The 230,686-nt window shown below is 69.5% G+C and carries 192 protein-coding genes and 1 riboswitch (2 of these 193 only partly in view); of the genes, 75 read left to right on the top strand and 117 right to left on the bottom strand.

What is annotated here, in order from left to right; all coding sequences use genetic code 11:
* Positions 1-815, bottom strand: partial view of a GntR family transcriptional regulator gene (locus tag AC3WQM_RS01425; RefSeq protein ID WP_492676643.1) — the 5' portion only. 136 nt of this gene lie to the left of the window's left edge; 815 of the gene's 951 nt are visible here — the first part of the coding sequence; the start codon lies at positions 813-815; the stop codon falls past the left edge of the window.
* Between the two features lie 165 nt (positions 816-980).
* Between AC3WQM_RS01425 and aptA the strand changes: the two genes are divergently transcribed.
* The 10 genes from aptA to AC3WQM_RS01375 all read left to right on the top strand — a co-directional run bounded on the left by aptA (position 981) and on the right by AC3WQM_RS01375 (position 13,619).
* Positions 981-2,339 (top strand): omega-aminotransferase AptA, encoded by a 1,359-nt coding sequence (gene aptA / locus AC3WQM_RS01420; RefSeq protein WP_492676641.1) that lies wholly within the window; start codon positions 981-983, stop codon positions 2,337-2,339.
* 56 nt (positions 2,340-2,395) lie between these two features.
* A complete protein-coding gene (locus AC3WQM_RS01415; RefSeq protein ID WP_062473189.1) occupies positions 2,396-3,493 on the top strand; it encodes a C45 family autoproteolytic acyltransferase/hydrolase in 1,098 nt (365 codons plus the stop codon).
* A 38-nt stretch (positions 3,494-3,531) separates the two neighbouring features.
* On the top strand, positions 3,532-5,130 hold the full coding sequence (locus AC3WQM_RS01410) for an ABC transporter substrate-binding protein (protein ID WP_492676639.1): 1,599 nt from the start codon (positions 3,532-3,534) through the stop codon (positions 5,128-5,130).
* Positions 5,131-5,145: 15 nt separating this feature from the next.
* On the top strand, positions 5,146-6,090 hold the full coding sequence (locus AC3WQM_RS01405; protein ID WP_492676638.1) for an ABC transporter permease: 945 nt from the start codon (positions 5,146-5,148) through the stop codon (positions 6,088-6,090).
* A gap of 5 nt (positions 6,091-6,095) precedes the next feature.
* Entirely contained in the window at positions 6,096-6,902 is an 807-nt protein-coding gene (locus tag AC3WQM_RS01400) for an ABC transporter permease (RefSeq protein ID WP_492677176.1), read from the top strand.
* Positions 6,899-8,560 carry an ABC transporter ATP-binding protein gene (locus AC3WQM_RS01395; protein ID WP_492676637.1) on the top strand — a complete coding sequence of 554 codons (1,662 nt, stop codon included), beginning with the start codon at positions 6,899-6,901 and terminating at the stop codon, positions 8,558-8,560. Before AC3WQM_RS01400 ends, AC3WQM_RS01395 begins: the two co-directional genes overlap by 4 nt.
* Positions 8,557-9,546, top strand: coding sequence for an alpha/beta hydrolase fold domain-containing protein (locus tag AC3WQM_RS01390; RefSeq protein WP_492676636.1), 990 nt, complete (start codon positions 8,557-8,559; stop codon positions 9,544-9,546). Before AC3WQM_RS01395 ends, AC3WQM_RS01390 begins: the two co-directional genes overlap by 4 nt.
* Positions 9,547-9,556: 10 nt before the next feature.
* Positions 9,557-10,195 (top strand): FMN-binding negative transcriptional regulator, encoded by a 639-nt coding sequence (locus tag AC3WQM_RS01385; protein WP_492676635.1) that lies wholly within the window; start codon positions 9,557-9,559, stop codon positions 10,193-10,195.
* Between the two features lie 23 nt (positions 10,196-10,218).
* A complete protein-coding gene (locus tag AC3WQM_RS01380) occupies positions 10,219-11,943 on the top strand; it encodes a hypothetical protein (RefSeq protein ID WP_492676634.1) in 1,725 nt (574 codons plus the stop codon).
* A gap of 440 nt (positions 11,944-12,383) precedes the next feature.
* A complete protein-coding gene (locus AC3WQM_RS01375; RefSeq protein WP_492676633.1) occupies positions 12,384-13,619 on the top strand; it encodes an NHL repeat-containing protein in 1,236 nt (411 codons plus the stop codon).
* A 101-nt stretch (positions 13,620-13,720) separates the two neighbouring features.
* On the opposite strand, the gene ilvB is transcribed toward AC3WQM_RS01375, so the two are convergent.
* Positions 13,721-15,508 carry a biosynthetic-type acetolactate synthase large subunit gene (gene ilvB / locus AC3WQM_RS01370; RefSeq protein ID WP_492676631.1) on the bottom strand — a complete coding sequence of 596 codons (1,788 nt, stop codon included), beginning with the start codon at positions 15,506-15,508 and terminating at the stop codon, positions 13,721-13,723.
* Positions 15,509-15,573: 65 nt separating this feature from the next.
* On the opposite strand from ilvB, the gene AC3WQM_RS01365 reads away from it, so the two are divergent.
* From AC3WQM_RS01365 to AC3WQM_RS01280, 18 genes are all read left to right on the top strand, one after another.
* On the top strand, positions 15,574-16,068 hold the full coding sequence (locus AC3WQM_RS01365; RefSeq protein ID WP_492676630.1) for an Lrp/AsnC family transcriptional regulator: 495 nt from the start codon (positions 15,574-15,576) through the stop codon (positions 16,066-16,068).
* A 77-nt stretch (positions 16,069-16,145) separates the two neighbouring features.
* Positions 16,146-16,673, top strand: a complete 528-nt coding sequence (locus AC3WQM_RS01360; protein WP_492676629.1) for a P-loop nucleotide/nucleoside kinase family protein — start codon at positions 16,146-16,148, stop codon at positions 16,671-16,673.
* 4 nt (positions 16,674-16,677) lie between these two features.
* Positions 16,678-17,001, top strand: coding sequence for a hypothetical protein (locus AC3WQM_RS01355; protein ID WP_492676628.1), 324 nt, complete (start codon positions 16,678-16,680; stop codon positions 16,999-17,001).
* 94 nt (positions 17,002-17,095) lie between these two features.
* Positions 17,096-17,623, top strand: coding sequence for a GNAT family N-acetyltransferase (locus AC3WQM_RS01350; RefSeq protein ID WP_492676627.1), 528 nt, complete (start codon positions 17,096-17,098; stop codon positions 17,621-17,623).
* A gap of 66 nt (positions 17,624-17,689) precedes the next feature.
* Positions 17,690-17,938, top strand: coding sequence for a DUF1272 domain-containing protein (locus tag AC3WQM_RS01345; protein WP_492676626.1), 249 nt, complete (start codon positions 17,690-17,692; stop codon positions 17,936-17,938).
* 95 nt (positions 17,939-18,033) lie between these two features.
* Positions 18,034-18,555, top strand: coding sequence for a hypothetical protein (locus tag AC3WQM_RS01340; protein WP_492676625.1), 522 nt, complete (start codon positions 18,034-18,036; stop codon positions 18,553-18,555).
* Positions 18,556-18,575: 20 nt separating this feature from the next.
* Positions 18,576-19,115, top strand: a complete 540-nt coding sequence (locus AC3WQM_RS01335) for a DUF6886 family protein (protein WP_492676624.1) — start codon at positions 18,576-18,578, stop codon at positions 19,113-19,115.
* A gap of 134 nt (positions 19,116-19,249) precedes the next feature.
* Positions 19,250-19,909 (top strand): response regulator, encoded by a 660-nt coding sequence (locus tag AC3WQM_RS01330; RefSeq protein WP_492676623.1) that lies wholly within the window; start codon positions 19,250-19,252, stop codon positions 19,907-19,909.
* Positions 19,906-21,330: a sensor histidine kinase gene (locus AC3WQM_RS01325; protein WP_492676622.1), complete on the top strand. Its 1,425-nt coding sequence runs from the start codon at positions 19,906-19,908 to the stop codon at positions 21,328-21,330. Before AC3WQM_RS01330 ends, AC3WQM_RS01325 begins: the two co-directional genes overlap by 4 nt.
* Before the next feature lie 39 nt (positions 21,331-21,369).
* Positions 21,370-23,067, top strand: a complete 1,698-nt coding sequence (locus AC3WQM_RS01320) for a serine hydrolase domain-containing protein (RefSeq protein WP_492676621.1) — start codon at positions 21,370-21,372, stop codon at positions 23,065-23,067.
* Positions 23,068-23,129: 62 nt separating this feature from the next.
* The gene (locus tag AC3WQM_RS01315; RefSeq protein ID WP_070061082.1) at positions 23,130-23,546 is read left to right on the top strand and encodes a VOC family protein; all 417 of its coding nucleotides are present in this window, start codon (positions 23,130-23,132) and stop codon (positions 23,544-23,546) included.
* Positions 23,547-23,601: 55 nt separating this feature from the next.
* Entirely contained in the window at positions 23,602-23,811 is a 210-nt protein-coding gene (locus tag AC3WQM_RS01310; protein ID WP_369629195.1) for a DUF4287 domain-containing protein, read from the top strand.
* Positions 23,812-23,832: 21 nt separating this feature from the next.
* Positions 23,833-24,393 carry a hypothetical protein gene (locus tag AC3WQM_RS01305; RefSeq protein ID WP_492676620.1) on the top strand — a complete coding sequence of 187 codons (561 nt, stop codon included), beginning with the start codon at positions 23,833-23,835 and terminating at the stop codon, positions 24,391-24,393.
* Positions 24,394-24,429: 36 nt separating this feature from the next.
* The gene (locus AC3WQM_RS01300; protein ID WP_492676618.1) at positions 24,430-24,801 is read left to right on the top strand and encodes a VOC family protein; all 372 of its coding nucleotides are present in this window, start codon (positions 24,430-24,432) and stop codon (positions 24,799-24,801) included.
* A 73-nt stretch (positions 24,802-24,874) separates the two neighbouring features.
* A complete protein-coding gene (locus tag AC3WQM_RS01295) occupies positions 24,875-25,399 on the top strand; it encodes a sigma-70 family RNA polymerase sigma factor (RefSeq protein ID WP_095745763.1) in 525 nt (174 codons plus the stop codon).
* A complete protein-coding gene (locus AC3WQM_RS01290) occupies positions 25,396-26,391 on the top strand; it encodes a FecR domain-containing protein (protein ID WP_492676617.1) in 996 nt (331 codons plus the stop codon). Before AC3WQM_RS01295 ends, AC3WQM_RS01290 begins: the two co-directional genes overlap by 4 nt.
* Before the next feature lie 129 nt (positions 26,392-26,520).
* The gene (locus AC3WQM_RS01285) at positions 26,521-29,028 is read left to right on the top strand and encodes a TonB-dependent siderophore receptor (protein WP_492676616.1); all 2,508 of its coding nucleotides are present in this window, start codon (positions 26,521-26,523) and stop codon (positions 29,026-29,028) included.
* A gap of 146 nt (positions 29,029-29,174) precedes the next feature.
* Positions 29,175-29,357 (top strand): hypothetical protein, encoded by a 183-nt coding sequence (locus tag AC3WQM_RS01280; protein WP_492676615.1) that lies wholly within the window; start codon positions 29,175-29,177, stop codon positions 29,355-29,357.
* Between the two features lie 36 nt (positions 29,358-29,393).
* Here the strand turns inward: AC3WQM_RS01280 and AC3WQM_RS01275 are convergent, their stop codons facing one another.
* The 3 genes from AC3WQM_RS01275 to AC3WQM_RS01265 all read right to left on the bottom strand — a co-directional run bounded on the left by AC3WQM_RS01275 (position 29,394) and on the right by AC3WQM_RS01265 (position 31,962).
* Positions 29,394-29,825, bottom strand: a complete 432-nt coding sequence (locus tag AC3WQM_RS01275; RefSeq protein ID WP_492676614.1) for a VOC family protein — start codon at positions 29,823-29,825, stop codon at positions 29,394-29,396.
* 80 nt (positions 29,826-29,905) lie between these two features.
* Entirely contained in the window at positions 29,906-31,414 is a 1,509-nt protein-coding gene (locus AC3WQM_RS01270; protein WP_492676613.1) for an ankyrin repeat domain-containing protein, read from the bottom strand.
* Between the two features lie 38 nt (positions 31,415-31,452).
* Entirely contained in the window at positions 31,453-31,962 is a 510-nt protein-coding gene (locus AC3WQM_RS01265; protein ID WP_492676612.1) for a hypothetical protein, read from the bottom strand.
* Positions 31,963-32,085: 123 nt separating this feature from the next.
* Here AC3WQM_RS01265 and AC3WQM_RS01260 point away from each other — a divergent pair, with 123 nt between their 5' ends.
* Positions 32,086-32,787, top strand: coding sequence for a phytanoyl-CoA dioxygenase family protein (locus AC3WQM_RS01260; RefSeq protein WP_492676611.1), 702 nt, complete (start codon positions 32,086-32,088; stop codon positions 32,785-32,787).
* Between the two features lie 153 nt (positions 32,788-32,940).
* Positions 32,941-33,327, top strand: a complete 387-nt coding sequence (locus AC3WQM_RS01255; RefSeq protein ID WP_492676610.1) for a VOC family protein — start codon at positions 32,941-32,943, stop codon at positions 33,325-33,327.
* Positions 33,328-33,358: 31 nt separating this feature from the next.
* On the opposite strand, the gene AC3WQM_RS01250 is transcribed toward AC3WQM_RS01255, so the two are convergent.
* Together AC3WQM_RS01250 and AC3WQM_RS01245 are read right to left on the bottom strand one after the other, a co-directional pair.
* Positions 33,359-33,670: a hypothetical protein gene (locus AC3WQM_RS01250; protein WP_492676609.1), complete on the bottom strand. Its 312-nt coding sequence runs from the start codon at positions 33,668-33,670 to the stop codon at positions 33,359-33,361.
* A gap of 132 nt (positions 33,671-33,802) precedes the next feature.
* The gene (locus AC3WQM_RS01245; RefSeq protein WP_492676608.1) at positions 33,803-34,696 is read right to left on the bottom strand and encodes a LysR family transcriptional regulator; all 894 of its coding nucleotides are present in this window, start codon (positions 34,694-34,696) and stop codon (positions 33,803-33,805) included.
* A gap of 88 nt (positions 34,697-34,784) precedes the next feature.
* Here AC3WQM_RS01245 and AC3WQM_RS01240 point away from each other — a divergent pair, with 88 nt between their 5' ends.
* On the top strand, positions 34,785-35,603 hold the full coding sequence (locus AC3WQM_RS01240) for an NAD(P)H-dependent oxidoreductase (RefSeq protein WP_492676607.1): 819 nt from the start codon (positions 34,785-34,787) through the stop codon (positions 35,601-35,603).
* A gap of 95 nt (positions 35,604-35,698) precedes the next feature.
* Positions 35,699-36,088 carry a DUF427 domain-containing protein gene (locus AC3WQM_RS01235; RefSeq protein ID WP_062481469.1) on the top strand — a complete coding sequence of 130 codons (390 nt, stop codon included), beginning with the start codon at positions 35,699-35,701 and terminating at the stop codon, positions 36,086-36,088.
* A gap of 126 nt (positions 36,089-36,214) precedes the next feature.
* Here the strand turns inward: AC3WQM_RS01235 and AC3WQM_RS01230 are convergent, their stop codons facing one another.
* The 5 genes from AC3WQM_RS01230 to AC3WQM_RS01210 form a co-directional block, all read right to left on the bottom strand.
* Positions 36,215-36,595: a helicase SNF2 gene (locus AC3WQM_RS01230; protein ID WP_095947133.1), complete on the bottom strand. Its 381-nt coding sequence runs from the start codon at positions 36,593-36,595 to the stop codon at positions 36,215-36,217.
* A 246-nt stretch (positions 36,596-36,841) separates the two neighbouring features.
* Entirely contained in the window at positions 36,842-37,651 is an 810-nt protein-coding gene (locus AC3WQM_RS01225; protein ID WP_492676606.1) for an APH(3'') family aminoglycoside O-phosphotransferase, read from the bottom strand.
* A gap of 3 nt (positions 37,652-37,654) precedes the next feature.
* On the bottom strand, positions 37,655-37,990 hold the full coding sequence (locus AC3WQM_RS01220) for an SMR family transporter (RefSeq protein ID WP_095947131.1): 336 nt from the start codon (positions 37,988-37,990) through the stop codon (positions 37,655-37,657).
* A 114-nt stretch (positions 37,991-38,104) separates the two neighbouring features.
* Complete coding sequence (locus AC3WQM_RS01215) at positions 38,105-38,638, bottom strand: cupin domain-containing protein (RefSeq protein ID WP_492676604.1); 534 nt, start codon at positions 38,636-38,638, stop codon at positions 38,105-38,107.
* Complete coding sequence (locus AC3WQM_RS01210) at positions 38,635-39,378, bottom strand: NAD-dependent epimerase/dehydratase family protein (protein ID WP_492676603.1); 744 nt, start codon at positions 39,376-39,378, stop codon at positions 38,635-38,637. The genes AC3WQM_RS01215 and AC3WQM_RS01210 overlap by 4 nt, the downstream gene beginning before the upstream one ends.
* A 96-nt stretch (positions 39,379-39,474) precedes the next feature.
* Here AC3WQM_RS01210 and pdxR point away from each other — a divergent pair, with 96 nt between their 5' ends.
* Positions 39,475-40,896: a MocR-like pyridoxine biosynthesis transcription factor PdxR gene (gene pdxR, locus AC3WQM_RS01205; protein ID WP_492676602.1), complete on the top strand. Its 1,422-nt coding sequence runs from the start codon at positions 39,475-39,477 to the stop codon at positions 40,894-40,896.
* A gap of 3 nt (positions 40,897-40,899) precedes the next feature.
* Here pdxR and AC3WQM_RS01200 read toward each other — a convergent pair whose 3' ends face one another.
* Complete coding sequence (locus AC3WQM_RS01200; protein ID WP_492676601.1) at positions 40,900-41,712, bottom strand: ankyrin repeat domain-containing protein; 813 nt, start codon at positions 41,710-41,712, stop codon at positions 40,900-40,902.
* A 348-nt stretch (positions 41,713-42,060) separates the two neighbouring features.
* Between AC3WQM_RS01200 and AC3WQM_RS01195 the strand changes: the two genes are divergently transcribed.
* From AC3WQM_RS01195 to AC3WQM_RS01175, 5 genes are read left to right on the top strand one after another with little or no spacing between them, the layout of a single operon-like run.
* Positions 42,061-43,161 carry a GNAT family N-acetyltransferase gene (locus tag AC3WQM_RS01195; protein WP_492676600.1) on the top strand — a complete coding sequence of 367 codons (1,101 nt, stop codon included), beginning with the start codon at positions 42,061-42,063 and terminating at the stop codon, positions 43,159-43,161.
* Entirely contained in the window at positions 43,158-44,009 is an 852-nt protein-coding gene (locus AC3WQM_RS01190) for a PA4780 family RIO1-like protein kinase (RefSeq protein ID WP_159276337.1), read from the top strand. Before AC3WQM_RS01195 ends, AC3WQM_RS01190 begins: the two co-directional genes overlap by 4 nt.
* Before the next feature lie 22 nt (positions 44,010-44,031).
* Positions 44,032-44,961, top strand: a complete 930-nt coding sequence (locus AC3WQM_RS01185; protein ID WP_492676599.1) for an ABC transporter substrate-binding protein — start codon at positions 44,032-44,034, stop codon at positions 44,959-44,961.
* A 13-nt stretch (positions 44,962-44,974) separates the two neighbouring features.
* Complete coding sequence (locus AC3WQM_RS01180) at positions 44,975-45,835, top strand: GNAT family N-acetyltransferase (protein ID WP_492676598.1); 861 nt, start codon at positions 44,975-44,977, stop codon at positions 45,833-45,835.
* On the top strand, positions 45,832-46,386 hold the full coding sequence (locus tag AC3WQM_RS01175) for an SET domain-containing protein (protein WP_489058496.1): 555 nt from the start codon (positions 45,832-45,834) through the stop codon (positions 46,384-46,386). The genes AC3WQM_RS01180 and AC3WQM_RS01175 overlap by 4 nt, the downstream gene beginning before the upstream one ends.
* A gap of 6 nt (positions 46,387-46,392) precedes the next feature.
* On the opposite strand, the gene AC3WQM_RS01170 is transcribed toward AC3WQM_RS01175, so the two are convergent.
* The 10 genes from AC3WQM_RS01170 to AC3WQM_RS01125 all read right to left on the bottom strand — a co-directional run bounded on the left by AC3WQM_RS01170 (position 46,393) and on the right by AC3WQM_RS01125 (position 59,209).
* Positions 46,393-46,689, bottom strand: coding sequence for a DUF1090 family protein (locus tag AC3WQM_RS01170; protein WP_492676597.1), 297 nt, complete (start codon positions 46,687-46,689; stop codon positions 46,393-46,395).
* Positions 46,690-46,779: 90 nt separating this feature from the next.
* Entirely contained in the window at positions 46,780-47,187 is a 408-nt protein-coding gene (locus AC3WQM_RS01165) for a RidA family protein (protein ID WP_492676596.1), read from the bottom strand.
* Between the two features lie 133 nt (positions 47,188-47,320).
* Complete coding sequence (locus AC3WQM_RS01160; RefSeq protein ID WP_492676595.1) at positions 47,321-47,875, bottom strand: vWA domain-containing protein; 555 nt, start codon at positions 47,873-47,875, stop codon at positions 47,321-47,323.
* 83 nt (positions 47,876-47,958) lie between these two features.
* Positions 47,959-49,017, bottom strand: coding sequence for a magnesium chelatase ATPase subunit I (locus AC3WQM_RS01155; RefSeq protein ID WP_492676594.1), 1,059 nt, complete (start codon positions 49,015-49,017; stop codon positions 47,959-47,961).
* Positions 49,014-52,826, bottom strand: a complete 3,813-nt coding sequence (cobN, locus tag AC3WQM_RS01150; protein WP_492676593.1) for a cobaltochelatase subunit CobN — start codon at positions 52,824-52,826, stop codon at positions 49,014-49,016. The genes AC3WQM_RS01155 and cobN overlap by 4 nt, the downstream gene beginning before the upstream one ends.
* Before the next feature lie 4 nt (positions 52,827-52,830).
* Positions 52,831-53,895: a cobalamin biosynthesis protein CobW gene (gene cobW, locus AC3WQM_RS01145; protein WP_492676592.1), complete on the bottom strand. Its 1,065-nt coding sequence runs from the start codon at positions 53,893-53,895 to the stop codon at positions 52,831-52,833.
* Positions 53,896-54,009: 114 nt separating this feature from the next.
* Positions 54,010-54,687: an energy-coupling factor ABC transporter permease gene (locus AC3WQM_RS01140; protein ID WP_492676591.1), complete on the bottom strand. Its 678-nt coding sequence runs from the start codon at positions 54,685-54,687 to the stop codon at positions 54,010-54,012.
* Positions 54,688-54,760: 73 nt separating this feature from the next.
* Positions 54,761-56,299, bottom strand: a complete 1,539-nt coding sequence (locus tag AC3WQM_RS01135) for a PepSY domain-containing protein (protein ID WP_492676590.1) — start codon at positions 56,297-56,299, stop codon at positions 54,761-54,763.
* Between the two features lie 10 nt (positions 56,300-56,309).
* Positions 56,310-58,493: a TonB-dependent receptor gene (locus tag AC3WQM_RS01130; protein ID WP_492676588.1), complete on the bottom strand. Its 2,184-nt coding sequence runs from the start codon at positions 58,491-58,493 to the stop codon at positions 56,310-56,312.
* 130 nt (positions 58,494-58,623) lie between these two features.
* A riboswitch (cobalamin riboswitch) is annotated at positions 58,624-58,906 on the bottom strand.
* 81 nt (positions 58,907-58,987) lie between these two features.
* Complete coding sequence (locus AC3WQM_RS01125) at positions 58,988-59,209, bottom strand: hypothetical protein (RefSeq protein WP_489058505.1); 222 nt, start codon at positions 59,207-59,209, stop codon at positions 58,988-58,990.
* Between the two features lie 149 nt (positions 59,210-59,358).
* Here AC3WQM_RS01125 and AC3WQM_RS01120 point away from each other — a divergent pair, with 149 nt between their 5' ends.
* Positions 59,359-59,766 carry a hypothetical protein gene (locus tag AC3WQM_RS01120; protein WP_489058506.1) on the top strand — a complete coding sequence of 136 codons (408 nt, stop codon included), beginning with the start codon at positions 59,359-59,361 and terminating at the stop codon, positions 59,764-59,766.
* Here the strand turns inward: AC3WQM_RS01120 and AC3WQM_RS01115 are convergent.
* Together AC3WQM_RS01115 and AC3WQM_RS01110 are read right to left on the bottom strand one after the other, a co-directional pair.
* Positions 59,736-60,605, bottom strand: a complete 870-nt coding sequence (locus tag AC3WQM_RS01115; protein WP_492676587.1) for an EI24 domain-containing protein — start codon at positions 60,603-60,605, stop codon at positions 59,736-59,738. The genes AC3WQM_RS01120 and AC3WQM_RS01115 overlap by 31 nt on opposite strands.
* Before the next feature lie 103 nt (positions 60,606-60,708).
* Positions 60,709-62,412 (bottom strand): cation:proton antiporter domain-containing protein, encoded by a 1,704-nt coding sequence (locus AC3WQM_RS01110; protein WP_492676586.1) that lies wholly within the window; start codon positions 62,410-62,412, stop codon positions 60,709-60,711.
* Positions 62,413-62,595: 183 nt separating this feature from the next.
* Between AC3WQM_RS01110 and katG the strand changes: the two genes are divergently transcribed.
* Complete coding sequence (gene katG / locus AC3WQM_RS01105) at positions 62,596-64,854, top strand: catalase/peroxidase HPI (protein ID WP_492676585.1); 2,259 nt, start codon at positions 62,596-62,598, stop codon at positions 64,852-64,854.
* 127 nt (positions 64,855-64,981) lie between these two features.
* Positions 64,982-65,590, top strand: coding sequence for a tetratricopeptide repeat protein (locus tag AC3WQM_RS01100; RefSeq protein WP_492676584.1), 609 nt, complete (start codon positions 64,982-64,984; stop codon positions 65,588-65,590).
* A gap of 73 nt (positions 65,591-65,663) precedes the next feature.
* On the opposite strand, the gene AC3WQM_RS01095 is transcribed toward AC3WQM_RS01100, so the two are convergent.
* Both AC3WQM_RS01095 and phbB read right to left on the bottom strand, forming a co-directional pair.
* On the bottom strand, positions 65,664-67,007 hold the full coding sequence (locus tag AC3WQM_RS01095) for a dicarboxylate/amino acid:cation symporter (RefSeq protein ID WP_492676583.1): 1,344 nt from the start codon (positions 67,005-67,007) through the stop codon (positions 65,664-65,666).
* A gap of 157 nt (positions 67,008-67,164) precedes the next feature.
* Entirely contained in the window at positions 67,165-67,902 is a 738-nt protein-coding gene (gene phbB / locus AC3WQM_RS01090) for an acetoacetyl-CoA reductase (RefSeq protein ID WP_489058512.1), read from the bottom strand.
* A gap of 217 nt (positions 67,903-68,119) precedes the next feature.
* Between phbB and AC3WQM_RS01085 the strand changes: the two genes are divergently transcribed.
* From AC3WQM_RS01085 to AC3WQM_RS01075, 3 genes are all read left to right on the top strand, one after another.
* Positions 68,120-68,767 carry a DJ-1/PfpI family protein gene (locus tag AC3WQM_RS01085; protein ID WP_492676582.1) on the top strand — a complete coding sequence of 216 codons (648 nt, stop codon included), beginning with the start codon at positions 68,120-68,122 and terminating at the stop codon, positions 68,765-68,767.
* A gap of 72 nt (positions 68,768-68,839) precedes the next feature.
* Positions 68,840-69,364, top strand: a complete 525-nt coding sequence (locus AC3WQM_RS01080; RefSeq protein WP_492676581.1) for a CinA family protein — start codon at positions 68,840-68,842, stop codon at positions 69,362-69,364.
* The gene (locus tag AC3WQM_RS01075) at positions 69,361-69,783 is read left to right on the top strand and encodes a GNAT family N-acetyltransferase (protein WP_492676579.1); all 423 of its coding nucleotides are present in this window, start codon (positions 69,361-69,363) and stop codon (positions 69,781-69,783) included. Before AC3WQM_RS01080 ends, AC3WQM_RS01075 begins: the two co-directional genes overlap by 4 nt.
* Positions 69,784-69,832: 49 nt before the next feature.
* Here AC3WQM_RS01075 and AC3WQM_RS01070 read toward each other — a convergent pair whose 3' ends face one another.
* From AC3WQM_RS01070 to AC3WQM_RS01050, 5 genes are read right to left on the bottom strand one after another with little or no spacing between them, the layout of a single operon-like run.
* Positions 69,833-70,837: a tripartite tricarboxylate transporter substrate binding protein BugD gene (locus AC3WQM_RS01070; protein WP_139703091.1), complete on the bottom strand. Its 1,005-nt coding sequence runs from the start codon at positions 70,835-70,837 to the stop codon at positions 69,833-69,835.
* Between the two features lie 30 nt (positions 70,838-70,867).
* The gene (locus tag AC3WQM_RS01065; RefSeq protein ID WP_492676578.1) at positions 70,868-71,758 is read right to left on the bottom strand and encodes an HpcH/HpaI aldolase/citrate lyase family protein; all 891 of its coding nucleotides are present in this window, start codon (positions 71,756-71,758) and stop codon (positions 70,868-70,870) included.
* A complete protein-coding gene (locus tag AC3WQM_RS01060; RefSeq protein WP_492676577.1) occupies positions 71,755-72,936 on the bottom strand; it encodes a CaiB/BaiF CoA transferase family protein in 1,182 nt (393 codons plus the stop codon). Before AC3WQM_RS01060 ends, AC3WQM_RS01065 begins: the two co-directional genes overlap by 4 nt.
* A 24-nt stretch (positions 72,937-72,960) precedes the next feature.
* Positions 72,961-73,851 (bottom strand): HTD2 family dehydratase, encoded by an 891-nt coding sequence (locus AC3WQM_RS01055; RefSeq protein ID WP_492676576.1) that lies wholly within the window; start codon positions 73,849-73,851, stop codon positions 72,961-72,963.
* 35 nt (positions 73,852-73,886) lie between these two features.
* The gene (locus tag AC3WQM_RS01050) at positions 73,887-74,897 is read right to left on the bottom strand and encodes a Bug family tripartite tricarboxylate transporter substrate binding protein (RefSeq protein WP_487849376.1); all 1,011 of its coding nucleotides are present in this window, start codon (positions 74,895-74,897) and stop codon (positions 73,887-73,889) included.
* A gap of 92 nt (positions 74,898-74,989) precedes the next feature.
* On the opposite strand from AC3WQM_RS01050, the gene AC3WQM_RS01045 reads away from it, so the two are divergent.
* The 3 genes from AC3WQM_RS01045 (at position 74,990) to AC3WQM_RS01035 (ending at position 77,147) form a co-directional block, all read left to right on the top strand.
* Positions 74,990-75,901 carry a LysR family transcriptional regulator gene (locus AC3WQM_RS01045; protein WP_492676574.1) on the top strand — a complete coding sequence of 304 codons (912 nt, stop codon included), beginning with the start codon at positions 74,990-74,992 and terminating at the stop codon, positions 75,899-75,901.
* A 595-nt stretch (positions 75,902-76,496) separates the two neighbouring features.
* Entirely contained in the window at positions 76,497-76,925 is a 429-nt protein-coding gene (locus AC3WQM_RS01040; protein ID WP_492676573.1) for a hypothetical protein, read from the top strand.
* Between the two features lie 36 nt (positions 76,926-76,961).
* Positions 76,962-77,147, top strand: a complete 186-nt coding sequence (locus AC3WQM_RS01035; protein ID WP_492676572.1) for a hypothetical protein — start codon at positions 76,962-76,964, stop codon at positions 77,145-77,147.
* Between the two features lie 107 nt (positions 77,148-77,254).
* Here AC3WQM_RS01035 and AC3WQM_RS01030 read toward each other — a convergent pair whose 3' ends face one another.
* Positions 77,255-78,433, bottom strand: coding sequence for an acetyl-CoA C-acetyltransferase (locus AC3WQM_RS01030; RefSeq protein WP_095745805.1), 1,179 nt, complete (start codon positions 78,431-78,433; stop codon positions 77,255-77,257).
* 61 nt (positions 78,434-78,494) lie between these two features.
* The gene (phaC, locus tag AC3WQM_RS01025) at positions 78,495-80,267 is read right to left on the bottom strand and encodes a class I poly(R)-hydroxyalkanoic acid synthase (protein WP_492676570.1); all 1,773 of its coding nucleotides are present in this window, start codon (positions 80,265-80,267) and stop codon (positions 78,495-78,497) included.
* A gap of 126 nt (positions 80,268-80,393) precedes the next feature.
* On the opposite strand from phaC, the gene AC3WQM_RS01020 reads away from it, so the two are divergent.
* Positions 80,394-80,702, top strand: coding sequence for a hypothetical protein (locus AC3WQM_RS01020; protein WP_082818261.1), 309 nt, complete (start codon positions 80,394-80,396; stop codon positions 80,700-80,702).
* Here AC3WQM_RS01020 and pgeF read toward each other — a convergent pair.
* The 3 genes from pgeF to AC3WQM_RS01005 are packed head-to-tail and all read right to left on the bottom strand — an operon-like array spanning position 80,634 to position 82,994.
* Positions 80,634-81,392, bottom strand: coding sequence for a peptidoglycan editing factor PgeF (pgeF, locus tag AC3WQM_RS01015; RefSeq protein WP_492676568.1), 759 nt, complete (start codon positions 81,390-81,392; stop codon positions 80,634-80,636). The two genes, AC3WQM_RS01020 and pgeF, sit on opposite strands and share 69 nt — an antisense overlap.
* A gap of 14 nt (positions 81,393-81,406) precedes the next feature.
* Entirely contained in the window at positions 81,407-82,045 is a 639-nt protein-coding gene (maiA, locus tag AC3WQM_RS01010; protein ID WP_492676567.1) for a maleylacetoacetate isomerase, read from the bottom strand.
* Between the two features lie 34 nt (positions 82,046-82,079).
* Complete coding sequence (locus tag AC3WQM_RS01005; protein WP_492676566.1) at positions 82,080-82,994, bottom strand: tetratricopeptide repeat protein; 915 nt, start codon at positions 82,992-82,994, stop codon at positions 82,080-82,082.
* Between the two features lie 163 nt (positions 82,995-83,157).
* On the opposite strand from AC3WQM_RS01005, the gene AC3WQM_RS01000 reads away from it, so the two are divergent.
* The 4 genes from AC3WQM_RS01000 to AC3WQM_RS00985 all read left to right on the top strand — a co-directional run bounded on the left by AC3WQM_RS01000 (position 83,158) and on the right by AC3WQM_RS00985 (position 85,550).
* Complete coding sequence (locus AC3WQM_RS01000) at positions 83,158-83,859, top strand: fumarylacetoacetate hydrolase family protein (RefSeq protein WP_489058527.1); 702 nt, start codon at positions 83,158-83,160, stop codon at positions 83,857-83,859.
* Positions 83,860-83,878: 19 nt separating this feature from the next.
* Positions 83,879-84,430 carry an NUDIX hydrolase gene (locus AC3WQM_RS00995; protein ID WP_492676565.1) on the top strand — a complete coding sequence of 184 codons (552 nt, stop codon included), beginning with the start codon at positions 83,879-83,881 and terminating at the stop codon, positions 84,428-84,430.
* An 11-nt stretch (positions 84,431-84,441) separates the two neighbouring features.
* Positions 84,442-84,930: a CreA family protein gene (locus AC3WQM_RS00990; protein ID WP_492676564.1), complete on the top strand. Its 489-nt coding sequence runs from the start codon at positions 84,442-84,444 to the stop codon at positions 84,928-84,930.
* Positions 84,931-85,043: 113 nt separating this feature from the next.
* Positions 85,044-85,550 (top strand): murein hydrolase activator EnvC family protein, encoded by a 507-nt coding sequence (locus AC3WQM_RS00985; RefSeq protein ID WP_492676563.1) that lies wholly within the window; start codon positions 85,044-85,046, stop codon positions 85,548-85,550.
* Positions 85,551-85,562: 12 nt separating this feature from the next.
* On the opposite strand, the gene AC3WQM_RS00980 is transcribed toward AC3WQM_RS00985, so the two are convergent.
* The 14 genes from AC3WQM_RS00980 to AC3WQM_RS00915 form a co-directional block, all read right to left on the bottom strand.
* Positions 85,563-87,188 (bottom strand): phospholipase D family protein, encoded by a 1,626-nt coding sequence (locus AC3WQM_RS00980; RefSeq protein WP_492676562.1) that lies wholly within the window; start codon positions 87,186-87,188, stop codon positions 85,563-85,565.
* Between the two features lie 146 nt (positions 87,189-87,334).
* Positions 87,335-87,565 (bottom strand): hypothetical protein, encoded by a 231-nt coding sequence (locus AC3WQM_RS00975; RefSeq protein WP_139703102.1) that lies wholly within the window; start codon positions 87,563-87,565, stop codon positions 87,335-87,337.
* A 60-nt stretch (positions 87,566-87,625) separates the two neighbouring features.
* Entirely contained in the window at positions 87,626-88,183 is a 558-nt protein-coding gene (locus AC3WQM_RS00970) for an RNA polymerase sigma factor (protein WP_492676561.1), read from the bottom strand.
* Between the two features lie 13 nt (positions 88,184-88,196).
* On the bottom strand, positions 88,197-100,808 hold the full coding sequence (locus tag AC3WQM_RS00965) for a filamentous hemagglutinin family protein (protein WP_492676560.1): 12,612 nt from the start codon (positions 100,806-100,808) through the stop codon (positions 88,197-88,199).
* A 139-nt stretch (positions 100,809-100,947) separates the two neighbouring features.
* Positions 100,948-101,913, bottom strand: a complete 966-nt coding sequence (locus tag AC3WQM_RS00960; protein WP_492676559.1) for a FecR family protein — start codon at positions 101,911-101,913, stop codon at positions 100,948-100,950.
* Positions 101,914-101,986: 73 nt separating this feature from the next.
* A complete protein-coding gene (locus tag AC3WQM_RS00955; protein WP_492676557.1) occupies positions 101,987-102,532 on the bottom strand; it encodes an RNA polymerase sigma factor in 546 nt (181 codons plus the stop codon).
* Between the two features lie 10 nt (positions 102,533-102,542).
* Entirely contained in the window at positions 102,543-103,292 is a 750-nt protein-coding gene (locus tag AC3WQM_RS00950; protein WP_492676556.1) for an energy transducer TonB, read from the bottom strand.
* An 80-nt stretch (positions 103,293-103,372) separates the two neighbouring features.
* Complete coding sequence (locus AC3WQM_RS00945; protein ID WP_492676555.1) at positions 103,373-104,746, bottom strand: trypsin-like peptidase domain-containing protein; 1,374 nt, start codon at positions 104,744-104,746, stop codon at positions 103,373-103,375.
* Positions 104,730-105,200 (bottom strand): YbaB/EbfC family DNA-binding protein, encoded by a 471-nt coding sequence (locus AC3WQM_RS00940; RefSeq protein ID WP_492676554.1) that lies wholly within the window; start codon positions 105,198-105,200, stop codon positions 104,730-104,732. The genes AC3WQM_RS00945 and AC3WQM_RS00940 overlap by 17 nt, the downstream gene beginning before the upstream one ends.
* Before the next feature lie 33 nt (positions 105,201-105,233).
* On the bottom strand, positions 105,234-105,977 hold the full coding sequence (locus AC3WQM_RS00935) for a S1 family peptidase (protein ID WP_492676553.1): 744 nt from the start codon (positions 105,975-105,977) through the stop codon (positions 105,234-105,236).
* Positions 105,978-106,080: 103 nt separating this feature from the next.
* Positions 106,081-118,590: a filamentous hemagglutinin family protein gene (locus tag AC3WQM_RS00930; RefSeq protein WP_492676552.1), complete on the bottom strand. Its 12,510-nt coding sequence runs from the start codon at positions 118,588-118,590 to the stop codon at positions 106,081-106,083.
* A gap of 140 nt (positions 118,591-118,730) precedes the next feature.
* On the bottom strand, positions 118,731-119,747 hold the full coding sequence (locus AC3WQM_RS00925; RefSeq protein WP_492676551.1) for a FecR family protein: 1,017 nt from the start codon (positions 119,745-119,747) through the stop codon (positions 118,731-118,733).
* Positions 119,747-120,301 (bottom strand): RNA polymerase sigma factor, encoded by a 555-nt coding sequence (locus tag AC3WQM_RS00920; protein WP_070061142.1) that lies wholly within the window; start codon positions 120,299-120,301, stop codon positions 119,747-119,749. The genes AC3WQM_RS00925 and AC3WQM_RS00920 overlap by 1 nt, the downstream gene beginning before the upstream one ends.
* Before the next feature lie 7 nt (positions 120,302-120,308).
* Positions 120,309-120,977, bottom strand: a complete 669-nt coding sequence (locus tag AC3WQM_RS00915; protein WP_492676550.1) for an STN domain-containing protein — start codon at positions 120,975-120,977, stop codon at positions 120,309-120,311.
* Between the two features lie 192 nt (positions 120,978-121,169).
* On the opposite strand from AC3WQM_RS00915, the gene alkB reads away from it, so the two are divergent.
* The 6 genes from alkB (at position 121,170) to AC3WQM_RS00885 (ending at position 126,691) form a co-directional block, all read left to right on the top strand.
* Positions 121,170-121,826 (top strand): DNA oxidative demethylase AlkB, encoded by a 657-nt coding sequence (gene alkB / locus AC3WQM_RS00910; RefSeq protein ID WP_492676549.1) that lies wholly within the window; start codon positions 121,170-121,172, stop codon positions 121,824-121,826.
* 7 nt (positions 121,827-121,833) lie between these two features.
* On the top strand, positions 121,834-123,657 hold the full coding sequence (locus AC3WQM_RS00905) for an ATP-binding cassette domain-containing protein (protein WP_492676548.1): 1,824 nt from the start codon (positions 121,834-121,836) through the stop codon (positions 123,655-123,657).
* A gap of 165 nt (positions 123,658-123,822) precedes the next feature.
* The gene (locus AC3WQM_RS00900; RefSeq protein WP_492676547.1) at positions 123,823-125,505 is read left to right on the top strand and encodes an alpha/beta hydrolase; all 1,683 of its coding nucleotides are present in this window, start codon (positions 123,823-123,825) and stop codon (positions 125,503-125,505) included.
* Between the two features lie 28 nt (positions 125,506-125,533).
* The gene (locus AC3WQM_RS00895) at positions 125,534-125,869 is read left to right on the top strand and encodes a YnfA family protein (RefSeq protein ID WP_492676546.1); all 336 of its coding nucleotides are present in this window, start codon (positions 125,534-125,536) and stop codon (positions 125,867-125,869) included.
* A 6-nt stretch (positions 125,870-125,875) separates the two neighbouring features.
* The gene (locus tag AC3WQM_RS00890) at positions 125,876-126,253 is read left to right on the top strand and encodes a YkvA family protein (RefSeq protein ID WP_492676545.1); all 378 of its coding nucleotides are present in this window, start codon (positions 125,876-125,878) and stop codon (positions 126,251-126,253) included.
* Between the two features lie 42 nt (positions 126,254-126,295).
* Positions 126,296-126,691: a VOC family protein gene (locus AC3WQM_RS00885; protein ID WP_492676544.1), complete on the top strand. Its 396-nt coding sequence runs from the start codon at positions 126,296-126,298 to the stop codon at positions 126,689-126,691.
* 4 nt (positions 126,692-126,695) lie between these two features.
* Here AC3WQM_RS00885 and AC3WQM_RS00880 read toward each other — a convergent pair whose 3' ends face one another.
* From AC3WQM_RS00880 to AC3WQM_RS00845, 8 genes are all read right to left on the bottom strand, one after another.
* Positions 126,696-127,352: a DUF2894 domain-containing protein gene (locus AC3WQM_RS00880; RefSeq protein ID WP_492676543.1), complete on the bottom strand. Its 657-nt coding sequence runs from the start codon at positions 127,350-127,352 to the stop codon at positions 126,696-126,698.
* A complete protein-coding gene (locus AC3WQM_RS00875; RefSeq protein WP_070061151.1) occupies positions 127,345-128,007 on the bottom strand; it encodes an OmpA family protein in 663 nt (220 codons plus the stop codon). Before AC3WQM_RS00875 ends, AC3WQM_RS00880 begins: the two co-directional genes overlap by 8 nt.
* A gap of 1 nt (position 128,008) precedes the next feature.
* Complete coding sequence (locus tag AC3WQM_RS00870; protein ID WP_492676542.1) at positions 128,009-130,828, bottom strand: DUF802 domain-containing protein; 2,820 nt, start codon at positions 130,826-130,828, stop codon at positions 128,009-128,011.
* A gap of 24 nt (positions 130,829-130,852) precedes the next feature.
* Positions 130,853-131,557: a DUF3348 domain-containing protein gene (locus tag AC3WQM_RS00865; RefSeq protein ID WP_492677175.1), complete on the bottom strand. Its 705-nt coding sequence runs from the start codon at positions 131,555-131,557 to the stop codon at positions 130,853-130,855.
* Positions 131,558-131,712: 155 nt separating this feature from the next.
* Entirely contained in the window at positions 131,713-132,570 is an 858-nt protein-coding gene (locus AC3WQM_RS00860; protein ID WP_492676541.1) for an EamA family transporter, read from the bottom strand.
* Positions 132,567-133,184, bottom strand: a complete 618-nt coding sequence (locus AC3WQM_RS00855; protein ID WP_492676540.1) for a nitroreductase family protein — start codon at positions 133,182-133,184, stop codon at positions 132,567-132,569. Before AC3WQM_RS00855 ends, AC3WQM_RS00860 begins: the two co-directional genes overlap by 4 nt.
* A gap of 38 nt (positions 133,185-133,222) precedes the next feature.
* Positions 133,223-133,711: an SgcJ/EcaC family oxidoreductase gene (locus tag AC3WQM_RS00850; protein ID WP_489058561.1), complete on the bottom strand. Its 489-nt coding sequence runs from the start codon at positions 133,709-133,711 to the stop codon at positions 133,223-133,225.
* Positions 133,708-134,289: a DUF6506 family protein gene (locus tag AC3WQM_RS00845; RefSeq protein WP_492676539.1), complete on the bottom strand. Its 582-nt coding sequence runs from the start codon at positions 134,287-134,289 to the stop codon at positions 133,708-133,710. Before AC3WQM_RS00845 ends, AC3WQM_RS00850 begins: the two co-directional genes overlap by 4 nt.
* 98 nt (positions 134,290-134,387) lie before the next feature.
* Between AC3WQM_RS00845 and AC3WQM_RS00840 the strand changes: the two genes are divergently transcribed.
* The 6 genes from AC3WQM_RS00840 to AC3WQM_RS00815 all read left to right on the top strand — a co-directional run bounded on the left by AC3WQM_RS00840 (position 134,388) and on the right by AC3WQM_RS00815 (position 140,066).
* Positions 134,388-135,320 carry a LysR family transcriptional regulator gene (locus AC3WQM_RS00840; protein WP_492676538.1) on the top strand — a complete coding sequence of 311 codons (933 nt, stop codon included), beginning with the start codon at positions 134,388-134,390 and terminating at the stop codon, positions 135,318-135,320.
* 448 nt (positions 135,321-135,768) lie between these two features.
* On the top strand, positions 135,769-135,966 hold the full coding sequence (locus AC3WQM_RS00835) for a hypothetical protein (protein WP_492676536.1): 198 nt from the start codon (positions 135,769-135,771) through the stop codon (positions 135,964-135,966).
* The gene (locus AC3WQM_RS00830) at positions 135,963-136,145 is read left to right on the top strand and encodes a hypothetical protein (RefSeq protein ID WP_095745833.1); all 183 of its coding nucleotides are present in this window, start codon (positions 135,963-135,965) and stop codon (positions 136,143-136,145) included. Before AC3WQM_RS00835 ends, AC3WQM_RS00830 begins: the two co-directional genes overlap by 4 nt.
* A gap of 8 nt (positions 136,146-136,153) precedes the next feature.
* Positions 136,154-137,305, top strand: coding sequence for a calcium:cation antiporter (locus AC3WQM_RS00825; RefSeq protein ID WP_492676535.1), 1,152 nt, complete (start codon positions 136,154-136,156; stop codon positions 137,303-137,305).
* Between the two features lie 347 nt (positions 137,306-137,652).
* On the top strand, positions 137,653-139,338 hold the full coding sequence (locus AC3WQM_RS00820) for a sensor histidine kinase (protein WP_492676534.1): 1,686 nt from the start codon (positions 137,653-137,655) through the stop codon (positions 139,336-139,338).
* 32 nt (positions 139,339-139,370) lie between these two features.
* Positions 139,371-140,066, top strand: a complete 696-nt coding sequence (locus AC3WQM_RS00815) for a response regulator (RefSeq protein WP_492676533.1) — start codon at positions 139,371-139,373, stop codon at positions 140,064-140,066.
* Between the two features lie 42 nt (positions 140,067-140,108).
* On the opposite strand, the gene AC3WQM_RS00810 is transcribed toward AC3WQM_RS00815, so the two are convergent.
* From AC3WQM_RS00810 to AC3WQM_RS00720, 19 genes are all read right to left on the bottom strand, one after another.
* Positions 140,109-141,026, bottom strand: coding sequence for a type II secretion system F family protein (locus AC3WQM_RS00810; RefSeq protein WP_492676532.1), 918 nt, complete (start codon positions 141,024-141,026; stop codon positions 140,109-140,111).
* 12 nt (positions 141,027-141,038) lie between these two features.
* On the bottom strand, positions 141,039-142,028 hold the full coding sequence (locus AC3WQM_RS00805) for a type II secretion system F family protein (protein ID WP_492676531.1): 990 nt from the start codon (positions 142,026-142,028) through the stop codon (positions 141,039-141,041).
* 9 nt (positions 142,029-142,037) lie between these two features.
* Complete coding sequence (locus AC3WQM_RS00800; RefSeq protein ID WP_492676530.1) at positions 142,038-143,408, bottom strand: TadA family conjugal transfer-associated ATPase; 1,371 nt, start codon at positions 143,406-143,408, stop codon at positions 142,038-142,040.
* Positions 143,409-143,451: 43 nt separating this feature from the next.
* Positions 143,452-144,603: a CpaE/TadZ family protein gene (locus AC3WQM_RS00795; RefSeq protein ID WP_492676528.1), complete on the bottom strand. Its 1,152-nt coding sequence runs from the start codon at positions 144,601-144,603 to the stop codon at positions 143,452-143,454.
* Between the two features lie 19 nt (positions 144,604-144,622).
* On the bottom strand, positions 144,623-145,051 hold the full coding sequence (locus tag AC3WQM_RS00790; RefSeq protein ID WP_492676526.1) for a TadE/TadG family type IV pilus assembly protein: 429 nt from the start codon (positions 145,049-145,051) through the stop codon (positions 144,623-144,625).
* A complete protein-coding gene (locus tag AC3WQM_RS00785; RefSeq protein WP_489058572.1) occupies positions 145,048-145,506 on the bottom strand; it encodes a TadE/TadG family type IV pilus assembly protein in 459 nt (152 codons plus the stop codon). The genes AC3WQM_RS00790 and AC3WQM_RS00785 overlap by 4 nt, the downstream gene beginning before the upstream one ends.
* Before the next feature lie 5 nt (positions 145,507-145,511).
* Positions 145,512-146,783, bottom strand: coding sequence for a pilus assembly protein TadG-related protein (locus AC3WQM_RS00780; RefSeq protein ID WP_492676525.1), 1,272 nt, complete (start codon positions 146,781-146,783; stop codon positions 145,512-145,514).
* Positions 146,784-146,828: 45 nt separating this feature from the next.
* Positions 146,829-147,005 (bottom strand): Flp family type IVb pilin, encoded by a 177-nt coding sequence (locus tag AC3WQM_RS00775; RefSeq protein ID WP_070061164.1) that lies wholly within the window; start codon positions 147,003-147,005, stop codon positions 146,829-146,831.
* Positions 147,006-147,094: 89 nt separating this feature from the next.
* The gene (locus AC3WQM_RS00770; RefSeq protein ID WP_489058574.1) at positions 147,095-147,280 is read right to left on the bottom strand and encodes a Flp family type IVb pilin; all 186 of its coding nucleotides are present in this window, start codon (positions 147,278-147,280) and stop codon (positions 147,095-147,097) included.
* A gap of 90 nt (positions 147,281-147,370) precedes the next feature.
* The gene (locus AC3WQM_RS00765) at positions 147,371-147,586 is read right to left on the bottom strand and encodes a Flp family type IVb pilin (RefSeq protein WP_070061166.1); all 216 of its coding nucleotides are present in this window, start codon (positions 147,584-147,586) and stop codon (positions 147,371-147,373) included.
* Positions 147,587-147,724: 138 nt separating this feature from the next.
* Entirely contained in the window at positions 147,725-148,018 is a 294-nt protein-coding gene (locus AC3WQM_RS00760; RefSeq protein ID WP_489058575.1) for a hypothetical protein, read from the bottom strand.
* A gap of 12 nt (positions 148,019-148,030) precedes the next feature.
* On the bottom strand, positions 148,031-149,485 hold the full coding sequence (locus AC3WQM_RS00755) for a type II and III secretion system protein family protein (protein ID WP_492677174.1): 1,455 nt from the start codon (positions 149,483-149,485) through the stop codon (positions 148,031-148,033).
* 131 nt (positions 149,486-149,616) lie between these two features.
* Positions 149,617-150,453 (bottom strand): Flp pilus assembly protein CpaB, encoded by an 837-nt coding sequence (gene cpaB / locus AC3WQM_RS00750; protein ID WP_489058576.1) that lies wholly within the window; start codon positions 150,451-150,453, stop codon positions 149,617-149,619.
* A gap of 33 nt (positions 150,454-150,486) precedes the next feature.
* Complete coding sequence (locus AC3WQM_RS00745; protein WP_492676524.1) at positions 150,487-151,071, bottom strand: A24 family peptidase; 585 nt, start codon at positions 151,069-151,071, stop codon at positions 150,487-150,489.
* A 16-nt stretch (positions 151,072-151,087) separates the two neighbouring features.
* On the bottom strand, positions 151,088-151,234 hold the full coding sequence (locus AC3WQM_RS00740; protein ID WP_180288527.1) for a hypothetical protein: 147 nt from the start codon (positions 151,232-151,234) through the stop codon (positions 151,088-151,090).
* A gap of 222 nt (positions 151,235-151,456) precedes the next feature.
* Entirely contained in the window at positions 151,457-152,674 is a 1,218-nt protein-coding gene (locus AC3WQM_RS00735) for a CaiB/BaiF CoA transferase family protein (RefSeq protein ID WP_492676523.1), read from the bottom strand.
* Entirely contained in the window at positions 152,674-153,642 is a 969-nt protein-coding gene (locus tag AC3WQM_RS00730; RefSeq protein ID WP_492676522.1) for a Bug family tripartite tricarboxylate transporter substrate binding protein, read from the bottom strand. Before AC3WQM_RS00730 ends, AC3WQM_RS00735 begins: the two co-directional genes overlap by 1 nt.
* Positions 153,643-153,676: 34 nt before the next feature.
* Positions 153,677-154,816, bottom strand: a complete 1,140-nt coding sequence (locus AC3WQM_RS00725; protein WP_492676521.1) for an acyl-CoA dehydrogenase family protein — start codon at positions 154,814-154,816, stop codon at positions 153,677-153,679.
* Complete coding sequence (locus tag AC3WQM_RS00720) at positions 154,813-155,970, bottom strand: acyl-CoA dehydrogenase family protein (RefSeq protein ID WP_492676520.1); 1,158 nt, start codon at positions 155,968-155,970, stop codon at positions 154,813-154,815. Before AC3WQM_RS00720 ends, AC3WQM_RS00725 begins: the two co-directional genes overlap by 4 nt.
* A 76-nt stretch (positions 155,971-156,046) precedes the next feature.
* Between AC3WQM_RS00720 and AC3WQM_RS00715 the strand changes: the two genes are divergently transcribed.
* Entirely contained in the window at positions 156,047-156,877 is an 831-nt protein-coding gene (locus AC3WQM_RS00715) for an IclR family transcriptional regulator (RefSeq protein WP_492676519.1), read from the top strand.
* Between the two features lie 27 nt (positions 156,878-156,904).
* On the opposite strand, the gene AC3WQM_RS00710 is transcribed toward AC3WQM_RS00715, so the two are convergent.
* Complete coding sequence (locus tag AC3WQM_RS00710) at positions 156,905-159,277, bottom strand: DNA polymerase II (RefSeq protein WP_492676518.1); 2,373 nt, start codon at positions 159,275-159,277, stop codon at positions 156,905-156,907.
* Positions 159,278-159,391: 114 nt separating this feature from the next.
* Positions 159,392-159,709, bottom strand: coding sequence for a DUF7693 family protein (locus AC3WQM_RS00705; protein WP_492676517.1), 318 nt, complete (start codon positions 159,707-159,709; stop codon positions 159,392-159,394).
* 136 nt (positions 159,710-159,845) lie between these two features.
* On the opposite strand from AC3WQM_RS00705, the gene kdsA reads away from it, so the two are divergent.
* Positions 159,846-160,697 carry a 3-deoxy-8-phosphooctulonate synthase gene (gene kdsA, locus AC3WQM_RS00700; RefSeq protein WP_489058586.1) on the top strand — a complete coding sequence of 284 codons (852 nt, stop codon included), beginning with the start codon at positions 159,846-159,848 and terminating at the stop codon, positions 160,695-160,697.
* An 18-nt stretch (positions 160,698-160,715) separates the two neighbouring features.
* Here kdsA and AC3WQM_RS00695 read toward each other — a convergent pair whose 3' ends face one another.
* Positions 160,716-161,609, bottom strand: a complete 894-nt coding sequence (locus AC3WQM_RS00695) for a DMT family transporter (RefSeq protein WP_489058587.1) — start codon at positions 161,607-161,609, stop codon at positions 160,716-160,718.
* Between the two features lie 164 nt (positions 161,610-161,773).
* Here AC3WQM_RS00695 and AC3WQM_RS00690 point away from each other — a divergent pair, with 164 nt between their 5' ends.
* Together AC3WQM_RS00690 and AC3WQM_RS00685 are read left to right on the top strand one after the other, a co-directional pair.
* Complete coding sequence (locus AC3WQM_RS00690) at positions 161,774-162,118, top strand: nuclear transport factor 2 family protein (RefSeq protein ID WP_492676515.1); 345 nt, start codon at positions 161,774-161,776, stop codon at positions 162,116-162,118.
* A 22-nt stretch (positions 162,119-162,140) separates the two neighbouring features.
* Complete coding sequence (locus AC3WQM_RS00685; protein WP_492676514.1) at positions 162,141-162,410, top strand: hypothetical protein; 270 nt, start codon at positions 162,141-162,143, stop codon at positions 162,408-162,410.
* Here AC3WQM_RS00685 and AC3WQM_RS00680 read toward each other — a convergent pair.
* The 8 genes from AC3WQM_RS00680 to AC3WQM_RS00645 all read right to left on the bottom strand — a co-directional run bounded on the left by AC3WQM_RS00680 (position 162,407) and on the right by AC3WQM_RS00645 (position 171,579).
* Complete coding sequence (locus AC3WQM_RS00680) at positions 162,407-163,696, bottom strand: hypothetical protein (protein ID WP_492676513.1); 1,290 nt, start codon at positions 163,694-163,696, stop codon at positions 162,407-162,409. The genes AC3WQM_RS00685 and AC3WQM_RS00680 overlap by 4 nt on opposite strands.
* Before the next feature lie 257 nt (positions 163,697-163,953).
* Complete coding sequence (locus tag AC3WQM_RS00675; protein WP_492676511.1) at positions 163,954-165,825, bottom strand: ATP-binding response regulator; 1,872 nt, start codon at positions 165,823-165,825, stop codon at positions 163,954-163,956.
* Between the two features lie 58 nt (positions 165,826-165,883).
* Positions 165,884-166,561, bottom strand: coding sequence for a response regulator transcription factor (locus AC3WQM_RS00670; RefSeq protein ID WP_492676510.1), 678 nt, complete (start codon positions 166,559-166,561; stop codon positions 165,884-165,886).
* Between the two features lie 65 nt (positions 166,562-166,626).
* Positions 166,627-167,613: a tripartite tricarboxylate transporter substrate binding protein gene (locus tag AC3WQM_RS00665; protein ID WP_492676509.1), complete on the bottom strand. Its 987-nt coding sequence runs from the start codon at positions 167,611-167,613 to the stop codon at positions 166,627-166,629.
* Entirely contained in the window at positions 167,610-168,068 is a 459-nt protein-coding gene (locus AC3WQM_RS00660; protein ID WP_492676508.1) for a GAF domain-containing protein, read from the bottom strand. Before AC3WQM_RS00660 ends, AC3WQM_RS00665 begins: the two co-directional genes overlap by 4 nt.
* Positions 168,065-169,039, bottom strand: a complete 975-nt coding sequence (locus AC3WQM_RS00655; protein ID WP_492676507.1) for a Bug family tripartite tricarboxylate transporter substrate binding protein — start codon at positions 169,037-169,039, stop codon at positions 168,065-168,067. Before AC3WQM_RS00655 ends, AC3WQM_RS00660 begins: the two co-directional genes overlap by 4 nt.
* Before the next feature lie 41 nt (positions 169,040-169,080).
* Positions 169,081-170,271, bottom strand: a complete 1,191-nt coding sequence (locus AC3WQM_RS00650) for a M24 family metallopeptidase (RefSeq protein WP_492676506.1) — start codon at positions 170,269-170,271, stop codon at positions 169,081-169,083.
* 63 nt (positions 170,272-170,334) lie between these two features.
* Positions 170,335-171,579, bottom strand: coding sequence for a metal-dependent hydrolase family protein (locus AC3WQM_RS00645; protein WP_492676505.1), 1,245 nt, complete (start codon positions 171,577-171,579; stop codon positions 170,335-170,337).
* A gap of 146 nt (positions 171,580-171,725) precedes the next feature.
* Here AC3WQM_RS00645 and AC3WQM_RS00640 point away from each other — a divergent pair, with 146 nt between their 5' ends.
* The gene (locus tag AC3WQM_RS00640; protein WP_492676504.1) at positions 171,726-172,673 is read left to right on the top strand and encodes a LysR family transcriptional regulator; all 948 of its coding nucleotides are present in this window, start codon (positions 171,726-171,728) and stop codon (positions 172,671-172,673) included.
* Here AC3WQM_RS00640 and AC3WQM_RS00635 read toward each other — a convergent pair.
* On the bottom strand, positions 172,651-173,007 hold the full coding sequence (locus tag AC3WQM_RS00635; RefSeq protein WP_492676503.1) for a hypothetical protein: 357 nt from the start codon (positions 173,005-173,007) through the stop codon (positions 172,651-172,653). The two genes, AC3WQM_RS00640 and AC3WQM_RS00635, sit on opposite strands and share 23 nt — an antisense overlap.
* An 86-nt stretch (positions 173,008-173,093) precedes the next feature.
* Positions 173,094-176,702 carry an indolepyruvate ferredoxin oxidoreductase family protein gene (locus AC3WQM_RS00630; protein WP_492676502.1) on the bottom strand — a complete coding sequence of 1,203 codons (3,609 nt, stop codon included), beginning with the start codon at positions 176,700-176,702 and terminating at the stop codon, positions 173,094-173,096.
* A gap of 92 nt (positions 176,703-176,794) precedes the next feature.
* Here AC3WQM_RS00630 and AC3WQM_RS00625 point away from each other — a divergent pair, with 92 nt between their 5' ends.
* Positions 176,795-177,319 (top strand): Lrp/AsnC family transcriptional regulator, encoded by a 525-nt coding sequence (locus AC3WQM_RS00625; RefSeq protein WP_492676501.1) that lies wholly within the window; start codon positions 176,795-176,797, stop codon positions 177,317-177,319.
* Between the two features lie 6 nt (positions 177,320-177,325).
* On the opposite strand, the gene AC3WQM_RS00620 is transcribed toward AC3WQM_RS00625, so the two are convergent.
* Together AC3WQM_RS00620 and AC3WQM_RS00615 are read right to left on the bottom strand one after the other, a co-directional pair.
* Positions 177,326-177,733 (bottom strand): GNAT family N-acetyltransferase, encoded by a 408-nt coding sequence (locus AC3WQM_RS00620; protein ID WP_159271371.1) that lies wholly within the window; start codon positions 177,731-177,733, stop codon positions 177,326-177,328.
* Between the two features lie 29 nt (positions 177,734-177,762).
* A complete protein-coding gene (locus AC3WQM_RS00615; protein WP_095745864.1) occupies positions 177,763-179,172 on the bottom strand; it encodes a DUF2130 domain-containing protein in 1,410 nt (469 codons plus the stop codon).
* 580 nt (positions 179,173-179,752) lie between these two features.
* On the opposite strand from AC3WQM_RS00615, the gene AC3WQM_RS00610 reads away from it, so the two are divergent.
* Entirely contained in the window at positions 179,753-180,394 is a 642-nt protein-coding gene (locus AC3WQM_RS00610) for a hypothetical protein (protein ID WP_492676500.1), read from the top strand.
* A 96-nt stretch (positions 180,395-180,490) separates the two neighbouring features.
* On the opposite strand, the gene AC3WQM_RS00605 is transcribed toward AC3WQM_RS00610, so the two are convergent.
* Complete coding sequence (locus tag AC3WQM_RS00605; RefSeq protein WP_492676499.1) at positions 180,491-181,063, bottom strand: hypothetical protein; 573 nt, start codon at positions 181,061-181,063, stop codon at positions 180,491-180,493.
* Positions 181,064-181,065: 2 nt separating this feature from the next.
* On the bottom strand, positions 181,066-181,707 hold the full coding sequence (locus AC3WQM_RS00600; protein ID WP_492676498.1) for a hypothetical protein: 642 nt from the start codon (positions 181,705-181,707) through the stop codon (positions 181,066-181,068).
* Between the two features lie 153 nt (positions 181,708-181,860).
* Between AC3WQM_RS00600 and AC3WQM_RS00595 the strand changes: the two genes are divergently transcribed.
* Positions 181,861-182,544, top strand: a complete 684-nt coding sequence (locus tag AC3WQM_RS00595; RefSeq protein ID WP_492676497.1) for a class I SAM-dependent methyltransferase — start codon at positions 181,861-181,863, stop codon at positions 182,542-182,544.
* A 12-nt stretch (positions 182,545-182,556) separates the two neighbouring features.
* On the opposite strand, the gene AC3WQM_RS00590 is transcribed toward AC3WQM_RS00595, so the two are convergent.
* The 14 genes from AC3WQM_RS00590 to AC3WQM_RS00525 form a co-directional block, all read right to left on the bottom strand.
* Positions 182,557-183,015: a DUF4124 domain-containing protein gene (locus tag AC3WQM_RS00590; RefSeq protein ID WP_492676496.1), complete on the bottom strand. Its 459-nt coding sequence runs from the start codon at positions 183,013-183,015 to the stop codon at positions 182,557-182,559.
* Positions 183,016-183,098: 83 nt separating this feature from the next.
* The gene (locus AC3WQM_RS00585) at positions 183,099-183,383 is read right to left on the bottom strand and encodes a hypothetical protein (protein WP_070061194.1); all 285 of its coding nucleotides are present in this window, start codon (positions 183,381-183,383) and stop codon (positions 183,099-183,101) included.
* A gap of 11 nt (positions 183,384-183,394) precedes the next feature.
* Positions 183,395-183,946, bottom strand: a complete 552-nt coding sequence (locus AC3WQM_RS00580) for a YbjN domain-containing protein (RefSeq protein ID WP_492676495.1) — start codon at positions 183,944-183,946, stop codon at positions 183,395-183,397.
* 37 nt (positions 183,947-183,983) lie between these two features.
* Complete coding sequence (locus AC3WQM_RS00575) at positions 183,984-184,931, bottom strand: peptidylprolyl isomerase (RefSeq protein ID WP_492676494.1); 948 nt, start codon at positions 184,929-184,931, stop codon at positions 183,984-183,986.
* On the bottom strand, positions 184,928-185,644 hold the full coding sequence (locus AC3WQM_RS00570) for a hypothetical protein (protein ID WP_492676493.1): 717 nt from the start codon (positions 185,642-185,644) through the stop codon (positions 184,928-184,930). Before AC3WQM_RS00570 ends, AC3WQM_RS00575 begins: the two co-directional genes overlap by 4 nt.
* A 13-nt stretch (positions 185,645-185,657) precedes the next feature.
* Entirely contained in the window at positions 185,658-187,514 is a 1,857-nt protein-coding gene (locus tag AC3WQM_RS00565; RefSeq protein WP_492676492.1) for a putative porin, read from the bottom strand.
* A complete protein-coding gene (locus AC3WQM_RS00560) occupies positions 187,511-188,254 on the bottom strand; it encodes an energy transducer TonB (protein WP_492676491.1) in 744 nt (247 codons plus the stop codon). The genes AC3WQM_RS00565 and AC3WQM_RS00560 overlap by 4 nt, the downstream gene beginning before the upstream one ends.
* Before the next feature lie 10 nt (positions 188,255-188,264).
* Entirely contained in the window at positions 188,265-188,678 is a 414-nt protein-coding gene (locus tag AC3WQM_RS00555) for an ExbD/TolR family protein (protein ID WP_062474100.1), read from the bottom strand.
* 12 nt (positions 188,679-188,690) lie between these two features.
* Positions 188,691-190,496, bottom strand: coding sequence for a DUF2341 domain-containing protein (locus tag AC3WQM_RS00550; RefSeq protein ID WP_492676490.1), 1,806 nt, complete (start codon positions 190,494-190,496; stop codon positions 188,691-188,693).
* An 80-nt stretch (positions 190,497-190,576) separates the two neighbouring features.
* Positions 190,577-192,229, bottom strand: coding sequence for a ShlB/FhaC/HecB family hemolysin secretion/activation protein (locus AC3WQM_RS00545; RefSeq protein WP_492676489.1), 1,653 nt, complete (start codon positions 192,227-192,229; stop codon positions 190,577-190,579).
* 258 nt (positions 192,230-192,487) lie between these two features.
* Positions 192,488-206,134 carry a filamentous hemagglutinin family protein gene (locus tag AC3WQM_RS00540; protein WP_492676488.1) on the bottom strand — a complete coding sequence of 4,549 codons (13,647 nt, stop codon included), beginning with the start codon at positions 206,132-206,134 and terminating at the stop codon, positions 192,488-192,490.
* A gap of 153 nt (positions 206,135-206,287) precedes the next feature.
* On the bottom strand, positions 206,288-207,286 hold the full coding sequence (locus AC3WQM_RS00535) for a FecR family protein (protein WP_492676487.1): 999 nt from the start codon (positions 207,284-207,286) through the stop codon (positions 206,288-206,290).
* Positions 207,273-207,833 (bottom strand): RNA polymerase sigma factor, encoded by a 561-nt coding sequence (locus AC3WQM_RS00530; RefSeq protein WP_492676486.1) that lies wholly within the window; start codon positions 207,831-207,833, stop codon positions 207,273-207,275. The genes AC3WQM_RS00535 and AC3WQM_RS00530 overlap by 14 nt, the downstream gene beginning before the upstream one ends.
* Before the next feature lie 5 nt (positions 207,834-207,838).
* Positions 207,839-208,561, bottom strand: coding sequence for a secretin and TonB N-terminal domain-containing protein (locus AC3WQM_RS00525; RefSeq protein WP_492676485.1), 723 nt, complete (start codon positions 208,559-208,561; stop codon positions 207,839-207,841).
* Between the two features lie 234 nt (positions 208,562-208,795).
* On the opposite strand from AC3WQM_RS00525, the gene AC3WQM_RS00520 reads away from it, so the two are divergent.
* On the top strand, positions 208,796-209,167 hold the full coding sequence (locus tag AC3WQM_RS00520) for a hypothetical protein (RefSeq protein ID WP_492676484.1): 372 nt from the start codon (positions 208,796-208,798) through the stop codon (positions 209,165-209,167).
* Between the two features lie 229 nt (positions 209,168-209,396).
* On the opposite strand, the gene AC3WQM_RS00515 is transcribed toward AC3WQM_RS00520, so the two are convergent.
* On the bottom strand, positions 209,397-209,651 hold the full coding sequence (locus AC3WQM_RS00515; protein ID WP_492676483.1) for a hypothetical protein: 255 nt from the start codon (positions 209,649-209,651) through the stop codon (positions 209,397-209,399).
* A 242-nt stretch (positions 209,652-209,893) separates the two neighbouring features.
* On the opposite strand from AC3WQM_RS00515, the gene AC3WQM_RS00510 reads away from it, so the two are divergent.
* Positions 209,894-210,214 carry a hypothetical protein gene (locus AC3WQM_RS00510; protein WP_492676482.1) on the top strand — a complete coding sequence of 107 codons (321 nt, stop codon included), beginning with the start codon at positions 209,894-209,896 and terminating at the stop codon, positions 210,212-210,214.
* A 9-nt stretch (positions 210,215-210,223) separates the two neighbouring features.
* Here AC3WQM_RS00510 and AC3WQM_RS00505 read toward each other — a convergent pair whose 3' ends face one another.
* The 7 genes from AC3WQM_RS00505 to AC3WQM_RS00475 all read right to left on the bottom strand — a co-directional run bounded on the left by AC3WQM_RS00505 (position 210,224) and on the right by AC3WQM_RS00475 (position 230,516).
* Entirely contained in the window at positions 210,224-210,721 is a 498-nt protein-coding gene (locus AC3WQM_RS00505; protein WP_492676481.1) for an arsenate reductase/protein-tyrosine-phosphatase family protein, read from the bottom strand.
* Positions 210,722-211,065: 344 nt separating this feature from the next.
* Positions 211,066-213,195 carry a site-2 protease family protein gene (locus AC3WQM_RS00500; protein WP_492676480.1) on the bottom strand — a complete coding sequence of 710 codons (2,130 nt, stop codon included), beginning with the start codon at positions 213,193-213,195 and terminating at the stop codon, positions 211,066-211,068.
* A complete protein-coding gene (locus tag AC3WQM_RS00495; protein WP_492676479.1) occupies positions 213,189-214,541 on the bottom strand; it encodes an efflux RND transporter periplasmic adaptor subunit in 1,353 nt (450 codons plus the stop codon). Before AC3WQM_RS00495 ends, AC3WQM_RS00500 begins: the two co-directional genes overlap by 7 nt.
* 28 nt (positions 214,542-214,569) lie before the next feature.
* Entirely contained in the window at positions 214,570-215,373 is an 804-nt protein-coding gene (locus AC3WQM_RS00490; RefSeq protein ID WP_492676478.1) for an efflux RND transporter periplasmic adaptor subunit, read from the bottom strand.
* Positions 215,374-215,390: 17 nt separating this feature from the next.
* Positions 215,391-217,286: a TolC family protein gene (locus tag AC3WQM_RS00485; RefSeq protein ID WP_492676477.1), complete on the bottom strand. Its 1,896-nt coding sequence runs from the start codon at positions 217,284-217,286 to the stop codon at positions 215,391-215,393.
* A 62-nt stretch (positions 217,287-217,348) separates the two neighbouring features.
* Positions 217,349-229,558 (bottom strand): cadherin-like domain-containing protein, encoded by a 12,210-nt coding sequence (locus AC3WQM_RS00480; RefSeq protein ID WP_492676476.1) that lies wholly within the window; start codon positions 229,556-229,558, stop codon positions 217,349-217,351.
* A gap of 544 nt (positions 229,559-230,102) precedes the next feature.
* Complete coding sequence (locus tag AC3WQM_RS00475) at positions 230,103-230,516, bottom strand: hypothetical protein (protein WP_492676475.1); 414 nt, start codon at positions 230,514-230,516, stop codon at positions 230,103-230,105.
* Between the two features lie 62 nt (positions 230,517-230,578).
* Between AC3WQM_RS00475 and AC3WQM_RS00470 the strand changes: the two genes are divergently transcribed.
* A protein-coding gene (locus AC3WQM_RS00470) for a hypothetical protein (protein ID WP_492676474.1) crosses the window boundary here: on the top strand, positions 230,579-230,686 show its start. The gene runs 291 nt beyond the window's last position; 108 of the gene's 399 nt are visible here — the first part of the coding sequence; its start codon is at positions 230,579-230,581; its stop codon lies off the right edge, out of view.

Below are 230,686 nucleotides of genomic sequence, written 5' to 3'. Positions count from 1 at the left end.
TCGCGGCACGACTTGCGCAGCAGGTCGATGTTCACGAGCGGGTAGTCCGACAAGTCGGAGATGCGGCGCAGCCGGTTCTGCTGCTTCACCGCATCGAGGATGAAGCGGTTGCCCGAGGCGCTGGCCAGCAGCTCGTGGAACTGCGCGTTGGCCTCGAAGAACTCCATCCACGAATGGCGCGAGGCGTGCGTCAGCAAGGTCTGCTGCTGTTCGCGGCAAGCGAGCAGCCGCTCGTGCTCGACCTTGAAGCCCGGCTCACGCAGCGCCGCGCATTCCACCACCAGGCGAAAGCGGTAGCTCTCGCGCTCGCTCTCGACCGAGTCGAGGGTTTCGGTGAACTCCCAGCGCTGGTAGTGGCGACCGCGCAGCACGCCGTCCTGCAGCAGCGTGGTCATCACGTTGCGCAGCAGCGGGCGCGGCACGCCGTAGGTCTGGGCCAGTTCGAGTTCATTGACGCGCGTCGGCAGCTTGCCCGCGAGGCGGTCGCGCAGCACGCGGTAATAGAGCGTCTTCTCCTCGTCCTCCGGCATCTCGCGGCGTGCGCGGTCGAGCGCCTCGCGGTCGGCCACCAGCGTGTAGCCGCGGTTGGGCACGTGCGCCAGCAGCGCACGCTCGTGCAGCAGGCGCAGCGCGGCGCGCACCGGCGTGCGCGAAATGCCGAGCCGGCCGGCCAGGTCGGTCTCGGTCATGTGGCGGCCGTTCTCGTAGCCGCCGGCCAAGGCCTGGTCGAGGATGTAGCGGCTCACGCGCTGGGTGAGCGGCGGGATCGACTTGTCCATCTGCGTCTGCATCTGCATCTGCTGCTGCGGGGCCATCCATGGGTCTCCGGAAACACGGGCTGGGTGCCGATCATCGCGGGTTCTTTGTATTTTTGGCCCTGAAAAACCATGTACATCTCACGCCAAAAATACAATTTGGATTTCAAGATCGGCCCCACGCCGACCCGGACGACGGGTCGTTTCCCCAAGGAGAAAAACACCGTGGCTTCCGCCGATACCCTGACAACGCCGCCCGGTTCGCTCGACGCGTTCTGGATGCCCTTCACGCCCAACCGCAAGTTCAAGCAGGCGCCGCGCCTCATCGTCGGCAGCGAGGGCCTGCACTACGACCTGGCCGACGGCCGCCGCGTGCTCGACGCCATCGCCGGCCTGTGGTGCGTGAACGCCGGGCACCGCAACCCGCGGGTCAGCGCGGCGATGAAGGCGCAGATCGACGTGCTCGACTACGCCTCCAACTTCCAGATCGGCCACCCCGCCGCCTTCACGCTGGCGCAGCGCCTCACGCAGATGGCGCCGGCCGGCATGGACCACGTGTTCTTCACCAACTCGGGCTCCGAGTCGGTCGACACCGCGCTGAAGATCGCCGTGGCCTACCACCGGGCGCGCGGCGACGCAGGCCGCTACCGGCTCATCGGGCGCGAGCGCTCGTACCACGGCGTGGGCTTCGGCGGCATCTCGGTGGGCGGCATCGGGCGCCAGCGCAGCACCTTCGGGCCGCTGCTCAACGGCGTGGACCACCTGCCGCACACGCTCGACCTGGCGCGCAACGCCTTCTCGCGCGGCGAGCCGCCGCACGGCATCGACAAGGCCGATGCGCTCGAAGCGCTGGTTTCATTGCACGACGCCTCGACCATCGCCGCCGTGATCGTCGAGCCCGTGGCCGGCTCCACCGGCGTGCTGCCGCCGCCGCGCGGCTACCTGAAGCGCCTGCGCGAGATCTGCGACAGGCACGGCATCCTGCTGATCTTCGACGAGGTCATCACCGGTTTCGGGCGCGTGGGCAGCAACTTCGCGTCCGACCTGTTCGGCGTGACGCCCGACCTCATCACCACCGCCAAGGGCCTGACCAACGGCGCCGTGCCGATGGGCGCCGTGCTCATGCGCGGCGCGGTGCACGACGCCTTCATGCACGGCAGCGTGAGCGCGGTCGAGCTCTCGCACGGCTACACCTACTCGGGCCATCCGCTGGCCTGCGCCGCCGCCATGGCCACGCTCGACGCCTACACCGAAGACGGCCTGATCGCCCGCGCCGCCGAGCTGTCGCCCTACTTCGAAGACGGCCTGCACAGCCTGCGCGGCCTGCCGGGCGTGATCGACGTGCGCAACGTCGGCCTGCTGGCCGGCATCGAGCTGCAAGGCTGGGCCTCGGGGCCCGGCACGCATGCGCAGGCGGTGGCGCAACATTGCCTGGACGAAAGCGGCGTGCTGGTGCGCTCGGTGGGCGACACCATCGCGCTGTCGCCGCCGTTCACGCTGGAGCGCCGGCACATCGACCAGATCATCGACAGCCTGCGCGCCGCCATCGCGCAGACCGCACAAGCCACTGACACGGAAGCCTGAGCACCTCAGGCCGCACGCACAGACACACAAGACAAGCCCCGGAGACAAGACACACCATGGACATCGAATCGTTCCCCCTGTACGACATCGAAGGCGACGCGCAGCAGCGCGGGCGCCAGTACGGCCGCGCCGCCGGCGACCGCATCGACCTGAGCCTGCGCACCTACCGCGCCGCCTTCGAGCGCGTGGGCCTGAGCTGGGAGCGCACGCGCGCGCTGGCACGCCGCTTCATGCCGATGGTCGAGGCCTTCGACGCCGGCATGCTGCGCGAGATCGAGGGCGTGGGCGAAGGCGCGGGCGTGCCGGCCGAGGACATCGTGGCGCTCAACGCGCGCAGCGAAATGCTCTACGCCTTCCAGCAGCTCGAAGCCACCGAGCCGCCCGACGGCTGCACCGGCGTGGTCGTCATGCCCTCGGCCGCGCGCGACGGCAAGCTCATCCATGCGCAGAACTGGGACTGGCGCGTCGAAAGCCTCGAACTCGGCGTGGTGCTGCGCATCCAGCCCGATGAAGGCCCGGCCATGCTCACCTTCGCCGAGGCCGGCACGCTGGCGCGCGCGGGGCTCAACAGCGCGGGCATCGCCGTCACCGGCAACTTCATCAAGGCCGACAACGACGGCAAGCAGCAAGGCGTGCCGCTGGCGTTGATCCGCCGCGGCATCCTGCAGTCGACGCTGTACGCCAACGCGCTGGGCGTGGTGTGCCGCAGCGCGCGCTCGATCTCCAACAACATGATCATCACGCACGCCGAGGGCGAGGCCGTGAGCCTGGAGACCTGTCCCGAGCAGGTGTTCTGGCAGCAGCCCGAAGGCGGCATCCTGGTGCACGCCAACCACTTCAAGACCCCGGCGGCGCTGGCGCGCGTCGTCGACCGCAGCCTGGAGACCACGCCCGATTCGCTCTACCGCGACCGCCGCGTGACCGAGGCGCTGCACAACAGGCGTGCGGCGGGCCTGCTCACCGAGCAGGACGTACTCGACGCGCTGCAAGACCGCTTCGGCGCGCCGCGCGCCGTGTGCCGCAGCCCGAGCGCGGGCCCCGGCGGGGCCTCGTCGGCCACTGTGGCGACCATCGTCATGGACCCGGCGGCACGAAAGATGCGCATCGCGCCGGCGCCCTTCAAGGCGCACCGCTTCACCGAGTATTCCCTCTGATCCGCCCGCCCCGCCCAGCTTTCGCCAGGAGTGTTGCCATGAACCTGCCCACGCCCCCGTCCCTCCCTCCCGCTGCGCGCACCGCCGCCGCGCTGGTCCTCGGCCTCGGCCTGGCCGCCAGCGCGGCCTTCGCCCAGGCCCCGGCCGGCCAGACGATGCGGATCCAGATCAACTCCGACATCCGCTCCACCGACCCCGGCGGCAACCGCGACGACAACACCGACAACGTGCTCATCCACGTCGTCGAAGGCCTGGTCGCGCTGCGCGAAGACACCTCGGTCGGCCCGATGCTCGCGAGCAAGGTCGACACCTCAGCCGACGGCCTGACCTACACCTTCACCCTGCGCGACGGCGTGAAGTTCCAGAACGGCGCGGTGCTCACCGCCGACGACGTCGTGTGGAGCTGGCAGCGCTACCTCAAGCCCACCAGCGGCTGGCGCTGCCTGCCCGAGTTCGACGGCAAGGGCATGACCAAGGTGCTCGCGGTGGAAGCGCCAACGCCCAAGACGGTGGTGTTCAAGATCGAGCGCCCGAGTGCGCTGTTTCTCACCATGATGGCGCGCCCCGACTGCGGCGGCGCCGCCATCCTGCACCGCAGCTCGCTCGGCGCCGACGGCCAGTGGAAGGAGCCCGTGGGCACCGGCCCCTACAGGATCAAGGAGTGGAAGCGCGGCCAGTACATCGAGCTCACGCGCTTCGACGGCTACAGCTCGCGCCCCGAAGCGCGCGACGGCCTCACGGGCGGCAAGAAGGCCGAGATCGAGAACCTGCGCTTCGTCGTCATTCCCGACTCGGCCGCGGCCAAGGCTGCGCTGTACAGCGGCGGCATCGACGCCTTCATCAGCCCCAGCCCGGCCGACGTGGTCGAGATGCGCGGGCGCAGCGACGTGCGCGTCGACACCACGCCGGTCATGACCATGGTGGCGCTGCTGCTGCAGACCACCGACCCGCTGCTGAAAGACGTGCGCATCCGCCGCGCGCTGGCACTGGCGCTGGACACGCCCGAGATCGCCAAGTCGGTCACCGAGGGCCTGTCGGCCGTCAACAACTCGGTCGTGCCTTCGTCCAGCCCGTTCTACAGCGCCGTGCAGGCCGGCGGCTACAAGCGCGACATCGCCGGTGCCAAGAAGCTGCTGGCCGAGGCCGGCTACCGCGGCCAGCCGATCAAGCTCGTCGCCAACAAGCGCTACGAGGCGCTGTACTCGGCCGCCGTGCTGGTGCAGGCCATGGCCTCCGAGGCCGGCATCAACATCGAACTGGAAGTGCTCGACTGGGCCACGCAGCTCGACCGCTATACCAAGGGTCAGTACCAGAGCATGGCCTTCATCTACTCGGCGCGCATCGACCCCTCGCTCAACTACGAGATGGTGTCCGGCGACAAGGCCACGCAGCCGCGCAAGGTGTGGGACAACGCCGCCGCGCAGACCCGGCTCACCGAGAGCATGGTCTCGCGCGACAAGGCGCGCCGCCAGGTGCTGTTCGACGAGCTGCACAAGCAGATGCTGCAGGACGTGCCGATGGTCGTGCTCTTCAACGCCAGCGACGCCACCGCCATGCGCAAGAGCGTGACCGGCTTCAAGGGCTGGGCGCCGGCCAAGCCCCGGTTCTGGAACGTCCGGCTCGACGCGCGCGGCTGACGGGGCGCCGCCGCCATGCTTGCCTACCTCTTGCGCCGGATCGCCATGACGGTCCCGACGCTGCTGCTGGTGTCGATTGCCGTCTTCACGCTCATGCGGCTGATTCCGGGCGACCCGGTGCAGCTCATGCTCGGCGAAGGCGCCGACCCCGCGCAGCTCGAACTCGCCCGCCAGCAGATGGGGCTGGACCAGCCCCTGGTCACCCAGTACGTCGTGTGGCTGCGCCACGCGCTCACCGGCGACCTGGGCGTGTCGACCACCAACGGCCTGGCGGTGCTGCCGCTGATCTGGGAGCGCTTTCACGTGAGCGCCGTGATCGTGCTCACCGCCGTGGCGCTGGCCTCGCTGATCGCCGTGCCCGCCGGCCTCGTCGCCGCCTGGCGCAAGGACCGGCCGACCGACCTCGCCATCATCGGCGCGGCCACGCTGATGCTGTCGGTGCCGAGCTTCTGGCTCGGCCTGCTGCTGTTGATGTTCTTCGGCCAGTACCTGCACTGGCTGCCGGTGGTGGGCTACGTGCCCATTTCGGAAGACTTCTCGCAGGGCCTGATGTACGTCATCTTGCCGATCGTCACGCTGGTGCTGGTCGAGACCGGCGTGCTCACGCGCATGTCGCGCGCCAGCACCATCGAGGTGCTGCGTCTCGAGTACGTGACGCACGCGCGCGCCAAGGGCGTGCCCGAGTCGCAGGTGCTGCGCCGCCACGTGCTGCCCAACGCCTTCAACCCCACGCTCACCATGATCGGCCTCATCCTGGGCCACCTGCTGAGCGGCATCGCGGTGCTCGAAACGGTGTTCACCCTGCCCGGCCTGGGTCGCCTGATGATCGATTCGATCTTCGCGCGCGACTACCCGGTGCTGCAGGGCTGCCTGCTGTTCACGGCCTGCATCTACGTGGTCATCAACCTGATCGTGGACATGTGCTATCCCCTCTTCGATCCCCGGGTGTCGGTGCAGTGAAAAAGATCAAGACCCATACCCTCGTGGGCGGCGTGCTCATCGGCGTGCTGCTGGTGCTGGCCGTGGTGGCCGCGCTGTGGACACCCTATAACCCGCTGGGCATCGACCTGCGCGGCAAGCTGCAGCCGCCGTCGATGGCGCACTGGCTGGGCACCGACGAGTTCGGGCGCGACGTGGCCAGCCGCGCCATGCGCGCGGCCTCCACCAGCTGCCTCATCGCGCTGCTCACGGTGGCGCTGGCCACCGCCGTCGGCCTCGTGGTCGGCGTGCTCGCCGGCTTCGTGCGCGGCTGGACCGACCGCGTGCTCATGGCCTTCAACGACACGCTGCTGGCCTTTCCGGGCCTGCTGCTGGCGCTGGGCGTGATGGTGATCGTGGGCGCCAACCAGTGGGGCATCGTGCTCGCGCTGAGCATGGCCTACGCGCCCTCGGTGGTGCGCGTGGTGCGCGGCACCGTGCTGTCGCTGCGCGAGCGCGAGTACGTCGAGGCCTCGCGCATGATCGGCAACGGCGAGATCTACACCATGTGGCGCCACATCCTGCCCAACTGCGTGGCGCCCGTCGCCGTGCTGGCCACCAGCATGTTCGGCTGGGTGCTGCTGTCGGAGAGCGCCCTGAGCTTCCTCGGCCTGGGCGTGCCGCCGCCCGCGCCCACCTGGGGCAATATGCTCTCCAGCGCACGCCCCTACATGGCCTCGGCCGTGTGGCTGTGCCTGGTGCCGGGCCTGTGCATCGCGCTCACGCTGCTGGGCATCAACCTCCTGGGCGAATCGCTGCGCGACCGGCTCGACCCGCGCACGGAGAAGTCATGACCCATCCCACCTCTTCCGCAGCGCCCGTGCTTTCCGTGCGGCACCTGAAGATCGACCTGCACGGCGGCGCCCAGACGCTGGTACACGACCTCTCGTTCGACGTGCGCCCCGGCGAGTTCCTTGCCGTGGTGGGCGAATCGGGCAGCGGCAAGACCATGGCCGCGCGCGCCATCCTGCAGCTGCTGCCGCCCGGCATCGCGCAAAGCGGCGGGCAGATCGTGTTCGACGGCGAAGATCTGAGCACGCGCGACGTGAAGGCCATGCGCCCCATCCGCGGGCCCGGCATCGGCATGGTGTTCCAGGAGCCGATGGTCTCGCTCAACCCGGTGCACCGCATCGGCGAGCAGATGGCCGAGGGCCTGCGCATGCACACGAAGCTGTCGGCCACCGAGATTCGCGCGCGCTGCCTCGACATGCTGCGCCGCGTGCAGATCGCCGACCCCGAGCGCTGCCTGCACGCCTACCCGCACGAGTTCTCGGGCGGCATGCGCCAGCGCATCATGCTGGCCAGCGTGATGCTGCTCCAGCCGCGCCTGCTGATCGCCGACGAGCCGACCACCGCGCTCGACACGCTGAGCCAGCGCGAAGTGCTCGACCTCATGGTCGGCCTCGCAAAGGACCAGGGCACGGCCGTGCTGCTCATCACGCACAACCTCGGGCTGGTCGGGCGCTATGCGCAGCGCGCCATCGTGCTGGAGAAAGGCAAGCTCGTGGAGACGGGCGACGTGCCCGCCATCCTCGTCGACCCGAAGCAGCCCTACACCCGCAAGCTGGTCGACGCCCTGCCGCGCCGCCAGGCCGCGAAGCCGGTGCCTTCTGCCCCACAGCAACCACTGGTGCAGGTGCGCGGCCTGTGCGTGAGCTACCCCGGCGCGCGCGCCGGCTTCTTCAAGCGCCATGCACCGGTGCAGGTCATCGACCAGCTCGACCTGGACATCCACCCCGGCGAGATGGTCGCGCTGGTGGGCGGCAGCGGCTCGGGCAAGACCACGCTGGGCCGCGCCATCCTGCGGCTCGCGCCGTCGCACGCGGGGCAGATCCTGTTTCGCGGCAACGACGTGCGCCGCGCCGACCGCGCCGCGCTGCACCGCTTCCGGCTCGCCTGCCAGCTCGTTTTCCAGGACCCGTTCTCGTCGCTCGACCCGCGCATGCGCGTGCAGGAGATCGTGGCCGAGCCGCTGCGCCATCTGCCCGCGCTCGACGCCGCCGCGCGCCTGAAACGCGTGCGCGAGACGCTCGACGAAGTCGGCCTGGACGGCCTGGGTGCGCGCTACCCGCACGAGCTCTCGGGCGGCCAGCGCCAGCGCGTGGCAATTGCGCGCGCGCTGGTGCGCCGGCCCGCCTTCGTGGTGGCCGACGAGCCCGTGTCCGCGCTCGACATGACCATCCAGGCGCAGGTGCTGCGCCTGTTCCAGAGCCTGCAGGCGCACCACGGCTTTGCGTGCCTGTTCATCAGCCACGACCTCGCGGCCGTCGAGCAGATCGCCGACCGCGTCGTCGTGATGGAGCGCGGCCGCATCGTCGAGCAAGGCCCGCGCGACGCCGTGTTCGACCAGCCGAGCCATGCCTACACGCAGGCGCTGCTCGCAGCCACGCCTCGGCCGCTTGCGTCGCTGGCCGACCCCGTCCTTCGCTCTCCCGAGAAAGTGTTCGCGTGACCGCCGCTCCCTTGCCCGCCACCTGGCTGAACCCCACCGCCCCGCCCCCGCTCGATCCGCAGATCGTCGAGTTCATGCGCCTCATGGCGGCCGAGGGCAGCCGCTATCCGAAGCGCCACACCATCCCGATCGCCGAAGGCCGCGCCAACGCCGAGAAGGTGCGCGCCCCGTGGACCGAAGGCGGCCCGGCGATGGCGCGCACGGTCGAACAGCAGGTGCCCACGCGCCACGGCAACGTGCGCATCCGCGTGCACTACCCGCAGCACCGCAGGCTGCAGGGCGCACTGGTCTACATCCACGGCGGCGGCTTCGTGCTGTTCAGCCTTGACACCCACGACCGCGTGATGCGCGAGTACGCGGGCCGCGCGGGCATCGCCGTCATCGGCATCGACTACACGCGGGCGCCTGAAGCGCAGTTTCCACAGCCGCACGACGAGTGCGTCGACGTGATGCGCTGGCTCGCGACGAATGCGGGCGCGCTCGACATCGATCCTGCGCAGCTCTTCATCGGCGGCGACTCGGCGGGCGCCAACCTGTCGGTGGGCGCCTGCCTCGTGCTGCGCGACGCGGGCGAGGCGCTGCCGCTGGGCATGCTGCTGAACTACGGCGCCTACAGCACCGAGCTGTACCGCGAGTCGGTGGTGCGCTACGGCGCGGGCGAGTACGGCCTGTCGCTGCACATGATGGTGTGGTTCTACGGCCTGTACCTGCGCCGGCCCGAAGACTTTCGCGACCCGCGCCTGGCCAGCCTCACGGCCCGGCTCGAGGGCCTGCCGCCCGCGTGCCTGGCGATCACCGAGTGCGACCCGCTGCACGACGACAGCGTGCTCATGGCCGCGCGCCTGCGCGAGGCCGGCGTGGCCGTGACCGACGTGCTCTACCCCGGTACGATCCACGGCTTTCTGGAAGCGGTGTCGATCGCCGACGTGGCGGGCCGCGCCTTCGACGATGCCGCCCGCTGGATGCACGCGCTGGCCGCGCGCTGAAGCCCTCGCCATGTACACGCCCACACCGTACGTCGAAGACGACCTCGCGACGCTGCACGCCGGCATCCGCGCGTGGAGCTTCGGCACGCTCATCACCGTCGGCCCATCAGGCGCCAGCGCCACGCACCTGCCCTTTCTGCTCGACGCACAGGACGACGGCCCCGGCCTGCTCACCACGCACCTGTCGAAGAAGAACCCGCAGTTCGACGAACTGCGTGCGGGCGCCGAAGTGCTCGCCATCTTCCAGGGGCCGCATGCCTTCGTCACGCCCAGTTGGTACGTGAAGCAGAGCACCTTCCCGACCTGGAACTACACCGCGATCCACGCGCGCGGCACGCCCCGCGTGATCGAGGACCGCACGGCCATCCATGCCGTGCTGCGCCGCACCGTCGCGCTCTACGACACGCCATTGGGCGGCAACTGGGACTTCGACGCCATGCCCTTCGACTTCGTGGCGCCGCGCCTGGACATGATCGCGGCGGTCGAGATTCCGGTGCGCGTGCTCGAAGGCAAGTTCAAGCTCAACCAGGACCGCTCGGAAGACGACCGCAAGGGCGTGATCGCCGCGCTGGAACGGCTGGGCGAACCGCAAGGCGTGGCCGTGGCCGAGCTCATGCGGCAGCAGATGGCGTTGACGGTGGCGGGCTGAATCGCGGCGGCACAATCGTCCGCGTGTCACGCCTCCTACGCCTTCTTTCCTCCGGCCTCGCGCTGGCCCTCTCGCTCGGTGCCCAAGCGGCCGACCCGGTACTGCTCGTCACCTCGCCCGTCGCGCTGCAGGCCGCCGAGAAAGCCGGCGCCGGTTTCGGCCGCTGGTTCGACGTGCCCTCTGCCGCCAGCGGCATCGCCACCAACCAGGCACTCGCACGCTCGCCCGCCTGGCAATCGATCGCCGACCCGCTGAAGACCAGCCTCGCCGCCCTGCAGCGCCGCGACCCGCAGGCTGGCGTCGGCATTGCGCGCTACCCGCACCGGATCTTCGACGCGCGCTGGCTCGCCAGCCCCGACGCCTTCTTCGAACTGGTCGGCGTGGCCAACCGCATGGACCGCCGCCCCTTCCAGCCCGGCGCCTGCGGCGAGACGCGGCTCGTGTACCGGCTGGCCTACCGCTCGGCCGCGATGCAGTCGCGCCTGCCGATGACCGTCGCCGTCGAGCTGCGCGGCGATGCGCCCGATGCCGACGGCAGCTGCGCCAGCGCGGCGCGGCGTTGGCAGCCACCACAGGCGTCGATGAAGGACGAAGCCCTCGGCCGCTGGCTCGTGTCGGCCGACGGCCCGCTCGCGCCGCCGCGGCTTGCGCAGGTCCGCATCGCGCAGGTGACGACCAACCTGCAGAGCGTGCGCTGGCCCTCGGCCGTGCGGCCCGACCTCGGCGGCCATGCCGAGTACCTGCTGCGCGCCTTCCGCTGGAACGCGGGCACGCAGCGCTTCGACGCGGGCCCGTTGGAGAACACGCCCGACATGGCGAAGCTCAAGGCCGACGCCCCGCTGCGCAAGGCGCTGCTGCAATGGCTGCAGCAACCCGACACGCTGCGCGCGCTCGACAGCGCCACCGTGCGCATCCCCGATCGCTTCCTGGCGACCGAGTCGGTCTCGGTCGCGCCGCGCGGCCTCGAGCGCCTGGCGAACCGTCCCTTTGAGCAACTGTTCGCGCCCGGCGACTGGCAACCCGTGCCCGGCAGCCGCACGCTGCAGTCACCGCAGGCCGTGCTGCGCCGTCTCGACGACCTGAGCTGCGCGGGCTGTCACCAGAGCCGCGCGGTTGCGGGCTTTCATCTGCTGGGCGTGGACCGGCGCGGCGCCTCGCGCACCTTCACGACCGGCAACGCGCTCGCGCTGCCGCACTCACCGCATCTGCAGGATGAGCTGGCGCGGCGCGAGCGCTATGTGAAGGCCGCGCTGACGACGCCCGTGCCCGACCCGTTCCGCCCGCTGGCCTCGCCGGACGATGCGAACGCCTTGCCCGACAAAGCCACCGTCGGCGCCAGCTGCGAGCCCACGCGCATCACCGCCTCGGCCGACCCGTGGCGCGACCGCGCGCAGAAGTTGCCGCGCACCGCTGCCACGACCTGCGAAGGCGAAGACTCCGTGTGCGAGAAGACCTCGGTCGGATTCCCCGGCGGCATGTGCTCGGGCCGCTGCGATCCGAAAGACCCGAACGGCACCTGCGGCGGCATCGCCATCCTCAGCGATTTCAACCAGTGCCTGGCAGCCAAGCAACCCTTCGGGGATTGCCTGAGCAAGCACACGCGGCCCGGCAACCTGCGCAGCTGCTCGGCGCAACAGCCTTGCCGCGAGGACTACATCTGCGCGCAGGCCGAAGGCCAGCCCGAAGGACGCGGGGCGTGCATTCCGCCCTACTTCCTGTTCCAGATGCGGGTGGACGGGCATTCGTGAAGGGGGCTCCCGTAGGGCTCCCGAATGAATGACTCCCTCTCCCGCTTGCGGGAGAGGGTTGGGATGAAGGTGAGCAGCGATGAAGGCCGCGCGACGTTGTCAGGTCCCCCCGGCTGGCGGACCAGGGAGCCATTGCTGGCGCCAGATGAGAGGGCCGACCGCGAAAAATACCAAGTTCTGGGGATATCGACAGACACTCTTTTTAACAATGATTGACATTTGGAAACCCCCTGCACGCCCGTCGACAGGGGGCTTCTTTTTGTTGAGTCCTACAACCATAAAGAGGGGTCAAGATGCTTTTCAGTCAAGCAAGTTCGGTCGCGCGAATCGGCGCCGTGGCCGGTGCGGTCATGTTGGTGGCATCGTGCGGCGGGGGTGGAGGTGGCGGTACTTTTCTGCCGATGGTCGCACCGCCCCCTCCGGCGACAGTGCCGCCCGTCGTGAAGCATTCCATCGGCGGCACGGTCACCGGCCTTGAAGGCCGCCTGGTGCTGCAAAACAATGCCGGCGACGACCTCCAGCTGTCGGCCGATGGCAAGTTCACCTTTGCAACGACCCTGGTCGAGGGCTCGGACTACAAGGTCAGCATCCGTACGCAACCCCTGTGGCAGTTCTGTACCGTCACCAAGGACACCGGCAAGGCCTCGGCCGACGTGAGCGACGTGACGGTGGCCTGCTCGGCCGCGGCCGCCAAGGTCGAGACGCTCGCCGGCACCGGCTCCCCGGGCGCCGCCAACGGCAAGGGTACGGCCGCATCGTTCTTGCTGCCTTACGGCATCGCCCTCACCAAGGATGGTGGTCTGCTCATCGGCGACTGGGGAAACAACCTCGTGCGCAAGATTTCGCCCGAGGCCGACGTCACCACGTTTGCCGGCAACGGAAACTTCGCGACGGTGGACGGCAACGGCACCGCCGCTTCGTTCGAGGACCTCACCGGCCTCACCGTGGATGCGACCGACACCGCCTTCGTCGCGGACGCCGGCGGCCATCGAATCCGCAAGATCACGCCGACGGCCGATGTGACTACGGTGGCGGGCAATGGCACGAACACCACGACCGATGGCAACGGAACCGCCGCCACCTTCAACACGCCCGTGTCGGTGGCCGTGGATGCTGCCGGCAATCTGTACGTTCTGGAGTACGACGGCGGCGTCGTTCGCAAGATCACCCCCACCGGCGATGTCACCACGCTGGCCGGCAGCAGCCCGCGGGGCTTTGCCGACGGCACGGGAACCGCCGCGAAATTCGGGCGCGGCTACAACATTGCCATCGACGCGCCAGGCAACCTCTACGTGGCGGACTCCGAGAACCATCGAATTCGCAAGATCACCCCCGCCGGGGTGGTCACGACCCTTGCAGGGACGGGAACGCCCGGCGCCACCGATGGACCCGGGAACTCCGCGACTTTCTCCGATCCCCGCGGCGTCGCTGTCGATGCGCACGGCAATGTCTACGTGGCCGATTTCGGGAGCAGCCTGTTGCGCAGGATCACACCGGCAGGGGTGGTCTCCACGCTCGCCGGCCAAAAGGGTGTTACGGGTGGGCAAGACGGCATCGGCGCGGCTGCCACGTTCGCGCAGCCGCTCGGGCTCACGATCAACGCGGCGGGCACGCTGTATGTCGCCGACACCTTCGGCAATGTGATCCGCAAGGTCACGCCGGTTCGAGCGCCCTGAAGCGTGCTGCGGCGACGTGCGCCGAGCGCGTCGCCGCATCAGCCGCCGTCTGCGGCGGTGAGCGGCGATGGAGGCCGCGCGATGTTGTCAGGCCCCTGCCCTCACTCCCCCTCGTACCACCGGTCCTTCGCCAGCATCACCCGGTGATGCCCGCACCCCGACGGCATCATCGGGAAGCAGTTCTCCTGCGCCGCCACCTGCACGTCGAGAAAGAACGGCCCTTCGCTCTCCAGGCATTCGGCCAGCGCGGCTTCCAGCTCCGCCGGATCGGACACCCGACGCGCGCCCCACCCAAAAGCCTTCGCCAACGCCACGAAGTCGGGCAGCGCCTCGTTCCAGCTGTGGCTCAGGCGGTTGCCGTGGTTCAGCTCCTGCCACTGGCGCACCATGCCCATGTAGCCGTTGTTGCTCAGCACCAGCTTCACCGCAGTGCCGTGCTGCATGGCAGTCGACAGCTCCTGGATGTTCATCAGCACCGACGCGTCGCCGCTCACGCACACCGTGAGCGCGTCGGGGTGACCGATCTGCGCGCCGATGGCCGCGGGCAGCCCGTAGCCCATCGTGCCGGCGCCGCCCGATGTGAGCCAGTGGCGCGGGCTGTCGAAGCGCAGGTACTGCGCGGCCCACATCTGGTGCTGGCCCACATCGGTCGAGACGATCGCACCGCGGCCCGCGATGGCCCGCTGCAGCGACGACATGAGCTGCTGCGGCAGGATCTCTTCGGTCGACGGCGTGAAGGCCAGGCAGTCTTCGGCGCGCCAGCGCTCGATGCGCGCCCACCACGGCGCCAGCCGCTCGGGCGCAAACGCTTCGGGCAGCAGCCCCAGCAGCGCTTCGACGATCGCGCCGCAATCGCCCACCATCGGCACGTCGACATGCACCACCTTGTTGATGCTGCCGGGGTCGATGTCGATGTGGATCTTGCGGGCGTGCGGACAGAACTCGTCGAGCTTGCCCGTCACGCGGTCGTCGAAACGCGCGCCCACGCACACCACCAGGTCGGCCTCGTGCATCGCGAGGTTGGCTTCGAGCATGCCGTGCATGCCCAGCATGCCGACGAACTTCGGGTCGGACGCGGGGAACGCGCCCAGCCCCATCAGCGTGAGCGTGCACGGCGCATGCAGCCGGTGCACCAGCTGCGTGAACGCCTCGCAGGCCGCCGGCCCCGAGTTGATGAGCCCGCCGCCGCCGTAGAGCACCGGCCGGCGCGCGGTCGAGATCAGGTCAGCGGCGCGCTGCAGCATCGCCCGCGGCGGCAGCGGCGCGCGACCCGTGCGCAGCGCACGCAACGGGGCCGGCGCGGCGCCGTGCGTGAGGCGCATCAGCTGGATGTCCTTCGGCACATCGAGCAGCACCGGGCCGGGGCGGCCGGTGGTGGCGATGTCGAGCGCGCGGCGCACCAGCGCGGGCACGTCGTCGGCCGCGCGCACCTGACGGTTCCACTTGGTCACCGGGCGCGACATGCCCAGTGCGTCGCTCTCCTGGAACGCCTGCGTGCCGATCACCGCCGTCGACACCTGCCCGCTGATGCACAGCACCGGCACCGAATCGCTCATGGCGTCGAGCAGCCCCGTGATCGTGTTCCCTACGCCCGGCCCCGAGGTGACCAGCACCACGCCCACGCGGCCCGTGCTGCGCGCATAGCCCTCGGCCGCATGCACCGCCGCCTGTTCGTGGCGCACCAGCACATGACGCAGCCGGGGTTCGCCGTGCAGCGCGTCGTACAGCGGCAGCGCCGCGCCGCCGGGGTAGCCGAAGATCGTGTCGACGCCGCACGCGACCAGCGTGTCGAGCAGCGCTTCGGCGCCGTTGCGCACGCGGGGTGGGGTCTCGGGCATGGCCGGCGAGAGGGAGGGCGAGGATGTGGGGGGAAGGTCGAGCAGTCGCATGCCGTCAATTCTTCCGCTCTTGAGGCAGAATTTGCTTCTTTCTTTTGGCTGTTTAAGCTCGAAACATGAAAACCAATCGCCAAACATCGATAGACAACGAAGGATCTTTCGACAAGACCGATCTGGCGATCCTGCGGGTGCTGCTGCTCGACTCGCGCAAGACCCTGCAGGAGATCGGCAACGAGGTCGGCCTGTCGCCCACCAGCTGCTGGACGCGCATCAAGAAACTCGAGGCCTCGGGCGTCATCAAGCGCTACACCGTCGACATCGACCCGGCCAAGCTGGGGTACCACGACTCGGTGATCGTGCAGGTCACCCTCGAGAGCCACACCGACGAAACCCTGTACGACTTCGGCCGCACCCTCGCCACCATTCCCGAGATCCAGGAGGCCTACCTGGTGTCGGGCGACTACGACTACTACATCCGCATCGCCGTGCGCGACACGCGCGACTACGAGCGGCTGCTGCGCGAGAAGCTCTACAAGATCCCCGGCATTCGCCACAGCAAGTCGCACTTCGTGCTGCGGGTGCTGAAGGAGGCGACGGTGCCGCTGATCTGACGGGTCGACGGGCCCGCATGACCGAACGGTGGGTACGATCGCCGACGAACGGCCCTTCGCAGACGCCATCCCCTTCCATGAGATCGACTTCGGAACATCGAACCCTGATCGTCCTGAGCGGACTGCCAGGCACAGGCAAGACCACCATCGCGCGCGAACTCGTTACGCGTGCCCCGTCGGTGTACCTGCGCATCGACGCCATCGAGCACGCACTGAAAACCGCAAGCGGGCGCACTGACGACGTGGGCCCGGCGGGCTACGTCGTGGCCTACGCGCTGGCTCGGTCCAACCTTGCGCTCGGCATGTCCGTGGTTGCTGATTGCGTCAATCCGCTGTCGGTCACGCGTGAGGCGTGGCGGGCCGTGGCGACCGAGACGTCATCGCATCTGGTGGAGGTTGAGGTCGTGTGCTCAGACGTCGTTGAACATCGCAGACGCGTGGAGAGTCGGGAAGCCGACATTGCGGGCTTTGCGTTGCCGAGCTGGGAGGCTGTGCTGGGGCACGACTACGAGGCTTGGGATACGAGTCGCCTGGTCATCGACTCGGCGCTGGTGAGTACTAGCGAGGCGACGGACCTGATCTGGCGGCGCGTGCGTGAACGGTAAATCGATGCGCTCCCGTTTCATCGACGCCTTCCTGGGCGCCATCGTGCTCGGGCCCTGGGCGGCGATGTTTGCCTATCTGGGCCTTGCACCGTTGGCCGCCTACTGGCTCGACGGCACCAAGCATCGCACGGGCTCCAGCCGCGGCGCTTCCTATTGGTGGAGCTTCCCGGACGCCGTGGCCGCGCAGTATCCGATGCTCACCTGGCTGCTGGAACTCAAGAGCCATGTCGTTGTGTGGAGCTGCCTGGCGGGCATGGTGCTCGGGCCGGTGGTTGCGTGGATCATGAGCAGCCGCTTGAACCGCATGCGTCGCGGCATCCGGCAATGAATTGGAACCAGCGAGCCTCCGTGGACACCGCCGACTCGGATTGGCGTTGCGTTCGATGCCATCACGAGTCTGCCCCTCGGCTCTCCAATAGAAGGTGATTTTTTTGATCTCAGTGAAACCCGCGAAATCAGATGAGTGGACGACCTACCGGGACATGCGCCTGCGGGCGCTGCTCGACTCCCAGGACGCCTTCGGAAGCACGCATGAAGCAGAGGCCACGAGAACCGATGCGATGTGGTCCGCTCGAATTGCTGCGGCTGCTTCGTCCGGGAAGGATCGTGTCCTTTTCGCATTCAATCGCCACGACGCCTGCGGTCTGATCTGGTGCAAGTTGTCCAGTGATGAGCCGGCTGTCGCCCATCTTTTCCAGATGTGGGTTGATCCCGCATCACGAGGGATGGGAGCCGGCCGAGCTTTGCTCAAAGAGGCGATTTCTTGGGCCGAGAGCGTTGGAGTGAAGCGCGTTTTCTTGGGCGTCACTGCCGGAGATACGCCCGCGATGCGCCTGTACGCAGCTCACGGCTTCCGCCCCGACGGCGCGCTGGAGCCACTGCGGGAACACTCGAATCTGATGGTGCAGCCGATGAGCCTTGCACTCGGCCCTGTTGGATCGACGGACTGACTTCCACCATTGACCACCTTGCCCTCGTTTAAGCTCAACCGACAAGACTCTCTCTGAGGTTTCGCCATGCTCCAAATGCGCCCCGGGTGTGAATGCTGCAACCGAGACTTGCCGCCGGATTCAGCCGATGCCCGCATCTGTTCTTTTGAGTGCACGTTCTGCAGTGAGTGCGCGAGCCAACGCCTCGCAGGCACATGCCCGAACTGTGGCGGGGAGTTGCTTCCGCGCCCGTCGCGACCGGCAGCCAAGCTTGAGAAGTTTCCGGGTTCGACGACGCGGGTGTTCAAGCCGGAAGGTTGCACGGCGGCACCGTGACGTGCGCATCGCCATTCCTGTCACGTCAATGGCCCGCCGGGACCAAAAGCAAGAACAAACTGCCCCGCAAAAAAACAATGACAACCACGCGATTCATGACGACCTTGCTGGCTCTCGGCCTTTCAGGGTGTGCTGGCACATACGCAATCAAAAGCGGCGAGCCGACGGCGCTTGTCCGCTTCACCACCAACGCACCCGACAGCACCGTGTTTCGCGAGGTGCCTCAGCCACTTTGCGACCCGTCACAGGGGAACAACATGGCCGCGTTCACCATGTTCAACGACAAGCACCGCGCAGATGTCCAAATGCTTGCATCTGTTCGGCGCCCCAATGAGGCCTCCTACCAGCGCGCAATCGGCGCTGGCAAGCCGCTGTACATCCTGGCTTCCACTTTCCAGGCTGCAGGCCCGGGTGCTCCGGGTTACTCCTGCTCCGTGGGACTCAGATGGCAGCCTGTACCGGGCCATCAGTACGAACTTGGCTATGAATTCGATCAAGGTGGATGCCGTGTCCGCGTTGCAGAACTCGTCCAGACGGAGACTGGTGTCGATCGACGCGCCGACAACTCTGTACGGTTCATCCGCGCGAGATATACCAAGGACTTCTGCGGTCAGTAGCTATTGAAGGATGCCGCTGCATGCGCCTCTTTCACTTCAGCGAAGACGGTCAGATCGACCGATTCACCCCACGCTCCGTACGCCAGCCTGCACCTCGCAGGCCAGGTCAGGAATGGCTCAATGGCCCCCTCGTGTGGGCCATTGATGCCGGCCATCAGCGCCTGTACCTCTTCCCGCGAGAGTGTCCACGCATCGTTGTCTGGGCACACCCGGAATCGAGCCTCGATGACCGAGTGACATGGATGGGTGACCTTTCGCCCAACGTGCAAGCCGTTGCTTTCATGGAGCGCTCCTGGGCGGATCGACATCGATCTGGCTCGATCTTCCGCTACGAGCTTCCTGCCCACTCGTTCGAGTGCATTGAAGATGCAGGCATGTTCGTCAGCCGAAGCGTGGTGCATCCGCTGAGCTGCGAAAGAATCGCCGATCTGCCCCGAGCCTTGGAAGACAGCCAAACTGAATTGCGGGTCGTCGATTCGTTGCTGCCCTTGCGTGGCATCTGGAACAGCACGCTGCATGCCAGTGGCATTCGTCTGCGCAATGCCTCTGACTGGCCCTGACGCCAGCGCAGCGATGGCCCTCGGCAAGGGAGACGAAGAACGACGCCTCTACCGACGCAGGCCCAAGCTTAAGACCAGCCAAAGACGCCCCGCCATCCCCCTGCCGGCGCACCCCGCTTCGCCACAATAGGCCCATGCACCTGCTGCTCATCGAAGACGACCTGGACCTCGGCCGCGCCTTGCAGTCCGCACTGAAGGTCGAGGGGCTCTCCAGCGAGTGGCGGCGGCGGGCGGCCGATGCACCGGCTGTGCTCGACAACGAGGCCTTCGATGGCGTGCTGTTGGACCTGGGCCTGCCCGACGGCAGCGGCTTCGACCTGCTGGCACGCTGGCGCGAACAGGGCTGCATCGCGCCGATCATCGTGATCACCGCGCGCGGTGCGGTGGAAGACCGCTTGCGCGGGCTCAACGGCGGCGCCGACGACTTCGTCATCAAGCCCTTCGTGACCTCGGAGCTCATCGCGCGCATCCATGCCGTGCTGCGCCGCGCTGCACGGCAGGCCAGCGAGCGCTGGGTCATCGGCGAGCTTGCCATCGAGCCGCGCGGGCACCACGTGCAGCGGGCCGGCCAGCCGGTGATGTTGTCGCCGCGCGAGTTCCAGATCCTGGTCGAGCTGGCGCGCGAGCCGGGCGTGGTGATGGCGAAGCACCTGCTGGCGCAACGCATGACGCCACTGGGTGAAGCGCTCGACTCCAGCGCGCTCGAAGTCCACATCTCCAACCTGCGCCGCAAGATCGGTGCCGACTGCATCCGCACCGTGCGCGGGGTGGGCTACCTGCTGGTGACGCCATGACAAAGGCCCTCCCCTTGCCGTCGATGCTGCACGCGCTGCGCACGCGCATGACCGAGCCGACGCTGCAGCGTCGGGGCGCGGCCTCGGTGTTCGTTGCCTTCTTCGTCGTCTGGGTGGTGTTGCTGGGCTACCTCTACGTGCAGGCCCAGCGCATCGAGACCAACGCACCCGGCCTCGATCGGTTCAGCAACGACTTCAGCGACGCGCTGGCACCGATCACCGACACCGCCCAGGCGCAGGCCGTGATGGCCGCCACCAGCCAGTGGCTCAATGCGCGACGCCAGGCTGAAGGCCGCTTGCCCGGTGTGCGGCTGTTCGAGTTGCTGGACAGCCAGGACCGGCGCGTGTGGGCATCGCCTGCACTGCGCGACACGGTGTTGCCCGGCGCGCTTCGCACCCTGGTGCCGGTGGAGGTTGGCGGCCTAGCCCACAACGTGTACGAAGCACGCTCCAACCGCTGGACGCTGCGCGTCGTCGAGCCGGTGCGCACCGATGCCGCCTTTCTTTCCTACAACAGCCGCTCCTTGCTGCCCTACCTCGTGCTGGCGCTGCCGATCATCCTCGGCGCGGTGTGGTTCGCGGTGCGCAACGGCCTCACGCCGCTGCAGCAACTGACCCGAAGCATCGCCCAGCGCGCGCCGGACGATCTCTCGCCGCTGGCGGTGCGCGTGCAGCACCGCGAACTCAAGCCGCTGGCCGAAGCGCTCGATCATCTGCTGGCGCGCCTGAAGCAGAAGGTCGACCGCGAGCGCTTCTTCGTGCAAGACGCGGCGCACGAGATTCGCACGCCGATGGCCGTGATCACCACGCAAGCCCACGTGCTGGCGCGCACCGCCGACGCGCAGGTGCGCGAAGACGGGCTGCAGCACCTGAACCATGCCGTTGCGCGCGCCTCGCACCTGGCGCAGCAACTCCTGCTGCTGGCCTCGCTGGACGAAGGCCGGCGCTCTGCGCCCCAACGCGCCGACGTGGCGCAGGCCGTGCGCCAATGGCTCGCACCGATGGCCGACCTGGCCATGGCGCGCGGCATCGAGCTGGAGCTGGAGTCGCCGGATGCGCTGATGGCCTCGGTCGACCAGCCCTCGCTGGGCTCCATCGTCGACAACCTCGTGGACAACGCCATCCGCTACGGTCGGCCCCATGGGCGCGTCGTCGTGCATCTGCTGGACGAAGGCGAACGGCTCACGCTGCTGGTGCGCGACGACGGCCCGGGCATTGCCCTGGCCGACCGGGCGCATGTGTTCGATCGTTTCTGGCGCGGCAGCGGACACGGCGACGTGGCGGGGTCGGGCCTGGGCCTGTCCATCGTGCAGCAGGCCGCGCACAGCATGGGCGGCAATGCGAGACTCGCGACAGGCCTCGATGACTGCGGCGTCGGGTTTCTGGTGAGCGTGCCGAACACGGATTTCCGGGCCGGCTGAACACAACACTGCCATGCAGGAATGGCGAAGGACTCGCGCATGAAGAAGAAGGCTTCTCGCACCCTGGGGCTCACGCTGCGTCGCGGCGCACTGCTGCTTTCGGGCCTGCTGGCCTTCGGCACCGCATGGGCACAGCCCCCCAGCTTCGCGACCGACCCCGCCGAGTTGGCGCGCCTGGCACTGCGCGATGAACGCGGCTCGGTCTCGGTCGGTGTGCTGCACGCGGGCCAGGCACGCTTTGCCTTTCTGCAGAACGACGGCGGGGTCATTCCACCCAATGGCGATGCGGCAGATGCAGTCGATGTAAATGCCCAGCCTCTGTACGAAATCGGCTCGATCAGCAAAGTCTTCACCGGCCTGCTGCTGGCGCAGAGCGTGGAGCGCGGCGATCTGGCGCTGGACGACAACCTGGGCGCGCTGCTCGAGGGCAAGGCCGGACTCCCGCCGGCAGTCGCCGCCATCACGCTGCGCCAGCTCATCACGCACAGCGCCTGCCTGCCATGGGACCCACCGGACTTCGAGGGCTACGCTTCGGGCGATCCCTTTTCGAGGTACAGCCGCCGCCGCTTGCTGGCTGCCTTGTCCAACCAGCCCATGACCGCCGCGCCGCCCTGTGCGGCGGCGTACAGCAACTTCGGCCTGGGCGTTGTGGGCTTGGTGCTCAGCGAGCGCTACGGCAAGCCATGGCAGCAGCTGGTACGCGAGAACATCACGGGCCCGCTCGGCATGCAGGACACGGTGCAAGACCTTGGCGACAAGGCGGCGCGCATGGCGCCGGCCTTCAACCACAAGGTCGCCGCCCCGCTGTGGGATTTCGATGCTCTGGCCTCCGCAGGTGCGTTGCGCTCCACCCCGTCGGACCTGCTGATCTTCAGCCGCGCCTTGATGGCCGGCCGCAACGGCCCGCTCGGCCCCGCCGTCGAACGCCTGCTCACGCCGCTGGGCCGCTACCGCGAAAGCGAGATCGGCTACGCCGTGATGATGCGCGGGCCGCCAGGCAAGCGCACCTACTTCCATTCCGGCATCACCGGGGGCTTCCGCGCGCTGTGGATGATGGCGCCCGATACGCAGGAGGCCGTGGTGGTGCTCGCCAGCAGCGCGCATGCGCAGCCGGGGCGGGTCTTCACCGGCCTCGCGGCCAGCCGGTATCCGGTGGCCCTGTCGCCTGTCACGCTCGATGCTGCATCGCTGGGCACTTATGCGGGCGTGTACCAGGTCGACCGAAACATGGCCTTCACCTTCGTGCCGCAAAACGGCAACCTGTACCGCCGCGCCAGCGCAGGCGGTTACCGGCCGCTGCGGCCAGCAGGCAACGACACCTTCATCGACACCGAAGTGGGCGCGGTCTACGTCTTCGCCCGCGAGAACGGCGCGCTGGCCCGCGTGGACATCACGCAGGGCGGCGGTCGCCTGCGGGCCACGCGCACCGACAAGGCCGCGCCGACCGTGGCGGTCGTGGCGCCTGATCTCGAGGCGGACTACGCAGGCCATTACCACCTCGACCGGACCTTGCGGCGCAACCTCGATTTCGACGTGAAGGTCGAGGGCGGCCAGCTCGGCGTGCGTTCGGGCAACTGGGAACGCAGGCCTGTCTTCCCGATGGCGGATCGGCCCGATCGCTTCGCCTACGAGAACGCACGCAGCCAACTGCAGTTCGAGCGCGATGCCGACGGCAAGGTGGTCGCGCTCGTGCTGTACGAAGGCGGCGAGTTCCGCATGCGGCGCTCGGCGGACTGAGCCCGGGTCTCGCGCGCGGCAGCTCAGCGATTTACCATCGCTGATTTTTGCGATCGCACCCCATGCATCAATCACTCGGCCTGGTGTCCCTCGTGGTGCCCGACTACGACAAGGCGCTCGAATTCTTCGTCGGCACGCTGGGCTTCGAACTCGTCGAAGACACGCCCGTGCCTGCGCAAGGAAAGCGCTGGGTCGTCGTCAAGCCGCAGGGCGGACAAGGGGCCTGCCTTCTCCTGGCGCAAGCATCGGCACCAGAGCAGCAGCGCGCCATCGGCGACCAGGCTGGCGGCCGCGTGTTCCTGTTCCTGTACACGGACGACTTCTGGCGCGACTACGAAAAGTACAAGGCCGCAGGCGTCGAGTTCGTTCGCCCGCCGGAGGAACAACCGCACGGGGTCGTGGCGGTGTTCAAGGACCTGTGCGGGAACATGTGGGACCTGATCCAGCCCAATGCCAGCAACAGGAGCTGGCAGCTGTAAGAATGGCCTCGCTCCCTTTCACGAACCTCACTCTTCACCCGCGAAAGAACCGCCCATGACCGAGACCGCCAAGGTAAAAGGACCCGCCTCGTACTTCCCCTCCATCGAGAAGACCTACGGCCAGCCGATCGCGCATTGGATGGACCTTCTTCAGGCTGCGGGTCCCCTCAAGCACATGGAGCTCGTGAGCCAGCTCAAGACGCAGCATCAGATGGGTCATGGGCATGCGAATGCGTTGGTTGCGGCGTTTCTTGCGAAGAAGTAGCACCGGCCCTACCGCTCCTCGATGACTCCCCTGAAGCAGCAGCTCGAACAGCACTTGGAGGACCGTGATCTCGTCTCGATCTATCGGACGGGCATCGACGATTCGCAAATTCAAGGCTTCGTGCTGGCGGTCTCGTCAGAACTGGTCCTGATTCAGTACGTCTACGACTTCCGGTTGGACGGCTTGATGGCGCTTCGAACTGAAGACATCACACAGGTGGAGTTGACGGCCACTCACTGCCTTCAGAAGCAGCTGATCTTCGAAGAAGGCTTGGGGCAGCAGATTCCCTTTGGCTTCGAGTTTGACGTGCGCAGTTGGCGCGCGTTGATTGCGCAGCTGACCTTGCGTCACGCGCTGATGATCGTGGAATGCGAGGCCGGCGAAATCAACGAGTTCTTGATCGGGCGAGTTGTTCAGACCGAAGGCGATTCGCTGCAGATCGAGCATTTCACGGGGGCCGGCAACTGGGCAGGTATCCCTTCCGTGGTGAGCTACGGAGACATCACTTGCTGCCAGGTCGGCAACAACTACGCGAATGTCTATCAGCGCTACTTCGAGCGCCTTGCGGGCGCTCTTCACTGAAGGGCCCCGCCCAGCCCCCCTCAGCCAGGAGACACCATGCAGCTTCACACCGCCCGCATCTTCGTCCAGGACCTCGCCCTCGCCTCCCGCTTCTATGAAGAGATCCTCGGCCTGCCCCTGAAGGCCGACGGACGCGAACAGGGCTTTTGCGTATTCGACGCAGGGCCAATCAGCCTTGTCGTCGAGTGTGTCGAAGCAGATGCCCCGCCAGAAGACCAAGCACTGGTCGGCCGCTTCACAGGCCTGTCTTTCGACGTGGAAGACATCCAGTCGAAGTACACAGAACTCTCGTCACTCGGCGTCGCCTTCAGCGGCCTCCCCGAGCCGCAGTCATGGGGCGGCATCCTCGCCACATTGCGCGACCCCGCCGGCAACGAGCTTCAACTGGTGCAGCAGCCCCGAACGTAGCCATTGGTGCACATTCGCCATACAATGAGAATAATTCTTATTTGGATGGCCTGGCCACCGTACTACGTCCGCCATGGCCGCCGATCCCGCTCTGCACCCGCACATCCACACCCTCTATAGCGAGCACCACGGGTGGCTGCAGGGCTGGCTGCGCAGGAAGCTCGGCAATGCCTTCGATGCGGCGGACCTCGCACAAGACACCTTCCTGCGCATCCTCACCGCGCCAGACCACACGCCCGAGAAGCAGTGCGACTGGCAATTGCGGGAGCCGCGCGCCTACCTGACGGTGGTTGCCAAGCGGCTGCTGGCCAACCTGTACCGCCGGCGTTCGCTGGAGCAGGCCTACCTCGAGGCGTTGAGCGCCTTGCCCGAACCGCTGGCGCCCTCGCCCGAGCAGCAGGCGATCATTCTCGAGACCCTGCAGGAGATCGACGCGATGCTCGACGGCCTGGCGCCGCCGGTGCGCCAGGCCTTCCTGATGGCACAGCTCGAAGGGCTGGGCTATGCGGAGATCGCTGCGAAGCTGGGCGTGAGCGAGCGCACCGTCAAGCGCTACATGGCCGAGGCCATGGCGCGCTGCATCCTGCTGGCCGCGTGACGGTGCAACGCACGATGGCGGTCGTGGTCGACAAGGCCGTCGCCCTGCAGGCGGCGCAATGGTTCGTCCTGCTGCAGTCGGGCGAGGCCACGGCGGCCGATCGCACGCAATGGACGCGCTGGCGGGCGGCCGACCCCGCACACGAAGCAGCCTGGCAGCGCGCCGAGCAAGTCAGCGGCAAGTTCGGCAGGCTGCCTGGCGCGCTGTCGATGCCGGTGCTGGGCCGAGCGGTGCGAAGCGACCGCCGCACAGCCGCCAAGGCACTCGCCGTGCTGCTGACTGCGGCGCCCGCCGGCTGGCTGGCGTGGCGTGCGTCGCCGGCGCGCGAATGGCTGGCCGACCACCGCACCGCCACCGGCGAACGCCGCGAACTGCGACTGGCCGACGGCACGCGCCTGCAGCTCAACACCGCGACGGCCATCGACGTGGCCTACGGCGCGACGCAGCGCCTGGTGCGGCTGCATGCGGGCGAAATACTCATCGAGACGGCGCCCGATGCCGTGCCCTCTTCCGATCCCGCCTACCGCCCCTTCATCGTCGAGACCGCGCAGGGGCGCCTGCGTGCGCTGGGCACGCGCTTCGTGGTCCGGCAGCACGAAGGCGATCGCAGCCATCTGACGGTGCTCGACGGCGCGGTCGAGGTTCGCCCCGACCACGCGCGCAGCGTGGCAGCGGTGGTGCGTGCCGGCGAGCAGGCCATGTTTTCTTCGACGGCCATCGGCGAGATCACCGCAGCAGCCGCCGATGCCGACGACTGGTCGCTCGGTGTCCTGCGCGCCAGGAACATGCGGCTGCACGACTTTCTCGCCGAGCTGGGCCGCTACCGGCCCGGCGTGCTGCGCTGCGATCCGGCGGTGGCCGACCTGCGCGTGTCGGGTGTGTTCCAGCTGCGCGACACGGGTCCGGTGCTCGACAGCCTGCCGCAGGCCTTGTCGGTGGACGTGCTCTTTCGCACGCGCTACTGGGTCACGGTGGTGGCGCCAGGCGGTTGAGGCGCCAGGTGCCGGCGGCGGTTTCGGCCGTTGCGGTTTTTTTTGTCGCGGCCTGTCCCCTTTTCTTTCCTCGCGTGTGAAGCCTTGAGGAACAGCAACTTCACACCCTTGCAGGAGAGAGAGAAATCCATGGCCCGTCGCCGACCGTCCCCCCTTGATTCCGACGCCGTCTCGTTGCGTGCGCTGTCGCTCGCCGTGCATGGCGCGTTGTTCGCCATGGCGTGCGCCGCCGCCGGGACGGTCGCCGCGCAGACGCAGAGCGCGCCCAGCACACCAGCCATGCAGACCGAAGCACGCAAGGCCTACAACATCGCGCCCGGCCCGCTCGACGAGGCCCTGTCGAGCTTCGCCGCCTCCGCCGGCGTGAGCATCACGATTCCGCCTGCCCTCGCGCAGGGCAAGCGCTCGCCCGGCCTGCAGGGCCAGCACGCCGTGGGCGAAGGCTTCGCGCGGCTGCTGGCCGGCTCGGGCCTCGAGGCGGCGGGTGGCGCGGGCGGCTCGTATGCGCTGCGCCGCTCGAGCATCGGCGGCCCTGCAGACACCGGCGCCGACGGCAGCACCACGCTCGCACCGGTCACCGTCACGGCCGAGGCCGAGCGCAGCGCCACCACCGAAGGCACGCGCTCGTACACGGCGCGCGCGCTGACGCTCGGCAAGGGCGAGCAGGCGCTCAAGGACATTCCCCAATCGGTGAGCGTGATCACGCGCCAGCGCATGGACGACCAGGGCCTCGTCGACCTGCGCGACGCGGTCAACAACGTCACGGGCGTGGTGGGCGTCAAGGGCGTCGGGCCGGGCATGATCCTCACGTCGCGCGGCTTCCAGATCGACGCCTGGCAATACGACGGCGTGCCCGTGCCGCGCAACATGTACTCGCTGGGCAACTGGGCCACCGAAGACACCGTGTTCTTCGACCGCGTGGAAGTGCTGCGCGGCGCCTCGGGCCTGCTGCAGGGCACCGGCAGCCCCGGCGGCGCGATCAACCTCGTGCGCAAGCGCGGCCAGCCCGAGAAGACGCTCACGCTCACCGGCAAGGCGGGCTCGTGGGACCACTACGGCGCGCAGCTCGACGCCGGCGGGCCGCTCAATGCCGAAGGCACGCTGCGCGGCCGCGTGGTGGTCGACGAAGACCGCAGCCACTCGTTCACCGACTACGTGTGGCGCAAGACGCGCTCGCTCTACGGCGCCATCGACTACGACATTTCTCCCGACACCACCGTCGGCTTCGGCGTGAGCCACTCGCACGCCAAGGGGCGCCCGATGCTGCGCGGTTTTCCGCGCTACCCGGACGGCGTCGACATCGGCCTGCCGCGCTCCGTGTTCACGGGCGCCTTGTGGAACCACAGCGACGTCGAGCAGACCACGGTGTATGTCGACGCCGAGCACCGCTTCAACGACCAGTGGAAGCTGAAGTTCTCCGCGCTCGGCATGAACGAGAAGAACAGCTCGCAGCACCAGCGCATGCACGGCGACGTGGCGGCCGACGGCAGCGGCCTGGACTTCGCCGACTGGGACACCCGCTTCGATTCGCGCAAGCTCGGCTTCGACGTCTACCTGCGCGGGCGCTTCGACGCGCTGTCGATGCAGCACGACCTGACCATCGGCGCCAACTACTCGAAGTTCGAGTCGACCGACCGGTATGCGCGCCGGTTCAGCGGCGGCGGCAACATCTTCGCCATCGACCACAACCGCCCGGCGCAGAACTACGACACCATCATGGCGGCGGGCGGCGGGAAGAGCCACACGCACTACGACGTGCGGCAAAAGGGCATCTACGGCAGCTGGCGGGCCCAACTGGCCGAGCCGCTCACGGCCATCGTCGGCGCGCGCCTGAGCTGGTACGACTACCTCTATTCGAGCCAGTCCGCGGGCTTCACGAGCACCGTCAGCACGTCGGGCGAAGTGACGCCGTACATCGGCCTCGTGTTCGCGCTCAACAAGCAATGGTCGGCCTACGCGAGCTACACCGACGTGTTCGAGCCGCAGACCGAGCGCACCGTCTCGGGCGACGGGCTCAAGCCCATCATCGGCAGCAACTACGAGGTGGGCCTCAAGGGCGAGCTGATGGACGGCCGCCTGAACACCTCGCTGGCCGTGTTCCGCTACGACCACACCAACCGCGCCGTGACCGACCGCGACGGCGGCTTTGCCTGCGACGGCTGGTACTGCTCCAAGTCGTCGGGCAAGGTGCGCAGCCAGGGCTTCGAGGCCGAGGTCAGCGGCGAGGTCGCGCCGCGGCTGCAGCTCACGGCGGGCTACACCTACAACACCACCAAGTTCCTCGAAGACCCGGACAACAAGGGCCAGGTCTTCAGCCAGTGGACGCCCAAGCACATGCTGCGCGTGTGGACGAATTACCAGCTGCCCGGTGACTGGAGCCGGCTCAGCGTGGGCGGCGGCTTCAGCATCCAGAGCCACACGCTGGGCTACGACCGCACGTACAAGGTGCCCGGCTTCGCCGTGTGGAGCGCGCGCCTGGCCTACCAGCTGACGCCGGAGGTGACGCTGGCCGTCAACATCAACAACGTCTTCGACAAGCGCTACTACATCCCGGCCTACAACGAGACCAACGGCAACAACAACTACGGCGATCCGCGCAATGTGCTGTTCACGGTGAGGTACACGCCGAAACTGTGAGTTGTGGGGAAGGGGCACGCGGTGGGTGTCGCCCCTTCTTTTTTCCCGCGTTGCCGAAGCACGGAAAATCTCCTCGTCATGAACTACAGCCCGAAGCGACTGCATGGGTGCAGGGCGAACGCTGGACCAGTCGCGCAATGAGTGAAATGCAGAACTTCGTATGGGGATGCATCGGCCTCCTGGTCCTGCTGGGCGGCACGGTTTTCTGGCTCCGACGCGACCTGAAGCGCCTGCGCAACCTCAAGCGAAAGCAGCGGCTCGGCGCCCTGCTCACGCAGGCAGAAAAGGACGAGCTGGCGTCGCTGCAGGGAAAGTACCCCTGGGCCTGACGACCGCCCTCGCCTTCACGACGTACCTCGAACGGATCAGAACCTGATCCGCACCGAAGCCGCACTGCGATCGGCCTCGCCGTGAAACACAGCCTCGATGTTGTTGCCGTCCGGGTCCAGCACGAACGCCGCGTAGTAGCCCGGGTGGTAGGCGCGTTCACCCGGCGGGCCGTTGTCCCGGCCCCCGTGCGCCAATGCGGCCTTGTAGAAGGCGTCCACCATGGTCCGGTCTTGCGCCTGGAATGCGATGTGGTGGCGCCCGGTGAGTTCGCCCTGCACTTCGTTGCTGTCGCGCGTAGACACGAACAGTTCGTCGGCCGAGAAGTTGCGCGCGTCGGAGCCGCCCATCGGGATCTTCAGCGCTTCGAAAACGGCGCTGTAGAAAGCCTTGCTGGCCGCCAGATCGCGAACGACCAGTCCGATGTGGTCGATCAGGCGGCCGCGGTGCAGTTCTTTTTGTGTACTCATGAAGCGCTCCTGTCGGTGGAGGTCGGAGTGGCGGAATCTACCAAAGCCAACCTCGGATATCGAGCGGCAGGGTTTGCATCTCAGGACCGACTCAGCTTCAGCAATTTCTTCCATGCGGCCAGCGACGCGCCATGCGGTGGCGGGTGCGCCTGCAGCCATGTCTGCGCCGATGCGTGCGGCGGGTAGTGGCTTCGCAGCGCCGGATCGGCGCCTGCCGCCACCAGCAGCCGCGCGATCTCGAGGTGGTTGCGCTCCAAGGCCCGCATCAAGGCGTTGTCCGTCCAGAACCCCGCCGGCGGCAAGGCGCTTTCAGTGCCCGGCGCGGGTGCGAACGGCAACCGGCCGACAGGCAGCGTGGCCTGCGGCAACGTCAGTGCACCTGCCTGCGGCGCGAGCGAAGCGTCGTTGCAAGGAGGCGGCAGCACATGGACCAGGCGAGGCAGCCCCGACGAGGTGTGCGGCTGCGGCACCAGCTCGCTGCGCAGCGGCGCGGGGGTCTGGTGGTTCACGTCGACGCCCAGGGCCAGCAAGGCCCGCACGGCCTCCACGTTGCCGGCATCGACCGCCGACGCCAACGGTGTCATGCGTCCGCACGCGACCGCCTCGAAGGCGCGGTAGGCGGCCAACGCTTCTTGCGGCTTCTGCTGCAGGATCAGCAGGTAGACCCGCGCCTCGGCCGGAGCCCCCGCGTCGAGGAACGGCCACTGCGGCGGGTCCATGGCCTGGTGCAGCAGGCGGGCGGCCTGCAGATGCCCCTGCGTCGCCGCTGCGCGCACGGCGCGCTCGGTCGCAGGCAGGCCCTGCGCCAGCAGCATGCGAACGATCCTCGCATTGCCGCCCCTGGCCGCCGCATCGAGCGCGTTGTGCCCATCGGCATCGGTGCCCCGCACCGCATCCGGCGTCATGGCCGCCAAAAGCTGCCGGACGCTTTCCAGGCTGCCCTTCTCCGCTGCCATCGCCAGCGCCGACACACCCTGCGCATCGCGCACATCAGGACGGGCGCCGGCGGCGAGCAACAGCCGCACGCGCGTCGGGTCGTGCGCATGCTCGATCAGCGGCGGGTTCGAGCTCGCGGCGTTGGGGTCCGCGCCCGCAGTCAGCAGCGCCTGAATGACCCAGGTCGTGCGCGCGAAGAACAACGGAAGGCCGCTGTTGCGATCGGGCGTGTCGGGGTTCGCGCCCGCCTTCAGCAGCAGCGCCAGGGTCTGGCGGAAGTCGATGGCGTGCGTGTCGCTGATGCCACCGGAGCTCGCGAACTTGGCTGCGCGCAGCAGGGCCGTCTCGCCGTCGTTGGCGTTGCGGTAGTTCACATCGGCATGGCGACGCAGGAGGAACTTCACCATCTGCGCGTTGCCTTGCTGCGCGGCCTTCATCAGCGGCGAGTCGCCCACGTTGAAGCCGTAGCCCTGCACATCGTTGGCACCAAAGCCCTGCGCCAGAAATGCCTCGACCTCGCGCAGGCGACCGCGCTCCACGGCATCGAAGAACGCGATCTGCGCTTGTGCGGAGGTCGTGTCCCGTGCAGGTTCGGCCTTGGCCTCAGCCGGGTGTGCCGCCATGTGGAACGCGAGACCTGCTGCGAGGGCCATGCACCAATGAAGAAAGGGGCGTCGTGCGAACACGGCGATCAGGCCCCGGCGGCCTGCTGATCGATGCTCGCCACCAGGCCTTGCAACCACAGGCGGTGATCGCTGAAGGTGTTCAGTCGCTCTTCGGCCTCTTCCCGCGCAGCCAGGTGCTGGTCCAGGTACCGGAATCCGACGCGCCGCGCGGCCTCTTGCAGAGCATCCTCGGGCACATCGTTTTCATACAGCGCGTCGAACCGGGTCGCCCAGAAGCCTTGCTCGGTCAACGCGATCCGCTCGAACGCGCGAGGGTCTTCCACGCTGAACTCGACGAACTCCAGGCCACCCGGATGCGCGCGCACACCAGTGACCCGGCTGCCGCGATCCCACAGCGGAACCCATGGCGGCCCGTCGGGTGCGCGGGCACCGTGGTACGCAAGGAACGGCGGCCCCAGGCAGACCGTGCGGAACACTTCATGGAGGCACTCGCCCATCGCCAGCTGCACCAAGGGCGTGGACGCCCCGAGCCGCTGCAGTGTCGTCACCCGCAAAGTCTCTGCCACCACCGTCATCCTGCATCCTCCTTGATGTGCTTTCGGCCGATGTTAGCCATGCCCGCCCTGCCCGACCGCTCTTGTATTCTTGCCTCCACGCCGCACCGCATTCATTGACCGACTGCGCGGCCACTTCAAGCCATGACTCCCTCTCACACCGACTTCTTCACCGACAAGGGCTATGTGCGGTTGGAAGGCTTCCATCCGCAGAAGCAGATCGCGGGCCTGCGGCAGAAACTGCTCGATGAGATCAAGCGCCTGAAAGCCTTGTCCGGTGGAAAGAGCCTGCCCGGCGCGCTGCAAAAACTCCCCGTCTTCCAGCAGATCGGCAAGCTGTCCGCGCTCGTCAAGGTGCCCGGCATGCATGAAGCGCTGGTGACGCCGGCGCTGATCGACTGCGTCACCCGCCTCGGTGGGCGCGCCCCGACCGCCATCCAGGACACGCAGCTGCTGCTGTCCCCACCCCTTCAAGGCGCCTCGACCCTCACGGGCTTGAACTGGCATGTCGACGTCTCGACCCGACCGCAAGATCCGCTGCCGGGAATCCAGGCCTTCTTCCTGATCGACGATGTGGCACCCGGCGGCGGCGCGACACTGGCATTGGCCGGGTCGCATCGCGTCGGCACGCCGGGGCGGGTTGCGGCCTCCGAGCTGCGGCAGCTTCTGAAGACGACCGGCGACCCGGCGCAAAGCCTTCACCCGCTGGGCATCGGCCTCGTCGAGATGTCAGGACGCGCAGGCGACGTCTTCCTGATGGACCTGCGCCTCTTGCACACGCCCTCCGTCAACGCGACGAAGAACGTGCGGATGATGGCGACGACGCGCTGCTTCCTGAACACCTGAGACGAGCGCGCGAAGGGGCCCCGCGTCACCGAACAGGGTACCCACCGCACTGGCATCGCACCCGCCGCAGGCGTAAGCTGACCACCGCCCGGCCAGCCAAGGCCATGCCGCCTGGCGGCACCCGCTGCGCCGCACTGTGCGAAAGGACCCACCATGCTGTCCGACTCGTCTGTCACGACCATGCTTCCGGTGAAGGACATGGACCGCGCGCGTGCTTTCTACGAAGGCTGCCTGGGCTTGAAGGCCGGTGGCTCGCGGCCCGACGGCAAGTTCGTCTACACGGTGGGCGGCAGCACGCTGGCGCTGTTCCCCAAACCCGAGGGCACGAAGGCCGACCACACGGCGATCAGCTTCCAGGTGCCGGACATCGCCGCCAGCATCGACAAGCTCAAGCGCGCCGGCGTGGTGTTCGAGGACTACGACTTTCCCGACCTGAAGACGGTCGACCATGTCTGCGTGCTCGGCTCGGAAAAGGCGGCTTGGTTCAAGGACACGGAAGGCAATTTCCTGTGCATCCACGAGGACCTTGCGCCCGTGTAGCTGGGGCGCCGTGAAAGGCGCATGCGGTGACCTAGTCCCACGCAGGAAGCTGCTGCAGGGCATCGGTGGGGCGATCCAGGATGTCGACGCCTGCGAAAGCGGTGCCGCCCGGCAAGAGCCGGGCGTCGCAAATGACTTCCCAGCCGTGGCTTTCGGTGCGTCGGGCCAGGCACACCTCCTCGCCGGCCGCAAGGAGCTTGACGCATTCGCCGACGCTGACGCGCTGTGCCGTGCCGAGAGAAAACTCCGTCGAACCGAACTCTTTCTCCACGACCGGGTGAATGGCGACGAGGTCCACCTTTGCGTCCTTGAAGTGAACCGCGGTAATTGCGTGCTGGGCCATCTTCGACCTCCATTCGTGCAGAGAGAGCCCCGACAGGCCCACGCTTCGACTGTACGCCCGCGGCGGCAAGCGCTGCGCCGTCATGGCGAAAGCCGATGCCGGCGAAGGGGGCGGCCCGCTCGCCAGCCGGCGCTACAAGCTGCGGGCGATCTGCTCGCGCAGCCACCGATGCCCCGGGTCGCGATGCCGCCGCTCGTGCCACAGCATCGCCATCTCGTAGCCCGGCACCTCCAGCGGCGCCTCCACCACGCGCAGCCCCGGCGCGCCGCGCGCCAGGCGCTCGGGCAGCATCGCGACCATGTCGGTGCTGGCGAGCACGGTCATCATGAAAAGAAAGTGCGGCACCGACAGCGCCACGCGCCGCGTGAGGCCCTGCGCCGCCAGCGCCTCGTCGGTGGGGCCGGCAAAGCCGCCGCCGCTGAGCGACACCACCACATGCTCCAGCGCGCAGAACTGCGCGAGCGTGGGCCGGCGCTTCAGGCGCGGGTGCCCTGCCCGCCCGGCCAGCACGTAGCGCTCATGGAACAGCACGCGCCGGTGCAGGCCCGGCGGCGCGCCCACGCTGGTGTGGAAGAACAGGTCGATCTCCGCCTGCTCGAGCTGGCGCGCCATGCGCGTCGGCACGGCCTCGACCACCGCCAGCCGGGTGTTCGGCGCGGCCGCGCGCAGGCCGGCCAGCGCGGGCAACAGGATGGCCGACTCGGCGTAGTCGGCTGCTGCGACGCGCCAGGTGGTGGTCGCCTGGGCGGGGTCGAAGGGCTGGCTGGGCGCCACCGCGCGGCCCAGCGATGCGAGGGCTTCGCGCAGCGGCTCGCGCAGTTCGTCGGCACGCGCGGTGGGCCGCATGCCGCGCTGCGCGGGCACGAGCAGCGGGTCATCGAAGAGCTCGCGCAGCTTGGCCAGCTGCACGCTCACCGAGGGCTGCGAAAGGTTCAGGCGCTCGGCCGCACGGGTCACGTTGCGCTCGGCCAGCAGGGTGTCGAGCGTGACCAGCAGGTTGAGGTCGATGCGGCTGAAATTGTTCATGGCGATACCTGGCATTCAAACTATTCATTTCCAATATAGCTTGGCAGTCCCTAACCTGAGGGCATCTTCACTCGAACCTTTTGACACCGTGAACATCCTGCTGGTCCTTGCCCATCCCGAAGCCGCCTCGCTGAACGGCTCGCTCCATCGCTTCATGGTCGAACGCCTCACGAGCGCGGGCCACACCGTGCGCGTGTCCGACCTGTACGCGATGCGCTGGAAGCCCGCGCTCGACGCCGACGACTTTCCCGCGCGCGACACCGCCGCACCCTTCGACCCCGTGCGCGATTCGCTGCATGCCTTCGAAGGCGGCACGCAGACCGCCGATATCGCCGCCGAGCAGGAGAAGCTGCTGTGGGCCGACGCGGTGATCCTGCAGTTCCCGCTGTGGTGGTACTCGATGCCCGCCATCCTCAAGGGCTGGATCGAGCGCATCTACGCCTACGGCTTTGCCTACGGCGTGGGCGAACATTCCGATACACACTGGGGCGACCGCTTCGGCGAAGGCACGCTGGCCGGCAAGCGCGCGATGCTGGTGGTGACGACCGGCGGCTGGGCCTCGCACTACGCCCCGCGCGGCATCAACGGGCCGATGGACGAGCTGCTGTTTCCCATCCACCACGGCATCCTCTACTACCCGGGCTTCGACGTGCTGCCGCCCTTCGTGGTGCATCGCACGGGCAAGGTCGACGCCGCAGCCTATGCGCGCATCACCGGCGAGCTGGGCGAGCGGCTCGACACGCTGTGGACCACCGACCCGATTGCGTTCCGCCCGCAGAACGGCGGCGACTACGACATTCCGGCGCTCACGCTGCGCGAACACATCGCGCCGGGCCGCGCGGGCTTCGGTGTGCACCGCAAAAACAGCGAATCTGAAACTTTGGTTTTCGAACCCGGCCGCCTTTAACCACGCCGGGAGCAGGTGGATTCGCAAGAGACTTCAAATCGTCGCGACATCGCAGCAAGATGCGCATCCGCCGATTCGTCCGAAGGAGCTTGTCCATGTTCGCCACGCCAGAACGCACCGTCAAGATTCCGGGCCCCGACCATGCGATCACCATCACGCCGAATCCGTTGCGCGTGGTGGTGTCGGTGGGAGGCCATGTCATTGCCAGCTCGCGCGAGGCGCTGACCTTGCGAGAGTCGCATTTCGGCACGGTGCATTACCTTCCGCGCAAGGACGTGCGCATGTCGCTGCTGGAGCGCACCACGCATGCGACCTACTGCCCGTACAAGGGCGAGTGCGCCTACTACAGCATTCCAGCCGGCGGCGAGCGCTCGGTGAATGCCGTGTGGACCTACGAGTCACCCTACGAGTCGGTCGCGCCGATCAAGGACTACGTGGCCTTCTACCCGGACCGCGTGGGCACGATCGAAGAGCGCTGCTTCTGACGACCGCCCCACCCCGTTCGTGAAAAAACCGGCCCTTGCTTTCGCAAGGCCGGTTTTTCTTTCCCTGGCCCGCCGACACCCGTCCCGTGGGGCCGAGTGGGCGTGCCAGCCTGTCAGGCCGATCGATTACAGCGGCAGTGCCTCACCGCGTGCGGCGGCACGGGCTTCGGCGCGCACGCTGGCGCGGTCCAGGCCGCTGGCCAGCACCGGGGCCACGCGGGAGGTCACGGCTTCGCTGTAGGGGTTCTCGCTGCGAGCGGCCACCACGGCCTGGGCGCGGACGGCGTCGCGGCTCACGGTCGACACGAACACCTGGGCGGGGCCTGCCTCGGCGCCGGTGGCATAGGGGTCGGCGCTGTGCGCGGCCACGACGGCTTGTGCGGCGACGTCGGCGCGGCTGGCGGCCGAGGTCAGGCGATGCACGCCTTCGTAGGTTTCAGCGTGGGCGGCACCGGCGACGGCCATCAGGGCAACAGCAACGGCGGAGAGGATCTTCGAGGCGTTCATGGCGGTTTCCTTCTTCAATTCAGTTCAGTAGTACAAGTGTTTGCTTGGATGGTTTGAACCGGTCTGGGGTGGGTCACCGTCCCTCTTCTTGAAGGGCGGCCAACTCGCTCGGGGCCTGTTCATCCGGACCGGCTTTGGGGGCCGGTCCGTGAGATGAATTGTGCGGTGGGATCTAGGTAAAAACCCGCGGCAAAAAGAACCACGGCGTTCCCGAAAAGGAAACAATGCGGCGCGCCGGCGCCGCCATCACCCCCAGGTCAGCGGGTCGAGCCGAAGATAGAAGTCGAGCCGGCCGTCGTCGGGCGCGTCGATGCCCAACTGCGTGAAGAGCGAAGCATGCGCGGCGCGCGCGTCGGCCGCATCGCGCCAGCTCTCGCGCGCATTGCCCAGCAGCAGCGACAGGTCGACATACCGGTCCGCCGTGCCGAGCCGCCCCACGTCGATGAGGCCCGTGCATTGCAGCGTCTGCGGGTCAACGAGGAAGTTCGGCAGGCACGCATCGCCGTGGCACACGACGCGGTCTTGCGCCTCCTGCGCGAGCCGGTGCGGCAGGTCGATTTGCAACCGGGCCAGCAGCAATGGCGGCGGCACGTCCTGCTGGTCGGGGTCGAGGAACTCCGGGTTCACCGCGCCGCGCGCGACGACATCGGCGGCGCGGTCGTACATCGCCGACAGCGGGCGCGCAAACGGGCACTCGCCCGCCGGAATCTCGTGCAGTGCGCGCAGGCGCCGCGCCATCGACGGCCAGGCGCGCAGCAAGTCAGCCGCCGGCAGGTCGCTGGCCGGCACGCCCGGCACCGCGGCCGTGACCAGGCAGGCGCCCTCGGGCGTCGCGTGCCAGTCGAGCACGCGCGCGGAGCCGATGTTGTACGGCGCGAGCCATTCGGTGCGGCGGCGCTCCTCGTCGAGCTGCGCGGCGCCCGCACCGAGCGACACCTTCGCGAAAGCCGCGCCGTCGCTGCGGCGGAACACCGCATCGCCCGACTCGCCCTCGCTGGCCGGGGTCCACGTCGTGCCGGCGGGCAAGCGGGGCAGCAGCTGTTCGATCGTGCCCATGCCTCAGTGGCCCACCGACTTCGAGAACACGTTGACCACCACCACGCCCGCGATGATCAGCCCGAGCCCGACGATGGCCGGCGCATCGAGCGTCTGGCCGAACCAGAGCCAGCTCACCACCGAGATCAGCACGATGCCCACGCCCGACCAGATCGCATAGGCGATGCCGGTGGGCAGCACGCGCAGCGCGAGCGAGAGAAAGTAGAACGACACGGCGTAGCCCACCACCGTGGCCACGCTGGGCCAGAGCCTGGTGAAGCTGTCCGAGGCCTTGAGGAAGCTGGTCGCGAGCACTTCGACGACGATCGCGACAGCGAGGTATGCATAGGTCAGGGTCATCGCCGGACTCTAATCGCGCGCAGTCCGTGCGGCCTCGGTGGCCTTGCGTGATCCGGGGCCGAAGGCGCGTGCGTTTGACGCTCCCTCGAAGCTGTGCGCACAGCACCGGAAGCTTCAGGGCGGCAGCAGCAACGGTCCGCAGTGGGTATCGGTGACGAACACCGCCATGAGCTTCGCGGGCTTCACCGGGTCGGGGTTCTCCGCGAACATGTGCAGCGTGTTCGGCGGCTCGAAGAAGGTCTCGCCGCTCTTGAAAGTTCCCACGGGGCCGCCGCCCAGCTGCGAGCGGATGGTGCCTTCGACAATGATCGCGGTCACCGAGCCCGGGTGCCGGTGCGCGGGCGAATAGGCCAGCGGCGGAAAATCGACGAGCACCGTCGTCACCGACTTGCCAGGCACGTGCGGCAGCGCCTCGCACGACAGCACCTTGACCTGCGTCGCCGGCCGCGCCGTGGCCTCCGAGCCCGCAGGCACCGGCGCGGACGCGAACATCGGCCGCGCCACCGAGCTGCACACGTCGGCGAACCACTGCACGGCCTCCTGCTGGCCGGTGCGCGGCATCAGCGCCCAGCCGGCGGCGAGCGCCAGCGACAGCCCTGCAAGACCCGCTCCGATCGACGGCGTGCGATGCCAGCGTGCGGCCTTCATGACGCGACCTCCTGCGACAGCCGCAGCGCCGCGTGCCACCCCAACTCGCGCTTTGCCTTCTCGCTGCTGACCTCGGCGCTGTCCTCCGCGATGTTGAAGATGCCGCCGCGCGCGTGCCGCATCGCGAGCAATGCCGCCCAGGCCGCGGCTTCGACATGCACCGGGCTCGCGCCCTTCGGTGCCGCGTTCGAGGTGCCCGGCCCATGCAGCTGCCCATAGCGCAGCACCGTGCCCGTGAGGCCGACGGCCCCCAGCACGCTGCGCTCCAGCGCCGCCACGCCGTCGATGCTGATGCGGCGACCGCCTTCGGCCCCGAGGTCGAGCGGGTCGCCCTCGGTGTGCGGCGTCGGCCCGGGCGCATAGGCCCAGGCGATGCTCTGCGCAATCAGCTGCGTCGCACCGGCCGCCAGCGCCGCCGCGACGAGGTGCCGCGTGCCCTCGATGCGCACGCGCGCATTGCGCACCACCGCCTCGGCCATCAGCGCTGGGTCCAGGTCCCGGGGCAGATCGGTGAGCTGATGGATGACGACCGTGGGTGCGATGCGCACCAGCGCGTCGCGCAAGGCCTGCGCGTCAAACACATCGACGACGACCGGCGTGGCACCGCATGCCTCCAGCGCCGCCGCACGCTCGGCCCGGCGGGTGCCGCCATGCACCGTGTGGCCGGCCTCGAGCAGCAGCGGGATCAGCGCCGAGCCCACGGCCCCGGTCGCGCCCGCCACGAATACCTTCTCGCCCATTGCGTGTCCTTCTTTCCTGCTGGCTGTTCGAAGGCATGAGCTTAGGATCGGTATGCACCAGACGAAAGAACCAAGAATCGTCAAAATGACTGGTCCATGATCGAATCGCCAGACAACGCCCTCCCCGGCATCGACCGCTCGACCGCGACCCCGTTGCATCGCCAGGTCTACGAGCGCTTTCGCACGGCGATCGAGCACGGCGTGCTTCGCCCCGGCGACCGCGTGGCCTCGGCGCGCAGCCTGGCCAGCGAGCTGGGCGTGGCGCGCGGCACGGTGGAAGCGGCCTACAGCCAGCTGGCGGGCGAAGGTTATTTCTGCGCGCAGGGACAGGCGGGCACGGTGGTGTCGCCGTCACTGCCGGTGCAGCGGCCGGTGCGCGCCGGTTCGCGCCCCGCCGCGGATGCGCCCGCACTGGCCGGCCCCGCCGCCCCGCCACCGCTGCAGCTCGGCATCCCGGCACTCGATGCCTTTCCTCGCAAGCTCTGGGCGCGGCTGATGGCCCGCCGTGCGCGCGCCATGGACGCAGCCGACCTGTTCTACGGCGACCCCGCAGGCCATGCGCCGCTGCGCGAGGCCATCGCGGCCTACCTGCGGGTGTCGCGCGGCGTGGCCTGCCAGCCGGCGCAGGTCTTCGTCACCGGCGGCTACCGTGCGTCGCTGGCATTGGTGTGGCGCGCGCTGCTCACCAGGGACGACCGCGTATGGATCGAAGACCCGGGGTATGCGCCCACGCGCGACGTGCTGCACAGCGCCGGCCACCGCGTGGTGCCCGTGCCGGTGGACGGCGAAGGCCTGGTGGTCGCGCGGGGCGTGCGCCGCTCGCCGAAGGCGCGCATGGCGGTCGTCACACCGTCGCACCAGGCGCCGTTGGGCGTGTCGATGTCGCTGGCGCGCCGGCTGCAGCTGCTCGACTGGGCTTCGCGCGCCAAGGCCTGGATCGTCGAGGACGACTACGACGGTGAGTACCGCTACGCTGGCGCGCCGCTGCCCGCGCTCAAGAGCCTCGACGGGTACGACCGCGTGCTGTACGCGGGCAGCTTCTCGAAGGTGCTCTACCCGGGCCTCGCGCTGGGCTACCTGGTGGTGCCCGAATCGCTGCGCGAACGCTTCGAGGACACGGCGCGCATCGCGTCCAACGGCTGTCCGCAGATCACGCAGGCGACGGTGGCCGACTTCATGCGCGACGGCCACTTCTCGCGCCACCTGAAGAAGATGCGCCTGCTCTACGCGCGCCGCCGCGCCCTGCTGGTCGAGGCCTTGCACAAGGCCTTCGGCGACGGCCTGCGCATCGACCTGCAGGCCGGCGGCATGCACCTGATCGCGCGCTTCGAAGGGCACCGCGACAGCGACGTGGTGCTGGCGCGCCGCGCACAGGCGGCCGGCCTGAACTGCCAGCCGCTGTCGGCCCGGGGCACCACGGCCGTTGAAAGCCAGGGGCTGCTGATGGGCTTCACCAACGTCGCCTCGCCCACCCAGGCGCGCCAGCTCGCGACCCGGCTGCGCGCGGCGTTGGGCTGAGGCCTACGCGCGCAGATCGACTTCAGGCCGCATCGACGACGCGCCGTTCCAGCGCACCTCGAAGCCCGCGCCGCGGAACTGGCCGACCACCAGTTCGCCGACGCGCTGCATGTCGGCATCGCTGCCTTCGGGCGCGCCCCAGAACGCGAGCGAGAGCTGGCTGGTGCGCTTGGCACGGTTCTGGTCCTGCCGCGTGTAGAAGCAGAAGCCGTGCACGCCGGCCTTCTTGCCGCCGCGTTCGCGGAACGCTTCGGAGCAATCGGAGAAGCCGTCGGACTGCGTGTCGCCCGCATCCTGCAGCGCGACCAGGCCCGCCTGCGTCAGCGCGGCGAACACCTCGGCGATGCGTGCCTCGGCGGCGCGCCATTGCGCGGCGCTCATCTTCACCGGGTCGGGCTCGGGCGGCGGCGGTTCGGGCAGCGCGTGGCCGGTGATGCGCGAGAGCAACTCGGCAACCTCTTCCTCCATCGCGTTCTCCGTGATGTGGTTGCCGTGGCTGTCGCGCACGTCGGGGTTCGCGCCCGCGTCGATGAGCAGTTGCACCGGCTCCGTGGTCGGCGAAAACTCGGCCGTGAGGTACAGCGCGGTGCGGCCGTCGGTGCCGGTGTATTCGAGCGGGCTGCCGGCCTCGAGCAGCAGTTGCAGCACGGCGAGGATCGGCTCGAGCTCGGATTCGTTCGTGCCCATCGCGGCGCACTGCAGCGCGGTGAAGCCCTGCTTGTTCACGGCGGCCAGGTCGGCCCCGGCCGCGATGCAGGCGCGCACCGTGTCGACATCGGCTTCGCGCGCCGCGTCGAAGATCTTCTTCGGATTCATGGCATCTCCCTGTGGATCGGCCCATTCTGCCGCAGCCTTCTTGCATTGCCTGGCACTTCACAGACCGCGCGAACCTCGCTACATTCGACGCCTCGATCAACAAACCGGACTGGAGGTGCGCGATGGAAGACACTGCTATTCACTCTCCCTCCCACGTACGGTTCGTCGGGTCGCATCCGAACTGCTGCTGAAGCGCTCCCCGCGCACCCGGTGCCGCTGAAGGCGCCACCAGCCAGCCCGTTCGACCCTCGCGGTGTCCTGCCGCGACACGCCGTCCGATTCAGACAACGCCACGCCGGCACACGAGTGCCGTGCGCGGTCCGTTCCCTTTTCGAATCAAGGCTCACCATGCTTGAAACCCGTGCCGCCGATGCGCGGCAGTTCGTGACTTCTCTTTTCGATCCGCAGCGGGCGTCCGCTGAAGAATGGGCGCAGGCGCTGGCCTACTGGCGCCAGCGCCACGACGAAGACTTTCCGGGCGAGCCGCAGCCCGACGACGCGCACACCCAGCAGAACGTGCAACAGCACACGCCGCTGCATGTGGTGCACCGCGCCTTCGCGCGGGACGCGCAGGGCCGCATCGTCGGCAGCCTCAACATGGGCGTGCGCCGCGAAGGCTCGCCCGACTACGCGACCTTCGCGCCTTTCATCGACGTGTGGGGCGGCGTGCTGCGATCGCACCAACGACAGGGCGTGGCCAGCACCTTGCTGCACCGGCTTCTGGCGCTGATGGAGACGCGCGCCCCCACCACCGCGACCTTCAAGACCCACTTGCCGGAAGGCCGGGCGTTCCTCGCGGCCATCGGTGCGACCGAAAAGCACCGCAGCATCGAGAACCGCATGGCCTTCGCCGGCCTCGACTGGGCGGCGCTCGCACGCTGGCGCGCCGACGCCCTCGCGCCCACGCACGGGCTGCGCCTGGAGATCCACGCAGGCCGCGTGCCCTTCGATCGGCTGGCCACGCTGATGGCGCCGCTGTCCGCGCTGCTCAAAGACGCGCCCACCAGCGCGCTGGAACGCGCGCCCCTGCGCTTCGAGCTGGAAGGCTTCCACGCCTGGTACGCCGAAATCGACCGGCGCGGTGGCGAGCACTTTCTCGTGCTGCTGCGCGATGCCAACGACGAGGTGGCCGCCGTGTGCGATGCCAGCTGGAACCAGCTGTACCCCGACCGCATGTTCCAACGCCTCACCGGGGTCGCCCGCCATTGGCGTGGCAGGGGACTGGCCAAGGGCGTGAAGGCGATCATGCTGCAGCTGGTGCGCGAACGGCATCCCGAGGTGGTGATCGCCGTCACGCAGAACGCGGAAGTCAATGCGCCCATGCTCGCCATCAACCGCCAGCTGGGCTTTGCCCCGCACAGGCATGATGGCGCCTACCAGATCGGCACGGAAAGCCTGAGGGCCTTCCTCTCGACCCGCCCCCTGGCTGTGCCGGAGGCGCGCGCATGAAGACACCCCAAAGACTGCAATCCCTCGTCGACGAAGGGCTGATCGACAGCGTCGTGCGCCAGCTCATGAGCGGCAAGGAAGCCATGGTCTACGTCGTGCGCTGCGGCGAGGAAACACGCTGCGCCAAGATCTACAAGGAAGCCGACAAGCGCAGCTTTCGCCAGGCCGTCGACTACACCGAGAACCGCCGCGTGAAGAACACCCGCGAGGCGCGCGCCATGGCCAAGGGCACGCGCTTCGGGCGCAAGGTGACCGAGGCCATCTGGCAGAGCGCCGAGGTCGATGCGCTCTACCGCCTGGCCGCAGCCGGCGTGCGCGTGCCCACACCGCACAACTTCCTCGAAGGCGTGCTGCTGATGGACCTGGTGACCGACGCGAACGGCGACGCCGCGCCGCGCTTGAACGACGTGGCCTTCTCGCCTGAAGACGCGCTGCAGCACCACGCCAGCCTGTTGAAAGAAGTGATGCGCATGCTCTGCGCGGGCATCGTGCACGGCGACCTGTCGGAGTTCAACGTGCTGCTGGCCGAGGACGGCCCGGTGATCATCGACCTGCCGCAGGCCGTGGACGCGGCGGGCAACAACCACGCCAAGCGCATGCTGCTGCGCGACGTGGAGAACCTGCGCAACTTCTTCGGGCAGTACGCGCCCGCGCTGCTGCAGACGCACTACGGCGACGAGATCTGGCAGCTCTACGAGCGCGGCCTGCTGCGGCCCGAGACCGAGCTCACGGGCACCTTCGTGCGCGAGACCGGCCCGGTCGACCTCAGCAACGTGCTGCGCGAAGTGGACGACGCACGGGCGGAAGAAGCGGCGCGCCAGCTGCGGATGCAAGCGCCGCGACAATAGCGGGCTGACTCCGCCCGCCCCGATGACTTCCAACGCCCTGCCCCAGCGCCCGCCCTTTGCTTCCACCGCCGTGCGCCACATCGCCCGGGCCGCGGCCTTCGTGGCGCTGGGCATCGGCCCGGCCGCGCACGCGGGCGCCATCAGGCTGGAAGACGACCGTGGCCGCGTGCTCGAGCTGCAGGCGCCCGCCAGGCGCATCGTCTCGCTGATGCCCTCGCTCACCGAGACGGTCTGCGCGCTCGACGCCTGCGACCGGCTCGTGGGCATCGACCGCCACGCCAACTGGCCGGCGGCGGTGAAGGGCCTGCCGCAGGTGGGCGGCATGGACGACGCGAACATCGAGCGCATCGTTGCGCTCAAGCCCGACCTCGTGCTGCTGCGCCCGCGCAGCCGCGCCGCCGAGGCACTGGAGCGCCTGGGCATCAAGGTGCTGGCGCTCGACGCCAAGACCCATGCCGACATGCGCCGCGTGATGGAAACCGTGGCCCGCGCCACCGGCAAGCCGGGCGCGGGCGAGGCCTTCTGGCGCAGCCTCGATGCCCGGCTGAACGCGGCGCGCGCCCGCGTGCCGCTGAACTGGCAGGGGCGGCGCGTGTACTTCGAGGTGCATGGCGGCGTCGCGGCGGCGAGCGAAAGCTCCTTCATCGGCGAGACCCTCGCGCGCCTGGGCCTGGCCAACGCGGTGCCGGGCTCGCTCGGCCCCTTCCCCAAGATGAACCCCGAGTTCGTGGTGCGCGCCAACCCCGACGTGCTGATGGTCTCGGCCTTGGGCGAAATCTCGGCCATGGGAGGGCGGCCCGGCTGGTCGGCCATGTCGGCCATCCAGCGCGGGCGCGTCTGCAGCTTTGCCTCGGCGCGCTTCGACCTGATGATGCGGCCCGGCCCCCGGCTCGACGAGGCGGCCGATGCCATCGTGAATTGCCTTGCGTCGCTGGATGCGCCGCGCAACTGATCCGCAGCACGCCATGAACTTCGACATCGTTCCCGCCGCGAACTTCGGCACCGACGAACTCACCGCCCTCTGGAACCGTTCCTACGAGGACTACTTCGTGCCGATCGCGTTCGACCGCGCGATGTTCGAGCGCCATGTGCGGCGCGCCGAAGCCGACCTGGCGCTCTCGCGCGTGATCGTCGTCGACGGCGAGGCCTGCGGCCTCTCGCTCGTTGGCCGGCGCGGTTCGCGTGCGTATCTCGCGGGCTTCGGCATCGCGGGCGCACAACGGCGCCGGGGGCTGGCGAAGCAGCTCATCGAGGCACAGCTGCGCGACCTGTCGGCAGCCGGCATCGCGCAGGTGCAGCTCGAAGTCATCGAGCAGAACCCGGCGCGGCAGCTCTACCGGCAGGCGGGTTTTTTTGAAAGCCGCACGCTCGAGGTGCTCGAAGGCAGCTTCGAGCCTCGTGCCGATACAGCTTCGACAGCGCCCGATACCAACGTGCTCGCCGCCCTGCATGCAGCCTGCTCCGCTGTCTCGCGCCCCACCTGGCGCCGCGAGTGGCCGACCGTGCAAGGCACACTCGCCCACGACGGCGCCGTGGCCCTCGGCACGGCAACGGGCGGCTACGCCATCCTCCTGCCGCCGGCCTTGCCGCTGCACATGCTGCTCGATGCCGCCGCGCCCGACGAAGCCTCGGCCCATGCCTTGCTCGACGCGCTCGCACAGGCACGCCCCGGTGCGCGCTGGCGGCTGGTCGACGAGCCCGAGGGCAGCGCGCTGCACCGCGCCCTGACCGCACGCGGCGCCACCGTTGTCATACGCCAGATCGAGATGACCGCGACACTCCATCCCACCCCTTCTTCCGACTCCTCGCGCCCCGCCCGTTCATGAAGTCCCCCAAGCGAACCTCGTCCACCCCTTTCATTCGCGTGGGCCCCAGCGGCGTGCATGGCCTGGGTGCCTTCGCCACGCGCGACCTGCCGGCCGAAGCCTTCCTCGGCCTGTACGAAGGCCGCCGCTACACCAGGCAGGAAGTCGCCTCCAAGCTCTGGGACGACCAGCTCACCTACCTGTTCACGCTGACGACCGGCGAGACCATCGACGGCGCCAAGGGCGGCAACGCCACGCGCCACCTGAACCACTCCTGCGAGCCGAACTGCGAGGCGGTCGAGGAGTACGACGAGGCAGGCGAGATGGTGCTGCGGTTCCAGACGATGGAAGCAGTGGAGGCCGGCGACGAACTCTTCATCGACTATTCGCTCACGGCCGACGACGGCTCGCCGCCCTCGAAGTACCCCTGCCATTGCGGCTCTCCGAACTGCCGCGGGACGATGCTGGCGCCGGTGGAGGCCGTGGCGGAGAAAGACGGGTCAGCCACCCCTGCCGATGCGGCCCCAGCGGTTTCAGACCCGCGCAGGCCGGTCAGCGAGCTGCCCTGGTGAAGTAGCTCAGGGCGACTCGCTCTTCACGCTGCGCAGTTGCGCCTCCGCGCGTTCGAGTTCGGTGCGCAGCGTGCGGATCTCGTGTTCCAGCTTTTCGATGCGCGCTTCGCGGCTCATCGGCGCGAGCGCCTGGCAGCGCAGCTGCAGCGCGCTCAGGGTGTCGGCCAACTCGCGCCGGCGCAGCATCTGGCCGCGCGAACGGGCCAGGGCCATGTCGCGCTCCAGCACGGCTTCCTGCGCCTTGCACTCTTCGGCATTCAACGGCTGCGCGGACGCCTCGGTTTGTGCAAAGGCGGCGGGCATGGCCAGGGTCAACGCAAGGGCCAGGAGGCAGGGTTTCGGACGCATGCCGTACGGTACCCGAACTCCCTGGCGGAAACGGCCTTCAGCCCTTCAGGCTGCAGTCGTTCTGGCGATGCACTTGATCTCGATCAGCCAGTCGGGGCTGCCCAGGCGCGCCACCTGCACCAGCGTCTGCGAGATCTGCGGCTCGCCGCCGAACATCTCGGCGCGCAGGGCGAACAGTGTGTCGGCCTGGCCGAGAAAGCCGTCGATGTCGGTCACGAACAGGGTTTCGTCCACCACGTCGGCCATCGAGGCGCCGAAGGATGCGAGCACGCTGCGCACGTTGGCGTAGGCCTGCCGCACCTGGGCCGCGATGTCGCCGGCGCCGAGGGTGCGACCCTCGCCGTCCACGCTCACCTGGCCCGAGAGATAGATCGTGTCGCCGACCTGCACGCCGTCGGCAATGATGTTCCTGAACGCGCCTTCGCGCACCACGCGGCGGGGAGTGACGGACATGGGGTTTCCTGGGTTTCGTTGGGAGCGCCGCAGTATCGAAGGCGCCGCCTGCAGCGGTACGGCGCGCGGCGGATGCCCCTTCTCACCCCAAGTCGATCCGCGAACGCCGAGGCGCGCCCCGCGATCCTGTGATTCAGGCGCTCAGGTAGCGCGCGTCCCACTGCACGGCCAGCTGCCGCGCCCGGTGCAGCGGCGTGCGGGCGCGCTCGAAGTCCATCACGCAGGCAACGTCCGCCGCCACGGGGCGCGCAGGGCTTTCGCTGCTGCGGCCGTCCGTCAGCAGCCAAAGCCAGCGCTGGCGGGTCTCGTGCTTTGCCAGCAGCTGCTGCGCGCGCAGCACGCCGAGCGCCAACGGTGTGCCCCCACCGGCCGCGATGGGCGCAACCCAGTCGTCGTTCCAGGCGCCGGCGCGGCGCGGCGGCAGGCGCAGCTCGACCACGTCGCCGGCAAAGCACAGCAGCGCCACATGGTCGCGCCGCTGGTAGGCCTCCTGCATCAGCGCGAGCAGTTGGCCCTTGGCGCGCGCCAACTGGCCGTCGTGCCGCATCGACGCCGAGCAGTCGAGCAGGAAGCAATGCAACGCACCGCTGCGCGCCTCCTGCGGGCGATGGCGCAGGTGCGCGGCTTGCAGCCGGTCCGCGCCGCGGGCCACGAGCGTGCGCGGCCAGTCGAAGGCCGTGCCGGACACAGCGGCGCCGTGCCAGGCGTCCCGTTGCGTGCCCTGCCTCCGGTCACCCTGGCGTGCGCCAGCGGGTGCGGCGTCCCGGAGGCTCAGGCTTTTTTTGGGACGGCCTGCTGTGCAGAGATCAACGGGCGCAGCGGCTTCACGCGCTCGATGCCGACGGGCTCGGGCGGCATCGCGCCCCAGTCGCCATCGCCGGCATCGCGTGCAGGTGCGTCGCCCGGATTGCGGTGAGGTGCGGGCGACGGCATCGGAGGCGCCACCGCCGCTTCGGCCGCCGGATGGCGCCGGTGCAGCAGCACCGCCTCGGCCACGCGCTGCACGTGGTCGTCGGTGATCGACGCCGCGCCTTCCCACGCCGCGAGCGCGCGCGCCGAGCGCAGCATCACGAGGTCGGCGCGCAGGCCGTCCACGCCGGCCGCGATGCACAGCGCGCCGACGGCGTCGTGCACCGCATCGCCATACGGCAGAGCCGCCGCGTCCGCCACGAGCGCGCGCGCACGCACCAGCGCCGCCGCGAGTTCGGCCTCCTCCTTCGCATGTGCCGCACGGAAGCCTTGCGGGTCCGCATCGAAGGCCAGCCGCGCGCGCACGATGGCCTGGCGCTCGGCCGCGTCCTGCAGGTTGCGCAGCCGCACGCACAGGCCGAAGCGGTCGAGCAGCTGCGGGCGCAGCGTGCCCTCTTCCGGGTTCATGGTGCCCACGAGCACGAAGCGCGCGGCATGCCGGTGCGAAATGCCGTCGCGCTCCACCACGTTGACGCCGCTGGCCGCCGCGTCGAGCATCGAGTCGATGAGCGCGTCGGGCAGCAGGTTGATCTCGTCGACGTACAGCACGCCGCCATGCGCGCGCGCCAGCAGGCCCGGCGCAAACTTCAGTTCGTGGCCGGCCAGCGCCTGCCCGAGGTCGAGCGTGCCCACGAGGCTTTCGAGGCTCGCGCCCAGCGGCAGCGTGACGAAGGGCGCGCCGGGCAGCAGCTCGGCGAGCGCGCGCGCGGCCGTGGTCTTGGCGGTGCCGCGCGGGCCTTCGATGAGCACGCCGCCCAGCGCGGGATCGACCGCGGCCAGCAGCAGCGCCTGGCGCAGTTGCGGCTGGCCGGCGATCGCGGCAAAGGGGAACGGCACCGGCATCGGGGCGGCTGTGGTCATCGGGGGCTTCCTTCCATCTGCTGCTCGTGGTCGAGCAGCAGGTTTTCCAATTGGTTCTTGTAGTCGCCGGGCGACTGCCAGAGGCCGCGCTGCATGGCTTCAAGCAGGCGGTTGAGCATGTCCTGCAGCGCGCGCGGATTGTGCGCGTTCACGAACGCGCGGGTGGCCTCGTCGAGCACGTAGGCGTCGGCCACCATCGCGTACTGGTGGTCGCCCACCACGCGCGCGGTGGCATCGAAGCCGAAGAGGTAGTCGACCGTGGCGGCCATCTCGAACGCGCCCTTGTAGCCGTGGCGCTTCACGCCGTCGATCCACTTGGGGTTGACCACGCGCGCACGGATCACGCGGCTGATTTCTTCCTTCAGCGTGCGCACGCGCGGCGCCTGCGGGTTGCCGTGGTCGCCGTGGTACATCGCGGGCTGCTGCCCGCTCAGGTGGCGCACGGCGGCGGCCATGCCGCCCTGGAACTGGTAGTAGTCGTTGGAGTCGAGCAGGTCGTGCTCGCGGCTGTCCTGGTTCTGCAGCACGACGTTCATGGCGCGCAGCCGGCGCACCAGGGCATCGCCCGCCGGCACGCCGTCGCTGCCCTGGCCGTAGGCGTGGGCGCTGCCGCCGACGTAGGCCTTCGACAGGTCGTCGTCGGTCTGCCAGTCGCCGTGGTCGAACAGCGGCTGCAGGCCCGAGCCGTAGCTGCCGGGCGCGGAACCGAACACGCGCCAGCCGGCCTGCGTGCGCGCCTCGCCGGGCGCCACGCCCTGCGCTTCGAGCGCCGCGGCCTCGCGCAGGATGCGGGCGCGGATCGGGTTGCGCTCGGCGTCTTCGTCTTCCTGCGCGGCCACGGCCTGCACGGCGGCGTCGAACATCTGCACGGCATTGGGAAAGGCGTCGCGGAAGAAGCCCGAGATGCGCAGCGTGACATCGATGCGCGGACGCCCGAGGCCCACGGTGGGCAGCACCTCGAAATCGACCACGCGCTGGCTGCCCGGCGCCCACTTGGGCCGCACGCCGATGAGCGCGAAGGCCTGCGCCAGGTCGTCGCCGCCGGTGCGCATGCTGGCCGTGCCCCAGACCGACAGGCCCAGCGCCACGGGGTAGTCGCCGTGCTCCTGCAGGTGGCGTTCGACCAGCTGCGCGGCGGACTTGAGCCCGAGCATCCAGGCCGTGGGCGTGGGGATGGCGCGCGTGTCGACCGCGTAGAAGTTGCGCCCGGTCGGCAGCACGTCGGGCCGGCCGCGCGAAGGCGAGCCGCTCGGGCCCGGTGGCACGAAGCGGCCTTGCAGTGCGCGCGACAGCTGACGCAGTTCTTCCCCGCCACACGCATCGAGCGCGGGCGCGAGACGGTGCGCGATACGGCCCATCACGGCGGCGGTGTGCGGCAGTCCGGCCGGGCAGGCGTCCGCTTCGAGCAGTTGCTGCGCGAGCAGCTCCAGCCGCTCGCGCGTGTCGCCCTGGTGGCGCCAGGCCTCGTCGCTCACGGCCGCCAGGAGCGCGGGCCGTGCGCCGTGCCAGGGCTTTGCCGCGTCGATGTCGAGCGGGTCGAAGGCCTCGCCCGGCAACAGGTCGGCCGCGAGCGCGCCGAGCAGCCCGGCGTTCTCGCCCGCGCCGTCGCCGGCCGGGTAGCGCGCGAGCGCGAGCAGCGTGTCGCGCCGCAGCCGATCGCGCGGCGAATCGCCGAACACATGCAGGCCGTCGCGGATCTGGGTTTCTTTCAGTTCGCACAGGTACGCATCGACGCGCGCCAGCACGGCATCGTCTTCCGCGCCCGGCAGGCCCAGCTCTTCGACCAGGTGCTGCGCGCGCACGGTCGCGAGGATCTGCGCGCGCAGCACCTTGGCGCGGCGCGCATCGACCAGCAATGCGTCGTAGTACTCGTCGACCTGGCGCTCCAGGTCCTGCAATGGGCCGTGGTTCTCGGCGCGCGTGAGCGGCGGCATCAGGTGGTCGACGATCACGGCTTGCGTGCGGCGCTTGGCCTGCGCGCCCTCGCCGGGGTCGTTGACGATGAAGGGATACACGTTGGGCAGCGGCCCGAGGATGGCGTCGGGCCAGCAGGTGGCCGCGAGCGCGAGGCTCTTGCCCGGCAGCCATTCGAGGTTGCCGTGCTTGCCGACGTGGACGACCGCGTCGATGGCGAACACATCGCGCAGCCAGAAATAGAACGCGAGGTAGCTGTGCGGCGGCACCAGCTCGGCGTCGTGGTAGCTCGCGTAGTCGGCCAGGCCCAGCGGGCCCAGTGCGCGCGCGGGCTGGATGCCGACGAACACGCGGCCCAGCCGCAGCCCGGCGATCATGAAGCGGCCCTGGCGCAGCATCGGGTCGTTTTCGGGCGGGCCCCATTGCGCGTCGATGGCGGCGGCCATGCCTTCGGGCAGCGCCGCGAGGCGCGCGCGGTAGTCGGCGAGCGCGTAGCTCTGCCACGCGGGCCGCGCGGCCCATTGGGCGGGGTCGTTGGCGATGCCCTCCTGCAGCGTGCGCATCAGCGCGTCGCCGTCCGCGGGCAGCGTGTCGAGCGTGTAGCCCTCCGCCTGCATCGTGCGCAGGATGGCCATCACCGAGGCCGGCGTGTCCAGCCCCACGCCGCTGCCGATGCGGCCTTCGCTGCCGGGGTAGTTCGCGAGGATGAGCGCCACGCGCTTCTCGTCGGCGCGCAGGCGGCGCAGGCTGCACCAGCGGCGCGCGAGTTCGGCCACGAAGGCGATGCGGTCGGGCTCGGGCCGGTAGCCGACCACCTCGGTCTGCGTGAGTTCGCAGCGGTGCGACAGGCCCTTGAAGCTCACGGCGCGCGTGACGATGCGCCCGTCCATCTCGGGCAGGGCAATCTGCATCGCGATGTCGCGTGGGCGCAGGCCCTGGCTGTCGGCAAGCCAGTCCTCGCGGTTGCCGCCGCTCACGATCACCTGCAGCACGGGAGCATCGCCCGCGAGTGCCAGAGGCTCACCGCTTTCGTCCGAAGCGCCCTGCCCCAGCGCGGCGAAGGCGGTGGTGTTGAGCACCAGCTGCACGTCGTGCTCAGTGCACAGCGCGCGCAACGCAGATAGGCACAGCGGGTCCTTGAGCGAATCGAGCGCCACGGGCAGCGGGTTCAGTCCTTGCGCATGCAGCGCGGCGGCCAGCGCATCGAAGGCCTCGGTGTTGCCCGACAGCAGGTGCGAGCGGTAGAACACCAGCGCCACCACGGGTGCATCCGCGTGCCAGCCGGCGCGCAGGTCGTCGATGCCCGCGACCGTGTGCGTCGCGTCCATGCCGCCCGGCACATGCAGCGCCACCTGCGGCAGGCTGCGCGGCGGCAAGGGCGCCTCGCCGTGGCCCAGGCCATGGAAGGCCACCGCGCGCAGGAACTGCGCCGCGTTGCCCGCACCGCCCGAGCGCAGGTACTGCCACAGCTGCCGGCTCACGCCGCGCGCCGCGGTGCCGCGCGCGAGCAGGTCTTCGTCTTCGTGCAGGTCGCCCGAGAACATCGCGAGCTGCTGGCCTTGGCGCTTCGCAAGCTTTTCGAGCTGCTGCAGCCCATAGGCCCAGGCCGATTCGGCCCCCAGGTGATCGACCACCACCACGCGCGCATGCCGCAGCACCTCGTCGACGTACAGGTCGAGCGACGCGGGCTGGCGCAGGTGCATGAGGTTGGCCAGCCGCAGCGAGGGGTAGCCGGGGTCGGTGGCCGCCAGCGCCGTGCGCGCGGCGGCGAGCAGCGCGAGCGTGGTGTCGGCCGAACTGAGCACGACGATGTCGCCCGGCGTCTGGTCGAGCCGGGTGACGACGCTCGGATCGTCTTCGACGAAGCGTCCGGGCTGGGTGCTCAGCAGGTGCATGCGGTCAGGCGGGAACGGCCGCCACGCCTTCCAGTGCCTTGCGCAGCGCGCCTTCATCGAGGTCTTCGCCGATGAACACGAGCCGCGTGCGCTGCGCCTCGCCGTCGCGCCAGCGGCGGTCGAAGTGGTGGTCGAAGCGGCGGCCCACGCCCTGCACCAGCAGGCGCATCGGCTTGTTCGGCACGGCGACGAAGCCTTTCACGCGGTAGATGGTGTGCTGCTCGACCAGTGCGGTGAGCACGGCGATGAGACCGTCCCGGTCCACGGGCGGCAGCTCGATCACGAGCGAGTCGAACTCGTCGTGGTCGTGGTCTTCCTCGTGGTCGTGGTGGCTCTCGCGCAGGTGGATGGTGCTTTCGGCGGCGCGGCCCTGGCCCAGCAGCAGCGCGAGCGGCAGCTTGCCTTCGGTGGCGCCGACGATCTTCACCTCGGGCGGCAGCTCTTCGCGCACCAGCGCCTCGACCTGCGCGCGCGCGGCGGCGTCCATGAGGTCGGTCTTGTTGAGCACCACGAGGTCGGCGGCCGAGAGCTGGTCTTCGAACAGCTCGTGCAGCGGCGATTCATGGTCCAGGTTGGGGTCGGCGCGGCGCTGCACGTCGACCTGCGCGGGATTCGCCGCGAACTGGCCCGACGCGGCGGCGGGGCCGTCGACCACGGTGACCACCGAATCGACGGTGAAGATGTTCGCGATGTCGGGCCACTGGAAGGCCTGCACCAGCGGCTTGGGCAGCGCCAGGCCCGAGGTCTCGATGAGCACGGCGTCGATCTGGTCGCGGCGCTCGGCCAGCTGCAGCATCACGGGCAGGAACTCTTCCTGCACGGTGCAGCAGACGCAGCCGTTGGCCAGCTCGTAGAGCGCGCCTTCGCGCTCGTTGCCTTCGTCGTCGCAGCCGATGCCGCAGCCACGGAGGATGTCGCCGTCGATGCCGAGTTCGCCGAACTCGTTGACCACCACCGCGATGCGGCGGCCCTCGGCGTTGCCGAGGATGTGGCGCAGCAGCGTGGTCTTGCCGCTGCCGAGGAAGCCCGTGACGATGGTGACGGGGATCTTGGCGTTGCTTTGTGTCATGGAATGGATGCTTTCAGGCGCGCAAGGCGCGCGGGGAATCGGGCGCGCGGCGCGTGCGTGGCGCACGCGCCGGCGAACGGCACGCCCTCTTCAACGAGGGGCTGCCGGCGCGAATCAGACGGCGCTGTACAGGCGGCGCTCGACCAGGGCCGTGCCCTGCAGGCGGCGCCAGGCCTTGGCCGCGGCCAGCACGCCCAAGTCGACCAGCGGCTCGACCAGCACGACCGTCATGTAGGCCGCGCCGAAGCTGGCGATCTGGCTGAGGTTCTCCAGGCCCGTGCCGCGGCCGTAGAGTGCCCAGAAGCCGACCCACACCACGATGCCGCCCTGGTAGGCCACCGACAGCTTGAAGGCCTGCTGGTAGCGGATGTCCACGTAGGCCATGTTCGCGGGAATGATGCGGCGTGCCAGCGCAGCGGTCGCGAACAGCGGCACGAGCAAGGTCGTGACGTTCATGCCGTACTGCGGCAAATCAGGCGGTGCGAAGAACAGGCTCTGGATGAGCAAGCCGCCGGCCAGACCGATGGCCGCGGGCGCGAGCCCGAAGAGCAGCATCAGCGTGGTGCCCAAAATCAGGTGCACCTCGGACACGCCCACGGGATGGTGCGGGAACACCTCGAAGAAGCAGAACACGAGCATCACGGTGAAGACCGAGCGCAGCAACAGGCCCACGGGGCCGTCCTTCAGCAAGGTGTCGAAGGCGACTTTGCCTGTGTAGGCCAGCGCAGCCGCCCCTGTGGCATAGCTGAGGAAGATCTTGGATCCGTCGACGAGTCCGGGTTCGATGTGCATCGCGCACCTCCTGAAATGCACCGAAGTGCGAAAGTTGATTGTTGGGGGATGGACTGGCTTGCGCAAGTCCCCGTCATGAAACCCGGGAGCCTTGCAGCCCCCGCTGAACAGGCGAAGGCTGTGGCTTGCGCCGCAGCCGCCGCCAGCCGATCACCACGCCGCTCGCCGAAGCGACGGCGCCGATGATCGACAGGAACCACACCACCAGGTCCCAGGCGGGCCGGTACTGGATGAGCCAGGGAAAGTCGAGGCTGTGCGCGGCATTGAAGAGCCAGCGGCGCAGCCGCGCGTTGCGGTCGTTGCTGCCGGCCACCTGGCCGCTCGTTGGGTCGATGTAGAGCCAGCTGCGCGCGGCGTCGTCGAACTCGAGCCGCCACACGGGCAGCACGCGCGTGCGGTGGTGGCCGTACCAGTGGAAGTCTTCGTGTGTCTGCAAAGTGGCCTGCGTGATGGTGGCGCCGGGGCGCAGGCGTGCGGCGGCGCGCTCGATGTCGTCACGGGCGATGACGGTCGGCGCACCGGTGGCGGCATCGATCACACGCACGCGGGCCTGCGCATCGCGCAGTTGCAGCAGCGGCTTGCCATCGAACCCCATCAGCAGCGCCTCACGCGGTGCGCCGGCGCCCTCGCCTGCCGGCAGCACGGCCGGCGGCCAGGGGAACGGCGAGGCGCCGGTGCCCGTGTAGCGCGCCATCGCAGCCGCATCGGCGGGTGCGCGCTGGAACCAGCCGTTGGGGTTCATCGACAGCCAGCCGCTCACGATCCAGGTCAGCACGAAGAAGCCGCCGATGAGCCCGGCGATGTGGTGCCAGGCCATCCAGCCGGTGTACGGCGTGACCGCGCCGCTGCGAAAGCGTCGACGCAGCCGGATGCGCAGGATGCCGATGACGATGCCCGTCACGGCCGAGACGATGCAGGCGGCCGACAGCCACACGACCACGTCGTGCCACAGCGGCGGGTCGGCGCGCAGCGGCGTGAAGTAGATCCAGTGCGGCACGGCGCCCAGCCAGTTCCAGAAGCGCTCGGTGCGCGTGGTGTCGCGCACCACCTCGCCGGTGCGCGAGGACACATACAGCTCTGTGCCCGCCGCGTCGCCGACTTCGATGCGGTGCAGCGGGCGCAGCGGGTTCAGGCCCTGCGGCACGGTCCACTGGTCGCGCTCCAGCGTCTCGGCCCAGCGTGCGCCGGGCTGTGCGGAGAAGTCGCGAGCGATGGCCTCGGCCTGCGCCGCATCGACCGGGCCGAGCACATGGCCGTCGCGCGCGGACACGGCATGCCGCCCGCCGCGCGCATCGACGATGCGCCACACGGGCTGCGCGTCGGTGCCGGCCTGCATCTCCAGCGCCATGCGCCGGGGCGGCTGCGTGCGCACCGCTTGCGGCAAGGCATCGAGCGCGGCGGACGGCGCGACCACCGCCTGTTCGAGGCGCACCGGGGCGAGCCCCGCGAGCCGCTCTTCGTCCGTGAGGTTCGGGTACCCCACGTACATCATGACCACGCCCGAGACGAACCACATGACGAACAGCAGGCAGCCGCCGATGCCCAGCCATCGGTGCGTCCAGTACAGCGCCCGCCGCAGCGGGGGCCATGTACGTTGCCATGCGGTCCTCATGCGGTCGCGCTCAGAAGGTCACGAACGCCGACAGTTCGAACGAGCGCGGCCGGCCCAGCAGCCACTGGTTGCCGCCGTTCGAGAACGAGACCGGGTACTTGCGGTCGGCCAGATTGAAGGCGCGCAGCGCGAGCTTGAGCGACGGGTTCGCCTGCCAGCTCACGCCCGCGTCGGCCACGGTGTAGGAGCCGATGCGGCGCGTGTTGGCCGCATCGACCTGCCGCGCGCCGACGTGGCGCACGCCCAGCTCGGCCTCCCACTGCGGCAGGAAGCGCCAGTGCAGCCACAGGTTGGCCGCCACCTGGGGCACGCCCGCCGGCGTATTGCCCGCGCGCGAGACCAGCGACTTGCCGACCGCTTCATTGAAGTCGTCGTAACGCGCGCGCAACCGCGCGGCGTTGGCTTCGAGGCGCAACGTGGAGGTCAGCGCCAGGTCGAGCGTGGCCTCGATGCCTTCGGACGACTGCTTGCCGATCTGCTGCACGACGGTCGGGTCGTTCGCGTCGCGCGACAGCAGCTTGGTCTTCTCGATGCGGTAGGCCGCCACGCTCCAGGCGCCGCGGCCCTCGGCCAGCTGGCGCTTGTAGCCCACCTCGACCTGCTTGCCGACGCTGAGCTCGAACGGCACCTGCGTGGCCGAGGTGCTGATGAGCCCGGTGAGCGGATCGGCCGCGCGCGCCACCTGCGCATAGAACGACTGCGCGGCATCGGGTGCGTAGACCACGCCCAGGCGGCCGGTGGCGTACTCGAAGGTCTTGTCCAGGCGCGGAGCGCGGCTCTGCGGATCGGTGCGCACGATCTTCGCGTGGTCCCAGCGCAGGCTGCCGACCACCGACCAGTGTTCGTTGAAGGCCAGCTTGTCTTCGGCGAAGAAGGCGTAGGTGCTGGTCTTGGTCTTGTAGCGCGGCAGGTAGGGCGTGGGCGAAGCGTAATAGCCGGGGTTGAAGACGAAGGCATCGACCACCGAGCGCCCGCCGTAGGGCGTGTCGCTCGAATTCAGGAAGTCGATGCGGTTGGCGTCGAAGCCCACCAGCACCTGGTTCTTCAGGCCGAACAGCGCGTGCTTGAAGGTGGCGTCGGTGCGATTGCCGATCTGCTCCTGGTCGTGGCCGATCTCCAGGTAGTCGCCGCGCGTCACGCGGTTCGTGGTGGCGCTGTAGGTGTAGGTTTCGCTGTCGCGCCAGTGGCGCTTGCTGTCCAGGCGATAAAGCTGGTTGCGCACGGTGACGGCGTCGTTGGGCGTCCACTGCGCATCGAGGCGGGTCCAGCGGTCGCGGTACTTGACCTCGGCGTCGTCGAGGTTGTAGTTCTGTTCGCGGTTCAGGCTGCTCACGCGGCCGTTGATGAGCGGCACGCCGAAGTAGCGCTGCGGCGTCTGGCGGCCCTCGTCGTGCGAGAGCGTGAACTGCAGCCGCGGCGACACATCGAGCCGCACCGCGCCGCCCACCGCCAGGCTCTCGGCCTCGCCGCGCAACATGAAGCCGTCGGTCCTGCGGTGGCTGATGTCGAAGCGGTACGAGAGCATGTCGTTGATCGCCCCGCCGCTGCCGAAGGCGACCTGGCGCGTGGCGTCGGAGCCGACGCTCACCAGTGCTTCGTTCTGCACCGGGCCGCGCGTGGGCTTCTTGGGCACCACGTTGATCGCGCCGCCGATGGCGCCTTCGCCGAACATCACCGAGGCCGCGCCGCGCAGCACCTCGATGCGGTCGGTCGACCAGGTGTCGAACGGGAAGGTGACGGTGCCCGCGCCCACGTACAAGCGCGTGCCGTCGTACAGCTGCATCACCGAGCCATGGCCGTTGAAGCCGCGCGCCGATAGCGCCGAGCCGCCGTTGCCCGGCGCGGGCGAACCCGTGATGCCGGTGGCACGGCTCGCGGCCTCGACCACCGACACGTCGCCGCGCGCGCGGATGGTGTCGCCGGTCAGCACCTCGATGCTGGCCGGTGTTTCGAGCGGCGTGAGGCCCAGGCGACTGCCGGTCTGCGTGGGTTCGTCCAGGGCCAGCGGCGTGTGGCGGCTGGCTTCGACCTGCACGGGCGTGAGGCTGGGGCGGCCGGCCGTGTCGCCCGACTGGGCGAGCGCTGGCCCGCATGCGAGGCCGAGCCCCAACGAAATGCCTGAAAGACCCGAAAGGCGTGCCCGTTGCAGGGGCAGGCCCGGGCGATCGCGCAAGGGCAGCGATGCCTGATTCATCCGATTTCTCCTCCGGCCTGCGTCCCCGCAGGCTCCTGACCGATCGAGGACGCCGAGGGAGAAGAGAGAGGGGCGGTGCCGTTTCGCGCGAGGGAAAAGCGGCAGGCCCGGACACGCACTCCCGCAGCATCCGAAGGCGGTTGCGAAGGCCGGTATCCGGGCTCGCGGAGTGCGTCGGGGTGCAATGCATGCACCTCGACGCCGAAGCCCTCGCCTTCCCACGCCGAAGCGCAGTGGCTGCCCCAGCGAAAGATCGCCGGGGCCTGAGGGTGTCGATGTCCGCTGACCGTTGCGGGGGCAGCGCAGGAATGGAAGGGTCGTTCGAAAAAACGACGCCTCGCACCTGCTTCCCGTTTAACCCCGCCGCCAATCCTGTGACTGGTCGTGCAGGGCACCTTCGAACCGTGGGGTGTTGGACGACACCGGTGTGAACCAATGTTTCCAACCGCCGGGATTATAGGGAGCGCCCTGCGGCGGCGCCCTTGCGGGCCCCGTCAGGCGGGCTTGCCGTCGGGCCCGAACAGCCGCCGCAGCACCGCCACGCCGGCCACCAGCGCGTTCGAATAGGTGGCGTAGGGCGTGTGGGCGGCTTCGAGCGGCGCGTACTCATGGGTGATGTCGCCGGGCGAGCCGTCCACAGCCTCCATCAGCACCCAGTAGAACTCCCCTTCTTCCAGTTCGTGGACGGTGAGTGCGATGTCTCTGGGCGAAGGCATGACGGTCAGAAATGAAACAGGGAATGAACCCGCCTTTGAACGGGCTGGGGGCCGGCGCGGTTGTCAGTACTAGGGCTTCTCCTACAGTGCTTGGACGCCGCGCAGCCTAATGTTAGGGGTGGGGAGCTGCATCAGAACAAGGAGTCAGCATGAAACATTTCACGCTTGAACCCAACATGCGCGCCAGTTTCGGCGGCGCGTTCTACCCGACCGGCTTCTCCCTGGTGATGTTCCCGAGCATCGAAGACGCCAGCCGCATCGGCCACGGGCTGATCGAGAAAGGCATCGTGAGCGGCGACGAGGTCTACCTGATACCGGCCGAAACCGTCCTGGCGGAAATCGCGCCGACCGTGCATGCCTCGCACAGCCCCCTGCCTTCCGCCGGCACCGACGGCGCCACGGTGCGCGCCTTCATCGAGCTGGCCCAGGAAGGCCACACGGGCCTCTTGATCCGCACCAAGGACGGCGCCATCACGGAGCGCGTGATGGAACTGGTGCGTACCGTGCCCTACTCGATCGCCGAGCGCTACCGCACGCTGGTGATCGAGGACCTTTGAACGCCGGCTGAAGCGCCGGTGTCAGCCCGGCGCTCTGCCTCCATCCCTCGGTAGCCGAGGTGGCAGGCGCCTGCGCCCAGCAACGCCGGCAGCAGCAGATTCACCACCGGCACCAGCGCCAGCAGCAGGATCAGCACGCCGAACACCACCATCGCACCGCGCTGGCGGCGCACGACCCGCATGCGCTCCTCGCCGTTCGCGATGCCGGCCAGCGCGGGCCCCAGCAGGAAGCGCACGTTGAGGTAGGCGAGCAGCAGGAACAGCAACACGCCGTTGACCACCGGCACCAGCAGGCACAGCAGCATCCCCAGGCTCGCGCCCAGCCACGGCCCCAGCCACCCGCGCACGCCGGCCAGCCAGCCCGAGGGCCCGGGCCGCGGCTGCGCCAGCAGCGCCGGGTAGCGCGCCTGCACGCGCGCGCGCACCGGGCCCAGCAGCACCCAGCGCAACGCCAGGCGGATGGTGGCGACGATGACACCGACGTACATCACCACCAGCACCGCGGCCGTGAGCACCGCCGCGTAGACCAGCAGCATCGCCAGCGCAGGCGCGATGCCCGCCATGCCCGCGACGCTCCCTCCGGTGCCTCCCGTGCCGGGCAGCAGGCCGAGCACCGCCCCGCCCATCACGACGAAGACCGACACCACGCCGGCCGCCATTCCGATCGGCTGGAAGTGACGGTAGAACACCCAACTCCACACGGCGAAGACCAGCAGGCACAGGCCCGCGGAACGCAGCACGATGCCCGGACGCAGGCTGGAGCGAAAGGCCAGCGCGAGGCAGACCAGGGACTCGCGCACCGCGCCGAGCAACGAATGCCATCGGGCTTTCAGTGACATGGGATGAGAAAAAAGGAGATCGGTGAAAAGCGCGGATGCATGCCGTGGCCGGGGAGATGACTCCCGACCGGCGCGACCCGCGACGAGCGCAGGCAGCCGGCCCTCAGGCCGGCACCGCCATCGCGGCGGCGCGCTGCACCACATCGCGGGCCATGGCCTGGGCGAGTTCCTGTTCGCCCAGGAACACCTTCGCATCGGTTTCGGCGGCCAGCAGGCGGGCTTCCTGCTCGTTGTGGCTGCGCACCACGGTCTGGATGGTGGGGTTCAGCGTGCGCGCGGTTTCGATCATCTGGCGCACGTTCATGGCGTCGGGCGTGGCCACCACGAGCACGCGGGCGCGCGCCACGTGCGCCTGGATCAGCACCGCCGGGTCGGCCGCGTCGCCCCACACGGCCGGAATGCCGGCCTCGCGCAGCTTCTCCACCAGCTCGCGGTTCTGCTCGGCCACCACGTAGGGGATGTCGTTCGTCTCGAGCTCGGCGGCGATGCGCCGGCCCACCCGGCCGTAGCCGACCAGCACCACCTGGCGCGACAGGTACTTGGCCTCGGTGGTCATCGGCAGTTCGGCCAGCGGGTCGCTGCGCGCGTCCAGCTCGCGTGCGAACTTCGAATGCGCGTGCAGCCATTTCTGCAGCGGCGCGATCAGGCTGAACCACAGCGGGTTGGTGGCGATGGAGATCAGCGCGCCCGCCAGCACCAGGCTCTGCCCTTCCACCGGCAGCAGGCCGAGCGACACGCCCAGCCCGGCCAGGATGAACGAGAACTCGCCGATCTGCGCCAGGCTCGCGCTCACCGTGAGTGCGGTGGCCAGCGGGTAGCGGAACACCAGCACCAGCGCACAGGCCGCGAGCGACTTGCCCAGCACGATCACCAGCACCACGGCCAGCACCTGCAGCGGGCGCTCCAGCAGCACCGAGGGGTCGAACAGCATGCCGACCGACACGAAGAACAGCACGGCGAACGCATCGCGCAACGGCAGCGATTCCTGCGCCGCGCGGTGGCTGAACTGCGACTCGCGCATCACCATGCCGGCGAAGAAGGCGCCCAGCGCGAACGACACGCCGAACAGCGCCGCCGAGGCAAAGGCGATGCTCACGGCCGCCGCCACCACGCACAGCGTGAACAGCTCGCGCGAACCGGTGCGCGTGACCTGCCAGAGGATCCACGGGAACACGCGCCGCCCGACCACCAGCATCAGCAACACGAAACCGCCAACCTGCAGCAGTGTGAGGCCCAGCGTCTGCCAGACCGGCGCGCCGTTGGTCTCGGCATTGGCGCCGCCCAGCGCGCCCGCCAGCGGCGGCAACAGCACGAGCACCAGCACCATCGCGAGGTCTTCGACTACCAGCCAGCCGATGGCGATGCGGCCAGTAAAGGAATCGAGGATGCCCAGGCTCTCGAGCGCGCGCAGCAGCACCACCGTGCTCGCCACCGACAGCGCCAGCCCGAACACCAGCGCCGCGCCCCAACTCCAGCCCCACCACACGGCCAGGCCGCCGCCGAGCAGCGTGGCGACGACGATCTGCGCGATGGCGCCGGGCAGCGCGATCTTGCGCACCGCGAGCAGGTCGGCCAGCGAAAAATGCAGGCCCACGCCGAACATCAGCAACATCACGCCGATCTCGGCCAGCTGCGCGGCAATGCCGGCGTCGGCCACGAAGCCGGGCGTGAACGGGCCGATGATCACGCCCGCCAGGAGGTACCCCACCAGCGCTGGCAGCCGCAGCCGCGCCGCGAGAAAGCCGAACACCAGCGCCAACCCCAGGCCGGCGGCAATCGTATTGATGAGGGAGACGCTGTGGGGCATCGGTCCATTTTGCAGGAACGGCCCCCAACCTTTGAAGCCCGCAGGCTTCTACGGGCCTGCGTCTACACCCCTACGGAAGCGACGCGAACTATCGTAGGCATAAAGCACTTCTATTCGCATCGACACCTTTCTCATCCAGAATTTGAGCGGTCCCCCCGTCCCCCCAACAACAGGAGCCTCCCCATGAGCAACGAGAAAACCGAAGCGAAGTGCCCGTTCAGCCAGGCCACCGGCGCCGGCACCACGAACCGCGACTGGTGGCCCGAGCAGCTGCGCCTGGACCTGCTGCACCAGCACTCCTCCAAATCCGATCCCCTGGGCACCGGTTTCGACTACGCCAAGGCCTTCCAGAGCCTCGACCTCGCCGCGGTGAAGAAAGACCTCGCCGCACTGATGACCGACTCGCAGGACTGGTGGCCCGCCGACTTCGGCCACTACGGCCCGCTCTTCATCCGCATGGCCTGGCACAGCGCCGGCACCTACCGCATCGGCGACGGCCGCGGCGGCGCCGGCCGCGGGCAGCAGCGCTTCGCGCCGCTCAACAGCTGGCCCGACAACGTGAGCCTGGACAAGGCGCGCCGCCTGCTGTGGCCAATCAAGCAGAAGTACGGCCAGAAGATTTCCTGGGCCGACCTGTTGATCCTCACCGGCAACGTCGCGCTCGAAACCATGGGCTTCAAGACCTTCGGCTTCGCCGGTGGCCGCCCCGACGTGTGGGAACCCGACCAGGACGTGTACTGGGGCCGCGAGAAGACCTGGCTGGGCGGCGACGTGCGCTACGCGCAGGGCTCGCCCGGCGTCGAGAAGGACCGCGGCGTGCTCGTGAAGGACGACGACAGCAAGGTGGCGCACACCCGCAAGCTCGAGAACCCGCTGGGCGCAGTGCAGATGGGCCTGATCTACGTGAACCCCGAGGGCCCGGACGGCAACCCCGACCCGATCGCCGCGGCCCACGACATCCGCGACACCTTCGCCCGCATGGCCATGGACGACGAGGAAACCGTGGCGCTCATCGCCGGCGGCCACACCTTCGGCAAGACCCACGGCGCGGGGCCGGCCTCGAACGTCGGCAAGGAACCCGAAGCCGCCGGCCTCGAGGAACAGGGCTTCGGCTGGAAGAACAGCTTCGGCACCGGCAAGGGCGGCGACACCATCACCAGCGGCCTCGAAGTGACGTGGACCACCACGCCCACGAAGTGGAGCAACAACTTCTTCGAGAACCTGTTCGGCTACGAATGGGAGCTGACCAAGAGCCCCGCCGGCGCGCACCAGTGGGTGGCCAAGGGCGGCGCCGGTGCCGGCACCATTCCCGACGCGCACGACGCCTCCAAGCGCCACGCGCCGACCATGCTCACGACCGACCTGTCGCTGCGCCTGGACCCGGCCTACGAAAAAATTTCGCGCCGCTTCCTGGCGAACCCCGACCAGCTCGCCGACGCCTTCGCGCGCGCCTGGTTCAAGCTCACGCACCGCGACATGGGCCCGCGCGCCCGCTACCTCGGGCCCGAGGTGCCGGCCGAAGAGCTGATCTGGCAAGACCCGATCCCGGCCGTCGACCATCCGCTGGTCGACGCCAACGACGTCGCGGCGCTGACGAAGAAGGTGCTGGCCTCGGGCCTCACGCCCGCGCAGCTGGTGTCGACCGCGTGGGCCTCGGCCTCCACCTTCCGCGGCTCCGACATGCGCGGCGGTGCCAACGGCGCCCGCGTCCGGCTCGCCCCGCAGAAGGACTGGGCCGTCAACCAGCCCGCGCAGCTGGCCCAGGTGCTGAAGGTGCTCGAAGGCATCCAGAGCGAGTTCAACGCGGCGCAGACCGGCGGCAAGAAGATCTCGCTGGCCGACCTGATCGTGCTGGCCGGTGGTGCGGGCGTGGAACAGGCCGCGCGCAACGGCGGGCGTGAAGTGAAGGTGCCCTTCTCGCCGGGCCGCGCCGACACCTCGCAAGAGCAGACCGACGTGCCCTCGTTCGAGCCGCTGGAGCCCGCGGCCGACGGCTTCCGCAACTACCTGAAGGGCCGCTACAGCGTGCCCGGCGAAGCGCTGCTGATCGACAAGGCGCAGCTGCTCACGCTCACGGCGCCCGAGATGACCGTGCTGGTCGGCGGCCTGCGCGTACTCGACACCAACGTCGGCCAGACGCGCCACGGCGTCTTCACGAAGACGCCCGGCACGCTGAGCAACGACTACTTCGTCAACCTGCTCGACATGGGCACGGAGTGGAAGGCGGTGTCGGACACCAAGGAAGAGTACGAAGGCCGCGACCGCAAGACCGGCGCCCTCAAGTGGACCGGCACGCGCGTCGACCTGGTGTTCGGCTCCAACGCGCAGCTGCGCGCCGTCGCCGAGGTCTACGGCGCGTCCGACAGCCAGCAGAAGTTCATCGACGACTTCGTGGCCGCCTGGACCAAGGTGATGAACCTGGACCGTTTCGATCTCGCCTGAGGCGGGGCGCCTTCGGGCGCTTGCACCGTCCGCGCGCCGTCCGCGCCCCGGGGTTCCGTCCCCCGCGGGCGCGGACTCCCATGAACGAGGTATTCGGGTTTCAGGCCGGAGCACTAGATTCGGCCCCATGAAATTCGCGAAGGCATGGCTTGCCGCCGGCGTCGTCCTGGCGGCCTCGCAGTTCGGCGCGCTGTACGCGCAGGACGGCAACCCCGAATGGCGCGCGCTCCGCCAGCAACTCGTGCAACGCATCAACGCCAACTGCTACGACGTCGGCACGCTCGAGCTGGCGCAGCAGGTGCTGCGGACGGCGCAACGCACGGGCGGGGCCGAGTCCGCCGACACGGCCCTCAGCCTCGTGCTGCTGGCCCATGTCCACCAGCGGCAGGGGCAACTGACGCGGGCCGCGCAGTCGTACACGGCCGCGCTCGCCATCCAGGAAAAGACCGCCGGGCCGGACAGCCCGCGGGTGGCGTTCACGCTGAGCGCGCTGGCCGGCCTGCACTACCGCCGCGAGGCCTTCGACCAGGCCATTGCGCTGTACGAACGTGCCCTGGCGATCCACGAGAAGCAGCGGCGCCCCGACGCACCCGCCGTGCTGGTCAGCCGGCAGAACCTGGCCGCGGCCCATCGCGCCCAGGGCGCCCAGGGTGCCTATGCCAAGGCCGCCCCGCTGTACGAACGCGAGCTCGACGCCAGGGCGCAGCCGCTGCTCGCGGTGGCCCTGGTGCATTGACGCGCACTGAAGCGCACCGAAACGCGCCTCACCGCACCCAAACGCGCGGGCCGGCGCCCTGCTCCGGCTACGGCTACGGCGCCATCTTCGATTCGCGCGCGTTCACCAGTTCCTCGGGCTCCTGCGACTCGACCCAGCTCTCGTTGTTGAGCCCGGCCTGCAGCCGCTCCTCGTCGAGTTCATTCGTCCACTTGGCGACCACGATGGTGGCCACGCCGTTGCCGATCAGGTTGGTGAGCGCGCGGGCTTCCGACATGAAGCGGTCGATGCCCAGGATGAGCGCCAGCCCCGCCACCGGCACATGCCCCACCGCCGACAGCGTGGCCGCCAGCACGATGAAGCCGCTGCCCGTGACGCCCGCCGCGCCCTTCGACGTGAGCAGCAGCACGGCCAGCAGCGTGATCTCCTGCGTGAGCGTCATGGGCGTGTTGGTGGCCTGCGCAATGAACACCGCCGCCATCGTCAGGTAGATCGAGGTGCCGTCGAGGTTGAACGAGTAGCCCGTGGGAATCACCAGCCCCACGCAGGTCTTGTGGGCGCCCAGGTTCTCCATCTTCTCCATCATGCGCGGCAGCACCGATTCGCTGGAGGACGTGCCCAGCACGATCAGCAGCTCTTCCTTGATGTACTTGATGAACTTCCAGATGCTGAAGCCGTGGAAGCGCGCAATGAGCCCCAGCACCACGAAGATGAACAGCAGGCAGGTCAGGTAGAAGGTGCCCATGAGCTTGCCCAGCGACAGCAGGCTGCCCAGGCCGTACTTGCCGATGGTGAAGGCCATCGCACCGAAGGCGCCGATGGGCGCGAGCTTCATGATGTAGTTGACGATCACGAACAGCACGTGCGAGCCCTTCTCGATCACGTCGAACACCAGCGTGCCGCGCCCCCCGAAACGGTGCAGCGCAAAGCCGAACAGCACCGCGATCAGCAGCACCTGCAGGATCTCGCCCTTGGCGAAGGCATCGACGATCGTGCTGGGAATCACGTTGAGCAGGAAGTCGACCGTGCCGGTCATCTTGCCGGGGCCGGTGTAGGCCGCGATGGCCTTGGTGTCGAGCGTGGACGCATCGATGTTCATGCCCGCGCCGGGCTTGAGCACGTTCACCAGCACGAGGCCGACCACCAGCGCGATGCTGCTCACGACCTCGAAATAGAGGAGCGCCAGCCCGCCGGTCTTGCCGACCTTCTTCATGTCTTCCATGCCGGCGATGCCGACCACCACCGTGCAGAAGATGATCGGCGCGATGATCATCTTGATGAGCTTGATGAAGCCGTCGCCCAGCGGTTTCATCGACTCCCCGAGCGAGGGGTAGAAGTACCCCAGGAGCACGCCGATGATCACCGCGGTGATCACCTGCACGTAAAGGGAACGGTAGAGGGGGAGCTTCCTGGGTACTGTGCTTGTTGTATGTGCCATGACTGCCTCCTGAAAGGATGAGGGGAAACGAAAAGAAAAGGGTTCGTGTCGCGGTTGCTTTCGATGGGTGATGTCGTGCGTTCTGTGTCCGTGGCGCCGGCCCAAATGAAAAAACCCGCCGAAGCGGGTTTTTGTTTTCAGGGTGTGGCGCGCATGCTCAGTGCATGTGGAGGCCGCCGTTGACCGAGAAGTCGGCCCCGGTGCTGTAGCCGCCTTCATCGGTGGCGAGCCACGAGATGATGGAAGCGATTTCGCTCGGCTCGCCCAGGCGCTTGACCGGAATGGTGGCCACGATCTTGTCGAGCACTTCCTGGCGGATGGCCTTGACCATGTCGGTGCCGATGTAGCCCGGGCTCACGGTGTTCACCGTGACGCCCTTGTTGGCCAGCTCCTGCGCCAGCGCCATCGTGAAGCCGTGCATGCCGGCCTTGGCTGCCGAGTAGTTGGTCTGGCCGGCCTGGCCCTTGGCGCCGTTGACCGAGCTGATGTTGATGATGCGGCCCCAGCCCTTTTCCACCATGTCGCCCACCACCTGCTTGGTGACGTTGAACATGCTGTTGAGGTTGGTTTCGATCACCGCGCTCCAGTCTTCCGGCGTCATCTTGAGGAACATGCGGTCCCGCGTGATGCCTGCGTTGTTGACGAGCACGTCAATCGCGCCGTGGGCCGCCTTGGCGGCGGAAAAAGCCTCGACGGTGGATTGCCAGTCGCCGACATTGCCCACCGACGCATGGAACTCGAAGCCTTCGGCTTTCTGTTCGGCCAGCCATTTGGCATGGTCGCGTGTCGGGCCGCAACCTGCGACCACGGTGAACCCGTCCTTGTGCAGACGCTGGCAGATGGCTGTTCCGATGCCACCCATGCCCCCGGTGACATATGCAACTTTCTTGCTCATGAGATTTCCTTGATTTGAAGCTAGCAAAAAGCCTGAACGGCCGCCTTCACTCTAGCCATTTTCAGGCCACACAACCCTGAGGGAGAACACTGAGCCAAGCTTGCAACCAGCTGTCACGGACATCACCTCGGCGGCACTCTATATGCTTGCGGCTGCGCGACCGTGACAGGGTCCCTGCCGGCCCCCCTCCCATCCAGCCACCCAGGAGTTCGCACGCATGAATTTCGGAATCATCGTCTTCCCCGAGGTCGAGGAGCTCGATTTCATCGGTCCGTGGGAAATGCTCACCATGTGGAGCAAGCTGGCCGGCGGCCCCGCCAACTGCCTGGTCGTGGCGCAAACGCATGGCCCTGTCGTCTGCGCCAAGGGGCTGTCGATCAACCCGCATGTGTCGTTTGCCGACTGCCCGCCGCTCGACTTTCTGCTCGTGCCCGGCGGCATGGGCACGCGGCGCGAGGTCGACAACCCCGCGATGGTGCAGTTTCTGGCCGCCCAGGCGCCCGGTTGCAAGGCGCTGCTGTCCGTGTGCACCGGAGCCTTCGTGCTGCATGCGGCCGGCCTGCTCTCGGGTCGCACGGCCACCACGCACTGGGGATCGCTCGACCGCCTGCGCGCGCTCGGCGATGTGAAGGTGGTCGAGCAGCGCTTCGTGCAGGACGGCCATGTCTGGACCTCGGCCGGCGTGTCGGCCGGCACCGACCTGATGCTCGCCTTCATCGCGCATGCCGCCGGCGAGGAGGCCGCGGCCAAGGTGCAGCTGCAGGCCGAGTACTACCCGGCCGACACGGTGTACGGCCACACCTCGAGCCATGAGCGCGCGCCGTCGTATGTGCGGCGACCGGGCTCGCGCGCGGGCACGGCCTGATCGTTCTTTCGTTTGTTTGCTTGATCGATCGAACGGTCGGTCATTTCTTCTTTCTTACTTCTTTAGACCTCCATGTCCACGCCCGACCTCACCGACCTCGAACCGCTTGCCGTGCTCGCCGCCCGCGTGGGGGCGACGCTGCGCGAGCGGCGCCAGACGGTGGCGGTCGCCGAATCGTCGGCCGGCGGCCTGGTCTCGGCCGCCCTGCTCGCGGTGCCGGGCGCCTCGGCCTATTTCCTGGGCGGCGCGGTCATCTACTCGCGGCGCGCCGGCAAGGCCCTGCTCGGCCTCACGCCCGAGGACATGGGCGACATGCGCGGCGAGACCGAGCCCTATGCGCGCTTCATGTCGGGCCGCATCCGCGATGCCCACCGCTCGAAGTGGGGCCTCTGCGAGAGCGGCGCGGCGGGGCCGTCAGGCAGCCCGTACGGCGATGCGCCCGGGCATGTCTGCATCGCCGTGACCGGTGCGGACGGCCTCGTGGTCAGCCGCACGATCGAAACCGGCGCGATCGATCGGCCGTGGAACATGGATGTGTTCGCGCGGCTGTTGCTGAAGTTGTTCGAGGAGACCTTGCTGGCGAACGGCGACGCATGACCGAAACAGTGATTTCGACCGCCTCCGAAGAAGAGGTCCGCTCCGGCGTCCTGGGCCCCCGGTTGCGCGAGTTCAACTACGGCTTCGTCGGCGAGTACCCCGAGACGCAACCCGTGTGGCTGAACGCGAAGGATGCGCAGGGCCGCCTGATGGGCGGGCTGCGCGGCTTCGTGTTCCTCGAATGGCTGCGCATCGACGTGCTGTTCGTCGAGGAGGAAGCCCGGGGCACCGGCCTGGGCCGTCGCCTGCTCGCGGAGGCGGAAGCGCGCGGCAAGGCGCTGGGTGCCGGGAATGCCGCACTCGAAACCTTCGAGTGGCAGGCGCGAGGCTTCTACCTGAAGCAAGGCTACGAAGAGTTCGCCCGCATCGACAACTACGCGCGCGGCAACTACCTCGCCTACATGAAGAAGAAGCTCTGAGCCCCGGGGCATTGCGGCCCCCGACCCCGAACCTCTCAAGCTGTCGCTCTCAATCCGCCTGCACGCCCGCAGCCCGGATCACCTTCCCCCACTTCTCGATCTCCGCCGCCAGGTGGCTGCGCAGCGCCTCGGGCGTGACCTTGTCCATCGGCACGGCCTCGGTGCTCAGCTCGGCGAAGCGCTTCTTCACGTTGTCGTCCTGCAGCGCGGCGCGCAGGGCCACGTTGAGCTTCTCGATCACGGCCGGCGGCGTGCCCTTGGGCGCGTACACGCCGTGCCACACCTTCACGTCGAAGCCCTTGAGGCCCTGCTCGTCGAGCGTGGGAATGTCGGGCATGCTCGACAGGCGCTTGGGCGTGGTCACGCCGAACACCTTCACGCGCTGGCCGTCCTTGATGACGGGCGCGGTCTGCGTGGTCTGGTCGCACAGCAGGTCGACCTGCCCGCCCATGAGGTCATTGAGCGCCGGGCCTGCGCCCTTGTAGGGCACGGTCGTGAGCTGCACGCCGATCTGGTGCGCGAAGAGCATGCCGCACAGCTGCGAGACGGCGCCGATGCCGGCGTTGGCGAGCGAGACCTTCTCCTTGTTGGCCTTCACGTAGGCCAGCAGCTCCTTGAAGTTGTTGGCCGGGAAGTCCTTGCGCGACAGCAGGGTCATCGGCACGTCCATGACCTGGCCGACGTACTCGAAGTCTTTCAGCGGGTCGTAGTTGAGCTTCTTGTACAGCGCGGGCGCGGTGGCCATGCCCATGTGGTGGATGAGGATGGTGTAGCCGTTGGGCGCGGCCTTGGCCACGCGGGTCGGCGCGATGGTGCCGCCCGCGCCCACGGTGTTCTCGACCACCACGGTCTGCCCCAGCGACTTGCCCATGGGCACGGCGAGCATGCGCGCCACCACGTCGGTGGGGCCGCCGGCCGAGTACGGCACGACCATCACGATGGGCTTGTCGGGCCACGCGGCCTGCGCGGCGGCGGGCGATGCGGCGGCGAGCAGGCAGGCGCCCGCCGAGGCCGCGATGAGGGCTTTCAGTTTCCAGGTCTTCGTTGCGTTCACTTCTTTGTCTCCTTGTGGTTTGTCTGTGGATCAGTGCGTCACGGATGAATCGCCCGGGCCGTGGGGCCCGGCCAGCGCCAGCCAGCGCTCGGCCAGCCGCACCACCGGCCCGTCGACCATGCGGCCGTCGAGGCTCACGACGCCGCCGCCGGCCGCGCGCACGGCCTCGGTGACGCGGTGCGCCCAGGCCACCTCGTCGGCCGTGGGCCCGAGCGCGGCCTGCACGGGTGCGACCTGCTCGGGATGGATGCACAGCTTGGCGCCGAAGCCGCCGCGCCGGGCGCGCGCGGTGTCGGCGGCGAGCCGCTGCGCGTCGCGCCAGTCGGGCGACACACCGTCGATGGGCGTGGCCAGCCCGGCGCGGCGCGAGGCCAGCACGAGCGCGAGGCGCACGGGCAGCAACTCGGCCTCGTCGGCATCGCAGGCCATGCCGAGGTCGGCCTGGAAATCGAGGTGGCCGAAGGCCAGCCGCAGCACCTGCGGCGCACCCGCGATGGCATCGAGCGCCGCGAGCCCCGCGGCCGATTCGATGAGCGGCACCAGCACGGCCTTCGGTCCGACGGTCGCGGCGAGCCGATGCAACTCGTCGGCCTGCTCGGCCTTGGGCAGGACGATGCCGGCGATCAGGCCGTCGGCGATCCAGCCCGCCGCGCGCGCGCAGTCGTCGCCATGCCACGGCGTGCCGCTGGCGTTCACGCGCACCAGCAGCCGCCCTCGCCCTTCGGCGGGCAACGCTGCGAGCGAGGCACCGAGCGCATCGCGCGACTCGGCCTTGCGCGCGGGCGCCACGGCATCTTCGAGGTCGATGATCACGCCGCCCGCGCCCGTGGCCAATGCCCGCGCATGGCGCTCGGGCCGGTCGGCCGGCACGAAGAGAAAGGCGCGCGCCAGGGCGAGCGCGGCGTTCGCGGGCTCGCTCATACCGCGCCGGCCGCGCGCAGCGCTGCGATCGCGTCGTCGCCGCGGCCCAGGCTGCGCAGGATGGCGTCGGTGTGCTGGCCGACCGCCGGCACCGGGTCCATGCGGTAGTCGAACGCGCTCTGGCGACCTGCTGGCAGCAGCGCCGGAATGTCGCCGGCCGGCGAACCCACCTGGCGCCAGCGCTCGCGCGCCTGCAGCTGCGGGTGCGCCCACAGCCCGGCCATGTCGTTCATGCGCGCATTGGCGATCTGCGCCGTGTCCAGCCGTTCGAGCACCTGCGCCGCGCTGAGCGCGCCGAAGGTGTCGACGATGAGCGTGCGCAGTGCCTCGCGGTGTTCGTTGCGCCGCGCGTTGCTGTCGAAGCGCGGGTCGCTCGCGAGCTCGGGGCGCAGCAGCACCTTGTCGCAGAAGGCACGCCACTCGCGCTCGTTCTGCAGGCCCAGCATCACGGTGCCACCGTCGCCCGCGGGGAACGGGCCGTAGGGGTAGATGGTGGCGTGCGAAGCGGCGCTGCGCGGCGGCGGCGGTGCGCCGTCGTAGGCGTAGTACATCGGGTAGCTCATCCACTCGGCGAGCGATTCGAGCATCGACACGTCGATGTGCGAGCCCTTGCCCGTCTTGCCGCGCTGGAGCAGCGCCGCCAGGATGCCGGTGTAGGCATACATGCCCGCCGCGATGTCGGCGATGGAGTTGCCCGACTTGCACGGGTCGTCGGGCGTGCCCGTCACCGAGAGGAAACCGGCCTCGCTCTGGATGAGCAGGTCATAGGCCTTCTTGTCGCGGTACGGCCCGTCTTCGCCGTAGCCCGAGATGTCGCAGACGATGAGCGCGGGGTGCTTCTCCTGCAGCACCTGCGCGCCCAGGCCCATGCGCGCGGCGGCGCCGGGCGCGAGGTTCTGCACCAGCACGTCGGCGCCGGCCACCAGCTCCTGCAGCACGGCGAGCGCGGCGGGCTGCTTCAGGTCGAGCGTGAGGCTTTCCTTCGAACGGTTGACCCACACGAAGTGCGAGGCCTCGCCGTTCACGCGCTCGTCGTAGGCACGCGCAAAGTCGCCGCCGCCGGGGCGCTCGACCTTGATGACGCGCGCGCCGAGGTCAGCCAGCTGGCGGGTGCAGAACGGCGCCGCGATGGCGTGTTCGAGCGAGATGACGGTGATGCCGTCCAGGGGTCTGGTCATGGGCTTCTTCTTTCTTTCCTTGCGTCAGGCGAGCACGGCCGTGGCCTGCATCGTGAGCCAGCCGTCGGCGTCTTCGCCCCACAGGCTGAAGGTCTTGCCGTCGGTGCTGCCTTCGGCGGGCTTGCCGTGCACGCGGAACGGCGCGATGTCGAAGGTCGGGCGCACGGCGCGGAACTCGAAGCGCGCGAGCTGCGCATCGGCCGGCGCGTTGCGGCGCAGCAGGTCGACCAGCAGCGTCGCGATCAGCGGGCCGTGCACGATGAGGCCCGGGTAGCCCTCGACCTGCGTCACGTAGCGGCGGTCGTAGTGGATGCGGTGGCCGTTGAAGGTCAGCGCCGAGTAGCGGAACAGCAGCACGTCGTCGGGCACGAGGTCGCGGCTGAAGGTGGCGTCCTTCGGTGCGGGCGTGGGCGGCGGCGTGGCCTCGCCGGGTGCGGCGGCGGCGCGGTAAACGATGTCGTGCTCTTCGGTCAGCGCGAGCCCGCGCGCGTTGCGCACCTCGTGGCGCACCAGCACGAACACCAGCTCGCCCGTGCGACCGGCCTTGTGCGTGACCGAGGCGATGGTCGACGTGCGCTCGACCGCATCGCCCACCAGCAGCGGATTGCCCGGTTCCCAGGTCAGCCGGCCGCCGGCCCACATGCGGCGCGGCAGCGGCACGGGCGGCAGGAAGCCGCCGCGCTTCGCGTGGCCGTCTTCGCCGATCTCCGACTGGCGGTGGTGCGGCAGGAAGTAGAGCCAGTGCCACAGCGCAGGCAAGCGCGTGCCCGCCTCGGGCAGCGGGTCGTCGCGGTCGAGCGTGGCGGACAGGCCGCGCACGGGCGCGGCCGTGAGGTCGTCGCGCAGCGTTTCGGTGCGGCCCTCCCAGGCCTGCAGGTGCGCGAGGGCTTCGGCGTCGATCAGGGGAGAAGTCATGTCGTGTGTGTCGGGAAGAAGGATGAGTGGCGAGGTCAGTCGACCGCGGCGCCCGAGGCCTTGACGATGCGCGCCCACTTGGCGAGGTCGGCATGCAGCAGCGCCGAGAACTGCTCGGGCGAGGTGGGCGCGGCGATCTCGACGCCCTGCTGGTCGAGCTTGTCGCGCAGGTCCTTGGCCGCGAGCGCCTTGCGCGTCGCGTCCTGCAGGGTGGCGAGCACGTCGGCGGGCACGCCCGCGGGGGCGAACAGGCCGATCCACAGCGTGCCGTTGTAGCCCGGCACTTGCTCGGCGATGGCGGGCACGTCGGGCAGCACGGGCGAGCGTTTTTCGCCGCTCACGGCCAGCGCGCGCAGCTTGCCGGCCTTGATGTGCGCCAGCGCCGAAGGCAGGCTCGCGAACACGATCGGCAGTTGCCCGCCCAGCACGTCGTTGAGCGCGGGCGCCACGCCCTTGTACGGCACGTGCTGCATCGAGATGCCGCCCATGCTGTTGAGCATTTCGCCCAGCAGGTGGTTGAGCGTGCCGTTGCCGGCCGAGGCGTACTGGTAGTTGGCGCCCTTCTCGCGCGCCAGCTTCAGGAATTCGGCGAAGTTCTTCGCGGGGAACGACGGGTTCACCAGCAGCACGTTGGGCACGGCGCCGATCAGGCCGACGGGCTTGAAGTCTTTCTCGGGGTCGAATCCCGGGTTCTTGTACAGCGCGGGGTTGATGGCCTGGCTGCTGCTGATCGTCATGAGCAGCGTGTAGCCGTCCTTCGGGCCCTTGGCGACCAGCTGCGTGCCGATGTTGCCGCCCGCGCCAGGGCGGTTGTCGACCACCACGCTGGCGTTGTTCAGCACCTCGCCGAGCTTCTGGCCGACGAGGCGGCCGACGATGTCGTTGGTGCCGCCCGCGGCCTGCGGCACGACGAGCGTGATGGGGCGCGAGGGATAGGTCTGGGCGGTGGCGGCGCTGGTGGCCAGCAAGGTGGTGGCGGCGAGGCCGAAGGCGATCAGCGCCTTGGCGCGAAGCCGCAAGGCGGGGGTGGTGTCGTGTGTCTCCATGGCCGCATGGTCTTCTGCCCGCCCCGCCGGCGCAATCTGCGATTTCGGAAGCCAGGCTTCTGAAATTCCGAAGGCTTGACTACCATCGCCCCATGCTTTTCGACCTCACCGACCTGCGCCTGTTCGTGGCCACGGCCGAACTCGGCAACCTCACGCGGGCGGCCGAGCGCCAGCACCTGTCGCTGGCCGCGGCCAGCGCGCGCATCAAGGCGCTCGAGACCCAGGCCGGCCTGCAACTGCTGCAGCGCGAGGCCCGCGGCGTGCGCCTGCTGCCGCCGGGCGAAGCCTTCCTGCACCACGCCCGGCTGGTGCTGCACCAGGCCGACCAGCTGCGCGCCGACCTGCTCGAGTACGGCGGCGGCCTGCGCGGCCACCTGCGCGTGTTCGCCAACACCACGGCGGTGACCGATTTCCTGCCCGAGATCCTGCCCGGCTTCCTGGCCGCCAACCCGCGCATCAACGTCGACCTTCAGGAAAAACCGAATGCTCAGATCCCGCGCGGCGTGCGCGACGGGCGCGCCGACATCGGCATCGTCGCGGGCCAGATGGACACGCTGGGCCTGGACACCATCCACTTCAGCACCGACCGGCTGGTGCTCGTCACGGCGCGCCAGCACCGCTTTGCGCGGCGCCGCCGCATCTCGTTCGCCGAGACGCTCGACGAAGACGCCATCGGCATGCAGCAGGGCAGCACGCTGCAGGCCTTCCTGGGGCAGATCACCGACCACCTGGGCAAGCGCCAGAAGCTGCGCATCCAGCTGGGCAGCTTCGACGCCATGTGCCGGATGATCGGCAGCGGCGTGGGCATCGGCGTCGTGCCCGAGTCCGCGGCGCGGCGCAACCAGGAGAGCATGCGGCTCGCGCTGGTCGAGCTCAGCGACCCCTGGTGCGTGCGCGAGCGCTACCTGCTCGTGCGCGACCGCGCCGCGCTGCCCGTCTACGCCCAGGCGCTGGTCGAGACCTTGTGCAAGCACTACGCCGAGGCGCAGACCGAAATCGTCTGACGGCCCGTTTTTCGGCCAAAAACAGGCACTTGCAGGCGGCTTGTGAGAAACCCGATGTCTTCCCCATTTTCTGTGCACAACTTTGGGGGTAAGTCAGGGGCAGCGTTGTAAAGCGATTGCAAGTCGTTGTTTTATAAGGGGAATAGTTAGTCTGCTTAAAATTTTTGCAGTGCACAAGTCTGGCGGCCGATGGGTCCAAAAATGGCTCGAAAACAGGAAAGTCAAGCGAAAAAACAGGGGGTTGCCTGTGCTAGGCCGCCCTTTGAAACCAACGACTTGCCGCCGGTTGTGAAGAAGTCCGCTTCAATCCCCACTTTCTGTGGGCAACTTTGGGGGTAACTGGGGTGGAGCTTTGTAAAACGAATGCAAGTTGTTGTTTTACAAAGGGATTCCACACATTGCTCAATTTTTGAGCGGTGAACAAGAGCGGCGGCCCGTGGCGGATGGCGAGGGCCGCAGGCGTTCGAATGAATCCAAAGGTTCTCATCGCCCGCAAATTTGATCGGCAAGGCGCGAACTGCCGGCTTCAAGGCATGGCTTGGGCGACGGCCGCTACAGTCGGGCACGAGCAACCGTTCGGATGCGGAGAGCACAAATGCAAGGTGTTGGCGAACTCATCGACCGCTGGAAAGCAGAGAAACTGACGCTCGTGCCGCCGGCACCGAAAGCACAGATTCTCGAAACTTTCGAAAGCTTGGGATCGACTGCAACAGCAGACGTCATCGCTCTCTACACCTCGCTGGGCGGCATGCGCGAGATGGACAAGGCGTTGTGGCGCCTTTGGCCACTCGAGGAAATCAAGGCCGAAAACTCCGAACCCTCCTCTCACGGCGTGCTCTTCTCGGACTACCTCATCTGCTGCTGGTGCTACAGGCTGAAGGCGAACCCGGACGGCACCAGCTCGGTGCTGGAAGATCGCTTCGATGGATCAGAGCCGCGCCTGGTGGCAAGCACGCTCGAAACGTTCTTCCATTCCTATCTGGCCGACGCCACGCGTTTGCTCGATGGCGCTGCACTCGATTGACGCCTGCGAGGCAAAGACATTCGCAGCAGAGAAACCATGCTCGAAGCCCTCAGCTTCCCCTGGTCCTGCCTCGGCGCCGTCGTCGGGCTGCTGATTGCCTTGCTGGTTCACTGGCTGGCACCCGCCGACATCGACACGGTGCACGCCGGCGCGTGGCTGGTGGGCATCGGCTGGCTCGCGGGCCTGGCCTGGGACCTCGTGGACTCGGACCGGCCGAAGTAATCAGCAGCAAGTCTCGCGCACGGCGGACACAAAAAAGGGAGGGGAGGCATCAGCCCTTGCGAGCCCCTGCCTCCCCTCCCCCGTACCGGTTCACCCGGTGATCAGGCTCAGCGCTCGATCGTCAGCGCCACGCCCATGCCGCCGCCGATGCACAGCGAGGCGATGCCCTTCTTGGCGTTCTGGCGCTGCATTTCGTGCAGCAGCGTCACCAGGATGCGGCAGCCCGACGCGCCGATGGGGTGGCCGATGGCGATGGCGCCGCCGTTCACGTTCACCTTGTTCACGTCCCAGCCCATTTCGCGGTTCACGGCGCAGGCCTGTGCGGCGAAGGCTTCGTTGATCTCGAGCAGGTCGAGGTCGGCGGCCTTCCAGCCGGCGCGCTGCAGCGCCTTCTGCGACGCCGGCACGGGGCCCATGCCCATGATGGTCGGGTCCAGGCCGGCGGTGGCGTAGCTGGCAATGCGGCCCAGCGGCTTCAGGCCCAGGGCGGCGGCCTTCTTGGCCGTCATGACCATCACGGCGGCGGCGCCGTCGTTCAGGCCCGAGGCATTGCCCGCGGTCACGCCGCCGGCCTTGTCGAAGGCGGGACGCAGGCCGGCCAGCACTTCGGCGTTGGTCTTGCGGTTGATGAACTCGTCCTGGTTGAAGACGAGCGGGTCGCCCTTCTTCTGCGGAATGCTCACGCCGACGATTTCGTCCTTGAACTTGCCGGCGTCCTGCGCGGCGGCGGCCTTGGTCTGGCTGGCCAGGGCCAGTTCGTCCTGCGAGGCGCGGTCGATGTTGTACTTCTTGGCCACGTTCTCGGCCGTGATGCCCATGTGGTACTGGTTGTACACGTCCCACAGGCCGTCGACGATCATGGTGTCGACCAGCTTCCAGTCACCCATGCGCTGGCCGTTGCGCGAGTTGGGCAGCACGTGCGGCGCCATGCTCATGTTTTCCTGGCCGCCGGCAATCACGATTTCGCTGTCGCCCGTGGCCACGGCCTGCGCCGCCAGCATCACGGCCTTCAGGCCCGAGCCGCACACGGCGTTGATGGTGAGCGCCGGCGTTTCCTTGGTGCCGCCGCCCTTGAGCCAGGCTTGGCGCGCGGGGTTCTGGCCGGCGCCGGCCGCGAGCACCTGGCCCATGATGGCCTCGCCCACCTGGTCGGCCGTGAGGTTGGCGCGCGCGATCACTTCCTTGATCACGAGGGCGCCCAGCTCGGTGGCGGGAATGCCGGCGAGCGAGCCGCCGAATTTGCCGACCGCCGTACGCGCAGCCGAAACGATGACGATGTCTTCCATGAGGTTCTCTCCGTTGAGGTGATTTGAAATCGGTTGCGATCTTGCGGGAGCTGGCGCCCGTTCAGGCCTTGGCCTTCACGTAGCGTCCCGGCGCCGGTTCGATGGCCTTGTAGGCCTTGCCGTTGCCGTAGCCCTTGGGCGCGGGGATCTGCTTGCCCGCGTGGCCCTTGAGCCATTGTGCCCAGTCGGTCCACCAACTGCCCGGCTGCTCCTGCGCACCGGCCAGCCATTCGGGCTGGGTCTTGGGAAACTTGCCGTCCTCGCGCAGCCAGTGGCTGCGCTTTTTCTTGGCGGGCGGATTGATCACGCCGGCGATGTGGCCCGAGGCCCCCATCACGAAGCGCTTCTTGCCTGTGAGCAGTTGCGTGGAGGTGTAGGCGCCGCCGATGGGCACGATGTGGTCTTCGCGCGAGCCGTAGATGTAGGCCGGGATGTCGATCCTGCCCAGGTCGACCTTCTCGCCGCACACGGTGAGCGCATTCGGCTTGGCCAGCTTGTTCTCGTGGTACGTGTTGCGCAGGTACCAGGCGTAGAACGGGCCCGGCAGGTTGGTGGCGTCGCTGTTCCAGTACAGCAGGTCGAAGGCCGGCGGCGTCTCGCCCTTGAGGTAGTTGCCGACCACGTAGTTCCACACCAGGTCGTTCGGGCGCAGGAGGCTGAAGGTCGAGGCCAGGTCGCCGCCGGGCAGCAGACCGCCCTTGCCGAGTTGCATCTCGCGGTACGCCACCATGGGCTCGTCCACGAAGATGTCGAGGATGCCGGTGTCGCTGAAATCGAGAAACGTGGTCAGCAGCGTGACCGATGCGGCCGGCTTCTCGCCGCGCGCCGCAAGCACGGCCAGCGCGGTGCTCAGGATGGTGCCGCCCACGCAGAAGCCCAGCGTGTTGATCTGCTTGCTTCCGCTGATCTCCTGCACGGTGTGGATGGCCTTGATGGCCGCGTTCTCGATGTAGTCGTCCCAGGTGGCCTGGGCCATCGACTCGTCGGGGTTGCGCCAGCTCACCACGAACACGCGGTGGCCCTGCTCGTTCGCATAGCGGATGAGCGAGTTGTCGGGCTGCAGGTCGAGGATGTAGAACTTGTTGATGCACGGCGGCACCAGCAGGAACGGTCGTTCGTACACCTTGGCGGTGAGCGGCTTGTATTCGAGCAGCTGGAAATAGTCGTTCTCGAACACCACGGCGCCTTCGGTGGTGGCCACGTTGCGCCCCACTTCGAAGGCGCTCTCGTCGGTCATGCTGACGTGGCCCTGCTTCATGTCGTGCAGCAGGTTCTGGATGCCCTTGGCGATGCTCTCGCCCTGCGTGTCGATGGCTTTCTTCTGCGCCTCGGCGTTGAAGGCCAGCGAGTTGCTGGGCGAGGCCGCGGCCATCCACTGCTCGACCGCGAAGCGCAGGCGCGCCTTGGTCTTGTCGTCGGCGTCGATGGCCTCGGCCATGCGCATCATGGTGCGGCCGTTGAGCAGATAGACGGCGGCCGAGAAGGCGGCCATCGGGTTGCTGCCCCAGGCCTCGGCGGCAAAGCGCTTGTCACCCTCGGGGCGGGCACCGAAGCCGCGGCGCCACAGGTCGGTGGCATCGCTCAGGTACTGCTGCTGGATGGACTGCAGCTGCTCGGGATCGATGGAGAACTTGGGCAGCTCGGGCATGCGGGCCGCACCGGGGAATTGCGCCATTTGTGGCAATTGCCATAGCGGCGTGCCGCCGACGTCGAAAGCGGCGGAACCACCTGGGCCCCCAGCTTTCTGGAAAGCCTCCATGGCCTGGGTCCAGCCCTGCGTGAGGGCTTTTTGAAAGGGCGCGAACGCATCGGCCCCCGTGTCTTGTTGCTTCATCATGTCTCCTGGCCGTGGCCTGGGTCGATACGAACGGATGGCTTGCGTGTTTTGAGTATGCTGCATTCGCAAGGCACTCACAACGCCGCGCTTTCACTAATCCCTTGAAACAAAACGTCTGCGCCTGTGTTCATCCATTTGATCGTGATCGGCTGGCTCTATGTGGCCGTGATGATGGCGGTGGCCGAGGCCACCAACACCACCGGCACGGTGCTGGGCGCCATCTTCACATTTCTTCTTTACGGCCTCGCGCCGGTGGCGCTGGTGATCTACCTGATGGCCACGCCGGCGCGCCGGCGGGCGATCAAGGAGCGCGAGGCGCAGGCCCAGGAAGCAGCACGCCGCGCCGCTGCGGAGGCTGCGGCTTCAGACCTTCCAGACCAGCGCAGCGAAGCGCCCGCTGACGCCGTCGCGCCGGTGCGAAAAGAACCGTGACGGCTGCGCGACGGTGCACCACGCATCGCCGCTGTCGTTGCCGTGAAGCGACGCGACACCCGCCGCACGCAACCGCTGCCGCGCCAGCGCAGGCAGGTCGGCCAGCCACTTGCCTTCGGCCGCCGCGGGCGTGAAGCACGCTGCCGCCTCGGGCGACTGCGCCTCGAAGGCGGCCTTGACCTCGGCCCCGACCTCGAAGGCCTTCGGGCCGATGCAGGGGCCGAGCCAGGCCATAAGGCGCGGAGCACCGCCGCCTTCATCCTGCGCGAAGCCGCGCACGGTCTGCTCGAGCACGCCGCCGGCCAGCCCGCGCCAGCCCGCATGCGCGGCGGCCACGCGGTGGCCGCGTTCGTCGGTGAAGAGCACGGGCAGGCAGTCGGCCACCATGACCGTGCAGGCGCGTGCGGAGGTCGTGGCCGTGCAGGCATCGGCGACGGTGCCGTCGGGCACGGCCTCGTCGAGCGACACGAGCCCCGTGCCATGCACCTGCTGCAGGAACACCGGCCGCGTGCCGATCGCCTGTTGCAGCCGGCGGCGGTTCTCGGCGACGTGCGCGGCGTCGTCGGCCACGTGGTCGCCGAGGTTCAGGCTGTCATAGCGCCCGGTCGACACGCCGCCGTCGCGCGTGGTGCACAGCGCGCGCACGTTCGGCGGCGCGGGCCACTCGGGCACCAGCCATTGCGGATTCATCGCGACGTGCCGGCTCAGGCTTCCGCGTCGGGCGACTGCGAAGGCTGTGCGCGCTGGAAGGCGTCGAGCTTCATGCAGGCGTCGAAGGCGGCCATGGTGCGCGGCAGGCCGCTGAAGTCGCAGTCGAAGCGGCGGCCATTGAAGATCTGCGGCACGAGGCAGCAGTCGGCGATGGTGGGCGTGTCGCCCCAGCAGTAGGTGCCGCCCGGGTGCTGCGCGAGCTGGCGCTCGAACGACAGCAGACCGTCGCGCACCCAGTGGCGGTACCAGGTGTTCTTGGCTTCGTCGTCGACCTTCAGTTCCTTCACGAGGTACTTGAGCACGCGCAGGTTGTTCAGCGGATGGATCTCGCAGGCGATCGACTGCGCCAGCGCACGCACATGGGCGCGGCCCACGGGATCGGTCGGCAGCAGCGCCGGCTCGGGGTGCGTTTCGTCCAGGTATTCGATGATGGCCATCGACTGCGAGAAGCGCTCGCCTTCGTCTTCGAGCAGCGGCACGAGCATGTCGGCCGAGATCGCCGAGTACGGGCCGGTGCGGTGTTCGCCGCGCGCGATGTGCACGGGCACGTAGTCGTAGTCCAGGCCCTTGAGGTTCAGGGCGATGCGGACACGGAACGAGGCGGAGGAGCGGAAATAGTTATGCAGCTTCATGATTTCTCGAGGATAGCGCCCTTGGATTTCACCTTCAGGAGCGGGGTGTGGCCGGGAGCACGCAGCGGAAGTCGTGCAGCCGGGCTTCGGGGTGTTCTTGCTGCCACGTGTCGAGCAGCTCGCGCGCGGCGGCCTCCTCGCGCGAGGCAATGCCCAGGCGCCATGGCCCGAGCGTGCCGGGCGCCTCGTCGGCGCCGTGGTTGTGCCGGCCCTCGCCGAAAGGACGGCCTTCGGAGCAGGCGCGGCAGAGCATCTCCATGCTGTCGGTCCAGTTCTCGGCGAAGCCATCCGCGGCCTTGAAGCGCTGCACCAGCGCCTCGATGTCCTCCGAGCTCACGCCTTCCACCGAGACCTCGTAGGTCGCGTGCGCCGACGGCGCAATCAGTTCCAGCGCATCGAACACCGGCACCTCGCGCTCGCCGCGCAACCGGTAGCCGTTGGGCGCGCCGTCGTGCAACACGAGGTCGCCGTAGCGGTGGCCGCAGGCGGGCGTGGGCACGTTGCGCAGGATGGCGCGCGCCGGGTCGATGCGGTCGGCCCACACCACCTCGGTGCCTTCGTCGCCGTGCACGCGGATCGGCGTGAGGCCGACGAAATAGTCGACCGGCCCTTCGCCTTCGGGGATGCCGATGCCGTACTGCCGCCACGCACGCCGCGCCGTGGGCCAGTCGCCCAGCGCGGTGGCCGCGATGCCCAGGTTCCACAGCGCGCCTTCGTTGCCCGGCTCGCACTGCACGGCGCGGGCATTGGCCTGCAACGACGCGGCCCAGTCGCCGCGGTACTTGTGGATGAGCCCGGCGTTGTACCAGGGCGCCGCCCAGCAGGGATGGATGGCGCTGGCCTGCGCGTAGGCGGCCAGCGCGCCTTCCTGGTCGCCGGCATCGTCGCGTTCGCGACCGAGTTCGTTGAAGGCGGTGGCCTTGCCGGCTTTGCCGAGTCGGATGGGCATGGTGAAGCGAGGAAGAACGAGGAGGAAAAGGGTCGGGGAAACGCGCAGAAGCGCCTATTGTGGGCCGCCGCAAAATCCCGAGTCCGGCGTGCCGGCAAGCCCGTGCGGCCTCTGGCACACTGCCGGTCTCCCCTCCCGTTTCGCTGAAAAAGGACACCTTCCCATGGCTTCCGAGTTTGTTTTTGCCCCGCCGGCCACCGTTTCCGTGCCGGTCGTCGGTCAGCCCGCCCGCTTTCCGGTGCATCGCATCTACTGCGTGGGCCGCAACTACGAAGATCACGCCAAGGAAATGGGGTTCACCGGCCGCGAGCCACCCTTCTTCTTCATGAAGCCGGCCGACGCGCTGGTGACGGTCGATGCGGGCCAGACCGGCACCATGGCCTACCCCACGCTCACGAAGAACCTGCACCACGAGATCGAACTCGTGGTGGCCATCGGCACCGGCGGCAAGAACATCAAGGCGGCCGACGCCCACAAGCACATCTACGGCTACGCCGTCGGCCTGGACATGACGCGCCGCGACCTGCAGAACGACATGAAGAAGCAGGGCCGGCCCTGGGACATCGGCAAGAGCTTCGAGCAGAGCGCGCCCATCGGCCCGATCGTGCCCGTGGCACAGGCCGGCAACGCCGAACAGGCGGAAATCTCGCTGCAGGTGAACGGCGAAGACCGCCAGCGCAGCACCGTGAGCAAGCTGATCTGGAACGTGGCCGAGACCATCGAGCACCTGTCGGCGGCCTGGGAGCTGCAGCCCGGCGACCTGATCTTCACGGGCACGCCCGAGGGCGTCGCGGCCGTGGTGGCCGGCGACACGCTGGTGGGCCAGGTGGCCGGCCTGCCCGCGCTGACCGTGAAGATCGTCTGACGCCAGGCGGTCCCGCTTCATGTTTCTTCGCGTACCCATCAAGCATTGCAAGAACTGCGGCACGACGGTGGTCTACCGCGTGCCGGACGACGGCGACACCAAGGAGCGCGCCGTCTGTCCGGCCTGCCACACGATCCACTACGAGAACCCGCTGAACGTGGTCGGCACCATCCCCGTGCTGGGCGACAAGGTGCTGCTGTGCAAGCGCAATATCGAGCCGCGCTGGGGCAAGTGGACGCTGCCCGCGGGCTTCATGGAGCTCGAGGAAACCACCGCCGAGGGCGCGGCCCGCGAGACCAATGAAGAGGCCGGCGCGAACTTCGAGATCGAGGGCCTGTTCGCCGTGATCAGCGTGGTGCGCGTGGGCCAGGTCCACATGTTCTATCGCGCGCGCCTGCTCGACGACCGCTTCGACCCGGGCCACGAAACCATCGAGGCGCGCCTCTTCACCGAGGACGAGATTCCCTGGGACGAGATTGCCTTTCGCACCGTGCGCCAGGCGCTCGAGCATTACTTCGAAGACCGCAAGCGCGGCAGCTTCGACCGCGTCCACGAACTCAGCATCGTTTGAAAAATTCCCCCATGCTCAAGACCCTGCGCGCCACCCTCCTCTGTGGCGCCAGCCTCGGCTTTGCACTCGCGGCTTCGGCGGCCAAGGCGGACACGGTGGGCGAGGTCGACACGGCCTTCAAGCTCATCGGCCCCGACCACAAGATCGTGGTCGAGGCCTACGACGACCCCAAGGTCAATGGCGTCACCTGCTATGTCTCGCGCGCCAAGACCGGCGGCATCGCCGGTGCGTTCGGCGTGGCCGAGGACAAGGCCGAAGCCTCCATCGCCTGCCGCCAGGTCGGCCCGGTGAGCATCACGCAGCCGCTGCCCAAGCGCGAAGAGGTCTACACCGAACGCCTGTCGGTGCTCTTCAAGCGCCTGCGCGTGGTGCGCATGGTCGACCCCAAGCGCAACACGCTGGTCTACCTGACCTACTCCGACCTGCTGATCGACGGCTCGCCCAAGAACAGCATCACGGCCGTGCCGGTCGATCGCGGCACGCCGATCCCTCTCAAGTGAAGGGGCTGCTAAAGGGCTCGGCGATGCGAGTTTGCTAGCATCGTCCGAGCGGCCGACACCGAGGTGTCGGCCTTCGACGGAACCCTCCGCAACGAATCCGTTCCAACAGCGTCATGCACCTTCAGACTTTCGTTTTACGTACCGCCGCCACGCTGCTCGTGGCCGGGGGCATTGCCGCCTGTACCACGCCCGGCCCCACGCAGCCGCAGCAGCCCGTGCCAGGCGCCACGCCGCAGCCGCCGCGCCAGGCGCTCTTCATCCGCCCTGCCGCCGGCACCACCGTCGGACGCTTCGACGGCGTGCGCAACAAGGGCCTGGACATCGCGGGCAACCTGGGCGACCCCATCGTGGCCTCGGCCGACGGCCGCGTGGTGTACGTGGGGGGCGAGTTGCGCTCCTACGGCAACATGGTCATCGTGAAGCACAACGAGACCTTTCTTACTGCTTACGCGCACGCCAAGACCATCCTCGTGAAGGAAGGCGCCGTGGTGCGCCAGGGCCAGAAGATCGCCGAAATGGGCAACAGCGACGCCGACCGCGTGAAGCTGCATTTCGAGATCCGCAAGAACGGCACCGCCGTCGATCCCGAGCCGTACCTCAACGGCCGTTTGCAGCAGTAAACGTAAAAGCCGTTACAGCAGGCTTTCGGGCACCAGGGGCGCCAGCAGCTCCAGCCGCCAGCGGGCCCAGAAATGGGTTTCGGGCTCGGTGTGCAGGATGGTGTCCGCCCCGTCGCCCGACGCCGGGCTCACCCACTCGATGCCGCCCCGCGGCCCCAGCTGCAGCTGGTAGGCGCCGTCCAGCCGCATGAAACCGATCAGGCTGGTCAGCTGCTGCGCGATCTGCGGGCTGAAGATGAAGATGCCGATCTCGGTGTTGTGCAGCGCCGAGCGCGGATCGAAGTTCATCGAGCCGACGAACACCACCTGCTGGTCGATCACGGCCGACTTGCCGTGCAGCCGCCCGCTGGCCGAACCGTAGATGCCGAAGCGCTTGGTCTGCTCCACGCGCTTGGGGCTCAGCTCGTACAGCTCCACGCCCAGGCGCAGCATCTGCGCGCGGTAGCGCCGGTAGCCGATGTGCACCAGCGACTCGTCGGTGGCCGCCAGCGAGTTGGTGACGATGGTGTAGCCCACGCCATTGCCGCGCACGATCTGCATCGTCTCCATGCCGCCCCGCCCTGGGATCAGGTACGGCGTGGTCAGCAGCACCCCGTGCTGCGCGCCGCGCAGGTAGCGCTGCACGTTGTAGAGCACGCTGTCGGTCGCCTGGTCGGCCGGCAGCCCGCGCCCTTCGTCGGTGGGCGCCAGCGCCTTGGCGGGCGCGTCGGCATACGCCTCCGCGCGCGCCCAACTCAGCGAGAGCTTGCCGGCATTGAGGTCCTTAGCCAGCGGGTTGTGGCCCAGCAGGTCGGTCGATTCAGGCTCTTCGGGGTGCAGCGTCTCGGGCCCCGTGGTGAGCCGGTCGAAGCGCTCGCGCAGCGCCTGCGCCGACTCGTTGCCGCGCGGCACCAGCGACTCGATGGGGTACACGTACGGGCTGTTCCAGTACATGTCGAACAGCGACGACAGCCGCGGCACCACGGCGCCGGCCACCAGCGTGTCGATGTCGATGAAGTTGGAGCCGCCGTCGCGCAGGAAGTATTCGTTGGCGATGTTGCGCCCGCCCATGACCGCCATCGTGTTGTCGACCACGAACAGCTTGTTGTGCATGCGCCGGTGCACGCGGTCGAAGTCCAGGATCGACCACGCCCAGCGCGTGCCGAAGCGCGAACGCCCGGCCGGGAACGGATTGAACAGGCGCACCTCGACGTTCGGGTGCGAGGCAAAGCTGGTGAACAGCGGGTCGGCGCCCGCCGTGTACAGGTCGTCCACCAGCAACCGCACGCGCACGCCGCGGTCGGCCGCGTCGCGCAGCGTGCGCAGCAGGTAGCGGCCGGTCTCGTCGTTCTGCACGAGGTAGTACTGCACGTCGATGGAGCGCTGCGCGCGGCGCGCCAGCTCGATGCGCGCATGCAGCGAGAACTGCGGCATCGGCAGCAGGCGAAAGCCGCTGAGCGGTTCGCCTGGCGGTGCGGCAGCGCGCACGAGCCGGCCCAGCGTGGTGTCCGCACCGTCGGTGATGGCGCTCGAGGGCTTGCGCACCACCTCGGTCGGCAGGCCGGCGCAACCGGCGAGCACGAGCATCGCCAGGCTGCACAGCAGCCAGGCGAACCACCGGGCGCGCGGCACGTCAGCCCGGGCAAACAGGTTCTGCATGAACGACAGGAAATGGGGAGGGCAAGGGCACGGAGCGAAGGGAGAAAGACACCGCTGCCGCGCGGCGCGGTGCACGACCGCGCCCACGGGTGGCGGTTTCTACCACGCGCGGCGCCGGCGCGCTTTCAATGTCCCGTCGGTGCGTGTCAGTGCCCGCGCTCGGGCGACCACTGGCGCACGAAATGCTCCGCGCGCACGTTCGCGCGCGCCACGGCCGAGTCCCACGACAGCTGCTGCGTGATGACCAGGGCGCAGCGCGTGATGCCGTCCAGGCTCAGCGCCGCGATGCCGGCGTAAGTGCCCTTCGGCGTGCGCGTGAGTTCGAACCATCCCGTCCAGCCGTCTGGAACGTGGAGATCGAGTCGGGCCGATTCCATGATGAATTCATCATAGGCCTTTAGTTTTCATTTGCAAACATTGCATACAAAAGAGACCGCCTAGACATGCATGCCTGACCGGCGACCCGACGGCAGACGTTGCATCGCCTGGCGCAGCGTGGAATCCACCCGCCGGAGCGACAGCCCGTGCCGCACCGCCACCTCGTGCCGCGTCAGCTCGTGCACACGCAAGGCCACAAAGATGTCCTGGTGGCGGTGCGGCAGCCCCTGCATCGCGCGTTCGACCGCCTTCAGGTCGGAGCGCGCCTCGGCGATCAGCTCGGGCCCCGGCGCGTGATCGGCCACCTGCGCGAGCGTGTCCTCCGCCTCGCCGGCGTACTGCCAGGGGCGCTCGGCGCGCAGGCGGTCCATCGCGGCATTGCACGCCACGCGGAAGATGTAGGCCACGGGGTTCTGCAAGGTGTCCGCGAAGGCGGCCTCGCCCAGACGCAGCCAGGCATCGTGCAGGCTTTCGCTGGCGGCGTCGGCACACCCCAGGTGCAGCGACAGCCGCCGGTGCAGTTGCGCGTAGTGCGCCACCAGCAGTTGCTGGACATCCGGTGGCGCAGGGGCGGCTCCCGCGGCATCGCCGCGGGGCAACAGGCAGACGTGCGACATGGTGCGTCGCCGGCTAGCGGCCGCGCGGCAGGCCGCGCCGTTCGGGCTCGTTCAGGCGCGTCAGCTGCGCGTCGGTGAGCGCACCATGCCCGACCATCTGGACGAAGCCCGACGGGTCGTAGCTCGCCTGCTCCGCCGGCCTGCGCCGCATCTCGGGGGCCTCTGGCGCGCCGGACACGGGCTCGTTGCCGAAGCCGAGCACGCGCACCGAGAACACCGACGGCAACGCCTGCCGCGCCGCCGCGCGTTCGCGCTGCATCACGTCCTGCGCCGCCGCCGTGGCCTGCGACGCCGCGGCGCTGGCGTTGGTCAGGGCACCGACATTCACCGACGCCACCACCGGCAGCCCCGTGCTCTTGCCCTGCACCGCCACGTTGGCGGCATTCACGATCTGCAGCGCCGCCAGGTTCACGTTGCCCGACACGCGGATGCCCGCCTCGCCCGCGTCGATGGTGCCCAGCGGCGCGATCAGGTCGATGTCGCCGGCCGGCACCTCGGGAATCGGGTTCAGCGTGGCAATGCCCGCGCCCGTGCTCGGCACGTCCGATGACAGCACCACGTTGCCCCAGCGGTCGTACACGCGCTTGGGCGGCGTGTAGACCACCGTCGTCTTCGAGCCGCGACCGGCGTTGATGTCGCCCTCGGCCGACCAGCCCAGCACGCTGCCGCCGAAGGTGGTCATGATGCGGCTCTGGCCCAGCAGGATGCTGCCCAGCGCATAGAGCGAGATGTCGCCCGCACCCTGCGTGATGACGCCCGGGATCAGCGTGCCCACGGCCTCGGGCGCCGCGCCCTCGATGCCGAACACCTGGCGCCCGCCCGGCGTGAGCATCGCGATGTCGCCGCCGAACAGCGTGTTGACGCCGGCCGCGCCGAACATCGTGATGTCGCCCCTGTAGCTGGTGCCCGGGAACAGCGACGCGATCGCGTTGCGCCCGCGCAGGTAGCTGCCGTAGCGCACGCCGCGCTCGTCGTTGTATTCGCGCCCGCCCTCTTTCAGCTCCGCGAAGTACACGCCGCGCAGGTAGCTGCGCTGCTGCTCGGGCGGCAGCGCGTTGAAGAAGGCGAGCGCCTCCTGTGCGCCGCCCTTGCCGCCGTAGCCCTGCGAGGCTTCGAGCCAGTTCACGAGGTACAGCTGGCTCGCCTGCCGGTAGTCGTTGGCGAGCACACGGCGCGGCGTGCCGGTGTCCGCGTCGAGGCGGGCTTGCCGCTGCGCCATCCAGGCCGCCGCGCCGTTGTCGTCGCCGCTGTAGCCAAGCTCGGCGCGCAGCCAGTCGCCCAGCGTGAGCTGGCGGTTGTAGTTCTTCACCACCTTGCCGGGCTGGTCGGCCAGCGGCTGGCCGCTCTGCATGAGGTGGGCCGGGTCGAGGTAACGCTGCGCAAAGCCCGCGTAGTCGGGCCCGTGAGCGCCCACGCCGGCCAACATCGCGATGCCCGCACCGGGCCGGCTGTCGCCCGGCACCACCGCGCCGAGGCTGCTGACCGAGGCCTTGTTCTCCATGCGGATGTCGCGCCCGGCCGTGATCTCCAGCGTGCCGGGGCCGGCCACATTGAAGGTGCTGAACAGGATGTCGCGGCCCGCCGAAACCACCGAGATGTCGCCCGGCTTCTGGTGCGCGAACAGGTTGCCGCTGCTCGCGAAGTAGGCCTGTGCCAGGCCATTCGAGGGCTCGGTCTGGCCGACGGGCGTGCCGCTCGCGACGATGTCGCGCCCGGCCCGCATCCACACCGGTTGCGCGCCCTCGTACCAGGTCTGGCCGGCACGCGTCGCGTCGTCAGGCCCGAAGCGCAGGATGCGCCCGCTGCTCACGCCGACCAGGTCGCCATGCACGGCGTAGAAGCGCGCCGGCTGCGTGCCGACCGCTTCGCCCGACACCGTGTTGGGGCCGAAGGCGAACAGCGGACGCACACCGCCGCCATCCAGGCGATTGCCGCCCGACAGGTTGTCCAGCACCGTGCCATCGCCGGTCGTGCCCTGGAAGGCCGGACGCAGCGGCGTCGCCAGCGCCGAGGCGGCCGCGCCCGACTGGCTCACGGTGTTGCCTCCCGCATAGATCGAGTCGCTGGCCAGGAACTCCAGCATGCCGTGGGCCGAGGGCGCCAGCACCAGCGGCGTGCCCGTGCCGGTGTTGTCGAAGGTCGCCGCATCGCCATAGAACAGGCTGCCACTGGCGGCCACCGCACTCAGGATCGAGGGGTACACGAAGGCCGAGTCGGTCACGGGCACGCCCGCGCCACCCGTCACCGGCACCAGGTTGCCGCCTGCGCCGAAGAGGCGGATGGCCGTGTGCGGTGTCCACAGGGTGAACCAGCTCTGGCCCCGTCCTTCCAGGCCGTTGGCGCTGAACGGCGTGGCATTGGGGAGGTCGACGCGCGTCGGATCGATCACCCCCTTGACCACCAGGTCGCCACGCGTGGCGAGCGTGTAGTTCGCATCGCCCGGGGCCAACACGATGCCGCCTTGCGCCATGCCGCGGGTTGCCGTGTAGAGGTCGTAGGCGCGGGTCTCGCGGGGCGACTGCGCCCGCTCGGAGAGCCCATAGACCCGGGGCAGGCTGCCGAGGGTGCCGGCCTGCAGCTGCACGTCGCCCCGGAGGTTGACGATGGCCCCGTTGAGCCCGGCGTCGGAGTCGCCACCGGCACCCTCGACGTAGGGCGTGTGGAGCGGATTGAAGGCGCCTCCCACGCGCACGAGCACGTCGCCACCGCCCGTCAGGCTCAGGCTGCCGTCGGCCAGCACACGGCCGGTGCCGCCCACCGCCAGCACCAGGCCCTGGCTGCGCCGGCTGTCGGTGGACGAATCTGTCTTGGCGCCGCGCCGTCCCTGCAGCCCCGCGTTGCCGCCCACGTCCACGCGCAGGTCGCCGCCGCCCAGCGTGCCGAAGCCGGTGAAGCCGAGCAACTTGTCGGCCGCCCCGGTCGTGCCGACATACGAGCCGAAGTTGATCCACCACGCCGTGGGCTGGTCCTGCGCGCCGCCGAAGCTGTCGCCCGTGCCCTGGCGCCACAGCCAGTTGCCGATGGCGCCGCTGTTGAAGCCCTTGTCGGCCGGATTCGGCCGCCCCAAGCCGCTTCCCCCGGAGATCAGCATCATGTCGCCGGTCAGGTCGCCGCCGGCCTTGAGCGTCAGGTTGCCGCCGGAGGCCGGGTACCAGGCGCGTGCCAGGCTCTGCGCGCCGCCATCGACGAACTTCTCGTAGCCACCGCTCGCGTCGTTGAGCACCGTGCCCTTGGCGCCCACCGCGCGCGGCAGGTTGTAGGGGTCGCCGGCCCGCGTGGCCTGCGACGAGGCGCCGGCGGTGTACACGCCGAACAGCGAATCCATGCGCAGGTTGCCGGCGGCCAGCAGGTCGAGATCGGCCGCGCCGGTGCGCACCACGCTGAAGCGCGTGCTGCCCGGCAGGTAGCTGTACTCCGGGGCGGCGATGACGCAATAGCTGGGAAGGTCCACGCAAAGCTCCGGGTACTGGATGTCCGCGAAATCGATGGGCTTGCCAGCCATGCTCTCATCGCCCACGAAATTGATGGACCCTTCCACGCTCCACAACGCGCCGCCGGGCTTCAGCTTGCCGAACATCCCGTAGTGGCTGTCCGCCAGCCGCAGGTCGCCCCGGCCCGCCGCCGGATGCACCTGCACGATGCGGTTGTCCGCCGCGTTCAGGTCCGCACCCGCGGCCAGCCGCACCGACCACGACTGCGAACCTTCGGGCAGCATCGCCGCCGCGGCCCACAGCCTGCCGGCGCCGTCCGGGCGCAGGTTCACCGAAGTCACCCCGCCGGGCAGCTTGATGTTGGTCGCGGCCGGGAGCAGCGCGCCCAGCGGCAGCGTGAGGGCGCCGTTCAGCACGAACTTCTTGCCGTTGCCGGGCAGCGGCACGCCCTTGGGCCACACCACGCCCGACAGCGTGGCCGCCGACGGCAGGCGCATGCCGGCCCCCAGGCGCGTGCCCACCGGCAGCGTCACGTTGGCGCCGCCCACGATGCTGCCCGCTGCGAACAGCAGCGTGCCCGAGGCGTTGCGCACGTCGGCGCTCAGCACCGTGCCCACCTTCAGTTCGAGCGCCTTGGCCAGCACGCTGGCCACCGGCATCACCTGCCCGGCCCCGAAGGCCGTCGACTTGATCGGCAGGTCGTAGTTGAGCGTGCCGGCGCCTCCCTCGAAGGTCGTGCCGTCGGCCAGCACCACGCCGCCGCGCGGCAGCACGGTGTCGCCGCGCAGCAGGTTGACGCCCGGCAGCAGCAGCCAGCCGCCGTCGTCCTGCGTGGCGGGCGGCGGCGCGAAGCCGTCGTTGAGGCTGCCGAAGATGTCGAGGTTGCCGCCCGCGCGAAGGGCCAGCGTGCCCACCTCGCCCGAGCCGTACACGCCCGTCTTGGGCGTGTGCGGATTGACGCTCGCGTAGCGGTAGCCCGACAGGTCGATGTCGCCCTGCACCACCAGGTCGCCGCCGGGGGTCTTGCTCACGATCTCCACGCCGGGGCGCAGATGAAAGGCGTCGGCGTAGCGCGCGTTGTTCAGGCCCGCGAGCTTGCCGTTCATCAGCGCGCCGTTGGCCAGCGCGTGGTCGATGAAGGCCGTGCTCTGCAGGTGCTTGGCGTCGAGGTACGCCTGGTCGATGACCTGGTAGGGCCGGCCGGTGGCCGCCGCGTCGGTGCCGAAGCGGGCATCGTCGTAGCGCCACATGCCGTTCACGGCGATGGAGCGCGCGCCCTCGATGGCGATGCTGCCGCTGGCATCGATGCGGATGTCGCCGACGGTCTCGCCGGTGCGGCCCGCGTTGAGTTCCAGCGTGCCGCGCGCCCGGCCGTCGTTCTGGCCCGGTTCACCGCCCACCTGGGCGTCGGTGCCGTGGCGCAGGTCGATGCGCGAACCCGAGGCCAGCGTGAGCTGCCCGTCGTTCGACGTGAGTTCGACCATCGCGCGGTTCGGCGAATCGATGATCTGGCCGTGGCTGTCCACGCGCAGCGTGCGGCCGTGCGCATCGAGCACCGCGCTGCCGGCCAGCGTGAGGTTGTGCTTCGCGGCCAGGCTGATGCGGCCCACGCGCTCGCCGCTCGCATCGATGGTGCCGTTCACGGTAAGGCTGCCGTTGTCGAGCGACACGTTCACCTCGCCGGCCTTCAGGCCGTCGCCGATGACAAGGTCGCCCTGGCGCAGCTGAAAGCTGCGCGCGCCGAACACGCCGCCGTCGTTCAGCCGCTGGTTGAGTGCCGCGAACTCGGCATCGCCGAGCTGCCGCGCGCGCACGTCCACGCTGCCCGCCGCGAACGGCACCCGCGTGCCGCCCGCGTCGTAGTGGCCGCTGCTCGCGCCGAGGATGCGGCCCTGCAGATCGACCTGGCCGGCGGCATCGTCGAGCGCCATCGCCTTCAGCGTGCCCGCACGGTTGTTCTGCGCCGAAATGTCGATCACCGACCCCGCCGCCTGCCGCAGGTTGCCGTGCAGGCTTTCGAGCACCACGTCGCCACCGGCGCTGTACTTGCTCACGTCGTTGAACACCACCTCGCGGCCCGACAGGTCGAGCACCGCGCGGTCGGTCAGCGTGAGGTCGCGTTCGGCGCTCAGCGTGAGCCTGCCGCTGGGCAGCGCCACGGCGGTGTCGAGCGTCACGTCGCGTCCGCGCAGGCTCAGCTCGGCGCCCAGCGCCGCATCGCCGGTGGCCGCCGCCGGCGCACCGGCCGGTGCGGCCACGCGCAGCGTGCCGCCCGCCGTGATGCGGTTCACCGAGCCCGCCTCGCCCGTCAGCAGCGGCGCCACGATGCGCAGGTTGCCGCCGCTGTACGCGTAGCCCTTGCCCGCTTCGTACGCGCCCTGCGACTGGTAGACCGAGAGGCTGCCCTTGTGGTTGGCACTCACGCGCTCGCTGGCCTTGAGGTTCACGTCGGCAAAGCCCAACACCAGGCGACCCGCGTCTTCCAGGCCGCTCGGCTGGCTGTGGGGGCCGTAGCCGAACTCGATGTGCTCGGCCTCGATGTTCAGCGTGCCGCTGCCGGTGCCCGCGCCGCCGCGCACCACGGCCGAAGGCGCCGTGGTCGCGCCCTGCCACACCAGGCGGCCGGTGCGGATGGTGGCCACGTCGTCCGCGCCGCCCTGGCCGTAGATGGCGGGCGTGGCCAGCACCAGCTGCGCCATCGTCGCCTTGCCGGTGGCGGGGTCGATGGTGTCCAGCGCCGCGGTGCCGAAGAAGTTGACGCCGCCGCTGGCGCTCAGTTCCAGCGTTTCGAGCGCGGGCGCGCCGTACTGCCGGTCGCCGCGCAGCAGGCGGTCGAGCAGGGCCTGGCTCATGGCCAGTCCCGGCGGCAGCGTGTGGTTCTGTGCGGCGGCGGCCAGCGCGGCGCTGTCGCCCACGTTGATGCCGCGCACCGCCAGCGTGAGGTGGCGCGTGCCGTAGCGCACCGCCTCGTTCATCTCGAAGCGGTCGGGCGTCACCATGGCGATGGTGCCTTCGGAATACAGCTCGGTCTGCCCGCTGCACGACGCGCTGGCACACACGCCGATCTGCAGGCTGCGGTTGTCCGACGCGGCCTGGGTCTGGGGCACCGGCAGCGTGCTCACCCGGCCGTTGGAAACCATCACCATCTGGCCGGTCGCGGCGTAGACGAAGCCGTCGCCGGCGTCGTAGGCGGCCTTGCCACGGCCGAGGGTGTGGATGCGCGCGCCCTGCTCGACCACCACGCTGAGCGGCGTGCCCTCGGTCACGCCCACCGCGGCCAGGAACACCTCGGGCGCGGACAGCACCGCCCCCTGGCGCAGCACCACGCTGTTCCCGCCGTCGCCGGTCTGGATGACGTTGCCGCTCTGCCCGTAGTCGGCGCCCTGCAAGCCACCGATGACCAGGCGCGACGCGCCCATGCCGCTGAGTGCGCCGGCGTCGAGCGTGACCCCCTGGAAGCCCGCCGTCGCCGACGCGCCGGCCGCGACGATCTCGAGGCCCCATTGCTCCTCGCTGCTCGTGGCCACCACGGAACCGCCCCGGCCGCCCGCGCCCACCTGGAAGCGTGCCGTGCCGTCGAAGCGGAAGGCCTCGGCGCCCGCGCCGGGCGCGAGCTTCAGGTGCAGGTTGCGCGCGTCCGCCGGCCGCATGGCGCGCGGCACGCCCACGCGCAGCGCGTCGGCGCGCACGAAGTCGGCATAGCCCATCTCGTTGTATTGCGAGTAGCTGCGCAGCACCTCGCCCGACGTCACGATCGCCTGACGGAACAGCGTGTCGCCGATGCCGGTGCGGCCCACGCCCAGCTGCGCGGCCGTGAGCCACGAGCCGTTGCGCATCGCCAGCGTGCCGGTGGGCGCGCCCAGGCCGGCCGCGCCGTTCAGCTCCACGCGGAAGGCGCCCTGCTGCAACGCATAGGTCGAGGGCATCAGCGTGTAGGTGCCCGCGGGCAGGCCCGGCACGCCGGCGCCGATGGTGATGTGCTGACCCACGAGCGGATCGACCGCGCCCTTCTCTGCACCCGTGGGCGCCACTGCCGGCTGCACGCCGGGCACGATGGCATACACCGGGTTGGTCGCGAGCCCCGGCAGCGTGAAGCCGCCGCGGGCGCCGACCTGCATCAGCGGGCTGAAGCGCGCGTCGGTCGAGCCGCCGCGCCCGCTCACGAAGCCCGCGCCCGTGAGGTTGCCGCCGCCCGACAGGTCGAGCGTGGCGCCTTCCTGGCCCTGCACGCTGGCCCCCATGAACGTGAGGCCGATCGTCTGGTTGCGCTTGTAGCCGTCGCCTGCGCCCACGCCGGTGAGCTTGACCTGCTTGCCGTCGTACAGGTAGTTGATGCCGTCGACCGTGCCGCCGTAGGGCATGTTCAGCCCCTCGCCGCTCACCGAGGTGAGGCTGCCGGGCAGCAGTTTGACCTTCGTGGTGAGCGCGTCGCCGAGCGTCAGCTGGCCGAGCGGCACCCGCACCGTGCCACCCTGCTCGATGACACCGGCGCGCAGCGACAGATCGCCGAAGGCCGAGTACGGCACCTGCGGGGTCGCGCCCGTGCCCTCGATGCGCAGCGCCGTGTCGGGCAGGTAGGTGCCGTCCGGCGTCAGGCCCGCGGACACGAGCGCCACCACGCCCGTGGCCGGGTAGATCTGCGCGGCGCGCAGGGTCAGGCTGCCGGGAACGACCAGGCTCGTGGAAACGCCGACGTCTTGCCTGCCCTGCAGAAAGCGCATGTCGCCCGTGCTGGCCAGCGTGACGTGGCCGAAGGCGGCCAGGTCGACCGTGGGCGCTTCGCTCGCGCCGTCGAGCACCGGGACCTTGCCGTTGACGCCGAAACCCATGCCGTCGCGGATGTCGATCAGCTCACCGGCCACATCGAGGCGGGTGCCGGACGGCACGCGCACCACGCCGCCTTCGGCGACGGGCGCCCTCAGGACTTCACGCGTGAACGACGGCATCGCGCCGGCCAGCCGCACGTGCGCGGCCGACAGTGCCACGTGCGCGTCGTCGGGCGCATCCTTGGCGAGCGCAAGGCCGCCGGCATGGATCTGCAGGCCCTGCCGCAGGCGCAGGTCGACGCCGTCTTCGAAGGCGAGCGTGGAGCCGGCGAACAGCGAGAGGGTGTCGAAGCCGCCGCGTCGGACCGTGTCGGTGCCCAGCCGGGCCTGGCCGTAGGCGAGCGCACCGTCGTCGACGCCGGCCTGCAGGGTGTCGGGCGCGAGCGGTGCGCCCTGTTCCACACCCAGTACCAGCACGCGGTGCCGGCGCACGCGGTCTTCCGCCTGCTGCAGCGGGTCCAGGTGCAGGCGCAGGCCCGGCGTGCCGAGCACCACCGCCAGCGTGCCGCCGGCCGCGCGCTCGCCGCCCGCGACGGCGCGCAGGGTGCCATCCAGCTGCAGCCCGTTGTACGACGCGAGCGAAATGCTGCCGCCGTTGCTGGCGACGTCGGTGGCGCCGAGGCCGTTCACATCGAGCACCGCGTGCGTGCCCGAGGCATCGAGCAGCGCGCCCGGACGCACGACGACGAAGTTCTGCGACGCGGTGGCCTTGCTCCCCACCGCATCGATCTCGCCGCCGACCACGATGCTGCCGCCGTCGCGCACCAGGCCGTAGCGCTTGCCGGTGGTGTCGGTGGCGGTGGCCGCATGTGCCGACGCATCGAGCACCGCCTGCCCTCCGATCCAGATCGAGCGGGCATGGGCCTTTGCATTGGCAATGTCCGATTCGAGGTCGGTGATGTCCACCGTCTTCAGCACGATGCGCCCGCCGTTCGCGCGCAGCGTGCCGTCCACCGTGAGCTGGCCGGCGCTGCGCACCTCGATGGCCTGGCCCGGGTCGACGTGGATGGCCGCGCCCTTGCCCACCACGGCCTGCACCGTCGGCAGTTCCTGGGCGAGCGTGGTCGTCGTGCCGGCCTGCAGCGACAGGCTCGCGCCCTTGCGCTGCGTGAGCACGGCCTGGGTCGCGTCTTCCTGGTAGAGCGGCGGCGTCCACACCTCGAGCGCGTCGGCCGGACGGCTGCCGGTGGCGATGTCCTGCGCGTGGGCGCCGAAGCGGTACACCGGCATCGTCACGTCGATCCGCGCACCGTCGGCCACCGTGAGGCCGTGGTTGCCGATGAGCGCATAGCGGCTGAAGCCCTTGTCGAAGAAGCCGGCGTCGAGCATCAGCGTGTCGGCCTGCGCCGCGCCCGAGGTGTCGCCGATGGCGACGCGCATCGTCTGCACGGTCAGCGTGCCGCCGCCGTCCACGCCGTGGCCGCGCAGCACCGCACCGTCGAGCGCGACATGGCCGCTGCCCGTGTTGAAGCCGTCCGCCTCGAGCGTGACGCTGCCGCCCTTGCCACCTTGCGGTTTGGCCTTCGACAACAGCGCCGCGCCGGACGACACGTCGATGACGCTGCCGGTGCCCAGCACCACATCGCCGGTGCTGCGCACGGACACGCTGCCGCCGTTGCGGTACGCCACGCCGCCCGCGTCGGCCGGGTTCGTCAGCAGGTGGGTCCACAGGCCGCGGGTGTCGAGCGTCGCACCGCCCGCGAGCACCACCGAGGTCGTGCCGCCGTCGGGCGCGGTGAGGGTGCTGGTGTCCTTCAGGTAGTTGAGGCTGATCTGTTCGAGCACGTTGCCCAGCTGGATGCCGCCGCCGCGCGCGACGAGGTCGGCGTTGACCTTCACCTTCGGGCTGTACAGCACGAGGTGGCCGCCATCGCCGACCTGCACCGCCTTGTCGACCGCGATGCTGTCGGTGGCCGCGATGCGCACCGCGCCCAGTCGGAAGCCGCTGAGCTGCGACGCATCGAGCACCAGCGTGTCGCGGCGTTCGGCCGGCAGCGCCGTCGCGAGGTCGAGCCCCGCGGCAATGCCTTCGGCCGCATCGCCCAGCACCACGTTTTTGATGCCGGCGCTGTCGAGCCGCCGGTGGATCGCACCGGCCGTCTTGTCGTAGTAGGCGTCGTAGCGGCCCACGACGAGCTGCCCGCGCTGCGCCACCGCGCCGGTCGACTGCTGGTAGCCGTCGAGCCCGGCCTGCCGCGCCTGTGTCTGGCGGTCGCCCTGGAAGGTCTCGCCGACGATCTCGCCTTCGAGCACCGCGGCCTGGGTGCCGACGATCAGCAGGCCGGCGTCGCGGCCCACGGTGTAGCCGCTTTCCAGCCGCGTCTGCGGGCCGATCAGCGGGTTGTAGAAGAAGCCCGTCGTCTTCTTGCCCCAGCGCGCGTGTTCGTCTTCGAAGCCCTTGTAGACGCCCGCGTAGCGCAGGTCGCCCGGCGCCTTCGACACTTCGTAGAGCCGCCCGTCCGCGCCCTTGAGCCAGCTCTGGTTGAGCTTGCCCGTGAGCACGTCGAGCGTGCCGCCCGAGATGTTGATGCTCGCGCCGCGCTGCGTGACCAATTCGCCGCCGCTGAAGCCCACCACGCCGCCCTGCGCCATCCACTCGCCCACGCCGTGCGCCTGCGTGCCGAGGTAGCCGCCCACCTCGAGCAGGCCGCCGCCGGTGTACCAGCGCTCGCCCTGGTAGCCGCCGGTGCCGCCGGGCACGAAGACCAGCGAGCGCCGGTCGATCCACAGGTCGTTGTTGTTGAGGTTCTTGCTGTCGCGGTTGAGCGGCGCATCGCGCTGCTCGTTGCCCTGCACGTTGATCTTGATGTTGTTGGACTCCATCGCGAGCTTCACGCCCACCGCGCCCGACACGTCGATGCGCGCACCCTCGCGCACGAGGCTGCGCTGCTTCGCGTCGACCACCACCTGGCCGCCGGTGGCCAGCGTGAGCGAGCCGGCCTGGAACTCGACCGTGCCGCCGCTGGCGACTTCGACGCGCGACAGGTCGCGGCGGTCGTTGCCCGCCAGCACGATGGTGCCGGTGCCCAGCTGGACCGCCGGCGCCATGAGCCCGGCGCGCTGGCTGTCGAGCGCGGTCGCGCCGCCGGTGTCGAGCACGATGGCCGTGGTGCTGCCTTCGCCGAGCGCGACCTTGCCCGTGGCGCCGGTCGCGTTCAGATGCACCGTGCCCCGTGCGTTGACCGACGTACTGGACAGGACGACGCCGCCTTGCACCACCTCGCGGCCCGCCAGCGTGACGTCGCCGGTGGGCGCCTGGATCAGGCCCGAGTTGCGGACAAGGCCGGCCTTGCTGTCCGCGGCCAGCGTGACCGCGACTTCATTGCCGCGCGTGGTCGAGGTCTGGTTGCCGTCGGTGCCCACGCCCTTGCGGATGGTGAAGTGGTCGCCCGCCGCGAGCAGCGTCTGCCCGCCGGGCGTGGCGATCTCGCCGGCGTTGTGCACTTCGCTGCCCAGCAGCAGCACGTAGCCGCCGCCCTGCGTGGCCGAAGCGGGTGCAGGCGTGGAAAGCCTGGCACCGGCCTGCACCTCGACACGGCCTTGCGCGTTCCTGACGTTGGGCGCGCTGCCGTTGGCGTACACGCCGTGGGCCTGGAACTGCGCGTCGTCGATCTGCGCCGCCGCGGCCACGAGGTTGCGCGTGTCGACCTGGCTGGTGCCGCTGAACACGATGCCGTTGCGGTTGGCGACCATCACCGTGCCGTCGGCCTTGATCTGCCCCTGGATCTGCGAAGGCCGCGCCAGCGGGTCGTTCACCTTGTTGAGCACCGCCCAGTCCTTGCGCTGCGCGAAGGCCACGGTGGTGTTGCGCCCGACGTTGAAGGTCTCCCAGTTCAGGATGGCCTTGTCGGCCGTCTGCTCGACAGTGACGACCGTGCGGCCGTCGACCTGCTTCTGCGAATCACCGGTCAGTGCGCGGGCATTCGACCAGCCGGCGGTCAACGCATTCGTATCGACCTTCAGGCCGCCTTCGGCCAGGCCGTCGGGCACCGAGGGGTCGTTCTGCGCGGCGCGCCGCGCGGCCGCCTGTGCCGCCTGCTGCGCCGCGATGCCGCGGGCCGCCAGGTTCAGGTTGCCGATCGACTGCTGCAGCTGCTCGCTGGCGCGCTGCTGCTGCGCGAGCGGACTCGTGAGCTGCGCCGCCGGCGACCCGTTGGGCATCAGGCCGGTGGCCGTGGCGGTGGCCTGCGCCGCGCCCTTGGCGTTGAACCAGGTCGGGCTGAAGGCGCGCTGCGCATGAGCCGGCGCGGCGGCGGCGCCGGCGGCCAGTGCCAGCGCCATGGCCTGTGCCAGCGGCGAAATACGGAAGCTCCTCGCCTGCACGGCAGCGCCCTGGCGGCGGCTGCGGTGTCCCTCGTGTGTGTTCATCTGACGCCCAGTAAAGAATGACATGCACCGGCACGGAATCCGTGCCCCTTACTGGACAGACCGACAGACGCAAACAAAACCGCTAAGTTTCTGGAGCAATCCTGAGTGCACGCGAGGGCCAATCAGGCTGTCACATTCATCAGCTAAGCAGCAGCACGCCGCCCGGCAGTGCACGCGCCTCGAGGTCGTACGAGCGCTGGATCTGCACCAGCACTGTGTCGAGCGAGGCGATGGCGAAACGCCCGCTGACTTCGCGCCCGGCCAGGCGCTGCGCCAGCAGCACCACGCGACCCGGCCGGTAGCGGTTGATCTCCTCGATCACGTGCGCCAGCGGCGTCTGCCTGAACACCAGCACGCCGCTGCGCCAGGCCGAGGCCTCGCGGGTTGCCACAGCCGCCACCGGCCCGAGCGAACCCGCGTCGTACAGCACCTGCTCGCCGGCTTGCAGATCGCGCGTGCCCCTCGCGTGCGTGACGCGCACGCGCCCTTCGAGGCAGGTCACGCAGCCCCGGCCTGCGAGGTAGCGCACCTCGAAGCGGCCGGCCTGCGCCTCGCTGCGGGCCGCGCCCGCCACGACGCCGAAGGGCTGCGGCCCGGCCACCAGATCGACCGCCGCCTCGCCCGCGATCAGGTCGATGCCGACGAGGCGGCCTTCGACGCTGCGGCGCTGCACGCTGGTCTGCGTGTTGAGCATCAGGTCGACGCCCTCGGCCACCTGCACCGCGCGCTGCTCGCCGGTGGCCGTGCGGTAGTCGGCGTTCCATTCGCCGAACGACGGCCACAGGCCCAGCGGCGGAGAGACCACCGCCACGCCCGCGGCGCCGGCCGCGCCCACCGCCGCGCCGAGGAACGCGCGGCGCGCGGCCACCGGCCGCGGCGACACCACGGGGGTTCGTTGGACCTCGGCCGACATGCCGCCGATGGCTGGGTCGAGCGCCTGCCACAGGCGCCGGGCCTGCGTGAGCGCAGGCTGGTGCAGCGGGTTGCCGTCGCGCCAGCGGCGAAAGCCCTCGACGTCGTGCTGCGCGGCCGCGCCGGACGACAGCCGGCGCAGCCAGGCCTGCGCTTCGCGCAAGGCTTGTGCGTGGGCGTCGGGCGGGGTCATCGGGGCTTCAACCCGTGCACGCTGAAAGATGTCGCATACCCATGAGACGGCTCTCGACGCGGTGAACCGCACTTTATTTTTCATGCGGCTCCTTCGCGTCGGGTGCGCGGTCCGCGCGGCCCATGCGGGCGGCGATGTGGTCATGCGCCTCCTTGAGTTCCTTCTCCACCGTGCGCAGCGAGATGCCCAGCCGCGCCGCCACCTCGCGCTGCGGCAGGTGCTGCCAGCGCACCATCACCAGCACCTGCCGGCGCCGTGGCGGCAGGCGCGCGATGAGCGCGCGCAGCGCGGCCAGTTCCGCGCGGTCCTGCGCGATCTGCGCGGGCCCCGGCGCGGGATCGGGGGTTTCGTCGAGCAGCGCCTCGATCTCGTCGGACGTGGCCAGGCGCCCCTGCTTCGCGACCTGGTCGTAGGCCAGGTTGACGGCCACGCGCAGCAGGTAGGCGGCGGGGTCGTTCACGCCGTCGATGTCGTCGCGGCTTTCCAGGCGCAGCCAGGTGTCCTGCAGCGCATCGCCGGCGCGCTCGGCATTGCCCAGTCGCCGCGCAAGCCGCTGCTTGAGCTCGTCGTAGCGCGCGACCAGGAAGTCGCGCAACGCGGGCAGCGCGTTCTCGGGCATGGCGGTGGCGTCAGTGGCGCACCGGGCACTCGAGCCCGGGCGTCTGCGAGCGCGGCAGGATCAGCATCGTGAGCGGCTGCGCCATGTCCGGCGGCGGCGCGCGGTCGATGCGCAACTGCCGCAGCGTGTCGAGGATGGCGTCGTCGCGCACGCGCTCACCGCTGGTGTGCAGCAGGAAGGCATGGGCGATGCGGCCGGTGCCGTCGATCACGAAACGCATCGCCGCGCGGTAGCCGCCCGGCGCCGCGCACGGGTGGGCGCACAGGGCTTCCCAGACGCGGGTCTGCACCAGCCCGTCGTAGCCGCGGTGAACGGCGGCGGGCGCCGCCTGCGCCGCATCAGCCGGTCGTGCCGGTGCGGGCACGGCCGGCGCGAGCCGGAGCACGAAGGCGGTCGTGGCCCCCACGCCGGCGTCGTCGGCGACCAGGCCCGTGCCCGCGAGCAGCGCATCGAGTGCGGCCTGCGCATCGAACAGGCCGTGCACGGGCGCAGCTTGGCGCCCGGCCACGCGTTCGGCATCGAAGAACACCGGCAGCCCGGTTGCGCGGCCGTACTGCTCCAGCGCCGCGGCCAGCGGTTGGGCTGCGATGTCGAAGGCGATGCGCGCGGCCTGCGGCCGAAGCGGCGCCGCGTCGGACTGCGCGCGGGCGCTCATCCACGGCCCGGTCATGCAGGCGACCAGCGCGATGCCGGCCAGGGAGACGAGAGGAAAGGAAGGAGGTGCATGCCGCATGAGTTCGATACGCCCGGCGAAAGCCACGGCCCGGGGGGCATGTCGAAGCGGATGCTAGGTTCGCTGCATGACGTTCGGATGACTTGGCCGGTCAGCGCGAGGCCTTCTCAGCACTTCGGCGACCCGGCCTGCGCGCAGATCGGCACGAAGATCCGCGCCCCCGCGCGCTGCACCAGCAACGCCGCCGTGCCGTCGGCCCCTTCCAGCGCCTGGGCCAGGGCTTCGGCGCTGTCGATCGGCTGGCCGTTGAGCGCCAGGATGACGTCGCCCGGCTGCACGCCCGCGCGCGACGCCGCCACGTTCACGCGCTGCACCAGCAGCCCGCCCTCCACGCGCAGGAACTGGCGCTCGGCCGGCGCCAGCGGGCGCACCGCGAAGCCCAGGCGCGAAGGCACCGAGGCCGCCGTCGCCGCGTCGCCCTGCAGGCGCGGCGTGTCGTAGCCCTCCACCTTGACCTCGACCACGTGCTCGGCGCGGTCGCGCCACACCATGAGGCGCGCGCGCTGCCCCGGCACCTGCTCGGCGATGAAGCCCAGCGCATCGGCCGCCTGCACCACCTCGCGGCCCTGCACCGACAGGATCACGTCGCCGGTCTTCAGCCCGCCCCGCGCCGCCGCGCCGCGCGGCTCCACGTCGGTGACCAGCGCGCCGGCCGGGCGCGGCAGGCGGAAGGTGTCGGCCAGCGCCTGCCCCACCTCCTGCACGGACACGCCGATGCGACCGCGCGTGACGGTGCCGGTGGCCAGCAGCTGGTCCTTGATGCGCATGGCGGCATCGATGGGAATGGCGAACGACAGCCCCTGGTAGCCGCCGCTGCGGCTGTAGATGCGCGAGTTGATGCCGATCACCTCGCCGCGCAGGTTGAACAGCGGCCCGCCCGAGTTGCCGGGGTTGATCGGCACGTCGGTCTGCAAAAACTGCATCGACTCGGCGCCCGGCAACAGCCGCCCCTTGGCGCTGACGATGCCGGCCGTCACCGAGTTGCCGAAGCCGTAGGGCGAGCCGATGGCCGCCACGCCGTCGCCGGGCTCCACGTCCGCCGGATCGCCGATGCGCACGGTGGGCAGGCCGGTCGCGTCGATCTTCAGCAAGGCCACGTCGGCCAGTGCATCGAGGCCGATGAGCCGCGCCCGGAACTCGCGCCGGTCGGGCAGCTTCACGCGGATCTGCGTGCCGTGCGCGACAACGTGCGCGTTGGTCAAAATGAGCCCGTCGGCGCTCACGAGAAAGCCGCTGCCCAGGCTGCTCTCGTCGGCCTCGGCCGGTGGCGCGCGCAGCAGCCAGCGGTCGCTGAAGCGGCGCGCCGGCACCGACGGCCGCTCCACGCCGATGTGGACCACGGCCGGCCCGTAGGCCTTCACCAGCGCCGCGAGCCCCGGCACGGGCCACGGCATGGCGGCGTGCAACGGCACCGCCGCAAGGCCCAGCAGCGCCACGCAGATCAGGCGGCGGCGGCGCGATCGGTCAGGTGCGCGCGACAAAGCTCAGCGTGAGTTGCAGCACCATCGGCTGGCGCATGTCGCGCGGCGGCGGCTCGGCCAGCGGTTGCGCGGTGAGCAGCGCGCGCAGGTCGGTGTCGGCCTGCGCATCGCCCAGCGAATCGAAGGCCACGCGCTCGACCTTGCCGCTGCCCGTGACCCACACGCGCACCACCACCGGCGCGGGCGGCACGGGCTGGCCTTCTTTCAGCATGCGCTCCTGCATCCAGGTGTGCAGGCGCACCACGGTGTTGCTGGCCGGGTCGCTGAGCGAGGACTGCAGCTGGTTGCTGGCGAGGTTGGCGTAGCTGATCCAGTGCTGCGGCACCTGCGGCTGCGGCTGTGTTTGCGCCGATGCGGCCAGGGGCGCGGCGACGGCGGACAGCCCGAGGCCGAGCCCGCCGAGCGCCAGGCGCAGGCGGCGCCAGCCGCGGGTCTTGCCGAAAGAAAAGGTCATGCGAGTTCCAATGAAAAAGTCGAAGAAGGACGCTCACCCGCACAGCACGCCCACCGACAGGGTCGAGGCCCGCGCGGCGGGCGACTGCTGGGGGCCGAGCTGCGGTTCGCGGCTGTGCGTGTACGCGATGCCGTGGGCGTCCAGGAAATCGCGCAGGCGCGCCGCCGGCACCGCGCGCACCCGCGTCACGCCGCCCGCCACGCCCGCGGCCGAGGCCGCGCGGCTGAGCACCATGCCCGACGCATGCGGCGCGGCGGCGACACGCTCGACCACCACGCCGAGCAGCAGGCCGTCGCTGCCCAGCACCGCGCTGCCGCTGGCACCGGGTTGCACGCCCGACAGCAGTTGCAGGCCTTCCACGCCGGGCACGGTCATGGCGTTGCTGAGCAACGCCGCGCGATCGGGCATGCGCTGCAGCACCGCGTAGGCCTCGGTGAACACGCCCACGCTGCCCGGGGCCGGCGCGCGCCCGCTTGCCGCGAGCGTGGCGTGCAGGTACGGCGTGAGGGTGGTGCGCAGCACCGCGACGTCGAGCTCGGTGCTCTCGGCGATCACCCGGGCCTGCGCCACCTGCGCGTCCTTGAGGGCGAACAGCGAACGGCAGTCCGCCACCGCATGGCGCGCGGTCAGCACGTCGCCGGCGGCGTTGAGGAACACGCCGCTGGCATTGGCCTCGGGCGGTGCGCCATGCGCCGCACCGGCCAGGGCGGTGAACGCCATGGCCAGCAGGAACGACGCCCACGGGCGCGGGCGGGCGGAAGACGACAGGAGGGGCATCGGGCGGGCAGTCACAGGGCTCTCAGTCCAAGACGAAATGGCGCGCCCTCGACTGTCGTTTGTCACAAAAATTTCATGAACTGCCGTGCGCCGCCCTGCCCCGTCACTGCCCCAGCAAACGCCGCTCCTGCGCCGTGAGCTTGGTCTTCTGCGCATCGCCCAGCAGCCCGCGCCCCAGCACCTGCACCGGGCTGTGCTCGTCGTAGCCCACCGGGCGCGCCGTGGCGCGGCCCGCATCGGCCGGCGCCGCGGCACCGTCGGCAGGCTCGTTGCCGAAGCCCAGCACGCGCACCGAGAACACCGACGGCAGCGCCTGGCGCGCCGCCGCGCGTTCGCGCTGCATCGCCTCCTGCGCCGCGCCCACGGCCTGCGAGGCCGCCGCGCTGGCGTTGGTGAGCGCGCCCACGTTCACCGACGCCACCACCGGCAGGCCGGCCGACTCGCCCTTGACCTGGATGTTGGCCGCGTTCACCACCTGCAGGGCCGCGAGGTTCACGTTGCCCGACACGCGGATGCCCGCCTCGCCCGCGTCGATGGTGCCCAGCGGCGCGATCAGGTCCATGTCGCCCGCCGGCACTTCGGCGATGGGCGCCAGCGTGGCCAGGCCGGCGCCCGAGCTGGGCACCTGCGACGACAGCTTCACGTTGCCGATGTTGTCGTACACGCGCTTGGGCGGCGTGTAGACCAGCGTGGTCTTGGAACCCCGGCCGGCGTTGATGTCGCCCTGCTCCGACCAGGCCAGCACGTCGCCGCCGAAGGTGGTCATCACGCGCGACAGGCCCAGCAGCAGGCTGCCTTCGCTGAACAGCTGGATGTGGCCCATGCCCTGCGTGATCACGCCCGCGCTGCCCGGCGGCACCGCGCCCTGCACGCCCACCACGATCTGCCCGCCCGGCGCGAGCATCTGGATGTCGCCGCCGAAATCGGTGTGCACACCCGAAGGGCCGTACAGGATGATGTCGCCGGTGCGCACGATCTCCTGGCCCGCCGCGTCGAGGTCGGGGAACAGCGTGGCGATCATGCCGCGCCCGCGCAGGTAGCTGCCGTAGCGCGGGCCGTCCACGTCGTTGTACTCGCGGCCCCCGGCGCGCAGCTCGGCGAAGTACACGCCGCGCAGGAACACGCGCTGCTGCTCGGGCGCCAGCGCCTTGAAGTACGCGAGCGCGCTGCCCGGGTCCTTCGCGTCGGCGCTGGTGGCCACGAAGCCGTAGCGTTCCTTGAGCCATGCGGCCAGCTCGGCGTCGTAGGTCTTCACCACGCGGCCCGGCTGGCTCGCCAGCGACTGGCCGGGGCCCGACTCGGCGCGCTTCGCGGGGTCGAGGTAGCGATCGGCGATGGCCGAGAAGTCGGGCCCCCCCACCCCCATCGCGCCCATGCCGGCCATCATCGCGATGCTCGCGCCGGGGCGCGTGTCGCCCTCGGCCAGTGCGCCGCGGCTGACCACGCTGGCGCGGTCGTCCTGCGTGATGTGGCGGCCGGCCGACACCTCCAGCGTGCCGGGGCCCGCCACCTGCAGGTTCGCGTACAGGATGTCGCGCCCGGCCTGCACCAGCGACACGTCGCGCGGGTCGTTGTTCACGATCAGCGCCTCGGTGCCGACAATGTCGCGCCCGGCGCGGATGCGCGCCGGCGCGGCCGAGCGGTACCAGGTCTCGCGCGCGAGTTCGCCGCTGGCATCCACCTTGCGCGCCGTGCCGCTGGCCAAGCCCAGGATGTCGCCGCGCACGGCGTAGAACAGCGAGGGCGGCGCATCGGCCGGGTGCAGCGCGCGGGGGCCCAGCGTGTCCGGCCCGAAGGCGAACAGCGGATGGCGGTCGACCTCCCCGTAGTTCGGCACGCTGGGCGATCCGACCATCGAGCCCTCCGGGCTGGTGTTGTAGACCACCGGCCGCTGGAAGCGGTCATAGCCCACGAAGGCGGGTGCCCAGGGCGTGGGCAGCGGCGTGACCGCGCCCGACATCCCCACCGGATAGCCGCCGCCGAACAGCGAGTTGCCCGCCAGGAACTCGAGCGCGCCCGACGGCGACGGCGCGAGCACCAGTGCGCGGCCGGGCGCCTGCGTGGCGGGCGTGGCCGAGAAGCCGTAGTACAGGCTGCCCGAGGCCGCCGTCGCGCGCAGGATCGACGGGTAGACCGTGACGTTGTCGCTCATGTTGATGTTGCCCAGGTACCTGCCGCTGGGCTGCCGGTTCGCCAGGTCGGTGCCGGGCGTGAGGTTGCCGCCCGCGCTGAACAGGTTGATCGCGGTGCGCTCGGTCCACAGCGTGAACCAGCCCTGGCCGATGCCGTACTCGGTGCCGCCCAGCCTGAACGCCGAACTGTTCGGCACCCGCGCGCGGCCCGCGTCGGCCACGCTCGTGAGCACCAGGTCGCCCGGCGTGTCCAGGTACATCGCCGAATCGCCCGGCACGAGCACGATGCCGGCATTGCCGATGCCGATGGTCGGGGCGAAGGGGTCGATGGGGCGCGTGTCCTTCGCATCGCCCTCCTGGCCCGGCTGCGAGAACGGGGACTTGCGGTAGCGCACCTCGACGCCGCCGATGGCGGAGGCCGACACGGTGGCCGCACCGCGCAGGTTGACCAGAGCGCCGTTGAGGTCCTGGTACTGCGCGTTGGTGCCATAGCTGGCGTACTGCGCCGCGGCCAGGTTCGGATTGACCACGCCGCCGATGCGCAGCTGCAGGTCGCCGCCGCCGGTGAGCGTCAGTTGCCCGTTCGCATCGACACGGCCCGTGCTGCCGACCGCCGCCACGATGGCCTCGCTGCGCTGCCAGACCTGGCCGTTGCCCAGCCGCGTGGTGAGGCCCGCGTCGCCGCCCGCGCGCAGCGTGAGGTTGCCGCCGCCCAGCGTGCCCATGCCGGTGAAGCCCACCAGGAAGGGCTCGGGGCTGCTGTCGGTGCTGAACTGCGCACCGGCCGGCAGCGCGTAGGTGCCGAAGTTGATCCACCACGACGTCGCGATGCGGTCGCTGCCGGCCAGGGCCGTGCCCGAGCCCTGGCGCCACAGCCAGCTGCCCACCGCGGCGCTCGGCGCCTGTCCGCGCTCGCCCCCGAAATGACCCCAGACGTCGCCGACGACGTTGCCGCCCACCGTGATGTCGAGGTTGCCGCCCTGCTCGGGGTACCAGGCCTGGTAGGCCGCGAGCGCAGCGCTGTAGTCCGCCGTCTGCGGGCCGATCACCGAGCCGCCGACGGCCTTGCCGCGTGCGAGGTTGAAGGGGTCGAGGCCGTTGGCGTCGAGCAGCGGCGCCGAGCGCGTGCCGGCCGTGTAGACGCCGAACGGCGACTCCATGACGAAGTTGCCCGCCGCCGCCAGGCCCAGGTCGCCGGTGCCGGTGCGCAGCACGCTGAACATCGGCGACAGCGGCGTGTACTTGGTGACGTCCTTGACGGGGTTGATGACCGTCGTGCAGACGCCCGGCCCCCACTCGCAGATCGTGACGTATTCCGGGGACACCGGCGTGCCCTCGACGAAGCTCGGGTCCCAATCGCGGCCGTTGGGCCCCCAGAAGTAGGAAAGGCGCGTCGGGTCGACCACGCAGGTGCCCGCACCGCCCCAGTCGCAGTAGCCCGCCTCGAAATCCAGCAGGTCCATCGGCGTTCCCTCGTCGTGGCCCCACATGGGCCCGTTCGGACCCCACAGGAAGCCGCTGCCGCCCGGCGTGAGCCTGACGTTGTACATCGCGTGGCTGTCGGCCAGGATGAGCGCGCCGTGCTTGGCCGGATCGACCGCGCGGCGGTCGGCCGAGTCCAGGTCGGCGCCGGCCGTGAGCTGCAGGCTCCAGCTCGTCGCGCCCTGCCCCAGCATCGGTGCCACGGCCCAGTTGCGGCCCTGCACGCCGTCGACTTCGGGCCGCAGGTTGACGGCCGCGTCGTTCGGCAGCTGCACATCGGTCAGCGACGGAATCACCGCACCGCGCGCCAGCGCGATGGTGCCGTCGGCCTTCATCGCGACCGGCAGGCGCACGCCCTTGGGCCACACCATCGCCTGCACGCTGGCCTCGGCGCGCAGCGCGGTACCCGCGCCCAGCTTCATGCCGCTGTCCAGCACCACGGCCTCGCCCAGCACCGTACCGGCCTTCAGACGCACGCTGCCGTCGGCGTTGTAGACGTTGGCGCGCAGCACCGTGCCGGCGGGCAGCGTGTAGGCCGCGCCCAGCGTCACGGTCACGGGCAGCACCGTGCCGGCCGGCAGCACCATGGCTTCGGCGGGCACGTCGTAGTTCAGCAGCGCGTCCTTCGGGAACACGGTGCCCTTGTCGAGCACCACGCCGTCGATCGGCACGACGATGTCGCCGCCGTCGGGCGTGAACGGCGTGCCGAACTTCGTGCGCTGCTCGGTGAGGTACCAGCCCTTGTCGTCGGGCGTGGCCGGCGGCGGTGCGAAGCCGTCGTTGATGCTGCCGTACACGTTGAGGTTGCCGCCCGCGCGGATCACCAGCACGCCGGGCTCGCCGAAGCCGCGCCGCGCCGGGTCGGTGCGGTTCGCGCCCGGGCCGTAGCGGTAGCCCGAGAGGTCGATGTCGCCGACCACGCTGAGGTCGCCCTCGCCGGTGCTGCTGACGATCTCCACGCCGGGGCGCAGGTGGTAGCTGCCCAGGCCTGCGAGGCGCGCCGACAGCGAGGTGTTGGCCAGCGCCTTGTCGATGAAGGCGACGCTGTGGCCGTCGATCTCGTCGAGGTACTTCTGCGTGATGAGCTGCGGCACTTGGCCCGTGACGTCGGGCGCGCTCGCCAGCGGTGCGTCGCTGTAGGTGCGGAAGGCGTTGACGGCGATGCTCTTCGCGCCCTGGATGGCGGGCGTGCCGGCGACGTTCACCGCCACGTCGTTGTCGCCGCGTCGCGGCGCGTTCAGCGCGAGCGTGCCGCGCGCGATGCCGTCGTTGCCTTGCGCCGCGCCCACGGCCGTGCCGGCACGCAGGTCGATGGCCGCGCCGCCGCCCACGGTCAGCGTGCCGTGCGTGCTCGTGAGGTCGACGATGGCGCGGTTCGGGCTGTCGATGATCTTGCCGTAGCTGTCCACGCGCAGGCCGGTGGCGTGCGCGTCGAGCGTGCCGTTCACCGTGAGGTCGCCCTTGGCGGCGAGGCGGATCGCGCCCACCTGGAAGCCGCTGGCGTCGATGCGGCCGTTCACCGTGAGGCTGCCGCCGTCGAGCGTGACCTCGACCACGCGCGCCTTCACTTCGTCGCCGACGGCGAGGTCGCCCTGCTTGATCTGGAAGCGCCGCGCGCCGGTCACACCGCCTTCGTTGAGGCGCGTGTTCAGGCCCGCGAAGTCGGCCACGGTCTGGCCGCGCACGCTGATCTCGGCCGCGTCGTAGGGCACCACCGTGCCGCCCGCGTCGTACGTGCCGCTCGCGGTGCCGAGGAGGCGTCCGCCCAGGTCGATGCGGCCCGCACCGACGCCCAGCGCCGTCGCCTGCAGCGTGCCGCCGCGGTTGTGCGTGGCCGACAGGTCGATCACCGAACCCGCCGCCTGCGCGATGTTGCCGGCCGTGCTCGTCACCTCCAGGTCGCCGCCGCGGCTGTAGCGCGTCTGCTCGAAGAACTTCACGGCGCGGCCCGCCAGGTCGATGCGCGACTCGGCGCCCAGCGTCACGTCGCCGCTGGCCGTGAGCTGCAGCTTGCCCGAGGGCAGGCCGACCGTGCCGTCGATGGTGATGTTGCGGCCGGTGAGCGCCAGTTGCGCGCCCAGCGCCGCATCGCCGGCCGGCTGCGCGCCTGCCGGTGCGCTCACCCCGATGTCGCCGCCCGCCGTGATGCGGCTGTTCGAGCCGGCCTCGCCGGTGAGCAGCGGGGTGCGCAGGTTCAGCTGGCCGCCCGTGAAGTCGTAGCCCTTGCCCGTCACGTACTCGCCCTGCTGGTGGTACACGCCCAGCGTGCCCTTGCCGTTGGCGGTGATGCGCTCGCTCGCGTTCAGGTTGACGGTGCCGAAGCCCAGTGCGAGCCGGTCTGCCGAGAAGCCCGCGTCGGGTTGCGTGCTGGGCGCGTGGCCCAGCACGATGCGCGCGGCCGACACGTCGAGCGTGCCGTGGCCCAGCAGGCTGCCGATGGCGCCACCCGGCGCGTTCTCACCGGGAAAGATCTGATCGCTGCCGGGCGGGCGCGGCGTGAGGCCGGTCCAGATGAACTCGCCGGTCGTGATCTTCGCGGTGTCGCCCGCGCCGCCGTAGCCGTAGATCGCGGGCGTGCCCAGCACCAGCCGTTCGATCGACGACACGCCGGTGACGGGGTCGAGCGTGTCCAGTGACACCGCGCCGTAGATGTTCACCGACTCGCGCGCGTTCAGCACCAGCGTCTCGACCGCGGGCACGCCCTCGCCCTTGTTGCCGGCCAGGAGGCTCGCCAGGATGCCCTGGTTCATCGACAGGCCCGACGGCAACTGGCCGTTGGCCGCGGCCTGCTGCAGCGCCGCGTCGCTGCCCAGGTTGACCGAGGACACGGCCAGCATCAGGTTCTTCGCGCCGTAGCGCACGTTGTCGGCCATCGTGAACGAGCGGTTCGTGGCCACGGCCAGCGTGCCCTCGCCGTACAGCGTGGTCTGGCCGGTGCAGGCGCCGCTCGCGCACTCGCCGATCTGGACCGTGGCGGGCACGCCCTCGCTGACGGGAGGCATCAGGTTGATCCAGCCGTTCGACAAGCCCAGCACCGCGGTGCGGCCCGCCGAGAACACCACGCCGTCGGTGGAGTCGTAGGCCGGCGCGCCGGCGCCCAGCGTGTTGAGCGAAGCGCCCTGCTCCACCTGGATGCCGTCGCCGTAGCCGCCGGCCACGAGGAAGATTTCCGCGCCGCGCAAGGTCGCGCCGCTGCGCACGACGACATGGCCGGTGTTCGAATTGAAGGTCGCGAAGTTGTCCGCGTAGCGCAGGTCGACCCTGCCGCCCAGGATCATCCGGGGGGCGCCGAAGGCGTTGAGCTGGTCGGCCTGCAGCGAGGCGCCCGTGAACCCGGCCGTGCGCTGCGCGCCCGGTGCCGTCACCTCGATGCCGATGCCATTCACCGACAGCGTGCCGCCGAAGCCCGTGCTGCCGGCCGCCGGGTTGAACAGCGCCTGGCCGTCGAACTGCAGCATCGACACGCCGTCCTTCGGCTTGGAATAGAAGTAGTCCAGCAGCAGGTTGCGGGCATCGGCCGCGATCTCGCCGCGCACGCCGCCGCGGCGTGCCGCATCGGCCGCCACGAAGGCGTCGTAGCCCATCTCGTTGTAGCTGGCGTGCTGCTTCACCAGCGCCGCCGGTGTGAGGACCAGCTGGTTGGCCAGCGACGATTTCACCGCCGTGTTCGCCACGCCCAGCGTGCCACTCGCCGCGTACGAGCCGTAGCCCACCGGCAGTGGCGCCGCGGGCTGCGCGGTCGGCGCCCCCACTTCCACGCGGAAGGCGCCGGGCAGCAGCGCGTAGGTCGAAGGCAGCAGCGTGTAGGTGCCGGCCTTGAGCCCGCCCACGTCGTGATCGAGCGTGACCTGCCGGCCGACGGCCGGCTCGCCCGCGCCCGCGTCGGGAGACACCGGCGCGTAGCCGCCCTGGAAGCCCGGCACGATGGCGTACACGCCGTTGCCTGCCTTGCTGAAGGTGTTGGCCGGATTGGCGTTGGCCAGCGGCGTGCGCAGCACGTCCACCGAGCCGCCGCGACCGCTGACGAAGCCCGCGCCCGTGAGCTCGCCGCCGCCCGACAGGTCGAGCAGCGCGCCCTGGTGCCCGACCACGCTGTCGGCGGTGAGCAGGATGCCGCTGCTGCCGACGCCGCGTTTGTCGATGGGCGTGCCCGCCACGCTGTAGCCGATGCCGTCGGTCGTGCCGCCGTAGGGCATGAGCAGGCCGGCGCCGCTGACCGAGGTGATGCTGCCCGGCAGCAGCTCGAGCAGGCTGGCGCGCGCCTCGAAGGTGCTGCGCCCGTCCTGCCCCACGATCAGGTTGCCCAGCGGCGCGCGCACGATGCCGCCCTGGCGCACCGTGCCGCCACCGAGCGCGAGCGTGCCGAATGCCGACTGCGGCATGGCCACGTCGCCCTCGACCTGGCGGCGGATGTCGAGCACGCGACCCTCGTCGTAGCCCGCGCGGATCTGCGCGTTGGCGCCGGTGGCGGGGTAGATCTGCGAGGCGGTGAGCGTGAGGTCGCCCAGCGTCGCCAGCTCGGTCGTGGTCGCACCCAGCAGGCCGAGCGACGGGCTGCCGCCCAGCAGGCGCAGGTCGCCGCGGCTGGTCATGTGCACGGCGTCGAAGCCGCGGCGGTCCACCACCTGCGCGGGGCCGGTCTTCCTGGCGATCTCGCCGTGCGCACCGAAGCCCACGCGGTCGCGGATGTCGATCAGGTCGGCCTCGGCCGTGAAGGTGGCCTCGCTCGTGCGCGTCGATGCGCCGTGGCGCCAGGTGGTGGTGTAGACCACCTCGCTGTCCTGCTTGGGCACACCGGTCACGCCGGCCAGCCGCAGGTAGGACGAGGCGAGCCGCACGTTCGAATCGGTGGCCGCGCTGTCGGCCAGCGCGAAGCTGCCGGCGTACAGGCGCAGGCTCTGCGCGGTCGTGAGGTCGACGTGGCCGTCGAAGCTCAGCAGGCCGTTGACCAGCAGCGACAGGTTGCCGAAGCCGCCGTCCCGCACCTGGTCCGCGCTCAGGCGCCCCTTGCCGTAGGCCAGCGCCGCGTCGGCCTGGCCCGGCTTGAGGATGGCCGGCAATCCGCTGGGCTGCTGCGCCTGCGAGATCACCAGCTCGCGCGCCTGCCGCACCGCGTCGTCGACGGTGTAGATCTTCGAGAACACCGGCGCTTCGAGCGCCACCGCCAACGTGCCGCCGGCCGCATTCGCGCCGCCCGCGTGGGCGCGCAGCGTGCCGTCCAGGTACAGGCTGTGCGCCGACTTGAGCACGATGCTGCCGCCGTCGCTGGCCACGTCGAGTTCGCGCCACAGGCCACCGGCCGCCGGCACGTCGATGCGCGCATGGCTGCCCGAGGCATCGAGCAGCGCGCCGGGGCGGATCATGATCGCCACGTCGGGTGCGTTGGCCGCGCCCTTGGCCTCCCAGTCGAGCGCGCCGCCGATGGAAATGGTGCCGCCGTTGCGCACGCTGCCGTAGCGGCGGCCGTCGTCGTCGATGCCGGTCTGCGCGCGCGCCGCCACGTCGAGCACCGCGCCCTCGCCGATCCACACCGAGCGGTTGTGCGGCTGCAGCGAGGTGCTCACCGGTGAGTTGAAAGCCGGCGCCTCGATGCCGATGGCGATGCGCCCGCCCCAGGCGTTGAGCCGGCCGTCCACCACGACGCTGCTCTTGCCGCCGCCGAGCAGCTGGATCGAGCGGCCCGGATCGACCGTCACCACCGCGCCCGCGCCGATGGCGATGTCTGCGCCTTCGGTGACACGGCGTTGCGCGCGCAGCACGAGGTCGGCGCCCTGGCGCTGCACGACCTGGCGGTTCACCGAGTCCTGTTGCAGCAGCGGCGGCGTCCACAGTTGCAACCCGATGCCGCCCTCCTGGCCGGCACCGGCCTCGGGCGCGATGCGGTAGACCGGCATCGCCACGTCGAGCTGCGCGCCCGGCGCGACCGTGAGGCCCGCGTGGCCGTTGAGGTCGTAGGTGGAAAAGCCCGACTGCAGCCGCGACGCATCGAGCACCAGCTGCGTCGCATCCGACAGCGCCGGGTCGAGGCCGAGCGCCAGCGCGTGGCCCGTTTCGATCTTCAGCGTGCCGCCGCCGTTCACGCCATGGCCGCGGATCTCGCCGTCCAGCGACAGGCGCCCCTGCGCGTCGATGGGCGAAGCGGCCGAGTCGGCCACCAGCGTCACGTTGCCGCCCTTGCCGCCCCTTGGCTTGCCCTTGGCCAGCAGCGCCGCGCCCGACGACACGTCGATCAGGCTGCCCTGCCCGATCGTCACGCCGTGCGTCGATTCGAGGCGCACCGTGCCGCCGTCGATGGCGGCGAGCAGGGCCGTGTCTTCGGGGGCCGTGCCGACGTCGACGCGGCGCCCGCGCAGGTCGAGCACGACGCCGTCGCGCACCCGCACCCGCGCGCCGCCCTCGTCCATGAGCGCCTGCGTCACCGTGCCGGACACCGGCGAGGTGAAGACGTTGCCGGCCTCCAGCGTGCCGCTGCGCACCGTGACGTTCGCGCCGATGTCGATGAACGCGCCCAGCAGGTTCATGCGCCCGCCGTCGGCGAGCGTGAGCGCCTTCTCGACGTTGACGCTGCCGCGCGTGCCGATGTCGAGCACCGACAGATGCTGCGCATTCAGGTGCGCCGCGTCGAGCCACAGCGTGCCAATGCGCTCGGCGGCCAGTGCGTCGGCCGCGGCCATCTGCTGCGTGACCGGCGCCACGTCGCCGAAGCGCACGTCGGTGTCGAACAGGTCGACGCGGCCCAGCGCGCCGTAGCGCCCCACCGCCAGCATGCCGCCGCGCGCCACCGCGCTCTGCGACTGGCGGTAGCCGTCGTCCAGCGCGGCGTCGCGGGCGCGCGTCTGCTGCGCACCGTTGAACACCTCGGCCACGATGTCGCCTTCGAGCACCGCCGTGGGCGCGCTCACCACCAGCCGGCCGGCGTCGCGCCCGACCGTGTAGCCGTTCTCCAGCGAGCGTTGCGGCGCGATCAGCGGGTTGTAGAAATAGTCGGTGTTCTTCTTGCCCCAGCGCACGTGCTCGGCCTCGAAGCCCTTGTAGACACCGTCGAAGAGCATGTCCGACGGCGCCTTGTCCAGGCTGTACAGGCGCCCGTCGCTGCCCTTGAGCCAGGTCTGGTTCAGGAAGCCGGTCTGCACGTTCAGCGAGCCGCCCGACAGGTTGACGTTCGAACCCGCCTGCGTGAGCACCTCGGCGCCGCCCAGCACCACGGTGCCGCCCTGCGCAGCCCATTCACCGATGCCGTGGCCCTGGTTGCCCAGGTAGCCGCCCACCTCGAGCAGGCCGCCCGCCGCGTACCAGCGCTCGCCCTCGTAGCCGCCCACGCCGGGCGCCACGCGCACCAGCTTGCGCCGGTCGATCCACACGTCGCTGTTGAACAGCTTGCCGCTCTCGCGGTTGCGCGGGGCGTCGCGCGTCTCGTTGCCCTGCACGCTGACTTTGACGTTGTTCGACTCCATCGTCACGTTCACGCCCACCGCGCCCGACACATCGAGGCGCGCCTTGTCGGCCACGAAGCTGCGGCGCGCGGCGCTGGCCGCAATCTGCCCGCCGGTGGCCAGCGTGAGCGACTCACCCTCGAAGCGGATGTCGCCGCCCGAGACGATCTCGATGCGCGACTGGTCGCGCCGGTCCGACAGCCGCGAGAGGTTGTCGAAGAGCGCGGGCGGCACGAGCGCGCGCGCGGCGTCCTGCGCGGCCGATTCCTTGATGAGCGCATCGCGCTGGCTGTCGAGCGCGCTGGCCTTGCCGTCGTCCTCGATCAGCACGGCCGTGACCGCGCCCTTGCCGACGGCGACGTTGCCGCGCGTGTCGGCGGCCGAGTTCAGCAGGTGCACCGTGCCGCGCACGGCGACGGTGGAGGTGGCCAGCGCCACGCCGTCCTGGCGCACGTCGCGGCCGGCCAGCGTGATGTCCCCTTCGCGCGCCACGATCAGGCCGGTGTTGCGCACCGTGCCCGCCGTGCTGTCGGCCACGAACTGCGGCGCGATCTCGTTGCCGCGCGTGGTCGAGAAGGCATTGGCCTCGGTGCCCATGCCCTTGCGGATCACGAAGCTGTCGCCCGCCGCGAGCTGCGCCTGGCCCTTGCGCGCGGCGATCTCGCCGGCATTGGCCACTTCCTTGCCCAGCAGCAGCACGTAGCCGCCGCCCTGCGTGACGGAGGCGGGCTCCTTGGTGGTCAGGCGCGCGCCAGCCTGCACCTCGACCTTGCCCTGGTCTTCCTTGCGCGTGGTGAAGCTCGGCGCGGTGTCGTTCGAGTAGATGCCGCGCGCCTTGAACTGGTCGTCGCCGATGTGGGCGGCGGCGGCCACGAGGTTGCGCGTGTCGGTCTGGCTGGTGCCGCTGAACACGATGCCGTTGCGGTTGGCGATGAGCACCGTGCCGTCGGCCTTGATCTGGCCCTGGATCTGCGAAGGCCGCGCCTTCGGGTCGTTCACGCGGTTGAGCACGGCCCAGTCGGCCTGCTGCTTGAAATCGACCGTGGTGTTGCGCCCGACGTTGAAGGTCTCCCAGTTCAGGATGGCCTTGTCGCCGGTCTGCTCCACGGTGACGACGGTGCGGCCGTCGACCTGCTTCTGCGAACCGCGGTTCAGCGCGCGGGCGTTGAGCCAGCCGGCGCTGAGCGAATTGGTGTCGACCTTCAGGCCGCCCTCGGCCAGGCCGTCGGGCACCGAGGGATCGTTCAGCGCGGCGGCGCGTGCGGCGGCCTGCGCGGCCTGCTGCGCGGCGATCGCCTGCGCCGCGAGGCCCAGGTTGCCGAGCGACTGGCGCAGCTGCTCATTGGCCTTCTGCTGCTGCGCCAGCGGGTTCGTCAGCATCGAGGCCGGCGTGCCGTTGGGCAGGTAGCCCGTCGCGGCGGCCGTGCCCTGCGTCACGTTCTTCTGCGCCATCCACGCGGCGCTGAAGGCGCGCTGCGCCTGTGCATTGCCCGCCAGGCCCGCCATGGCCAGCGCGAGGGCGGCGGCGTGCGCGACCGGCGCGCGGCGGAATGTCTTGTTGCTCATGTCATACCCCAGAGAAAAACCGTTCTGGAGAAGAGACCGGGCTCACCGGATGCGACCGACACGCGCAGCACGAAAGTTCGGGAGAATTTGCGAACGCGGACGAAGCGCTGTTTTTTTCACAGCCGCGTCACACAGCGCGGCTATCCGAGCAGCACGATGCCGGCGGGCAGGCTGGTGAGCTTCGCGCCGTAGCTCACGGCGATCAGCGTCTCGACATGCGGCAGCTCGTCCAGCCGCAACCGCGCCTGCACCTTGCGGCGACCGAGTTCGGCGCGCGTGACGATGAGGCGGCCCGGCCGGTAGCGGTTGATCTCGTCGACCACGGCCGCCAGCGGCGTGTCGTCGAACACCAGCACGCGCTCGCGCCAGGCAGCCACCGCCGCGAGGTCGGGCGCGCGCGCCACCTCGGCTTCGCGCCGGCCGCCGTAGCGGATCTGTTGCGCCTCGCCCGCCACCAGCACGCGCTCGCCGTCGCGCAGCTCGACCGAGCCCGCGAAGCAGGTCACGCACACCTCGCCGCCGGTGGCGCGCACGTTGAAGCGGCTGGCCGACGCGGCCACGAGGCGCGCGCCGCCCACCGTCATGGTGAAGGGCGCGCGGCGCGCCGCGTCGAGCTGCACCTGCGCCTCGCCGCCGAGCATGTCGAGCACGGGCGGCTCGCCCTCGGCGCCGCGCGCGAGGTTGAGGCTGGTCTGCGTGTTCATCTCGACCACCGCCGCCGCGTCGGCCAGCACCACGCGGCGCTGCTCGCCGGTGCCGGTGCGGTAGTCGGCCGTCATGTCGGACAGCGCGGGCCACAGGCCGGCCGGCGGGCGCACCACCACGAAGGCGGCGGCACCGGCCGCGAGCGCGGCGCCGAGGAACTGGCGGCGGCCGAACATCGGCGGGCGCGACATGGCGATGGCCGCGCGCGGCGGCGTGTCCATCGCGGGCATGCGCTGTGCGACCGCTTCGGCGGCGGGCCGGGTCAGGTCCCACAGGCGCGTCGCCTCGGCCATGGCCTGCGCATGCTGCGGGCTGCGGGCGCACCAGCGGCGGAAATCCTGCGCGTCGCCGGTGGTGGCGCGGCCGGAGGTCAGGCGCACGAGCCAGTCGTGCGCTTGGGCGTCCAGCGCGGCGCGGTCGGCGTCGTCGTTGATCGGGGTACGTGCGGCCATCATGTCTTCTCAGACTGTTTTCCGGCGCCGGGACCGAACCGCTGGATCACATCACGTCCCAAACGACCCGCGCAATGCACCAGCGCAGCCTTCACTTCGCGCTCGACGATGCGCACCGACACGCCGTAGCGCCGCGCCAGGTCGGCATGCGGCGTCTCGTCCACGCGCGAGGCGATGAAGATGTCGCGGCGACGGCGTGGCAGCTCCTCGAGGGCGCGCTCCAGCGCCTGCACCTCGCTGCGCGCCTCCGAGACACGGGCCGGGTCGTGGCTGTCGTCCGAAAAATGCAGCAGCTCCTCGACCTCCACGAAGTCGAGCAGGCGACCGTGGGAGATGCGGCGGTCTTCCGCCACGTTCGACGCGATGCGCAGCAGGTAGGCCATGGGGCTTTGCACCGGGCCGGGGTCGCTCATGCGCTGCACACGCAGCCAGGTCTCGTGCAGCACGTCGTCGGCCTGCTCTTCCGAGCCCAGGCGGCGGCGCAGGCGGTTGCGGAAGTCGATGTAGCGGCTGGTCAGCAGGCTGCGCAGGAAGCCGGGGGTGTCCTGTTCCACGGCGTGCTCAGGGAGAAACCGCTGCGTCGCAGACGTCGGGGCGGTCGCCGGTGCGCGGCAGCAGCAGCACCGTGAGCGGCTGGTCGGCCTCGCCTTCGGGCGGGCGCTCGAGCACCAGCGTGTTCATCGCGGCTTCGAGCGCGGCGTCGCGCTGCGCCAGGCCGGTGGAACTGAGCAGCCGCGTGCGCCGCACATGGCCGCCGGGTCCGACCCACAGCTGCACGAGCGCGCGGTAGGTGCCCGGGCGCGCATGCGGCCAGCGGCACAGCGTGCGCTCCAGCGCCTGCTGCACCACGCGCGCGTCGCGCGGGGACATGGCGGGGACGGCGGGCGCGGCCGGCGCCGTCGCGGCCGCGGGCGGCGGCGCCTCGGCCTCGACCAGCGTGAAGGTGCGCGCATCGGTGTGGCGCGCGGCCAGCCGCGTGCCGGCCAGCAGGCGCTGCAGCGCCTCGCGCGGGGTGAACAGGCCGTGCAACGCGGCGGATTCGAGGCCGGCGGTGAGCTGCCCGTCGAAGAACACGGACTGCCCCGTCGCCTGCGCGTAGACCTGCACGGCGGTGGCCAGCGGCTGGGCCGGCAGGTCGAAGGCGATGCGCCCCGCCGCATCGGGCGAAGGCGCGGGTTCGCCGGCATGCGACACGGCCGCGGGGGACAGAATTCCGAGGATCAGGGTCAAGACACACACCCACCGTGACCGAGCAACGCGAGACATGCCGGGTCCTGTGACGAAGGAGGAATCGCAGGCGCCGGGTCGGTGCCGGGTACTGCTTTGGTGCTCGGAATGCTAGTGACGCTTTGTGACAGCTTGAATGCATGGCACGCGCGCACACCGGTCCGAGCCGCCCCTGTCGATGGCGACAATGCCCCCATGACGTTCGACCTCTTCGACGCCCCGCCGCGCGCCGCGCGCGAACCGATCGGCCCGGCCGCCTTCGTGCTGCCGGGCTTTGCATTGCCGCGCGCCGAGGCGCTGCTCGACGCCATCGACGGCGTGGCGGCACGCGCGCCGTTCCGCCACCTGGTCACGCCGGGCGGCTTCACCATGTCGGTCGCGCTCACCAACTGCGGTGCGCTCGGCTGGACCAGCGACCGGCGCGGCTACCGCTACAGCGCGGTCGACCCCGACAGCGGCGTGCCCTGGCCCGCGATGCCCGAGGCCTTTGCACTGCTCGCGCGCGACGCGGCGGCGCTGGCCGGCTTCGACGGCTTTGCGCCCGACGCCTGCCTGGTCAACCGCTACCAGCCGGGCAGCCGGCTCTCGCTGCACCAGGACCGCGACGAGTGCGACCACGGCGCGCCGATCGTGTCGGTGTCGCTGGGCATGCCGGCGGTGTTCCAGTTCGGCGGGCTCGCACGCGCCGACAAGACCACCCGCATTCCGCTGGTGCACGGCGACGTGGTGGTGTGGGGCGGCGTGGACCGGCTGCGCTTTCATGGCGTGCTGCCGCTCAAGGACGCCCCGCATCCGCTGCAGGCACGGCTCGGCGCGCAGCGCATCAACCTCACCTTCCGCAAGGCGGGTTGATGTACGCATGACGGGTTCGACGACTTCCTCCACCGAATCCCCCGGCCGCGCGATCCGCGCGCTCTACGCCGCGCTGTGGCACTTCGCGGCCGGTGCGCGTGCGCAGCTGCTGGCCGCCACCGCGCTGCTCGCGAGTTCGCAGCTGATCCGCCTCTCGCTGCCCTACCTCGCGGGGCAGGCCATCAACGCCCTGCAGCGCGGCGACCTGCCCGAGGCGGGCCGCTGGATCGCCACGCTCGCGGGGGTGTACGTCGGCGCGTGGGCGCTGCACGGGCCGGGGCGCATCCTCGAGCGCAACGTGGGCCTGAAGGTGCGCGAGACGCTGGCCGACCAGCTCTATGCGCGCATCGCCGCCGCGCCGCTCGCCTGGCACGACAGCCACCACTCGGGCGAGCTGCAGCACCGCGTGCACCAGGCCAGCCGCGCGCTCGCCGACTTCGCGCAGAACCAGTTCATCTGGCTCACCAACGCCGTGAACTTCGTCGGGCCGCTGGTGGCGCTGGCGCTGCTGTCGCGCACCAGCGGCGTGACGGCGCTCGCGGGCTATGTGCTGATCGGCGTGGTGATCGTGCGCATCGACCGCGCGCTCATGAAGCTCGCGCGCGCCGAGAACGACGCCGACCGGCGCTACGTGGCCGCGCTGCTCGATTTCCTGGGCAACGCCTCCACCGTGATCGGCCTGCGGCTGCAGGGCGCGTCGCGCCTGTTGCTGCGCCGTCGCATGGCGGCCGTGTCGCTGCCGCTGAAGCGCACCGTGGTGCTCAACGAGGGCAAGTGGTTCGCGGTCGACCTGATGGGGCTGGCGCTGACCTGGGGCCTGGTGGTGATCTATGTGTGGCAGGCGCGCGCGCCGGGCCAGGCCGTGATGCTGGGCGCGGTGTTCATGATCTACCAGTACGCGCAGCAGGCAGCGGGCGTGGTCACCTCGGTGGCGGCCAACTTCAGTTTCTTTGCGCGCATGCACACCGACTACAGCAGCGCCGAGCCGATCTGGCACGCACCGACGAGCCCCACGCTCGAGGCGCCGCCCGAAGCAGTGCCGGCACACGAACGCATCGACGCGCTGGCGCCGTGGACGCAGCTGCAGGTCGCGCAGCTGCAATGGCGCTACGCCCCGCGCGGCACCGTCGCCGTCGCCGCTGACCCGGCCGCGCCCACGCGCAGCGGCCTGCACGACGTGGCGCTCTCGCTGCGCCGGGGCCAGCGCGTGGCGCTGGTGGGCCCCAGCGGCGGCGGCAAGAGCACGCTGCTGCGCGTGCTGGCCGGCCTGTATGCACCGCACGGCGGCACGCTCTTGCTCGACGGCGAGCGGACCGACTGGGCCCGGCTGCGCCAGCTCGCCACGCTGATCCCGCAGGAGACCGAGCTGTTCGAGGCCAGCGTGCGCGAGAACCTGGCCTTCGGGCGTCCCTGCGACGACGCGCGCCTGCGCGCCGCGCTGCACACCAGCACCTTCGACGAGGTGCTGCAGGCCACGCACGGCGACCTGGACAGCGCGATCTCGGAACGCGGTTTCAACCTGTCGGGCGGCCAGCGCCAGCGGCTGTGCCTGGCGCGCGGCGTGCTCGCCGCCGAAGGCAGTTCGCTGCTGCTGCTCGACGAGCCGACCAGCGCGCTCGACGCCGCCACCGAGGCGCGCGTGCTCGGGCGCATCGCGGCGGCGTTTCCGCAGGCCTGCGTGATCGCCTCGGTGCACCGGCTGAGCCTGCTCGAGCGCTTCGACACGGTGATCCTCATGGAGGCCGGCCATGTGCGCGACCACGGCCCGCGCGACGACGTGCTGGCGCGCCAGCCGATGCTTCGGGAGGCCGTGTCCGGTCACGGGCAGTAGGAACCCTCCTGCGCCAGGACGCGGCGTTCACACCCGTCGCGCTGGCATGCCTTCTGCAACAGTATCGGCATCCATTTGTTCACGCTTGGCCTGCGCGGTCCCTTTTTTGCGCCCCGGCTGCGTTCCAATCACATGGTTCTTCATTCCGCGAGCGTTTCCCGCCCCATGCGTTCTTCCCGCGCCACCCTTCCGCTCGCCCTGCTCGGTGCCCTGCTGGGCCTGTCCGCCTGCACCACCGGCACCACCGCCGAACAGCGCCAGGCCGCCGCCAGCAAGCCGCCGCCCACCGACTGCACGGCCTGGGTCGGCGCCGACCGCAACGCGCGGGTGGGCGGCTACCTGCTGCCGCAGGCCGGCACCGCGGTGAACGCCGGCGGCCCGCGCGTGTGCGTGCCGGTGCTCATGAGCGCCTACCCCGTGCCCACCAATTACGCGGGCGGCGACTACCACGTGGGCGCGTTCACCGACGACCAGCTCAAGGCGCGCTGGCGCACCTGCAAGGCCGAGCCGGACTGCTTCGAGCGCGTGAACGCACAGATGCAGCGCTGGCTGCCGCCCAACAAGGCCCGCGCCACGCGCGTGACGGGCGCGGTCGATCCGGCCGGGCGCATCGATGCCGACAGCCCGAACGTCGACCTGAAGCAAATCCGCCGCCCCGCCTTCTTCGCGAAGGCGCCCTACCGCGAAGGCATTGCCGAGGCCGACGCGCGCACCCACATCGTCGAGTTCACCGTGCCGCGCGACACCTTCGAGCGGCTCGACCTGAAGCTCACCGATCCGATCCGGCTGCGCGGCTGGTACCTCGAAGGCGCGGGCGTGGACGACGGGCGCGGCCGCAAGGTCCGCGCCCTCGCCGTCATGGCGGCGGGCGGCGGCGGGCAGCTCACGGCCCTCCAGCACCCGGACGAGGTGGCCTACCGCATCGAGGGCGCCAGCGGCAAAGCCGTGCCGGTGTCTTTCCCCAACGGCACCACCGAGGCCATGGGCCAGCGCTGGTGGCGCGAGAACCTGCACGCGCTGAACCAGGCCGGCTTCGACGTGCTGGCCTACGACCGCCGCGGCGAAGGCCTGTCGGGCGGCGTGAGCGACACCAACACGCTGGAGCAAGGCGAGGACGTGTTCCGCGTGCTCGCCCAGCTCGAGCACGGCCAAGGCCTGCGGCTGCTCACGCCGGCGGGCCAGCTGCTCGAAGGCAACGCCGCACGCGGCCGGCTGCTGGCGGGCCAGAAGGCCAGCGAGATTCCGCTGGTGCTGGGCGGCTACTCGCGCGGCTCGATGTCGACCGCCTGGGCCCTGACGCGCAACTACGTGGCCGCCTGCAGCTTCGACATGCCCGTGCCCAACTGCACGCCGGCGCGCGGCTGGCGCAACATCCGCGGGGCGATCCTGCTGTCGTCGTTCGCCAGCGGCGCGGGCTACCTGCCCGATGCGCCCGACCTGGCCGACCGCAACCTCTTCTTGGGCGGCATGGCGGCGGAGCATCACATCCTTTTCTATCCGAACTCCGCCACGCTCGCGGGCATGGACCGCTGGCCCGCCGCCTTCTTCGGCAAGGGCTTGTGGGACCGCGCCGAATCGCTCGAAGGCACCGTGGCCGCCTACAACCGCATCCGCGGCGTGAAGGAGATCGTGCTGTCGCGCGGCCCGCACGCCATCGAGACTTGGCCCGAGTCCGAGCGCCGCTACCTGCGCGAGCGCATGGTGGCCTACGCCAAGGTGGTGATCGTCGGCGGGCGCACGGTGCCGGGCGCGCGGCCGTGGAAGGACTTCAAGTCGCTGGTCGCCACCACGCCCGATGTGTGGGAGCCGTCGTCGCGACCGGGCACTGGGCCCGGACGACAGCCTTAGTCGCCAGGTGGCCGCCACAATGGCGGCCATGGACCTGCTCAAGACCCTCGGCCTCTTCATCGCGACGGCGCTCGCGGAAATCGTCGGCTGCTACCTGCCCTACCTGTGGCTCAAGCAAGGCCAGTCGGCCTGGCTGCTGCTGCCCGCCGCGCTGAGCCTGGCGCTCTTCGCGTGGCTGCTCTCGCTGCACCCGACGGCTGCCGGCCGCGTGTATGCGGCCTACGGCGGGGTCTACATCGGCGTGGCCATCCTGTGGCTGTGGGCCGTGGACAAGGTGACGCCCTCGGCCAGCGACTGGGTCGGCGTGGCCGTGTGCTTCGTCGGCATGGGCATCATCATGTTCGGGCCGCGCAGTGCGGGTTGAATCACCATGAACCTGCGCGACTGGGCGCGCCGCATCAAGCGCGACGCGGTCACCCTCTGGTTCGCCTGCCGCGACCCGGCCACGCCGTGGTTGCCGAAGGCGCTGTGCTGGTTCACGGTGGCCTATGCGCTGAGCCCCATCGACCTGATTCCCGACTTCATTCCCGTGCTCGGCTACCTCGACGACATGCTGCTGCTGCCCGCGCTGATCTGGCTCGCGGTGCGCCTGCTGCCGCCCGAGGTCATCGTGCGCAGCCGCGTGCGGGCCGAGGAATGGATGGCGCGCACGGGCAGCAAGCCGACGAGCAAGACTGGCATGGCCCTGGTCATCGGCATCTGGGTGCTGGTTGCCGCCGGGCTGGCCTGGTGGCTCTGGCCGCGCTGACGATTTCACGCCGGTCGTTCATCCGCTTCACAAGGAGCCGAAATGTTCTCTCATGTCTTCTTCAGCGTCTCCGATTTCGACCGCGCGCTGGCCTTCTACGACGCGGTGATGGACGGCCTCGGCCTGGAGCGCCGCTTCTGCGACCCGGCCAAGCCCTGGGCGGGCTGGCACAGCGCAGGGCGCGCGCGACCTTTCTTCGTGATCTGCAAGCCCCACGACGGCCGGCCGCACGATGCGGGCAACGGCCAGATGGCGGCGTTCACCGCCGGCACGCGGGCGATGGTCGATGCGGTGCACCGCATCGCGCTCGCGCACGGCGGCAGCTGCGAAGGCCCGCCGGGGCTGCGCACGCACTACCACCCCGACTACTACGGCGCGTACTTCCGCGACCCGGACGGCAACAAGCTGTGCGTCGTGTGCCACGACGCGGCGGGCTGAGCTTCTAGCTCGCGCGGCTGCGCGAACTCTTGCGCGGGCTCTCGGTGCGCGCCACGCGCGCGGCCTCGGCGGCAGCGTTCACCTGCTCGATCCACAGCAGCGCATCGACATGCGCCATGAAGCGCTGCAGGTACTGCGGCGACAGGTCGCGCATCAGCGTGAGCGCGCGCTGCACCAGGTGGTGCGTGTTGAGCGGGCCGGCGTTCTTCGGCACCTTGGCGAGCGACTGCGTCACGCGCTGGTCGGCCGCGAGCTTGGACCAGGTGCCGCGGAAGTAGCTCAGCGTCTTGAGCTCGGGTGCCGTGGACAGGCTGGGCACGGTGTCACCATCGGTCGCCTCCGCGTCGGGCGGCGGCGGCAGCGGCGCGAGCTGGGCGATGTGGTTCATCAGCTCGGCGAGCGCGGTGTGCAGCGGCGCATCGGCCGGCGCTTCGGCCTCGGGTGCGACCTTCTCCAGATCGGCGCGGTAGGTCGCTATGAGGCTGGCCAACCGCGCATCGAGCAGGCGCCGTGCCTCGCCCTCGTGCGCCGCCGCGCGCTGCGCCATCGCCTCGATGAAACGGAAGCGCACCGGGTCGAAGCGGTCGTCGCCGCGCGCGCGCCAGGCGTCGAGCGCCGCGACGGGGTCGACCTGATCGTCCGGTGCGGTGTCGTTACTCACGGGACTTCGCAGCGTCGGGGGCGTTCTTGGGCCGGGGCGTCGGCGCCATTTCCACGCGGCGATTCTTCGCGCGGCCTTCCGCGTCGCTGTTCGAGGCCACGGCCTGCTCGGCGCCGAAGGCCGCAGCGAACACCGACGACGAGGGCACGCCCTCTTCGATCAGCGCGCGCGTCACGGTGAGCGCGCGCTGGGCCGACAGCTCCCAGTTGTCGGCGAACAGGCGCGCGCCCTCGCGCATCTGCCGGTCGTCGGTGAAGCCGCTCACCATCAGGATCTCGTCGCGCGCCTTCAGGTAGGCGCCCAGCGGGCCGGCCAGGCTTTTCAGCAGTTGCCGGCCGCCGGGCTGCAGGTCGGCGGAGTTGAAGGCGAACAGCACGCTGCCGCTGATGCCGATGCGGCCGTTGTTGAGCGTCACGCGGCCCGCGGCGAGCGGGCCGGCCAGCGCCTGTTCGAGCGCCTCGCGGCGCTGCGATTCGGCGCGGCGCTGCTGCACCTCGGTTTCGAGGCGGCTCGCCAGGTCCAGCTGCATGCCGAGCACGCACACCAGGATCAGCACGAACGCCCCCAGCATGCCCGCCATCAGGTCGCCGAACACCGCCCACACGGGGACGGTCGGCTCCAGGCCGGCGTCGAGGTCGATCTCGTCGCGCACCATTTCAGGCCTCGCTGCCTGCGGTCTGGCGGCTGGCGAACTGCTGCAGGTCTTCGACGATCTGCTTTTGCGACATGATGCTCAGGTCGATCACCTCGCGCGCCTGCGCCACGTAGTAGGCCAGCTGCTCGTCGCTGCGCGCCAGCGACTTGCCCAGCGCGCCTTCGATGCGCTGCAGGTGCGCCACCAGCTTGTCGTTCGATTCGCCGAAGCGCTGCACGGCAAAGCCGAAGGCCTCGCCCAGGCTCGCCACCTCGACCGCGCCGCCGGTGATCTGCGCGGCGATGCCGGCCATCTTCTCGGTCTCGCTCTCGACCTTCTCGGTGAAGCGGCTGCCCACGCGTTCCATCATGTCGGCCGAGGCCGTGACGAGCGCGTCGATGGCGCTGCGCTGCTCGGTCGAGGCATGGTTCACCGCGCCCAGCAGGGTCTCGAGCGTGCCGAGGATGCGGCTGCGCTCTTCGAGCATGTCGTTGTCGCGCGCCATGCCGTCGGACAGCTTCTGGCGCAGCTCGGCGATCACGTCGGCCGCGGCCTTCGGGGCTTCGGCCGCCACCTGCAGCAGCTGCGCGACTTCGGCCACGGTCTGCTTGGCGTTGGCCTCGGCCTGCGCTGACATGTCGCGCACGGTCTGCGCGAGCGTCTCGCTCATCTGCTGCTGCTGGCTCAGGCTGTGTGCGCCGGCCTGCTGCCATTCCTTCTGCAGCGAGGCGGCCATGGTCTCGAGCGACCCGCTCCAGGCCGCAAGGCGCTGCGCGTCGCGCGTGGCGAGTTCGGTCTGCAGGTTGGCGTGCGCCTCGCGCACGGTGTCGAGCAGCGAGGCGGCGGCGCGGGGTGCGTCCGACGCGGCCTGCAGCAGCTGCGCGACTTCGGCGACGGTCTGCTTCGCATGCGCCTCGGCCTGCGCCGACACGTCGCGCGCGGCCTGCGCCAGCGTGTCGCTCAGTTGCTGTTGCTGGCTCAGCGTGTGCGCGCCGGCCTGCTGCCATTCCTTCTGCAGCGACGCGGCCATGGCTTCGAGCGACTGGCTCCAGGCCGACAGGCGCTGCGCATCGCGCGCCGCCAGTTCGGTCTGCAGGCTGGTGTGCGCTTCGCCCACGGTGCGCAGCAGCGACACCGAATGCTGTTCGAAGGTGGCAGCCGCGGCGGCGAGCGCCTGGTGCGAATCGCCCGAGAGTTTTTCGCTCACGCGCTGGTGCTGCGCGAGCGCGCTGCCCCAGGTGTCGGACACGCTGCCCACGGTGCTTTCGAGGCGGGCCGACACGCCATCGACCAGCGCGGCCGAGCGCTGCTCGAAGGTCTCGGCAAAGCGTTCGAGCGTGCCGCGCAGGTCGCTCGACAGCGCCCCGCTCGCGCGCTCGTGTTCGGCCAGTGCGGCCTTCCAGGTGTCGGCCACGCCGGCGGTCGAGGCCTCGAAGCGGCCCGTGAGGCCTTCGAGCTGTCGTTCGACGGCCTGCGCCATGCCGCCTTGCAGCGACGCGGCTTCGCGCGCGATGCCGAGCATGGCCGCCTCGACCACGGGCTGGATCGTTGCGCCGGCGATGCGGGCGGTGTCGGTGAGGCTGTCCTTCAGCGAGCGATCGACCGAGGCGGCCAGGCCGCTGTACGCGGCTTCGGCCTTCTGGTGGAAGCTGTCCTGGCTGGCGACGAGACGGTCGTTCTGCGACTGGCTCTGGCGCTCCAGCGCGGCCATCATGGTCTGCAACTGGCCGACCAGTTCGGGCATCACCTTCGCCACGGGCTGGATGGTTTCGCCGGCGATGCGGGCGCTGTCGGCCAGGCTGTCCTTCAGCGAGCGATCGACCGAAGCGGCCAGCCCCGTGTACGCGGCTTCGGCCTTCTGGTGGAAGCTGTCCTGGCTGGCCACGAGGCGGTCGTTCTGCGTCTGGGTCTGGCGCTCCATCGCGGCCATCATGGTCTGCAGCTGGCCGACCAGCTCGGGCATCACCTTTGCCACCGGCTGGATGGTTTCGCCGGCGATGCGGGCGCTGTCGGCCAGGCTGTCTTTGAGCGAGCGGTCGACCGAGGCGGCGAGCCCCGTGTAGGCGGCTTCGGTCTTCTGGTGGAAAGTGTCCTGGCTGGCGACGAGGCGTTCGTTGATCGACTGGCTCTGGCGGTCCATCGCGGCCACCATGGCCTGCAGCTGGTCGACCAGCGCGGGCATCGCGTGGGCCTGTTGCTGCATCAGCTTGAACGACTCCTCGCGGCGGTGTGCCAGCGAATGGCCGCGCAGCGACGTGGCAATGAGCGTGTCGAGCGACTGCCCGGCCAGCAGGCGTTCGCGCCGGCACAGCGCCGAGGCCAGGCCCAGCATGGCCGATGCGGCCACGCCCGCCACCGAGGTGCCGAAGGCCAGGCCCAGGCCGCGCACGGGCGCCGACAGCGAATTGCGGATGGCCTGCACGTCGGTCGCGCTTTCGAGCGCCAGCCCCGTGCCGTTGAGCGTCACCACCATGCCCAGGAAGGTGCCCAGCATGCCCAGCAGCACCAGCAGGCCCGCGAGGTACGGCGTGAGCGCCGGGCCCGGCAGGCCGACGCGCTCGCCTTCGATGCGCAGGCGCACCGCGTTGCGCAGCGAGGGATGCAGGCCGGCGAGCCAGTCGCCGAGGCTGGCCGGCGGCGCCGACAGGTCGTTCACCGCATGCGACAGCGTGCCGGTGGCCTGGTGGAAGCGGTGCAGCTCCAGCGCGCCCATCAGGTAGAACGCGCCGATCAGCGCCGTGATCACCAGGGCCAGCGGGTTGTGGCCGACATAGCTGGCACCGACCCAGCACACGACGGCCAGGCCCACGAGGAAGACGGCGTAATGGAAAAATCTGTTCATGGAAGCTTGTTGTCTCTTATGTGGCTAGCGATCGCGAAGGGCTTCTAGCAGGCCTTCGACCGGTTGCATGCGAATGTCCAGCTCGGCCCGCAACACGCTTTGCATGTCGCGGCCGAACACGTTCAGCCAGCCGCCGGCGGAATTCGGTGGCGGCTGGGGGGTGTCGGGGTGTGCGTCCTGCGCGGCCTGGTCGGCCTCACGCAGGCGCTTGAAGTGTTTCTCCAGCAGCGACGGCACGCTCGCCAGCAGGCTGCGTTCGCGGGCGCCCACCACCTGTTCCAGGATGGCGTCCACCGCAGCCAGCCGGGCCAGCTCGGGCGAACGGGTCGCGAGACGGGCCCGCAGGCGCGCGCGCAGCGGTTCGATGGCCGTTTCCATGGCCTGCTGCCGCGCGAAGTAGCGGCGGCGGTACGGCGGAAAGTCGTCGTTCGCGCCCGGCAGCACCGAAGCCACGCCACCGTCGGCATTGCCCTTAGCCAGCGCGGCCTTCAGGCGCGCGCACTCCTGCGCCTCCTCGGCGCCCTCGGACGCCCGGACGCCGGACACGGCGACGCCCAGATCGGAATCCAAAGCTGCAGACAAGGAGATGGCGTCGGTCCAACTGAACCACTGACTCAAACGATCCGCGAGGGCTTGCCTGGATTCGGGAACGTCGATGTCGCTCAATTGAGCGAGCAAGCGAGTGAGCGCCGAGCCGGTGAAGCCTGTGCGCCGTGACACTTGCACCATACCGCGAGAGAGGGAGAAAACCGGGCAGTTTACACCGGTCAACAAGCGGTTTTCCCTCTGTGAACTGGTGCACACGAAGCGCGGGAGAAGTGAAACGGGGTGTGACAGGGATCGAGGAAATCCGGGCCTTCCCGACCCGCCCGCACAGCCCTTTTTCAGGCCGCCCTGGCCTGCGCGCGCTGCGCCACCCCGATGCTGCAGATCACCACCACCAGCCCTGCGACCTGCGCCGGCGTGAGCGTCTGCTGCAGGAACACGCCGCCAAGCACCACCGCCGTCAGCGGGCTCAGGAAACCCAGCGACGACACGACCGACGACTCCAGCCGCGCGATGCCGCGAAACCACAGGATGTAGGTCAGCGCCGCACCCACCAGCCCGAGCCACGCGAGCCCCAGCAGGCTGGGCGTCGTGAACATGGGCAGCGCCGGGTCGAGCGCGAGTGACACCGGGACCAGCAGCAGCCCGCCGGCCGTGAGCTGCCACGCGGTGAAGGTAAGCGGCGACACCGGCGGCTGCCAGCGTCGGCTCAGCACCGTGCCACAGGCCATCGAGGCCGCGCCCGCCAGGCCCGCGGCGATGCCGACCGGATCGAGCGCCGCGCGCGGCGTGAGCACCAGCAGCGCGACGCCGCCCAACCCCGCCAGCGCCGCGACGATCGACCAGGGCCGGATCGGGCTGCGCAAGAGGACGTACGCCAGCACGATCACCAGCAGCGGCTGCACCGCGCCCACGGTCGCCGCCACGCCGCCCGGCAGCCGGTAGGCCGACACGAACAGCATCGCCCAGAAGAGCGAGAAGTTGAGCGCGCCGAGCACGAACACCCGCCCCCACCACAAGCCGCGCGGCAGCTGCCGCACGATCAGCAACAGCAGCAACCCGGCGGGCAGCGCCCGCAGCATCGCGACGGTCATCGGCGGCCAGCCGGCGAGGAACTCGGTGGTGACGATGTAGGTGCTGCCCCAGATGGCCGGCGCGATCGCCGTCAGCCACAGATCGGTGGCGCGCGCCTTCACAGGATGTCGAGCACTTCGGCCAGCGGGCGGCGCGGCTTCTGCGGCCAGTTGCCGGGCGCGGCGCGGCCCACGGCCACCAGCACCACGGGCACCTCGTGCGGCCGCAGGCCGAACTCGCGGGTCACGCCCTCGGGGTCGAAGCCGACCATCGGCCCCGACACGAGCCCCTGCGCCTCGGCCGCGTGGATGAGGGTGGCGGCCCCGAAGGCGGCGCTGCGCACGGCCTCGTCGCGCGCGGTGCGCGGGTCGTCGGCGTACTGCAGGCGCGCGCCTTCGCGCCAGCCGGCCGCCGTGTCGGGCGACATGAAGCCGGCCTCCATGAACGGGCGCAGCCGGTCGACGAGCGCCTCGTGGTCGGGCAGCAGGCCGCAGACGATGAAGGTGACGGCCGCCTCGCTCACCTTGGGCTGGTCCTGCGCCACCCGCCGCAGCCGCGCCTTGGCTTGCGGCGTGCGCGCCGCGATGAAGCGCCAGTTCTGCAGGTTGTAGGCCGTGGGCGCCCGCGTGGCGAAGCGGATCAGCGATTCGATCTCTTCGCTTTGCAGCACGTGGGACGGGTCGAAGCGGTTGGCCGAGGCACGTTGTTCGATGAGGGTCAGCGCAGGATGGGTCATGGCAATGGATAAGGAAGAGGAAAAGAAGAAGGGCGCGGTCATTGGCGATCGGGCAGCGCCTGTGCCTGCGCGGCGATGGCGGCTTCCTGGCGCGGGGTGTTCTGGCCGGCGGCGATCATCCAGCCGTCGCCGTGCTTGCTCATCACGTACAGCGGGCGTCCTTCGGCCCGCCCCGCCAGCGGCGCGCCGGCCGCATCGACCGGGCGCTGGCGCACGTTGACGACCGCGATGGTGTCGCTCAGGAAGGTGACGTGCTCCACGTCGTAGAACGCGTGCTCGTCGCCGATGGCGGGCGTGAGCACGCTGGCGGTGAACTCGCGGATCTTCGGCCAGTCGTTGAGCCGACGCCCGAAGGCGGTCACCCACACGGCCTCGGGCGTGAGCAGGCGGGTGAAACCGTCGACATCGCGCGCCCGCTGCGTCGATTCGACGCGGGCGACGACGCCGTCGATCAGTTCGATGTCATGCGTGCGCTGCCGCGGCGACGAGGCGGCATAGCTCACGGTCGGGCGTGGGCGATGTCTCATGCGTGCTCCCCCGGATGCGTCGCATCGAGCGTGAAGCTGCCGATGCCGACCGGCGCCCTTCCCTGCACTGCGTCGATGACGGCGGCAGCGCCGGCGCTCGTGAAGCCGCCGTAGAGCTCGATGAGCCCCACGCCGTCGGCCACCAGCCCGCGCGCCGCGGCCACGGCCGCCGCCTCGTCGGGCACCGGCACGAAGGTCGTGTGCTCGCGCATGAAGGTCTGCACGAAGCGGTCGCGGCGCGCGTCGGCGCCGGGCTCCAGGAAGATGAAGGCGGCCGGCAGCGGCGCGCCGTCGGCATGGGCCTGGCTGAAGCGCGCGGCCGGTGCCAGCGACTCCATGCCGAAGGTGACCGAGCTGACCTGCACGCCCGGGCCGGCCGCGGCGCTGACCAGCGGGCGCCACCGGGGCGAGACGCCGCCGCACAGCTCGATGAGTTCCACGCCATCGCGCGCCAGGTCGATCGCCACGTCGGCCAGTTCGCCGGGGTGGCCGACCGCCACGATGGTCAGGTCCTTGCGCTCGAGATGGTCGCGCCGGGGGTCGGCGCCGGTGGCTTCGTAGACGATGGCTTTCTTCATGGCTCGCTTCCAGGAAAGGAGAAGAAGCCAATGCTCCCGCAGGCCATCGATCTGCACAATTGATAAAATTTAGATCGAATTGATCACAAAATCAGATCATGCTGGACGCCCTCACCCTCGACCAATTGCGCGTCTTCGTCTCGATCGCCGACCGGGGCTCCTTCCGCGCGGCGGCCGGTTCGCTCGGGCGGGCGCAGTCCGGCCTCAGCGCCGCGATTGCCAACCTCGAATCCGAGCTGCGCCTGTCGCTGTTCGACCGCTCGCAGCACCGCCCAGTGCTCACCGAGGCCGGCGCGACGCTGCTGGCGGAAGCGCGCACGCTGCTGATCAAGGCCGACGCGTTCCGCGCGCGGGCCAACAGCTTCAGCGAAGGCGTCGAGGCCGAGCTGCGCATGGCGCAAGACCCGCTGCTGCCGCTGCCGCTCGTGGCCGACGCCATCTGCCGCTTCCAGGCGGAGTTCCCCAGCGTGCGGCTGGAGCTGGAAACCGCGCCCATGACGTCGGCGCTGGCCGCCGTGCTGGAAGGCCGCTGCGACCTCGGACTCACGGCCGCGGAAGAACACGATCCGCATGTGGCGTCGGAGGGGATCGGCGAGATCGGGGGCATGGTGGCGGTGTGCCATCCGGCGCATGCGCTGGCACAGGCAAGCGCCGAGCGATGGACGACCGTCGACCTGGCGGACCACGTGCAGGTCGTCGTGGCCGACCCGTCGGCGCGCTCGCAAGGGCGCAACTTCGGCGTGCTGTCGCAGAAGACCTGCCGCGTCAGCGAGATCGCGACCAAGCACGCGCTGATCCTCGGCGGCGTCGGCTGGGGCCACCTGCCGCTGTGGATGGTGCAGGCCGACCTGAAAGCGAAGCGGCTGGCGCACGTGCCGCTGGCCATGCAGCGCACGACGGCGCCGCGGCCGTTGCCGGTCTACCTGATCCGCCGCATCGACCGACCGTTCGGCCCTGCGGCATCGGGACTCAGCCGCATTTTCTCCACCGTTTTCCGTGGCCCGAAACAGCCAAATACCCAGAACAGGTGAGTGTGCTTGTTTACATTTGTCGTAAGAATGAATACTTTCAATTCCCAGTAGCCGAAGAGCCACAGAGCTTGGTCAGGGTGGGATCTGGACAGCATGGTCATTCGGACAAATGTCGTCGTCTCATTCGGTTTCTGCCTGCCCCTGCCACCTTCAGGACATGGATCGCCAGCCGCGCACTGCGTGGATGCGCCTGCTGCCCTGGCTGCGCCTGTACCGCTGTTCGAGCTGCAGCAAGATGCATCTTCTTTCCAAGCAAAAGGTAGACAACGCCCGCCTCCTGCACGCCGCCCAGGTGCGCGCACGCGGGGGCTGAGGGCGCCGGCCCCGATTTCCCTGCTATCATTTTTTCGTTCGCGCGCCCTGCGCGAACCGGGCCGAGGACGACCTCGGCCTTGCACCTCCACCTTGCAAGGGACGGCCCTTTCCTGACTTCTCGCGAAGTTTCGACATGGCCGAACTGCTCCCTTCCTGGCGCCTCGCTGCGCTACGCTTCTTCTCCCGTTTCCGTCTTCCCCGCGCCACCGTGCCGGATGCCTTCCGGCTGACGCTGGGCGCCGTGCGCCTGCACGTGCGCACGGGCGCGACCCGGCTGTCCTACCGCGCCGAATGCCCGCGCGCGCCCGCCGCATCGGGGGCCGCGCGATGAACGGTCTTGATCTGCACTGGCCCGCGTTGACCATGGCGGTGGCCCTGGCGTACGCCGCATGGCATGCGCGCCGCGAAGGCTGCGAGCCGCGCGACGTGAAGGCCCTGTGGGCCGCCAGCGGGCTCAGCCTCGCAGGCAGCGGCCTGCTGGCCCTGGCTTCCCTCTTGATGTCGGAGTGACAACGCACATGACCACAACCCACACCCCTGCCCGCCTCGTGCCGCCCGCGACCTGGGCCCTGATCGCCGCCGCCTGGCTCGTGGTCGGGCTCTTCGTCGCGTTCGGCGACCGCTGGCTGGCCGCGCCGATCAGCCCCGCGGTGGCCGGCTGCGTTTTTCTTGCGCTGTTCGTCACCATCCTGGCCGCGTCCTTCGGCGTGGTGCGCGAAGCCGATCACCTGGCGCACCAGCTGGGCGAGCCCTACGGCACGCTGATCCTGACGCTGTCGATCGTGTCGATCGAGGTGATCCTCATCGCCTCGGTGCTGCTCGGCCCGGGCGAGTTTCCGACCATCGGGCGCGACTCGATCTTCGCCGTGATGATGATCATCCTGAACCTCGTGATCGGCATCTGCCTCATCGCCGGTGCGGCGCGCCACGGCGACCAGGAATACAACGCGCAGGGCGCCGGCGCCTATGTGTCGATGATCGTGCTGCTGACGGGCACGGCGCTGGTGCTGCCCAACCACAGCTCGGGTGCGGGCGAGTTCACGCCGGTGCAGGCGATCGGCATGTCGGTGCTCACCGCCGTGCTGTACGGCGCGTTTCTCTGGATGCAGATGCGCAGCCACCAGCGCTTCTTCATCCAGCCGGCGCCGGGGCACATGTCGGTGCGTGCGACCGCGCCCTCCCCCGCGACGCAGTCAGCGCACGGCGGCCTGGACAAGCGCGCCGTGGTCGTTCGCTCGCTGCTGTTGCTCGCGATGATCCTGCCCATCGTGCTGCTCGCGCACTACCTCGCGGTGGTCACCGACTACGGCATCGCCGCGGCCGGCGCGCCCGCGGCCGTGGGCGGCGTGCTCATCGCGATCATCGTCTTCACACCCGAATCGATCACCGCCGTGCGCGCCGCGATGAACAACGAGATGCAGCGCGCCATCAACCTGTGCCTGGGCGCCTTCGTCTCCACCGTGGGACTCACGGTGCCGGCCGTGCTGGTCATCGGGCTGGTCACGGGCAAGCAGGTGCTCATGGGCATCTCGGGCGCGGAAACCCTGCTGTTCGCGGTGACGGCGGTGCTGACGATGCTGAGCTTCAACGGACAGCGCACGTCGCCGATCCAGGGCCTCATGCACCTGATGCTGTTCGCGGTGTACGGGATGCTGCTGTTCCTGCCCTGAGGGCGCGCAGCCGGGTTACCCCACCGCCTGCGCCTTCGCCAAGGCAGGCGGGCGCCCCGTTGAGGTACCTCGCCCTCTGCGGGGCCTCCCCCACCGCCACCAGGCCCTCTCGCCGCCCTCGTGCAGTGGCCTATTTATCCGCATGAAATTTAATGCAAATATAGTTACCAAACGTTAATGGAATGAGATTTCAATTGCATCTGAACACCAAAGTAGTAATGTGAACTCGTCACACGTTGTGGTCTTTGGCAATAAAAATGTATTCCAAACTGTCACTGCCGAGCGCCCCCGCCTGTACCGCGATCACTCGCGGTGCCTGACATGGCCCATGCACAGGATGCATCCCCATGCAAGTTCGCGGCTCCGCCCCCAGCATCGACGCCAGCCTGGCGGCGGATGCGCTCATGGTGGGACGCATGCGGCTCGTGCTGTCGATTTCGGCCCTGCTGGCGATCACGGTCGACGCCGCCGATAGCCACAACCAGGTCCCCGCAGCGGTCTGGCTGGCCTTCTTCGGTTACATCCTTCACAGCCTGCTGATCCACGTCTGCACGGCGGTAGGACGGCCCTACTTCCAGGGCCGGGCGATCCACTGGTCCGACGTGCTGTGGTTCACGCTGATCATGGCGGTGACCGACGGCACCCACAGCCTGTTCTTCCTTTTCTACTTCTTCGCCATCCTCACCTCCTCGTTCCGCTGGGGCTTCGAGGAAGGTGCCCGCGTGACGGTGGCGTCGGTCGCCTCGTTCGTTGCCTGCGGGCTGGTCACGTGCTCGGACGACACGCCGCAGCTGCTGATGCGCACCGCCTTCCTGCTGGCGCTGGGGCACATGATCGTGTACTGGGGCGGCTCCAAGCTGGCGCTGCAACGGCGCCTGGCGCTGCTGGGCGACGTGAGCCAGCTGTCGAACCCGCGCTTCGGCGCCGGGCGCACCATCGCCCGCACGATGGAGCGCACCCTGGCCTTCTTCAAGGCCAGCCATTGCATCCTGCTCACGCGCGACCGCGCCACCGGCACCTGGACTTTGCGCACGCTGCGCGAGGACGACACCTGCGAGCAGGTGAGCATCGAGAACATCGGCCGCCTCGCGGAATCACCGCTCATGGCCCTGGCGCCCGACAGCATCGTGATGAGCAACCGCCTGCCCTGGCCGCTGAGCCACCTTCGCGCGCAGCACCACGTCTTCGCAGCGGGCGCGACCGCCTGGCGCCGCGCCGACGAAGAGGCCGCGCAGCGCTGCGCCACCGTCGCCGCCATGCTGGAGGCCCGCGCTTTCATCAGCGCGCCGCTGCCGATGCGCCTGGGCGAAGGCCGGGTGTTCATCTCGTCGCGCGACGGGCGGCTCGGCAAGTCCGACGCGCTGTTCCTCGCGCACCTCATGGAGCAGATCTTCCCGGTCATCGAGACCATCGAAGTGCTCGACCGGATGGCCTCGGAAGCCGCGTCGGCGGAGCGCCTGAAGATCGCGCTGGACCTGCACGACACGGCCATCCAGCCCTACATCGGCCTGCGCATGGGCCTGTGCGCACTGCGCAAGCGCGCCGGCGTCGACAACCCGCTGCGCGAAGACCTCGACAAGCTCTCGGAGGTGGCCGACGGCGTGATCGCCGACCTGCGCCGCTACGCCGGCGAAGTCAGGCACGGCGCGAACGATCCGGGCGGACTCGTGCGGCCCCACATCGAGCGCCAGGCCGCGCGGATCAAGGGCCTGTACGGCATCGACATCGACATCGTGATGGCCATCGACGCCCCGCTGCACCTGGACGACCGCGTGACCGCGGAGTTGCTGCAGATGGTGAGCGAGGGGCTGAACAACATCTGCAAGCACACCCATGCGCGCCACGGCAGCGTGCGCATCGACTGCAAAAACGGCCAGCTGGCCTTGTGCATCGAGAACGACGCCTGCCAGGAAAGCTTCACCGCCTTCCACCCACGCTCCCTCACCGAGCGCGCCGCGGCCCTAGGCGGCCAGGCGCATGTCGACCGATGCGCGAACGGCGGCACGGCGGTGCGGATCGAAATCCCGATCTGACCGCTCGCCGCAGACACAGGAAGGAGTCCGTCATGCAAACCCTCGACCATCCCGACCATCCCATTGCCGTGCTGCTCGTGGACGACCACAAGACCATGCTGTGGGGCCTGTCGAAGCTGATCGACGGCGAACAGCCGCGCATGAAGGTGGTCGGCACGGCCAGCTGTTGCGACGAAGCGGTGGCCACGGCGCAAAGCCTCGCACCCGACGTCATCGTGCTCGACCTCGACCTGGACGGCCACAGCGCGCTGGACATCCTGCCCCGGCTGCTGGCCAACGAGGTGTCGCGCGTGATGGTGCTGACGGCCGAGAAAGAACAGCGCACGCTCGACCTGGCCGTGCTGCGCGGCGCGCGCGGCGTGGTGGGCAAGGACGCCTCGGCGCAGCAGCTGCTCGACGCCATTTCACGCGTCCACCAGGGCGAGCTGTGCGTCGACGCGCAGACCATGGGCCGCGTCTTCTCCGAACTCACGTCGGCCAGGAAGCCCGCGAAGGCCGACCCCGACACGGCGCGGCAGGCCACGCTGACGCACAAGGAACGCGAGATCATCCACATCGTCGTGACGGGCTGCGGCGCCTCCAACAAGGTGCTTGCCGAGCGCGCCTTCGTCACCGAGCACACGCTGCGCAACCACCTGTGCGCCATCTACCAGAAGCTGGGCGTCACGAACCGGCTCGAGCTGTACATCTACGCGATCAAGCACCAGCTCGACACGCTGGCGTCCTGAAACGCTGCGGCGGCGCCTGCTGCGCGCCGCCTGCGCGCCCCCTTACAGCTGCCCGCCGCTCAGCATCGGCATGATCATCCGGATCACGCGGATCGCCGCCGGCGTGAGGATCACGAGCGAGATGCACGGGAAGATGCACAGCACCAGCGGCAGCAGCATCTTGGTCGGCACCTTCGCGGCCAGTTCCTCGGCGCGCACCTGGCGCTTGTGGCGCAGGTCGTCCGAAAACACGCGCAGCGACTCTCCGATGCTGGTGCCGAAGCGGTCCGCCTGGGTCAGCATGGTGGCGAAGGTGCTTAGTTCTTCCACGCCCGTGCGCAGCGCCAGGTTGCGCAGCGACTTCTCGCGCGTGCCGCCGGCGCGCATTTCCAGGTTGGTCCAGTGCAGTTCCTGCGCGAGCGCCTGGCTCTTGATCTTGATTTCCTCGGTGACCTTGGCCAGCCCGGCGTCCAGCCCGAGCCCCGCCTCCACGCACACCAGCATCAGGTCGGCGGCGTCGGGGAAGTTCTCGAAGATCTCGCGGCGCCGCGCACGGATGCGCAGGCGCAGCACCAGGTTGGGCAGGTAGCAGCCGGCCAGCGCGGCCAGCGCAAGCCACAGCAGCATCGTCATGCCGCCATCCGCCCCCGCCGCGCGCATCGCGAAGAACGCGATGGCCGCGAAGCCCAGCGGCAGCAATGTCTTCAGGCCGAAGTAGACAAGGTAGGCATCCGGATGGCGGATGCCGGCGTTCAGGAAGCGCACGCGCAGCGGCGACAGGTCGGCGTCGCCGGTCGGCGACGACAGCTGCGCGAACGGGCCGACGAGCTTGATCGCCGTCTCGGTCCAGGCCGACTTGCCTGACGACGGCGCCACCGCCTGCAGCCGCTGCGCGGCGCGCGTCGGGGACAGCCACGCCGCCAGGCCGATGACGGCCAGCGACACGGACAGGAACACCAGGATGGGGAACAGCATGGCCATGGCGCTTCTCCTTCAGACGTGAATCTTCACGATCTTGCGCAGCAGCACGATGCCCACGAGCATCAGCACCAGCATGTAGCGCAGCACCGTCTCGCCGATCGGGTCGGTCCACAGCGGCGACATGAACTCGGGATTGAAGACGTTCATGAGCGCCGCCAGAGCGAACGGCATGACGCCCAGGATCCAGGCCGACAGCCGCCCTTCCGACGACAGCACCCGCACCCGCGCGAGCAGCTTGAAGCGCTCGCGGATGAGCCGGCTCAGGTTGCCCAGCACCTCCGTCAGGTTGCCGCCCGAGTCGCGCTGGATCAGCACCGACACCACGAAGTAGCGCAGGTCGGTGAGCGGCACGCGCTCGCTGAGGTTGGTCAGCGCCTGCTGCAGCGAGACGCCGAAATTCACCTCGTCGGCCACCAGGCGGAACTCGCTGGCGATCGGCTCGGGCATTTCCTCGCCGATCATCTGCACGCCGCTGGCAAAGGAGTGGCCCGCGCGCAGGGCGCGCGTCACGAGGTCCAGCGCGTCCGGCAGCTGCTTTTCGAGGCGCTCCAGCCGGTGGCTGCGCTGATGCTGCAGGTACAGCACGGGAAGCACCGCCGCCACGGCCCCGGCCAGAAGCGCCAGCACCACGGGCTGGTGCGCCGCCCACACGGCGCAGAACGCGAACACGCCGAGCGCCCCGCAGGCCAGCAGGAAGCTGGACACCGTCCAGTCCAGCCCCGCCTGCAGGATGAAGCGGTCCAGCCGGTGCGCCCGCGGCAGCGCCAGCAACTGGCGCTGCATCCACGGCACGTCGCTGAGCATGCGCTCCTTGGCGAGATGCGCCTGCGGCGTGCGGTCGACCGCGGCGGACATCGCCTGCAGACGCTTCTCGATCTTGCGTGCGTCGGGCCCCTTGTAGGACCGCCACAGCAGGTAGAGCCCCTCGATCATGAGCAGCGCGGTCACGAAGACCAGCACCGTGACCGTGATCAGCGTGTCACCCCCCAGGTTTTCGAACATGGCGCGCTCCTATTCGTAGTGCTTCTCGGGATCGAAGATGCTGTCGGGCAGGTCCACGCCGTACGCGTGCAGCCGCTCCATGAACTTCGGCCGCACGCCGGTCGCGTGGAAATGGCCGCGCACCTGGCCGTCGGGGCCCATGCCCGTCTGGTGGAAGGTGAAGACCTCCTGCATGGTGACGATCTCGCCCTCCATGCCGGTGATCTCCTGGATGCTGGTGACCTTGCGCCGCCCGTCGACCAGCCGCAGCACCTGGACCACCACCGTGATCGCCGAGGCGATCTGCTGGCGCACGGTGCGGTGCGGCAGGTTCAGGTTGGCCATGCCGATCATGTTTTCCAGCCGCGCCAGCGCATCGCGCGGCGAGTTGGCGTGGATGGTGGTGAGCGAGCCCTCGTGGCCGGTGTTCATGGCCTGCAGCATGTCGACCGCCTCGGCGCCGCGCACCTCGCCGATCACGATGCGGTCGGGCCGCATGCGCAGCGCGTTGCGCACCAGCGCGCGCTGCGTGATCTCGCCCTTGCCTTCGATGTTCATCGGCCGCGTCTCCATGCGCGCGACGTGCGGCTGCTGCAGCTGGAGCTCGGCCGCGTCCTCGATGGTGATGATGCGCTCGGTCTCCGGAATGAAGCCCGAGAGAATGTTCAGCAGCGTGGTCTTCCCTGCCCCGGTGCCGCCCGAGATCAGCATGTTGACCTTGGCCTGGGCCAGGCCCTCGAGCATCTGCGCCATCGGCGGCGTGAGCGACTTGAGGTCGCTCACCAGGTTGCTCATGCGCAGCGGGATCTTCGCGAAACGGCGGATCGACATCATCGGCCCGTCCAGCGCCACCGGCGCGATGACGGCGTTGACCCGCGAACCGTCGGGCAGCCGCGCATCGACCATGGGGCTGGACTCGTCGATGCGCCGCCCCACCAGCGAGACGATCTTGTCGATGATGCGCAGCAGGTGCTTCTCGTCGGTGAAGCTCACGTTGGTCAGCTCCAGCCGGCCCCGGCGCTCCACGTAGATCTGGTCCGGCGAGTTGACCAGGATGTCCGACACGGTCGGGTCGGCCATCAGCAGCTCGATGGGCCCGAAGCCCAGCATCTCGTGCTGGATGTCGCGGATCAGCGTGCGCCGCTCGATGTCGTTGAGCGCCTCGGGTTCTTCCTGCAGCAGCCGCCCGACCATGGTCGAGATTTCCTGGCGCAGCGCGTCGGGCTGCAGGGTTTCGAGCGCCGCCAGGTCGAAGCGCTCCAGCAGCTTCAGGTGCATGCGCTCCTTCAGCAGCTTGTAGGTGTCCGAGGCGAAAGGCGACGCGGTCAGCTCGACGACCGGCCCCGCCGGCCGCGCGCCGGCATCGTTGTCGATCGCATTGAGTTGGTCCCTGAATGACATGGTTGGCACCTCCGCCTGGGTATGGATGGAAATCCGCGTGGTCTCAGGCACGGCGGAACAGCCGCCCCATGAAGCCGGGTGTGGCCTCCGGCCGCGGGCTGAGCGTGTGGGCGATCTCGTCGAGGCGCTTGGCGAGCGCGCTGCCGCGCGACATCTCCGACAGCGGCACGCCGCGGTTGATGGACGCATCGACGTCCTTGCCGCCGTCCGGCACCGTCGTGAACGTCGCGCCGGGCAGCGACCGGCGCATGTCCGACAGCCCGATCTCGCCGCCGCCGGTGCTGCGGTTCACCAGCAGTTCGACCTTGCCGGGGGCGTAGCCGAGCGACTTGAACACCTGCATCAGGCGCGTCACGTTGCGGATGTGCGGCAGGCTGGTCTGCATCACGGGAAAGATGCGCTCCGCGCGGTCGAGCACGCGCAGCGTGAGCGTGTCGATGCGCGTGCCGAGATCGAAGATCACGAAGTCGTACTGCGCGAGCGCCACCTGCAGGATGGCGTCGATGTGCTCGGCCTTGACGTCCATCGCGCGCGCCAGGTCCTCGGGCGCGGGCAGGACGCTGTAGCTGGGCGACACGCGCACCACGCTCGCCGCGAGCAGCGAGGCATCCAGGCGTCCGATGTCGCGCGCCACGTCGGCCATCGTCGAGGTCGGGCGCAGGTCGCTCACATACGACAGCGCGTCGCCGAACTGCAGGTTCAGGTCGATCAGCAGCACCGAGCGCTCCCGCGACAGCTGGTGCGCGATGTTGGTCGCGAGAAAGGTCGCGCCGCTGCCGCCCTTGCAGGGCATGAACGCCACCACCCGCCCGGGGCTGCGCGCCTGCGAGCCGGCCATCTTGAGCGCGATGCGGCCGACAGCCGCTTCGAGCGCAGTGGTGTCGGCGGGCGACGGCAGCACCTCGCGCACGCCCGCGCGCATCGCGTGGATCAGGAACTCGGGCGTCTGCATGGCGCACAGCAGCACCACTGCCACCGCCGGGTGCCGCAAGGTCAGGGCCTCCACCAGCGAAAGCTCCTGCGGGTCGCAGCACATGCCGTCGACCAGCAGCAGGTCGGGCGCGACTTTCTCGACGACCGCCTGCATCCGGCTCTTGCCGCCTTCGAAGAGCGACACGGCATGGCCGCGCGGCTCCAGCACCTTGCGCATGTCCTGCAGGTGGTTCGGATTGGGGGAAACGATGGCGATCTTCATGGTCGTGTCCGGTGTGCTGTTAGGAACAGATGGCCGCGCTGTTCGGGTCCTTGCGCATGACCTCGCGCGGCAGGTAGGTGGAGAACCCGGGCATGGGGATCAGCGGCCCGGCGGCGCCCACGATGGGAGAAATCCACTGGTAGTTCAGGCCGGTGATGCTGACGGTGACACCCTGGCACGTGGCCGCCGTGCAGCCCGAAGGCGCCCACGTCACCGACACCGTGCTGATCTGCGGCAGCAGCGCCCGCATCCGGGCGAGCACCTGGGCCTGGTAGGCGGTGTCGTCGCACACCACCGCATACCGGGCGCCCGCGCGCGTGGCCTCCTGGGCCGCGCTCCAGGTGAACAGCATGCGCGAGAAATCGACGATGCCCAGAACGAGCATCAGGAAGATGAGCAGGCCCAGCGCGAACTCGACGGTGGTCGCGCCCTTGATGTGGTGTCTCATGACGCAGCCCTCATGGTGGCGGTGATGTCGCTGAAGACGATGTTGCCGTTCGCACCGGTGAAAACGACACCCATCACCGAAGGGAACAGCGAATGAAAGGCGTAGCTGCTGACGCGCACCGTGACCGTGGTGATGATCGGGTTGGCCCCGGCCGCCTGCCAGGTGCAGCAGCTGCCGGCGGGCACGTTCGAAAGGCTCAGCCCGCGTGCCAGCGGCGCTCCGGTGCCGGCGGTGTTGCCGTACACGATCAGGTTGCGCGCCTCGGTGACGTGCGTGTTGGGTGTCTGCACCGACAGGTAGCGCACCGCATCGCGGGTCGATTTGACGACCGCGTTGTACTCGTACACCGCGCGGCCGAACTCGGTGGTGATGAAGGTCAGCAACAACAGCACCGGCGTGATGAGCGCCAGCTCGATCAGCGCGGCGCCATGCTGGGTGCGACGGGACTTTTTCATGATGCTCACCTCACCAGGACCGGAACCAGCGGGCCTGCCGATCCACCGGCCAGCCCGCTCGTGGTGCAGGGGCTGGCGACGGCTCCCGCGTTGCCGAGGAATTCGAGTTGCGTGTCGGTCATCGGAATGCTCAGCGGCTGCAGCATCAGCATGCAGAGGTAGTCGATCACGTGGTTGCCGCCGTCGACGACCGGCACCGTGACGAAGCGGCGGTCCATGCCGTACTGCATGTGGCCTCCGGCCACGTTGCCGGGCGTGGCCAGCTTCTGGAAACTGTTGAGCGACAGCCCCGTGATCGACTCGCAGCTGTTCGAGCCCTTCACCTTGGTGCCGGTGTCGGCGCAGGACGCGAAAGCGGCCCGCTTGGTCACGAAGTTCTGGGCAGTCGGGTCTGCGCCTGGGCCCGGTGCGCCCTTGTAGGCGTTGAACTTCGCGGGCCAGTTGAGCGCGGTGTAGGCATAGCCGGTGTAGTCGGGCCGGTTCACGCTCGGATCGCCGCTGTTCTTGTAGATGCCGAAGCGGTAGTTCCAGGTGTCGGCCACCGAGGTCTGCACGCCAGGGGTGCCGATCGTGTCGCCCACCCTGGCGCCACAGCGGCCGTTGAGTTCGTTTTCGGTTTCCGAGGCGCTGTTGCTGCCGTCGAGGTTGGCCCAGCCGATCTGGCCACCCGTGGCCGCGTTCTGCGCCATGATGAGCGTCACCCATTCACCGACGGCAAAGCCGTAGTTCGGCGCCGCGCCGCCCGGCTTCGGCTTCGCCGCGACCGGAATGGGACATGCGGTCTGTGCGCTTGCGCGGGTGGCGACGGCGCTCGCCGCCACACTGCGTGTCGCGGGGTTGCCGGCGGTATCGCCCGAGAAGGCGCCGATGGCCTGCAGCAGCCACATCTTGATGTTGGGTTGGCTGTGCGTGCATTGCGCGTAGACGGCCACGGCAGGATCGATCGTGGACGCATAGGAGGCATCGCGGAACGTGACTTCTGCGGCCACGATCTGGCCTTCCCCGCGCCAGGTGGCCGACTGCATGTTCACCGGGTTCGCATTGCCGGCCGTCTGGCCGGCGCTCTTGCCCCGCGTGATCGCCGAGCTCGATTTATCGAGCTCGCGCGCCGCGGCCAGTGCGCAACTGTCCACCGCCGTCTGCAGCTCGGTCCTGACGACGAACAAATGGCCGAAGTCGAGCGCAATGCCCATGAACCCGAGCAGGAACAGCAGGAACAGCGCGGCCGTGATGATCATCGCGCCGCGCTGGCGGCGAGGGGAGCGGCGGGCTTTCATGATCGGCTTTCTGTGCAGAAGTGGCAGTTTGAAAAAGCCTGCGCTTCAGGCGCAGTTGACGCCGCCGTAGCAGGTCAAGACGCGATCAACGAGATCGCTGAGACCGGTGTCGGTGACCAGTGGTCGCAGCGCGATGATCAGCACGATAGAGATCACGGCGATGACCAGCGCGTACTCCACCACCTGAGCACCGCCCTCTTCTTTCAAAAAGGACTTGAACATGGGACTGCTCCTTTTTCATTGAAAAGAATGCGGACTCGATAAGGGAGGCGGCGAGCGTGGCGCATGCCCCGGATCGCCCGCCGAACTACCTACACGCAACCACCGGTCGTCGATGTCAGGCAGGTTTTCACTCGATCGATGAAGAGCGAGAAGCTGCCACCGTTGTCGGTGAGCGCCTTCAACGCGACGACCAGAGCGATCGAGACGACTGCGATGATCAGCGCGTACTCCACCACTTGAGCGCCGCTCTCGTCCTGCAAGAATGGCTTGAACATGGGACTACTCCTTTCCTGTTGAGAAGAATGCGGGTCCGATACGTGGAGGCGGCGAGCCTGGAGCGTGCCCCGGCTCGCCCCGCCAACTACTTACACGCAACCGCCGGTCGTGGAAGTCAGGCAAGTCTTCACGCGATCGATGAAGAGCGAGAAGCCGCCGCCGTTGGCGGTGAGCGCCTTCAGCGCGACGACCAGTGCGATCGAGACGACCGCGATGATCAGCGCGTACTCGACGACCTGTGCGCCTTCTTCCTCGAGCATGAAGCCGCGTGTCGATTGGCCGATGGCCTTCAGAAAGTTTTTCATGGTTCTTTCCTTTCAAGGTTTGAACAGTTGGAAATCGGGTTCGAAAAAGAGTGGTGGTGGAAAAATTTCATTGCAATTCGTCGCGTTCTCCTTTCCATGTGAAGACTCGAATGGAATGAATCCGCCTCACGCGGTCTGTCATTTCCCCGAGCCGCCGCCCTGACCACCGATCTGCCCGCCGATGTTGATGACGTTGGTCACCGGCGGCGGGGTCTTGTAAGAGTCCTGGTACTGCACCATCGACTCGCGCGCCGCGCGGCCGTCCATGCCCATCACCGGGTCGCCGTTCTTGCCGGCGTTCGGGTTCAGCGTCATCTTCTTCTTGGCGTCCCGCACCGCGTCGCCGAAGCGCGCGTCGTAGTGGGGCGTCACGCTGGAGCAGCCGGTCGCCAGAAGGCATGCAAGCGCAAGGGTGGTCGATCTGATGAACATGGCGGTTACTCCTCACGGGGTTTCGCTGGCCGGGGCGGCCGGGGCCGGGGTGCTGCTTTCGAGGGCCCCGTTGAGGTAGACCTCGGCGCGGCTGGGCGGGACGTGGTTGTCGGTCGGCACGCGCGGCGACTGGGCCAGCGGGCGCACCAGGCGCGGCGTGATGACGAACATCAGCTCGGTCTGCTCGTTCTGGAACTCGGTGCTGCGGAACAGCGCACCCATCACCGGCACTTCGCCCAACCCCGGGAAACGCTTGATCGCTTCGGTCGCGTTGCTCTTGATGAGCCCGGCGATGACGAAGCTCTGGCCGTCGTTGAGCTGCACCGTGGTGTCTGCGCGCCGCACCGTGAGCGAGGGCAGCACGGACGTCACGCCACCGACCGTGGTGAACGGCGAGCCGGTCTGCGACAGGTCCGACACCTCGGACACCATCTTGAGGTTGATGCGGTCGCCGTTGAGCACCGTCGGCATGAACTTGACGCCGATGCCGAACTCCTTCTCTTCCAGCGTGATGGTGGTGCCGTTGCCGCCGCCACCGGTTTGCGCCACCGGAATGAAGATCTTGCCGCCCGACAGGAAGCTGGCCTGCTGGCCGCTGATGGCCATGATGTTGGGCTCGGCAAGAACGCGCACCAGCCCGTCGTCCTTCTGGCCGTCGATGGTCACGGCGGTGCGCCCGATGCGCAGCGCCTGGACCAGCCCACCGCCCGAGCTCAGGAAGTTGGAGATGAGCGAGTAGTTGTTCTGCCCCCCGCTGCCCGTGCGCGCCAGGCCGACGCGCGCGCCCAGCCGGTCGAGCAGGGTCTTGCTGACCTCGGCGATCTTCACTTCGAGCATCACCTGCTGGGACGTTCCGACGCGCAGCAGGTTCACCACCTTCTTGCCTTCGGCGCCGTAGGCCGAGGCCAGGTTCATCACGTCGTCGAGCTTCAGCGCGTCGCTGACCTCGCCGGTGAGCACGATGGAGCGCTCGGCGCTGCGCACGCGGATGCCGCGCTCTTCGGGCATCAGCTCCGCCAGCTTGGCCTGCAGCGCGCCGGGGTCGATGGTGACGATCACGTCCTTGATGTGGCAGGTGCCGTCGGCGCTCTGGAGCACGACGTTCATCGAGCCGGCCTGGCGGCCCCGGAAGAACAGGTCGGTCGGGCTCAGCAGCGTGACCTCGATGTCGCCGACACCGTCGCTGCGGGCCGCGGGGGGCGCCGCCACGGGCGCCGCGCCCTGCGGAGCGGCCACCGGCGCGGGCGCCGGGCTCTGGGGCTGCGGCTGGCCGCTGACCACGATGCGCACCGCGCGCGCCTTCAACGGAATGACCACCGACTTGCCGAGCACGGCATAGGTCGGCTCGTCGTCCGGAATGATGGCGGTGCACCGCCGGCTGCCGGATGCATTGCCGCTGGCCGCGGTGGCCGCGGGCCGTGCCGCGGCGGGCGTGGCGGCTGCAGCGGCTGCAGTGGCGGCGGGCATGGCGGCCGTGACCGGGGCGGTTGCCACGACCTCCGCGGCCAGGGCGGGCGTCGCCACGGTCGCGAGGGTCGCCAGCAGACGGGCGATGGTTGTTGTGAGTGGGCGCACTTGGTGTTCCTCCTGACGAACGATCAGAAACAGGTGACCGAACGCGAGGCGCTCTGGATCACCTCCACGCATTCGGAAGACCGCGGGGCGGCGGGCGCCGCCCGTTGCACACGCGGGCGGGCCGGTGCCGCGGTGGAGACCGGCACGATGTCCTTCTTCTCGCCGAACAGCTGCCCCTTGGTGATGCCCAGGGTGGCGACCGTGGTCTTGTCCATCTGGTTGCGCAGCACGAGCGACAGGGTGCCCACGCTGCGTGCCAGGTCGAGCTTCTCGGAGTCTTCGAGCGAGAGTTCGAGCGTCACCGCGCTCACGACCTTCGGCTTGGTGTCGTCGCGGTTGGCCTCCTGGGCCACGGCCAGCACCAGCACCTGCTCGAGCACGGTCTTGCTGATCTGCAGCGCGTCTTCGCCGCGCCCCTTTTCCTGCTGGGCGTTGACCATCACGTCGACGTAGTTGCCCGGCAGCGCGAAGCCCGCCACGCCGACCACGTCATTGACGCGCACCGTCATGGCCCGCTTGCCGCTGGCGATCACCGCCGACAGCCCGCCCTGCGTGCCTACCGGCGCCAGCTTGCCCTCGATGAGCGCTTCGCCTCGCAGCACGCCGACCTTCACCACGCGGTCGTTCAGCGCCTTGATGTCGCCGAAGGAGCCGTTGGGCACCGAGCCACTGGGCCAGTCGACCGTGGACAGCATCTGCGCGTTGACGCGGCTGCCCAGGTCGATGTCGACGGCGGCCACGACCACCTTGTTGGACGCGATGCCGCTTTGCCGCGAGATCCAGCCGGTCGCGTAGACCGCGGCCGCCAGCCCGAACAACAGGGCCAGAAAGATCAGCCCGATCGCCTTGATGTTCTTCATACGAACCTCCGCCAGGAATGAAACATGCAGGAGCTAGACAAAGCCCAACTGGTGCGCCAGCACTTGGACCACCGTGCCCGCCGCAATGCACAGGCCGTAGGGCAACTTGCCCACGGACTGGCTCGCCCGCAGGCGCCCGTCGGGCCGCACGCCCGCCATACCGGAAATGAGCATCCCCTGCGCCGCGGTCTTGACGTTGCCCAGCATGTGGGCGAGGCGGCGGCGATGGATCGCGAAGGCCAGCGCCGCGACGCCGCCCGCAATGAAAGTGAAGAGCACGGCCATCAGCGTCTGCTGCGGCCCCAGGAAGGCCCCGGTCATGGCCATCAGCTTGACGTCGCCCGCGCCCATGATCCCGAGCGCATAGAACGGCAGCATCGCGGCGAAGCCCACACCCAGGCCACCGAATGCGCTCAGCGCACCCGACGTCGGCGTGCGTGCCGCCATCGTTCCGTAGATGAGGGCGAAGCTCGCACCGCCGAAGGTCAGCCAGTTGGGAATGCGGTAGGAACGCCAGTCGCTGACCGCCGCCACGCCGAGCAGCGCGAAGAGCGCCAGCACGCGGATGTCGGTCGCCAGCATCGCGAGCAGTTCGAGGACAGCGTTGAATTCCTGCATGGCGCGCTCCCCGTGTTCAGGCGCTGCGCCGCAGGGCGAGCAGCAGCAGAAGCACCACGACCATCACCAGCGCACCGATCAGCGCGAACTCCATGAACGACATGCCGGCGTCTTCGCGCAGCAGGCTCAGGGCGGTTCTCGGCAGGACTTCGAGCGGTTCCATGCGGCGTCCCCGGTGGTGGTGACCGGCCGAAACCGCTGACCTTCCCGGCGTGGGAAGAAGCGTTCGGCATGGGGATGACTGTAGGAATCGCACCGCTTTCGCACATGAGCGGAGCGCCCTTTTCTGAGGGGGTCAGGTGCCCCGCGGTGGCGCGGGGGCATGCATGACAAAACGACTACCCGACAGGGCGGGCGAAAGGGCGGGCGAAAGCGCAGGCGCGCCTCAGATCACCTGCGCGTCGCGCAGTGCCGCAAGCTGTGCCTCGCCCAGGCCCAGCCCGCCATACACCTCGCCGTTGTGCTGCCCCGTGCGCGGCCCCGTGGCGGCCGGCCGCACGCCTTCGCGCCCCACGAAGCGCGGCACGGCCGCCGGTGCGGGCACGGTGCCGAACTGTTCGTCGGGCACGTCGATGAAGGCGCCGCGTGCCTGCATGTGCGGGTCGGCCCGCAGGTCGGCAATCGAATACACCTTGCTGTAGGGCACGTCTTCGCGGTCCAGCCGCTCGGCCAGCTCCGCGAACGGCAGGCTCGCGCACCAGTCGGCCAGGATGCGGTCCAGCGCCTCGAGGTGGCGCAGGCGCGCGGCGTTGTCGACGAAGCGCGCGTCGGTGAGCAGGTCGTCGCGGCCGATCGCACGGCAGATGCGCGCGAAGATCGGCCCGCCCGTGCCCACCAGCGTGAACCACACGCCGTCGGCCGCGCGAAACACGTTGGACGGCGCGGTGTAGGTGGCGCGCGAGCCGGTGCGCTCGCGCACCACGCCGCCGATGCGGTGCTCGGCCGCCAGCGGATCGAGCAGGCGCGACATTGCCTCGGTGGCCGACAGGTCGATCTCGGCGCCGCACTGCCGATCGCGCGGCAATGCGTTGCGCTCGGCCAGCGCGGTGCTGATGGCGAAGGCACCGAACAGGCCCGCCACCACGTCGCCCAGCGGATAGTTCATGTGCTGCGGCGGACCGCCGGGCTCGCCGGTCAGGTGCGTGAAGCCGCTCATCGCTTCGAAGATGCGGGCAAAGCCCGGCCGGCGCGCATACGGCCCGGTCTGGCCGAAGCCCGTGAGGCGCAGCACGATGAGGCGCGGGTTGGCCGCGTGCAGCGCGGCGATGTCCAGGCCCCAGCCGTCCAGCGTGCCGGTGCGGAAGTTTTCCACCAGCACGTCGAAGCCGGCGATGAGCCGCAGGAACAGCGCGCGGCCCTCGGGCTTGCGCACGTCCAGCGAGATGCCCTTCTTGCCGCGGTTCGCGGTCTTCCAGAACAGCGGGTGGCCCTCGTGCACCGGCGTGAGCCCGCGCAGCGGATCGCCGCCGCCCGGCAGTTCCAGCTTGACGACGTCGGCCCCCATGTCGCCGCACAGCGTGGCCGAGAACGGCGCGGCGAGCACGGTCGCCATGTCCAGGATGCGCACCCCGTGCAGGGGCGCGTGGTCAGAAGGCTGGCCCATCAGTTGCCCTTCAGGTCGACGCGCTTGAGCACCGGGTCCCACAGCTTGCGGTCGGCGGCGATGCGCTGGCCGAACGCGGGCAGCGACGGGTCGAGCGCGGCCGCACCCAGCTTGGCCAGCTTGTCCTTCACCGCGGGCAAGGCCTTGGCCAACGCGGCGCGCAGCGGACGCATCACGGCATCGGGCGTTCCCTTGGGCGCGACGATGCCCATCCACAGGCCGCTGTCGAAGCCCTGCAGGCCCAGCTCGGCGAAGGTGGGCACGTCGGGCGCCGAGGGAGAGCGCGTGCGGCCGGTCTGCGCCAGGATGCGGATCTGCCCGCTGCTCATGTAGGGCAGCGTGCCGCCAAGGTTGTTGCACATCACCGGGATGTGGCCGGCGATCAGGTCGTTCACCGCCGGCGCGTTCCCCTTGTAGGGCACGTGCTGCATCTTGATGCCGGCCTGGTGGTTGATCATTTCGCACACCAGGTGCGACGGCGTGCTCGGGCCGGCCGAGCCGAAGGCAAGCTGCCCCGGCTTGGCCTTGTCGGCGGCGATGAGTTCGGGCAGCTTCTGGTACGGCGTCTTCGCGTTGACCGCGATGACGTTCGGCAGGTCGGCCACCAGGCCCACGGGCACGAAGTCGTCCACCGGGTTCCAGGTGAGGCCCTTGTGCACGTAGGGCAGGAAGATGTTGGTCAGCCCCGCCATGAGCAGCGTGTAGCCGTCGGGCGCCGACTTGGCCACGAGCTCCGAGCCGATCAGGCTGCCGGCGCCGGGCTTGTTCTCCACGATGACCGGCTGGCCCAGCGCATGGCCCAGCTCCAGCGCCACCTCGCGCGCCACCAGGTCGGTGCTGCCGCCGGCGGGGAAAGGCACGACCAGCTTCACGGGGCGATCGGGAAAGGCGGCCATCGCCAGCGAGCCGGCCAGGCCGAATGCAAGGCCGGCAGCCAGGTGCGAAATTTTCTTGCTCAAGGACGTCATCGTCAGTCTCCAGTTTCTCTGTGTGTTCAGCGTGTCAGTGCGTGAGGAAGCGGCGCCCGAGCGTGGCGCGGTGCAGCTCGGAGGCGCCGTCGTAGATACGAAAGGGCCGCAGCTCGCGCAAGATGAGGGCGATGGGCGCGTCTTCCGACATGCCCAGCGCACCGCACATCTGCGCCGCGCGGTCGGCCACGCGGTTCAGGGCTTCGGACACGAAGACCTTCGTCATCGCCGACTCGGTCTTCACCGACAGGCCCGCGTCCATGCGGCGCGCGCAGTCCAGGCTCATGAGCCGGCTGGCGTGCAGGTCGATGTGGCAGTCGGCCACCATCGCCTGGATCTGCTGCAGGTCGGCCAGCCGATCGCCGAAGGACGTGCGCTCGCACACATAGGCCTGCGCGATCTCGAGCGCGCGCCGCGCACGGCCCATGAGCCGCAGGCAGTGCGACAACCGCGCAGGCTCCAGCCGCTGCTGCGCCGCCACGAAGCCCGAGCCCACCTCGCCCAGCACCGCGTCGGCGCCCATGCGGCAGGCGGTGAAGCGCAGCTCACCGTGGCCGCCGACCGCGAACGGATCGATGGCTTTGATGGCGCGCACCAGCGAAAGGCCCGTGTGGTCCATGTCCACGATGAACTGCGTGGGCCCCTCGTCCGTCTGCGCCAGCACGATGCAGAAGGCCGCGCCCACCGCGCCGGTGATGAACCACTTGTGGCCGTCGATGACCCAGCCGTCCCCCGCACGCCGCGCGGTGGTGCGCAGCATCGACGGGTCGGAGCCCGCGCCGGGCGCCGGCTCGGTCATGGCGAAGCACGAGCGGATGCGGCCCTCGGCCAGCGGTCGCAGGTAGCGCTGCTGCTGCGCGGGCGTGCCCTGGCGCAGCAGGCTGATCATGTTGGGCTGGTCGGGCGCCGCGCAGTTCAACGCGGCCGGGCCCAGGTAGCTGCGGCCGGCCTCCTCGAACACCGCCGCGCGCTCGACCCACGACAGGCCCAGCCCGCCCTCCTCGACCGGCATCTGCGGCAGGTACAGGCCCTGTTCGCGCGCGATCGGGCGCAGCTGCGACAGCGCGGCGTCCATGGCCCGCGGGTCGTGCACGTGGGCATTCGATTCGAGCGGGATGCAATGCCGCTCCACGAAGTCGCGCACCCGTGGCACGAGGTCGGTGCGCAGGCTCATCGCTCACCCGCCTCGCGCAATGCCAGCTTGGCGATGTTGAGCTGGTGGATCTGGCTCGTGCCCTCGTACAGGCGGAACAGGCGCACGTCGCGGTAGTAGCGCTCGATGGGGCTGAAGTCGGCCACGTAGCCCGAGCCCCCGAACATCTGCACCGCGCGGTCGGCCACGCGACCGCACATTTCCGAGGCGAAGTACTTGCACATCGAGGCCGACAGGGCCACGTCTTCGCCGCGATCGCGCGCACGCGCTGCCTCGAGGATCATCGAACGCGCCGCGTAGATCTCGGTGCGGCTGTCGGCGATCATGGCCTGCACCAGCTGGAAGTCGGCCACGGCCTGGCCGAACTGATGGCGGCCACTCGTGTGCGCCATGGCCAGGTCCAGCATGCGGATGGCCGGCCCCGTGCACAGCGCCGCCAGGTGCAGGCGCTGCTTGTTGAGCACCTTCATCACCGTCTGGAAGCCCATGCCCTCGCGCCCGCCGATGAGCTGGTCGGCGTGCACGCGGCATTCGTCGAAGTGCACATCCGACACGAAGGAGCCGGCCTGGCCCATCATGCGGTAGGGCGCGCCTGTGGTCAGGCCCGGGCCGCGCTCGACCAGGAACGCCGACACGCCCTTGCTGCCCTTCGAGCCTTCTTCGGTGCGGGCGATGACCGTGAACACATCGGCCACCGGCGCGTTGGTGATGAAGCGCTTGCTGCCGTTGAGCACGTAGTGGTCGCCCTCGCGGCGCGCCGTGGTCTGCACGTTGCTCGCCTCCGAACCCGCCTCGGGCTCCGTGAGCGCCAGGCAGCCGGTGAGTTCGCCCGTGGCCATGCGCGGCAGCCAGCGCTGCTTCTGCGCCTCGGTGCCGTCGGCCACCAGCGCTTCGGAACCGATGCCCGTGTTGGTGCCCACGCGGGCGCGCAGCGCCACCGACGACTGCGACAGCTCCATCGCGCACAGCACCAGCTCTTCGGTCGTGAGGCCCAGGCCGCCGTACGCCTCGGGAATGCTCCAGCCGAAGTAGCCCTTGCGTCGCAGCTCGTCGACCACGTCGGGCGGGATGTCGTTGTCGCGGCTGACCTGCTCTTCCAGCGGATGCCAGCGTTCGCGAACGAAGGCGCGGATGTCGGCCCGCAGGGCCTCGAAGTGGGGGGTGTCTCGGATCATGGTGGCCGCGACTGTAGGAAGCAGGTCCACAATCACCGGCACTGAATTTCAATTATTGAAACTGCGATTCACACCCATGCCCCGCCCCACCCAGAATCGCCGCCAGCCCATGAAGGACTCCGACGACCTGCGCCGGGTGCGGGACGAAGACCCGTACTTTGCCGGCACCCTGGCCAAAGGCCTGCTCATCCTGCAGACCTTTGTGAGCGACCCGCGCGCGCATGCCAACAGCGAGTTCGCCACCAAACTGGGCCTGCCGCGCCCCACCGTCTCGCGCCTGTGCCGCACCCTGCTGGCCATGGGCTTCCTGGACCACGACGAACGCCTGGACCGCTACTTCATCGGCCCGGCCGCCGTGGCGCTGTGCTACCCCTACGTCATCAACACGCCCCTGCTCGCCATGCTGCGCCCGGCCATGCAGCAGCTGGCCGACCGCATCGAGGGCGCGGTGTCGGTCGGCGTGACCAACGACCTCGACGTGGTCTACCTGGAAACGTGTGCCCACGAGGGCGGCACCTTGAAGCGCCCCGGCGTGGGCGCCGTGCGCGGCATCGTCGAAACCGCCATGGGCCGTGCGTGGCTCGCGCAGTTGCCTGCGGGCGAGCGCCAGGAGTTCCTGGCCCGCGTGAAGCGCGAGCGGCCCGAAGAGCACGCACGTTGCCTCGAAGGCGTGCGCGAGAGCGTCGCGAACTACGCCAAGCGCGGTTTCGCGATCAACCTCGGCGATTCAGGCTTCGGCGTGCTTGCGGCAGGCGCGGCGGCGCGTGTTCGCTACGGGCCGCGCCGGCTGCTGTTCAACTGCGCGGTGCCGGGGTTTCACTGGAAGAAGGCGCAGCTGCTGGACACCATCGGGCCGGGGCTGGTGCAGCTGGTGGGGGCGGCGGATCGGCAGTCGGGGTTGCGGTGAAGCGATGTCGCGATCAGGCGATTTCAGCTAGAAGAGCCCGCGTTGCGAGGTCGTCAAGGCCATGAAACTGTCTCCCATGGGCTGAAGAATGGCATCGGCAATCGGCTGCAGCTGCCGGGTCAGGTAGTGCTCGTAGTCGATGCGCGAGTGGCGGGTTTCCAGCGGCTCCGGTCCGTTCCGCGTCATGACGTATTGAATCCAGCCGCCCTTCTGGTACTGCTTGGGCCGACCGATCCGTCCGTTGTGCTCGTCGGCGATGCGCGCGGCCCGCACCTGCGGCGGCACGTTGACCAGGTAGGCATCGAGCCGGTGGCGCAGGCGCTTGCGGTAGATGAGCAGGTCGTCCTTGGCGCCCGCCAGCGTCGACCTGGCGTAGTCGGTCACGAACGCCTTGTAGGGCTCGCCCTGGAAGATGCGCGACAGCAGGCCCTCCTGGAACTGGCGCGCGAGCGGGGTCCAGTCGCTGCGCGCCATCTCCAGGCCGCGGTACACCATCTCCTCCTTACCCGCGGCATCCACGCTGAGACCCGCGTAGCGCTTCTTGCTGCCGACCTCCGAGCCGCGGATGGTGGGCATGAAGAACTTCTTGTAGTGGGTGTCGACCTCGATCTCGAGAAAACTCTGCAGGCCCTGTTCCTCGCGCAGCGTGCGTGCCCACCAGGCGTTGATGTCGGCCGCCAGGCGGACCGCGACGGCGTGCGCCTCGTCGTTGGTGTGGGTGCGCTTGAGCCAGATGAAGATGGAGTCGGTGTCGCCGTAGATGGCTTCGTAGCCCTGCTCTTCCACGAACTCGCGCGTGAGCTTCATCATCTCGTGCCCGCGCAGCGTCACGGCGGACACCAGCTTGGGGTTGAAAAACCGGCACTCGGAGGCCCCCAGCACGCCGGCGAAGGAGTTCATGAGCAGCTTCAGCGCCTGCGACAGCGGCTCGTTCTTCGCGCGCTTGGCCTCGTCCCGGGCGCGCCACAGCGTGGTCACGATCTCCGGCAGGCAGTGCTTTTCGCGCGAGAAGACGGTGCCTTGCGGCCCCTGGATGAGCCCAGTCGGGTCGCTCGCGTTCGAGCCCTCGACCAGGCCCACCGGATCGACCAGGAAGGTGCGGATGATCGAGGGGTAGAGGCTCTTGTAGTCCAGCACCACGACGGAGTCGTAGAAGCCCGGCTTCGAGTCCATCACGTAGCCGCCGGGATAGGCCTTGCTCGCGATCTCGCCCACGTTCGGCGCCACGTAGCCCAGGCGATGCATCCGCGGCAGGTAGTGGTGGCTGAACGCGGCAATGGAGCCGCCGAAGTGGTCGGCCTGCAGGCCGGTGACCTGGGCACGCTCCATCATGAACTGCAGCAGCTTCGCCTTCTCGAAGATGCGCAGCACCAGCTCGCAGTCGCGGATGTTGTAGAGCGCGAGGGCGGGCTTGTCGTGCTGGTAGCGCCGCTCGATCTCGGCCATCTTGTCGTACTCGTCGCCGATGGCCTTGCCTTCGCCCAGCAGCGTCTGCGAGACGTTCTCGAGGCTGAAGGACGGAAAGCTCCACACCGCGGCCCGGAGCGCCTCGATGCCATCGAGGATGACCCGGCCTGGCGTGGGCGCGAACAGGTAGCCCTGCTTGCCCGGATGGGTGCGCCATTCGATCGGGCGGCGCTCCCGTCCCAGGAGGAACGGCACGCCGCAGTCGTTGGCGGTCTTCTGCAACACGCGCAGGTCGAACTGGATGACGTTCCATCCGATGACGACATCGGGGTCGTTGCGCTCGAACCAGTCGTTCAGTTGCTCGATCATGGCCTTGCGGGTCGGGCAGTAGACGAGCGAAAAGCCCATCGGCTCATCCGGCTCGGGCGGCGGCTCGCCGAGCATGAAGACGACGCGCTCCGGCGTGCCGTCCAGCGCAATCGAATAGAGCCCTTCATGCTGGCTCGTCTCGATGTCCAGCGACACGACCTTCAGCACCGGCCGGAATTCGGGCGCGGGCTTGAGCTTGCAGTCGACGATCGTGGCGCGCTCTGCCCGCCCGCCTTCCACCCGCACGCCGGCGGTGATGAAGCGCTCCATCAGGTAGCGGTCGTGCGGGCGCACGTCGGCTTCGAGCAACGGAATGCCCTGCGCCTGGAGGGCGCGTGCCAAGCGGCCGAGCTGGCGGAAGTGCGTGGCATAGACACCAAGAACCGCCTCCTGCTGGAAGCTCTGGAGCGCGAGCTCACGCAGCTGCACGCCCGGCATGGCCGCGAGGTGCGCTTCCACCGCCGCCCGGTGTCGGGCGGCGACGAACGCGACGCTGCTGCGCGAGGTCAGGACCACTTTCCTGGGCCCCGCCTCGGTCGCCAGCCAGTACTCGATCTCCGTGCCGGCGGGCGCATCACGCCAGTGGCGCGTGAGGATGAAGCCCTGGAGGTCGGTGGAGGTCACGGGCGCGGGGAGATCGGGTGGAGCGGGAGGGCAAACTTGGGCACAGGCGATTTTCGCCTGCACAGCCATGCGGGCACACAAGGCGCGCTCATGCGCGTCAGGCCCTGGCGCGAACTACGCCCCCGATTGGCGCGCGTGCTCGAAGATGGCTTCGAGCGCCTTGGCCTCGTCAAGGGTCAAGAGGGAAATGGGGTCCCCATGACCTTCACTGTCCGTCCAATCATCGTATTGACCTTCTCTGCCGTCCGCTGCCACCGCCCTGTCGCAGTAGTCGAGGTGTCCTTCGCAATAGAACACGCTGACATGCCACCCCCCCATTTCATATTGCATTTCACCCTTGTAGGGGCGACGCCCTGAGGCAGCGACCGGTGCCTCGCCTCGGATGGCTTGCCGAAAATGCTCCGCGACAACTGTTGCTGACAAGATTCTCATGTGTCGTTCAAGGGGATTGGGAGCGTTCGCCTGTCAACGACCGCAGTTGGTCGACTGTAGCCATCGGAAGCCCATGGCGTGATCTTCCGGTCCGCCAGAGCGCGAGAATACGGCCACCACTCCAGGAGAATTCTTCGTGACGACCGTCGCCATCACCCCCGCAATCAACGTCAGCAACAGCGACGGCTTTGTCCTGTTTGGCGGCGTGAACGTCCTCGAGTCGAAGGACATGGCCCTGCGCGCCGCGGAAGAATACGTCCGCGTCACGCGAAAGCTGGGCATCCCCTATGTCTTCAAGGCGAGCTTCGACAAGGCGAATCGCTCGTCCATCCATTCCTACCGCGGCCCCGGTCTGGAAGAGGGCCTGAAAATCTTCGAGGCCGTCAAGGCGGAGTTCGGCGTGCCCCTCCTCACCGACGTGCACGAGCCATGGCAGGCGAATCCCGTCGCCGAAGTGGTCGACGTTCTGCAGCTGCCTGCCTTTCTCGCCCGCCAGACGGATCTGGTCGTGGCGCTCGCGAAGACAGGCAAGGTCATCAACGTCAAGAAGCCCCAGTTCCTGAGCCCGTCACAGGTGCTCAACATCGTCGAGAAGATCAGGGAAGCGGGAACCTCCCCCGTCATCCTGTGCGACCGGGGCACCTGCTTCGGCTACGACAACCTGGTGGTCGACATGCTCGGATTCGGCACCATGAAGAAGATCACCGGGAACCTGCCCGTCATCTTCGACGTGACCCATGCGCTCCAGCAACGCGAGGCGAACGCCGTCGCTTCGGGCGGGCGACGCGAGCAGGTCGCGGAGCTGGCGCGTGCAGGCCTGGCGGTGGGCCTGGCGGGCCTCTTTCTTGAAGCGCATCCTGACCCGGCGCAGGCCAAATGCGACGGTCCCAGCGCGCTGCCGCTGGACCAGCTGGAGCCTTTCCTCACGCAGCTGAAGGCGTTGGACGATCTGGTGAAGTCGTTCGCGCCCTTGCACATCCGCGCCTGAACGAGACGCCGCCGCCGCTCAGGCGGCCTTCTGCTTTTTCTGCAGGGACCTGGGCGCCTCGCTTCGCGCCAGCCACAGTCCGCTCGCAATGATCAACGCGCCACCGCCCAGCGTCCATGCATCGGGCGCGGCCTGCCAGAACACCCAGTCCAGCACCAGCCCCCAGGCAAGCGCGCTGTATTCGAAGGGGGCGATGGCGGCGGCCTGGCCGTGGCGGAAGGCCTCGGCGATGGCCAGCTGGCCCAGAAAGCCGCTGATGGCCAAGCCCGCGAGCAACCCCATGTGCTCGGCCTGGAGGGGCACCCATTGCGGCGCCGCCAACAGGCTGCCGCCGACAGCCATGCCCGCCGTGGTCCAGAAGACCAGCGCGGCGCTCGATTCGGTGCGGCTGATGAGCCGCCCCAGCATGTTCGACAGCGCGTAGCAGGCCGCGGCCACCAGGATCGCCAGCGCCCCCGTCGAGAGGAACGCGCCCTGCTCGGGCCGCAGCGCGATCACGACACCGACAAAGCCCAGCCCGATGGCGACCCAGTGGCGCGGAAGAATCGACTCGCCCAGCAGCGGCACGGCAATGAGCACCATCAGCAGCGGCGCGATGAACGTGAGCGTGTAGGCCTCGGCCAGGCCCAGGGTCTTCAGGCCATGGACGAAGAGCACGAGCATCGTCATGTTCAACGCGGTGCGCAGCAGGTGCAAAGGCCAACGCAGCCGGCGATTGAAAACGCCGGCGGTCTCGCGCCGCCAGGCGATGTACACGCACACCAGCGGCAGGGCCGTGAGACCGCGCAGCGCCATCACCTGCACCGCCGGGTAGTGCCCGGCCAGGTTCTTGAGCAGCGCGTCCATGCAGGCGAAGAAGGCGCAAGCCAACAGCATCGCGGCGATGCCGCGCAGGGTTCCGGTCGGGTTCATGGTCGGGTGGTCTCGCGGCAACGGCCGGGAGAAAGGGAAGCGTCTTGTTCTTGACCGCCAAGCATAGACGCTGCGAACGCGTGGCGTTGGCCGGCTGTCGACGCAGCACTTCCGGCCGCACGGGGCCCACAGCAGACCTTGGCCACGGCCGCTACAGTGCCCTCATGACCGACACCCACACCCTCCCCCCCGACCTTCAAGCCGCCATGCGTGCACGAGACGAAGCCTTCTATGCCGTCGATTCGGCGCAGTGGGGACAGTACACCGCGAGCGACTTCACGACGGTCCAGCAGAACGGCCAGTTCATGTCTCGCGCCGAACGGATCGGCAACCTTCAAACGCAGAAGCAGCGGCCCTGCGTGCCACGCGAACGCGAGCAGCACGAACAGCAAGGCGATCTTGTCGTCACCCGCTTTTTCAGCGGCGGGCTGTGGGTGGTGGAAGTCTGGAAGCGCATCGACGGTGCATGGGCCACCGTCATGACCCAGGCCACCACGGCGACCCCCTGAAATCTTCCAGCCGCAGAACGCGATGACCGCTGCCGGCGACATGCTGCCGCCCGTCAAGGGCCGCAACGACGAAGCGGGCCTGAAGGGCGAGCTGTTCGACGGCAAGGTCCACACTGCGCTGGCGCGGTTCCATCTCGACCGGCAAGGTGCGCAGCGAAAGGTTCGACGCGGAGATCAGCGGCGAAGTGGCGCGCGGGTGGCAGGTGTTCGCCGGCTGCACGTTCAACCACTTCAAGTACATGAACCACACCGCCAATGCCGGCGTCGATTTCGCCGGCACCTGTTCGTCTAGGGGAAAAGAACAGCGCCCCCGCGGTTGAGGTCTGCCAGCAGCACGCCCTGAACATAGACGGCATAGTCCGCGAAGAACATCGCCGCGCCTCCGCTCGCTCCGGTAGGAATGCTCAAGCCGGCGTAGAAGAACCCCTGGCTCGCCTGGTCATTGAGCCGGGCCAGTCCCGCAGGCGTATTGATATCGACCGGGCCTCCAGCAATTTCATCCGAGAAGCGATAGGCGACCGCCGAGGGGCGGCTGCTGTCCAGTTCGTAGGCATTGAAGACGCCTTGGACGGGCTGTCCGCCGGGGTTGGCGAAGTATTCGAAATAGCCCTTGTAGCGGAATCCGTCTTGACCGCGGCTGGTGAGTTGCGGCTTGGGATCGGAGACGATGGGATCGAACGCATAGCGGTAGGTCGCCCCCGCGGCTGCAGAGCTCTTGACGACGATCGCATTCACGCTCGGGCTGAGACCCCGCTCCGTGTTCAGGAAGCGATAGCCTTCCTGTCCCCATGCGTTCAACTGGGCGATGAAGTCGGCCGGCATCATCTGATTGAAGCTGAACTTCCGATAGGTGTAGGTGACGGGCTGACTTTCGTTCTTGACCAGGATGAAGCTGGCCTTGCGGATGGCGTTGAGGGAATCGTCCAGGGTATGCGTCTCCCCCACCAGGTGGTGCAGCACATAGCCCTTGGCGCCCTCGTCTTCCAACCGCTGCAGCAGCGCGGTACTGGCCGGGTCCCAGCCATCGCGACCGGAGAAGGTGAGCGTGAATTCCTTGTAGCTGTACTTGTCGTTGGCGGCTTGCGGATTGACGTACAGAGAGTTGCTTCCCACGGGGCGCAGCCGGACGCTGCCTTTGGCGCCCTGGTCGTTCAGTTGCTGCACGACGGCCGGCACCGAGGCGATGTAGGAATCCTTGTCGCCATCCCAGGCAGAGGGAAGCGTCTCATACTGCGCGGGTGCCGGTGTTCCGGGTTCCTGGGTTCCAGGTTCCTGCGTTCCAGGACCTTGCGTTCCTGGTCCCTGAGTTCCGGGGCCTTGTGTTCCGGGGCCTTGTGTTCCGGGCCCTTGTGTTCCGGGACCTTGTGTTCCGGCGCCGTCCGCTCCTGGCCCGACCGGCACTACTGGAAAGCCACCGCCACCGCCACCTCCGCCGCTACCACCACATGCCGCAAGCATCAAGGCGACTGCCGTTGCTGCAGCCCCTGCAGATTTTTTGAATTTCATTCCCTTGCCTTTCAATTTGTCGAATCCGATGCTGCCGATATGGCAACGTTGTCCGTAGCGATCGGCAGCCACTGCGTGGTCCTTCAGATCGCCGTCAGCGTTTTTAGGGCACTAGGGGGAAATTTCCCCATGCCGAAAGTCACACCGACCGGAAAGGCATGGGAAATCGATATTTGGCTATGAGGCAGTTAGGACTCATTCGAACCATGAGACTTGAAATGAGACGGCTCTTTCTCTTTCCAATATCGAGAGGATGTACAGGGAGATTTGAGCTTCAATTCCACGGTCTATTCTTCTCACCCAACTTTGAAGTTGGCGCGAAAATCCTTCTATGCAAACGGCGATGGGTCTCTGAAGTACCGAGTCGCTGGCGCAAGACTCCGTGCATGCCCCGTGACGGATGTCAGTTCCGCCATCGCCTGCAGCAGCGCGGCAGCGCTCACCGGCTTGAACAGCATCGGCACCCCCGATGCCTGTGCACGCCGCAGTTGTTGCGGGGCCGTCTCGCCCGTGATCAGGAGCAGGGGAATGTCGAGCTGAAAGCGCTCGAGCAGGCGCAGGCCGACCTCGAGTCCATCGCCCCCGTCGGCCAGCCGGTAGTCGCACAAGAGCATCGAGAACGGACTGCTTTTCGCGTCCGGGTGCGTCAATGCTTCGACCGCATGCGATTCGTCGGTCACGGCCACGACATCGACCGAATGCGCTCGCAGCAGCGCCGCCATGGCCAGGCGAATCTCCGCTTCGTCGTCGATCAGCAGCACGGGGCCGTGCAGGTTCGGCGCCGCACGGCTGCGATGCCTGGGCATCTCCAGTTCATCGCGCAGCAGGTCGGCTGGCGCCGCCAGCGTTGCCTCGGCTTGCGGCAGGACCACGCGGAAATGCGTGCCGCGTCCCGGTCGCGAGCGCACCACGATCGGGTGAGACATCAGGTGCGACAGGCGCTTGACGATCGACAGCCCGATCCCGAGTCCACGCGCGCGGTCGCGGCCCGGGTTGTCGACCTGATAGAACTCCTCGAAGATGCGGTTCAACTGTTCGGGTGCAATGCCGACGCCGGTGTCGCGAACCTCCAGCCACACCGTGTCTCCTCGCCGCCGCGCGACCACGCTCACGCCCCCCTCAGGGGTGTACTTCAAGGCGTTGTCGACCAGATTGGACAGCAGGCGAAACAGCAGCTGAATGTCGCTGCGCACCCACATGCCGCTGGCACGTATGCGCAATTGAAGGCCCTTCTGTTCGGCGTGCGGGGCGAAGGTCTGGTTCAGCACCAGAAGCAATGCATCGAGTTCCAGCGCCTGCGGTTCGGACACGACAACGCCTGCATCGAGATGCGAGACATCGAGCATGGTGTCCAGCGATGAGCCCAGCGCGTCGACGGCGCGCATCAGGCGTTCGGCATTCTTTCTTTCAGGATGGTCATGCAGTGCGCTTTCCATGGCTGCGCCGAAAAGTGCAATGGCATGCATCGGCTGGCGCAAGTCGTGGCTGGCCGCGGCAAGAAAGCGGGTCTTTTCCGCACTGGCTCGCTCCACGGCGGCGATGCGTTCGCGCAACTGCGCAGCCAGCGCCTCGTTCTCGAACCGCAGGATCAAGGAGGCTGTCAGCCGCCGGTTCTGCTTCACCCCTTCGCGCAATGTCAGTATCAGATGCGCGAAGCCGAAAAGCGCCAGGAACCCGTGCAGCGCGCCACCGTGCCAGATCAAGGCAAGGATCAGCCCGCCCATCATCGGAATGCCGCAGCCGAACATGGCCTTCTTGAGCGGCCAGCGGGCCTGAACAGCCCGGGTCCAGCTGACCATGATCACGACGATCACCACGGTCGTCATCGCCGGGCTCTGGATGAGCACGAGGAACAACGCGCATGGAATCGCCGTGGTCACGCTGAGCAGCGTGACGATGCATGTGTAGCGGCGCGCCCAATGGCGGCTTTCGGACAAGGGGACATCCGGCGTCCACCGCGGCGCGAGCAACGCATACAGGTGCATCGACACGACGGCAGCGACCATGCCGATTACCAGCAGGTGGTGGATCGGATCGACGTTGAAGTACCCGAAGATGCCGATGGCAATGGCGAAGCCCATGTGCGCGCAGGTGACCGTCGTGTGCCCGGCATACACCGAGGCCACGTGCTCGCGGAGCACCCGATGGTCCAGGTCGGCGGACGCCGGGGCCTGATGCATCGATCGGGCAGCGTCATTCATGAGTGGGGCCCTTCTTTCGTCTCTTCTTCGATGATCGCCTTGCACCTCCTCCGGTGAATCAGCGCAGGCTGCTGATCAGTTCCGCCCGCGACTGCACGCCGAACAGCAAGAGGATCGTCGAGACATAGTTCTTCACCGTGCCTTCGCGCAACTCGGCCAACAGGGCGATCTCCTTGTTGGACTTGCCTTCGAGAATCATCTGCAGCACACGCGCCTGGCTTCCCGTCAGGGCGCCCAGGCCACCGCTGACGGAACGGTAGGGCACCCTGGCCACCCACCTGGAAGTGCCTGGAAGGCCGTCGACCACGTCCCTCCCGAGCAGGCCGCAGGCACGGATGAAGCTCACCACCTCCTTGAGGTTGGCCGACTTCGGCAAGAACGCGCGGGCGCCCTGTGCCAGCGCACTTTGAGCAATGGCGCTTTGCGCCAGCGACGTGGCGCCGACACCCGACAACGCGACAACGCGGGCCTGCGGATAACGCTGGAGAAAAACGGACACGCCGCTCAGACCGCGGGTATCGGGAAGCGCCAGATCGAGCAGCACCCACCCGATGCTCGCCTGAAAGCGCTCATACACGGCCAGTGCCTGCGCCATGCTGCTGGCTTCGAAGACCTCGACCGCCGGCCCGGTGGGCGAGGCTTGCGCCTGGAGCAAGGCACGCACGCCCAGGCGCACCAGGTCGTGGTCGTCCACGATCAGGATGGCTGACGCTCGGGTCGGCGCAAGAGTGCTCATGGCGCGCATGTTAGGGTCATGCGCCGCCGGCTGATAGTGACGAAAGTCAACTCACCCGCAGACCTTCATTCCTTTTTCAGCCCCATCTGCAGCGCCGTCTGCCCAAAGCGCGCAAGGTCTGCCCGGGCCCGCGCCGCTGCGTCGCCAGGCGAACTGCCAACCGGCATCCACCCCGCATCGATCAGGCGCTGGCGTGCCTCGGGCCGCGCCATGCCCTGGACGATCACCGCGTTGAGCCTGTCGATGACGGCCTGCGGCGTGCCCTTGGGTGCGGCCAGACCGAACCATCCCGAGGTCACGAAGCCGGGCAGCCCCGCCTCCTGCGCGGTGGGCACGCCGGCCAGCGATTCGCTGCGCTCGCGCGTGGTGACGAACAGCGCGCGCACCTTGCCGACCTGCACGTTCGCCACCTGCGCGGCGGCGTTGTCGATCATGGCGTCGATGTGGCCGCCGAGCAGGTCGGCGATGGCGCCGGTGCCGCCCTTGTAGGGAACGACGTTGGCCGAGATGCCGGCCGCCTTCATGAACATCATCTGCGTGAGGTGGGCCTGCGTGCCCACGCCGGCATTCGCGAACGACACCTTCCCCGGATTCGCCTTGGCATGCGCGATGAACTCCTTGAGGGTGCGCGCGGGAAAGTCCGGCCGCGTCACGACCACGAAGGGAATGTCGACCAGGATCGTGATGGGCGCCAAGTCTTCCACCGGCTTGTACTTCAGGTCGTACAGGTAGGGGTTGACGGCCATCGTTCCGCTGGCCACGAGCACCAGCGTGTGCCCGTCGGCGTGGGCGCGCACCACCTGCTGCAGCGCCATCGACCCACCGGCGCCCGGCTTCGCGTCGACGATGACCGGCTGGCCGAGCGCCTTGGCCATGAGGTCGGCGACCTGGCGCGTCATGGCGTCGGTGGCACCGCCGGCCGCATAGGGAAACACGATGGTGATCGGCTTGCTGGGGTAGCCCGGGCCGACTGCACGCGCCGCGGTGGCGAGCGATGCGGCGCAAAGCGATGCAGCGGTATTCAGCACGAAGGTTCGGCGAGGGATCGTCATGCGGGCATCTCAACGCATCGAAGCCGAAGAAGCAAGGGTGCCGCCTGTTCGGCGAAGCGCATCAGCGCGGGCACCATGTCGGGCTGGTACCAGTGTTCCCGGTGCAGGAGGTTCAGGGAACCGACAGTGCGGCCGTCGTGCCGGATCGGCACATTGATGGCAGACCGGCAGCCGAGCGCGTCGATCAGCGCATGGTCCGGGAACGCGCGACGGCAGTCTTCCTGATCAACGCAGATGCGCGCCCGGCCGCCCTGCACCACCTCGCGAAAGAAGTCGTTGTCGTGGTGCAGTGGCTTGGTGCCGCCGCACGGATACGCCACCGGGTCGCTCGTGTACAGGCGCCGGGACGCGACAAGGCTGGGGTCGATCGCCAGCACGGTGAACAGCCGGTGCCCCGGAAACCGCCGCAGCGCGTGGTCCAGCGCCTCGAAGGAAGCCGGCTCGATGGCACTCACTGCGCAATGCCCAGGCGATCGATGATGGGCCCCCAGGCGGCCGACTCGCGCTGGGTGAACTTCAGGACATCGGCCGGCGTCGACTTGACGCCGACCAGCATCTGGCCGGCCAGGCGCTCCTTCATCTCGGGCGTGTCCAGGGCCTTGTTGATCTCGGCATTGAGTCGCGCGACCGCGTCGCCGGGTGCGCCCGCGCGCGCCACCAGGGAGTACCAGCCGGGCACTTCCATGTCGATGCCCAGCTCCTTGAACGTGGGCACGTCGGGCAGCTGTGGCAACCGCCGTTCGCCGGTGACCGCCAGCGGCACCAGCTTGCCGCTCTTGACCAGCGGCACGACGCCGGCGGGAACGGTCGTCATGACCGGCGTGTCGCCCGCCATCACGCTGGTCAGCGCGTTGGGGCCGCCGGCGCCGCTGATGGGCACGTGCTGCATCTGGATGCCGGTGCGCGACTTCAGCAGCTCGCTCGCCAGATGGGTGGAGTTGCCGATGCCGGCGGATGCAAAGCTGAGCCGCTGCGGCTCGGCCTTGGCCATCTTGATGAGGTCGGGCAGTGTCTTCACGCCCAGGCTCGGCGACACGACCGTCACGAACGGCGTGTTGGCGATGACGGCGACACCGGTGAAGTCGCGCGCCGGCTGGTGCCCCAGCGACTTGTACAGGTGCGGGTTCCACGACATGTTCGAGACGCCGGCCAGGAACAGCGTGTAGCCGTCCGCAGGCTGCGAGAGCACGTAGGCCGCGGCCAGCGTGCCGTTCGCGCCGGGCCGGTTCTCCACCACGACGCTCTGCCCGATGCTCTTGGCGAGCACGTCGGCCAGCGTGCGCGCCAAGGTGTCCGGCCCCGAGCCGGCCGGCTGCGGAACCACCACCTTGATCGGTTTGGAGGGAAAGCCCTGCGCGAAAGCGGGTGCGGCGAGCAGCGAGGCTGCAACGGCCAACGCGGAAAGCATGGTGCGGCGGGTGGTCATGATGAAGTCAAGGTCGGTGGTTGCGAAAGGTGTGAGGGGTCTCAACCGACGGTGGCGTACTCGAGCGACTTGGGCGTGGCGGTGAGCACGCGCGGCGTCGCGCCCACCACGACCGTGTCGTCGATGCGAAAGCCCCCCACGCCGTAGACGTACAGGCCGGGCTCGGCCGAATAGACCTCGTTGTCGCGCAGCGGACGCTGGCTGAAGGCCATGTCCTCCGGGTACTCGTGGTGCACGATGCCGATGGCGTGGCCCGTGCGGTGGCGGATGCAGTCGGCAAAGCCGGCGCGCTCGATCACGGCCTGCGCCGCGGCGTCGATCGCGCACACGGGCCGGCCTGTCACGGCCGCGCCGATGGCCGCATCGGTCGCGTCGCGCGCGGCGGTCCACAGCGCCTTCTTCTGCTCGTCGGGGCGCCCGCAGAACCAGGTGCGCTCGTTCTCGATCGTCAGGCCGTTGAGCCGGGGAATCACGATGTTGACCAGCACGTCGCCTTCGCGGATGCGCGCGCCGCAGGAGGCCCCGTCGCCATGCGGCGAGGCCGACGCCGGGCCGCTGAGCGTCCAGCAGCGCACGACCTCGAACTGCTCGCCGGGGAAGCGCTCGGCGGCCTCCTGCACGAACAGGCTGGCCATGGCGCAGTCCATCTCCTGCACCAGGCGGCCGGGCTTGATCGCTTCGCGGTAGCGGTCTTGCAGCCAATCCGTCAGCCCGGCCATGGCCTGCATGACGGCCAGTTCCTCGGCGTGTTTCTGCCAACGCAGGCTGCGCACTTCCGCGGTGGCGACGCGCACGTCCAGGTCGGGCAGCAGGCGCTGCACGGTGGCCATCACGCCGCTGCCGGCATCCAGCGCGATGCGCGAGCGGCGCAGGCCGGCGCGGCTCAGGCGCTCGGCAAGGATCTCGGGGAGCTGCGACACGAGCGGCAGGCGGTTGCTCACCATCGGATGCTCGGCATAGAACGTCACGTCCGTGATCCACACCTTGTGCGCTTCCATCGAGAAGCGCATGTGGTTCGTGGACAGCTCGTTCATGACCAGGAAGCCCTCGCCCTGGCGCGGCACCACCGCGAAGATCGGCCGCTCCCAGGGCTGCACGTCGGTGTGGAAGTTGGTCGCGAACTGAAAGAAGTCGGCGGTGGTGAACACCAGCGCATCGACGGCGAGTTCGTCCATCAACCGGACCATCTGGTCGTGGCGGTACCGCCAGACGGCTTGCGTCAGCTTGGGCATGTGTCGTTTCCTTGAAGGGGCCGGAGGCATCCGGCGGGTTGTCTGAACAGCTCGGGGGGCGGGCTACAGCGCGTCGAACTCGACCACGCCGGCTTTCATCACCAGGGGAATTCGCTCGCCCTGCCCCCCCAGGCAATCGAGGTTGCGCATCGGGTCGCCGTCGACCAGCAACAGGTCGGCCAGCGCGCCCGGGATCAGCCGGCCGAGCCGGTCGCTCATGCCCAACACCTCGGCGCCGATGAGCGTGGCGCTGGCGATGATCTCGGCCGGCGACAGCACCTGCGCGCGCAGGCGGAACTCGTCGCTCTGCAGCCGATGCGACTCGCCCAGCAGGTCGGTGCCGAAGCCCATCTTCACGCCCGCCGCCTTGTAGATCTCGAGCGAGCGCAGCCCGGCGCCGCGCACGTCCTCCACCTTGGCCACGCTGGCGGGCGGCAGCCCCAGGGCCGCGCCTTCGTTGGCGAGGGCGTCGTAGGTCACCAGCGTGGGCACCACATAGGCGCCGTGCGCGGCCATGAGCGCGGCGGTCGGCGCATCGACCAGGTTGCCGTGCTCGATCGTGCGCACGCCGCAGCGCACCACCCGCTGGATCGCGGCCGGGGTGTAGGCGTGGGCCAGCACGTAGGTGTTGCGGGCCGCCGCTTCCCCGACGATGGCGCGGATCTCGTCCTCGCTGTAGCCCAGGGCATCGACCGGGTCGGTGGGCGACGCCACGCCGCCGCCGGCCATGATCTTGATCTGGTCTGCGCCCATCTGCAGTTCTTCGCGCACGGCCTTGCGCACGGCGTCCACGCCGTCGGCCACGCGGGCCAGCATGCCCACGCGGGCACAGTTGGGGCACACGGCGTTGGCCACCAGGTAGTCGGAACGCGCGCGGCCGTCGCCATGGCCGCCGGTCTGGCTCAGCGCGCGGCCCGAGACGAACAGGCGCGGCCCCTGCGCCAACCCCGACTGCACCGCCTGCTTGAACGCATCGCCCGCACCGGCGGCGTCGCGCACGGTCGTGAAGCCGCGGCGCAGCATGCCGCGCAGGATCGGCAGGCTGCGCAGCGTCGCCAGCACGTTGGGCATCAGCGCCTGGCGCTGCAGGTTCAGGTCGACGGCCACCACGTGCACATGCAGGTCGATCAGGCCGGGCATCACGGTCTTGCCGGCGGCGTCGATGACCCGCGCATCGCGCGCCACGATCGGCCGGTCGGACACCTCGCGGATCGTGTCGCCCTCGATCAGGATGTCGTGGCGGTCCTGCAGCTCGGGCTTCAGCGGGTCGAGCAGGCGGGCGTTCTTGACGAGGAGGGTCTGGGTCATGGGGTCTGTCTGCCGGGTTCCGGGGCAGGGGCGGTGAGGAATGACGGGATCGTAGGATCGCGTCACAATTCCGAAAAATTTATATGCTGAATCCGCTCCATTGACCGTATGAATGGTTTCAATACCCTCAGCCCACTCTTCTGTCCATGAACTACCGCAACGCCGATCTGAACCTGCTGAAGGTCTTCGAAGCCCTCATGAACGAAGGCAACGTGACGCGCGCCGCGTCCAAGCTGTCGCTCACGCAGCCCACGGTCAGCAACGCGCTGCGCCGGCTGCGCGAGACCTACGGCGACCCTTTGTTCGTGCGCAACGGCGCGGGCATCCGCCCGACGCGGCGCGCCACGGAGTTGTGGGCGCCGCTGGCGCGGTCGCTGCGCACCATCCGGGGCACGCTCGAAGGCGAGAGCTTCGATGCGTCGCAAAGCGACGCACGCCTGACGGTCTCGATGACCGACTACGTGGCCTGCATCGTCGCCCCCCGCCTGCTCGAGCGGCTCGGCGACCTCGCGCCGGGCATGCGGCTGCACACCCACCCCGGCACGGTGGTGGACTTCGGGCAGTCGCTGGACGACAACCGGGCCGACTTCGCCATCGGCGCCTACAACGACGACGTGCAGCGCCCCGGCTTCATGCGCTCACGCCGGCTGTGGTCGGTGGACTTCGCCTGCTTCATGCGCAACGACCACCCGCTGGCCAAGCTCGACAAGATTCCGCTGAAGAAATTCCTGGCCGCACGCCACCTCGACGTGAGCCTGGCGGGCCGTGTCGGCGGCGTCTACGACCGCGTGCTGCAAAGCCGCGGCCTGCAGCGCAACCTGGTCAGCACGGTGAGCCACTACTCGGCGGCCTACGAGGCCGTGCGCCGCTCGGACCTGATCGCCGTGCTGCCCTGGTCCGAGGGCCTGGAGACGATGCGCATGACGGGCCTGAAGCGCGTGGCGCCACCGGTGGCGGCGCCGGCGCGCACCGTCGAACTGGTCTGGCACGAGCGGCATGAGACCTCGGCGCTGCACCAGTGGTTCATTGCCCTGGTGGTCGAGATGCTGGCGCGGGAGCCGGCTGCGCGGGCTAAGCCCGGAACCAGATCCTGAGCGTCACATACATCGCGTAGCCCAGGCCCAGGACGCACCACGCGATGAAAAACATGTTGGCCCAGTACTCGCCTGCATGCGCCGCCAGGGTGTAGACCTGCCCCGCGCACCCCTTGCCGACGCAAGGCACTTCGCCGCGAACCAGGGCGCGCAGCATGGCGAAGAAGAGGTAGCAGGTCACGCCAGCGGTCAGCAGGAATCCGACGGGCCCGACCAGCCCCTGGGTGAGTTCGCCCTTCTCATCGCGGTACCCCTTGCGCAGCAGCTTCTGTCCGTACCTGTACCAGGCATATCCGAGCAGGAGCATCAAGGCGTAGTAGAGGAAGGTGCGCATGGGTCCTGTGATCGTCGGGGTGTGGCGGGAGTGAGTGCTTCGGCGAGGATCGTATCCGAGTAACTCACGCTCGCCACCCGCGCCCGCTACCGCGCACTCGCCACGATGGCGATGCCCCGAATCTGCCCGGCGCTGGGCGCGTCCACCGGCTTCGCGTAGCGCGATGGCGCAAAGCGGTGCAGCAGTTCGGCCTCGCGCAGGCGCGCCGAATCCAGGTTCGCCAGCTTCACATGGCCGAAGCCGCGCACCGACAGCGGCAGCGCCGCGATGCGTGCGGCGGTCGGCTGGTTGTCGGGGGTCAGCGCGGTGGCCATCTCCTGCAACAGGCGGTCGAAGTGCTCGATCAGCTCGCGCTCGGTGCGGCGCTCCGCCGTGTGACCGAACAGGTCGAAAGGCGTGCCGCGCAGGCGCTTGCCGTGGGCCAGCCACTTCATCGCCGGCAACATCCATCCCCCGAGGCGCACCTTGGCGGGCGCCTGCCCGTGCGCGGGGCGCGAGAGCAGCGGCGGCGCCATGTGGAACTCGAGCTTCAGGTCGCCTTCGAACTGGTCCTTCAGCTTTTGCAGGAACGCGCCGTCGGTGTACAGGCGCGCGACCTCGTACTCGTCCTTGTAGCTCATGAGCTTCAGGAGGCTGCGGGCCGCGTTGCGCGTGAAGGGCAGGCTCGCATCGCCGCCCTGCAAGGCGGATTCGACCGCCTGCAGTGCGCGAATACGCTGCTCGAAGCGCTGCGCCCATGCGGCGTTCTGGTAGCCGGTGAGATGGCGGCACGCATCGGCGAGCAGCGTTTCCAGCGGGCGGTCGTCGACCTGGTGCGCCGCCGCCTCGACCGGTGCCGCGCGCAGCTGGTCGAGCGCCGCCGGGTCGCCCGCCGCGAGCCGCCCCAGCGAGAACGCCGACTGGTTGGCCGCCACGGCCACGCCGTTGAGTTCGATCGCGTGCATGAGCGCCTCGAGGCTCAGCGGCACGAGGCCGCGCTGCCACGCATAGCCGGTGGCCACGATGTTCGCGGCCAGCGTGTCGCCCAGGAACTCCTCGGCCAGGCTCTGCGCATCGAAGGTCTCGACCTGTTCCTCGCCCGCGACGAAGCGCATCTTCTCGAGCAGCAGGTCGACATGCAGGTCCGCATCGGGGTTGCGCAGCGACTCGGCCACCGGAATCTCGTGGATGTTCGCGAGCACGCGCGTGCGCCCGTGCCGCACGGTCTGCAGCGCGTCGGCCGAGGCGCCCACCACCACATCGCAGGCGAGGATGGCGTCGGCCTGCTGCGTGTCGATGCGCACCTGGTTCAGCCGCTCGGGCGTGTCGGCCAGCCGCACGAAGCTCAGCACCGAACCGCCCTTCTGCGCGAAGCCCATGAAGTCGAGCACGCTGGCCGACTTGGCCTCGAGGTGCGCGGCCATCGCGATGACCGCGCCCACCGTCACCACGCCCGTGCCGCCCACGCCGGTCACGAGCAGGTCGTAGGGGCCGGTCCATGCGTGCGGCGCGGGATGCGCGAGCGCGCCCACGCGGTGCAGGAAGGCATCGCGCCCGGCCGCGAGCGCCCCGCTCTTGCGGCGCAGCTTGCCGCCGGTGACGCCCACGAAGCTGGGGCAGAAGCCCTTGGCGCAGGAATAGTCCTTGTTGCAGCTGGTCTGGTCGATCTTGCGCTTGCGGCCCATCGGCGTCTCGTGCGGCAGCACGGCCACGCAGTTGCTCTGCACGGTGCAGTCGCCGCAGCCTTCGCACACCGCCTCGTTGATGAACAGGCGCTTGGGGGGATCGGCCAGTTCGCCCTTCTTGCGGCGGCGGCGCTTCTCTGCGGCGCAGGTCTGCTCGTAGATGAGCACGGTCACGCCGGGCATCTCGCGCAGGCGGCGCTGCACCTCGTCGAGCGCGGCGCGGTCGTGGAACTCGGTGCCCGCCGGAAACTTGTTCTTGATGGCGTCGTAGTGATGGATGGCATCGCTCACCACCACCACCTTGGTGACGCCTTCCGACTCCACCTGCCGCGCAATGGCGTCCACGCTGATGACGCCGTCGACCGGCTGGCCGCCCGTCATCGCGACCGCGTCGTTGAACAGGATCTTGTAGGTGAGCGTGGCCTTGGCCGCGACGGCCTGCCGGATCGCGAGGTAGCCCGAGTGGTAGTAGGTGCCGTCGCCCAGGTTCTGGAACACGTGCGGCGTCTTCGTGAACATGGCGTGCGAGATCCAGTCGACGCCCTCGCCGCCCATCTGGATCAGGCCCGCCGTGCTGCGGTCCATCCAGTTGGCCATGAAGTGGCAGCCGATGCCCGCGCGCGCCGTCGAGCCTTCGGGCACCTTGGTGCTGGTGTTGTGCGGGCAGCCGGCGCAGAAGTACGGCAGGCGCTTGACCGCATCGCTCGCGTTGGCCAGCAGTTCGGGCGGCGTGAAGTCGCGCACATGCTGCAGGTGATCGCCCAGGTCGTGGTTCTCGGGAAAGTGCGCGGCCAGCCAGTGCGCGACCAGCTCGATGAGGCGCGAAGGCCGCAGCTCGCCGAGCGCCGACACCAGCGGCTGGCCCGCGTGGTCGTGCTTGCCCACGAGCACGGGGCGCGCCTCGGGCGGCGCGTTGTAGAAGATGTCGCGCAGCTGCGTCTCGACCACCGCGCCCTTCTCTTCCACGATGAGGATCTCGCCGAGCCCGCGCGCGAACTCCTTGAGGCGCGTCTGCTCGACCGGAAAGCTCAAACCGATCTTGTACAGCCGCACCCCGGCGCGCGCGAGCTGATCGGGCGAGAGTTCGAGCCGGCGCAGCACCTCCATCAAATCGTGGTGCGCCTTGCCGCAGGTGACGATCCCCACCTTGGCGTGCGGGCTCACGATGACGTGGCGGTCGATGCTGTTGCGTTGTGTGAAGGCGGCCACGGCCGCGAGCTTGTCTTCCAGCCGCGACTCGATGCGCAGCGACGGCAGGTCGGGCCAGCGGTAGTGCAGGCCGTCAGGCGGCGCGGCATGGCCGGTGGCGGCACGCACGGCATCGGCGTCTTCCCAGGCGGCCACGCGTGTGTTCACCGCATCGAGGTCCACCGTGCCCGCGCTCTCGACGATCTCGGACAGCGCCGCCATGCCGACCCACGCGCCCGAATAGCGCGACAGCTCGTAGCCGTACAGGCCGAACTCCAGGTACTCGGCCACGCTCGCGGGCTGCATCACGGGCATGCGCCAGGCCATGAAGGCGTGGTCGCTCTGGTGCGGCATCGACGACGACACGCAGCCGTGGTCGTCGCCCGCCACCACCAGCACGCCGCCGTGCGGCGACGAGCCGTAGGCATTGCCGTGCTTGAGCGCGTCGCCCGCGCGGTCCACGCCCGGGCCCTTGCCGTACCACATGGCGTACACGCCATCGACCGTGCGTTCGGGGTCGGACTCCACGCGCTGCGTGCCCAGCACCTGCGTGGCGGCCAGTTCCTCGTTCACGGCGGGCACGAAGCGGATGCCGGTCTTCTTGAAGCGCTCGCCGGCCTTCCAGATGGCCTGGTCGACCATGCCCAGCGGCGAGCCGCGGTAGCCGCTCACAAAGCCCTGCGTGTGCAGGCCGCGCGCCGCGTCGCGCTGTTTCTGCATCACCAGGATGCGGATCAGCGCCTGCGTGCCGGTGAGGAAGACCGAGCCGGCATCGGCCCAGAGGTTGTCGGAAAGTTGGTAGTCGGGCCGTCGGAGTGCGGCCGCTTCAAGTGGGGCGTTCATGCCCGGAATTGTTCTGCGCCCCCCCAAGTAAGTGTTTCTTCAATACACTGGCGCAGACCCTTGTTTGAAGAAAAATTCACTCAAAAACTGCGATGAACGCTGGTTCTATTTCTCTTGACGAGCATTGTCTCAAGATTCTTTCTGCACTGCAGCATGACGGCCGGCAGACCGTGCAGCAGATTTCCGAGGCCGTCGGCCTGTCGCCCACGCCCTGCTGGAAGCGCATCAAGGACATGGAGGCGGCCGGCGTCATCCGCGGCTACACCGCGCTCGTCGACCCCGAGCACGTGGGCCTGCACGTGTCGGCCGTGGCCGAGGTGAACCTCGACCGCCACAGCGAGGCGATGGTGCAGCGCTTCGAAGAAGCCGTGGCCGCGAGCCCGCAGATCATCCGCTGCGTGTCGGCCACCGGGCCCGCGGACTACATCCTCAACGTGACCGTGCCCGACATGAAGCACTACGAGCGCTTCCTGCACGAGGTGCTGTTCAGCCTGCCCGGCGTGACGCACGTGCGCTCGAGCATCGTGCTGCGCGAGATCAAGTCGGAGACGGCGCTGCCGCTCGGGCACCTATTGGATGCCAAAGCGGGGCTGGCGGGATCACGGCGGTCGCCGTAGCGGCTTCTAGCGTTTGCGCCGGATGACGTACGCGTTCTGCGCCAGCTCGAAGCCGAGTGTCGGGTAGTAAGACATCGCGTCGGGTGCCGAGAGCAGGATCAGCGACACCTCGTCGCCGATGATGGCCTGCGTGCGCTGCACGAGTTCCCGGCCGATGCCGTGGCCCTGGTACTTCTTGTCCACCGCCAGGTCCGACAGATAGCAGCAGTACGCGTGGTCGGTCAGCGAGCGCGACAGCCCCACCAGTTCGTTGTCGACCCAGGCCGACAGCAGGAGGCTGGGCGCGGCGAACATCCGCGCGATCCGGGCGAGATCGTTCGTGGGGCGCTTGATGCCGGACCGGTCGAAGACGCGGGCGACGTCGGCCGGGTCCAGGGGCACGTCCTGGCGGTAGTCGATGGTGATGTGGTTCATGTATTTCCTGGGTAGCGCCGGCGCCAGCGTCATTCCGTCTCGGAAGACCCGAGCTTCTTCAGTTCGGCGAACTTGGCCGCCATCGTCGGGTTGCCGCGCGTCAGCTTCTTGATCGTCACGTCCTGCGCCTTGTCGTTCGCAAGGCGAAGATTCCGGTCGGTGCCGAGCAGCGCTTCCTTGGTCTTCTGCAGGTGATCGATCGACTTGTCGATCTCCGCGATCGCCTTCTGGAAGTGGCCGTGGGCCAGGTCGTAGTTCCTGCCGAAGGCGGCCTTGAAGGTCTCCAGCTCGGTCTCGAACTTCGTGATGTCGATGTTCTGCGCCTTCACCAGCGCCAGCTCCGACTTGTACTTGAGCGAGTTCATCGCCGCATTGCGCAGCAGCGTGATGATGGGCAAAAAGAACTGCGGGCGCACGACATACATCTTCGGGTAGCGATGGAACACATCGACGATCCCGGTGTTGTAGAGCTCGTTGTCGGGCTCGAGCAGCGACACCAGCACCGCGTACTCGCAGCCTTTTTCGGTGCGGTCCTTGTCGAGTTCCTTCAGGAAGTCTTCGTTCCTGTTCTTCGTGGCCGTGCGGTCGTTCTCGTTCTTCATCTCGAACATGATCGAGACGATCTCGGTGCCCGCCTCGTCCGCGTCGCGGAAGATGTAGTCGCCCTTGCTGCCCGTGCGCGCGTCGTTGTCCTTCTCGAAGTAGGCGCGGGGAAACGCCATCGACCGGATGCGGTTGAACTCGGTCTCGCAGTGCTGCTCCAGAGTCTCGCCCACCATCTTGGTCGACAGGCGCGCCTTCATGTCGCGCAGCCGCTCGATCGCGTCGTCGCGGTCCTTGATCTGCGTTTCGTACTTGTCCTTGAGCGACTTCTCGGCGAGTTGCTTCTCGAGCTCCGCCCGCTCGAGGCCGCTCTTCCACTGATCCCGCTCCTTCTCGACCACGCTGACGGCCTCGCTGATCGCGAGCTTCTTCGCCACTTCGATGGCGTCGAGCCGGGCCTTCAGTTCCTGGATTTCCACGTCCTTCGCGGCGGCGCTCTTCTGCAGCTCGCCCACGTGCCGTGCTTCGGCAAGCGCGGTGGCGGCCAGCTTGTCCTGCTTGGCCTTTTCAAGCTCGTTGGCGAGCGCGTCGCGTTCCCGTTCCACGGCGCCCAGGGCCTCGCTCACGGCCAGCTTTCGCGCGACATCGCCGGCCTCGAGCTTCGCCTTGAGTTCCTGGATCTCGCCGTCCTTGGCGGCAGCGGCCTTCTGCAGTTCGCCGGCGGCCCGGGTCTGGGCGAGTTCGACGGCGGCGCGCTTGTCACGCTCGGCCAGTTCCAGCCGCTCGTGCAGCTGCTTCTCGAAATCGCCGTCGCGCACCTGCTTCAGGATGTCCGCGTAACCGGCTTCGTCGATCTTGAATGCCTTGCTGCAATGGGGGCAGATGATTTCGTGCATGGTTACTTACTTTCAGCCCTGAGTGTCTTGATGCGAGCGGATTGAATCCTCATGTGCAACTTCCAATTCTGTTCCTGCAACGAAGAGTTGCGCCGCATCGAATATATGCGCTCGCGCAGGTGCATGCGGATAGCAAGATTAGTGGCGTCGGCGCGTCGGCCTCAATAGAAGAGACGACGTTTTGATCCGTCTTCAACACCGGCAGTTGTGGCTGAATTGAAGACTCGATTTGAAGTGCGCCACCTCGTCACAAGGTCGTCATAGATTGGATTGGCACGTCTCATATGATCCGTCCTCCATAAACGAGGAGGAGTACATGAAACAGAGGGAGCATTGCGCCTTGTCGCGCGTACGAGCGGTGACGACGATGGCGGCCGTTGCTATTTCAGTGGCGGCATGTGGAGGGGGCGGAGGAGGTGGCGGTGGCGGCGGCGGATTTCCGTTGTTGCCAGTAGCGCCACCACCGTCAACTGGATCAGCTCCGCCACCTGCACCACCACCAGTCGATCCGCCCCCACCTCCTGCGGAAGCTCCAACCGCAGCAGCTTGCACGAACGAAGCAGACTTTCGGGATGGAACAGTGCTGGAGGCAGAGTTCCAACGAAACCTGATTCTCGAACCGGCACTTGGGGCAGAGAAGGTCTACTACAAGCTTGAAGGGCGCAAGCCGTTTGCTGGGTTCAATCCCATCGCGATTACTTCTGAATCTGACGGAGTCATTGTCGAACGTGTCCGATTCAGCGACACCGAATTCACAGACTTGGTCGATGGGAACGTTGTGACCTACGGCAGGCGCATTACCTTGCGCGACTCTACTGGGTCGAGAACCGATACCCTCGTTTTCGATCCGCCTCTCGCGCGTCCCTTGAACATGAAGCAAGGGCAAGATGTGACGCAAAAATACCGAATGAAGGCGACCTCGGTGTTCACTCCGGTAGGCGGTCCGCCCGGCGCTCCTGATCCTGAGCAGGTCTATGAACTGACGACGGTGTTCGCGTATGGCGGGACGCACCCCCTGCAAACCGCAGCCGGCAACTACGAGTCGTGCCTGCTTTACGAGAAAACCGTAAGTACAACCGCAGGAAAACCCTACGATCGCAACATGAAGATCGAAGTCCCAGTAGAGGGACCACTCCGGGGCCAGGTTGTGTCCAGGTCCTTGTTTAGCAGTGCGTATCCTTGGCAGGATTTCGTGGTGAAGGTCACCTATTCCTCGAAATAGGTCTGAAGGAAACCGAGGCCTGCCTGCTTCTGAAAGTCTGCTTCTTTCCGACAGTCGCAGGAGTTTCTTCGCCCGGTCGTCGCCCTTGGCTTTCGCCTAGGGCGACGACGTGTACGACGCGATGTCCAACTCACCCGTCGCGGGAATCAAGACGATCTGCCCTCGCCCGCTATCGATCAGATGATTGACCAAGCCCACACCCAAGCCGGCCCCGATGCCTGCGGTCAACGGAGTCGACGAGGCTGTCACCTCCTGCGTGAGCATCTGAATCTCCCAATCTTCAGGGGAACCTGATGCGCCCGGGATGTTAAGTTGGTAGTAGTAGAGCCGATAGCCATCGGCATTCTTGGATCGAGAAACAAAAAGTCCGCCGGGGAACTTGCTGTCGGGGTAGTTCACCTTGTTGGAGTTGATTGCGGGAGGCACTTGGACCACAAGCCCTGGCCCTCTGTAGTAATAGCCGTCGAGACTTTCGTATTCGATCCTGTACACCCCTGCATCGAGTCCTAGCTGGCCTTTTCCGTAAGTAAAAGCCGAGACCTTGATGGCGTCCAGCGGGTTGCTCGGCCTGCTCAGTGAGGAGATCGCAATGGTCGACGCGCACCCGGCCAGCATCGCCGCAACATGGATCGCAAGCAGCAAGCGCAGCAATTTGATTGGGCCGCTCATTCTCAGTTCGAGGAGAGTGCACGTCGCAGATCAGCTCCCGCCGGCTGATCTCTATGCACGGCGTAGTTCCCCTGTTCCGCCGCCACCAAGGCTCCGACCACGACGCCACCGATAGCGCCGCCAATCCCTGCTTGCAGAGGTGTGGCGGCAGGAACCGTAGCGGCAACCATTGCGGTCGTCACGCTGGCGTCCGGAAATACGTCCTGTGGAACCGGTGCTCGCCCTTCGGGGTAGGACTGCCACGAGCCGACCAACAGGAAAACCCTGGGCTCTTGAGTCGAATCGTGCGGAACATAGATTCCGCAGCCGAATGATCCGACGGTCTTTCCGACCATCGACTGCCTCTCTCCCCAACCCGCCTCGACCAGTGTTTGGCTCAGGCATTGAGCGGGACCCAAGTAGTACACGCCGATCCGATCCTGCTTTTGGGCTGCGTACTGGCCAGGAGCGAGCGTCCACCGCCAACGGATTCCTGTGACCCGGTAGTACGCCTCATAAGAAAAGGAATCCTTGACCCGCAGGGTCCGGCTTGTGTCTATGGATTGAAGGTTGTCGGGCTGAACACCTGCGCAACCGCAAAGTGCCAAAGCGATGCCCAAGCTCGCCACGCACACGGGCCATCTGCTGTATTTCGATGTACTCATCGGTTTCTCCTCGATCCGCTTGGAATCGTATCAGCGGGTAAGTGGCGAGCGAGGTGCAGGCCTTTCGAATGAAGTACTGCATTGACGATGCGCCTGGACGCCACCAATCAGTCCTTCCGTGTCAAGGGCACAACGTCAACATAGACTGCCTCCATGTCCCAACCCACCGCCGCCTTCAGCACGTCATCCACCACCAACAACTACGCCGAGAAAACCGCCCGCCTGGTGCCAGGCCTGCACGACCTGCAGACAATGGCGACCCTGCTCGTCGCCGAGCGTGCGCCGGATGCGGCCAAGGTGCTGGTCATCGGCGCCGGCGGTGGCATGGAGTTGGAGGTGCTCGCGCAGGCGCATCCCCGATGGCATTTCGTCGGCGTCGATCCGTCGCAGCCCATGCTCGACCTCGCCGCGGAAACGCTCGGTGCGCTCGCCGAGCGGGTCACGCTGCACCACGGCTACACCGACACCGCACCCGAAGGCCCGTTCGATGCAGCGACCTGCCTGTTGACGATGCACTTCCTGACGCTCGATGAACGCAGGTCGACGCTGATGGAAATTCGCCGTCGACTGAAGCCCGGTGCACCGTTCGTCATGGCGCATCTCAGTTTTCCCCAGGCGGATGGGGAGCGAGAGCTGTGGCTCTCGCGCTACGTCGCCTTCGCGGCAGCTTCCGGCGTCGATCCGGACAACGCGCGCAAGGCGGCCTCCGCGATCGATTCGACGCTGACGCTGCTCAGCCCGGAACAGGAAGAGGCACTGCTGGAGGAGACGGGCTTCGCCAACGTCCGCTTGTTCTATGCGGGCATGGCATTCAGAGGCTGGGTCGCCAACGCCTGAGCGACATCTCCCTCACCGCGCGTTGCAAAACGCCTTGATGTCGTTCTGCGCCACCTCGCGATCGTAGGCGTCGGTGGGCTTGTTGCGGCGCGCTCGGGCACCGCTGAGGATGTCCCGCGCCAGCGCGCATCGCGAGGCATTCGTGCCGTGGTCGATGCCGTCCGAAACCGCCTTGGGTCCCTTGCGTTCGGGTGGGCCAGGGGGCCAAGGCGACTTCGTCGACGTGGGGAGGCCGGACCGGTCACGTGGGCGCCAGTCACTTGTGGGCGGCGTGAAGGTATTCGACGTGTCGGGTGGCGGGGAGACTTTCAGTTCCTCGGTCCTGGCGTCGCCTGCATCGGCCTTGCGCTCGGTGTAGTGCGTCTGGCCTTTGGCGTCGACCCACTTGTAGATCTCCGCATGGCCCATGGAGGAAAGGAGCACGGACGTGAAGGCGCCCAGTGCAACCCGACGCAGTCCTGAAGTTTTCATTCCGTGGCTACCAGCAAGTGGCGAGATCGAACGAAGAGGTCGGGCGATTCTGCCCTACCCTTCGCGGCCCCACCGCCACGCCCTCAACGCTCCAGATCGCGATCGAGCGAGGCGCCCCCGTCCCCCACCTGCCGCCACGCAGGCGCCAGCGCCTTGCGCGCCGCATTGAGTTCGGCCATCGAGATGTGCAGCTCCGCCATGGTCTGCACCAGCAGCTCGAGCAGCGCGGCGCGCTGGCGCAGCCGCACGGTTTCGGCGCGGCGTGCGCGTTGGGCCTGGCGCGCCGCGGCCTGGATGGCGCGACCCGTGGGCGAGTCGTGCGAGGGATGGTGGTGGTCGTCCACGGACAGGCCGGATGCGGCGCGCATGGGCAGTGGCATCACGCGGCGGCGGGCACACCCTGGACGGCGGCGGTGGCAGCAGCAGCGGCGTCGGCATTCGCCGCATCGCCGCGCGTCTCGGCGGCGGGGCCGTAGTTGCGCAGGTGCAGGAAGAACTCGCCCATCATCTGCATCCACAGGCGCACGGCAAAAGCCAGGTAGGCGGGGCTGACGCCGCCGGCCACGACCACGTCCATCTCGAGCACGACGAAGTCGCCGTGTTGCGCCACGCGCGCAAAGCGCTTGCTGCGGTGCCAGGCGGCGAGCACGGCCTCGGGCAGCGTGCCGCCCTGCACGCGCAGCGGGCAGCTCAGGGTGAAGTCGGTGTACTGGGTGGTGGTGACGGCATTGCCCCACAGCACCTGGAAGCCGATGCCGTGGCTGGCGCTGTGCAGGCGCACCACGCCATCCTGTTCGATGGCGGTGACAGCGCCGCCGGCGGCCTTGATGGCGTCCGACACCTGGTCAGGCGTGACGGCGTCGAGCATGTCGAAAGGCACCGGCGTGGCGGCCTGGTCGTCGGCTTGCGGGATCGTGGCGGTGGTGTTCATGGTGTGGTTCTTCTTTCAGGAAAAAGGGGAAACGGGTTCAGTTGGTTTTCTTGAGCGCGGCGTCGAGCGCGGCGCTGTCGATGCTCAGTTGCGCCGGCGGCGCCAGCTGGGCCATGTAGGCCTGCACGAGTTGCTGCTGCCGCTGCTGGCGCAGCGCGGCCTGCAGTTGCGGCTTCATTTCCTCGAGGGTGGCGGTGCGCGCAGGCTGGATGTCCAGCAGCTTGACGATGTGAAAGCCGGCCTCGGCCTGCACCGGTTCGCTGACCTGGCCCTGCTTGAGCCTGGCCACGGTGTCGCGCAGCTCGGGCAGGATGCGCGCGAGCGGCAGCGTGTCGACCTCGCCGCCGCGCTCGGCGCTGCGACGGTCCTGCGAGCTGGTGCGCGCCACGGCGGCGAAGTCGCCGCTGCGGGCCTGCTTGGCGAGGCGGTTGGCTTCGTCGCGCACCTTGGCGATGGCGGCCGGGTCGCGTTCGGGCGTGGCCAGGTAGATCTGTGCCACGCGGTAGGCGGCCGGCAGGTTGAAGCCGGTCTTGCCCTGGTCGTAGGCGGCCTTCACCTCGGCGTCCGACGGAAAGCCCGCGGGCACCTGGCTCACAGATTCGAGGTAGCTGGTGGCGACGATGCGCGCGGTGATCTCGCGCGTGGCGGCGTCGATCTTGGCCTTCACATCGGGCCGGTCGGCCCAGCCCTTGGCGCGGGCGTCGCGCAGCAGCGCTTCGCTCACGAGGCGCTGGCGCAGCCAGCCGTCGAGGCCCGCGCGGTCGGCCTTGACGGCAGCGCGTTCGGTCTCGGGCAGGGTCTGCAGCAGCTTCTCGACCTCGTCGGGGCCGATGGTCACTTCGCCGATGCGCGCGACCACGGCGGGGCCGGGCGCGGCGGGTTGCTGGGCGGCGGCCACGCCGACCGACGAGACGAGCAGCACGCCGGCTGCCGCGCGCAGGCGTCGGCCGAGGCCGGCTGCGGAAGTGGATTGGGTCTGGGTCATTGGGGCTTTCCTTCCGTAGCGGAGGCAGCGGCCGCTGGCGCCGGCGCGCTCACCGCGCGCACGTCGAAGCGGCTCTCGTAGAGCTTGTCGCCGTACTGCTGCGCGATCTGTTCGTACTTGACGCGGCTTTGCGCCGCGAAGGGCTGGCGCGAGGCGAGCACGCTGCCCACGTCCATGGTTTCGTAGGCGCGCAGCACTTCCTGCCCGACGGCATACAGCTGCGTGTTTTTGGCCTCGCACTGCGTGAGCGCGGTGCGCTGCAGCGCGGCCTCGCCGGCCAGGCGCTGGCGCTCGGCCTCGGAGGCGCGCGCCATCTTCAGCAGCTCGTCGTAGGCGCCGCGGAACTGCGCGATCTGCGCGCCCGCCTTCTCGCTGGCGGCCTGGGCCTGCTCGCGCAGCTGCGCGTTGCCGGCGCTGACCTGCCCGCGCGCGTGGCGCTCGGACGCGAGCTGGGCCTGGCTGGCGGCAAGTTCCTTCTTCAGCGTCTCGAGCTCGGACGCGGGAGCTGCAACGCCAGGCGCCTTACCCGCGGGCTGGCCGGCCTTGAGCGCGGCCAGCTCGTTCTGCGCCTGCTGCAGCTGGGTGGTGGTGGTGCGCAGCTGCGCACGCAGCCGCTCCTCCATGCTCTGGCCCTGCGGCTGCTGGGCCTGCGCGACGCCGGCCGTGGCGGCCAGCGCGGCCAGGGCCAGCGCCGGGAAGATCGTTCGGGACACGGCGGACTCCTTCTTAGAAACGCGCATTGAATTCGAGCTGCAAGGTGTCGATCGACAGCGGCGGGCCGTAGACCTCCTTGGTCGAGATCCAGCGGCCGGTGAACCACATGTTCTTGTCGATCGCGTACGAGCCGCCCAGGAAGTAGCCGCGCGCGTTGGTGCCGCCGCCGTGGAAGCTCGAATCGTTGTAGCCGTCGGGCATGGCGTCGGGCTCGATGCGCTTGTAGCCCGCGAGCACGTTCCAGTCGCCGCGCGCGGCCGGTGCCGGCTTGCCGTAGGTGGCCTGCAGCATGTAGGCGTTGCCGCCGCTCTTGAAGTCGGACTTGCTGGTGCCGCCGGTGGGACCGAAGTTGTTGACGATGGCGCCGCGGATGCCCGCGCGGTTCCAGATGTCGTTGGCGTCGTAGGCCGTGTTGCGCACGAAGTTGGCGTCCAGGCGCAGGTTGTTGCCGGCCACCTGGGTGTCCCAGCGCAGGTTCAGGTCGATCAGGCGGAACTTCGAGGCCAGGCCCACGTACTGCGGCTGCGGCGTGCCGGCCGGGTTGAGCGGGTCCAGCGAGATGTCGCGCAGCAGCATGAGCGTGTTGCCCTTCTGCATGAAGGCCGGGCGCGACCAGTCGGTGCTGCAGCCGTCGGCGCCCGCATACAGCGCGCAAGGCTCGGAGACCTTGCCGCTGACGTTGCGGAAGTTGTAGTACGCCAGCGCGCCGCGCACGCGGTTGTCTTCGTTGATCTTCCAGTCGGCGCCCACCTGTGCGCCGAGCAGCCACTTGTTCTCGCTCTTCATCTTGCGCTGGCTGCGCGTGGGCGAGCCGTCTGCCGAGTATTCGAGCGGGATGAGGCCCAGCGTGCCGAACAGCGAGAGGTCGCGGTTCGAGGCGAGCTTCTTGTCGAACTGCGCGGCAATGCCGTCGAAGTTCAGGTCGCTCGAATACAACAGGTCGGTCGACATGAAGGGGTTGCCGAAGCGGCCGCCGGTCACGGTGAGCCAGTCGGTCGGCTTGTGCGAGATCCACATCTGGTCGAGCCACACGCTCTTCTTGCCCAGGCCGCCGCCCAGCGTGGTGGTGGTGGAAACGGGGCTGTCATCGCTGCCCGAGGCCAGGCGCACGCCGGCCTTTGTGTTCTCCGACAGGTCGGCCAGCAGGCCCACGCGTGCGCGGGCGCGGAACAGGTTGCGGCGGTCCTGGCGCGTGTTCAGGATCGACGGCAGCGACAGGTTGGTGTTCGGGTTGACGTCGTAGCCGCTGCCCTGGTTGAGCGAGGGCCAGTTGATCTCGATGTCGCTGTTGTTGCCGGCGTAGCTGCGCGATTCGTTGCGCACGCGCACGTCGCCTTCGAAGCGGATGCGCTTGCTCCACTCGGGCGTTTCGTTGGGCGCGGCCCAGCCTTCGTCCTTGGCCTGGGCCATGACCTGCGCCTTGACCTCGTCGCGGATCTGGTCGCGCACGGTCTGCGAGATGTAGGGCACGCGCACGTCGCCCGCTTCGAGGCGCATGCCGCCCGCGACGGTGGCCGATGCGGCGGTGGCCGACACGGCCGCCTGGCGCTGCGCCTGCTGCGCGGCGATGGCCTCGGTCTGGGCCTGCGCCAGCAGCGCTTCGCCCACGTCCTTGGCGAGCGTGCCGCTCTGGATAAGGCCGCGGATCAGCTTGACCATGGCGGATTCGCCGGCGGGCGCGGCGGACTGGGCCATGGCGGTGCCGGCCGACAGCACGAAGGCGGAGGCCACGGCCGCCGCGAGCGCGCACTGGCGCAGGGCCGGCATCGCGCCCCGGCGCGGGAGAATGTTGTGCAGGGTGTTCATCGCTTCGTTCACTGGAGGAAAGGAGTCGGGCCGGGCGTCGGCCGTACAGGAATGGAAAGTCATGGCCGGCGGCCTTTCATCGACACGCGCATCGGAAAGCGCATCGAGGCCGGCGGACGTTCGTCGACGCGATCGAGCCCGCGCACCAGCGCCAGCACGGCCTCGTCGATGTCCTCGGTGCCGGTGCCGCGCACCAGCTGGGCGCGCGTGGTCTTGCCGTCGGCGCCGAGCCACAGGTCGATCTGGATGTCGTCGAACACCAGCTGGCGCGTGCGCGGATCGCGCGACAGCGCCTGCTGCAACATGCTCGACACGTAGCGCGCGTACGAGCCGCTGCCCAGGCCGCCGCCACCGCCGGTGCCGCTCATGCCGCCGCCGCTGCCGGCCTGGATGCCGAAGGCGTCGTTGCCGGCCTGGCCGGCGCTGTCCATGGTCACCGGGTCGCCCAGGTCCTTCGAGGGGCTGGGCGGCGCGTCGTCCTTGGGCGCTTCCAGCGGCTCGACCGGCTTGGGCTCGGGCTCGACCACTTCGGGCTTGATCTTTTCCGGCTCGGGCTCGGGCAGCTTCTCGGGTTCGGGCGGCGGTGGCGGGGGCGGGGGCAGCATCAGCGTGGGCGCGTCGGCCACCACGCGCTTCTGGCTCGCGGTGTCGGACAAGAGCCGCCACACGAGCAGCGCCAGCGCCACGACGATCGCCAGGCCGATGACCACCCCGCCCCAGCGGCGCCACAGCGCGGCCGTTCCACCCGTGCCACTCGTACGAGGCGCGGGCGAGGCAGAAGAAATCGGGTCGCGAGGGTTCACGCTCCGGTCCTCACTTCTGCTTGCCGGTCACGAGGCCGATCTGGTTCAGCTCGATGCGGCGCAGCAGGTCGAGCACGTCGACCACCTTCGCGTACTGCACGCTGGCATCGCCGCGCACGATCACGGGAAAGTCGGGCGACAGCGCCTTCTCGGTGCGCAGGCGCTCTTCGAGCTCGGGCAGCGTGACCGGGTAGGCGTCCAGGAACACGTTGCCCGCGTTGTCGATCGTGATGGCCTTGGTCTTGGGCTTCTCCAGCGCCACCGAGGCGCTGGCCTTGGGCAGGTCGACCTTGATGCCCGGGATGCTGGCGTTGCTGGTGAGGATGAAGATCACCAGCACCACCAGCAGCACGTCGACGAAGGGCGTGATGTTGATGCCGCCCGTGCGCTTGCGCACGGCGAACTTCGCGGCTGTGTTTGCCATGGTGCGCGGTCCTCAGGCGCGGCGCGCCTGCACGGCCACCGGCAGCGAGCGGCCCTCGCCCTGCTCTTCGGCCAGGCGCGTGACGAACTCGTCGACGAACACGGCCATGTCGGCGCCGATGGCGTCCGAGCGCGAGGCCAGCCAGTTGTAGCCGAACAGCGCGGGGATCGCGACGCCCAGGCCGGCGGCGGTACACAGCAGCGCCGCAGCCATGCCGGGCGCCACCGAGTTGATGTCCACGGCGCCGGCCATGGCCGCCACCACGAACACCAGCATGATGCCGATCACGGTGCCGAACAGGCCCACGTACGGCGCGCCTTCGATGGTGGTCGAGAGCCAGTTCATGCGCTTGGACATGCGCTCGGTCTCGCGCACCATCACGCCGTCCATCGCGGCGCGGATGGCGCCGATGGTGGAGGCCGACACGGCGTTCAGGTCGTAGCCGCGGTCATGGCGGCGGCGCATCTCCTCGATGGCCACTTCATACAGGCGCCACAGCGAGGAATCGGCACGCACTTCCTGCGGCACCGTGTTGTTGGTGGCCAGGCGGTCCAGCGGCGCACCGGCGGCTTCGCGGAAGTGCTCGATGAAGGTGGCGTTGGCGCGCGAGGTGGCGCCGAAGTTGCGGCCCTTGCCGATCATGATGGCCCACGACAGCGCCATCATCAGGCCCAGCAGGCCGACCACGATCCACGCGTCCAGCGGCATCGCGGCCAGGATGAAGCCGAAGTGGCTCTTGCCCGCCTGCTGCTCGTCGGGGCCGAAAGCGGCCAGGCGCGACTCGGCGCCTTGCGACACGGCATCGGCCAGCAGCAGCGCGTCGGGGCGTGCGACCTTCGACAGGCGAACTTCGTCGATCGCGCCGGTGAACGGGGCGAAGCCGGCCACGGGCGCAGCACCGGGTGCAGCAGGTGCGACCGGTGCATCGGCACCGAGCGCAGCAGCGGTGTTCAGCGCGGGCAGCTTCGCGGCCAGCGACACGGCCGGACGACCGCCCACATACAGCGCGACGCTGTCACCCTCGGCCTTCACCGCCAGGTGCGACCACTGGCCGGCCTGCACCGGCTGGCCGGGCGTGCTGCGCTGGCCGTTCACCTGCACGAAGGGCACGCCCTGGTCGATGCCGACCACGAGTTCGCCGGCGCCGTCGCGGCGCGCATAGATCGCCTGGCGCGCACCGAGCGAGTCGGGCTTGATCCAGGCGGAGAAGGTCAGCGTGCCGCCGGCCGTCACGGCCAGCGAGGGCGTGGCGGGCAGCATCAGCGCGCCGTTGCCGAGTTGGGCACCCTTGCCGATGACCGTGCCTTCGACGGGGACCGCCGCGGTCTGGCCGTTGTTGCCGTAGGCGGTGGTGTCGCGCGGCGGCACCGCGCCTTCGGCGAAGTGGTAGACCAGCGTGTAGTCGGGGTCGAAGCTGCGCTGGCCGTTGCCCGAGGCCGGGGCCTTGGGGTTGCCGTAGTACATCCACAGCTTTTGCGGCGTGCCGGCCGAGACGTTGGGCACGTCGACCCAGATCAGCGCCATGCCCAGCAGCGGATCGAACTGTTCGATCTGGTGGTTGAGCACGGTCTTGTCGTCGCCCGCGACAAAGCGCAGGTCGGCGCCGGTCTCGCTCACGCCTTCGAACTTGAAGTTGCCGGTGTGCAGGCGCACCAGCACCGGCACGCGGCCGGCATCGCTGCCGATGGCGCCGGCCTGCGGGCCGCCGTCGATGGTGACGGGTTTGCGGTAGGCCCATTCGGCCTGCCACCAGGCATGGGCCAGGCCCGGCAGGAGCGTGCTCAACAGCGTGAGCGCGATGAAAAGAAGTCGTCGCATGACAGGGTTCTCCGGAAAGCTCGTGGAATGAGAAAAAAATCGAAAAGAGGAATGGCTGTTGCCGTCGGTCGTTCGTTCGGTCAGTAGCTCGCGGTGATGCTGAAATTCACCTGCGTGTCGTGCTTCTTGGTGCGCGGGCCGTCGACCAGCGGATAGCCGATGTCGACGCGGCCCGAGAAATACGTGCCCACCTTGAAGGTCGTTCCCACGCCCACCGAATACAGCGAGAAGCGCTCGGCCTGCTCGGGCAGCGGGCTCTTCAGGCGCAGGCGCGCGGCGTCGGCGAAGGCGTACACGCGCCAGTTCTCGACGGTGCTGCCCAGGAAGGCGAGCGGCTTGCTGCGCAGCTCGACCGAGCCGACCACGCCGTAGTCGCCGGTGGCCTCGGCCGAGAGGTAGCCGCGCACCGAGTTCATGCCGCCCGCGGCGATCTGCTCGCTCGAGACGAGCGGCGAATCGGTCATCTGCGCGTTGACGCGGAAGGCCACCTGCGTGCCGCCCTCGAAGCTGTGCGCGCCGTTGAGGTCGGTCTTCAGCACCATGAAGCTGGGCGAAGCCTTGTAGCGCTTGTAGTCGAAGGCCGCCCAGTCGCTGCCGTACTTGAACGAGCTGCTCGTGCCCGCCACCAGCGACACGCCCACGCCGTACTGGCTCTTGTCGGTCTGGCGGAAGCCCGAGTACGACAGCGTGATCGGCGCGTACTTGAGCGGCACCGTGTCACCGCTGCCCTTGAGCGTCAGCGCTTCCTTGTTGTTCTTGAAGTCGACGCCCACGCTGAAGGCATGCCACCAGTTGCCGGTGTTGGGCACGGTGTAGGTGGCCTTCAGGCCGATCGAGTGGCCCTTGCCCAGCACGGTGGTGCCGCCCACGGTGGCCACGTTGCTGTCGGACACGAAGGCGTTGGCTTCGAGGCTCCAGTTCGTGCCCTTGAGCGGCGCGTTGTACGAGGCCGAGAACACCTGCGTCTGGTTCAGGTCCTGCGGCGCGCCGAAGAAGCTGATGGAGGCGCTGTGGCCCATCTGCCAGAGGTTGTCGTGGCCCAGCGAGGCGCTGGCGCGCAGCTTGCGCGTGTCGGCGCTGTAGTCGTTGTTCAGGCCGACGCTGGCGCGCCACGGGCTCTGGTCCTCGACCTTCAGGTCGACGTCCATCGTGCCCGGCATGGTGCCGGGGCGCACCAGCGGCATCACCTGGCGCTTGGGGCTGCGGTTGAGCGCGGTGAGCTCGGCCTGGGCCTTGTTGAAGTCGGGCACGCCGCCCTCCTTCAGCGCCGGCACCTGGTCGCGCACGTCGAGCGGCGAGTTGTACTCGGCGCCCACCACGCGCACGCGGCCCACGCGGGTCTCGTTGACCTGCAGGAACACCACGCCCTGCGTGACCTGCTGTTCGGGCAGGTCGACGTACACCGACTGGTAGCCCGCCGCCTGGTAGGCCGCGAGCAGCGCGTCGCGCGCGCCCTCCACGTCCTTGAGCGTGCGCTCGGGGCCGAGGAAGGGCGTGACCGCCTTCTCGATGGCGCGGGCGTCCAGCACGGTGTTGCCGCGCACGATGTATTCGGCGATGTCGACCTTGCGGGCCGGTTCGGCGGCCGCGGGCGCGGCCGGTGGGGTGGCCGAGGTCGCGGCCGGCGTGGAGACAGCGGCAGGTGCTTGTGCGAACGCTGCCGCCGGGGCACCGATCGCCATCACCGCCAGCCACACCGCTCTCCAGCAGGTCGGTGGGGCGTTCTTCTTCATGTCATGCATTTACAGCTCGGTTCTCAAGGATGAAGCTCGCGTGGCAGCGGCTCATGGTGGAGAGCCTTCATGTCGCTGCTGCGTACCGATACCTAGACGCACGGCGTGCGCGGCGACTGTCGTTTGTCACGAAAACTTCATCAAGAAATCGGCACGAGGTCCGGCGCGGCGGGTTTCGCGCACATAAGAAGAAGGGCCTCCGCATGGGAGGCCCTTCTGTTTTTTTCGCCGGCGCGGGTAGCGCAAAGGTTCAGCGCCTCAGCGTTTCAGCCCCCGCTGCTCGCCCGGCGTGAGCGACTGCATCTGCGCGGTCGTGAGCGCGCCCGCGCCGAGCACCTGCACCACGCCCTTGGGGTCGTAGGCCGCGCCGCTGCGCTCGCGGCCGGCACCGTTGCCACCGCCCTCGCCACCCGCGGGTTCGTTGCCGAAGCCGAGCACGCGCACCGTGAACACCGAGGGCAGCGCCTGGCGCTGGGCCGCGCGGTCGCGCTGCACGGCGTCCTGCGCCGCGGTGGCGGCCTGCGAGGCGGCGGCGCTGGCGTTGGTGAGCGCGCCCACGTTCACCGCCGCCACCACCGGAACGCCGGTGGACTTGCCCTGCACCTGGATGTTCTCGGCATTGGCCACGCGCAGCGCCGCCAGGTTCACGTTGCCCGACACGCGGATGCCCGCCTCGCCGGCGTCGATGGTGCCCAGCGGCGCGATCAGGTCGATGTCGCCCGGCGGCACCTCGGGGATCGGGTTCAGCGTGGCGATGCCGGCGCCGGTGTTGGGCGTGGTCGGCGACAGGCTGACGTTGCCGGCGTCGTCGTACAGGCGCCGCTGCGGCGTGTAGACCACGGTCGACTTGGAGCCGCGCCCGGCGTTGATGTCGCCCTGCGCCGACCAGGCCAGGATGCCGCCGCCGAAGGTGGTGAAGATGCGGCTCTGGCCCAGCAGGATGCTGTCCAGCGAGTAGATCTGCACCTCGCCCGCGCCCTGCGTCAGCACGCCCGAGCCCTCGCCCGGCACGAAGCCGCCGTCCACGCCCACCAGCGTGCGCCCGCCCGGCACGAGGATGTTCACGTTGCCGCCGAAGTTGGTGTGGATGCCGGCATCCAGCGCGTCGTACACGCCGATGTCGCTGGGCCGGCCGGCGGCCGTCCAGGCGTCGCGCCGCAGGTAGCTCTTGCCGGCCTGCGGGCGCTTGGTGAACGGGTCCGAGCTGCTCGCGTAGTAGTTGGCGCTGCTGAACATGGTCAGGTCGCCTTGGTAGCGGCGCGCGCTGCCGTCGGCGCCCTGCGCGGGGAACAGCGTGGCGATGGCCTCGCGCCCGCGCAGGTAGCTGCCCCGGCGCGGGCCGCCCTCCTCGTTGTACTCGCGCCCGCCGGCGCGCAGCTCGGCGAAGTACACGTTGCGCAGGTACACCTGCTGCTGCTCGGGCGGCAGCGCGGCGAAAAAGGCCTGCGCGTCCATGGTGGCGGCGTCGAAGTGGCGGCCCTGGCTGTTGCGCCCGCCGAAGCGATCGCGCAGCCAGTTCACCAGGTGCAGGCCTTCGGCCAGGCCGAACTCGCGCACCAGGTCGCGGCGCGTGTTGCCGCCGCCTTCGCCGCGCTGGCCGTCGATCTCGGCCTGCTTGCGCTTCAGGTAGGCATCGGCGCCGGCCTCGTCGCCGCCGTAGCCGAACTGCTGCGACAGCCAGCCGGCCAGCGTGAGCTCGCCGCCGTAGCTGTACAGCGCGGTGCCGGGCTGGTCGGCGAAGGGCTGGCCGCTGGCGGCGCGGCGCTTGGGGTCGAGGTAGCGCGCGGCAAAGCCGGCCCAGTCCGGCCCGTCGCGGCCCACGCCCACCGCCACCGAGATGCCGGCGCCGCTGCTGCGGTCGCCCGGCTTCACGTTGACGATGGCGCCCAGGCTCTTGAGCTCGCCCTTGTCGGCCATGTACAGCTCGCGCCCGGCGCTCAGCACCAGCTCGCCGGGGCCGGCGATGTGGAAGCTGCTGTTGCGGATGTCGCGCCCGGCCTCCACCACCGACACGTCGTCGGCGTGGCGGTGCACGATCAGGTTGCCGCGCGCCGAGGCGGCGTTCAGCGGCTGCGGCTGCGGCGGCAGTTCCGGCCGGCCGGGAAAGTCGCGCCCGCGCCAGCCCGCGCCCTCCGACGGCACGAGATCGACCTCGCCCAGCGCGGTGCCGGCACCGACGATGTCGCGCCCGGCGCGGATCGCCACCGGGCCGGCGCCCTCGTACCAGAGCCCGTTCGGCGTCGCCACGCCGGTGTTGGAGCCGCGGTAGACGATCGAGCCGGTGCGCAGGCCCACGATGTCGCCCTCCAGCGCATAGAAGCGCGACGGCGGCTGGCCCGCCGGCGCCACGTCGGCCACGCTGGGCGAGGTGAGCGTGAACAGCGGAAAGCGCAGCGACGAATTCTGGCCGTCCAGTGCAATGGAGGGCAGCAGCGCGTCGGCGGCCGTGTTGTGGATCAGCTCGCGGCCGTACCAGAGTTCGCCGCCCAGCGCGGCGAAGCCCGGCTGGAACGGGTCCACCAGCCGCGACGGATCGGCGCCCGAGGGCGTGACGGTGTAGCCCGCCGCATGAATGGAGTCGCGCGCCAGCAGCTCCAGCTGCGCGGTGCGCTTCACCGCGTACTGCGGGCCGACCGGCGACGGCGCCAGCGTGAGGCTCCAGGGCGACAGCACCGGCCCGGTGCTCGATTCGTCGCGCACGCCCGAGCTCGCGCTGCCGTAGTACAGGCTGCCGCTGGCCGCCAGCGCGCGCAGCACCGCCGGGTAGACGAAGCGGCCGTCGGTCGCCTGGTGGTTGGTGCGATCGCCCAGGTCGGTCCAGCCCAGCGTCGGCGTGAGGTTGCCGCCGGCGCTGAACAGGTCGATCGCGGTCGACGGCGTCCACAGCGAGAACCAGGTCCAGCCCTCGCCCGGGTGCTGCGTGCCGTTGGCGCTGAAGGGCGTGCCGTGCGTGAGCGTGGGCACGCGCCCCGGATCGGCCACGCCGCCGAGCACCAAGTCGCCGCGCGCATCGAGCCGCACGCCGGCATCGCCGGGAATCAGCACCGGGCCGCCCGAGGCGATCGACGAGCCCGCGACGTAGGGGCTGAGCGCGCGCGAGTCCTTCGGGCCGGGTGTGCCGACGTCCAGCTCGATGCCGCCCACCGCACCGCTTTCCAGCCGCAGCGCGCCGCGCAGGTTGGCGAAGACCCCGTTCAGGTCCAGCCGCATGCGGTCGTAGCGCTGGAGGCTGCCGGCCTGCCAGGTGGTGCTGGCGGGCACCGCGCGCACCTCGGGCGCCGGGTTCAGCGTGCCGCCGATGCGCACGTCCAGGTCGCCGCCGCCGGTCAGCAGCAGCTCGCCCGCGCGCGTCACGCGGCCGGTGCTGCCCACGGCGAGATGCAGGCCCTGGCTGCGCGCCACGTAGGTGGCGCTGTGGTCGCCCATCTGCTCCATCATCCCGGCGTTGCCGCCGGTCTCGAACACCAGGTTGCCGCCGCCCAGCGTGCCGATGCCGGTGAAGCCGACCAGGTAGGGCCAGAGGCCGCCGAGGTCGTAGGTCGTGCCTTCGTGGCCCGCGACGTAGCTGCCGAAGTTGATCCACCACGCGGTGGGCACGCCCTCGGCGCCCGGCACCACGCTGCCGGTGCCCTGGCGCCACAGCCAGTTGCCGAGCATGGCGCTGGGCATCTGCTTGCGGAAGATGCCCAGCTCGTCGGTCGTGCGGCGCATGTTGCCGCGCACGCCGATGGTGTCGCCGCGCGCATCGCCCTGCACGCGCATGCGCAGGTTGCCGCCATGGTCGGGGTACCAGGCGCGGTACAGGCTCTGGCTGTCGACGAACTGCTCGAAGATGTCGTAGCCGCCGTTGAGCACCGTGCCTTGCGGGCCCTTGGCGCGCGGCAGGTGGAAGTCGGCGTCGTCGGCGCGCGCCGCGGCGCGGGTGCCGGCGGTGTAGATGCCGTAGGGCGAGCGCTGCGTGAAGTCGTTGCCGGCCAGCAGGTCCAGGTCGCCGGTGCCGGTGCGCACCACGCTGAACAGCGGCTGGCGCACGGGGTAGGACTTGAAGTCCCAGACCTCGGGGGTCTCGGAGACCAGGTCGCAATAGCCGATGTCGCACATGCCCCAGGACACCTCCTCCGGCGTGACGATGCTGCCCAAGCTGCCCCAGCCTTCGTCGGCCGCCTGCTGGTTCCAGGCCCACACCTTGCCGCCGGAGACCAGCTCCTTCGTGAAGGCGTTGCCGTAGTGCGTGTCGGCCAGCAGCAGGTCGCGCTGCGGCCCGCGCGGCTGCAGCGCGCGGCTGTCGGCGGCCTGCGTGTCGGCGCCGGCCACCAGGCGCATCGACCACGACTGCGAGCCCTCGGCCAGCATCGGCGCGATGGCGAAGTTGCGGCCCTGGTTGCCGTCGCCATCGGCCAGGCGCAGCCGCACCGACGCCGCGCCGCCGGGCAGCACGACCACCGTCTCGGCCGGGATGACGGCGCCGCGCTGCAGCGGCACCTCGCGCGCCAGCACCGGGCCGTTGTAGCGGTAGAACGGCGGCTGGTTGATGTCCAGCACGGCGCCGTCGGGGAACGGCAGCGGCACGCCGACCGGCCACAGCATCGGGCCGACCTTGGCCGCGCCCGCCAGCCGCACGCCGGGGTCCAGCTGCATGTTCACGCCCAGCACGAGCGGCTGCGCCAGCACAGTGCCGGCCGGATGAAGGACCTGGCCGGACGCATCGCGCACCGCGCCGCCGAGCACGGTGCCCGCGGGCAGCGTGTAGCCCTCGGTGAGCACCGCGCGCACGGGCAGCACGGTGCCGGCCGCCAGGCTCATGGCCTTGAGCGGCGCCTGGAAGTTGAGCGCGCGCCCGGGCTGCAGGAAGGTGTTCTCGGCCAGCGTGACGGCGCCGCCGCGCGGCACCACCACGTCGCCGCCGAAGGGCACGCGCCCTTTCAGCAGCACCCAGCCGTCGTCGTCGCGCGTGGCCGGCAGCGCCGAGGTGTCGAAGCCGTCGTTGATGCTGCCGTGGAGCTTCAGGTTGCCGCCCGCGCGCATCACCAGCGCGCCGGCCTCGCCCGAGCCGTAGACGCCGGTGCGCTGCGTGCGCGCGTTGAGGCTGTCGTAGCGGAAGGCCGAAAGGTCGAGGTCGCCGTCGATCTGCAGGTCGCCGTCGGGTGTCCGGCTCACGATCTGCACGCCGGGGCGCAGGTGGAAGGCATCGCCGTACGCGCGCAGGCCGGCCAGCCGGCCGTCGACCAGTGCGCCGTTGGCCAGCACGTTGCGCATGAAGGCCGTGCTGTCCTCGTGCTTGGCCTGCAGGTAGGCCTGGTCGATGCGCTGGTAGGGCCGCCCGCTGATGTCCGGGTCGGTACCCGTGGGCGCGTCGTCGTAGCGGAAGAAGCCGTTGACGGTGATCGTGCGCGCGCCCTCGATGCGCTGCGTGCCGCCGGCGTCGATGTCGATGTCGTTGCCGCGCGCGCCGCCCAGGCGCGGCGCGTTGAGCGCCACCGTGCCGAAGGCGCGCGGCGTGCCGTCGGTGCCGGCGCGCAGGTCCATGCGCGCGCCGCTCTCCAACACGAGGCGGCCCTGGCCGCTGTCGATCTCGATGATGGCGCGGTTGGGCGCCTCGATGGCCTGGCCGTAGCTGTCCACGCGCAGCCGCGTGCCGTGTGCGTCGAGCAGCGCGTTGCCGGCAATGGTGACGCCGTCGCGCGCCGCCAGCCGGATGCTGCCGACCTGCACGCCGCCGGCGTCCACGGTGCCGGCCACGGTGAGGTGGCCGCCGTCGACCGAGAGGTTGATCTCGCGCGCCTTCAGCTCGTCGCCCACCACCAGGTCGCCCTGCTTGAGCTGGAAGCTGCGCTCGCCGACCACGCCGCCGTCGGTCAGGCGGCGGTTCAGGCCGGCGAAGTCGGCCAGGCGCTGCGCGCGCACGTCGATGCGCCCGGCCGCGTAAGGCACCGCCGTGCCGCCCGCGTCGTACTCGCCGCTGCTGCCACCCGCGATACGGCCCAGCAACTCGACATGACCAGCACCCGCGCCCAGCGCGGTGACAGCCAGCCGGCCGGCGCGGTTGTTCTGCGCCGACAGGTCGATCTGCGCGCCCGCGGCCTGGCGCACGTTGCCCGTGCGGCTCTCGATCTCCACGTCGCCGCCCCAGCTGTACTTGTCGACGTCGAAGAAGCGCAGGCGCCGGCCGGCCAAGTCCAGCCGCGCGCCGTCGTGCAGCTGCACGTCGCCGTCGGCGCGCAACACCAGCTTGCCGCTGGGCAGCACCACGGCGGTGTCGAGCGCCACGCTGCGCCCGTCGATGGCGATCTCGGCGCCCAGCGCGCGCGACGCGTCGGCGTCGGTCATCGTGGCCGGTTGCATGCCTTGCGGCGCGGCCACGCGCACGTCGCCGCCGGCGGTGTAGCGCATCACCGACCCGGCCTCGCCGGTCAACAGCGGCGTGTCGATGCGCAGCGCGCCGCCCGTGCGCACGTAGCCCTTGGCCGCCTCGTCCCACGCGCCCTGCGACTGGTAGACCGAGAGCGAGCCCTTCTGCCGTGCCGTGACCTGTTCGCTCGCGTTGAGTTGCACCTCGCCGAAGCCCAGCACCAGCCGGTCCATGTCGTGCACGGTGTCCACGCGCATGTCGCGCGCGGCGCCCAGTTCGATGCGCCGGGCGTCGATCTGCAGCCGGCCGCTGCCGGTGCCCGCGCCGCCGGTGGCCACCAGCCCGGGCGGCGTGCGGGTGCCGTTCCATACCAGCACGTCGGTGTGGATGCGCGCCACGCTGTCGGCGTCGCCCCAGCCGTAGATGGCGGGCGTGGTCAGCATCAGGCGCGCGATCGTCGACTGGCCGGTGGCGGGGTCGATGGTCGACAGCTGCGTCGAGCCGAAGAAGTTGACCGCGTCGCGCACGGTGAACACGAGGTTCTCCAGCGCCGGTGCGCCGGTGCTGGTGTCGCCGCGCAGCAGGCGGTCGAGCACGGACTGGTTCAGCGTCAGGCCCGGCGGCAGCGCGCCGCGCGCAGCGGCGTCGCCCAGCGCGCGTTCGCCGCCCACGTTGATGCCGCCCAGCGCCAGCACCAGGTTGCGCGTGCCGTAGCGCGTGCTTTCGCCCAGCGTGAAGGCCTGGTCGGTGGCGGCGGTGATGGTGCCTTCGGAATACAGCCGCGCGCCGGCGCTGCAGCTGCCGCTGGAGGCGCACACGCCGATGTCGATGCGGCCGGGGCCCGTTTGGCCGCCGCTCGATGCAGACGGCGGCTGGATGTCGATCCAGCCGTTGGACACCGCCAGCACGCTGCGCAAGCCCGGCTCGTAGATGTAGCCGCGGCGCGAGTCCCAGGCCGCCGGCCCGCGGCCCAGCGTGTCGATGCCGGCACCGGACTCGACGGTGATGCCCGAGTCGCGGCGGTCGGTGACCAGGAACACCTCGCCCGCGCGCAGCACCGCGCCCTCGCGCAGCACGATGCCCTCGGCGGCGCTGCTGAAGCCCAGGCGGTTGGCGTCCTTCAGCCGGTCGGCCGCGGTGGGGTCCTGCACGAAGGTGCCCGCCGGCGCGCCGCCGATGGCCAGCTGCGCGGCGCCGATGGCGTTGAGGTCGCGCGCATGCAGCGAGGTGCCCTTGAAGTCCGGCGTGGGCGCGGCGCCGTCGCCCAGCACCTCGAAGGAGCGCGCCGTTCCGCCGAGCACCAGCGCCGTGCCGCCCATGCCGTCGCCCACCGTGGCGTAGCGCGCGGTGCCGGCGAAGCGCAGCGCGGGTTCGCCGGGCATCTCGCCCGCCGAGCCCTTCAGGCCGAACTGGAAGCGCAGCGCCTTGGCGTCGCGCTCCAGCAGCGGGCGCGGCACGCCGTCGCGCAGCGCCTGCGCCACGGCGAAGTCGGCATAACCGGTCTCGTTGTACTGCGCGTAGGTGCGCAGCACGTCGCCCGGCGTGAACACCGCCTGCAGCGGCAGCGCGTCGTGGATGCCGGTGCCGGCCACGCCCAGCTGCGCGGGCGCGGTGTAGGAGCCGTTGCGCATCGCCGTCGCGCTGCCCGGCGCGCCGACCTGCGCGGCCAGCCCGTTGAGCTCGACGCGGAAGGCGCCGGGCAGCAGCGCGTAGGTAGAGGGCATCAGCGTGTAGCGGCCCGGCGGCAGGCCGGGCACGCCGGCGCCGACGGTGATCTGCCGGCCCACTGCCGGATCGCTCGCGCCCTTCTCGGCGCCGAGCGGCGCCTGCAGCGGCTGCACGCCCGGCACGATGGCATAGACCGGGTTGGTGGCCAGGCCGGGCAGCACGAAGCCCTTGCGCTGCGCGCCCACCTGCACCAGCGGGTGCATGCGCGCGTCGGTGGAGCCGCCGCGTCCGGCCAGGAAGGCGGTGCCGGTGAGCGTGCCGCCGCCCGACATGTCGAGCACCGCGCCCTCACGCACGTCCACCGCGTGGCCGGACAGCGTGATGGCCGGGCCGACGCCGGGCACGCGGTAGGCCACGTCCTTGCCGTTGAAGAGATAGGTCAGCCCGTCCTGCGTGCCGCCGTAGGGCATCAGCAGCCCGTCGGCGCTGACCGAGGTCAGGCTGCCCGCATGCAGCTGCACGGTGCTGGTGGAGGTGTCGCCGAAGACGCTGCCCAGCGCGATGCCGCCCAGCGGCGCGCGCAGCACGCCGCGCTGCTCGATGTGGGCGGCGTGGAAGGTGAGCGAACCGAAGGCCGACTGCGGCATGGCCGGCGTGTCGCCCACGCGCTCGATCACCAGCCGGCGGTTCATGTCCATCTCGGCCTGGCGGGTGCCCCACTTGTCGATGACGTTGCGCTGGCCGACCTGCACCAGCCCGCTGTCGCCGGTGGCCGGGTAGATCTGCGCCGCCGCCAGCGTGAGGTCGCCCGGCACGTAGAACCTGGCGTTGTTCGAGAAGCGCAGGTCGCCGCTGCTGCGCAGCAGCGTGCGGTCGAAGGCGTTGCGCTCCACGACCAGGTCCTCGGGCACGTTGCGCACGATGGTGCCGCGCACGCCCTGCTGCACCATGCCCGCCAGGTCGATGAGCTGCGCGTCCAGCCGCAGCGAACTGCCGGCCGACACCAGCGGCACGCCCAGCGTGCCGGCCCCCCCGCCGGCGTTGCGCGAGCCGAGCACCGGGTTGGGCAGGATGTAGTCGTCGGGCTGGGTGCGCCCGCTGGCGGCCAGGCGGATGTAGGGCGCGGCCAGTGCCACGCGCGCATCGGGCGCGGACGCCTCGGCCAGGGCCAGCGCGGTGGTGGTCAGGCGCAGGCTCTGGCCCAGCGAGAGATCGACGCTGCCGTCGAAGGACAGCATGCCGTGGCTGAGCAGCGACAGGTTGTCGAAGCCGCCGTCGTGGATGCGGTCGACGCCGATGCGCGCCGTGCCGTAGGCCAGCGCGCCGTGCGCCTGGCCGGGGCGCAGGCCGGCGGCGTCGGCCACCGCGCTGCGGCCCTGCACCTGCGCCAGCAGCATCTCGCGCGGCACGCGCACCGCGTCGTCGACGTTCTCGCCCTTCAGGTTGTAGCGCGCCACCGTGCCGTAGATGGGCGTGTCCAGGTTCAGCGCCAGCATGCCGCCGGCCGCGCCCGCGCCGCCCGCGGCAGCGCGCATGTCGCCGTCCAGGAACAGGCCGCGGAAGGAACTCAGCGCGATGGTGCCGCCGTGGCTGGCGACCTCGGTCGCGCCACGGCCCGGCAGGTCGAGCGTCGCCGACGTGCCCGAGGCCTCCAGCCGCGCGCCGGGGCGCAGCACCACGAAGGCATCGGCCGCGTCCACCTGCGTGGCATCGAGCACGTGGCGCGCGCCGATCTCGATGGTGCCGCCGTTGGCCACCTGGCCGTAGCGGTGGCCGCGCGCGTCGGTGGCCACCACCGGGCGCGCGGCGACGTCGATCAGCGCGTGCTCGCCGATCCAGTACGAGCGTGCGTTGGGCATGCCGTCGGCCAGGTTGCGTGCGTTGCCCGTGCCGTGCTCACCCGGCAGCAGCGAGACGCGCCCGCCCCAGGTCGAGAGCGTGCCATCGACCGTGATCTGGTCGTTGCCGCGCAGCGTGAGCGTGCGGCCGGGGTCGAGCGCGATGTGGGCGCCCTCGCCCACCACCAGCGGCGCGCGCTGGTAGAGCGTGCCGGCCTCCAGCGTCAGGTCAGCGCCGGCGCGCTGGGTGAGCTTCTGCTTCACCGGATCGTCCTGGTACACCGGCGGCATCCACAGCGGCAGTGCGATGGACGGGTCCGCGCCGGTGGGCGCGTGCGCGCCCGCGACGGGGTCGAAGCGCTGCACCGGCATGCGCACGTCCACGCGCGCGCCGTCGGCCACGGCCACGCCGTCCTGGCCGCGCACCGTGTACTGCGCGAAGCCGCTGCGGAACAGGTCGGTGTCCAGGCGCAGCAGCGGCTGCACCGCGACCGCGCGCGGCAGCGCGGTGCCGGCGACGATCGGCGTGCTCGCGGGCATCACGGTGTCGGCGGCGGCCACCGTGCCGGCCTTGTACGACGTGGTCTTGGGCGGGATCGGCAGGCCCGAGGGGAACACGTCCTTGGGCAGCACGTAGCCCTGGGCCAGCAGGGTGATGGCCGCCAGCACGCTGCCGGCCGGCACCGTCTGGCCCGGCTCGTAGCCCTTGCCGTCGAGCAGGAACGCCTGCGTGCCCGGCGGCACCACCCAGTCGGCGCCGGTGATGACGGTGCGCGCGTTGCTGACGCCGGGTTGCACGCTCTCCTTGAGCGCCTCGCCCGGCAGCGCGCGCGACACCGTGACGGCGAAGTCCATCGGGATCTCGCTGCCGGCGGCGATCACGTAGTCGCCGGCCAGCCGCAGGTGCACGGTGCTGCTGCGCCCCGCCGCGAGCTGCCCGTCGCCGCCCGCGGGCAGCTCGCCGATGCCGATGGCCGCGCCGTTGGCCAGCGTCAGCTTGCCGCCGCCCTTCACGCCGTGGCCGCGCAGCTCGCCGTCCATGCGCAGCGTGCCCGGGCCCGCGCCTTCGTTGCCGGGCTGGGCCGCCATCAGCGTCACGTCGCCGCCGCGGCCGCCGCGCAGTTCGTTGCCGGCCAGCAGGGCCGCGCCGCCCGACACGTCGACCAGGCTGCGCGCACCGAGCACCACATCGCCGGTGCTGCGCAGCGTGACCTGCCCGCCGTCCACGTAAGGCAGGCCCTCGATGCGATCGGGCGACTGCGCGATGTGGCTCCACAGCCCGCGCGCATCCAGCCGCACGCCCTCGCCCACCGCCACGCGCGGCGCGTAGCCGACCGGCAGCATGTCGGCGATGGAGATGTCGACCCAGCTGCCGCCGTTGACGCTGGCGAAGCGGCTGACCAGGTCGCCCAGCGCGATGCTGCCGCCGCGCGCGACCAGATCGGCATCCACCGCCACCGTGGGTGCGTGCAGCGCGATGCTGCCGCCGGGCGCGACGGCAAGGGCCGACGTCACCGCCACCGTGTCGTTCGCATAGGCGACGACGCCGCCCAGGCGCTGGCGCTGCAGCCACTGGCTGTCGATGCGCACATGGCCCGCGAGCTCCCTCGGCAGCGCCTCGCCGGCGGCCAGCGCATCCGCCAACGTACCGGGCGCATCGGCGAAGGTGACGCGGTCGACCCGCGCGGACGGGTTGTCGCGCAGCAGGCCGGTGGCGGCGTCGTAGACCGGCGCCACGCCGCCGATGACCAGGCGCCCGGCCAGCGGCGCTGCCGTCTGCAGCTGGCGGTAGCTGTCCAGGCCGGCATCGCGCTTGCGCTGCTGGCGCTCACCCTGGAACACGGTGGCGTCGATGTCGCCCTCGAGCACCGCGGCGCGCGTGCCGACCTGCACCTGGCCGGCATCGCGGCCCACGGTGTAGCCGTTTTCCAGCCGTTCGCGCGGCGCGATCAGCGGGTTGTAGAAGTAGCCGGTGGTGGTCTTGCCCCAGCGCGCGTGCTCGTCCTCGAAGCCGCGGTACAGGCCGGTGTAGACGATGTCGGCCGGTGCGGTCGACAGGTTGTACAGCCGCCCGTCGGGGCCCTTGAGCCAGCTCTGCTGCAGCCGACCGGTCTGCACGTCGAGCGTGCCGCCGGCCACGTTGATGCGCGAGCCGCGCTGCGTGACCAGCTCGCCGCCGGCGAAGGCCACCGTGCCGCCCGACGCGGCCCATTCGCCGACCGTGTGGCCGTCGGTGTTGAGGTAGCCGCCGACCTCCAGCAGCCCGCCGCCGGTGTACCAGCGCTCGCCGACGTAGCCGTTGACGCCGGCCGCCACGCGCACGAGGTCGCGGCGGTCGATCCACATGTCCAGGTTGTTCAGGCGCTTGCCGTCGCGGTTGAGCGGCGCGTCGCGCTGCTCGTTGCCCTGCACGTTGATCTTCACGTTGTTCGACGCCATGGCCACGCCGACGCCGACCGCGCCGGCCACGTCGATGGCGGCGCCGCTGGCCACGCGCGTGCGGCGCCCGGCGCGCGCCTGCACCTGGCCGCCGGTGGCCAGGGTGAGCGAGCCGCCGTCGAAGTCGATGTCGCCGGCCGAGTCGATCTTCACCAGCGACTGGTCGCGGCGGTTGTAGCCGCCGTCGCTCAGGCGCATCGAGTCCTTCAGCAGGGTGTCGCGCTGCACGTCGAGCGCGGTGGCGCCGTCGTTCTCCAGCACGATCGCGCTGGTGCTCTGCGGCGCCAGCGTGACGCGCGCTTCGCCGGCCTCGCCCACCGCCCGCAGGTGCAGCGTGCCGCGCGTGTTGACCGAGCTGCTGGACAGCAGCACGCACTGCTGCTCCACGGTCTTGCCGACCAGGGTCACGTCGCCGGTCGGCGCGGCGATCAGGCCGGTGTTGCGCACGCGGCCCGCGGCGCTGCCGGCCAGGCGCAGCGGATCGACCTCGTTGCCGCGCGTGCTCGAGTCGCTGTTGCCGTCGGTGCCCATGCCCTTGCGGATCACGAAGGCGTCGCCGGCGGCCAGCACGGTCTGGCCGTTGGCGGTCGCGATGCTGCCGTGGTTGTGCGCCTCGCGCCCGGCCAGCAGCACGTAGCCGCCGCCCTCGGTCACGCTGGTGGGCCGGCGCGTGGCGATGCGCGCGCCGGGCTCCACCACCACGTCGGCGGTGGCCGCGCCGTGCGTGGCGCCGGTGGCGTGGAGCACCAGGTCGTTGGCCAGCACCGGCACCTGGGTGCTGCCGCGCGTTTCGCTGTACAGGCCCCGCTTGAACTGCGCGTCGCTCATGCCCACGGCCGCGGCCACGAGGTTGCGCGTGTCGACCTGGCTGCTGCCGCTGAACACGATGCCGTTGCGGTTCACGACCATCACCGTGCCGTCGGCCTGGATCTGCCCCTGGATCTGCGAAGGCCGCGCCTTCGGGTCGTTCACGCGGTTGAGCACCGACCAGCTGGCCTGCTGGTCGAACTTCACGGTGGTGTTGCGCCCGACGTTGAAGGTCTCCCAGTTGAGGATGGCCTTGTCGGCCGTCTGCTCGACCGTGACCACCGTGCGGCCTGCGGCCTGGCGCTGCGAATCGGGCGTGAGCGGGCGCGCGTTGTGCCAGCCGGCGGTGAGCGCGTTCGTGTCGACCTTCAGGCCGCCTTCGGCCAGGCCGTCGGGCACCGACGGATCGAGCTGCGCGGCGGCGCGCGCCGCGGCCTGGGCCGACTGCTGCGCCGCGATGGCGCGCGCCGCCAGGTTCAGGTTGCCGAGGGACTGCTGCAGCTGTTCGTTGGCACGCTGCTGCTGCGCCTGCGGCCCCGCGAGCATCGCGGCGGGCAGGCCGTTGGGCAGGCGGCCGGTGGCGAGCGCGGTGCTCTGCGCCATGTTCTTCTGCGCCATCCAGGCGCCGCTGAACGCCTGCTGCGCCTGCGCGCCGTCGAACGCGGCGCCGCCGGCCAGCAGCAGCGCGATGGCGCGCACCAGCGGCGTGAGCCGGACCTGTGCGAATGCGGCGGACGAATAAGAAGAAGAGGACGCGTTCGGCGGATTGCGCCGGGACACCGTGCGGCGGCTGCTGCGTTGCATGCGGACTTCCATGGGTTCGTGTTTCGTTGCTCGATCGGGGCCACGAAGCGCAAGGGCCCGTGGACTACCGAGCTATGACAGCGAAGGTCCGGCGCGACTGCACCATGTCACGAAATCTTCACGAACGCGCGGACCGGCACGTTGCAACGCGCCTCAGGCGCTGGCGGCGCCCAGCAGCACGATGCCGCCGGGCAGCTGCGTGAGTTCGGCGCCGTACACGTCGCGCACGAGGAAGGCCACGTCGTCCAGCCGGTCGATGGAGAAGCTGGCCTGCACGCGGCTGCGGCCCAGCGTCTCGTTCGTGAGGATGAGCCGGCCGTGGCGGTAGCGGTTGACCTCGGCCACCACCTGCGACAGCGGCACCTGGTCGAACACGAGCTGGCGGCGGCGCCAGGCGACGACGGGGCCGGTGTCCACGCCCGTGACGACGCCGAGCCCCGCGGGGCCGTAGCGCAGCTGCCGGCCGGCGTCGAGCCGCGCCTGCTGCGTGCCTTGCGCCACATCGACCTGGCCGGCGAGGCAGGTCACGCAGACCTCGCCGTCGAGGTGGCGGATGTTGAAACGCGCGCGCGTGGCCGACACCGTGCCGCCGCCCGCCGCGACCGTGACGCGCGCCGAGGCCGGGCCACCGGCGAGCACCTCGGCCTCGCCGGACACCAGCTCGATGGCTTCGCTCGCGCTCTCCGTCGTGCCGCGGCGCAGGTTGATGCGCGTCTGCGTGTTCATCTGCAGCACCACGCCGTCGCCCATGGCGACCTCGCGCTGCTCGCCGGTGGCGGTGCGGTAGTCGTCGCCCCACTCGGCGACCGAGGGCCACAGCGCCAGCGGCGGCGACACCGCGAGGTAGGCGACCGACGCCGCGACCGCGCCGCCCAGGAAGGCGCGGCGGCCGGGCACCGGCAGACGGCGGGCCGCCTCGCGCGCTTCCTGCTGGCGCACGCGCTGCGCGGCCGGCGCCATGGCCTGCCACACCTGGCGCGCCTGCACGAAGGCCTGCGCGTGCGCGCGGCTGCGCGCGCACCAGCGCCGGAAGGCCTGGGCGTCGTCTTCGGTGGCCTGTTGCGAGCCGAGCCGCACCACCCAGGCTTGCGCTTCGCGTTGCAGGGTCTGCTTCATGGCCTCGGTCGCCTGGGGTTCTTCAGCGGTCATCATGGGGAGACTGTTTTCCGGCGCCAGGACCGAAGCGCTGGATGAAATCCCGCCCGAGCCGCTCGCAGCAATGTTCCAGGCCGGCGCGCAATTCCTTCTCGACGGTGCGCGCCGACACGCCGTAGCGCGCCGCGATGTCCTTGTGCGGCATCTCGTCGACACGCGCGGCCAGCACGATGGCGCGGCGGCGGCGCGGCAGCTCGGCCAGCGCGCGCTCGAGGGCCTCGAGTTCGTTGCGCGCCTCGGCGCCGCGCGCGGGGTCGGCGGCCTCGTCGGCCATGTCGTACAGCGCCTCGACCTCGCCCACGCTCAGCAGCCGTGAATTGCTTTTGCGCTGGTCTTCCGCGACGTTGAGCGCGATGCGGAACAGGTAGGCCGAGGGGTAGCGCACGGCACTGCGCACGGTCGAGTTCTCCACGCGCAGGTAGGCCTCCTGCAGCGCGTCGTTGGCGAGGTCTTCCGAACCGAGGCGATGGTGCAGGTGCTTGCGGAACTGCGCATAGCGCGCGAGGAACAGCGCACGCAGCGAGGCCTTGATCGATTCGGTCATGCGACTCAGCCTGCGCGCGCGCGCAGGTACGGCCGGCAGTCGCGCGCCGGGTCGGGGCGCGGGGTCAGCAGCAGCGTGACGGGTTGCGGCAGCGCGGCCGGCGGCGGCGTGTCCAGGCCGAGCTTGCGCAGGCTGGCAAGCACCGTGGCATCGCGCGCCGGCACGCCGCTGCCCTCGAGCAGGCGGGCCTCGGTGACGGCGCCCGCCGGGTCGATCCACAACTGGATCGCGAGCCGGTAGCGGCCGAAAGCGTCGGGCTGCGCGATGCACAGCACGCGCGTGACCGCCCCCTGCAGGACGGCCGCGTAGGCCTGCAAGGCCGGGACGTTGCCGGCCGGGGCGGCGCCCGCCGGCGCGCGTTCGTCGGGGGCGGCGGTCGCCGGCTGTGTCGGCACGAGCGTGAATGCGCTGGCGCCGGTGTAGCGCGCCACCAGCCCGGTGCCCACGAGCATCCGCCGCAAGGCGTCGCGCGGTGCGAAGTCGCCCTGCACCGGTGACGCCTCGCGGCCGTCGGTGAGGCGGCTGGTGACGAGCACCGAGTGACCCGTGAGGTGGCCGAAGACGGCGAGGGAGCGTGCCAGCGGCTGCGCCGGCAGGTCGAAATGCAGCGCTGGCGCGTCGCTCGCCGTGTCGTCGGCTGCCGCGGCGTGGGCGGCGCACATCACCAGCGCCATGACCAGGCACCAGGACAGTGTCAGGCCACCGCCCGATGCGGAAGTACGTGTCATGTGACGGAGGATCAACAGCAGCAACGAAGGGTCTGGAAAGCGGCCGTCCGCCGTGCGGCCCGGGTGAGCGTGCGGGCGAGACTAGCGAGCGCGCATGACCGACATGTGACGTTTCGTTCACACTTCAGACCTCGCGAGATTCCGTCTTCTTCCTGACTTGCGCGCGGTCCAGACTGCCGGGTTGGCCGTTGCCATGGCACGGCGTTCCTTCTACTTTCTTCCTGGGGTGCAACGATGCGCGTCGGTGTGTGGCTGTTCGGCGTGATGCTCTCGGTGATCGGCACTGGCGCGGCGGCGCAGACACCGCCTTCCGGTGGCGGCGAGGCCGACGGCAGCTGCGTGGAAGTGGTGGTGAACGGCGAGCGCACGCCCGCCTACGACTGCCTGACCCGCAAGCTCGCGCCCACGATGCCGGCACGCGGGCCGGACGACGCGACGCCCGGGCTGGCCTCGGAAGCGATCACGCAGCGGCCGGGCAATCAGCTGGGCTTGTTCAACCGCGCGGCGACCGGGCACCGCATGGGCAACACCTTCGGCACCTCGGTGTATCCGCAGCGTCCGCCGCCGGCGGTGTACACCTCGCCGCTGCTGCCGGCGCGACCCTGAGCGGCGCCATGCGGGAAGAGAGGCCGGGCGTTCAGAGTTGCTGGGTCACCAGCACCACGAACCCGGCCAGCGAAATGGCGGCGCCCATGGCTTTCCTGAAGTGCTTCAACATGTCGTGTGCTCCATCGGTGAGATCCGTGAGCCTCGATGGTGCGCCGCTTGCGGACGCAGCGGGTTTGGCAATCCCGATGGCCGGGATAGAAAAACTTCAAGCGCGCGGCGGGCCGCGTCAGTTCAGCGCGCCGGCGCGCGCGTCGGCCAGCGTGAGGCGTTCGCGGGCGAACTGGCTGGCCCGCAGTCGCACGCGCGCGACCGCGGCGTCCAGCGAGGGCTGCTGCATGAAGACGAGCACGCCGCGCTTGAGCCCGCGCAGGCGGAGTTCGGCAACGCCGGCATAGCGGCCGCCGGTGGTCTGGCGGATGTCGATCTCGCTGGACCAACCGTCGGAAAGTTCGACGAAAAGATGTTGCTGTGTGGCGCTCATGTCAGTGAGGAGCTTAGGGCTACTGCCGGCGCCGCCCTAGGACATAGTTCCTAGGTATTAGCATTTAATTTCGTTTAATAACAATTTCACGCGCACCGAGCAAAGGGACACCATGTGTGAACACCCGCATGACTTTCGGCACTCGCACCAAAACAGCCTGCCATCTAGGATGGAGCGGCCGTGATCCGTCTCCCTCTTTCTGCGCATCCTCCTGATCGACCCGCCTCCCCCGTTGCCGCCGCATGAAGGACGAGATTCACACAGCCGAACACCTCTACACGGTCGAAGTCGAGGGGCGCAACGTCACGGTGCGGGACGTGATGGTGGCGGCGTTCACCTACCGCATCAAACTCGAGGAACTGCTCGGGTCCCCCCGGCAGGTCGCGCACTGCTACCGGCTCTGGCGCCGGCTCGAGCAGTTCGACGAACCGCCCATGACGCGCCTGGACATCAAGTACGCGACCGCCTGGCGCGACGCGCATGCACAGGCCTGGCAGGTGGCGCAGGTCTTTCTCACCGAACCGCACGCCAAGACCTTCGTGCTCCGGCTCGCCGTTCCCTGACCGATCGCGTCAGCGCATGTGCGCCATGTCGCGGATGTCGGAGCGCAGCGCCGTGCGATCGGCGCCCACGAGCGGCAGGTTGATCAGCAGTTCGAGCCGCCGCCGCAGTGAGTACAGCACCTGGATCGCGCCATGCGCCGCGTCGTCCGGGCCGGTGCCGGCGCCCGCCACGTCCGGGTAAGGCCACAGCGCCGCATCGGGCTGGCCGGGCCAGCGCGGCTGCAGCGGTTCGAGCGACGGGTCCAACGTGATGACGAAATCCACCCGGGGCGAGCCCGCGCGCGCAAACACGTCCCAGCTGCGCGGCGGTGACATCGGCAAGGCGATGCCGGCGCTGCCCAAGGCCTCGACCGCCGCGGGGTTCACATCCGCCGCAAGCCGCCCCGGCTGCCCGCACGAGCGCGCCGCGAAACGCCTCGAATCCAGGTGGGCCAGGCAGGCCTCGGCCAGCACGCTGCGCAGCGAATTGCGCCGGGAGACAAAGACGACTTCGATCCGTTGCTGCATGGTCAAAAGACTATAGCCACGCCGTGTGGCAGGTGTGTGCGGGGCTGCGCCGACCCTTCTGTGCACGCCTGTTTTGCCCTACCTGCCGGGCGTGTCAAATAAGTGTAAACACTGGTAAACCTTGATGCGATGCACGGCGTTAGAACCCCATGTGGACAACCGACCCCTCCCTCGTTGCTCTAGCCTTTCTGGTCGGTCTTGCCGCGGGCGTGACGCTCATGAGCATGCTGGCGGTCCTGCGTTCCGACCAGGACATGCCGCCCTCCGAGCACACCCGGCTGTAAGGCAGACCGCGGGCCTCACCCGCCGGCACCGCGCCGGCCGGCGTAAGCGGGCGCGCTTGTTCAGAACCCCGACTGCTCGATCAGCACCGAGGTCGCCGCGTTGATCCAGCGGCGGGCCAGGCTCTCGCGGGTGCCTTCGAAATGCGCACGCACCTCGCGCACCCCGTCGACCGGTGTGTCGTCTTCTCCCTCCACCGTCACCCGAAACCAGGCTTCGGCCGGGCGCAGGTCTTTCTTCTGCGCGGTCGGGTTGAGCGCGATCGGGCCGCCGTGGTCCTGCGCCAGCAACAGGTGCGGCAGCCGGCGCACCGGGCTGTTGTCGATGGCGCGCACCTGCCCTTCGAGCTTGCGCGTGCGGCCCTTCACGAGGATCACCGCGCGACTGCCGGCCGCCAGGCGCTGGCGGTCGTGCTCGGGCACCAGCGCTTCGACGCGCCAGCGCCGCCCGTCGACCACCATCGCCATCAGCTGCGACGGCGCGACCCAGGTGCCCGACTGCAGCAGCGGATCGACGTCGCGCATCGTGCCGCCGTGCGCCGCAACCAGCCGCAGGCGCAACAGCTCGGCGTCGCGCGCGCGCCGCTCGGTGTCCCAGCGGCTGGCCTGCTGTTCGGCCAGCACCTGCTGCGCCGCCGGGCGTTCTTCCAGGCCCATGGCGCCGCGCGCCGCACGCGCGTAGGCGCTGGACATCGCACGCGCTTTCTCGCGCTCCTCGGTCTGGCCGGGCGCCTCGAGCGTGACCAGCGACTGCCCCGCCGCCACGGCCGCGCCGTCGTTCGCTTCCATCGCCGCCAGCCGCGCGGCATAGGGCGAGAACACGGGCTGTTCGACACCGGCCCGGAGCACGCCCGGCGCCGAGATACCGCCGTGCCACGGCACCAGCAGCACCGCCGCCACGAGTGCGAGCAACAACGCTGCCACGACGCGCCGCCGCGGCTTGATCTCGTCACGCCGCGCATGCCACACGCGCAGCTCCGCCATCACCGGCCGAAAGACGAAGACGCCCATCTCGACGATGAAGAGGAACACGCCCAGCGCCTTGAAAAACGCGTGGTACACCACGACCGCGATGCCGATGAACAGCACCAGCCGGTAGGCCCAGGTCGCGAACGCGAACGCGATGAGAAAGCGGCGAAAGCCCGGCGTCAGCGTCTCCGGCGACGGATCGTCGAAGCCCAGCAGCCAGCGCCGCAACGCGCGCTTCGCCTGTTGGCCGGCACGCTCGTGCAGGCCGGGAAAATCGAGCGCGTCGGTCAGCATGTAGTAGCCGTCGAAGCGCATGAAGGGGCTGGCGTTCACGGCAAGCGTCAGCACCCAGGCCGTCGTCGCCAGGAAGAACAGCGCGTTGCGCAGGTCGCCGTCGGGCATGAAGGCCCACAGCAGCGTCGACCACGCGGCCAGCACCAGTTCGGCGCAGATGCCGGCCGACGCAATCGCCAGCCGATGCCGCGAGCGCGCCAGCTTCCAGCTTTCGCCGGTGTCGGTGTAGGCCATCGGCCACATCACCAGCAGCGCGACGCCCATGTGCCCCACCCGCACGCCGTGGCGCGTGGACATGAGCGCGTGCCCCATCTCGTGCAGCAGCTTCGACACCACGATCGCGCCGGCAAAGCCCAGCACGCCTTCCCAGCTGATGGCGCCGCGCAGGTGGGCCGCCACCGTGTCCCACTGCCGCGCGGCCAGGAGCACGCCGACACCGGCGGCCAGCGCGGTGAGCGCCACGAACCAGCGGCTGTAGAGCCATTCGACCCAGGGCAGCATCTTCTCGAGCAGGCGCGCCGGTCGCACCAGCGGAATGCGCACGAACAGGTAGTTGTTGAGCAGCCATCGCCAGGCCGGCGTCGGCGGCTTGCGGCGCACGGTGCGCAGCAGCTGGTGCTGTTCGAGAAAGCCCTGGAAGCGCGCCACGTCGTCGGCGTCGGGCGCCAGCGTGGTGTCGCGCGCGATCTCCTGCGCGATGCGCTCGGCATCGGCCATCGGCCAGCGCAGAAGAATCTCGAACTCGAGCCAGCCGATGCGAAAGAACAGGTTGCGCACCGGGTCGCTGATGTGCCAAGCCGGCGAGCCATCGCGGTTGGCGCCCGTCGGATGGATCTGCAGTTCCTCGCGCAGCGCCGGCCAGGGTGGCGGCGACGCAGCACCCGCACCCGCAGGGGCGCCACGGCCCGCGAGCGCCGCGCCGCTCAGCATCCGCACCACTCCCGCGCCGCCGCGAACGGCCGGCGCAGCAGCAGGTAGCCGAGCACAGTCCAGCTGCCCGACACGCGCGCCGTGCCGCGCAGACCGATGCGCGCCACGCTCGACGGCTCGCGCAAGTGGCCGCGCAACTGGTAGCTGGCCACGCCGTTCGGCGCCTCGACCGCTTGGTAGCCGGCGTAGTCGAGCTGCGCCGACACCGGGTCGAGCGGCGCCACGCGCAGGAACAAGGTCATGGGCGCACCCGGTGCCAGGTTGACCGCCTCGCTCACCGGCGCCCAGGCCTGCACGCCGAGCGCGGCCGGGTCGGCCAGCAGCCCGACACGCTCGCCGGTCTGCACCGGGCGGCCGGCCCAGTCGTCGGGGTCGGAGTACACGAACACGCCCTTGGCCGGCGCCTTGATCTGCAGCTGCGCCACTTCGCGCTGCAGCGCATTCACTTCCACCTCGCGCTCGCGCAGCTTGCCTTCGGCCAGGCTCAGCTCGGCCTTGGCCGACTGCGACTCGATGGCTCGCTGCGAGGCCTGGTGCAGCTCCAGCCGCGCGGTCGACAGCGCCGCGCGCGCCACAGAAAGGCGGTTGTCGAGCGTGGTGTCGTCGAGCTCGGCGATGGTCTGGTCGGCCTCCACCGGTGTGTTGGGCGGCACGGTCATGCGGCGGATCACGCCGTCGCGCGGCGAGGCGATCACCTGGCTGCGCGTGGAGATCACCTCGGCCTGCAGCAGCGCGTACTCGCGCACCGGCACCAGGAGCGCGAGCGGCAGCAGCGCCAGCGCCCAGCGCAGCGGCTTGCGCGACCAGGCCTCGCGCAGCAGCGTGCCGATGGAGCGACGCCGACCGGTCAGCGCCCACCACGCGTGGCCGTACATCGCGGCGGCCTGCAGCAGCAAAAACTCGGGCGCCTTGGCGTCGAACTCGGTGGGCCACGGCGCCTCGCGCGCCAGGAACAGCGCGGCGCGCGCGCGGCCGTCGGGGTCGGCCATGGGCAGCACCCAGACCTGGTCGGGCAGCCAGTCGGCCCACGAGGCGGCGAGCGCGGGCGGCAGCATGCCGGGCGACAGCGCCAGCACGCGCGCAGCGGCCGGCAGTTCGTCCAGCCGCGGCTTCAGATGGTCGGCCACCGACGCCAGCCACAGCGCATAGGGCGAGTCGGACTCGACATCGGCCAGCCCCGAATGCGCCACCAGCCGCGTGCGGCGCGCGCCGAAGAAACCGACCAGCGCGGCCTGCCGGTACGGCGCGAGCGCGTGGGTCTCGTTGCAGATCAGAAAGGCCATGTCGGCCGGGCGCTGCGCCGCGCGCACCTTCGCGGCCAGTGCATGGAACGCGAGATCGGTCACGAAGAAAAATCCTTGCTGCGTGCGGCGCTCATCCCTTGCTGGCCGGTGCGCGCACCTGCCCGCTCATGCCCGGCAGCACCTGGCCGGCCGCTTCGCCCGCCAGCTCGGCCTCGATCTCGATGGTCTGGCTCACCGCGTCGACGCGGCCCGACACGCGCGTGACCTTCAGCGCCACGGTGCCGCCCGTCTCATCGACCGTGCCCTCCAGGCGCTGGCCGGTCTTCAGCCAGGCCAGCCATTGCGAGGGCACGTTCATGCGCGCCTTCAGCGGACCGTTGCCGACCAGCTCGACCACCGGCGCGCCGGGGTTCACGCCCTGCCCCACCTTCACGTGCACGCGCGCCACCTTGCCGGCGAACGGCGCCACGAAATTGCACTGCGCGATCTGGGCATCGAAGATGCGGACCTGGCTCTGCGCCTTGTTCACGTTGGCCGCCGCCAGCTCGACCTCGATCTCGGCCGCCGACTGCAGGCCCTGCAGCTTCAGCTTGCCCACGTACTGCACCTTGGCGGCCTCGTGCTCGGCACGCGCGGCGGCGCGGCGCGCCTGGATCTCGTCGCACTCGTAGGCGGCCAGCACCTGGCCGGCGCGCACCGTGTCGCCCAGGCTCACCGGCACCTTCGCGAAGCGGCCCGGCGCCGAGGCCGAGAGCACGCTTTCCTGCGCGGCCACCACGAGAAAACGCACCGGTGCCAGGTTGCCGGGCGCACCGCTCGGGGCAGCGCGTGGCGGCGCCGCAGCCGGCGCCGTTTGGGCGCCGACGTGCGTGCCACCCACGGCGCACGACACGAGAACGAGCGCGCGAAGAACGGCCAGGTGCGGCAGCTTCATCAAGGACCTGCCCGCTTTCACTTCTGCGTCACCGTGGCACCCGTGCGCGCCAGGCGGCGCACGTCCGAGATCACCGACAGCGTCGCCGCCTCGGCGAAGGCGCTCACCGCGCTTTCGGTCGTCACGGCCGGCACGTAGCTCGCGTAGTTCTGCGACAACAGCTCGCGCCCGCCCGGTTCGGCCAGCGTGAGCCGCCACTGGGCGCGCGTGGTGCCGCGCACCTGCGGCACATTGCGCTGGAAGGCCAGCGTGAGCACCAGCGCATCGGCAGCACCCGACGACACCAGCTCGTTGCGCGTGACGATGCGTTCGACCGCACTGCGCACCGCCGCTTCGCTCACGCCCGACGGCAGGTCGCGCACGCGCACGGTCACGGGTCGGTTGCGCGTCTGGATCAGCGCCGCTTCGAGGAACACCGCCTTCTCGCCCTCGGCCATGCTCTGCTCGATGGCCTTGGCGACGGTCTGGATGTCGGTGCTGGCCACGGAGGCCGGCATCAAATCGACGCCGACCGAGTTGAGCACCCGGCCGTACGAGGTCTGCGTGGCCGCATAGGCCGTGGCGAGCTGGAAGCGCGACACCAGCGCGCGCGAATCGACGCGCAGTGCCTCGAGCTCGCTCTCGAGCTGGTTGCTGGCGCCGGCCCGCGCCACGCTCGACATGCGCTGGTCGACGCGGCTCGACTCGGCCGCCAGTTCCTGGTCGACCACCGCCAGCTTGTAGCGCTCGGCCGACACGCGCACCTGCGTGATCACCGCCATGGTCAGCGCCAGGCGGCGCGCTTCATCGGTCTTCTTGCGCGCGTCGTTGGTGCGGTTGATGGCCGGAATGGCCGCCAGCCGGAACAGGTCCATCGACAGGCTCACGCCCGCGTCGCTCCAGTTGCTGTTGTAGAGGAAGGAGTTGGAGTCGTAGCGCGCCCCGGCGTACAGGTTGAGGCTGGGGAACAGCGAGGCGATCTGCTTCTTGGTCTCGGCGATGCCGATGCGCGCCTTGTAGTCTTCCTCGCGCAGCTCGGCGCGGTTTTCCAGCGCGGCAAGCTCGAGCTTGTCGATGTCCAGCGTGACCGGTGCGCGCCCGTCCTGCGGCCCTTCGACCAGCGTGAAGTCGACACCCGGCGGCAGGCTCATGAGTGCGGCCAGCTCGCGCTTGGCGAACTGCATCTCCTGGCGCTTGGCGTTGACCAGCGACATCGCATCGAGCAGCGCGCGCTGGTAGGCCAGCCCTTGCGCGGGCGGCAGCACGCCGGCGCGCTCGGCCTCGCGCGACTTCTTCAACGCGTCCTCGATGCGCACGGCCAGCCGGTCGGCGTCGCCGATGAGCTGCTGCGCACCGATGGCACGCCAGTAGGCGCTGCGCACGTCCTGCGCGATGTTCTGCAGGATCTTGCGGCGGCGCTCTTCCGAGATGTTGACCTCGTCGGCCGCCTGCTTGGCGCGGAAATAGCTGATGCCGAAGTCCAGCGCGTTCCACGACAGCGTGGCGCGACCGTAGTAGTGCGAGCGCTGCTCCGAGGTCGAGGGCCGCAGGCTCACCACGCGGTCTTCGATGCCGATGCTGGTGCCGCCCGAATCGTTGCTGCGGTCGTTGTAGCCGGCATCCGCCACCAGCTTGGGCAGCATGTCGGCGGCCGACACGTCGAGCAGTCCGCGCGCCAGGGCCGACTCCATGAGCTTGAGGCGGTAGTCGGCGTTGTACTTGAGCGCACGCGCCAGCACCTCCGAATAGGTCATCGGCGTGGCCACCGCGGCCTGGTCCTTGTAGAGCTGCTTCTGGTCGTGGCGCACGCGCACCACGATCTCGTCGCGCGTGAGCTGCACCGGCGTCATGCTGCAGCCGGCCAGCATGAGCGCGGCCGCGGCAGCGGTCCACGACAGGGGGGAACGGAACGTCGATTCTTGTGAATGTTGCATATCGGTCCTGGTGCTCGCTGGATATGAAGGGGTCGGTGGTTCCGGGAAGGGACTGGCGTCGGTCAACTCGAGGGCACGCGCACGGTGGGCTCGGCGCGCTGCGGATGCCGCATCGCGTCGCGCACGTTGCCGCGCTCGACGGCGGCCGCGGCCACGCGGCTGGAGAAGGAGCGCGCCGGCCCGTCGGCGGCAGGCGCCACCGGCACGGCCTTGCCGGCCGCAGGCACTGCGTCGGCGTGTGCGGCCTCGGTGGACGGATGCGCCGCATCGGCGCGCGGCACCACGATGCGCCCGCCGTCGCGCGCCGGCGCCTCCTGCGGCGCTTGCGGGTACGGTGCCGAGAAGCTGTCAAAGTCGCCGAACAGCGGGCTCGCACCGTCGATCAGCTTGCCGGCCGTGACACCGCGCAGCGCCAGCGTCTGCTCCACATCGCGGATCATGCGCAGCGAGAACGACACGCCATCGCGGCTCACGTGGTCGGCGTAGTCCACGCCTTGCGGCTCGCCCCACAGGTCGGTGGGACGGTCCTCGCCGAAGATGCGGTCGCCGCCCAGCGCGCGCGCGGCAATCGCGCCCGACAGCGTCTGGCTCAGGCGCTGCGACTCCTGCACCGCGATCTGCACGAACAGCGCCGGGGTCATCGACTGGTCGATGCGGCGGCTGGGGTCGCCGAAGTCGGCCGGGAACACCTGGTCGCCCGCGAGCGGCCGGTGCTGCGAGGTGCCGTTGATCGTGACGACCAGCTTCTCCGTGCTGGTGCTGCCGTCGGCGTCGGTGATGACGTAGTCGAACACCTCGGTCAGCGTCTGGCCGTCGCCCAGCGAGGCCACGCGCACGTTGCTGGCGTTCACCGAATAGCTGTAGCTGCCGTCGGCGTTCAGGCGCAGGTTGCCGTAGCGCCCTGCCGTCGCACCGCCGATGGTGCCGGCCACGCCCTCGAAGGAAACCCCCGTGACCGGCGTCGGCGTGTGGTCGGCGCCGAGGCGGTCGGCCACGTCGTTCGCGCCCATGCCGTCGCCGCCGAACACGTTGCCGGTCGCCGTGGCGCCGGGGCGCGTGGTGCCGATGGCGGTGGCGTCGTTGCGTGCCGTGGGCACGTCGTCGATCACCAGCACGCGCAGCGTGCCCTGGGTGGTGTCGCCGTCGCGGTCGGTCACCTGCAGCGCGATGTCGTCGGTGACCTGCCCGCCCGCGTGGCTCTGCGCGGCGCCCAGCACGTAGGTGTAGCGCACGGTGCCCGTGGCCGCATCGAAGCCGGTGAGCGTGATGCGCCCGCGGTCGGTGGCGATGGTGACCGGGCTCGTGCCGAGCGCGGCCAGCTGCGCCGGCGTGAGCGTGGTGCCGTGCACCGCGATGCTGCCCAGGCCGTCGGGCGCCGTGACGAAGAAGCTGCCCGAGACCGTCTCGCTCGCGTCGCCCGGCTCGACCAGGCCGCGCTCGTACACGGTGGCCTGCCCGGCCGTGTCGGGGCCGTTGTTGTCGCCGATCACCAGCGTCACGCCGTCGTTCGCACCGTGGATGGTGAGGGTCAGCGTGGCGGTGCTGGTGTCGCCGTCGTTGTCGGTGATCGTGTAAGTCACCACCTCGGTCAGCGTGTCGCCCACGACCAGTGCCTGCACGCGCGGGTCGCCGTTGTTCAGCGTGTAGGTGTAGCTGCCGTCGGCGTTCAGCACGATGCGCCCGTAGGTGGTGGTGATCGACGTGCCCACCGTGCCGGCCACGCCGCCGAAGCTCACGCCCGTCACCGGCACGCCGTTGGCGTCGTCGGCACCGAGGGTGTCGTTGGCCTTCACGTTGCCGCCCACCGTGTTCGGCGCGCCGTCCTCGGTGATGGCATTGGTGTCGTTCACGGCCTCGGGCACGTCGTCCACGATGCGCACGGTGAGCGTGCCCGTGGCCGTGTCGCCGCCGGCGTCGGTCACCACCAGCTTGATGTCTTCCGTGCTCTCGGTCGCGTTCGGCTGCGGCACCTGCGCGTCCAGCGTGTAGGTGTAGGTCAGTTCGCCGGTCGTCGGCACGCCGCCCACCGAGCTGGTGGGCGTGAAGCCGGTGAGCACCAGCGTGCCGCGCGGCGTGTCGATGGTGACCGGCGTCGTGCCCAGGTTCGCCAGCTCGGCCAGCGTCAGCGGGCGCCCGCCCACGGTGACGCTTTGCATGCCGTCGCTCGCCGAGACCACGATCGTGCCGGTGGTGATCTCGCGGGTGTCGGGGCCGCCGATGCCGTCGACGAGCCCGCGCTCGTGCACCTCCGCCTGCCCCGTGGCCGCGCCGTTGCCGTCCACGGCGCCGATGGCCGGGTCGCCGTCCAGGCGGCCATGGATGGTGATCGTCAGCGTGGCGGTGCTGGTGTCGCCGTCGGCATCGGTGATCGTGTAGCGCACCGTCTCGGTCAGCTGCTCGTTGGTCTTGAGCGCATTGACGGCGGCGTTGTCGTTGTCCAGCGTGTAGGTGTAGCTGCCGTCGGCGTTCAGCACGATGGCGCCATACGTGGTCGTGAGCGACACGCCCACCGTGCCGGCCGCGCCGCCGAAGCTCACGCCCGTCACCGGCACGCCGTTGCCGTTGTCCGCGCCGTCGCGGTCGTTGGCCTTCACGTTGCCGCTCACCGTGTCGGGCACCGCGTCCTCGGTGATGGCGGCCGTGTCGTCGGTGGCCTGCGGCGTGTCGTTGATGATGAGCACGGTGAGCGTGCCGTTGGCCACGTCGCCGTCGCGGTCGGTCACCGACAGCGGGATCTGCTCGGTCACTTCGGTCAGCACACCGCCGGAGCGATGGCTCTGCGCAGCGCCCAGCGTGTAGGTGTAGCTGACCGCGCCGCCGGTCACGATGCCGTTGGACAGCGTGGTGCCGCTGAAGCCCGTCAGCTGGATCTGGCCGTCGGGCGTGGTGATCGTGATCGGCGCGCCCGGCGTGAGCGCCTGCAGCTGCGCCAGCGTCACCACCGTGCCGCCGACGTTGATGCTGGCCACGCCGTCCGCCGCGGTGATGTTGAAGCTGCTGGCGACACGCTCGCCCGTGTCGGTGATGCTCACCAGGCCCGACTCGAACACCGTGACCTGCCCGGTCGCCGCGCCGTTGGCGTCGGTGACGGCGATGCCCGGCAGGTCGTTGGCGCCGCGGATGGTGATCGTCAGCGTGGCGGTGCTGGTGTCGCCGTCGGCATCGGTGATCGTGTAGCGCACCTGCTCGGTCAGCATCTCGCCCACCGACAGCGCCTGCACGCGCGGGTCGGCGTTGTTCAGCGTGTAGGTGTAGCTGCCGTCGGCGTTCAGCACGATGGCGCCATACGTGGTCGTGATCGACGCGCCCACCGTGCCGGCCGCGCCGCCGAAGCTCACGCCCGTCACCGGCGCCACGTTGCGGTCGTCCGCGCCGATGGTGTCGTTGGTCGCCACGTTGCCCGACACCGTGTTCGGCGCGGCGTCTTCGGTGATGGCGGCCGCGTCGTCGGTGGCCTGCGGCACGTCGTCCACGATGCGCACGGTGAGCGTGCCCGTGGCCGTGGCGCCGCCGGCGTCGGTCACCTTCAGGTCGATGGCTTCGGTTCTCTCGGTCGCGTTCGGCTGCGACACCTGCGCGCGCAGCGTGTAGGTGTAGGCCAGGTTGCCCGCCGTCGGCACGCCGCCCACCGAGGTGGTGGCCGTGAAGCCCGTCAGCGTGATCGTGCCCAGCGGCGTCGTGATGACGACCGGCGTGGTGCCCAGGTTGGCCAGCTCGGCCAGCGTCAGCGTGCGGCCGCCCACGGTGACGGTCTGCAGGCCGTCGGCCGCCGACACCGTGACGACGCCGCTGCCGTTCTCGCGCGCATCGGGACCGCCCGGGCCGTCGACCAGGCCGCGCTCGTAGACCTCGGTCTGGCCCGTGGCCGCGCCGTTGCCGTCCACCGGCACGATCTCGGGGCTGGCGTCGGTGCGGCCGTGGATGGTGATCGTCAGCGTGGTGGTCGAGGTGTCGCCGTCGGCATCGGTGAGGGTGTAGCTCACCGTGTCCGTGAGCGTCTCGCCGTCTTTCAGCGCGTTGACGCGCGGGTCGCTGTTGTTCAGCGTGTAGCTGTAGGTTCCGTTCGCGTTCAGCACGATGCTGCCGTATTCCATGCCCAGCGCGCTGCCCACCGTGCCTGCGTTGCCGCCGAAGCTCACGCCGGTCACCGGCACGGCCGTGTCCGCGCCCTCGCGGTCGTTGGTCTTCACGTTGCCGCTCACGGGGTTCGGCGCGGTGTCTTCGGTGACGCTGTTGGTGTCGGGGTTCGCGGTGGGCACGTCGTTCACGATCAGCACCGTGAGGGTGCCGCTGGCCACGTCGCCGTCGCGGTCGGTCACGCTCAGCGGCACCGCCTCGGTCACTTCGCCCGCGCTGTGGTTCTGCGCCGAGGTCAGCGTGTAGGTGTAGCTGACCGTGCCGTCGATCACGACGCCGTTGGACAGCGTGGTGCCGCTGAAGCCCGTGAGGCGGATCTGGCCGTCGGGCGTGTTGATCGTGATCGGTGCGCCCGGCGTGAGGGCCTGCAGCTGCGCCAGCGTCACCATCGTGCCGCCCACGTTGATGCTCGCCACGCCGTCGGCCGCCGCGATATTGAAGCCGGCGCCCGCCGTCTCGCTCGTGTCGCCCACGCTCGTCAGGCCCGACTCGTGCACCGTCACCTGGCCGGTCGCGTTGCCGTTGGCGTCGGTCACCGTGATGCCCGGCACGTCGTTGTTGGCGCCGCGGATCGTGATGGTGATCTGCGCGGTGTCGGTGCCGCCGGCGCCGTCGGAGATGGTGTACGTGAACAGGTCGGTGAGCGTCTCGCCGACGATCAGCGCCTGCACGCGCGGGTCCGTGTTGTTCAACGCATAGGTGTAGCTGCCGTCGGCGTTCAGCACGATGCTGCCGTAGGTGCCGGTGAGCGGGTTGCCCAGCGTGCCGGACGAGCCCGCACCGAACTCGGGGCCGGTGCGGATGCTGGTGACGCTCAGCTGTGCGGTGGTGTTGTCAGGGTCGGAGTCGGCCTCGCCCGGAATGCGGCCGGTGATGACGTTGCTGCCGACCGACACCGTGTCTTCGTCGATGCTGTGCGTATCGTCCACCGCGATCGGCGGGTCGTTCACGGCGGTGATGGTCAGCGTGCCGGTGAGCACGTTGCTGTTCAGCGGCTGCGGGCCGCCCGCGTTGCCGCCCGGCTGCACGTTGTTGCCGTCGTTGAGCACGATGGTGTAGACGCGCTCGTTGTCGGTGCCGAACGCCGTCGGGTTGTCGCTGCTGCTGCGGTAGGACAGCTGGTCGAGCACCGCCCGCACCTCGGCCACGGTGGTGTCGGCGTCGAACTGCACCACCAGCGGCGCGCCGTTGCCGCCCGAGACGGTGACGCCCGCGGGCAGCACGCCGTTGACGAACAGCTGGTCGCCTGGCTGGTAACCGTCCAGGCTCACGGTGAGCGAGCCCGCGCCGAACACGCCGGCGGCCAGGCCGGGCGTGGTCGTGAGGTCGAGGTCGCCCACGGTGCCGCCGCTGACCAGCGCCACGGGCGGAATGCTGACGCCGGTGCCGGTCTGGTTGTTCTCCACCGCGGTCGCGCCGGTGGTGCCGCCGATCACCGGCGCGTCGTTGCGCGGCGCGATGGTGGTCGACACGTTGCGCAGCACCGACCACTGGCTGGTGGCGTCGTTGACGGTGGCGCTGATGTCGCCGCTGCCCGCCGCCACCGGCGCATCGGACACGCGCACGACCAGCCCGCCGGGCGTGCCGTTGAAGTCGGCCGCCGGCACGAAGCGCAGCTGCGCGCTGGTGGGCAGCAGCAAGGCGCTGGTGTCGGAGGCGCCCGTCGGCACGGCGAGCCAGTCGGTGCCGTTCAGGCTGTACTCCCACGCGCCCTGCGCGGCGTTGGCGTTGTTGCCCACGATGGCGATGCCGCCGAACGAGGTCGATGCATCGCCGCCGCCGCTGATGGCCGTCTGGTTGTCGATCGCGTCGCCGTAGCCGCCGCCCAGCAGCGTGTCGACCCGCACACCGGCACCCGTCACGTCCTCGACGCCGGCGGGCACGGTCGCATCGGTGGCGGTCGGCCGGTCGTTCACGTTGATCACCGTGGTGCTGAGCACGATGGTGCCGCCGCTGTAGACGGTGCTGCCGCCGTTGTTGGCACCCGCCACGTTGACCGTCGAGCCCGAGGTGGGATCGGCCGTGGCGCTGTCGTTGTTGGTGTCGGTCTCGACCAGCCGCACGGTCAGCGTGGTGGGCGTGCCGTGGAAGTTCGCGGCGGGCACGAAGCGCAGCTGCGCGTCCGCACCGAGTACCAGGGCGTTGGCGTTGGTGCGCGCGCCCACGTCGGTCCAGGCCCCGCCTGGGAGCAGGTACTGCCAGCTGCCCTGCGCAGCGTTCGGGGTGTGACCGGAAATCGCGACCCCGAAGAAGGTGTCTGACGAACTGCCGCCGGTGCCGCCGTTGCCGCTGTTGTCGATCTGGTCGGCGCCATCGCGGTAGTGGCTGCTGAACAGCGTGTCCACCCGCGTGCCTGCGGCGCTGGTGCCCACGTCTTCGTTGACCGGCAGCAGGGTTTCGGTGCTGCCGCTCACCACGGGCGCATCGTTGACCGGTGCCACCGTGAAGACGAAGGTGCGTGTGGTGACCAGGTGGTTGCTGACGCCGTCTTCGTAAGTGAAGGTGCCGGTCGTGCTGTTGTCGCCGGGCGCCAGGGCCCCCGGGCGCCCGCCGGTGTTGCCCTCGTCGTCCACCACGACGGTCACGGTGAAGGCGCCGTTCCAGTCGGCCGCCGTTGCCACGCCCGGTGCGTTGGGCAGTGCGACGGAAATGGCGTTGATGCGGCTGTTGATCTCGGCCAGCGTGCCGGTGATGGTGATGGTGGGGCCACCGGTCGCACTGACCGTGCCGCCGCTGCCGCCCACGTCGCTGATGACGAATCCGTTGGGCACCGACACCGTGGCCGTCAGCACGCTGGTGGCGCCCGCGTCCTGGTCGGTGACCGTGAGGCCGGTCAGCGTGACGCTGCCGTTGCCTTCGTTCACCGTCGGGTTGCCGGCCGCGATGTGGGCCGGGTCGTTGATCGACGACGGGAACAGCGTGCGGTAGGCCGAGGCCACGTTGGCCGTGAGCCCGGCGGGGATCAGCGCATAGGGATCGACGTTGGTGGTGGGCACCGCCACCGTGCCGCCGCCCGTGTTGTTGTTGTCGCCGCCGTTGGCGCCGCCCGCCAGCGCGCCGCTGCTGTTCTCGCGCAGGCGGTCGTCCACGACGACTTCGACACGGAAGTTCTGGTCGGTGTTGGCCAGGCCGCCGCCCAGCGCCACCTGCAGGCCGTCGAGGTAGGCCTGCACCTGCGCGCGCGTGCCGCGGATGACGAGCGCGCTGCCGGTGCCGTCGTAGGTGCTGTCGATGGTCACGCCCGAGCCGGCTGCATTGGCCGAGGTGATGGTGATGACGTCGCTGCCGCCGTCCTGGTAGAACGACGCGCCCAGCGGCGTGCCCGCGCCGTTGGTGATGCGCACGGTGACCTGCAGGAAATCGGCCTCGCCGGGCGCGATGCCGCCGCCGTCGCCGTCGATGTCCAGGTCGCCCACGACGAAGCCCGGCACGGCCGACGGCGTGTCGCCGCCGGTCAGGTTCAACGGCGTGTTCGGGTTGATGCCCGGCGTGAGCCCGGCCGTCGGTGCGTCGTTGACCGCCACGATGGTCAGCGCCATCGTCATGTCGGGCGGGTTGTTCGACACGCTGCCGCCGCCGGTGTCGCCGCCGATCTGCGAGCCGGTGTCGTCGAAGGAGACGAGGAGCGTCACGTCGCCGGCGTCGGCGCCGTTGAGGTCGTGATTGACGTCCGCCGCGCTGCGGTAGGTCAGGCCCGTGGCGGCGCCGCTGGTGATCAGTTCCTGGATGTCGCTGGCACGCCCGGTGAGCGTGAGCGCGCCGGTGTTGTCGCCGGCGATGGTCACGATGCGCCCGCTGGGCAGCGTGAAACTCGTCTGGCCGCCGGTGCCGCCGATGCCCAGCGTGCCGTTGGGCACGGTCAGCCGCAGCGTGATGGGCGTGTCGAAGGCCGCCGATTCGGGGTCCGACACCACGAAGCCCGCGCCGATGTAGGTCGGCTGGTCTTCATAGACCGTGTGCGCGGGCGGCACGACCAGCACGCCCGGGTCGTTCACGCTCGACGCACGCACCAGCACCGAGGCCGCCGCCATGTTGCCCTTGATGTCGCCGGTGGTGGGCACGGTGTCGGTGTACCAGTCGTACTCGGTGGTCGGGACCGGGATGTTCGGCCCGCCCGGCACGGTCGGCTCGTTCTGCGGGCCGCCGTTGGCACCAGGCTGCAATGCGCCGGTGGCGGTGTCGCGCACGCGGTCGTCGACGATGACCTGCAGGCGCAGCGCCTGGTCGCGGTCGGTGGCGAAGGTGAGCGTGAGGCCCGCCAGCGCCGCGTTCACCTGGGCGCGCGTGCCGCGCAGCGTGAGGAAGTCGCCGTTTCCGTTCTTGTCACCGTCGACGGTGGCGCCGCTGGCCGGCGCCCAGCCGATGTTCACGTCCGCATAGTCGGCCGCGGACAGCGGGTTGCCGCTGGCGTCGGTCAGCCGCACCGTGACCTGCAGGAAGTCGGTCTCGACCGGAAGGATCACGTCGAGGTTGACGTCGTCGACGCTGAAGCCGGGCACCGGGTTGTTGGCCGGGGTGCTGCTGTCGATGTCGATCGGCCCCGCAGGCGCGGTCACCGTGGGCGCGTCGTTCAGCGGCGTGACGTAGATCCAGAACTGGCCGCCGGTCTGCTCCTTGTCGCCGTCGCTCAGCGTGAAGGTGAAGCGGTCGCTCGGCGGACCGGGATAGGTCGCGCCGTCGGACTCGTCGCCCGAGTTGGTGTAGTAGATGTAGCCGGCGTTCACGTCGGCCTGCGTGAACGAGGAGCCCACGCCCAGCGCCACGAAGTTGACGCCGTCGGTCGAGTACATGATGCGCCCGTGCGTGGTGACGGAGGTGATCGTGTACTGCAGCTGCGTGAGCGTGCTGTCGGGGTCGAAGGCCGTGAGCATGCCCGGCGTGATCTGGCCGCGCCCGCCCTCGGTCACGACCAGCGGGTTGTTGGCGGTGGTGCCGCCGGGTGGGTCGGGCTGCGTCGGGTCGGCCGCGATGATCGGCGCGTCGTTGATGTTGGTGATCTGGATGCCGACCTTCACCTGGTTCGACGCGGCGCCCCAGCGGTCCACGGCATGCACGTTGAACTCGGTGGCGCGCACCTCGGAGCCGTCGCTCACGAAGCGCAGGCCCGTGGTGCCGGCGCTGCCGGTGATGAGCGACGCGTCGATGCGCATCCCCACGGTCACGGTCAGCCAGGTGGTGCCGCCGTCGGGCGAGTACTGCAGCACGCCGCCGGCGGGCAGGCTGTCGAACTCGAACTGCATCGCGCCGGGCCCGCTGGTGCCGTTGTTGAAGGCGTAGTTCGGGTCGCCGTTCAGCAGCGTGGCCGAGCCTTCGAGGTAGTTCTCGCTCGCGGCATCGTCCGCGTCGACCACGCGGATCTGGCCGGTCGTGAGGTAGGCGGTCTCGCCTTCGCGGATGACCGTGTTCGACGAACCGGTGGCCACGGGCACGTCGTTGACCGGCGTGATGAAGAACGCGAAGCTGGTGTTCCAGACGTTGCGCACGCCGCCGACGGCGACGCCGGCCGTCACCGAGAGCGACACGGCCGACTCGAAGTCTTCCACGTCGCCGTCGTGCTGGAAGCGGATGCGCCCGGCGTTCAGGTCTTCCTGCGTGAAGGTCTCGTAGGTGTCGATGTCGATCCAGTTCGCACCATCGAAGCGCTGCAGCACGCCGTTGCGCACGGGCCCGGTGGTGCCGGTGTAGTCGGTGACGGTGTAGATCACCTGCGACGGCGGCACGCCGTCGACCGTGTAGCTCAGGCCCGGCACGATGTTGAAGTCGGCGCCGGTGCCGCCCAGCACCACCGAGCCGCCTTCGCTGAGCGTGCCGCGCGTGGCGCCGTTCTGGTCGGTGCCCGCGTGGTTGGAGCCCGAGGTGGTGACGGTGCCGTCGATGGTCTGCAGCGGATTGCCGTTGCCCGTCGGGGTTTCGACGAGGTTGATCGTGAACTCGTAGGTCTTCAGCGTGCCGTCGGGGTTGCGGTCGGCGCCCTCGCGGATCACGGTGTTGCCGTTCGCGTCCCAGGTGGGCCCCAGCGTGTTGTCGACCACCTGGAAGCTGAAGGTGTCGGTGTCGCCCGCCGCCGCCCCCTGCGTCTGCACGTACTGCACGCGGCCCGAACGCACGTCTTCCATGGTGAACGTGCCGCCCGGCGGCAGGATCTTCCCGTCGAGCAGCAGGTAGCCCTGGTTCAGGCCGTTCATCGAGGTGACGGCAAAGGTCAGGTTGTCGTCGCTCGAATCGACGTCGGTCGCGCCGAGCATGCCGGGCGTGAGCGTCACGGTGTAGCCGCCGCCCGCCGGGTCGACGGTCGCCTCGAGCGTGCTGCCGGGGTCGAGCACCGGGTCGTCGTTGGCCGGTCGCACGTTGATGGCGATGGTGCCCGAGGTGGACGACGGCGTGCCCGTGCCGCCGCCGGCGTCGCTCACCGTGACGCCGAAGCCGTCGGTGAACGGGTAGCTCTGCCCGTTGTTGTCGCGCTGGCCGTTGTTGCCGTAGGTGAGGCCGCCGCGGTCGTCGTAGCCGAACACGAAGCCGGCGTCGATGTCGGCCTGCGTGATCGCGCGGTTGGTGACGTTCTGGGGCACGCCACCGATCAGCACCGTGCCCGTGAAGTACAGCGTGCCGTCGGTGGGCAGGCTGGTCAGCCGCACCGTGAGGTCGCCGCTGGCGTCGTCGCCGCCGCCGTCGGCGACGATGAAGTTGCCCACGACCGAGGCCGGGTTGCCGCTGGTGTCGATGGCGTTGGGCGGCTGCCCTTCGAACACGCTGCCTCCGCCCGAGACCACCGGCGGCTGGTTCAGCGGCGTGACGTTCAGCGTGATGGTGGCGTGGTCGGAGCCGGCCAGCGGCGTGGCGCCGTCGTTGACCACGACGACGAAGCTGTCGTCCAGGTTCTGGTCCGCGCCGGTGGCCGTGTGCACGTAGGCGACGCGGCCCGCGAGCACGTCGGCCTGCGTGAAGACCGAGCCCACGCCGATGCGTTCGCCGTTGAGCGTGAGGTAGCCGTGCGCGGTGTTGGTCGCGATGCCGTAGACGATCTGGCCGGTGTTCTGCGAGCCGATCGTCACCTCGGGGTCGATGGCGTTGAGCGTGGTGCCGGTCAGCACCGTGGTGCCGCCCTCGGAGACCGCCTGCGCCGCGTCGGCCACCGTGGTCGGGTCGTTCGACGGCGTGATCGTCACGTCGAGCGCGCGGTTGGCGGTGAGCGCCGGCGTTTCCGAATCGGTGATCGACACCAGGATGCGCGTGGTGGCCGTGGCGTTGCCCAGCTCGGTGTCGGCGGCGGTGAACACCAGCTGGTTGATCCAGGCGTTGGCATCGGCCACGCTGCCGACGAAGCGGTAGCCGCCGGGCACGGTGGTGACGCCGCTCATGCTGGCGCTGGACAGCGCGCCCAGTGCGGGGTTCTCGACGGTCACGTCGACCGTGACGTTGCCCGCGCCGTCGTCGGTGAGCGTCCAGCCGCTGAGCGTGGCGCGGTCGGCGCCCGGCGCATTGAGCGTGCTGGGCTCGCTGACCGTGATGCGCGGCGTGGTCGTCGAAACAGTCGGCGCGGCCAGCAGGCCGTCGTAGCTGGCGGCGGCAAAGGCGCGCGTCTCGATGAGGCCCGTCGCGACTTCGAGCGACCAGTCGCCCCGGCGCGACGCCGCGCCGGTGGCGTCGTTCGACGCCGCAACGTCCGCGCCGGTCGCACGGCTCAGGGCCTGCGCGAACTGCTGCCCGTCGGCCCCCACGTCGCACCCGTAGAGCAGGATGTCGCCGTTCACGTCGAGGCTCGCACCGATCGCCTGCCAGGCGCCTGCCGACTGCGCCAGGCTGGCGACGCCGAGCGTCTCGTTGCCCAGCGTGATCTCGCCCGCGGTGCCGTGGCTGAGGATGTGCAGTGCCGTGAGGCCGGTGCGCCCTTCGAGCGCCTGGCGCAGCTGTTCGACGCCGGACGATCCGGTGTCCAGCAGGATCAGCTGCGCGCCCTGCGGCACCGCGGCGGCGAGCTGCTGCCAATTGGCAACATTCTTGTCGACGACGTAGACCTCGCTGGCCGGGCCCGATCGCGCGTCTGCTTGCGCAGGCGCGCGAGCCGCCTCGGCCATGCTTTCACGCCCATGCGGCACGGTGACGGGCGCCGCGTCGGCGGCATGCGGCGCCTCCACGTGCTGGCCCTGAGACGCATCCGGAGGTGCCGCGGCGGCGGCTTCTACAAAAGCGGCCCCATCAAAAAGCTGCCGGCTTTCCAGCGCAAATCGATGAGAACGAGGGCGGAGGAATTGGGGCAGTTTGGAACTGGGCATGCGCCGAAGTGTGACGACAAATACTCAATTGTGTCCACCGTTTACGAACGCAAACTTCGCCAAATCAATACCTTTGAACATAAAGCAACGTTCAATCGGTGTTTTTACTATTTGCCGAAAACAATTGTTACCCCGATGACGTCGCATTCACCTACGGATTTCCGTGATATTCCGCTCCACCCCTGGCAAGAACCCCGGCCAGCGGTTAGCGAACGCCTTGAATCGCGAGCGACGGGCGCGCGTCGGCTTTTCAGCCGAACGAGAGTCCGGCAATGCGCGGGTCGGCCAATTGGAATGTAAACAGCGTCCGTCGAAGCGCTGAACTTCAATTCGACGGAGCGAGAGGCGCCATGCGATCAACGCAATTGGCGTGCGGCATGTGAATCACCAAATAATGCGTATTTTTTCAATGTATGTAGTTATTTTTACTACATGCAAATCGAATTGGAAAAACAACTGCACGCCAATGCGGGAAGTTCATTGAGATGCTCGCGATCGCTGTGCTGACGACAGCGCGACCGGCTGTCCATGCGCCCAGCCAACGCCGCTTCAGATCCAGCTTTGGATTGATGTAATACCAAATGATCAATTGGATTTCACTGAATCGCAGCTTGATGCGTGCGCCCCGGACTTGCCGGCCTTGCGCTACGGCCGCCGGCCTGCGCGGCACGGCAATCACAGCCCGGCAAGAATTAACAATAAGAGACGATTTTTGTGCCATTTGCGTCGCTGCAAACCAACTGACCACGTTCCAGTCACAGGCAAGCCGCTGCAACACGGCGATACTGAAATGGCCTTGATATTTGCGTTCCTGGCGCACTCAGCGCGCGCTGCGGGACACGAGACGAGGCACATCATCCAACTCGCTCATGTAAGACAAAAATGAACAAACTGCTCGCACTCATCTTCGTGGCTGCCGCCATCACCGCTTGCTCGAAGCAAGAGTCCACGCCCGCAGCGCCGGCCGCACCCGCAGCACCTGCTGCCACC

Source organism: Variovorax sp. FW301-JW7, from assembly GCF_058788795.1.
The sequence above is the reverse complement of the archived record's forward strand: the minus strand, read 5'-3'. Positions and strand labels throughout refer to the sequence as shown.

Coding starts and splice junctions, on each gene's coding strand:
- AC3WQM_RS00895 (WP_492676546.1), top strand. CDS start 125,534: ATGGACCTGCTCAAGACCCTCGGCCTCTTCATCGCGACGGCGCTCGCG.
- AC3WQM_RS00575 (WP_492676494.1), bottom strand. CDS start 184,931: ATGACCCAGACCCAATCCACTTCCGCAGCCGGCCTCGGCCGACGCCTG.
- AC3WQM_RS00905 (WP_492676548.1), top strand. CDS start 121,834: ATGACGGGTTCGACGACTTCCTCCACCGAATCCCCCGGCCGCGCGATC.
- AC3WQM_RS01260 (WP_492676611.1), top strand. CDS start 32,086: ATGACTCCCTCTCACACCGACTTCTTCACCGACAAGGGCTATGTGCGG.
- AC3WQM_RS00525 (WP_492676485.1), bottom strand. CDS start 208,561: ATGACACGTACTTCCGCATCGGGCGGTGGCCTGACACTGTCCTGGTGC.
- AC3WQM_RS01365 (WP_492676630.1), top strand. CDS start 15,574: ATGAAAACCAATCGCCAAACATCGATAGACAACGAAGGATCTTTCGAC.
- AC3WQM_RS00820 (WP_492676534.1), top strand. CDS start 137,653: ATGCAAGTTCGCGGCTCCGCCCCCAGCATCGACGCCAGCCTGGCGGCG.
- AC3WQM_RS01305 (WP_492676620.1), top strand. CDS start 23,833: ATGACTCCCCTGAAGCAGCAGCTCGAACAGCACTTGGAGGACCGTGAT.
- maiA (WP_492676567.1), bottom strand. CDS start 82,045: ATGAAGCTGCATAACTATTTCCGCTCCTCCGCCTCGTTCCGTGTCCGC.
- AC3WQM_RS01045 (WP_492676574.1), top strand. CDS start 74,990: ATGCTTTTCGACCTCACCGACCTGCGCCTGTTCGTGGCCACGGCCGAA.
- AC3WQM_RS01035 (WP_492676572.1), top strand. CDS start 76,962: ATGCTCGAAGCCCTCAGCTTCCCCTGGTCCTGCCTCGGCGCCGTCGTC.
- AC3WQM_RS01180 (WP_492676598.1), top strand. CDS start 44,975: ATGAACTTCGACATCGTTCCCGCCGCGAACTTCGGCACCGACGAACTC.
- AC3WQM_RS01125 (WP_489058505.1), bottom strand. CDS start 59,209: ATGCCTTCGCCCAGAGACATCGCACTCACCGTCCACGAACTGGAAGAA.
- AC3WQM_RS00640 (WP_492676504.1), top strand. CDS start 171,726: ATGAACTACCGCAACGCCGATCTGAACCTGCTGAAGGTCTTCGAAGCC.
- AC3WQM_RS00995 (WP_492676565.1), top strand. CDS start 83,879: ATGTTTCTTCGCGTACCCATCAAGCATTGCAAGAACTGCGGCACGACG.
- AC3WQM_RS00615 (WP_095745864.1), bottom strand. CDS start 179,172: ATGCACGAAATCATCTGCCCCCATTGCAGCAAGGCATTCAAGATCGAC.
- AC3WQM_RS00770 (WP_489058574.1), bottom strand. CDS start 147,280: ATGTTCAAGCCATTCTTGCAGGACGAGAGCGGCGCTCAAGTGGTGGAG.
- AC3WQM_RS01295 (WP_095745763.1), top strand. CDS start 24,875: ATGGCCGCCGATCCCGCTCTGCACCCGCACATCCACACCCTCTATAGC.
- phaC (WP_492676570.1), bottom strand. CDS start 80,267: ATGAAGCAACAAGACACGGGGGCCGATGCGTTCGCGCCCTTTCAAAAA.
- AC3WQM_RS00855 (WP_492676540.1), bottom strand. CDS start 133,184: ATGACCCATCCTGCGCTGACCCTCATCGAACAACGTGCCTCGGCCAAC.
- AC3WQM_RS01100 (WP_492676584.1), top strand. CDS start 64,982: ATGAAATTCGCGAAGGCATGGCTTGCCGCCGGCGTCGTCCTGGCGGCC.
- AC3WQM_RS00655 (WP_492676507.1), bottom strand. CDS start 169,039: ATGACCACCCGCCGCACCATGCTTTCCGCGTTGGCCGTTGCAGCCTCG.
- AC3WQM_RS01355 (WP_492676628.1), top strand. CDS start 16,678: ATGCGCTCCCGTTTCATCGACGCCTTCCTGGGCGCCATCGTGCTCGGG.
- AC3WQM_RS01235 (WP_062481469.1), top strand. CDS start 35,699: ATGTTCGCCACGCCAGAACGCACCGTCAAGATTCCGGGCCCCGACCAT.
- AC3WQM_RS00545 (WP_492676489.1), bottom strand. CDS start 192,229: ATGAAGAAGAACGCCCCACCGACCTGCTGGAGAGCGGTGTGGCTGGCG.
- AC3WQM_RS00585 (WP_070061194.1), bottom strand. CDS start 183,383: ATGCGCGCCGCATCCGGCCTGTCCGTGGACGACCACCACCATCCCTCG.
- AC3WQM_RS00590 (WP_492676496.1), bottom strand. CDS start 183,015: ATGAAAACTTCAGGACTGCGTCGGGTTGCACTGGGCGCCTTCACGTCC.
- AC3WQM_RS01195 (WP_492676600.1), top strand. CDS start 42,061: ATGCTTGAAACCCGTGCCGCCGATGCGCGGCAGTTCGTGACTTCTCTT.
- AC3WQM_RS01050 (WP_487849376.1), bottom strand. CDS start 74,897: ATGGAGACACACGACACCACCCCCGCCTTGCGGCTTCGCGCCAAGGCG.
- AC3WQM_RS00865 (WP_492677175.1), bottom strand. CDS start 131,557: ATGGTGCAAGTGTCACGGCGCACAGGCTTCACCGGCTCGGCGCTCACT.
- AC3WQM_RS00670 (WP_492676510.1), bottom strand. CDS start 166,561: ATGAGCACTCTTGCGCCGACCCGAGCGTCAGCCATCCTGATCGTGGAC.
- AC3WQM_RS00705 (WP_492676517.1), bottom strand. CDS start 159,709: ATGAGAATCTTGTCAGCAACAGTTGTCGCGGAGCATTTTCGGCAAGCC.
- AC3WQM_RS01030 (WP_095745805.1), bottom strand. CDS start 78,433: ATGGAAGACATCGTCATCGTTTCGGCTGCGCGTACGGCGGTCGGCAAA.
- cpaB (WP_489058576.1), bottom strand. CDS start 150,453: ATGAAGAACATCAAGGCGATCGGGCTGATCTTTCTGGCCCTGTTGTTC.
- AC3WQM_RS01315 (WP_070061082.1), top strand. CDS start 23,130: ATGCATCAATCACTCGGCCTGGTGTCCCTCGTGGTGCCCGACTACGAC.
- AC3WQM_RS00625 (WP_492676501.1), top strand. CDS start 176,795: ATGAACGCTGGTTCTATTTCTCTTGACGAGCATTGTCTCAAGATTCTT.
- AC3WQM_RS01000 (WP_489058527.1), top strand. CDS start 83,158: ATGGCTTCCGAGTTTGTTTTTGCCCCGCCGGCCACCGTTTCCGTGCCG.
- AC3WQM_RS01335 (WP_492676624.1), top strand. CDS start 18,576: ATGCGCCTCTTTCACTTCAGCGAAGACGGTCAGATCGACCGATTCACC.
- AC3WQM_RS00635 (WP_492676503.1), bottom strand. CDS start 173,007: ATGCGCACCTTCCTCTACTACGCCTTGATGCTCCTGCTCGGATATGCC.
- AC3WQM_RS01080 (WP_492676581.1), top strand. CDS start 68,840: ATGTCCACGCCCGACCTCACCGACCTCGAACCGCTTGCCGTGCTCGCC.
- AC3WQM_RS01385 (WP_492676635.1), top strand. CDS start 9,557: ATGTACACGCCCACACCGTACGTCGAAGACGACCTCGCGACGCTGCAC.
- AC3WQM_RS00730 (WP_492676522.1), bottom strand. CDS start 153,642: ATGACGTCCTTGAGCAAGAAAATTTCGCACCTGGCTGCCGGCCTTGCA.
- AC3WQM_RS00835 (WP_492676536.1), top strand. CDS start 135,769: ATGGCCGAACTGCTCCCTTCCTGGCGCCTCGCTGCGCTACGCTTCTTC.
- AC3WQM_RS00530 (WP_492676486.1), bottom strand. CDS start 207,833: ATGACCGAATCGATCAAGGCCTCGCTGCGTGCGCTGTTCCTCGCGCGC.
- alkB (WP_492676549.1), top strand. CDS start 121,170: ATGACGTTCGACCTCTTCGACGCCCCGCCGCGCGCCGCGCGCGAACCG.
- AC3WQM_RS01270 (WP_492676613.1), bottom strand. CDS start 31,414: ATGGCCCTCGCAGCAGGTCTCGCGTTCCACATGGCGGCACACCCGGCT.
- katG (WP_492676585.1), top strand. CDS start 62,596: ATGAGCAACGAGAAAACCGAAGCGAAGTGCCCGTTCAGCCAGGCCACC.
- AC3WQM_RS00810 (WP_492676532.1), bottom strand. CDS start 141,026: ATGGCCATGCTGTTCCCCATCCTGGTGTTCCTGTCCGTGTCGCTGGCC.
- AC3WQM_RS01075 (WP_492676579.1), top strand. CDS start 69,361: ATGACCGAAACAGTGATTTCGACCGCCTCCGAAGAAGAGGTCCGCTCC.
- AC3WQM_RS00790 (WP_492676526.1), bottom strand. CDS start 145,051: ATGAGACACCACATCAAGGGCGCGACCACCGTCGAGTTCGCGCTGGGC.
- AC3WQM_RS00955 (WP_492676557.1), bottom strand. CDS start 102,532: ATGCCCGAGAACGCGCTGCCCGCGTTGCGCGACTTCCTGGTCGCGCGC.
- AC3WQM_RS01410 (WP_492676639.1), top strand. CDS start 3,532: ATGAACCTGCCCACGCCCCCGTCCCTCCCTCCCGCTGCGCGCACCGCC.
- AC3WQM_RS01095 (WP_492676583.1), bottom strand. CDS start 67,007: ATGGCACATACAACAAGCACAGTACCCAGGAAGCTCCCCCTCTACCGT.
- AC3WQM_RS00885 (WP_492676544.1), top strand. CDS start 126,296: ATGTTCTCTCATGTCTTCTTCAGCGTCTCCGATTTCGACCGCGCGCTG.
- AC3WQM_RS01250 (WP_492676609.1), bottom strand. CDS start 33,670: ATGGCCCAGCACGCAATTACCGCGGTTCACTTCAAGGACGCAAAGGTG.
- AC3WQM_RS00845 (WP_492676539.1), bottom strand. CDS start 134,289: ATGAAGAAAGCCATCGTCTACGAAGCCACCGGCGCCGACCCCCGGCGC.
- AC3WQM_RS01110 (WP_492676586.1), bottom strand. CDS start 62,412: ATGCCCCACAGCGTCTCCCTCATCAATACGATTGCCGCCGGCCTGGGG.
- AC3WQM_RS00720 (WP_492676520.1), bottom strand. CDS start 155,970: ATGATCCGAGACACCCCCCACTTCGAGGCCCTGCGGGCCGACATCCGC.
- AC3WQM_RS00985 (WP_492676563.1), top strand. CDS start 85,044: ATGCACCTTCAGACTTTCGTTTTACGTACCGCCGCCACGCTGCTCGTG.
- AC3WQM_RS00980 (WP_492676562.1), bottom strand. CDS start 87,188: ATGCAGAACCTGTTTGCCCGGGCTGACGTGCCGCGCGCCCGGTGGTTC.
- AC3WQM_RS01340 (WP_492676625.1), top strand. CDS start 18,034: ATGACGACCTTGCTGGCTCTCGGCCTTTCAGGGTGTGCTGGCACATAC.
- AC3WQM_RS00540 (WP_492676488.1), bottom strand. CDS start 206,134: ATGCAACGCAGCAGCCGCCGCACGGTGTCCCGGCGCAATCCGCCGAAC.
- AC3WQM_RS01415 (WP_062473189.1), top strand. CDS start 2,396: ATGGACATCGAATCGTTCCCCCTGTACGACATCGAAGGCGACGCGCAG.
- AC3WQM_RS00990 (WP_492676564.1), top strand. CDS start 84,442: ATGCTCAAGACCCTGCGCGCCACCCTCCTCTGTGGCGCCAGCCTCGGC.
- AC3WQM_RS00795 (WP_492676528.1), bottom strand. CDS start 144,603: ATGAAGATCGCCATCGTTTCCCCCAATCCGAACCACCTGCAGGACATG.
- AC3WQM_RS00715 (WP_492676519.1), top strand. CDS start 156,047: ATGCCCCGCCCCACCCAGAATCGCCGCCAGCCCATGAAGGACTCCGAC.
- AC3WQM_RS01320 (WP_492676621.1), top strand. CDS start 21,370: ATGAAGAAGAAGGCTTCTCGCACCCTGGGGCTCACGCTGCGTCGCGGC.
- AC3WQM_RS01265 (WP_492676612.1), bottom strand. CDS start 31,962: ATGACGGTGGTGGCAGAGACTTTGCGGGTGACGACACTGCAGCGGCTC.
- AC3WQM_RS00725 (WP_492676521.1), bottom strand. CDS start 154,816: ATGAGCCTGCGCACCGACCTCGTGCCACGGGTGCGCGACTTCGTGGAG.
- AC3WQM_RS00875 (WP_070061151.1), bottom strand. CDS start 128,007: ATGGTGCGCGACGAGATCGACCTCGACGCCGGCCTGGAGCCGACCGTC.
- AC3WQM_RS01155 (WP_492676594.1), bottom strand. CDS start 49,017: ATGACCACAGCCGCCCCGATGCCGGTGCCGTTCCCCTTTGCCGCGATC.
- AC3WQM_RS01360 (WP_492676629.1), top strand. CDS start 16,146: ATGAGATCGACTTCGGAACATCGAACCCTGATCGTCCTGAGCGGACTG.
- AC3WQM_RS00830 (WP_095745833.1), top strand. CDS start 135,963: ATGAACGGTCTTGATCTGCACTGGCCCGCGTTGACCATGGCGGTGGCC.
- AC3WQM_RS00935 (WP_492676553.1), bottom strand. CDS start 105,977: ATGCCCCTCCTGTCGTCTTCCGCCCGCCCGCGCCCGTGGGCGTCGTTC.
- AC3WQM_RS00840 (WP_492676538.1), top strand. CDS start 134,388: ATGCTGGACGCCCTCACCCTCGACCAATTGCGCGTCTTCGTCTCGATC.
- AC3WQM_RS01275 (WP_492676614.1), bottom strand. CDS start 29,825: ATGAGTACACAAAAAGAACTGCACCGCGGCCGCCTGATCGACCACATC.
- AC3WQM_RS00760 (WP_489058575.1), bottom strand. CDS start 148,018: ATGTTCATCAGATCGACCACCCTTGCGCTTGCATGCCTTCTGGCGACC.
- AC3WQM_RS00960 (WP_492676559.1), bottom strand. CDS start 101,913: ATGACCCCGCCCGACGCCCACGCACAAGCCTTGCGCGAAGCGCAGGCC.
- AC3WQM_RS00500 (WP_492676480.1), bottom strand. CDS start 213,195: ATGCTGAGCGGCGCGGCGCTCGCGGGCCGTGGCGCCCCTGCGGGTGCG.
- AC3WQM_RS00520 (WP_492676484.1), top strand. CDS start 208,796: ATGCGCGTCGGTGTGTGGCTGTTCGGCGTGATGCTCTCGGTGATCGGC.
- AC3WQM_RS00890 (WP_492676545.1), top strand. CDS start 125,876: ATGAACCTGCGCGACTGGGCGCGCCGCATCAAGCGCGACGCGGTCACC.
- AC3WQM_RS01210 (WP_492676603.1), bottom strand. CDS start 39,378: ATGGGCGAGAAGGTATTCGTGGCGGGCGCGACCGGGGCCGTGGGCTCG.
- AC3WQM_RS01085 (WP_492676582.1), top strand. CDS start 68,120: ATGAATTTCGGAATCATCGTCTTCCCCGAGGTCGAGGAGCTCGATTTC.
- AC3WQM_RS01395 (WP_492676637.1), top strand. CDS start 6,899: ATGACCCATCCCACCTCTTCCGCAGCGCCCGTGCTTTCCGTGCGGCAC.
- AC3WQM_RS00785 (WP_489058572.1), bottom strand. CDS start 145,506: ATGAAAAAGTCCCGTCGCACCCAGCATGGCGCCGCGCTGATCGAGCTG.
- AC3WQM_RS00740 (WP_180288527.1), bottom strand. CDS start 151,234: ATGGAACCGCTCGAAGTCCTGCCGAGAACCGCCCTGAGCCTGCTGCGC.
- AC3WQM_RS01345 (WP_492676626.1), top strand. CDS start 17,690: ATGCTCCAAATGCGCCCCGGGTGTGAATGCTGCAACCGAGACTTGCCG.
- AC3WQM_RS00735 (WP_492676523.1), bottom strand. CDS start 152,674: ATGGGCCAGCCTTCTGACCACGCGCCCCTGCACGGGGTGCGCATCCTG.
- AC3WQM_RS00965 (WP_492676560.1), bottom strand. CDS start 100,808: ATGAACACACACGAGGGACACCGCAGCCGCCGCCAGGGCGCTGCCGTG.
- cobW (WP_492676592.1), bottom strand. CDS start 53,895: ATGACACAAAGCAACGCCAAGATCCCCGTCACCATCGTCACGGGCTTC.
- AC3WQM_RS00605 (WP_492676499.1), bottom strand. CDS start 181,063: ATGAGCGGCCCAATCAAATTGCTGCGCTTGCTGCTTGCGATCCATGTT.
- AC3WQM_RS01055 (WP_492676576.1), bottom strand. CDS start 73,851: ATGACTTCTCCCCTGATCGACGCCGAAGCCCTCGCGCACCTGCAGGCC.
- AC3WQM_RS00850 (WP_489058561.1), bottom strand. CDS start 133,711: ATGAGACATCGCCCACGCCCGACCGTGAGCTATGCCGCCTCGTCGCCG.
- AC3WQM_RS00675 (WP_492676511.1), bottom strand. CDS start 165,825: ATGAATGACGCTGCCCGATCGATGCATCAGGCCCCGGCGTCCGCCGAC.
- AC3WQM_RS00940 (WP_492676554.1), bottom strand. CDS start 105,200: ATGACCTTTTCTTTCGGCAAGACCCGCGGCTGGCGCCGCCTGCGCCTG.
- AC3WQM_RS00600 (WP_492676498.1), bottom strand. CDS start 181,707: ATGAGTACATCGAAATACAGCAGATGGCCCGTGTGCGTGGCGAGCTTG.
- AC3WQM_RS00970 (WP_492676561.1), bottom strand. CDS start 88,183: ATGTCGCACGTCTGCCTGTTGCCCCGCGGCGATGCCGCGGGAGCCGCC.
- phbB (WP_489058512.1), bottom strand. CDS start 67,902: ATGAGCAAGAAAGTTGCATATGTCACCGGGGGCATGGGTGGCATCGGA.
- AC3WQM_RS00595 (WP_492676497.1), top strand. CDS start 181,861: ATGTCCCAACCCACCGCCGCCTTCAGCACGTCATCCACCACCAACAAC.
- AC3WQM_RS01310 (WP_369629195.1), top strand. CDS start 23,602: ATGACCGAGACCGCCAAGGTAAAAGGACCCGCCTCGTACTTCCCCTCC.
- AC3WQM_RS01115 (WP_492676587.1), bottom strand. CDS start 60,605: ATGTCACTGAAAGCCCGATGGCATTCGTTGCTCGGCGCGGTGCGCGAG.
- ilvB (WP_492676631.1), bottom strand. CDS start 15,508: ATGCGACTGCTCGACCTTCCCCCCACATCCTCGCCCTCCCTCTCGCCG.
- AC3WQM_RS00755 (WP_492677174.1), bottom strand. CDS start 149,485: ATGCCCGCCGCCACTGCAGCCGCTGCAGCCGCCACGCCCGCCGCGGCA.
- AC3WQM_RS01040 (WP_492676573.1), top strand. CDS start 76,497: ATGCAAGGTGTTGGCGAACTCATCGACCGCTGGAAAGCAGAGAAACTG.
- AC3WQM_RS00685 (WP_492676514.1), top strand. CDS start 162,141: ATGACCGCTGCCGGCGACATGCTGCCGCCCGTCAAGGGCCGCAACGAC.
- AC3WQM_RS00800 (WP_492676530.1), bottom strand. CDS start 143,408: ATGTCATTCAGGGACCAACTCAATGCGATCGACAACGATGCCGGCGCG.
- AC3WQM_RS00825 (WP_492676535.1), top strand. CDS start 136,154: ATGACCACAACCCACACCCCTGCCCGCCTCGTGCCGCCCGCGACCTGG.
- AC3WQM_RS01330 (WP_492676623.1), top strand. CDS start 19,250: ATGCACCTGCTGCTCATCGAAGACGACCTGGACCTCGGCCGCGCCTTG.
- AC3WQM_RS00550 (WP_492676490.1), bottom strand. CDS start 190,496: ATGCGACGACTTCTTTTCATCGCGCTCACGCTGTTGAGCACGCTCCTG.
- AC3WQM_RS00745 (WP_492676524.1), bottom strand. CDS start 151,071: ATGCAGGAATTCAACGCTGTCCTCGAACTGCTCGCGATGCTGGCGACC.
- AC3WQM_RS01190 (WP_159276337.1), top strand. CDS start 43,158: ATGAAGACACCCCAAAGACTGCAATCCCTCGTCGACGAAGGGCTGATC.
- AC3WQM_RS01405 (WP_492676638.1), top strand. CDS start 5,146: ATGCTTGCCTACCTCTTGCGCCGGATCGCCATGACGGTCCCGACGCTG.
- cobN (WP_492676593.1), bottom strand. CDS start 52,826: ATGCACCTGCTGAGCACCCAGCCCGGACGCTTCGTCGAAGACGATCCG.
- AC3WQM_RS01200 (WP_492676601.1), bottom strand. CDS start 41,712: ATGAATCCGAAGAAGATCTTCGACGCGGCGCGCGAAGCCGATGTCGAC.
- AC3WQM_RS01280 (WP_492676615.1), top strand. CDS start 29,175: ATGCAGAACTTCGTATGGGGATGCATCGGCCTCCTGGTCCTGCTGGGC.
- AC3WQM_RS00580 (WP_492676495.1), bottom strand. CDS start 183,946: ATGAACACCACCGCCACGATCCCGCAAGCCGACGACCAGGCCGCCACG.
- AC3WQM_RS00665 (WP_492676509.1), bottom strand. CDS start 167,613: ATGACGATCCCTCGCCGAACCTTCGTGCTGAATACCGCTGCATCGCTT.
- AC3WQM_RS01165 (WP_492676596.1), bottom strand. CDS start 47,187: ATGTCCGTCACTCCCCGCCGCGTGGTGCGCGAAGGCGCGTTCAGGAAC.
- AC3WQM_RS00515 (WP_492676483.1), bottom strand. CDS start 209,651: ATGAGCGCCACACAGCAACATCTTTTCGTCGAACTTTCCGACGGTTGG.
- AC3WQM_RS00815 (WP_492676533.1), top strand. CDS start 139,371: ATGCAAACCCTCGACCATCCCGACCATCCCATTGCCGTGCTGCTCGTG.
- AC3WQM_RS01005 (WP_492676566.1), bottom strand. CDS start 82,994: ATGCCCATCCGACTCGGCAAAGCCGGCAAGGCCACCGCCTTCAACGAA.
- AC3WQM_RS01130 (WP_492676588.1), bottom strand. CDS start 58,493: ATGAATCAGGCATCGCTGCCCTTGCGCGATCGCCCGGGCCTGCCCCTG.
- AC3WQM_RS00765 (WP_070061166.1), bottom strand. CDS start 147,586: ATGAAAAACTTTCTGAAGGCCATCGGCCAATCGACACGCGGCTTCATG.
- AC3WQM_RS00925 (WP_492676551.1), bottom strand. CDS start 119,747: ATGGCCGCACGTACCCCGATCAACGACGACGCCGACCGCGCCGCGCTG.
- AC3WQM_RS01140 (WP_492676591.1), bottom strand. CDS start 54,687: ATGCACATCGAACCCGGACTCGTCGACGGATCCAAGATCTTCCTCAGC.
- AC3WQM_RS00555 (WP_062474100.1), bottom strand. CDS start 188,678: ATGGCAAACACAGCCGCGAAGTTCGCCGTGCGCAAGCGCACGGGCGGC.
- AC3WQM_RS01065 (WP_492676578.1), bottom strand. CDS start 71,758: ATGAGCGAGCCCGCGAACGCCGCGCTCGCCCTGGCGCGCGCCTTTCTC.
- AC3WQM_RS00620 (WP_159271371.1), bottom strand. CDS start 177,733: ATGAACCACATCACCATCGACTACCGCCAGGACGTGCCCCTGGACCCG.
- AC3WQM_RS00505 (WP_492676481.1), bottom strand. CDS start 210,721: ATGCAGCAACGGATCGAAGTCGTCTTTGTCTCCCGGCGCAATTCGCTG.
- AC3WQM_RS00510 (WP_492676482.1), top strand. CDS start 209,894: ATGAAGGACGAGATTCACACAGCCGAACACCTCTACACGGTCGAAGTC.
- AC3WQM_RS00780 (WP_492676525.1), bottom strand. CDS start 146,783: ATGAAAGCCCGCCGCTCCCCTCGCCGCCAGCGCGGCGCGATGATCATC.
- AC3WQM_RS00650 (WP_492676506.1), bottom strand. CDS start 170,271: ATGCCCAAGCTGACGCAAGCCGTCTGGCGGTACCGCCACGACCAGATG.
- AC3WQM_RS00930 (WP_492676552.1), bottom strand. CDS start 118,590: ATGAGCAACAAGACATTCCGCCGCGCGCCGGTCGCGCACGCCGCCGCC.
- AC3WQM_RS00975 (WP_139703102.1), bottom strand. CDS start 87,565: ATGGAATCGGCCCGACTCGATCTCCACGTTCCAGACGGCTGGACGGGA.
- AC3WQM_RS00900 (WP_492676547.1), top strand. CDS start 123,823: ATGCGTTCTTCCCGCGCCACCCTTCCGCTCGCCCTGCTCGGTGCCCTG.
- AC3WQM_RS01230 (WP_095947133.1), bottom strand. CDS start 36,595: ATGAACGCCTCGAAGATCCTCTCCGCCGTTGCTGTTGCCCTGATGGCC.
- pgeF (WP_492676568.1), bottom strand. CDS start 81,392: ATGAATCCGCAATGGCTGGTGCCCGAGTGGCCCGCGCCGCCGAACGTG.
- AC3WQM_RS01245 (WP_492676608.1), bottom strand. CDS start 34,696: ATGAACAATTTCAGCCGCATCGACCTCAACCTGCTGGTCACGCTCGAC.
- AC3WQM_RS01255 (WP_492676610.1), top strand. CDS start 32,941: ATGCTGTCCGACTCGTCTGTCACGACCATGCTTCCGGTGAAGGACATG.
- AC3WQM_RS00870 (WP_492676542.1), bottom strand. CDS start 130,828: ATGAACAGATTTTTCCATTACGCCGTCTTCCTCGTGGGCCTGGCCGTC.
- AC3WQM_RS01185 (WP_492676599.1), top strand. CDS start 44,032: ATGACTTCCAACGCCCTGCCCCAGCGCCCGCCCTTTGCTTCCACCGCC.
- AC3WQM_RS00565 (WP_492676492.1), bottom strand. CDS start 187,514: ATGACTTTCCATTCCTGTACGGCCGACGCCCGGCCCGACTCCTTTCCT.
- AC3WQM_RS00775 (WP_070061164.1), bottom strand. CDS start 147,005: ATGTTCAAGTCCTTTTTGAAAGAAGAGGGCGGTGCTCAGGTGGTGGAG.
- AC3WQM_RS01220 (WP_095947131.1), bottom strand. CDS start 37,990: ATGACCCTGACCTATGCATACCTCGCTGTCGCGATCGTCGTCGAAGTG.
- AC3WQM_RS00645 (WP_492676505.1), bottom strand. CDS start 171,579: ATGACCCAGACCCTCCTCGTCAAGAACGCCCGCCTGCTCGACCCGCTG.
- AC3WQM_RS01285 (WP_492676616.1), top strand. CDS start 26,521: ATGGCCCGTCGCCGACCGTCCCCCCTTGATTCCGACGCCGTCTCGTTG.
- AC3WQM_RS01325 (WP_492676622.1), top strand. CDS start 19,906: ATGACAAAGGCCCTCCCCTTGCCGTCGATGCTGCACGCGCTGCGCACG.
- AC3WQM_RS01170 (WP_492676597.1), bottom strand. CDS start 46,689: ATGCCCGCCGCCTTTGCACAAACCGAGGCGTCCGCGCAGCCGTTGAAT.
- AC3WQM_RS01215 (WP_492676604.1), bottom strand. CDS start 38,638: ATGAAGGCCGCACGCTGGCATCGCACGCCGTCGATCGGAGCGGGTCTT.
- AC3WQM_RS00805 (WP_492676531.1), bottom strand. CDS start 142,028: ATGTTCGAAAACCTGGGGGGTGACACGCTGATCACGGTCACGGTGCTG.
- AC3WQM_RS01300 (WP_492676618.1), top strand. CDS start 24,430: ATGCAGCTTCACACCGCCCGCATCTTCGTCCAGGACCTCGCCCTCGCC.
- AC3WQM_RS00690 (WP_492676515.1), top strand. CDS start 161,774: ATGACCGACACCCACACCCTCCCCCCCGACCTTCAAGCCGCCATGCGT.
- AC3WQM_RS00630 (WP_492676502.1), bottom strand. CDS start 176,702: ATGAACGCCCCACTTGAAGCGGCCGCACTCCGACGGCCCGACTACCAA.
- AC3WQM_RS01175 (WP_489058496.1), top strand. CDS start 45,832: ATGAAGTCCCCCAAGCGAACCTCGTCCACCCCTTTCATTCGCGTGGGC.
- AC3WQM_RS01135 (WP_492676590.1), bottom strand. CDS start 56,299: ATGAGGACCGCATGGCAACGTACATGGCCCCCGCTGCGGCGGGCGCTG.
- AC3WQM_RS01060 (WP_492676577.1), bottom strand. CDS start 72,936: ATGACCAGACCCCTGGACGGCATCACCGTCATCTCGCTCGAACACGCC.
- AC3WQM_RS00535 (WP_492676487.1), bottom strand. CDS start 207,286: ATGATGACCGCTGAAGAACCCCAGGCGACCGAGGCCATGAAGCAGACC.
- pdxR (WP_492676602.1), top strand. CDS start 39,475: ATGATCGAATCGCCAGACAACGCCCTCCCCGGCATCGACCGCTCGACC.
- AC3WQM_RS00695 (WP_489058587.1), bottom strand. CDS start 161,609: ATGAACCCGACCGGAACCCTGCGCGGCATCGCCGCGATGCTGTTGGCT.
- AC3WQM_RS01225 (WP_492676606.1), bottom strand. CDS start 37,651: ATGGGCACGATCGAACAGCTGCTGCCCCGCTTGCCCGCCGGCACGACG.
- AC3WQM_RS01120 (WP_489058506.1), top strand. CDS start 59,359: ATGAAACATTTCACGCTTGAACCCAACATGCGCGCCAGTTTCGGCGGC.
- AC3WQM_RS00490 (WP_492676478.1), bottom strand. CDS start 215,373: ATGAAGCTGCCGCACCTGGCCGTTCTTCGCGCGCTCGTTCTCGTGTCG.
- AC3WQM_RS00485 (WP_492676477.1), bottom strand. CDS start 217,286: ATGCAACATTCACAAGAATCGACGTTCCGTTCCCCCCTGTCGTGGACC.